Origin of the sequence: Caballeronia sordidicola (assembly GCF_002220365.1) — a bacterium.
In the GTDB taxonomy this organism is placed as follows: domain Bacteria; phylum Pseudomonadota; class Gammaproteobacteria; order Burkholderiales; family Burkholderiaceae; genus Caballeronia; species Caballeronia sordidicola_C.
Window position 1 is genome coordinate 1 of record NZ_MTHB01000234.1, and the last position, 165,866, is coordinate 165,866.

General features: G+C 60.6%; 152 protein-coding genes, 1 pseudogene and 4 riboswitches. Of the genes and pseudogenes, 72 read left to right on the forward strand and 81 right to left on the reverse strand.

The window, feature by feature from the left end; translation table 11 throughout:
• Positions 1-888 precede the first annotated feature (888 nt).
• On the reverse strand, positions 889-1,998 hold the full coding sequence (locus BSU04_RS32365) for an OpgC domain-containing protein (protein ID WP_089164363.1): 1,110 nt from the start codon (positions 1,996-1,998) through the stop codon (positions 889-891).
• Positions 1,999-2,311: 313 nt separating this feature from the next.
• Here BSU04_RS32365 and BSU04_RS32370 point away from each other — a divergent pair, with 313 nt between their 5' ends.
• Positions 2,312-3,049 (forward strand): TerC family protein, encoded by a 738-nt coding sequence (locus BSU04_RS32370; RefSeq protein ID WP_089164364.1) that lies wholly within the window; start codon positions 2,312-2,314, stop codon positions 3,047-3,049.
• A gap of 68 nt (positions 3,050-3,117) precedes the next feature.
• Here the strand turns inward: BSU04_RS32370 and BSU04_RS32375 are convergent, their stop codons facing one another.
• From BSU04_RS32375 to cbiE, 5 genes are read right to left on the reverse strand one after another with little or no spacing between them, the layout of a single operon-like run.
• Positions 3,118-3,513: a DUF4186 domain-containing protein gene (locus tag BSU04_RS32375; RefSeq protein WP_089164365.1), complete on the reverse strand. Its 396-nt coding sequence runs from the start codon at positions 3,511-3,513 to the stop codon at positions 3,118-3,120.
• Positions 3,514-3,521: 8 nt separating this feature from the next.
• On the reverse strand, positions 3,522-4,250 hold the full coding sequence (cobM, locus tag BSU04_RS32380) for a precorrin-4 C(11)-methyltransferase (RefSeq protein WP_089164366.1): 729 nt from the start codon (positions 4,248-4,250) through the stop codon (positions 3,522-3,524).
• Positions 4,251-5,003 carry a cobalt-precorrin-6A reductase gene (locus tag BSU04_RS32385; RefSeq protein ID WP_089164367.1) on the reverse strand — a complete coding sequence of 251 codons (753 nt, stop codon included), beginning with the start codon at positions 5,001-5,003 and terminating at the stop codon, positions 4,251-4,253.
• Entirely contained in the window at positions 5,000-6,091 is a 1,092-nt protein-coding gene (locus tag BSU04_RS32390; protein ID WP_089164368.1) for a cobalt-precorrin-5B (C(1))-methyltransferase, read from the reverse strand. The genes BSU04_RS32385 and BSU04_RS32390 overlap by 4 nt, the downstream gene beginning before the upstream one ends.
• Before the next feature lie 18 nt (positions 6,092-6,109).
• Complete coding sequence (cbiE, locus tag BSU04_RS32395) at positions 6,110-7,318, reverse strand: precorrin-6y C5,15-methyltransferase (decarboxylating) subunit CbiE (protein WP_089164369.1); 1,209 nt, start codon at positions 7,316-7,318, stop codon at positions 6,110-6,112.
• Positions 7,319-7,448: 130 nt separating this feature from the next.
• Positions 7,449-7,625, forward strand: a riboswitch (cobalamin riboswitch).
• A gap of 193 nt (positions 7,626-7,818) precedes the next feature.
• Here cbiE and cobG point away from each other — a divergent pair.
• The 4 genes from cobG to cobJ are packed head-to-tail and all read left to right on the forward strand — an operon-like array spanning position 7,819 to position 12,072.
• Positions 7,819-9,054 (forward strand): precorrin-3B synthase, encoded by a 1,236-nt coding sequence (gene cobG / locus BSU04_RS32400; protein ID WP_256983561.1) that lies wholly within the window; start codon positions 7,819-7,821, stop codon positions 9,052-9,054.
• Positions 9,047-9,673 (forward strand): precorrin-8X methylmutase, encoded by a 627-nt coding sequence (locus tag BSU04_RS32405; protein WP_089164371.1) that lies wholly within the window; start codon positions 9,047-9,049, stop codon positions 9,671-9,673. The genes cobG and BSU04_RS32405 overlap by 8 nt, the downstream gene beginning before the upstream one ends.
• Positions 9,674-10,399: a precorrin-2 C(20)-methyltransferase gene (locus BSU04_RS32410; RefSeq protein ID WP_089164372.1), complete on the forward strand. Its 726-nt coding sequence runs from the start codon at positions 9,674-9,676 to the stop codon at positions 10,397-10,399.
• Positions 10,387-12,072, forward strand: coding sequence for a precorrin-3B C(17)-methyltransferase (cobJ, locus tag BSU04_RS32415; RefSeq protein ID WP_256983565.1), 1,686 nt, complete (start codon positions 10,387-10,389; stop codon positions 12,070-12,072). Before BSU04_RS32410 ends, cobJ begins: the two co-directional genes overlap by 13 nt.
• Position 12,073: 1 nt before the next feature.
• Here the strand turns inward: cobJ and BSU04_RS32420 are convergent, their stop codons facing one another.
• The 4 genes from BSU04_RS32420 to cobW form a co-directional block, all read right to left on the reverse strand.
• Complete coding sequence (locus BSU04_RS32420) at positions 12,074-12,538, reverse strand: vWA domain-containing protein (RefSeq protein ID WP_306427244.1); 465 nt, start codon at positions 12,536-12,538, stop codon at positions 12,074-12,076.
• A 209-nt stretch (positions 12,539-12,747) separates the two neighbouring features.
• A complete protein-coding gene (locus BSU04_RS32425; RefSeq protein WP_089164375.1) occupies positions 12,748-13,746 on the reverse strand; it encodes an ATP-binding protein in 999 nt (332 codons plus the stop codon).
• Positions 13,743-17,516: a cobaltochelatase subunit CobN gene (gene cobN, locus BSU04_RS32430; RefSeq protein ID WP_089164376.1), complete on the reverse strand. Its 3,774-nt coding sequence runs from the start codon at positions 17,514-17,516 to the stop codon at positions 13,743-13,745. Before cobN ends, BSU04_RS32425 begins: the two co-directional genes overlap by 4 nt.
• A 3-nt stretch (positions 17,517-17,519) precedes the next feature.
• Complete coding sequence (cobW, locus tag BSU04_RS32435) at positions 17,520-18,608, reverse strand: cobalamin biosynthesis protein CobW (protein WP_089164377.1); 1,089 nt, start codon at positions 18,606-18,608, stop codon at positions 17,520-17,522.
• A 183-nt stretch (positions 18,609-18,791) separates the two neighbouring features.
• Positions 18,792-19,059, reverse strand: a riboswitch (cobalamin riboswitch).
• Between the two features lie 160 nt (positions 19,060-19,219).
• A riboswitch (cobalamin riboswitch) is annotated at positions 19,220-19,519 on the forward strand.
• A gap of 164 nt (positions 19,520-19,683) precedes the next feature.
• Here cobW and cobA point away from each other — a divergent pair.
• From cobA to BSU04_RS32460, 5 genes are read left to right on the forward strand one after another with little or no spacing between them, the layout of a single operon-like run.
• The gene (gene cobA / locus BSU04_RS32440; protein WP_089164378.1) at positions 19,684-20,457 is read left to right on the forward strand and encodes a uroporphyrinogen-III C-methyltransferase; all 774 of its coding nucleotides are present in this window, start codon (positions 19,684-19,686) and stop codon (positions 20,455-20,457) included.
• Entirely contained in the window at positions 20,454-20,825 is a 372-nt protein-coding gene (locus BSU04_RS32445) for a cobalamin biosynthesis protein (protein WP_089164379.1), read from the forward strand. The genes cobA and BSU04_RS32445 overlap by 4 nt, the downstream gene beginning before the upstream one ends.
• A 35-nt stretch (positions 20,826-20,860) precedes the next feature.
• Positions 20,861-21,463 carry a cob(I)yrinic acid a,c-diamide adenosyltransferase gene (gene cobO / locus BSU04_RS32450; protein ID WP_089164488.1) on the forward strand — a complete coding sequence of 201 codons (603 nt, stop codon included), beginning with the start codon at positions 20,861-20,863 and terminating at the stop codon, positions 21,461-21,463.
• 1 nt (position 21,464) lies between these two features.
• Positions 21,465-22,763: a cobyrinate a,c-diamide synthase gene (locus BSU04_RS32455; RefSeq protein WP_089164380.1), complete on the forward strand. Its 1,299-nt coding sequence runs from the start codon at positions 21,465-21,467 to the stop codon at positions 22,761-22,763.
• Positions 22,760-23,008 carry a DUF1289 domain-containing protein gene (locus BSU04_RS32460; protein ID WP_089164381.1) on the forward strand — a complete coding sequence of 83 codons (249 nt, stop codon included), beginning with the start codon at positions 22,760-22,762 and terminating at the stop codon, positions 23,006-23,008. Before BSU04_RS32455 ends, BSU04_RS32460 begins: the two co-directional genes overlap by 4 nt.
• 52 nt (positions 23,009-23,060) lie before the next feature.
• Here the strand turns inward: BSU04_RS32460 and BSU04_RS32465 are convergent, their stop codons facing one another.
• Positions 23,061-23,828 (reverse strand): CbtA family protein, encoded by a 768-nt coding sequence (locus BSU04_RS32465; RefSeq protein WP_089164382.1) that lies wholly within the window; start codon positions 23,826-23,828, stop codon positions 23,061-23,063.
• Positions 23,829-23,836: 8 nt separating this feature from the next.
• Complete coding sequence (locus tag BSU04_RS32470; RefSeq protein WP_089164383.1) at positions 23,837-24,070, reverse strand: CbtB domain-containing protein; 234 nt, start codon at positions 24,068-24,070, stop codon at positions 23,837-23,839.
• 29 nt (positions 24,071-24,099) lie between these two features.
• Positions 24,100-24,246: riboswitch (cobalamin riboswitch) on the reverse strand.
• 53 nt (positions 24,247-24,299) lie between these two features.
• On the opposite strand from BSU04_RS32470, the gene BSU04_RS32475 reads away from it, so the two are divergent.
• Positions 24,300-24,860 (forward strand): histidine phosphatase family protein, encoded by a 561-nt coding sequence (locus tag BSU04_RS32475; RefSeq protein ID WP_089164384.1) that lies wholly within the window; start codon positions 24,300-24,302, stop codon positions 24,858-24,860.
• A 57-nt stretch (positions 24,861-24,917) separates the two neighbouring features.
• Here the strand turns inward: BSU04_RS32475 and BSU04_RS48130 are convergent, their stop codons facing one another.
• Together BSU04_RS48130 and BSU04_RS32485 are read right to left on the reverse strand one after the other, a co-directional pair.
• Positions 24,918-25,253, reverse strand: a complete 336-nt coding sequence (locus BSU04_RS48130; RefSeq protein WP_256983568.1) for a hypothetical protein — start codon at positions 25,251-25,253, stop codon at positions 24,918-24,920.
• A gap of 188 nt (positions 25,254-25,441) precedes the next feature.
• Entirely contained in the window at positions 25,442-26,017 is a 576-nt protein-coding gene (locus tag BSU04_RS32485) for a DUF2878 domain-containing protein (protein ID WP_089164385.1), read from the reverse strand.
• Positions 26,018-26,277: 260 nt separating this feature from the next.
• Here BSU04_RS32485 and ppk2 point away from each other — a divergent pair, with 260 nt between their 5' ends.
• Positions 26,278-27,174 (forward strand): polyphosphate kinase 2, encoded by an 897-nt coding sequence (ppk2, locus tag BSU04_RS32490; protein ID WP_089164386.1) that lies wholly within the window; start codon positions 26,278-26,280, stop codon positions 27,172-27,174.
• A 12-nt stretch (positions 27,175-27,186) separates the two neighbouring features.
• Here the strand turns inward: ppk2 and BSU04_RS32495 are convergent, their stop codons facing one another.
• The 5 genes from BSU04_RS32495 to BSU04_RS32515 all read right to left on the reverse strand — a co-directional run bounded on the left by BSU04_RS32495 (position 27,187) and on the right by BSU04_RS32515 (position 34,481).
• The gene (locus tag BSU04_RS32495; protein ID WP_144021426.1) at positions 27,187-27,426 is read right to left on the reverse strand and encodes a hypothetical protein; all 240 of its coding nucleotides are present in this window, start codon (positions 27,424-27,426) and stop codon (positions 27,187-27,189) included.
• 120 nt (positions 27,427-27,546) lie between these two features.
• Positions 27,547-29,079, reverse strand: coding sequence for an efflux transporter outer membrane subunit (locus tag BSU04_RS32500; protein WP_089164388.1), 1,533 nt, complete (start codon positions 29,077-29,079; stop codon positions 27,547-27,549).
• 11 nt (positions 29,080-29,090) lie between these two features.
• Entirely contained in the window at positions 29,091-32,285 is a 3,195-nt protein-coding gene (locus tag BSU04_RS32505) for an efflux RND transporter permease subunit (RefSeq protein WP_089164389.1), read from the reverse strand.
• Between the two features lie 139 nt (positions 32,286-32,424).
• Positions 32,425-33,615 (reverse strand): efflux RND transporter periplasmic adaptor subunit, encoded by a 1,191-nt coding sequence (locus BSU04_RS32510; protein ID WP_089164390.1) that lies wholly within the window; start codon positions 33,613-33,615, stop codon positions 32,425-32,427.
• Between the two features lie 38 nt (positions 33,616-33,653).
• On the reverse strand, positions 33,654-34,481 hold the full coding sequence (locus BSU04_RS32515; RefSeq protein WP_089164489.1) for an alpha/beta hydrolase fold domain-containing protein: 828 nt from the start codon (positions 34,479-34,481) through the stop codon (positions 33,654-33,656).
• Positions 34,482-34,678: 197 nt separating this feature from the next.
• Here BSU04_RS32515 and BSU04_RS32520 point away from each other — a divergent pair, with 197 nt between their 5' ends.
• From BSU04_RS32520 to BSU04_RS46775, 3 genes are all read left to right on the forward strand, one after another.
• A complete protein-coding gene (locus BSU04_RS32520) occupies positions 34,679-35,689 on the forward strand; it encodes a LysR family transcriptional regulator (protein ID WP_089164391.1) in 1,011 nt (336 codons plus the stop codon).
• 361 nt (positions 35,690-36,050) lie between these two features.
• A complete protein-coding gene (locus BSU04_RS32525; protein ID WP_089164392.1) occupies positions 36,051-36,404 on the forward strand; it encodes a DUF4148 domain-containing protein in 354 nt (117 codons plus the stop codon).
• A gap of 15 nt (positions 36,405-36,419) precedes the next feature.
• On the forward strand, positions 36,420-36,557 hold the full coding sequence (locus BSU04_RS46775) for a hypothetical protein (RefSeq protein ID WP_179258514.1): 138 nt from the start codon (positions 36,420-36,422) through the stop codon (positions 36,555-36,557).
• A gap of 127 nt (positions 36,558-36,684) precedes the next feature.
• On the opposite strand, the gene BSU04_RS32530 is transcribed toward BSU04_RS46775, so the two are convergent.
• Complete coding sequence (locus BSU04_RS32530) at positions 36,685-39,240, reverse strand: adenosylcobalamin-dependent ribonucleoside-diphosphate reductase (RefSeq protein ID WP_089164393.1); 2,556 nt, start codon at positions 39,238-39,240, stop codon at positions 36,685-36,687.
• 222 nt (positions 39,241-39,462) lie between these two features.
• Between BSU04_RS32530 and BSU04_RS32535 the strand changes: the two genes are divergently transcribed.
• Positions 39,463-40,755 (forward strand): MFS transporter, encoded by a 1,293-nt coding sequence (locus tag BSU04_RS32535; protein WP_089164394.1) that lies wholly within the window; start codon positions 39,463-39,465, stop codon positions 40,753-40,755.
• 78 nt (positions 40,756-40,833) lie between these two features.
• Here BSU04_RS32535 and BSU04_RS32540 read toward each other — a convergent pair whose 3' ends face one another.
• The gene (locus BSU04_RS32540; RefSeq protein ID WP_144021427.1) at positions 40,834-41,277 is read right to left on the reverse strand and encodes a hypothetical protein; all 444 of its coding nucleotides are present in this window, start codon (positions 41,275-41,277) and stop codon (positions 40,834-40,836) included.
• Here BSU04_RS32540 and BSU04_RS32545 point away from each other — a divergent pair.
• Genes BSU04_RS32545 through BSU04_RS32590 form a run of 10 tightly spaced genes read left to right on the forward strand, consistent with a single transcriptional unit; the run spans position 41,255 to position 54,587 of the window.
• Positions 41,255-42,502, forward strand: a complete 1,248-nt coding sequence (locus BSU04_RS32545; RefSeq protein ID WP_089164396.1) for an ISL3 family transposase — start codon at positions 41,255-41,257, stop codon at positions 42,500-42,502. The genes BSU04_RS32540 and BSU04_RS32545 overlap by 23 nt on opposite strands.
• Positions 42,453-43,877: a NarK family nitrate/nitrite MFS transporter gene (locus BSU04_RS32550; protein ID WP_089164397.1), complete on the forward strand. Its 1,425-nt coding sequence runs from the start codon at positions 42,453-42,455 to the stop codon at positions 43,875-43,877. The genes BSU04_RS32545 and BSU04_RS32550 overlap by 50 nt, the downstream gene beginning before the upstream one ends.
• Before the next feature lie 28 nt (positions 43,878-43,905).
• The gene (locus BSU04_RS32555; protein WP_089164398.1) at positions 43,906-47,652 is read left to right on the forward strand and encodes a nitrate reductase subunit alpha; all 3,747 of its coding nucleotides are present in this window, start codon (positions 43,906-43,908) and stop codon (positions 47,650-47,652) included.
• Positions 47,649-49,202, forward strand: a complete 1,554-nt coding sequence (gene narH, locus BSU04_RS32560; protein ID WP_089164399.1) for a nitrate reductase subunit beta — start codon at positions 47,649-47,651, stop codon at positions 49,200-49,202. The genes BSU04_RS32555 and narH overlap by 4 nt, the downstream gene beginning before the upstream one ends.
• A gap of 17 nt (positions 49,203-49,219) precedes the next feature.
• Positions 49,220-49,876 carry a nitrate reductase molybdenum cofactor assembly chaperone gene (narJ, locus tag BSU04_RS32565; RefSeq protein ID WP_089164490.1) on the forward strand — a complete coding sequence of 219 codons (657 nt, stop codon included), beginning with the start codon at positions 49,220-49,222 and terminating at the stop codon, positions 49,874-49,876.
• A gap of 18 nt (positions 49,877-49,894) precedes the next feature.
• Positions 49,895-50,572 carry a respiratory nitrate reductase subunit gamma gene (gene narI / locus BSU04_RS32570; protein WP_089164400.1) on the forward strand — a complete coding sequence of 226 codons (678 nt, stop codon included), beginning with the start codon at positions 49,895-49,897 and terminating at the stop codon, positions 50,570-50,572.
• A 20-nt stretch (positions 50,573-50,592) separates the two neighbouring features.
• On the forward strand, positions 50,593-51,342 hold the full coding sequence (locus tag BSU04_RS32575; RefSeq protein WP_089164491.1) for a peptidylprolyl isomerase: 750 nt from the start codon (positions 50,593-50,595) through the stop codon (positions 51,340-51,342).
• Positions 51,339-51,893, forward strand: coding sequence for a molybdopterin-guanine dinucleotide biosynthesis protein B (gene mobB, locus BSU04_RS32580; RefSeq protein ID WP_089164401.1), 555 nt, complete (start codon positions 51,339-51,341; stop codon positions 51,891-51,893). Before BSU04_RS32575 ends, mobB begins: the two co-directional genes overlap by 4 nt.
• A gap of 37 nt (positions 51,894-51,930) precedes the next feature.
• Positions 51,931-53,913 (forward strand): type IV pili methyl-accepting chemotaxis transducer N-terminal domain-containing protein, encoded by a 1,983-nt coding sequence (locus tag BSU04_RS32585; protein WP_089164402.1) that lies wholly within the window; start codon positions 51,931-51,933, stop codon positions 53,911-53,913.
• Positions 53,910-54,587 carry a response regulator gene (locus BSU04_RS32590; RefSeq protein WP_089164403.1) on the forward strand — a complete coding sequence of 226 codons (678 nt, stop codon included), beginning with the start codon at positions 53,910-53,912 and terminating at the stop codon, positions 54,585-54,587. The genes BSU04_RS32585 and BSU04_RS32590 overlap by 4 nt, the downstream gene beginning before the upstream one ends.
• 7 nt (positions 54,588-54,594) lie before the next feature.
• Here BSU04_RS32590 and glgA read toward each other — a convergent pair whose 3' ends face one another.
• The 3 genes from glgA to BSU04_RS48135 all read right to left on the reverse strand — a co-directional run bounded on the left by glgA (position 54,595) and on the right by BSU04_RS48135 (position 57,839).
• On the reverse strand, positions 54,595-56,070 hold the full coding sequence (glgA, locus tag BSU04_RS32595) for a glycogen synthase GlgA (RefSeq protein ID WP_089164404.1): 1,476 nt from the start codon (positions 56,068-56,070) through the stop codon (positions 54,595-54,597).
• A gap of 34 nt (positions 56,071-56,104) precedes the next feature.
• Complete coding sequence (glgC, locus tag BSU04_RS32600) at positions 56,105-57,388, reverse strand: glucose-1-phosphate adenylyltransferase (protein WP_089164405.1); 1,284 nt, start codon at positions 57,386-57,388, stop codon at positions 56,105-56,107.
• A gap of 328 nt (positions 57,389-57,716) precedes the next feature.
• Positions 57,717-57,839: a hypothetical protein gene (locus BSU04_RS48135; RefSeq protein ID WP_256983582.1), complete on the reverse strand. Its 123-nt coding sequence runs from the start codon at positions 57,837-57,839 to the stop codon at positions 57,717-57,719.
• Here BSU04_RS48135 and pdxY point away from each other — a divergent pair.
• From pdxY to BSU04_RS32620, 4 genes are all read left to right on the forward strand, one after another.
• Entirely contained in the window at positions 57,838-58,701 is an 864-nt protein-coding gene (pdxY, locus tag BSU04_RS32605; protein WP_089164492.1) for a pyridoxal kinase PdxY, read from the forward strand. The two genes, BSU04_RS48135 and pdxY, sit on opposite strands and share 2 nt — an antisense overlap.
• Before the next feature lie 214 nt (positions 58,702-58,915).
• Positions 58,916-59,716 (forward strand): SDR family oxidoreductase, encoded by an 801-nt coding sequence (locus BSU04_RS32610; RefSeq protein ID WP_089164406.1) that lies wholly within the window; start codon positions 58,916-58,918, stop codon positions 59,714-59,716.
• A complete protein-coding gene (locus BSU04_RS32615) occupies positions 59,709-61,571 on the forward strand; it encodes a glycoside hydrolase family 15 protein (RefSeq protein WP_089164407.1) in 1,863 nt (620 codons plus the stop codon). Before BSU04_RS32610 ends, BSU04_RS32615 begins: the two co-directional genes overlap by 8 nt.
• Before the next feature lie 46 nt (positions 61,572-61,617).
• Positions 61,618-63,054, forward strand: a complete 1,437-nt coding sequence (locus tag BSU04_RS32620) for a dihydrolipoyl dehydrogenase (protein ID WP_089164493.1) — start codon at positions 61,618-61,620, stop codon at positions 63,052-63,054.
• Positions 63,055-63,190: 136 nt separating this feature from the next.
• On the opposite strand, the gene BSU04_RS32625 is transcribed toward BSU04_RS32620, so the two are convergent.
• From BSU04_RS32625 to BSU04_RS32635, 3 genes are all read right to left on the reverse strand, one after another.
• Positions 63,191-63,541, reverse strand: a complete 351-nt coding sequence (locus tag BSU04_RS32625) for a hypothetical protein (protein ID WP_089164408.1) — start codon at positions 63,539-63,541, stop codon at positions 63,191-63,193.
• Positions 63,542-63,832: 291 nt separating this feature from the next.
• Positions 63,833-64,723 carry a 3-hydroxyisobutyrate dehydrogenase gene (mmsB, locus tag BSU04_RS32630; protein WP_089164409.1) on the reverse strand — a complete coding sequence of 297 codons (891 nt, stop codon included), beginning with the start codon at positions 64,721-64,723 and terminating at the stop codon, positions 63,833-63,835.
• A 51-nt stretch (positions 64,724-64,774) separates the two neighbouring features.
• Positions 64,775-66,319, reverse strand: coding sequence for a CoA-acylating methylmalonate-semialdehyde dehydrogenase (locus tag BSU04_RS32635; protein WP_089164410.1), 1,545 nt, complete (start codon positions 66,317-66,319; stop codon positions 64,775-64,777).
• A gap of 236 nt (positions 66,320-66,555) precedes the next feature.
• Between BSU04_RS32635 and BSU04_RS32640 the strand changes: the two genes are divergently transcribed.
• The 7 genes from BSU04_RS32640 (at position 66,556) to infA (ending at position 72,079) form a co-directional block, all read left to right on the forward strand.
• Positions 66,556-67,518, forward strand: coding sequence for a LysR family transcriptional regulator (locus BSU04_RS32640; protein WP_089164411.1), 963 nt, complete (start codon positions 66,556-66,558; stop codon positions 67,516-67,518).
• A gap of 229 nt (positions 67,519-67,747) precedes the next feature.
• Positions 67,748-68,734 (forward strand): M23 family metallopeptidase, encoded by a 987-nt coding sequence (locus tag BSU04_RS32645; protein ID WP_089164412.1) that lies wholly within the window; start codon positions 67,748-67,750, stop codon positions 68,732-68,734.
• 73 nt (positions 68,735-68,807) lie between these two features.
• Entirely contained in the window at positions 68,808-69,098 is a 291-nt protein-coding gene (locus BSU04_RS32650) for a hypothetical protein (protein ID WP_256983585.1), read from the forward strand.
• A gap of 88 nt (positions 69,099-69,186) precedes the next feature.
• Positions 69,187-69,624 (forward strand): bactofilin family protein, encoded by a 438-nt coding sequence (locus tag BSU04_RS32655; RefSeq protein ID WP_089164414.1) that lies wholly within the window; start codon positions 69,187-69,189, stop codon positions 69,622-69,624.
• A 185-nt stretch (positions 69,625-69,809) separates the two neighbouring features.
• Positions 69,810-70,787, forward strand: a complete 978-nt coding sequence (gene corA / locus BSU04_RS32660) for a magnesium/cobalt transporter CorA (RefSeq protein ID WP_089164415.1) — start codon at positions 69,810-69,812, stop codon at positions 70,785-70,787.
• 641 nt (positions 70,788-71,428) lie between these two features.
• Positions 71,429-71,722 (forward strand): hypothetical protein, encoded by a 294-nt coding sequence (locus BSU04_RS32665; protein WP_174254562.1) that lies wholly within the window; start codon positions 71,429-71,431, stop codon positions 71,720-71,722.
• Positions 71,723-71,812: 90 nt separating this feature from the next.
• Positions 71,813-72,079, forward strand: coding sequence for a translation initiation factor IF-1 (gene infA / locus BSU04_RS32670; RefSeq protein WP_031361766.1), 267 nt, complete (start codon positions 71,813-71,815; stop codon positions 72,077-72,079).
• Between the two features lie 200 nt (positions 72,080-72,279).
• Here infA and BSU04_RS32675 read toward each other — a convergent pair whose 3' ends face one another.
• From BSU04_RS32675 to zwf, 3 genes are read right to left on the reverse strand one after another with little or no spacing between them, the layout of a single operon-like run.
• Positions 72,280-73,170: a Cof-type HAD-IIB family hydrolase gene (locus BSU04_RS32675; RefSeq protein WP_089164416.1), complete on the reverse strand. Its 891-nt coding sequence runs from the start codon at positions 73,168-73,170 to the stop codon at positions 72,280-72,282.
• Positions 73,167-74,003, reverse strand: coding sequence for an ROK family protein (locus BSU04_RS32680; protein WP_089164417.1), 837 nt, complete (start codon positions 74,001-74,003; stop codon positions 73,167-73,169). Before BSU04_RS32680 ends, BSU04_RS32675 begins: the two co-directional genes overlap by 4 nt.
• Positions 74,004-74,013: 10 nt before the next feature.
• Positions 74,014-75,567 carry a glucose-6-phosphate dehydrogenase gene (zwf, locus tag BSU04_RS32685; RefSeq protein ID WP_089164418.1) on the reverse strand — a complete coding sequence of 518 codons (1,554 nt, stop codon included), beginning with the start codon at positions 75,565-75,567 and terminating at the stop codon, positions 74,014-74,016.
• 215 nt (positions 75,568-75,782) lie between these two features.
• Between zwf and BSU04_RS32690 the strand changes: the two genes are divergently transcribed.
• The 10 genes from BSU04_RS32690 to BSU04_RS32735 all read left to right on the forward strand — a co-directional run bounded on the left by BSU04_RS32690 (position 75,783) and on the right by BSU04_RS32735 (position 84,616).
• A complete protein-coding gene (locus BSU04_RS32690) occupies positions 75,783-76,661 on the forward strand; it encodes an arylamine N-acetyltransferase family protein (RefSeq protein ID WP_089164419.1) in 879 nt (292 codons plus the stop codon).
• 8 nt (positions 76,662-76,669) lie between these two features.
• A complete protein-coding gene (locus tag BSU04_RS32695) occupies positions 76,670-78,373 on the forward strand; it encodes a peptidoglycan D,D-transpeptidase FtsI family protein (protein ID WP_089164420.1) in 1,704 nt (567 codons plus the stop codon).
• Between the two features lie 193 nt (positions 78,374-78,566).
• Positions 78,567-78,902: a hypothetical protein gene (locus BSU04_RS32700; protein ID WP_089164421.1), complete on the forward strand. Its 336-nt coding sequence runs from the start codon at positions 78,567-78,569 to the stop codon at positions 78,900-78,902.
• 90 nt (positions 78,903-78,992) lie between these two features.
• Positions 78,993-79,271, forward strand: coding sequence for a hypothetical protein (locus BSU04_RS32705; protein WP_089164422.1), 279 nt, complete (start codon positions 78,993-78,995; stop codon positions 79,269-79,271).
• Between the two features lie 435 nt (positions 79,272-79,706).
• Positions 79,707-80,015 carry a hypothetical protein gene (locus tag BSU04_RS32710; RefSeq protein ID WP_089164494.1) on the forward strand — a complete coding sequence of 103 codons (309 nt, stop codon included), beginning with the start codon at positions 79,707-79,709 and terminating at the stop codon, positions 80,013-80,015.
• Between the two features lie 338 nt (positions 80,016-80,353).
• The gene (locus BSU04_RS32715) at positions 80,354-81,379 is read left to right on the forward strand and encodes a fatty acid desaturase (RefSeq protein ID WP_089164423.1); all 1,026 of its coding nucleotides are present in this window, start codon (positions 80,354-80,356) and stop codon (positions 81,377-81,379) included.
• Positions 81,380-81,451: 72 nt separating this feature from the next.
• A complete protein-coding gene (locus BSU04_RS32720) occupies positions 81,452-82,264 on the forward strand; it encodes a phosphate/phosphite/phosphonate ABC transporter substrate-binding protein (RefSeq protein WP_089164424.1) in 813 nt (270 codons plus the stop codon).
• 161 nt (positions 82,265-82,425) lie between these two features.
• A complete protein-coding gene (locus tag BSU04_RS32725) occupies positions 82,426-83,415 on the forward strand; it encodes an LLM class flavin-dependent oxidoreductase (protein ID WP_089164425.1) in 990 nt (329 codons plus the stop codon).
• 232 nt (positions 83,416-83,647) lie between these two features.
• Complete coding sequence (locus BSU04_RS32730) at positions 83,648-83,893, forward strand: hypothetical protein (RefSeq protein WP_062088545.1); 246 nt, start codon at positions 83,648-83,650, stop codon at positions 83,891-83,893.
• Between the two features lie 405 nt (positions 83,894-84,298).
• Entirely contained in the window at positions 84,299-84,616 is a 318-nt protein-coding gene (locus BSU04_RS32735; RefSeq protein WP_089164426.1) for an H-NS family nucleoid-associated regulatory protein, read from the forward strand.
• Positions 84,617-85,011: 395 nt separating this feature from the next.
• Here BSU04_RS32735 and BSU04_RS32740 read toward each other — a convergent pair whose 3' ends face one another.
• The 12 genes from BSU04_RS32740 to BSU04_RS32795 form a co-directional block, all read right to left on the reverse strand.
• Entirely contained in the window at positions 85,012-85,932 is a 921-nt protein-coding gene (locus BSU04_RS32740; RefSeq protein WP_089164427.1) for a flavin reductase, read from the reverse strand.
• 58 nt (positions 85,933-85,990) lie between these two features.
• Positions 85,991-86,818 carry an alpha/beta fold hydrolase gene (locus BSU04_RS32745; RefSeq protein WP_089164428.1) on the reverse strand — a complete coding sequence of 276 codons (828 nt, stop codon included), beginning with the start codon at positions 86,816-86,818 and terminating at the stop codon, positions 85,991-85,993.
• Complete coding sequence (locus tag BSU04_RS32750) at positions 86,808-87,395, reverse strand: amino acid synthesis family protein (protein WP_089164429.1); 588 nt, start codon at positions 87,393-87,395, stop codon at positions 86,808-86,810. The genes BSU04_RS32745 and BSU04_RS32750 overlap by 11 nt, the downstream gene beginning before the upstream one ends.
• 196 nt (positions 87,396-87,591) lie before the next feature.
• Complete coding sequence (locus BSU04_RS32755) at positions 87,592-88,275, reverse strand: GntR family transcriptional regulator (RefSeq protein WP_179258517.1); 684 nt, start codon at positions 88,273-88,275, stop codon at positions 87,592-87,594.
• A 125-nt stretch (positions 88,276-88,400) separates the two neighbouring features.
• Complete coding sequence (locus BSU04_RS32760) at positions 88,401-89,483, reverse strand: ABC transporter ATP-binding protein (protein ID WP_089164431.1); 1,083 nt, start codon at positions 89,481-89,483, stop codon at positions 88,401-88,403.
• Positions 89,480-90,277, reverse strand: coding sequence for an ABC transporter permease (locus BSU04_RS32765; protein ID WP_089164432.1), 798 nt, complete (start codon positions 90,275-90,277; stop codon positions 89,480-89,482). Before BSU04_RS32765 ends, BSU04_RS32760 begins: the two co-directional genes overlap by 4 nt.
• Position 90,278: 1 nt before the next feature.
• Positions 90,279-91,121: an ABC transporter permease gene (locus BSU04_RS32770; RefSeq protein ID WP_373452898.1), complete on the reverse strand. Its 843-nt coding sequence runs from the start codon at positions 91,119-91,121 to the stop codon at positions 90,279-90,281.
• Positions 91,122-91,208: 87 nt separating this feature from the next.
• The gene (locus BSU04_RS32775) at positions 91,209-92,246 is read right to left on the reverse strand and encodes an ABC transporter substrate-binding protein (protein WP_089164433.1); all 1,038 of its coding nucleotides are present in this window, start codon (positions 92,244-92,246) and stop codon (positions 91,209-91,211) included.
• Between the two features lie 60 nt (positions 92,247-92,306).
• Positions 92,307-92,621, reverse strand: coding sequence for an NIPSNAP family protein (locus BSU04_RS32780; protein ID WP_089164434.1), 315 nt, complete (start codon positions 92,619-92,621; stop codon positions 92,307-92,309).
• 18 nt (positions 92,622-92,639) lie between these two features.
• On the reverse strand, positions 92,640-94,121 hold the full coding sequence (locus tag BSU04_RS32785) for an aldehyde dehydrogenase (protein ID WP_089164435.1): 1,482 nt from the start codon (positions 94,119-94,121) through the stop codon (positions 92,640-92,642).
• A 15-nt stretch (positions 94,122-94,136) separates the two neighbouring features.
• Entirely contained in the window at positions 94,137-95,180 is a 1,044-nt protein-coding gene (locus tag BSU04_RS32790; protein ID WP_089164436.1) for an LLM class flavin-dependent oxidoreductase, read from the reverse strand.
• A gap of 301 nt (positions 95,181-95,481) precedes the next feature.
• The gene (locus BSU04_RS32795; protein WP_306427245.1) at positions 95,482-96,021 is read right to left on the reverse strand and encodes a TetR/AcrR family transcriptional regulator; all 540 of its coding nucleotides are present in this window, start codon (positions 96,019-96,021) and stop codon (positions 95,482-95,484) included.
• A 193-nt stretch (positions 96,022-96,214) separates the two neighbouring features.
• On the opposite strand from BSU04_RS32795, the gene BSU04_RS32800 reads away from it, so the two are divergent.
• Positions 96,215-97,009 carry an inositol monophosphatase family protein gene (locus BSU04_RS32800; protein WP_089164438.1) on the forward strand — a complete coding sequence of 265 codons (795 nt, stop codon included), beginning with the start codon at positions 96,215-96,217 and terminating at the stop codon, positions 97,007-97,009.
• 121 nt (positions 97,010-97,130) lie between these two features.
• Here BSU04_RS32800 and BSU04_RS32805 read toward each other — a convergent pair whose 3' ends face one another.
• Both BSU04_RS32805 and BSU04_RS32810 read right to left on the reverse strand, forming a co-directional pair.
• On the reverse strand, positions 97,131-97,781 hold the full coding sequence (locus BSU04_RS32805) for a response regulator (protein WP_089164439.1): 651 nt from the start codon (positions 97,779-97,781) through the stop codon (positions 97,131-97,133).
• Complete coding sequence (locus tag BSU04_RS32810) at positions 97,778-99,193, reverse strand: cache domain-containing protein (protein WP_256983605.1); 1,416 nt, start codon at positions 99,191-99,193, stop codon at positions 97,778-97,780. The genes BSU04_RS32805 and BSU04_RS32810 overlap by 4 nt, the downstream gene beginning before the upstream one ends.
• Positions 99,194-99,475: 282 nt before the next feature.
• On the opposite strand from BSU04_RS32810, the gene BSU04_RS32815 reads away from it, so the two are divergent.
• Positions 99,476-99,679, forward strand: coding sequence for a DUF3311 domain-containing protein (locus tag BSU04_RS32815; RefSeq protein WP_089164441.1), 204 nt, complete (start codon positions 99,476-99,478; stop codon positions 99,677-99,679).
• Positions 99,679-101,166: a monocarboxylate uptake permease MctP gene (gene mctP / locus BSU04_RS32820; RefSeq protein ID WP_089164442.1), complete on the forward strand. Its 1,488-nt coding sequence runs from the start codon at positions 99,679-99,681 to the stop codon at positions 101,164-101,166. The genes BSU04_RS32815 and mctP overlap by 1 nt, the downstream gene beginning before the upstream one ends.
• 82 nt (positions 101,167-101,248) lie before the next feature.
• Here the strand turns inward: mctP and BSU04_RS32825 are convergent, their stop codons facing one another.
• Genes BSU04_RS32825 through BSU04_RS32840 form a run of 4 tightly spaced genes read right to left on the reverse strand, consistent with a single transcriptional unit; the run spans position 101,249 to position 104,534 of the window.
• Positions 101,249-102,145 carry an MBL fold metallo-hydrolase gene (locus BSU04_RS32825; protein ID WP_089164443.1) on the reverse strand — a complete coding sequence of 299 codons (897 nt, stop codon included), beginning with the start codon at positions 102,143-102,145 and terminating at the stop codon, positions 101,249-101,251.
• Complete coding sequence (locus BSU04_RS32830; protein WP_089164444.1) at positions 102,132-102,905, reverse strand: SDR family NAD(P)-dependent oxidoreductase; 774 nt, start codon at positions 102,903-102,905, stop codon at positions 102,132-102,134. Before BSU04_RS32830 ends, BSU04_RS32825 begins: the two co-directional genes overlap by 14 nt.
• A 10-nt stretch (positions 102,906-102,915) precedes the next feature.
• Positions 102,916-103,887 carry a shikimate dehydrogenase family protein gene (locus tag BSU04_RS32835; RefSeq protein ID WP_089164445.1) on the reverse strand — a complete coding sequence of 324 codons (972 nt, stop codon included), beginning with the start codon at positions 103,885-103,887 and terminating at the stop codon, positions 102,916-102,918.
• Positions 103,884-104,534, reverse strand: a complete 651-nt coding sequence (locus tag BSU04_RS32840) for a glucose-6-phosphate isomerase (protein WP_089164446.1) — start codon at positions 104,532-104,534, stop codon at positions 103,884-103,886. The genes BSU04_RS32835 and BSU04_RS32840 overlap by 4 nt, the downstream gene beginning before the upstream one ends.
• Before the next feature lie 287 nt (positions 104,535-104,821).
• Between BSU04_RS32840 and BSU04_RS32845 the strand changes: the two genes are divergently transcribed.
• The 6 genes from BSU04_RS32845 to BSU04_RS32870 all read left to right on the forward strand — a co-directional run bounded on the left by BSU04_RS32845 (position 104,822) and on the right by BSU04_RS32870 (position 112,552).
• Positions 104,822-106,243 carry an FAD-binding oxidoreductase gene (locus tag BSU04_RS32845; protein WP_089164447.1) on the forward strand — a complete coding sequence of 474 codons (1,422 nt, stop codon included), beginning with the start codon at positions 104,822-104,824 and terminating at the stop codon, positions 106,241-106,243.
• A 54-nt stretch (positions 106,244-106,297) separates the two neighbouring features.
• Entirely contained in the window at positions 106,298-107,275 is a 978-nt protein-coding gene (locus BSU04_RS32850; protein ID WP_089164448.1) for a sugar ABC transporter substrate-binding protein, read from the forward strand.
• 14 nt (positions 107,276-107,289) lie between these two features.
• Positions 107,290-108,849, forward strand: a complete 1,560-nt coding sequence (locus BSU04_RS32855; protein ID WP_256983606.1) for a sugar ABC transporter ATP-binding protein — start codon at positions 107,290-107,292, stop codon at positions 108,847-108,849.
• Positions 108,850-108,871: 22 nt separating this feature from the next.
• Positions 108,872-109,891 carry an ABC transporter permease gene (locus BSU04_RS32860; protein WP_089164449.1) on the forward strand — a complete coding sequence of 340 codons (1,020 nt, stop codon included), beginning with the start codon at positions 108,872-108,874 and terminating at the stop codon, positions 109,889-109,891.
• 118 nt (positions 109,892-110,009) lie between these two features.
• Positions 110,010-110,867 (forward strand): SIS domain-containing protein, encoded by an 858-nt coding sequence (locus tag BSU04_RS32865; protein ID WP_089164450.1) that lies wholly within the window; start codon positions 110,010-110,012, stop codon positions 110,865-110,867.
• A gap of 488 nt (positions 110,868-111,355) precedes the next feature.
• Positions 111,356-112,552, forward strand: a complete 1,197-nt coding sequence (locus BSU04_RS32870; RefSeq protein WP_306427246.1) for a porin — start codon at positions 111,356-111,358, stop codon at positions 112,550-112,552.
• 97 nt (positions 112,553-112,649) lie between these two features.
• Here BSU04_RS32870 and BSU04_RS32875 read toward each other — a convergent pair whose 3' ends face one another.
• From BSU04_RS32875 to BSU04_RS32935, 14 genes are all read right to left on the reverse strand, one after another.
• On the reverse strand, positions 112,650-113,420 hold the full coding sequence (locus tag BSU04_RS32875; protein ID WP_089164451.1) for an SDR family NAD(P)-dependent oxidoreductase: 771 nt from the start codon (positions 113,418-113,420) through the stop codon (positions 112,650-112,652).
• Positions 113,421-113,432: 12 nt separating this feature from the next.
• Positions 113,433-113,588 (reverse strand): hypothetical protein, encoded by a 156-nt coding sequence (locus BSU04_RS45895; RefSeq protein ID WP_218827377.1) that lies wholly within the window; start codon positions 113,586-113,588, stop codon positions 113,433-113,435.
• Positions 113,578-114,252 carry an HAD family hydrolase gene (locus tag BSU04_RS32880; RefSeq protein ID WP_089164452.1) on the reverse strand — a complete coding sequence of 225 codons (675 nt, stop codon included), beginning with the start codon at positions 114,250-114,252 and terminating at the stop codon, positions 113,578-113,580. Before BSU04_RS32880 ends, BSU04_RS45895 begins: the two co-directional genes overlap by 11 nt.
• Positions 114,249-115,754, reverse strand: coding sequence for a xylulokinase (locus BSU04_RS32885; RefSeq protein WP_089164453.1), 1,506 nt, complete (start codon positions 115,752-115,754; stop codon positions 114,249-114,251). Before BSU04_RS32885 ends, BSU04_RS32880 begins: the two co-directional genes overlap by 4 nt.
• 241 nt (positions 115,755-115,995) lie before the next feature.
• A complete protein-coding gene (locus BSU04_RS32890; protein WP_089164454.1) occupies positions 115,996-117,558 on the reverse strand; it encodes a DHA2 family efflux MFS transporter permease subunit in 1,563 nt (520 codons plus the stop codon).
• A gap of 75 nt (positions 117,559-117,633) precedes the next feature.
• Positions 117,634-118,935 (reverse strand): HlyD family secretion protein, encoded by a 1,302-nt coding sequence (locus BSU04_RS32895; RefSeq protein WP_089164455.1) that lies wholly within the window; start codon positions 118,933-118,935, stop codon positions 117,634-117,636.
• A gap of 35 nt (positions 118,936-118,970) precedes the next feature.
• Positions 118,971-120,464, reverse strand: a complete 1,494-nt coding sequence (locus BSU04_RS32900) for an efflux transporter outer membrane subunit (protein ID WP_089164498.1) — start codon at positions 120,462-120,464, stop codon at positions 118,971-118,973.
• A 41-nt stretch (positions 120,465-120,505) separates the two neighbouring features.
• Complete coding sequence (locus BSU04_RS32905) at positions 120,506-120,943, reverse strand: MarR family winged helix-turn-helix transcriptional regulator (protein WP_089164456.1); 438 nt, start codon at positions 120,941-120,943, stop codon at positions 120,506-120,508.
• 260 nt (positions 120,944-121,203) lie between these two features.
• On the reverse strand, positions 121,204-122,010 hold the full coding sequence (locus BSU04_RS32910) for a c-type cytochrome (protein WP_089164457.1): 807 nt from the start codon (positions 122,008-122,010) through the stop codon (positions 121,204-121,206).
• Entirely contained in the window at positions 122,007-123,635 is a 1,629-nt protein-coding gene (locus BSU04_RS32915; RefSeq protein ID WP_089164458.1) for a b(o/a)3-type cytochrome-c oxidase subunit 1, read from the reverse strand. Before BSU04_RS32915 ends, BSU04_RS32910 begins: the two co-directional genes overlap by 4 nt.
• Positions 123,625-124,194 (reverse strand): cytochrome C oxidase subunit II, encoded by a 570-nt coding sequence (locus tag BSU04_RS32920; protein ID WP_089164459.1) that lies wholly within the window; start codon positions 124,192-124,194, stop codon positions 123,625-123,627. Before BSU04_RS32920 ends, BSU04_RS32915 begins: the two co-directional genes overlap by 11 nt.
• A complete protein-coding gene (locus tag BSU04_RS32925; protein WP_089164460.1) occupies positions 124,191-124,349 on the reverse strand; it encodes a hypothetical protein in 159 nt (52 codons plus the stop codon). The genes BSU04_RS32920 and BSU04_RS32925 overlap by 4 nt, the downstream gene beginning before the upstream one ends.
• 7 nt (positions 124,350-124,356) lie before the next feature.
• On the reverse strand, positions 124,357-125,571 hold the full coding sequence (locus BSU04_RS32930) for a c-type cytochrome (RefSeq protein WP_089164461.1): 1,215 nt from the start codon (positions 125,569-125,571) through the stop codon (positions 124,357-124,359).
• Positions 125,572-125,606: 35 nt separating this feature from the next.
• Entirely contained in the window at positions 125,607-126,221 is a 615-nt protein-coding gene (locus BSU04_RS32935) for a c-type cytochrome (RefSeq protein WP_089164499.1), read from the reverse strand.
• Between the two features lie 571 nt (positions 126,222-126,792).
• Here BSU04_RS32935 and BSU04_RS32940 point away from each other — a divergent pair.
• A complete protein-coding gene (locus tag BSU04_RS32940; RefSeq protein WP_089164462.1) occupies positions 126,793-127,230 on the forward strand; it encodes a carboxymuconolactone decarboxylase family protein in 438 nt (145 codons plus the stop codon).
• A gap of 148 nt (positions 127,231-127,378) precedes the next feature.
• Here BSU04_RS32940 and BSU04_RS46780 read toward each other — a convergent pair whose 3' ends face one another.
• A complete protein-coding gene (locus BSU04_RS46780; protein ID WP_179258515.1) occupies positions 127,379-127,705 on the reverse strand; it encodes a DUF4148 domain-containing protein in 327 nt (108 codons plus the stop codon).
• A 476-nt stretch (positions 127,706-128,181) separates the two neighbouring features.
• Here BSU04_RS46780 and BSU04_RS32950 point away from each other — a divergent pair, with 476 nt between their 5' ends.
• From BSU04_RS32950 to BSU04_RS32970, 5 genes are all read left to right on the forward strand, one after another.
• Positions 128,182-128,637 carry a (2Fe-2S)-binding protein gene (locus tag BSU04_RS32950; RefSeq protein ID WP_089164464.1) on the forward strand — a complete coding sequence of 152 codons (456 nt, stop codon included), beginning with the start codon at positions 128,182-128,184 and terminating at the stop codon, positions 128,635-128,637.
• Position 128,638: 1 nt separating this feature from the next.
• Complete coding sequence (locus BSU04_RS32955) at positions 128,639-130,873, forward strand: xanthine dehydrogenase family protein molybdopterin-binding subunit (RefSeq protein WP_089164465.1); 2,235 nt, start codon at positions 128,639-128,641, stop codon at positions 130,871-130,873.
• Positions 130,874-130,884: 11 nt separating this feature from the next.
• Positions 130,885-132,165, forward strand: coding sequence for a c-type cytochrome (locus tag BSU04_RS32960; RefSeq protein WP_089164466.1), 1,281 nt, complete (start codon positions 130,885-130,887; stop codon positions 132,163-132,165).
• A gap of 131 nt (positions 132,166-132,296) precedes the next feature.
• Positions 132,297-132,569: a hypothetical protein gene (locus tag BSU04_RS32965; RefSeq protein WP_089164467.1), complete on the forward strand. Its 273-nt coding sequence runs from the start codon at positions 132,297-132,299 to the stop codon at positions 132,567-132,569.
• Positions 132,570-132,609: 40 nt separating this feature from the next.
• The gene (locus BSU04_RS32970) at positions 132,610-132,861 is read left to right on the forward strand and encodes a hypothetical protein (protein ID WP_089164468.1); all 252 of its coding nucleotides are present in this window, start codon (positions 132,610-132,612) and stop codon (positions 132,859-132,861) included.
• A gap of 45 nt (positions 132,862-132,906) precedes the next feature.
• On the opposite strand, the gene msrA is transcribed toward BSU04_RS32970, so the two are convergent.
• On the reverse strand, positions 132,907-133,650 hold the full coding sequence (gene msrA / locus BSU04_RS32975; protein WP_089164469.1) for a peptide-methionine (S)-S-oxide reductase MsrA: 744 nt from the start codon (positions 133,648-133,650) through the stop codon (positions 132,907-132,909).
• A 491-nt stretch (positions 133,651-134,141) separates the two neighbouring features.
• Positions 134,142-135,383 carry a M20/M25/M40 family metallo-hydrolase gene (locus tag BSU04_RS32980; RefSeq protein ID WP_089164470.1) on the reverse strand — a complete coding sequence of 414 codons (1,242 nt, stop codon included), beginning with the start codon at positions 135,381-135,383 and terminating at the stop codon, positions 134,142-134,144.
• 336 nt (positions 135,384-135,719) lie between these two features.
• Here BSU04_RS32980 and kynU point away from each other — a divergent pair, with 336 nt between their 5' ends.
• The 4 genes from kynU to BSU04_RS33000 all read left to right on the forward strand — a co-directional run bounded on the left by kynU (position 135,720) and on the right by BSU04_RS33000 (position 139,601).
• Positions 135,720-136,970 carry a kynureninase gene (gene kynU, locus BSU04_RS32985; RefSeq protein WP_089164471.1) on the forward strand — a complete coding sequence of 417 codons (1,251 nt, stop codon included), beginning with the start codon at positions 135,720-135,722 and terminating at the stop codon, positions 136,968-136,970.
• Between the two features lie 19 nt (positions 136,971-136,989).
• Positions 136,990-137,889 (forward strand): tryptophan 2,3-dioxygenase, encoded by a 900-nt coding sequence (gene kynA / locus BSU04_RS32990; protein WP_089164472.1) that lies wholly within the window; start codon positions 136,990-136,992, stop codon positions 137,887-137,889.
• A 124-nt stretch (positions 137,890-138,013) separates the two neighbouring features.
• Complete coding sequence (locus tag BSU04_RS32995) at positions 138,014-138,850, forward strand: class I SAM-dependent methyltransferase (protein WP_089164473.1); 837 nt, start codon at positions 138,014-138,016, stop codon at positions 138,848-138,850.
• A 139-nt stretch (positions 138,851-138,989) separates the two neighbouring features.
• Positions 138,990-139,601: a glutathione S-transferase family protein gene (locus BSU04_RS33000; protein WP_089164474.1), complete on the forward strand. Its 612-nt coding sequence runs from the start codon at positions 138,990-138,992 to the stop codon at positions 139,599-139,601.
• Between the two features lie 115 nt (positions 139,602-139,716).
• Here BSU04_RS33000 and BSU04_RS33005 read toward each other — a convergent pair whose 3' ends face one another.
• A complete protein-coding gene (locus tag BSU04_RS33005) occupies positions 139,717-140,631 on the reverse strand; it encodes a LysR family transcriptional regulator (RefSeq protein WP_089164475.1) in 915 nt (304 codons plus the stop codon).
• Between the two features lie 185 nt (positions 140,632-140,816).
• Between BSU04_RS33005 and BSU04_RS33010 the strand changes: the two genes are divergently transcribed.
• On the forward strand, positions 140,817-141,206 hold the full coding sequence (locus BSU04_RS33010) for a tautomerase family protein (protein WP_089164476.1): 390 nt from the start codon (positions 140,817-140,819) through the stop codon (positions 141,204-141,206).
• 69 nt (positions 141,207-141,275) lie between these two features.
• Here BSU04_RS33010 and BSU04_RS33015 read toward each other — a convergent pair whose 3' ends face one another.
• Positions 141,276-142,004, reverse strand: a complete 729-nt coding sequence (locus tag BSU04_RS33015) for a Pr6Pr family membrane protein (RefSeq protein WP_179258516.1) — start codon at positions 142,002-142,004, stop codon at positions 141,276-141,278.
• Positions 142,005-142,092: 88 nt separating this feature from the next.
• On the reverse strand, positions 142,093-142,344 hold the full coding sequence (locus BSU04_RS33020) for a DUF1488 domain-containing protein (RefSeq protein ID WP_089164477.1): 252 nt from the start codon (positions 142,342-142,344) through the stop codon (positions 142,093-142,095).
• 249 nt (positions 142,345-142,593) lie between these two features.
• On the opposite strand from BSU04_RS33020, the gene BSU04_RS33025 reads away from it, so the two are divergent.
• Positions 142,594-144,015: an MFS transporter gene (locus BSU04_RS33025; RefSeq protein WP_089164501.1), complete on the forward strand. Its 1,422-nt coding sequence runs from the start codon at positions 142,594-142,596 to the stop codon at positions 144,013-144,015.
• Positions 144,016-144,045: 30 nt separating this feature from the next.
• Here BSU04_RS33025 and BSU04_RS33030 read toward each other — a convergent pair whose 3' ends face one another.
• Together BSU04_RS33030 and BSU04_RS33035 are read right to left on the reverse strand one after the other, a co-directional pair.
• The gene (locus BSU04_RS33030; RefSeq protein WP_089164478.1) at positions 144,046-145,167 is read right to left on the reverse strand and encodes a succinylglutamate desuccinylase/aspartoacylase family protein; all 1,122 of its coding nucleotides are present in this window, start codon (positions 145,165-145,167) and stop codon (positions 144,046-144,048) included.
• Positions 145,168-145,188: 21 nt separating this feature from the next.
• Positions 145,189-145,968: a transporter substrate-binding domain-containing protein gene (locus BSU04_RS33035; RefSeq protein ID WP_089164479.1), complete on the reverse strand. Its 780-nt coding sequence runs from the start codon at positions 145,966-145,968 to the stop codon at positions 145,189-145,191.
• 128 nt (positions 145,969-146,096) lie between these two features.
• On the opposite strand from BSU04_RS33035, the gene BSU04_RS33040 reads away from it, so the two are divergent.
• From BSU04_RS33040 to BSU04_RS33050, 3 genes are all read left to right on the forward strand, one after another.
• Positions 146,097-147,056, forward strand: a complete 960-nt coding sequence (locus tag BSU04_RS33040; protein ID WP_089164480.1) for a LysR substrate-binding domain-containing protein — start codon at positions 146,097-146,099, stop codon at positions 147,054-147,056.
• 109 nt (positions 147,057-147,165) lie between these two features.
• Positions 147,166-147,753: a MarR family winged helix-turn-helix transcriptional regulator gene (locus tag BSU04_RS33045; protein WP_089164481.1), complete on the forward strand. Its 588-nt coding sequence runs from the start codon at positions 147,166-147,168 to the stop codon at positions 147,751-147,753.
• A gap of 24 nt (positions 147,754-147,777) precedes the next feature.
• Positions 147,778-148,119 (forward strand): HigA family addiction module antitoxin, encoded by a 342-nt coding sequence (locus BSU04_RS33050; RefSeq protein WP_089164482.1) that lies wholly within the window; start codon positions 147,778-147,780, stop codon positions 148,117-148,119.
• A 50-nt stretch (positions 148,120-148,169) separates the two neighbouring features.
• On the opposite strand, the gene BSU04_RS33055 is transcribed toward BSU04_RS33050, so the two are convergent.
• From BSU04_RS33055 to BSU04_RS33075, 5 genes are all read right to left on the reverse strand, one after another.
• Positions 148,170-149,195: an aldo/keto reductase gene (locus tag BSU04_RS33055; RefSeq protein WP_089164483.1), complete on the reverse strand. Its 1,026-nt coding sequence runs from the start codon at positions 149,193-149,195 to the stop codon at positions 148,170-148,172.
• A gap of 176 nt (positions 149,196-149,371) precedes the next feature.
• The gene (gene hutG, locus BSU04_RS33060) at positions 149,372-150,166 is read right to left on the reverse strand and encodes an N-formylglutamate deformylase (RefSeq protein ID WP_089164484.1); all 795 of its coding nucleotides are present in this window, start codon (positions 150,164-150,166) and stop codon (positions 149,372-149,374) included.
• Positions 150,167-150,235: 69 nt separating this feature from the next.
• Positions 150,236-151,201 carry a LysR family transcriptional regulator gene (locus BSU04_RS33065; RefSeq protein ID WP_089164485.1) on the reverse strand — a complete coding sequence of 322 codons (966 nt, stop codon included), beginning with the start codon at positions 151,199-151,201 and terminating at the stop codon, positions 150,236-150,238.
• 429 nt (positions 151,202-151,630) lie between these two features.
• Positions 151,631-152,485, reverse strand: a complete 855-nt coding sequence (locus BSU04_RS33070; RefSeq protein ID WP_089164486.1) for an oxidoreductase — start codon at positions 152,483-152,485, stop codon at positions 151,631-151,633.
• 560 nt (positions 152,486-153,045) lie between these two features.
• Positions 153,046-153,852 (reverse strand): EAL domain-containing protein, encoded by an 807-nt coding sequence (locus BSU04_RS33075; protein WP_089164487.1) that lies wholly within the window; start codon positions 153,850-153,852, stop codon positions 153,046-153,048.
• Between the two features lie 649 nt (positions 153,853-154,501).
• Between BSU04_RS33075 and BSU04_RS33080 the strand changes: the two genes are divergently transcribed.
• Positions 154,502-155,584: a hypothetical protein gene (locus tag BSU04_RS33080; protein ID WP_089164182.1), complete on the forward strand. Its 1,083-nt coding sequence runs from the start codon at positions 154,502-154,504 to the stop codon at positions 155,582-155,584.
• Between the two features lie 37 nt (positions 155,585-155,621).
• On the opposite strand, the gene BSU04_RS33085 is transcribed toward BSU04_RS33080, so the two are convergent.
• From BSU04_RS33085 to BSU04_RS33110, 6 genes and pseudogenes are all read right to left on the reverse strand, one after another.
• The gene (locus BSU04_RS33085; RefSeq protein ID WP_179258503.1) at positions 155,622-157,235 is read right to left on the reverse strand and encodes an ABC transporter ATP-binding protein; all 1,614 of its coding nucleotides are present in this window, start codon (positions 157,233-157,235) and stop codon (positions 155,622-155,624) included.
• A complete protein-coding gene (locus BSU04_RS48140) occupies positions 157,232-158,383 on the reverse strand; it encodes an ABC transporter permease (RefSeq protein WP_089164181.1) in 1,152 nt (383 codons plus the stop codon). Before BSU04_RS48140 ends, BSU04_RS33085 begins: the two co-directional genes overlap by 4 nt.
• Positions 158,337-159,381: pseudogene (locus BSU04_RS33095) on the reverse strand (microcin C ABC transporter permease YejB). The gene BSU04_RS48140 and the pseudogene BSU04_RS33095 overlap by 47 nt, the downstream one beginning before the upstream one ends.
• Positions 159,382-159,388: 7 nt before the next feature.
• Positions 159,389-161,227: an extracellular solute-binding protein gene (locus tag BSU04_RS33100; RefSeq protein ID WP_089164180.1), complete on the reverse strand. Its 1,839-nt coding sequence runs from the start codon at positions 161,225-161,227 to the stop codon at positions 159,389-159,391.
• 158 nt (positions 161,228-161,385) lie between these two features.
• A complete protein-coding gene (locus BSU04_RS33105) occupies positions 161,386-163,023 on the reverse strand; it encodes a peptide ABC transporter substrate-binding protein (protein WP_089164184.1) in 1,638 nt (545 codons plus the stop codon).
• Positions 163,024-163,213: 190 nt separating this feature from the next.
• Positions 163,214-165,866 (reverse strand): TonB-dependent receptor (locus BSU04_RS33110; RefSeq protein ID WP_256983614.1); only part of this gene is annotated, 2,653 nt, incomplete at its 5' end.

A 165,866-nucleotide genomic window follows, 5' to 3' on the forward strand; every position in this document is an offset into this window, starting at 1 on the left:
AAGGTGATCGTGCCGTCAGCAGCGCTTGCGCCGCTCGAAGCGAGTGCCATCGTGGCCAGGGTTGCAGCAGCAGCGAGGGTGGAGAGAAATGATTTCATGAACGTTTCCAGTAGAGAAATGAATGCGGGTTTGTAGACACTTACAGCGCTTAGGACTACTTCGTCCTGTCATGCTGAGCGCGCAGTGCGAGCCACCTGTTTTTTTCATCGTCTGGATTCGTGTGGGAGGCGATGAACCGGTTCGTCTGCGAGTGAATGAATATTAAGACCGGGTACCTCGGATGACCCTCGGAACTCTCTTAAAGAATTAGGACAAAATTGAGAGTTCCTAAGAGCGAAATGGTGCGTGTGAGTGGGATGGGCACGGTCATGGACGCCTAAAAGCCCAAAGGCGTCCGCGATGCGGACGCCTTTGGGCTTTCGTCTTGTAAAGGACAAGGCTATCTTGTGAAGAGCGCACAATGCATCACGCTCAGTGCGGGCGAGACCATCGTCTACGAGACGCGCAAGCCTCATGTATTCCGATTCGTGTCCACCACGCGGCAGTTGCTGATCTACCTGCCGGGAGGCAGGTTCGCGTCGTGGGGAGGCGGCATGCTCTTTGTTGCCGCCGCACAGGCGTTGAGTCGATGCTCGGTACGACGCTGCGCGCGACTATCCTGCAGTTCCTGCCAGAGCCATCGAATGTGCTGCGGCGGCATTCGAAGAGCGAGTCCAGACACTGCTTGGCGCCATGCTGCGTTGCCGTCTTCATGGCGCGTCGAATTCTGTGTCGTCGATGTCGTACTTGGCGACCATCCAGGCAACACCAAACTCACACCCGATGCAATCACCAAAGCCGTGCAAGTGTCAATCCGCCATATGAGCCGGATGCCTGCCGCATGCGGCGCTACCCTTCTCTCTTCGCCACAGCCGCTGCTGACCTTGAACGCATTGCATCGAAGACACGCTGGCGATGCGGAATCGCGAGCAACAGGCCCAGTGCGAGCGCATCGGCAGCGAGACCCAGCGGCACGTCGATCAGCCCATTGGTGGCCGTGAACAACACTGAATCGACCGTCAGAGAAATCACCGCACCTGCCACGAAACACACGAGGCCATCGCGGCCGACCGCGCCGACCCACGGCAAGCGGCGGGCAATCTGCTTCACCGCGCCACGCCGTGCCAGGTCGCTTGCAAGCCAGGCGATGCCCAAAAAGTTGACGATACGCACGCCAGCCAGGTTGCGCTTTAAATCGCCATCGAAGGAATCGGGGAGCACGAGCAACTTGTAATACGCCATGCCCGCGACAACCGCGAGCGCCATGATGCTGACTACCCAGCCGAGCCGGTGCGAACTCACGCGCTGATACAGAGGCTGGCAGCACGCGAGTACGCCGAGAACAAACATCAACTGCCACGCGGCGGGATTGAAATCCCACAGCAAGTCTTCCGCCGACGGCAGATACTCGGCAACGGGCGCCGCCACGGCCCACAGCGCGAGACTTGCGCCAAGCAGAAGCCACGGCTTGCTACGAGCGAGCGGCAACACAAACGGCACGGCCAGCGCGAAGAACGCATACATGGGCAGCACGGACGATAAATACGGCTGACGGCGCAGGAGCAGCACGTCGGCGAGCGCGGTAAAAGGAGCGGCGAGGAAACTGTCCAGGTCGGCGGTAGCCAGATTCGGCGCACTGCCGAAAAATGGCCGCAGCACGAAACTCGTCAACAGCATCAGGACTGCGGTCACCACGAACGCGCGGTAGATTTCAAACGCACGGCGGAAAAACCGTGCCCGGGCGGCGGATTCGGAACGCCGGGCGGCCATCGACACATAGGCGGTGGCAGTGGCGAAGCCGCCGAGAAAGACAAACACTTCTGCGGCGTCGTTGAGCGCGAACGCGTGAAGCGTCACGCGGGACAACATGCTGCCGCCAATGTGATCGACCACGATCACCAGCAGCACGAGACCGCGAAAAAAATCCAATTCGACCAGGCGTTGCGATTTTCCCTGCATGTGGAACCTGAAAAATACTGCTGAACACGGGCAGCGAAGATTGAGGGCGCGGGTTCCGGTTCGGTTCCGGCTAAAGTAAGCGCACAGAACGATGTGGAAACCAGCGCTAGAGTTTACCCGTATTTGCGCGCTGCACCATTTTTCGGGACATGTCGACGCCAACCACCCCGTCCGTGAACTTTTTGGCTCTGCAGCGCTCTCAATTATTTCATTAAGCTTACATTTTCGCATGACGCGTCACGTATCATCGCGATCGGCCGCCGCGTAGGCGCCTTAACCGTTTCTTCCTACTTCTCCAAGACCCTCGGATCTCATGGACTATTTAGTTGCATTGGCAAGCGACCCCGGCGCGTGGGCCGCACTGGCGACGCTGCTTGTCATGGAAGTCGTGCTCGGCATCGACAACCTGATCTTCATCTCCATTCTGACGAACAAACTGCCCGAGGCGCATCGCGCGCGCACCCAGCGGCTCGGCATTGGCCTGGCGCTGGTAATGCGGCTTGGCCTGCTCGGCACGGTCGCGCTGATCGTGCGCCTGACGGCCCCGATCTTCACAGCGTTCGGACATGACTTCTCGTGGCGCGACCTGATCCTCATTGCCGGCGGTGCGTTCCTCGTGTGGAAGGCGACCACCGAGATCCATCATCACGTCTCAGGCCAAGGTGGCAATGACGGCGGCGCCGTGAAAACCCCCACGCTCACGCCGTGGTCGGCGATCGGCCAGATCCTGGTGCTGGATCTCGTGTTTTCCATCGACAGCATCGTGACCGCTGTCGGCATGACGGAGCACATTCCCATCATGTTCGTGGCGGTGGTGGGGGCCGTTTCGGTGATGTTGTTCGCGGCCGGGCCGCTATCGCGTTTCATCGAAAGGAACCCGACGGTCGTGATGCTCGCGCTCGGCTTCCTGCTCGTGATCGGGATGACGCTTGTCGCCGAAGGGTTCGGCTCTCACGTGCCCAAGGGCTACATTTACGCGGCGATGGCGTTCTCGGCGCTGGTCGAGGGGCTGAATATGTTGTCGCGACGGGCGAAAAAGAAGCGCGCTTGAGAATGATGGCGCGATAAAACGAAAACGCCGCGCGGTGCTGAGCCGGTGTGAACTGCGGCGTTTTTTTATCAGAACGGTAAGTCGGGCTGACGCGGCGGTTTGTCGGCGCCCCTCACTTTCTGCGACTTCAGCCAGCGTTCGATCGCCTGTACGACATGATCCCGTTCGCCATCGTCCAGTCGCTTCCCCGCTTCTATGCCATGCCACTTGGCGAGGCAACTCCGGCAGCACGTCGCCGTGGCGTGCTGCGCGATAAATACCGGGTGGCCTCGAAACGGCGTCTGCTTGCCGTCGTTCGGCGGTTGCCCGGGTGCAAGCCGGCGCGTGATCAGCTCACGCGCGTGGCCGATCACTTCCGTCATGCCGTGCTCGCGCAGATACGCTTCCTCGCGTACGCCAAGCCGGAAACGCATTCGAAAATTCGAATGCTGCAAGGCGTGGAAAACGGTGTCGAGATCGCGCATAAGGCAAGTCAGACCGGCTTGCGATATAGCGACGAATCCGTAAAACCCTCCGCATTCAGTACATATCCAACCACAATCAGCGCCGTCCTTTCGATGCCTTTTTCCAGCACTTTCCCCGCGATATCGGCGAGCGTACCGAGCACCTTCTCTTCATCAGGCCAGCTTGCACGGAAGATCACAGCCACAGGACACTGCGCGCCGTAATGCGGAATCAGGTCGGCGACGATCCGTTCAATATGACGCACGCCAAGGTGAATAGCCATGGTCGCGCGATGGCGCGCGAGATCGGCGAGTTGCTCGCCTTCGGGCATCGATGTCTTCGTGGCGAAGCGCGTGAGGATCACCGTCTGCGAGATGCCGGGCAACGTGAATTCGCAACCAAGCGACGCAGCGCATGCCGCCGCTGCCGTGACACCGGGCACGATTTCATACGGTATCGCAAGCGTATTCAAACGCCTGATTTGTTCGCCGATTGCGCCATACAAGGATGGATCGCCGGAATGCACTCGCGCGACGTCTTGCCCTTTAGCGTGCGCGGCTTCGAGCAGCGTGACAATTTCATCGAGGTGAAGATCCGCCGTATTCACCACGCTTTGCGCGCTATGCCCGCTCAACACGGCTTGCGGCACGAGCGATCCGGCATACAAGATGACCGGGCACGTGCGAATGAGGCGTTGCCCCTTCACCGTGATGAGTTCGGGATCTCCGGGTCCGGCGCCAATGAAATAGACCGTCATTTAAGGGGTTTTATCGAAAAGTGGATGCGGATGGAGCCATGCTTCGAGTGCGTCCAGAAGCGAGCTTGTATCGGAAAATTCGCGCTCGACCGGCGGCAGGCTCGGCCGCTGCAGCATGATCACGGGCAAGCCGCGTTCCCGCGCTACGGCCAGTTTCGCCTCGGTGGCCGCACCCCCGCTATTCTTGCTGATGAGCACATCGGTTTGCTGCGCGTCGAAGAGTGCACGTTCGCCATCGAGCGAGAACGGTCCACGCGCACCGATGATTGTCGCGCGTGTATTGCCGGGGTGGGGGTCGAGACAGCGAATGGTCCAGTGTTGTGAAGGGGGAATCTCATCAAGATGCGCAAGCGGCTCGCGGCCCAGCGTCCAGAGCGGATATCTAAAAGGCATGAGGGCGTGGACTATGTCCGAAAAGTCTGCTGCCTCCCGCCAATTGTCTCCGGTTTGCGGTTGCCACGGTGCGCGGCGAAGCGCCCAGCATCCAACGGACTTCTTCGCACTGGCCGCGCTCGCGTGACGGCTCATTTGCGCGGCGTAAGGGTGCGTGGCATCGACGATCAAGCCGATGGATTCTGCTTCAATGAAGGACTTCAACCCTTCTATGCCTCCAAAACCGCCCACGCGCACACTGCAGACCAGATCGCCCGGCGTGCGGCCCAAGCCGGCGAGGCTATAGACATGAGCTGGGCCGAGACGTCGCGCAATAGTCAAAGCATCGCCGGTGCCGCCCAACAGCAAGATCCGTTTCATTGCGCCGCCCCCACGATGCGCCCCTGCCGGTCGATCGCAAAGCATTCCACGGCGATCCCTTCAGGCACCACGCCCAACGCAAATTGCCGCGCGTGTTCGCAGACAATGTTGCCGAGCGGCACGCCCTGCTCGTGAGCCAGCAGCAACGCTTCCTGGCTCGTGTTGGCCGCGCACATGGCCTGTTGCAAACTGGCGCTTGCGCCCGCACTCGCCCCCCAGCCGGCAAGCTGCGGCAGGTCGATGCTCGAGTGACGGCTATGCAGATCCATATGTCCCGAAGCCAGCTTGCTGATCTTGCCGAAGCCGCCGCACAGGCTCAGCTTGTCGACCGGCGCGCGTCGCAAATGCTTGAGCACAGCACCGGCGAAATCGCCCATTTCAATCAGCGCGATGTCAGGCAAGCTGTATCGAAGACGCATGGCGTCCTCGCTCTGATTGCCCGTGCATGCCGCAATATGAACATACCCATTCGCGCGGGCAACATCGATACCTTGATGAATCGAAGCAATATAAGCCGAGCAGGAAAACGGCCGGACAACGCCGGTCGTACCGAGAATCGATAACCCACCGACAATCCCCAGGCGCGGATTCATCGTCTTGAGTGCGAGTTCAGCGCCATTTTCAACGCCGATGCTGACTTCGAATCCTCCGCCGTAATCGTGTTCTTTTGCGAGTGCCCAAAGGTGATCAGTCATCATCTTGCGCGGCACGGGATTGATGGCGGGCTCGCCTATGGGAAGCGCCAGTCCGGCTCGCGTGATGGTGCCCACGCCCGGTCCCGCGAGAAAACGCACGCCCGGTTCACCCAGCAAACGTACTCGTGCAAAAATGATGGCGCCGTGCGTGACGTCAGGGTCATCGCCGGCATCTTTCACGGTACCCGCTTCCGCGCAATTGTCTCCGGCGAGACGGCAGAATACGAGCGGCATCGCGACCTGTTGCCCCTTCGGCAACGTAATGTCCGCGTGCTCACTGACCTGATCCGCGAGCAGCAAACGCGCCGCTGCAAGCGAGGTCGCGGTCGCGCAACTGCCCGTGGTCAGTCCGGTGCGCAGCGGCGCGGGCTGTTCGGGCGTTTCGTCACGCATGGCGATAACCGATAAGCATCATGGTTTGACAGCATGCAGCAGCGTAACGGGCAATGCCTGTCGCCAGGTATCGAAGGCGCCTAGAGGCTGTGCGTGTGCGACACCAATGCGCGTCATCTCGCCGCCATGAAGCGCGCGCCACGCGACCAGCGTTGCCTCGCTCTGGATCGTGACTGCGTTGACGATCATCCGCCCGCCTTTCTTCAGATGAGTCCAGCACGTCTCAAGCATGTCCGGCGTGCTCACGCCACCGCCGATAAAAATCGCATCGGGCGCGGGAAGCCCGGCCAATGCGCCCGGCGCGTCGCCCTCGACCAGTTGTAGCGCGGGCACGCCGAGCGCGTCGCGATTGTGCTCGATCAGGCGCTGACGCTGGCCATTCGCTTCGATCGCGATGGCACGGCAACTCGGATGCGTGCGCATCCACTCGATACCAATCGAGCCGCATCCCGCGCCCACGTCCCACAGTAATTCTCCCGGCTCGGGCGCAAGCCGCGACAGCGTGATCGCGCGGACATCGCGTTTGGTGAGTTGCCCGTCGTGCTGGTACGCGTCGTCGGGAAGACCGGGCGTCAACGGCAATCGCCGCGCATGGTTTTCCGCGATGCACTCGATCGCCACCAGATTCAGCGCGGCCACTTCGCTTGCCGTCCACGCGCTGGCCACGCTATCGATACGCTGCTCCAGCTCCCCGCCAAGATGCTCGAACACGCTCAGTCGGCTCGCCCCAAAACCACGTTTCGTCAGCAATGCGGCGACCATGCCTGGACTCGCTGCGTCGCTGCTTAGAACGAGCAGGCGCGCGCCGGGATGAAGCTGCGTTTCGAGCGCCGCGACCGGCCGCCCGACCAGTGACGCCACCGCGACGTCCTGGAGCGACCAGTGCAAACGCGCCGCGGCCAGCGACAACGACGACGGCGCGGGCACCACGCAGAATTCTTCCGGAGCCAGTTCGCGGGCGAACGTCGTGCCGACGCCGAACATCATCGGATCGCCGCTCGCAAGCACACACACCCGTCCACCTTCGTGACGATGGTCGAGTACCGGCGCAATCGTGAACGGCGTAGGCCATGCCCGACGTTCGCCGCCAATCCGGGGCGGCAAGAACGCCAGATGACGCGCGCCGCCGAAAATCGTATCGGCAGCAAGCAGCGCCTGACGCGCGTGCCGGCTCAGGCCGCGCCAGCCATCCTCTCCGATCCCTACCACGGTCAACCACGGTGACATCCGCCGATCCTCGCTTGATTCATTCGCAGGCTCATTCATTGATTGCGCCGCGTCTACTACGTGGCCAAGACAATGCGGATAAAGCACGCCCGGCCTGACGCCGATGCGCTTTATCCGCTGCAAAAACGGGCATAATACCGTGTTAGTCGGTGCCCTTACGGGCCTAACAGGGAACACAGCAGAACTGTGGCTGCCCCCGCAATTGTACGCAGCGAGTCCGCGCTCCACTGCCACTGGTTTCGACTGGGAAGGCCGGTGCGGACGGCGACCTGCCAGCCAAGAGACCTGCCGACCGGAATTCTTCGTGCAAGCCAACATCGGGCGGGGTGTACCGATGCCGCGAACGTGCCATGCCCTTCAGGGGGCGGCATGCTCGAGGCGCCGCGCGAGACCGAACGGGTCACGCTTTGAACGAATCACTCACTACTGTACGCGGGTTAGCGCAAGCATCACCGCAGGCATCAACGCACGCATCGCGGCCGTCGGCTTGTCCGGGCCTGATGCGAATTGTGCCTGCACGGGACGGCGGCCTGTGCCGCATTCGCCTCGCATGGGGCGAACTGAGTGCCGCGCAGGCGCGTGCGGTGGCGCACGCGTCGCGGTCGTTCGGCTCGGGTTTGATCGACGTGACCAATCGCGCGAATCTACAAATCCGCGGCGTAACGGAGGACTCCCAGGAAGCGCTCGTCTCGCTGCTCGTCGGCGCGGGACTTGGCCCTGTCACACCGGGTTCCGACGACTTGCGTAACGTCATGTCCAGTCCACTGGCGGGCCTCGATCCGCATGCCTTGCTCGACGTCGCACCGCTCGTTTTCACGTTAATCGGGCAGATGCAGCGCGACGCCCGTTTGCACCAACTCTCGCCGAAATTTGCGTTGATGGTGGATGGTGGCGAGCGCCTTGCCATGCTCGATCATCCTCACGATGTGTGGCTTTCAGCGGTATCGGCGCAACGGTTTGTATTCGGGCTCGCGGGCTGTCCGCCGCGTTTTGCAGACCATATGCCTGCGTTGGCTGCGGTGAGAACGGGGCACGTCCCCGCGCTCGTGGATGCGCTGATGCACACCTTCCTCGATCTCGCGCAGCCCTGGCAGACCAGGATGCGCGATCTGCTGACGACGTGTTCCATCGAAGAAATTCTTGGCCGTGTTCAGGCCAAGCTCGGCTTCGCTTTGGATCGAGATGTTGAAGACTGGCGTCGTCCCGTATCCGATGCAAGGCTGCGTTTCGGCGTGCATCGTCAGGGGATGGGCGACAGGGTGTGCGTCGGTGCGCAAGTCCCGCTTGGACGCCTGGAGGCCGCGACACTGTCCGCGCTCGCCGACCTTGCGCCACGGTTACGCATGACGCCGTGGCAAAGCGTCACGCTGCTCGACGTGCCCTCTGCCGATGCGCAACCTACAGTTGAACAACTCGCAGCACTCGGCCTCGCAGCTAATCCCGACGAACCGTTCGCGCGCCTGATTGCATGCACGGGTTCGCAAGGCTGCGCGAAAAGTTTCGCCGATACCAAAGCCGACGCGCAACTTCTCGCCCGGTCCATGCCGCCGAGCGGCGACGTCCACCTGAGCGGCTGCGCGCGTTCATGCGCGGCGGCGCACGCGGTCGAAACCACCTTGATTGCGCTCGCTCCCGGCCGCTACGATCTTTACGGCGCTGCGCCTGAACCCCTCGCCCGCCATCTCACCATAGAACAGGCAGCCCGCTGGCTAGCCCGGAGCCACCTTGATGCTTGACTACATTCGCGACGGCCAGGCGATTTATCGCGCGTCGTTTGCGACCATTCGCGCCGAGGCCAACCTCTCGGCCATTCCCGCCGATCTCGAGAAACTGGCCGTGCGCGTGATCCATGCATGCGGCATGACCGACGTAACCGATGACCTCGTGTTCTCACCCGGCGCGGGCACGGCAGGCCGCTTGGCGCTTAGCCGAGGCGCCCCCATTCTCTGCGATGCACGCATGGTCGCCGAAGGCATCACACGTGCAAGGCTGCCGGCGGACAACCGCGTGATCTGCACGCTCAACGATCCGTCCGTGCCTGAACGCGCTCGCGCGCTCGGCAACACGCGCTCCGCGGCTGCGCTCGAGTTGTGGCAACCGGACCTTGAAGGCAGCGTAGTGGTGATCGGCAATGCGCCCACCGCACTGTTCCACCTGCTCGACATGCTCGACGCGGGCGCGCCCAGACCCGCGCTGATCCTGGGCTTTCCGGTGGGTTTTATCGGCGCGGCGGAATCGAAGGCGCTGCTTGCCGCTAACAGCCGCGGCGTGCCGTTCGTCGCGTTGCGCGGCCGGCGTGGCGGCAGCGCAATGGCGGCCGCCGCCGTGAACGCGCTGGCAACGGAGACCGAATAGATGAGCGGACGCCTCTATGGCCTCGGCGTCGGTCCTGGCGACCCCGAGCTGATAACAGTAAAAGCACTGCGTTTGCTGACCTGCGCGCCGGTAGTCGCTTACTTCGTGGCGAAGGGCAAGAAAGGCAATGCGTTCGGGATCATTGAAGGGCATCTCAAGGAGACCCAGACGCGCATGCCGCTGGTTTATCCGGTGACGACCGAAGCGCTCGAGCCACCGCTCTGCTATGAAACGATCATCGGCGACTTCTACGATGAATCCGCCATCCGTATCGCAGATCATCTGGAAGCGGGACGCGATGTGGCCGTGATCTGCGAAGGCGATCCGTTCTTCTACGGTTCCTACATGTACCTGCACGACCGGCTGGCCGAACGCTTCGAAGCGCACGTGGTCCCGGGCGTGTGCTCCATGCTGGGCGGCGTGGCCGTGCTTGGGGTGCCGCTCGTGTACCGGAACCAGAGTTTGTCGGTGTTATCGGGCGTGCTGCCGGAAGCAGATCTCAAGCAACGTCTCGCCACCGCCGACGCCGCCGTGATCATGAAACTTGGCCGCAACTTCGACAAGGTGCGGCGCGTGCTCACCGAACTCGGACTCGATAAACGTGCCCTTTACGTCGAGCGCGCGACCATGGCGAACCAGCGCATCGTGCCGCTGGAAGAAGTCGAGCCCATGGCATCGCCCTATTTCTCGCTGCTCGTCGTGCCGGGGGAAAAATGGCAGGCATGACGGCGTTGAACGATCAGGTCCCCGTGGCAATCGTGGTGCTGGGGGCGGGGGCAATCGACACCGCGCGCCGCATTCAGGCGCGGTATCCAGGATCGCTTGTTCATGGTCTCGAAAGCCGCGTGCCGGCCGATGTCGCGTTCACTGAACTCGGCCCTCACCTGCGCGAGCTCTACGCACACAACACGCCGATCATCGCGTTATGCGCCGCGGGTATCGTGATCCGATGCCTTGCGTCTGCACTTGCGGATAAGAGCTTCGAGGCGCCCGTGCTGGCCGTCGCCGAGGACGGCAGTGCGGTCGTGCCTTTGCTTGGCGGTCTGGGCGGTGTGAACGTGATGGCCCGTGAAATCGCGGCAGCGCTGGACGTCGCTCCGGCGATAACGACGAGCGGAGAACTACGCTTCGGCACCTGCCTGTTGAACCCGCCAGCGGGTTATGTACTTGCCGATATCGAGCTCGGGAAACGTTTTGTGTCGGACCTGCTCGCGGGTGCCACAACGCGCGTTGAAGGTCATGCGCCTTGGCTCAACGCAGCAGACCTGCCACGAGCCAAGGATGCCAGCCTCGCGATCCGCATCACACCGCATACGAGCGAAGTTCCGGGCGAGTTGATGATTCATCCGCGCTGCGTGGTCGTGTGTGTGACGGCGTTGTCTTCGGTGGACTCGATCCTCGAACGTGTCAGTCAAACCTGGCGAGAACATCGCCTTTCACCCATGTCGCTGGCGGCAGTGCTAGCGCCTTTAAGCATGATCGCTTCTGCACCGCTTGCCGATGTCGCACAAGCGCTGGATGTGCCGCTGCGCTTTGGAACACTTCCTGCGGGCTTCGAAACGCTTGAGTCCCATGACGACGGCATCGTGATTGCCCTCGCGCCACAACCGGTCGATCCCACAACGCTCGGGCAGGCACGCGGCACACTGACCGTGATTGGTCTCGGCCCCGGAAGCGCGGATCTGATGGTGCCAGCGGCGAGACGCGCCTTAACCCAAGCAGACGATGTCCTCGGCTACGAGACCTATGTGCGCATGGCCGGTCCGTTCGCGCCGCATCAGGTGCTTCATTGCACCGACAACCGCGAAGAGATGCAGCGTGCGCGTCATGCGTTCGAACTGGCGAGTACCGGACATAACGTAGTGGTCGTATCGTCGGGAGATCCCGGCGTCTTTGCTATGGCCGCCGCCGTGCTCGAAGCGCTCGACGAGGGCCGGGATAACGCGCTATGGAACGCTGTGCAATTGCAGGTTGTACCCGGTGTATCCGCCGCTCTGGCCACAGCCGCTCGCGCCGGTGCGCCGCTCGGCCACGACTTCTGCATGCTGTCTCTGTCGGACAACCTCAAGCCGTGGGTCGTGATAGAAACACGCTTGCGCCACGCGGCTCAAGCCGATCTCGTGATGGCGTTTTATAACCCCGTCTCCCGCGCGCGGCCATGGCAACTCGACCGTGCGCTTGATATCGTGCGTGAGCATCGAAGTGGCGGCACCTTGATCGTGCTGGGTCGAAACATCGGCAGGCCGGGCGAAACATTGACCACTACGACCCTGGATAAACTGCATTCGAGTCAGGTCGACATGCGCACGATGGTGATCGTAGGCTCATCCACCACGCGTAGTTTTCCGCGGTCCAACGGCGATGGCGACTGGGTATACACGCCGCGCTGGTACGAATGAACTAAGCCGTAGTCATGGAAGCGGCCGTACGATAATCCGCTTGCCAAGACTCGGCGAGCGTCACGCAACGCCCTAGACGCACCGCCTCATTCTCGAAATCGACGATGACAATCTGATCCGCTGCATCGGGACGCGACGGCGTTTCCGGACTGCGGCCGTCGGTCAGCAACCACAGCAAGCGCCGCTGCGAAGGACGGTGGCGCGCAGCCCTGAGCAGCACATTGGCGCCTGTGCGCACGCCCAGCGCGAGCGGTGTTCCTCCACCCCCACCTATGGGCGCAAGCCAGCGATCGTTCCACCAATGCGCCGCACCGGGTTCGCGACGCACTTGCGCGGTCGCACCGCCAAAACAGACCAGTGCAACCTCTGCACGCTCGCGGTACGCCCGGTCGAACAACGCCACCACCAGTCCTTTCGCCAGCGCAAGCCGCTTGCCGCTTAGCATCGACCCGGAGCAATCAAGCACGAAGCAGTGCAACGCGCTGCTGTCGCCTTGCTCGCGGTGAAATCTCAGGTGTGTCTTATCCAGAGGCTGATTGCGTTTCGCCAGCAGCGTTTGCAGCCAGTCGATGCGCGCGCTAGCTTCGCCCGCACGTGCTCGTGTTCTACCCGATGAGGAAGGTGGTAGCCATCGAAGGCGGCCGGGCTCGGCCCCTGGATCAGACCTTCGATGGCTCAGGATTTTTTTGCGGCAAGCGGCCTGACGTTCTTGACTGCTGTTATGTCGACAGGCTCGGGCGGCATGTAGCCGAAGCTTGCTTCGTCAGTGTCTTTCGGACGTTGCTGCGAGCGGGGCTCAGAAGCGCGTTGATCACTGGGCGCGTTGGCTTCCTTGCGCCGATGCAGCAACACCGATTCCGCCACGCGCTCGACATGCGCCACGCTCACCGCTGACGCTTCTTCCAATGCCGCCAGCGCTCGCGCTGCGCGCAGCATGACGAGATCGGCACGCAAGCCGTCCACATGAGCCTCTATACATAACTCGCTGACGCGTGCGTGAACCGCGTCCTCGAGTTCGAGGCTGGGAAGCGTCGCTCTGGCATGTCGAAGCTTCAGGGACAAGGCTTCTTGTTGTCCCGCAAATTGCGAGCGAAAAACTTCAGGATTCAAATCGAATGCGAGACGCGCCCTGACAATCTCGCGACGTATTCCAGCATCGAAACAGTTCTGCAATTCCACTGCCAGACCGAAGCGATCCAGCAATTGCGGCCTGAGTTCGCCCTCCTCCGGATTCATGGTTCCGATCAGCACAAACCGCGCTTCATGCCGATGCGAAATGCCGTCGCGTTCGATCACGTTCACCCCGCTCGCGGCTACATCGAGCAACTGATCCACGAGTTGATTGGGCAGCAGATTGACTTCATCGACATACAACACTCCTTGATGCGCCTTCGCGAGCAAACCCGGGGAAAAACGCACGCCGCCATCGCGTAACGCAGCTTCGATGTCCAGCGAGCCGATCAACTGTTCTTCGCTCGCCCCCAGCGGCAAGGTCACGAACTGGCCTTCAGGCAGCAATTCGGCAAGCGCGCGCGCAGTCGTCGATTTCGCGGTGCCACGCGGACCGCTGACCAGCACGCCACCCAGCGCCGGATCGATCGCGGCGAGTAAAAGTGCTTGCTGCAAGGGAACTTGCGCGACCAATGCGGCAAATGGGAAGATGAATTCGTTCACGTTCGTTGCCCTTCGAGTTGCTGTTCGGCATCCAGCAGATGGCGTTCAATCTGGTCCTGATACGCGCCCGGACTTTGCCATAAGCCGCGCTGCATCGCTTCGGTCAAACGCTCGCAGATCGAGTGCAGCGCGTGCGGATTATGCTGCTGCATGAACTCGCGCGTGTCAGCGTCGTTGACGTAGGCATCGGCAACCAGCGCGTACTGATGATCCGATACGACCCGCGCGGTGGCGTCGTAACCGAACAGATAATCTACTGTTGCTGCGAGTTCCGACGCGCCTTTGTAGCCATGCCGTTTCACGCCGTCGATCCATTTCGGATTGACTACGCGCGAGCGGATCACGCGTGAGATTTCTTCCTGCAACGTTCGGATGCGCGGCGCAGCAGGATTGCTGTGATCAGGGTTATATGCATGCGGCTGGGTGCCGGAAAGATGCCGCACGGCCGCTACCATGCCGCCCTGGAACTGGTGATAGTCGTTCGAATCCAGCAGGTCGTGTTCGCGATTGTCCTGGTTCTGCACCACCACGTCGATGGTCGACAAGCGCGCACCGAAAGTGTCGCGAGCCTCCACGCCATCGCCCTTCTGCGAATACGCATAGCCGCCCGAGCTTTGGAAACCGCGCGCGAGATCAGCGTCGTTTTGCCATTGCTTCGCGTCGATCATTTCCTGCAAGCCCGCGCCGTATGCGCCCGGCTTCGTGCTGAACACACGCCATCCCGCACGCAAGCGGGCTTCCTTCTCGTCAAGTCCGCGCGCCATGTGTTCGTCGCGTTCACGCATGATCCGCGCACGGATCGGGTTCACGTCTTCGGCTTCGTCGTCGAGTTCCGCGACGGCTTGCACGGCGGCATCGAAGAGATGCATGAGGTTGGCGAACGCGTCGCGGAAAAATCCCGAGACACGCAGCGTTACGTCAATGCGGGGTCGATTGAAAATGGTGATGGGCAAGACTTCGAAATCAGTCACGCGATTGCTGCCTGCCGCCCACTTGGGCCGCACGCCGATCAGCGCCATGGCTTGGGCGATATCGTCGCCGCCGGTACGCATGGTGGCCGTGCCCCATACCGACAAGCCGATCGCGCGCGGATAGTCGCCGTGCTCCTGGAGGTGACGCTCGATCAGTAGATTGGCTGACTTCAGGCCGAGCGTCCACGCTGCGCGCGTTGGCACGGCGCGGGTATCGACGGAGTAGAAATTGCGGCCGGTAGGCAACACGTCCGGCCTTCCACGCGATGGCGATCCGCTTGGGCCCGGCGGCACAAAACGCCCGTCGAGACCACGTTGAAGCTGCTTTAACTCTTGCGGGCCGCACGCGTCGAGCCGCGCGAGCAAGTCGCCGTTCAGGCGTGCGAGTACCTGCGATGTATTCGGCCCCGCCGCGTCGAATGGCCGGTCGATCAACGACGTTGCGAGCAACTCGAGACGCTCACGCGTGTCGCCATGATGACGCCACGGTGCATCGATCATGGTGTTGAGTTCAGCAGGACGGGGGCCTGTCCACGGCGCGCTCCAGTCGGCATCGAGAGGATCGAACGTGTCGCCCAGGTTCAAGTCGCGAGCCAGCGCGGTCAGCACACTCGCGTTTGCGCCTTGCGCATCGCCGGTTGGATAACGGCCGAGCGCGAGCAGGGTATCGCGGCGTTGCACGCCTTGCGGCGACGCGCCGAACACATGCAGGCCATCGCGGATCTGCGCTTCTTTGAGCTCGCACAAATACGCGTCGGCGCGTGTCAGTAACGCATCTTCAGTATTGGAATCGCGAGGTTTATCGAGTCCGAGTTCCTCATGCAGCCGATGTTCGACAATGCTCGCCAGAATCGTCTTGCGCAGGAGTTTCGCGCGACGCGGGTCGACCATCAGCGCTTCATAATATTCGTCGACCTGACGCTCCAGATCCTGCAGAGGACCGTAGTTTTCAGCGCGCGTGAGCGGCGGCATCAAGTGGTCGATGATGACCGCCTGCGCCCGCCGCTTCGCCTGGCTGCCCTCGCCCGGGTCGTTGACAATGAACGGATACAGATGCGGCATGGCGCCCAGCGTCAGGTCAGGCCAGCACGATGCGCTCAACGCAACGCTCTTGCCCGGCAGCCATTCAAGATTGCCATGCTTGCCGACGTGAACGATCGCATCTACATTGAAGCGCAGCCGCAGCCAAAAGTAGAACGCGAGATACGCATGCGGAGGTACAAGCTCCGCGTCGTGGTAACTCGCGTAGTCGCCACGCTCACGCGAGCGCGCCGGCTGAATGCCGATGAACACATGCCCGCAGCGCCAGCCCGCGATCATGAAGCGGCCGCGACGGATCGTTGGATCGCTTTCGGGCGGACCCCAGCGCGTATTCAACTCCTGCTGGACGTTGTCCGGCAGCTTGGCGAAAGCGTCGAGATAATCGTCAAGTGCGAGGCTTTGCAACGCGGGACGCAAGTCGCGAACCACGGGATCATTGGTCACGCCCAAGGTCAGCGCGTGCATCAGCGCGTTACCATCGGCGGGAATTTCATCTACTCGATACCCCTCTTTATCGAGCATCGAAAGAATATTGACGACGGACGCCGGTGTATCAAGACCCACGCCATTGCCTATGCGGCCTTCACTCAACGGATAGTTCGCGAGCACGAGCGCGATGCGTTTCTCGGCGTTAGCGAGTTGCCGCAGTCGACACCAGCGTTGGCTCAACTCGGCCACGAAACGCACCCGTTCAAGATCGGGCTGATATCGCACGACATCGACTTGCGTGATCTTGCATCGATACGCAAGTCCCTTGAAGCTGATCGCACGCGTGATGATGCGGCCATCCACTTCCGGCAGAGCGACATGCATGGCGACATCGCGCGAATTCAGGCCGTGATTGTCTTTCAGCCAGTCTTCGCGATTTCCCCCGCTGAGGATGACTTGCAATACCGGCGCGTCGCCCGCGAGTTCGAAAGGCACAGGGTCGTCTATGACGCCCGCGGCGAACGACGTTGTGTTCAGCACCAGCGACACGCCATGATCCGCGCAAAGCTGCTGCACGACTTCGCGACTCAAAGGGTCTTTCAGCGACGCCATCGCAATCGGCAGCGGGTTGAGGCCCTGCGCTTGCAGGGCCTCGATCAATGCGTCGAACACGTCCGTATTGCCGGACTGCAAATGGGCCCGGTAGAGCAGCACGGCAACGACGGGCGCACCGTGAGTCCAACGTTTTTTCCAGTCGTCAACGGTCGCGATCTGCCGCGCCGGATGATAGATTGCCACTGCCGGCAACGGACTCGGTGCACGCGCTTCACGTCCATACCCCAACGCCTGAAACGCGATGCAACGTAAAAACTCTTCGGCATTTTTCGCGCCGCCCTCGCGCAGATAACGCCAGAGCTGGTCGCACAATGCGGGCTCAGCCGTACTCTTCGCAACGAGGTTCGGATCTTCCTGCAGATCGCCGGAAAACATCACGAGCATCTGGCCATTGCGGCGCGCGAGCGCGGTGATGCGCTCGATTCCATAAGGCCAGTACGCTTCGCCGCCGAGGTGATCGATAACGATCACGCGGGCATGTTTCAGCACGTCATCGACGTAAAAATCCACCGATGCCGGTTGCCGCAAGAACGCCTGATTGGCGAGCCGCAGCGCTGGAAAATCCGCCTCCAGATGCGGCACGACACTCGCGAGAAGCGAGAGCGTGGTATCGGCCGAGCTGAGCACCACGATCGGCGCAGGCGTCTGGTCGATACGCATGACGCCGGCTGCGTCGTCGACAAAACCGCCGGGCGTCGTGCGTAGCAGATGCATGGATCAGGCCTGCACGGGTGCGTTGGCGAGCGCGGCAGCCAGCGCTTGTTGCAGACGCGGCTGATCGAGATCTTCACCAATCAGCACGAACCGGCTGGTCTCGCTGGCCGCTTCGGCAGCAGTCCAGCGGCGGTCGAAGTAGGTATCGAAACGCTGGCCCACCCCTTGCACGACAAGCCGCATGGGCGTGCCCGGCAACGCCGCGAAACCCTTCACGCGATAGATCGTGTTGGTATCGACCAGTGAGCGCAGTGCGGCAACCACGGCCTCGCGCGACTCGACCCGCGCTTCCACCACGACTGAATCGAAGTCGTCGTGATGATGATCGGCGTGTCCTTCGTCGTCGACGGAACCATGATGATCGACACGCAGATGAATAGTCGTTTCCGATGCCGCCTCGAGCCCGAGCAACGCGTGCAGATCGAGCTGACCCATCTGCGCCGGCACGATCTTGACGCCTGCTGGAATCTCGCCGCGAATCAGCGTTTCCACCGCGCGCTGCTGCGTTTCGTCGATCAGATCGGTCTTGTTGAGAATCACCAGATCCGCTGAAGCAAGCTGATCCTCAAACAATTCGTGCAGCGGAGATTCGTGATCGAGGTTTGGATCGGCGCGGCGTTGTGCGTCGACAGCCTGCGGGTTCGCCGCGAACTGGCCGCTTGCCGCAGCGGGACCATCGACCACGGTCACGACGGCATCCACGGTGAACGCATTCTTGATGGACGGCCAGTTGAAAGCCTGCACGAGCGGCTTGGGCAACGCCAGGCCGGAGGTCTCGATCAGCACGTGATCGATCTGATCACGCCGCTCGACGAGTTGCTCCATCACCGGGTAAAACTCTTCCTGCACCGTGCAGCAGAGACAACCGTTCGACAGTTCATACAGATTCGGTTGATCCGTGGCGCTTTCGTCCTCGCAACCGATGTTGCAGCCCTTCAGGATTTCGCCGTCGATGCCCAGTTCGCCGAATTCGTTCACGATCACCGCGATCCGCAGCCCTTTCGCGTTTTGCAGGATGTGCCGCATCAATGTGGTCTTGCCGCTGCCGAGGAAACCCGTTACGACCGTGACCGGGATTTTGCGCATTTGCATCCGTTGCTCCGTTGTATCGATTGGCTGCTTGCTGCCGGAATGCGTCGCCCTTTGCTGACTCAAGCGCTGACTCGAGCGAGCAATGAATGCGCGCGCGGACGTCGCGATGCAGGATGGCAATCCGGAAAAGCATGGTGAAAAGTGTCGAGCGCATGCCGCATCCCCGCGACAAACGTCCGCTCCAAGTGCTGACTCGTTCCGGCCGGTATCCGGGCTGGCGAAAATGCCGCTTCACCTTCCCACATGATGTATCCATGCAGTGGTATTTCGAAGCCGGCTTTACCGTGCGAAGTGGCGTGAATCAGGGTGAAGCCACGTCGCGCGATTTTCGCTTTACCGTTGCGGGGGCAGCGCAGGTTGGCACGGCCGGGGTTCCGGCAACGCTCCCTGCTTCCCGTTTAACTGCGCGCAGCAGAGGCCGCGCGCGAGCACCAGAAAACTACCGCGAAGTCTAGGCTGATGGGGGATAAGCGTCAAGGTTTGGACGGGGCGCGGATGGGGGTTCAGGGCCGGCCTGCGGACGAAAGCCCTTGCCGCTGCCAGCGCACTAAACCTGCTCTGCCGGACGGTCCCAGCCTGTAAAAGCCCAGCGCAAACAACACCCGCTGTGCTATCTTTGGCCCGCGTCTGGTGCTCACGCGCGCTTTTCCCGCGCGCGTAGTTAAACGGGAAACAGGATGTGCACGCGCGTATTTTCAAGGCTTACGCTTCAGGCCTCACGCGCCGTGTCGACAAAAACCTGTGCTGTCCCCGCAACGGTATGCGACCCGCGCCCGCTTCGACTGACTCTCGTTCCTGACTCTCATTCGAACCGGGCGCCCATTTCCTCCACAGCCACTGCGCAAGCGAGCGGGAAGGCGAGCGGAATGCGGTCGCGAAGCCCGGATACCGGCCAGTCGCCAAGTGGCGCGCTCTAAAAGCGCGCCGGACGCCAAATCCGCGAGGGACGGATGAAGGACGTAATGCTCATATCGTCTTACATGAATCCAATTTTGCAACGCTTGCGCCCGTTCTCGCACCGACCGTTCTGCTGGCTATCTAGCGCGTTTCCGGGTCGCGCCAACGAGGCGCAATCATGAGCACGCCCGCCCGCGTCTGGCTGATCGGCGCCGGCCCCGGCGACGTCGAGTTGATGACGCTCAAAGCCGTGCGCGCGCTGTCGGAAGCCGATGTCGTCCTCGTCGACGACCTGGTGAATCCCGACGTGCTGAAGTTCGCCCGTGCCAACGCCGTCATTCGTTACGTCGGCAAGCGCGGCGGACATCCGTCTACCCCGCAAGCAGCGATCATCGAAGACATGCTGGCCCATGTGCGCGCCGGCCACGTCGTCGCGCGGCTGAAAGGCGGCGATCCGTTCGTCTTCGGTCGCGGCGGCGAAGAAGTCCAGGCGCTGCATGCGGCAGGCGTGCAAGTGGAGGTGGTCTGCGGCATCACGGCAGGCATTGCCGCGCCGGCTGCCGTCGGCATTGCGGTCACGCATCGCGATCACACCATGGGCGTCGTGTTCGTCACCGGCCACGGCGCCAGTCGCGAAGCGGGCGCAAATGCAGCCGAGCCCGACTGGCGCGCGCTGGTCGCGACGAAAATGACACTGGTCGTGTATATGGGCGTACGGCGGCTCACCGATATCACACGCGCGTTGGTCGATGCCGGACTCGATCCGCAGACGCCGGCGGCCGCCATAGAACGCGCTACACGTCCCGATCAACGGCATCTGCGAGCGCCGCTCAGGTACCTCGCCCGTGCGGTGGAAGACGCGGGAATCGGTGCACCAGCGATCGTCGTGATCGGCTCGGTTGCCGGGCTGGGGATGGCGAGCGCGCTGGATTACGTCGCACAGCAATCATGAGCACATGGGTCATCGGCATAGGCTGCCGGCGCGGTGTAAGTGTCGAACAGATTCATGTTGCCGTGTTCGCGGCGTTGGGGACGCGGCCGCTGGCGAGCACTCGGGCGCTGGCATCGATCGATAGCAAGAAAGATGAAACAGCCCTGCTCGAATTCGCTGCTCGCCACGGTTTGCCGCTGCTTTTTTTTTCGAAGCAGAGCATCGCGCAGGTTGAAACCCGCAGGTCGGAACAGGTTCAGGCGCTGCTCGGCATTGACGGCGTCTGCGAACCTTGCGCGCTGCTGGCGTCGCGCAACGGGCGAATCATAGTGCCGAAAAAAGTGACCGATGGCGTGACCGTCGCTATCGCCGCAGACGACCTCAGGTAACAAAACAAGCAACAGACTGACAACCAGAGAACATGATGAAAACGGACGAAGAATCGCATCTGCGCATGACCCAGCGACGCAAGGAAGGCCACGAAAAAAAGCAGGCCGCCGCCGCGCTTGAGAAAGGCCTCCTGATCGTCAACACGGGTACGGGCAAGGGTAAGACCACTGCGGCGTTCGGCATGGCGGTGCGTGTGCTCGGACATGGCATGCGGCTCGGCGTGGTGCAGTTCATCAAGGGTGCGCTGCATACGTCCGAACGCGATTTCCTCGGCGCAATCGCGAACTGCGATTTCGTCACCATGGGCGACGGCTACACGTGGGACACGCAGAATCGCGATGCCGATATCGCGACCGCTCGCAAGGGCTGGGACGCCGCGTGCAAGATGATTGAAAGCGGCGAGTATCAGATGGTCGTGCTCGACGAACTGTGCACGGTGCTCAAGTACGAATACCTGCCGCTCGACGAAGTGCTCGCGGTGCTCACCGCACGGCCCGCGATGCTGCATGTGGTCGTGACGGGCCGCCACGCGCCCGAGGCGCTGATCGAAGTGGCCGATCTCGTGACGGAGATGCGTCCCATCAAGCATCCGTATCGCGAGCAAGGCGTGAAGGCGCAACGCGGCGTCGAGTTCTGACGTGCGCGCCTGCCCCGCTTTATTCATCAGCGCGCCCGCGTCGAACCAGGGCAAGACCACCGTCACCGCCGGGCTCGCGCGCTATCACGCGCGGCAAGGCCTGCGGGTGCGGGTCTTCAAGACCGGCCCTGACTTTCTCGATCCGATGATCCTGGAACGCGCGTCCGGCGCGCCGGTGTATTCGCTGCATTTGTGGATGGTCGGCGAAAGCGGCTGCCGTGCGCTGCTCGCGCAGGCGTCGCAGGAAGCCGATTTGATCCTGATCGAAGGCGTGATGGGCCTCTTCGACGGCACGCCCAGCAGCGCTGATCTTGCGGCCACGTTCGGCGTGCCGGTGCTTGCCGTGATCGGCGCGCACGGCATGGCGCAGACCTTCGGTGCCATGGCATTCGGGCTCGCGCGCTACCGCGCGGATCTGCCCTTTTATGGTGTGCTCGCCAATCGCGTGGCGTCGGCACGGCACGCGCAAATGCTAAGCGAAGCCATCCCCGAAGGCATTCGATATTGCGGTCATCTGTCGAGCACCGACAACATTGCGCTACCCGGACGGCACCTGGGCCTCACGCAAGCATCGGAGGTGGCGGACATCGATGCGCGGCTGGACCGCGCAGCGGACGCCATCGGCGAGACGACGCTGCGCGAGTTGCCGCCCGCGGTCATGTTCCATCACGAAACCGTCGACCAGCCGCCGCGTTTGCTGGAGGGCATGCACATCGCCATTGCCCGCGATGCCGCGTTTTCGTTCATCTACCCTGCGAATCTCGATCTGCTGGTGGCGATGGGCGCAACGCTCGCCCCCTTCTCGCCGCTTGCCGATGAACCCGTTCCCGCGCATGCCGATGCGCTTTATCTGCCCGGCGGATATCCGGAATTGCACGCCGCCCGGCTCGCAGCGAACGCAGTGAGTGCGGCCTCGATTCGAGCGCATGTTGAGGCGGGCAAAGCGGTGGTCGCGGAATGCGGCGGCATGCTGTATCTGCTCGATTCACTAACGGATATCGAAGGCTCGCAGCATGCGATGCTTGCCCTTCTGCCGGGACAAGCGAAAATGCAGAAACGCCTGGCACGGCTAGCCATGCAGCGTGTTGAAAGCCGCCACGGCATCCACACCGGCCACACCTTCCACTACTCGTCCATGACAACGAGCATGTCGCCGGTGCTTACCGCGACGCACGCCACCACGGGCGTGGAAGGCGAAGCGATCTATCGTCATGGCCCGATCACCGCCACTTACATGCACACTTACTGGCCGACGAATCCGGTGGCGGCAGCCGCCCTCTTTCGCGGCGAAACTTTATGACAACGCCTATGGAACTGCCGATAGAAACGGAAATACCGCTCGAACTCACGTTCACCATCGCGCGCGCAAAACAGCTTCAACCCGTGGGTTCGCCTTGCACGGACGTATGCCGGCTCGACAAGATCACGGGTCATTGCGAAGGCTGCTTCAGAAGCCGCGAAGAAATCAAGGCATGGAAAACGATGGCCGACGGCGACAAGCTCGCACTGTTCGATACCCTGCTTGCACGCAAGGCCGCACGATGAAAAAGGGGCGGCCCGCAGGCCGCCCCTCATTGAATCGAAATTAACAAAGCGCTCAGGCCGAAGCGATCCGCCGTGCCGGCACCTTTTCCAACTCGCGTTGCGCGAGCGCGCCGAAGAGCAAGCCGAGCGTGGTCCAGATCACTGCCTGGATACCAATTGCCGCCACGCGGAACTTCCACAGCAGCGCCGCTGAGAACAGCCTGGGCACTTCGTCGATCGGCGGCAGCGCAAGGTATGCCAGCGCCATCAGCACAATGTACACGGCAACCGAGATCAGCACCGCGTTCCAGTTGCCGTGGCGCGCTTGCAGACGACGCTGCAGACGCACGGCAAACACCGCCACGATCAGCGAGATAGCGACCATGCCGAAAAGCAGCGCGGTCCGCGCCCCGATTGTGTCAGGATTGCCCACGGAAGGCGGATTAGGCGGGTATTTAAGGAACGGCACGATGGCAACAGTCACGAAGCCGAACAAGCCGAGCAACGCCGATGTGCCGCGTGCGCGCAAAGTGCCAATCCTCCCATACGAAAAAGCGAACACGAGCGAGAACAGGCCGCCCAACGCTGTCCCGAACACGCAGACACCGGTCAGCAAACCCAGCCCCGCTTGCGTGCCGCGACTCACCAGCTCTACGTCGTCGGCAGGATCGTGCGGATGCCCAGCCGCTGCGTCCGCTTGCTCGCGCAGCTTGTCCTGCTGAGACTCGAATGCAATCGCGCGATCAACCGCAGGCTCGCCAAACGTTTTGGCCACGCAAAAGCCGAGCAGGCCCGCGACGAGTCCCGCGATCATGCCGCGTATCAAAAGGTTTCGGATCATGGTCGGACTCAGTGGCAGGGAAAGCCGACCAGATGGCGACCGTCGTGGACGAACTCGTGGATATACATGCCCTGGAAGATCGAGGTCGCGCCCTGTTCGGCACCGACAAAATAAATCGCGAGCAGCGCAAGCAGGCCAATAAAGATTGCCCAGGGCAACACTTCACGCACCGGAATGGGCATGGGTGCATCAAATGCGGGATTGTTGCCAGAGAAACTGGCGGATGCGGCTGGCTGGTTCATGAACGACTCCAAGGGAATGCGCGTCCCGTAAGACAAGAAAGGCTGCAGCGGGGGTCTGACTTGCAGACGCTGGAAGAAGGCTGAAGCCCTATCAGTCCCATTCGACATCCGCTCACAGTGGCGCGACCGTGCCGGGTTTTCACCGGCTTCCTCGCGCTGCAAGCTTGCCATTCTAAAATGAGTTGGTGGAATGTAAAGCAATCCGTTAGCAATTCCTTAATCGAGCGACATGAAAACCGAACTTATCCTGCTGTGCCACGCAACGACGCACGCGATGAAAACCGGCTCGTTTCCGAGTACCGGCGACGCTATCGATGAGCTTGAGTTATCCCGGCTCCCGCGGCTTGCTTCCCTGCTTCAACCGGATCGGGTCGTCACAAGCCCGGCACACGCTGCCATGCAAACCGGACGATCGTTCGGCGTTGCAACGAGTGTTGACCCGTTATGGAGCGACCTGGATTACGGTCTTTGGCAAGGTCGTCCAATCCGCGAGATTCATGATGAAGACGCAGGCGGATTGGGCGCATGGCTGTCCGAACCGGCAAGCGCCGTGCATGGCGGCGAGAGCCTGGAAGCCCTTCAAACAAGGGTTTGCGGCGCGCTGGAGAGGAATCGGGAGGCTGGAGTCACGCTGGTGGTGACGCATGCGATCGTGGTCAAGACCGTGCTGGCGACCGTGCTGGACGCGCCGCTCATGTCCATTTATTGCATGGACCTGGAACCGCTTTCGACAATCACACTGACCCTGTCAGGCGAAGCATGGCGCCTTCGATCCAAGTCTTGCGTATGACGGAAACACGTCGTTCTTGCAAGGGGCTGCAAAACCAGAACAGCCCTGCGCATGCGGTCAGCCTTTCGCGCCGCGTGCCATCCGCTGAAGGGTCGAAGAATCGATCGCGCCCGCGCAGATCCTGATCGCTTCTTTCAGCGTGCGGGGTCGTCCCGCGGCGAAATGCGCTTCAAGAATCGCAATAGCGCGAAGCCGTTCGTTGTTGCCAAGCTTCTCGCCGGTCGCTAGTTCGAGCACCGATATGAAATACGTCGCCGGTGGCGTGGTGCGGGAAGGCGCCGTTGGCGTGACTGCGGGAATGGCATCCGACCATGCCTGTTTTGCAATGGCCGCTACATCGGATTGGCCGAGCCAACCCGTTTCTCTCAGTTCAAATTCGTTTCGACTAGTCATCAATCAAGCCCTGAAATAATCCTCGGATCACCCTAAGATTATTACTAGCAAGGACTATTCCAGCTTGAAGACACAAGCGCTTTTCCTAACCTGTCCGGAGCATCGCTCGGACGACCCTGCACGCCGCCAGATCCCTCGCCGCGCATCCAACGCTCTTGAACATGACCGGCTTTGACAGCCCGCAGCCGTTACCAGTGCGCCCCGCTGTGCACCCCGTCCCACCGGCGCGACAGCAGGATCAACACCGGCATCAGGATCGCCCAGCCAATAGCCAGCACGATCGTCGCAGGCAATGGAAACGCCAAGCGCACCGCGCCGAGCGCGGCGCCGGCGCGAAACGACATCGGTCCGGCAATGGCGCCGAGCACCGACGCAAGCAGCATGCGTTGCTTAAGCCAGCCGAAGGTCGTGTTGAACTGGGCGGCGAACAGCGCCCACAATGCAAGGATCCAGTAAGGGGCGACGCCCGGCAGCACGGTGCCGTTTGGGTACACGAGTAACCCGGTGGCAACCGGCACGCTCTCCCAGATTGCGCCCAGCACCAACACGCTGACCAGTAGCTTGAACTCCTGCCACGGCCGATCAACGCGTGCCAAATGCATGGCGATAAGCACAATGGTCGTTGCCACGCCCATCCATGGCACGTCGCGTGCGGCGCTCAGCACACAGGCAAACCAGCCGAGCTGCCCGATCACGAAATAGACGGACGGCGCCCAGCGTTCGACCGTTGATGAGCGCCGTGTGCCAATGGATGAGTCGTGCATGCGGTTTCCGGTTTTCGAGCAAAGTGCGCAAGTGTGATAACGCTACCGCATATTGCGTCCGGCCGTTCACGCATCTCGCTCGCTGGAAGGCGGATCATTCGTCTAACCGTTGCCGCGCTCTTGACCAGGCTGCCGTAACATTCCTGAAATTATCAGGCCGGATAATCGATAATTTGCAGGACTGCGGGGTTTTGCATTGCCTGCCGGGAAGAGTCAACGCGGTCAACGCGGTCAACATGCCCAACCAAACGGAGCTCCCCATGATTTCGCAGGATAAACAGCGCCGCTTCGAAGAAGACCTGATCGACAGCTACGACGAAGAACTCGAGATGGAAGTCGACGACCGCATCCTCGACGGCGACGGTGCGTTTTCCGCCGAAGCGCGCGAGCAGCGCAAGATCTACTTTCGCGAACTGTTCCGCCTGCAAGGCGAACTCGTGAAGCTGCAGGACTGGGTTGTCGCCAGCGGCCACCGGCTGGTGGTGATCTTTGAAGGACGCGACGCCGCCGGCAAGGGCGGCGCGATCAAGCGCATCACGCAGCGGCTGAATCCGCGCGTGTGCCGGGTCGCCGCCTTGCCCGCACCAAACAATCGCGAACGCACCCAGTGGTATTTCCAGCGTTACGTGTCGCATCTGCCGGCAGGCGGCGAGATCGTGCTGTTCGACCGCAGCTGGTACAACCGGGCGGGCGTGGAACGCGTGATGAATTTCTGTACCGATGCCGAGTACGAAGAGTTCTTTCGCTCAGTGCCGGAATTCGAAAAGATGCTGGTGCGCAGCGGCGTGCAGATTTTGAAGTACTGGTTCTCGATCACCGACGACGAACAGGAAGTCCGCTTCCAGGCGCGTATTCAAGATCCATTGAAGCAGTGGAAGCTGAGTCCGATGGACCTGGAAAGCCGCCGTCGCTGGGAAGCCTATACGCACGCGAAGGAAGTGATGCTGAGCCGCTCGAACATTCCCGAAGCGCCGTGGTGGGTCGTGCAGGCCGTGGACAAGAAACGCGCGCGGCTGAACTGCATTCACCATCTGCTGAGCCAGGTGCCGTATCACGAGATCGACCACCCCGCGATCGAATTGCCTGACCGCGTGTATAACGATGATTATCTGCGGCAGCCCGTGCCCGAAAGCATTATCGTGCCGGAAATATATTGATTGATGAAGGGGCTAGCAGTGGCAGGTCTTGTCATGCATGGCATGGACCTGCGGCGGCAGGACATCGCCACGACCGGCTTGATCGTGACGATGCCTGAACACCGCTTGAAACATGTATTGCGAACCCTTCATGACCACGACGAACGTCACTTGCATCAGGTTGAAATCGAGCGTCACCATCAGACGCATCAAGACCAAAAGCGGTAGTACGACGGCGGGTCGGTAGAGTTGTCGTTCGATTAAGGCTTTCATGACGGCTCCCGTATCCATATTTTTATTCTACGGATCGGGAGCCTCCGGATAAACCCGCTGTAATCGAAGACACTTGTCGCGCGTTTTGAACAATCGCGCGTCCAGTGCTGGGTTTAAGGCCTAGCGCGACGCTACGCTCGCATCCGACGCGGCTGGGAGAGGTGTTGCAGGCGCAGCCGGCATATCTCCCCAGCCACCGCCCAATGCACGGATCAGGTTTACCGTCGACGTAGCCTGCACGCCCGCCAGTTGTACCGCTGCGCGCTGCGACTGCAGCACGGTACGCTCGGCATCGATCACGTCAAGATAGTTGACCGCGCCCTCGGTGTACTGCGAACGGGAGAGCTGCGCTGCCCGGTTCGACGCGCTTACCGCTTCAGCCTGCGTGCGTGTCTGGTCCTCGAGGATGCGCAGGTCCGAGAGGTTGTCCTCTACTTCCTGGAACGCCACGAGCACCTGCTGCCGATAATTCGCGACATCCTCTTCATAGATCGCGCGTGCATTCGCCAGATTGCCCTTGCGACGTCCGCCGTCGAAGATCGGCAAATTGAGCGCCGTACCCGCAAACGGTCCAAGCAGGAACGTGCGGCTTGACCAGTTGAAGAGGTCACCCAGCGTGGCCGATTCGAATCCACCCGAACCCGTTATGTTGAGCGAGGGGAAAAACGCCGCCTTCGCCACACCGATGCGCGAATTCGCCGCCGCCATCGTACGCTCTGCCGCCGCAATATCCGGACGGCGTTCAAGCAACGATGAAGGCAGGCCCGGCGGAATCTTGATCTCGACAGGCGTGAGCGGGTTCGCCGCCATCGAGAACTGCGATGCCGCCTTACCCAGCAGCACCGCGAGGCCGTGCTCGGAGGCGGCACGCAAGCGCTGCACCGTCATGGCGTCGGACTTGGCCGTGGCAAGTTCGGACCTGGCCTGCGCAACGTCCAGCTCGCTGATCTCGCCTTCGTTAAAGCGGTTCTGCACGAGCTTCAGGGCCTGCTCGCGCAACGTGACGGTGCGCGTAAAGACATCGCTTTCCGAATCGAGCTCGCGCAGGTTGAAATAGTTCTGCGCTACGTCCGCCTGCAGCGCAAGTTGCACCGACCGGAACAGCGCTTCGCTTTGCTCGGTGTCGGCGTTCGCGGCCTTCACCGAGTCCGACACGCGGCCGAACAGATCCACTTCATACGACGCGCTTCCCTCTGCGCGCCACAGGGTCTGTGAGGGTACGTTCGCGTTGGCGGGAAGGAACTGCGACGCCGGCGAGAGCTTCTCACGCGTCGGGCCGAAGCCCGCATCCAGCGTCGGGAACAAACCTGCCCGCGCCGTCTGGTTGATCGCGCGCGATTCCTTTACGCGCGCCGCGGCAGCCTTCAGGTTCTGGTTCGCCTCGAGCGCCTGATGTTCCAGATCGTTGAGCGTGGGGTCGTTGAAGACTGTCCACCATTCGCCGCGCAATGCCTGCTCCGACGGTTGGGCCGTCTTCCACGTGCCCTGTTCTGAAGGCGCCAACGCCGTTTCCTGCGGTGTTTCCTTGAAGGCTGCCGGCGCGTTCACGTCGGGCTTCGTGTAGGTCGGTGCGAGCGAGCAGCCCGCGACGACCAGCAACGATCCCAGTAACGCCGACAAACCCAGCCATCGCTTTGTATTCAACGTTTTCATTTCAATCTCTCTCATGCTTCAACCGAAGCATTGACACCGCTGATGTGCGGATTGTGGCCATGCTTGTCGACGAGATGTTCGCCACCAGCCAGCTTTCTCAACAGCACATAAAACACCGGCGTGAGCATCAGGCCGAACAACGTCACACCGAGCATGCCGAAGAACACCGCCACGCCCATTGCATGGCGCATTTCCGAACCCGCGCCCGACGAGAGCACGAGCGGCACCACGCCCATGATGAAAGCGATCGATGTCATCAAGATTGGTCGCAGACGCAGACGGCTGGCTTCAATAGCCGCCTGCACAATCGAACGTCCCTGCATTTCCAGCTCTCGCGCAAATTCCACGATCAGGATGGCGTTCTTCGCCGACAAGCCCACCAGCACCATCAAGCCGATCTGCGTGAAGATGTTGTTGTCGCCCTTCGTGAGCCATACACCGACCAGCGCCGAGAGAATGCTCATGGGCACGATCAGGATTACGGCGAGCGGCAGCGTCAGGCTTTCATACAACGCGGCCAGCACGAGGAATACGAGCAGCACGCTGATCGGGAACACCCACATGGCCGCGTTGCCCGCGAGGATCTGCTGATACGTCAGGTCGGTCCATTCGAACTTGATACCGCGCGGCAGCGTTTCAGCGGCAATGCGTTCCACCGCAGCCTGTGCCTGGCCCGACGAATAACCTGGGGCCGGACCACCGTTGATATCGGCAGCGGTGTAGCCGTTGTAGCGCACCACCATCTCGGGTCCAAACGTCGGCGTCACCTTGACGAGCGACGACAGCGGCACCATCTCGCCGTTCGCGTTACGCGTCTTGAGCAGACCGATGTCCTCCGAACTCGACCGGAACGGCGCATCCGCCTGTACCCGAACCTGGTACACACGGCCGAAGCGGTTGAAGTCGTTCACATACAGCGAGCCGAGGTACACCTGCATCGTGCTGAATACATCGGTGACGGATACACCCAGTTGCTTCGCTTTCACCCGGTCCAGATCCACGTTCAGTTGAGGCACGTTGATCTGATAGCTGGAGAACGTCGGGCCCAGTTCAGGCGCCTGCGACGCACGCTTGATGAACGCCTGCGTAGCGTCGTTCAGTGCGGCGTAGCCCAGCGCGCCACGGTCTTCCAGTTGCAGCTTGAAACCACCCAGCGTCCCCAGCCCAAGCACTGGCGGCGGCGGGAACACGGCAATGAACGAACCCTTGATCGCTGCGTATTTCTGGTTCAGCGAACCGGCAATTGCACCCGCAGAGAGCGCAGCGCCGTGGCGTTCGTTAAACGGCTTGAGCGTCACGAACACAATGCCCGCGCTCGACGAATTAGTGAAACCGTTCACGGACAAGCCCGGAAACTCCACCGCGCTTTGAACGCCCGGCGTTTTTATCGCGATGTCCGTCATCTGGCGAATCACTGCCTCGGTACGATCGAGCGACGCGCCGTTGGGCAACTGCGCAAAGCTGATCAGATACTCCTTGTCCTGCGCCGGCACGAAACCGCCGGGCACGACCTTGCTCATCAGCACAGCGCCGCACAACAGCACGACATACACGCCCATCATCAGCGCCTTGCGGTTGATGACGCCCGTCACGCCCTTGCCGTAGTTTTCCGAACCACGCTTGAAGACCTTGTTGAACTGGCGGAAGAAGCCACCGAACACGCGGTCCATGCCACGCGTCAGCCAGTCCTTCGGTTCGTCATGGCCCTTCAGCAGCAATGCTGCCAGCGCCGGCGACAACGTCAGCGAGTTGAACGCCGAAATCACCGTGGAGATGGCGATGGTCATCGCGAACTGCTTGTAGAACTGACCCGTCAGGCCGGACATGAACGCGAGCGGCACGAACACGGCGGTCAGCGTCAATGCAATGGCGATAATCGGCCCGCTCACTTCGCGCATGGCCTGATAGGTCGCCTCTCGCGCCGATAACCCCGCCTCAATATTCCGTTCGACGTTCTCCACCACCACGATCGCATCGTCCACCACGATCCCGATTGCCAGCACCATGCCGAACAATGACAACGCGTTGATCGAGAAGCCGAACGCCAGCAGCAGCGAGAAGGTACCGATGATCGACACCGGCACTGCCAACAACGGAATAATCGACGCGCGCCAGGTTTGCAGGAACACGATCACCACCAGCACGACCAGCGCAATCGCTTCGATCAACGTATGGATCACTGCTTCAATACTTGAACGCACGAACTGCGTCGGGTCATAGACGATTTGATAATCGACGCCCGCCGGCATGTCCGCCTTCAGTTCCTTCATGGTCTGGCGGACCGACTCGGAGATCTGCAGCGAGTTCGCGCCGGGTTGCTGGTTGATCGCCATGGCGACCGCCGACTTGTTGTCGAGCAGCGAACGCAAGCCATATTCCGATGCAGCCAACTCGACCCGCGCCACGTCACCCAGATGCGTGACCGCGCCGTCAGGCGAGGTCTTGAGCACGATGTCCCGGAACTCCGCTTCGGTCTGCAAGCGGCCTTGCGCATTCACGTTGAGTTGCAGCGGCACGTTCGACGAAGTCGGCGATGCACCGATCACACCGGCTGCCACCTGCACGTTCTGCTCGCGGATCGCGTTGACGATGTCCGTTGCCGTCATGCCGCGCTGCGCGACCTTTTGCGGGTCGAGCCAGATGCGCATGGAGTAATCGCCCGAACCCCACAACTGGACTTCCCCCACGCCCTGGATTCGCTCAAGCCGGTCCTTCACGTTGATCAGCGCATAGTTGCGCAGATACGTCATGTCATAGCGGTTATTGAGCGAGTTCAGGTGAACCACCATCGTGAGCGTCGGCGACGACTTGATGGTCGTCACGCCAAGCCGCGTCACGTCTTCCGGCAAACGCGGCAGCGCTTGCGCCACGCGGTTCTGCACCAGCTCCTGCGCCTTGTCCGGGTCCGTGCCGAGCTTGAACGTCACCGTGATGGTCAGGTTGCCGTCGCTGTTGGCCTGCGACTGCATGTACAGCATGTCTTCCACACCGTTGATCTGCTCTTCCAATGGCGACGCCACCGTTTCGGCGATCACCTTCGGATTCGCGCCCGGATACTGCGCATGCACGACCACGGACGGAGGCACGACTTCCGGATATTCGGAGATCGGCAGCTTGAACATGGCGATGATGCCCGCCAGCAGGAGGAGCACCGACAGCACACCCGCGAAGATCGGGCGGTCGATGAAAAACTTGGAAATGTTCATGACGTTTTCTTTATCTGCATGAGAGGCTGCGCGCGTGTAGCCGCCGACCGGTCCGTCCCGTCAGGAACGAACCCGTCACGTACCACGCACACGAGGAGCCGCTGTAAAGCGCTTATAAACCCGTCTTGTAAAGCGCGTCTTATGAAGCGTTTTTGGCCGGCAACGCACTCGCCATTGCTACGGAATTGGCCTTCACGACATCGTTCGGACGCACGCGCTGCAGGCCGTTCACCACGATCCGCTCGCCCGGCTGCAAGCCCTTCGCGATGACGCGCATGCCGTCGCTCATCGTGCCGAGCGTGACTTCGCGGTATTGCGCGCGGTTGTCCGCGTCCACCACCATCACGAACTTCTTGTCCTGGTCGGTTCCGATCGCGGCGTCGTCGATCAGCACAGCCGGATGCGGCGTGCCTCCGCCTACCTTGATGCGTGCATAGAGGCCCGGCACCAGCGAACCGTCGGCGTTATCGAAACGTGCTCGCACGCGAATCGTTCCCGAGCCCGTATCGAGCTGGTTGTCGACAGACGCAACCTTGCCTTCGCGCGAGAAACCGTCCTCATTTGCGAGACCGAGCGAGACCGGCACGCTCGCACGCGAGTCGCGGCTGAGGTAGCGCAGGTAGGTCTGTTCATCGACGTCGAACGAGGCGTAGATTGGCGACACCGACACCAGCGTGGTCAGCAGCGGCGCGCTGGAACCCGTCGACACGATGTTGCCCACCGTCATCTCAGCACGCGACACCCGGCCCGACACCGGCGCCACGATCTGCGTGTACGTCAGGTTGATCTTCGCCGTCTCGAGCGCCGCTTGCGCAGCCTTCAGGTTTGCCGCGGCTTCGTGCGACGCGTTCTGCTTCTCGTCGTAGTCGCGCTTGGCAATAGCGTTATCCGCCAGCAAACGCTCCGCGCGCGCGGCATCGGTCGATGTATACCCGTTGCGAGCCTGAGCCGCCGCGAGTTGCGCCGCGGCTTGATCGACTTGCGCCACGTACGGCCGCGGGTCGATCGTGAAGAGCGGATCGCCCTTCTTCACCAGCGCGCCGTCGGCAAAATGCACCGCGACGATGGTCCCCGGCACGAGCGGTCGGATCTCGACCTTGTCGACCGCTTCCAGGCGGCCCGAATAGTTCTGGTAGTCGGTGATGGTCTTCGAGACCACCGTGGCGACATCCACTTCCATGACGGGCGCCGCCGGCTTGACGGCCGCTTCCGCACCGTTCACCGGCAGATCGCCGCGGCCGAAACCATGCATGGCAGTGAATGTTCCGATGCCTGCGACGACCAGCGCGGCGCCTAGCGCGACGGTAAGACGTTTGCGAGTGATGGACATGCGTTGCTCCGATTAAGTCGTTGAGATTGTTTGAATTTTTAAGTGTCGCCAAGCGGCGCAAGGGCCCGCGCACGCAGCCGTTTCCTGAAGAACGCCACCACGTCGGCGAGTGCGGCAGGGTCCGCCGCCAGCGCGTTATGCGATGCATTGACATGTCGCGTGACTTCCGTCGGGACGCCTGCGGCGATCAGTTCGCCCGCATATTTCTCTGCCTCGATGTGCAGCAGGTCATGCTGGGCGCTGGCGATCAGCGCCGGCGGCAGACCAGCAAGACGCCGCGATTCCAGCGGCGCTGCATACGGATGAAGCCGTTGTGAAGCGTTCGGCAGATACGCCCGATAACACTGCGCGCACTCCGTCATGCAGATGTCCGGCGAGCGCACCTTGTTCTCATCAGCCATGCGCGTCATGCTTGGGTCCAGCAACGGCGCGAGCAGCGCTTGCGCCAGGATCACGATGTCGCCCCGATCCCGCGCGATAGCCGCGAGACAGGTGGCCAGGTTGCCGCCCGCATCGTGCCCCGCGACCCCGATACGGTTTGCATCCGCCCGTTGTGCACGAGCGTTCGCTATGGCCCATTGCGCCGCCCGATAAGCATCTTCGGGAGCCGCAGGAAACGGGAAAGCCGGAGCCAGGGAGTAGCCCACCGAGATCACCCACGCTGCGGTATCCCGGGCAATGGTGCTGGCGGTAACGTCGGCATCGTCCAGCGTGCCGCGCACAAAGCCGCCGCCATGAAAATAAAGCACGACCGGCAGGACGGTGCCGTCCGAGGCGGGGCGATAACTGCGCAAGGTGATGGGTTGCGCATGTCCCGCGATTCGAACATCCTCTATGCAGAGGCCCAGATCCAGCGTTGATGCCATGGTTATTTTCAGCGCGTTGGCGCCATCCCACCCGAGTTGCGATGGAACGAATTCTGGGGGCAACGACATTTGAAATAAATGCCTATAATCCGGCAACACAATTCGGTCGCACCGAACAATCGCGATTGAAACTGCCCATTCCTGTCTGAGCGGCATCCTTATTCCGGACGCTGCAAAGCACTGACGGTGAGAGAAAAATGGACCGGCTACAAGCTATGCAGGTGTTTACAAGAGTCGTTGACACCAACAGTTTTTCGCGCGCAGCAGACACCATGGACATGCCGCGCGCTTCGGTGACAACGATCATTCAGAACCTCGAAGCGTTCTTGAACGTGCGTCTCCTGCAACGCACGACACGACGCCTGAATCTCACGCCGGACGGCGCCGCGTATTACGAGCGCTGCGTGCGGATCCTGGCGGATATCGAGGAAACCGAGAGTTCATTCGCCAATACCGGCAAAGGTCCGCGCGGTAAACTGCGGATCGATATGCCGGGGTCGATCGGGCGCATGATCGTCATGCCCCAGCTTTGCGAATTCCACACGCGCTATCCGGATATCGAGTTGATGATCGGTTTCGGCGACAAACCCGTCGACCTGATCCAGGAAGGGGTGGATTGTGTCATTCGCGTGGGAACGCTGCAGGATTCCAGCCTCGTCGCCCGGCGGATCGGCGTGTTTCAGGGTCTGACCGCGGCGAGTCCGGAATATCTCGAGCTTCATGGCGTGCCGCATAGCATTGACGATTTGCAGCAGCACACGGCCGTGAATTATTTTTCCAGCCGCACCGGCCGCGTGATGGATATGGATTTTGTCGTCGACGGGAAGTCCGTCGACGTGAAGATGCGCGGAAAGATTGCCGTGAATGACGCCGAGGCTTATATCGCGTGCGGTGTCAAAGGAGTGGGTATCGTCCAGATAGCGCGTTTCATGGCACTTCCGCATTTGCGCTCCGGCGAACTGGTCGAGGTGCTGCCGCAATGGAAACCGTTGCCCATGCCCATTTCGGTGGTTTATCCGCATAACCGGCATTTGTCGCCCAAGGTGCGGGTTTTCGTCGACTGGGCCGCCGAATTATTTGAACGGTGTCCTCTGCTTTCGGGCCAGGAAGACGCCGAGCAGCGCTGTCTGCCGACGGCTACGCCAGCGAAATCGATCGTCAAGCATGGGACGCCAGATGTTGCCGGCACCGCTGAGGTGGTCGTTTAGTTTTGCTTGAGGCTCGTTGGATCGGGTCTCTTTTCTCAGCCTCAAGTCCTTTTCGACCCTGCTTCGGGTAAGGGCTTAAGTCCCTTGCGCTCATACTGGTTTCGCCGCAAAAGCCCTTTCCATAAGGGCTTTTGCGATTATTCGCCTGGCGCGATTAATCTTTTCGCTTAACAGTCATTTATCCGGCGCGCTCGCTTGACTACATTTCGTCCTGTCGCAGCGCGGCTCGTTGATTCGTCGATGCCATTGTTTTCTATTGCTTAGGCTCATTGCTTGAGTTCAACGCCCGCTGCCCCGCTATCAGTCCGATAGCATCGACCCCGTTCGATGCCAATCGAATGAACCGACAGGAGCAGCACGCATGAAAACCGCTATTGCAACACTCTCGCTTTCCGCTATCTCAGCCGTTGTTTCCACCACCGCATTCGCTGACGGCGGTATTGGGCATGCAGGCACTTATCAAACCGCGGTAACCAGCCAAAGCACCATGACACGCGCGCAAGTGCGCGCCGAGCTGGCCGCATCGTATGCAAACGGCACGCTGCCCGCGCTGAACCGCAACACCTACCCTGAGCGCAGCATGGCGGGGATTGCCATTGCCGAGCAGCACGAACAACGTGCACGCGACGCGGCGGCTGCGGAACAACGTAATCGTGGAATCGTGGAGTTCGCGAATGGATCAGTGACACAAAGCGGCAACACGCACGTTCAGTAAATAAAGGAGTCCATCATGAAAGAATCAGTACCCCTTGAAGACTTCTCCGCACTCGACGACTGGCTTCCGGAAGCGCCGCAATGGCAACCATACAGGCCGCAAGCAACGCGCGTGCGTCAGGCAACGGAATGGGCGGATTCAGCGGCAGGTTGAAGGATTCAGCGCTTTGCCGGCGCGGACTTATCAAGTGCGCGCCAGAGCGAATCACGAGGTTGAATGTGAGGGCGCGAGAATTCGGCTGAGTGCCTGATCGCGGTTCAAGTGATCAGGCACTCATGCTTCAACCGCACGCGCCTACTTCGCCGCACGCTGTACAGAAGTCGCAACCGTCCTTGCGGATCATTGCGTTGGCACCGCAAGTCGGGCACTTGCGCCCGGGAATGGGCAATAGCGCATGCGGGTTGGCTGCATCCGCGTTGTCTTCCACGACCGCAGTGATGTCGTCATCGCCGGAATCGGATGAGGCCGATACAAGGCCCACCTGCGCACTCTCGTGCCGACGCTGCGCGAGCAGCCGCGACGGAAGTTGACCGCCCTCGATATCGAGGAAACCTCGCCGGAACAGGATCTGCTGAATCGCGTACGCAAGCGCCGCGACTTCCGAATCGTGCCAGCGCGGTGATTTGTGGCCATCGAGGCGCTCGACGTCGCCCAGGCGCACCTGTCCACGATCCCACGATACCTTGCGCATATCCTGCAGATTGCGCGCGACAAATCCGCCCCGCGCTGCCAGTGACAACGAGCGCATGGTCGCCGTAATCCATTGCTGCGATTCGTCGCGCTGCCCCGTTGGTATGAAGAACTCGATAGGCCGCTCGATAGTGACATCTTCGCCACTCAACCGCCCGGTAATCTCCATGAACGACACCGCTACATAAAGCGACTTCTTGCCAGCCTGCGTGAGGTACTCCACCTTTTCGATGATCGCAGGCAGCTCGCCGCGCGGACGATGATCGATGGCAATACGCAACGGATCCAGTTGAACCTCGGCTTCAGCCGCGTCCGAGGGATCGGATGCAGCGATCGCGGGCGTCTCCGGCGTCACCGATAGTACGGCACCCAGCGTGTCGTTAGGACGGTAGGTGGCCAGCCCCTTGAGACCCCGGCGCCAGGCGTCGAAATAAAGGTCCTTGAATGCATCGAACGGATAATCGGCCGGTACGTTGACCGTCTTCGAGATGGAGGTATCGACGAAAGGCTGCACCGCCGCCATCATTTCCAGATGATCGTTCGCGGACATATCGAGTGCGCTTACAAAGTAATCCGGCAACGTCTTCACGTCGCCGCCCAGCTCGCGATACAAGCGGTACGCATGATCTTCCACCGGGAACGATTGCCGGCTGCCGTCCGCCATGCGCTTGGTCCGCTGATAGGTCCAAGAGAACGCCGGCTCAATGCCGTTCGACGCGTTATCGGCGAATGCCAGGCTCACCGTGCCGGTTGGCGCAATGGAAAGCAGGTGGCTGTTACGAATACCGTCGCGATGAATCTCCGCCTTGATGTCGTCCGGCAGGCGCGACGCAAACGTGCCTGTTTCAAGGTACTTTTTAGCATCGAACAGCGGAAACGCACCCCGCTCGCGAGCCAGCTCCACCGACGCGCGATACGCTTCATCGCGCATGGTCCGCGCCACGCGTGTCGCAAAATCGCGGCCTTCCTGCGCGTCGTAGCGCACGCCGAGCATGACAAGCGTGTCGCCGAGCCCGGTAAAACCCACGCCTATGCGCCGCTTCGCTTGCGCCTCCTGGTCTTGCTCGGGTAGCGGCCAGAGCGTTACGTCGAGCACATCGTCGAGAAAACGAACCTGCGTGCGGGTGCTTTTCGCCAACCCGTCCCAGTCGAATACCGGCGTTCCTCCGTGACGCTGCGCGAACGGTTCACGCACGAAACGTGTCAGGTTCAACGGGCCGAGGTTGCAGCACCCGTAGGCCGGCAACGGTTGCTCGCCGCAGGGATTGGTTGCGCGAATGGTTTCCACCGCTCGCAGGTTGTTGTCGTCGTTCATGCGCGATACGAACACCACCCCCGGCTCCGCGACGTCATAGGTCGAGCGCATGATCGTGTCCCACACTTCCCGTGCCCGCACTTCGCGATAAACCCACACACCATCGTCACGCTGCCGCGCATCGGCCGAAGCCCTGAACGAAGGTGACGGTTCGGCGGGATGTACGAGTTGCCACGGGGTATCGTCAGCAACCGCCTGCATGAACTCGTCGGTCACCGCAACCGATACGTTGAAGTTATTCCAGCGACCTTTCACATGCTTTGCCGCGATAAATTCAAGCAGGTCAGGATGTGAGCAATCCAGGATGCCCATCTGCGCGCCGCGCCGCGACCCGGCGCTTTCAACGGTCCTGCATGACGCGTCGAAGACATCCATGTAACTGCACGGCCCCGACGCCGACGACCCCGTGGAATGCACGCGCGCACCCTTCGGACGGATCGCGGAAAAGTTGTAACCCACGCCGCCGCCGCGCCGCATGGTTTCGGCTGCCTGCAGCAAGGCGACGTAGATGCCCGGTAAACCGTTCTCGTCCACGCCCTGGATGGCGTCGCCCACGGGCTGAACGAAGCAGTTGATGAGCGTTGCTTGAATACCCGTGCCGGCCGCGCTCATGATCCGGCCCGCGCCCAGGGCGCCACGCTGGAAATTCTCGAAGAATTCGGTCTCGACTTGCTTGCGCCGCGCCTCGGGTTCGGCCATTGCCACGCCTCGTGCAACCCGTCGGTAAATATCGTCGATGTGCGTTTCGTCACCCTTCGCATACTTTTCCAGCATGACGTCGATGGAAAACTGCTGCGGTGAAACGGTGATCTTCAAGTCGTCTTCAGCCATGTCGGTCCTCGTAACCAAGCGGATTGCTGCGTTGCATCGCAGTGGCGGAAAGGCTTCCCGCCGGGCGCGCCGCCCCCAAGTTTTACACCTTTCGGAGTAGTCCCGCCGGATAAGCGACATGGAGTCGCGCCCTCCCAACGGTGAATGGGCGGCACAGCGCGTAGTCCCTAATCTTGCAGTCGATTCCCCACTAAACGCAAACTCAATCGACAGGCAAGCATCATGACTGCCGTACGTAAATCCCAAATCGGCGGAGCCGTCCACGACGCCTCGACCGCCGACCCGCGCGCCTGGCGCGTGCTGTGGTCGGGCACCTTCGCTTTCACCATCTGCTTCGCGATCTGGATGATGTTCGCGATTCTGGGCATTCCGCTAAAAACCCAACTGGGTCTCTCCGATGCCGAATTTGGCCTGATTGCCGCCACGCCGGTGCTGTCCGGGTCGCTGGCGCGTGTGCCGCTCGGCATTTGCACTGACCGCTTCGGCGGACGCATCGTCTTTTTCCTGACGATGCTCGCCACCGTCATACCAATCTGGATGCTCACCTACGCCACGCAGTTCTGGCAATTCATCGCGCTCGGGCTGCTGGTCGGTCTCGCAGGCGCAAGCTTCTCGGTCGGCACACCGTATGTGGCGCGCTGGTTTCCGAAGGACCGTCAAGGGCTCGCAATGGGCATCTTCGGTGCCGGCAATGCCGGTTCGGCGCTGACCAAGTTCGTGGCGCCTATCCTGATCGTAAGCGCCGGTACGTGGATGATCGTGCCGAAAGTCTATGCCATCGCCATGCTCGTTACCGCCATTCTCTTCTGGATGACGTCGGCGACAAATCCCGCCCATCGCATTGCCCATCCGCCGAGCTTCGCCAGCCAGTTGAGCGTGATGAAAGACCGTCACGCATGGCGCTATTCGCAGTATTACTCGGTCGTGTTCGGTGGTTATGTTGGGCTCGCGCTGTGGCTGCCCCATTACTACGTTAATCACTATGGATTCCATATTGAACAAGCCGCTTTGCTGGCTGCATGCTTCTCGCTGCCGGGCGGTGTGCTGCGTGCGGTTGGCGGATGGCTGTCCGATCGCTTCGGCGCGAAGAAAACAACGTGGGTCGTGATGTGGACCGTGCTTACGTGCTTCTTCTTTTTAAGCTATCCCGACGCCGGTTTCATCGTTCAGTCGAGCCGTGGTCCGATTGGCTTCAACATTGCCCTCTCGCCCACTGTGTTCACCATCCTGATGTTCACCGTAGGGATTGCAATGGCAATCGGCAAGGCGTCCGTATTCAAGTTCGTCTCCGATGAATATACCGGAAACATCGGCGCGGTATCTGGCGTGGTAGGTCTCGCGGGCGGCCTGGCCGGGTTCGCATTGCCCATTCTTTTCGGGTTGCTCGCCGACCTGACCGGCGTGAGCAGCACCTGTTTCATGCTGCTTTTCGGCGCCACCGCCGTCAGCCTCATCTGGATGACCTTCTCTTTCCGCTCGCATGGCAATGCTGCCCTGCCGCGCGGCTCCGTTTAACCCAACCTGCAAAAACATGTCCGACTACCTCCTAAAAAAATGGATCGTCGGGGGAATCTGTGGGTGAAATCGATGGATTCAGGCGGCGTTGAGGAAACGACATAGCTTTCGGCAGGTGGCATCGAAGAGGCCTTGCTCGCGCTCAGAGCGGTCATCCAGGAGCGGGCCACCGTCTTGCTCGTCGATATACCGTAACAGTATTGAGTGGGCGTCCAGCCTCCTGAGTTCGCGGTAAAGCTGGCGCTCTTCAACGAGACGACCACCGAGCATCCAGATAAAGTCCCGATGCTGGTGCAGGGTTTTTCGGCTGTAACCGCTGTCCAGAAGATGCAGGAGATACGGTGTGAATATCTTGACGAGATCCTGTCCGAACGGAATGTCCTGTTCCTCAAAGCTCCAGGACTTGGGCCAGTTTTGCAGGTCGGGAACGAGTCGTTCAAGATCGCTTGATTCGGGTGCGACAATGGCGGTATTACCGACGATTTTTCGCTTGCTAGCCATGCTTTTGACCCGCTTGCTCAATTCCTGTCATCATTTCCCCGGTTTCGTTTATGAAGGGGCGCGGCTGTGCGACAGGACGCAGACCATTGAGATTGACGTGCGCCCACGTAAGGGATCCAAACCAGTTTGTTCGTGCTGCAACGAGCGCGCAAGCGGCTACGATACGCTCGGAGAACGTCGCTTCGAGTTCATCCCGATCTGGGGTTTTGCCGTCATTCTGCTGTATTCGATGCGTCGTGTCGATTGCCGTCGGTGTGGCGTAAAGGTTGAGACGGTACCGTGGGCCATCGGCAAGCATACGTTGACCAAGGCATATATGCTTTTTCTGGCCCAGTGGGCTCGTAAGCTGTCGTGGAAAGAAACCGCGCTGAGTTTCCGCACCAGCTGGGAGAAGGTCTTCAATGCCGTGGAATGGGTAGTCGACTGGGGGCTGAATCATCGTGAGATCGGGACGATTCGCGCTTTCGGCGTTGACGAGATCCAGTATGGCCGAGGGCACCAGTACCTCACGCTCGTCTACCAGATCGAGGCCGGCCGCACGCGACTGCTCTGGGTCGGACAGGAACGTACTAAGGAGAGCTTCGCGAAGTTCTTTGCGATGATCGGCAAGCCGCTGTGCGAGAAGGTCGAATTCGTGTGTTCCGACATGTGGAAGCCCTATCTCGAGATGATAGCGCGTCATTGCCCGAACGCCCTGAACATCCTCGACCGTTTCCACATCGTTGCCAAGATGAACAAAGCGATCGATGAGGTGCGAGCCGATGAGGCCAGGCGCATGTCGCGTGATGGCTATGAGCCTGTTCTCAAAAAATCCCGCTGGTGCCTGCTTGCGCGACGCGAGAACCTTACTGGCAAACAACGTGTTCGCCTGCGTGACCTACTCCAGTACAACTTACGCAGCGTACGTGCCTATCTGCTCAAAGAAGAATTCCAGCAACTCTGGGACTACATCTCTCCTGTCTGGGCGGGCAAGTTCCTCGACCAGTGGTGCAAGCAGGTGATGCGCTCACGCATCGAGCCGATGAAGAAGTTTGCCCGGACCGTGCGCTCGCACCGGGAGCTGATCCTCAACTACTTCCGTGCCAGAAAGCAGTTCTCCAGCGGCGTTATCGAGGGGCTGAACAACAAGGCCAAAGTCACTATGAGAAAAGCGTACGGCTTCCGAACCTTCCGAGCCACAGAAATCGCGCTCTATCATGCACTTGGCAAGCTTCCCGAGCCTCCATCCACCCACACTTTTTACTGACGAACCAAAAAAATGGGAACCGGAAGATCCGGCTTTCTGGAAAACACGCGGCTCAGCCATTGCCAATCGCAACCTGTGGATCTCGATCCCGGCGCTGATGCTCGCCTTCGCAGTGTGGTCGCTGTGGAGCGTCGTTGTTGTCAACCTGGACAAAGGCGGTTTCCACTTCACGAAGAACGAGCTGTTCTGGCTAACGGCATTGCCCGCCCTGTCCGGCGCGACACTGCGCATTTTCTATTCCTTTCTCGTCCCCATCTTCGGCGGCCGGCGCTTTACCGCCGTCTCCACGGCCACGCTGCTCATCCCGGCAATCGGCATGGGCTTCGCCTTGCGCGATCCATCGACAGGTTATTCCACCCTGCTCGTGCTGGCTCTGCTGTGTGGTTTCGGTGGCGCGAACTTCAGTTCATCGATGGCGAATATCAGCTTCTTCTTCCCCAAGGCGCAGAAAGGACTTGCCACGGGATTGAACGCCGGCATTGGCAATCTAGGTGTGTCGCTGGTGCAGTTTGTGACGCCCCTCGTGATCGCCACGGCCGCCTTCGCTTCGCTCGCAGGGGATGGTCAGACATTCGTCGCAGACGGCACCGAACGCGGTATCTGGCTGCAGAACGCGGGCTTTATCTGGGTGCCGTTCATCGTGGCGGCGTCGGTAGCGGCGTGGTTCGGCATGAATGACATCGCCGATGCGAAGGCCTCGTTCACTGAACAAGCCATAATCTTCAAGCGTAAACATAACTGGCTGATGTGCTGGCTTTATATCGGCACGTTCGGCTCGTTCATCGGCTTCTCCGCTGGCTTCGCTCTGCTGACCAAAGCGCAATTCCCATCGATCAATCCCACCGCTTACGCATTCCTAGGCCCGCTCGCAGGCGCGCTGACACGTCCGATCGGCGGCTGGATCTCCGACCATCTCGGCGGCGCGCGGGTGACGCTCTGGACCTTTATCGGCATGATCGCGGCCGTCTTCGGCGTGATCTCGTTCATGCCCGCCGCCGGCGTATCGGGCAACTTCGCGGGATTCCTCGCCATGTTCATCGTGCTGTTCATGCTGACCGGCATTGGAAACGGTTCGACCTTCCGCATGATCCCTGTGATTTTCATGACCGAGCATCAGCGCCGTGCCAAGGGTCTCGATGCGGCAGCCCAACGCCAGGCTCTGCACAACGCAAGCAAGGAATCAGCGGCCGTGCTCGGGTTCTCCGCTGCTATCGGCGCGTATGGCGGCTTCTTCATTCCGAAGACCTTCGGCACCGCGCTCGACATGACTGGCTCCGCCATTCCCGCGCTGTACGTCTTCATCGCCTTCTACGTGACGTGCGTCGCCATCACATGGTTCTGCTACGCACGCAGCAACGCGAGCATGCCTTGCTGACGCTCCCCCTTCGACACAGGACACAACAATGAGTCATTTTCTGGATCGCCTCAAGTTCGTCAAGCGCACGCAGTCGACGTTTTCGAATGGGCATGGTGCGGTTGTCAATGAAGACCGCAAGTGGGAAGAGGGCTATAGAAACCGCTGGCAACACGACAAGATCGTGCGTTCTACGCATGGCGTGAACTGCACGGGTTCGTGTTCGTGGAAGGTCTATGTGAAGAGTGGACTAATTGTCTGGGAGACGCAGCAGACCGACTATCCGCGCACTCGCGCTGACCTGCCGAATCACGAGCCGCGCGGCTGTCCACGTGGAGCCTCGTACAGCTGGTACGTGTATTCGGCGCAGCGGGTGAAATATCCGATGATTCGTGGCCGCCTGATGGAGATGTGGCGTGAAGCACGCAAGTCGCTCGATCCGGTTGCCGCGTGGGCATCGATCAGTCAGGACCCGGTGAAGGCCAAACGCTACAAGAGCGTGCGTGGACTCGGAGGTTTTGTCCGCGCCGACTGGGACACCGCCAACGAGATGATCGCTGCGGCTAATGCATTCACCATCGGCAAGTTTGGACCGGATCGCGTGATTGGCTTCTCGCCGATTCCCGCCATGTCGATGGTTTCATATGCCGCAGGCTCCCGTTACCTGAGCCTGATCGGCGGCGTGTGCCTGTCGTTCTACGACTGGTACTGCGACCTCCCGCCCGCTTCGCCGCAAGTCTGGGGCGAGCAGACGGACGTGCCAGAGTCCGCGGACTGGTACAACTCCACCTACCTGATGGTGTGGGGATCAAACATTCCTCAGACCCGCACGCCCGATGCGCACTTCTATACTGAGGTGCGCTACAAGGGCACAAAGACGGTCGCGGTCTCGTCGGACTTCGGCGAGATGGTCAAGTTCGGCGACATCTGGCTGGCGCCCAAGCAAGGCACCGACGCAGCGTTGGCGATGGCAATGGGCCACGTCGTGCTCAAGGAATTCCACGCCGCAACCGCGCCGGGCAAGTCCGCGTATTTCCGCGACTACATCAAGCAATACACCGACATGCCCATGCTCGTGCTCCTGCGCGACAACGACGGGATGCTCGTTCCCGATCATTTCCTGCGCGCCTCACATCTCGCCGATAACCTCGACGAAGCAAACAACGCGCAGTGGAAGACGCTGGTGATCGACGCCGACAGCGGCGAGATTGTCGCGCCGAACGGCACCATCGGGTTTCGCTGGAACGAAGCCGCGCACAACGACGGCCAGAAGGTCGGCCGCTGGAATCTCGAAATGAAGGACGGCGGCAGCGGACGAGCGATCGACCCACGCGTCTCCTTGATCGATGCAGGTGCATACGATGAAGTCGTCGCCGTCGGCTTCCCCTATTTCGGCAGCGAGCACAACGCGCTGCTGGAACGTCACGTCCCCGCCCGACGCGTCACGCTCGCGGACGGCACGCGCGCGCTGGTCGCAACCGTGTTCGATCTGCAGATGGCGAACTACGGCGTGGATCAGGGCCTCGGAGGCCCGAACGTTGCCAGCAGCTATGACGACGACGTTCCCTACACGCCCGCGTGGCAGGAAAAGCACACCACCGTCCCGCGTAATCTGGTGATTCAGGTGGCACGCGAGTTCGCTGCCAACGCCCATCAGACGCGGGGCAAGAGCATGGTGATCGTGGGCGCCGCGCTCAATCACTGGTACCACAACGACATGATCTATCGCGGCATCATCAACTTGCTGATGATGTGCGGTTGCGTGGGTAAAAGCGGCGGCGGCTGGGCCCATTACGTCGGGCAGGAAAAGCTGCGGCCGCAATTTGGCTGGGCGCCGCTCGCGTTCGCGCTCGACTGGGCAAAGCCACCACGCCAGATGAACGGCACGTCGTTCTTCTATAACCACACGAGCCAGTGGCGTCACGAAAAGCTCGCGCTGAACGAAGTGCTTGCGCCGACCGCGAACAAGGCAAATTACTCGAACCTCGCGATGCTCGACCTGAACGCAAAGTCCGAGCGAATGGGCTGGTTGCCGAGCGCGCCGCAACTCGGCGCGAACCCGCTAGATCTCACCGACGAAGCGGCGCGCGCCGGCATGAAACCTGTGGACTATGTCGTGGACCGGTTGAAGTCGGGCGCATTGCAATTCTCTTGCGACGACCCCGATAACCCCGTCAACTTCCCGCGCAACATGTTCGTCTGGCGTTCGAACATCCTGGGTAGTTCGGGCAAGGGCCACGAGTACTTCCTGAAGTACTTGCTCGGCACGCAGAATGCCCTCTTCTCCGATGAAAACGACGCCCTCATGCCGGGCCAGGTTCATGTGCGCGAAGCGGCTGAAGGCAAACTCGACTTGCTGACCGTGCTCGATTTCCGCATGAGCACGACGTGTCTTTACGGCGACATCGTTCTGCCTACCGCGACGTGGTATGAGAAAGACGACTTGAATACATCCGACATGCATCCGTTCATTCACCCGTTGTCCGAAGCCGTGCAACCTTTGTGGGAAAGCAGGAGCGACTGGGAAATCTATAAGGGAATCGCCGAAAAATTCGCGGAGATCGGCGGCGAACATCTGGGCACGCGCACCGATCTGGTCTGCACGCCGCTCATGCATGACACGCCCGGCGAGCTTGGCCAGCCATTTGAACCAAAGGACTGGCGCGCCGGTGAGTGCGACCTGATCCCCGGTAAAACGGCACCGTCCATGACGGTCGTCGAGCGCAATTACAAGGATGTCTATCGCAAGTTCACGTCAGTCGGTCCCCTGCTAGATACGCAGGGTAACGGCGGCAAGGGCATCAACTGGAACAGCGCGCACGAAGTGGGCGAACTCGCGAACATCACGCGCACAGTAACGCAAGCGGGTGTGAGTCAGGGACGGCCACGACTGGACACCGCCATTGACGCGGCAGAAATGATCCTCACGTTCGCACCTGAAACCAACGGTCATGTTGCAGTAAAGGCGTGGCAAGCGTTGTCGAAGATCACGGGCCGCGAACATGCACACCTCGCCGTGGGCCGCGAGCACGACAAGATTCGTTTCCGCGATGTCCAGGCACAGCCGCGCAAGATCATCTCCGCGCCAACCTGGTCAGGACTTGAGTCCGAGGAAGTCAGCTACAACGCCGGTTACACGAACGTGCACGAATTGATCCCATGGCGCACGCTGACCGGCCGCCAGCAGTTCTATCAGGACCATCGCTGGATGCTGGATTTCGGCGAAGGTTCGTGCGTGTATCGCCCGGCTATTGACACGAAAACCGTCACCGCGATGCTCGGCGCGAAGTCGAACGGCGAGCACGAACTCGTGCTCAACTGGATCACGCCGCACCAGAAATGGGGCATCCACTCCACGTACTCGGACAACCTGCGCATGCTGACGCTTTCGCGTGGCGGACCGCACGTGTGGGTCTCGGAAGCGGAAGCGAAGGAAGCCGGTCTAGTCGATAACGACTGGGTGGAAGTGTTCAATATCAACGGCACCCTGACCGCCCGCGTGGTGCTCAGCCAGCGCGTGCCGCGCGGCATGTGCCTGATGTACCACGCGCAGGAAAAAATCGTCAACGTGCCGGGCGCTGAAACAAGCGGCATGCGCGGTGGCATTCACAACTCGGTCACACGCACGGTGCTCAAACCCACCCACATGATTGGGGGTTATGCGCAGCAGGCTTACGGCTTCAACTACTACGGCACCGTGGGCTCGAATCGTGACGAATACGTGATCGTGCGCAAGATGAAAAAGATAGCGTGGCTCGAAGGCCCGCTTAATGAAGGCGAAGGAGCAGCATCATGAAGATCCGTGCACAAGTTGCAATGGTGTTGAACCTGGACAAATGCATCGGTTGCCATACCTGCTCCGTGACATGCAAGAACGTATGGACCTCGCGCGATGGTGTGGAGTACGCGTGGTTCAACAACGTGGAGACCAAGCCGGGTATCGGCTATCCGAAGGAATGGCAGAACCAGCAGAAGTGGCGAGGCGGCTGGACCCGCGACGCGAGCGGCAAGCTTCATCCACGTCAGGGCGGCAAACTGAAGGTCCTCGCGAACCTGTTCGCCAACCCCAACCTGCCGGCCATCGACGACTACTATGAGCCTTTCACGTTCGACTACGAGCACTTGCAAAAGGCGCGCCTGTCCGAGACACCGCCGACCGCAAGGCCGGTGTCCGTCATCACGGGCAAGAAGATGGAAAAGATCGAATGGGGCCCGAACTGGGAAGACGACCTCGGCGGAGAGTTCTCGTCGCGCGGCCGCGATGCGCTGTTTGAGAACGTGCAGAAAGAGATGTACGCGACCTTCGAGAACACCTTCATGATGTACTTGCCGCGCCTGTGCGAGCACTGCCTGAACCCGGCATGCGTGGCGTCGTGCCCGTCGGGCTCGGTGTACAAGCGCGAGGACGACGGCATCGTGCTCGTCGACCAGGACAAGTGCCGAGGCTGGCGCATGTGCATCTCCGGTTGCCCTTACAAGAAGATCTACTTCAACTGGAAGAGCGGCAAGGCGGAGAAGTGCATCTTCTGTTTTCCGCGTCTCGAAGCGGGTCAGCCGACCGTCTGTGCGCAGACGTGCGTCGGGCGTATCCGCTATCTTGGCGTGCTGTTGTACGACGCTGACAAGATTAGTGACGCTGCGTCGGTCGAACAGGAAAAGGACCTGTACCAGTCGCAGCTGGACGTGTTCCTCGATCCCCACGATCCTGCTGTGCAGGTAGAAGCACTCGCCCAGGGTATTTCACAAAACTGGCTCGACGCTGCGATCAAGTCCCCCGTCTACAAGATGGCGGTGGAATGGAGGGTGGCGTTCCCGCTGCATCCGGAGTATCGGACGTTGCCGATGGTGTGGTACATCCCTCCGCTTTCTCCCATCCAGTCAGCAGCGGACGCGGGACATATAGGCATGGACGGCATCATTCCCGACGTGAAGAGCCTGCGCATCCCAGTGAAATACCTGGCGAACTTGCTCACCGCCGGTGACGAAGCGCCAGTCACGTCCGCGCTGGAACGCATGCTCGCCATGCGCGCGTTCAAACGGGCCGAGGTCGTGCATGGCCGCGCGGAACCTGAGTTGCTCCACGGCCTGAACCTCACCCCCGCGCAAGTGGAAGACATGTACCAGACGATGGCCATCGCCAACTACGAGGACCGGTTCGTGGTGCCCTCATCACATAAGGAACAAGCCGAAGACAGCTTCAACGACAAAGGCAGTTGCGGATTCACCTTCGGCAATGGTTGCTCGGGAGGGGTATCGGAGGGATCGTTGTTCGGCAAGAAACCGCAAGGCAGCGTGGTGTTCGCGGACATGCCGAAGTCACGCAAGAAAACGGAGATCGCATCGTGAGCGAGACTTTGAAACCGCTGTCCATTTACACGCTGCTCGCGACCTTGCTCGACTATCCGGAGCCGGAGCTGCTTGACGCAATGCTGGAGATCGGCCAGGGACTCGCGGCCTTCCCTGAGGCAGTACAAGTTGCGTTGCAACCGTTGCTCGCCCTGCTCGGGGAGCATCCGTTGATCGAGTTGCAAGAGAACTACGTCGCCACGTTCGACCGCAATCCTGCGCACTCGCTGCATCTGTTCGAACACGTTCACGGCGAGAGCCGCGATCGTGGGCAGGCGATGGTCGATCTGCTCGATGAATATCGCCGGCTGGGTCTGGAGATGGCGACCAATGAATTACCCGACCACGTGCCGTTGTTTCTTGAAGTGCTCGGTAACATCGATCCAGCGCAAGCGCGCGCGCTGCTTGACGAAGCCATCCACGTCCTGGCGGCGCTGGGGGATCGGCTTGCGCGCGACGAGAGTCCGTACGAGGGCGTATTCACCGTGCTGCGGTCATTGACGGATGTCGTGCCGCTAGCCGCCGAGACGCCGCCGATCCGCGACATGGACGAGGCCCTCGAGCGTTTCGGCCCCGGCGCTGACGGCGTCGAACCGCTGCTCGCGCCCTCCATGCCCACGCCGCTCGCGCAGCCGATGCACTTCCATCCGCGACTGCCGGTAACGGCCAACTGAGTTCCAGGGACTACGTTCATGCTCAATCAACTTCTGTTCGGTATTTATCCGTACATTGCGGCGGCCGTCTTCCTGTTCGGCAGCCTCGCGCGTTTCGAGCGCGAGCAGTACACATGGAAAGCCGACAGTTCGCAGTTGCTTCATCGCGGCAATCTGCGGCTTGGCAGCATCCTGTTTCACGTCGGTATTCTCGGGCTTTTCTTCGGGCATCTTGCCGGCCTGCTCACGCCGGTTGCTGTCTGGGACTGGCTCGGGATAGAGCACAGCGCGAAACAAGCCGTGGCGATGATCGCGGGCGGCGTAATGGGCTCCATGTGCCTCGTCGGTCTCGTCATCCTGATTCACCGGCGCATCAGCAACGCGCGGATTGCCGCCGTGACCCGTCCCGGTGACAAGGTGCTGCTGTTGTGGATTCTCGTTACCCTGCTGCTCGGCTTGTCGACGATCCGGGAATCAGCGGATCACATGGACGGCCACATGATGGTCCAGCTCATGACCTGGGCGCAGCACGTTGTCACCTTCCGCGGCGACGCAGCGCAGTGCGTGGCGGCCGCACCGTTTGTGTTCCGGATGCATCTGTTCATGGGCATGTCGCTGTTCGTCATCTTCCCTTTCACCCGGCTCGTGCACGTTTGGAGCGGCTTCGCTTCCGTCACGTACCTAAGCCGTGCATGGCAACTCGTGCGGCCGCGCTGATCCGTTCGGAGGAGAACATCATGGCAATAATTGTCAACGGCGTGGAGCTCGCCGATACAGACCTCGAGCGCGAAATGCCGGTTCATGCAGACACGCCCGATTCCGCCCAGGCGGCGCTGACCGCAGCCGTACTGCGCCGCGTCTTGCTCGATGAAGCAGCTCAGTTGCACATCGTCGCCACCGCTCAGGGCGACGAGGCCATGATCGAAGCGTTGCTCGATCATCAGCTCGCTGAAACGGCCGCGCCCACGCATGAAGAGTGCGAGCGCCACTACCTGGCGGACCTGGAGCGCTGGCGGGTCAACGAGCGCGCACGGGTAAGCCATATCCTGTTCCAGGTGACGGAAAGAGTGGATCTGACGGCGCTGCGTCAACGCGCTCAACAGACACTCGATGAACTACTGCACGTCGACGACCTCGAACTGCGCTTCGTTCACTTTGCGCGTAGCTTGTCGAATTGCCCGTCGGGGGTCGATGGCGGCGCGCTCGGCGAGATAGGCCGCGGGGACACGATAGCGGCGTTCGAACGCGCAGTGTTCGCCGCGCCTGCTGGTACTCTCTGTCCTGTGCTTGTGGAAACGGAGTTTGGCTTCCATATCATCCGGGTTCACGAGAAGTCACAGGGCTCGGTGCTGCCGTTCGAACAGGTCGAGTTGCGTATTCGTGTCGCCATGTCGCAGGCTCTGCGCGATCTTGCCGAGCGGCGTTATGTGATGGAAGCCGTGGGACGCGCTAATATCCAAGGCTGGAAAGACGGGGTAGCGACATGACAGAAGCAGCGGCGAAGCTGCGCATCTTCGGTATTTGCGGGCGTTCGGGACAGGGCAAGACAACGCTGATCGAGGCGCTCCTGCCCTGGTTTCACGCGCACGGCCTGGTAGTGAACGTGGTGAAGCACAGTCATCATTCAATCGATCTCGAGCCGCCGGGCAAGGACAGCGCACGTTACCGCGCGGCCGGCGCAGGCGAGGTGCTGATCGCCTCGCCCTACAGGTACGCCATTGTGCGCGAACTGCATGACGCGCCCGAACCGCCGCTGGCGGATCTGGTCGCACGGCTCACACCCTCCGACCTGACGCTGGTGGAAGGCTTCACGCGCGAAGTCTTGCCGCGCCTAGAAGTCGTTCGTCCCGAGGCGGGCCGGGACCCGCTGTATCTGACCGATACGGCAATCCTCGCGATCGCCACCAACGACGCCCCGCGTCTTCATGACGCACCCGCGATCCCGCTTCTGCCTCTGGCGGACGTTGGCCGTATTGGTGAGTTCATATGTAAAACAGTCGGACTCTCACTATCGGACGCCAGCACGCCGGATAATTAGCGCCCTTTGCATTACGGTCGCGCAAGCACGCAGTTCCATGTCTGATCATCCGCTTCATCCGGCCAAGCCCGCGGTCCCTCTCCCGACCGCTCCGGTGACCCTGCTCGCCACGCCGTTCCGTTACCGGTTATCCACGCGCATTGTGGCGTTGTCCGGCGTTGCGCTGGCGTTGGTCCTCTCCATGATCGTGGGCACGCTCTGGCTCTCGTGGCAACTCGAAGGTGCAGGCGCGGCGATCAACGACGCCGGCAGCCTGCGCATGCGGGCCGGGAACGTCGCCATTCAACTCAACGAAGCGCGGACCGGCCGCCAAGCCGACGTGAGTTCGCAAAGCGCCTTGCTCGATCTCACGCTGGCCCATCTGAAAAGCGGAGACCCTGTACGGCCACTATTCCTTCCTGCCACAGCCGCGATCCACGCCCAACTCGATGCCGTATCACAGGCCTGGCACGACTCGTTGAAGCAGGCAATCACGCACGACTTATCAAGCTCCATCGATACCCCCTCGCTCTATCTCGCCCGCCTGCCAGCGTTCGTTGTCGAAGCCGACGCACTGGTCCGCATGATCGAACGCGAAAACGCGCGCAAGACAGCCTGGCTGCGGCGCTGGCAAATAGCCTTGGCGGCATTCGCGTGCGTGGGCACAATCGCAATCGTGTATCTGCTCTACGCGTGGTTCGTGACGCCCGTTCGACGTCTGGAGCGCGGTCTGTCCCGTATCGAACAACGCGAATTCAGCGCACGTTTGCCGGTCGAGTCACGCGACGAGTTCGGTCATCTTGCCCACGGCTTCAACCGGATGGCGAGCGAACTTCAGAGTTTGTATCGGGACCTCGCGCGGCGCGTGACGAACAAAACCGCGCAACTCGCCACTCGCAACGGCGAACTGGTCGCGCTCTACGAGATGACCTCATTCCTGCATGGCGCGCATGACGTTGAGGTCCTGTGTCGCGGTTTTCTCGAACGTGTCATGCGCCAGTTCAATGCCGAAGCAGGCACCGTCCGCGTCCTCGCACAAGAGGGCGACAACCTGCACGTAGTTGTGTTCGAAGGTTTGCCCGGGCGACTTCTGAGCGCCGAGCGCTGCATGCCGGCAAGCACGTGCGTGTGCGGCGCGGCAGCCGTCGGCGGCGTCGCGGTCGTGCGCGATCTACGCATGCAGCAAGTGGTTGAGAGCGGTCCTGCGACCCAGTGCGGCAAGGCAGGTTTCGATGCCGTCGCAGCCTTCGGTATTGTCTCGAATGACCTTGCGCTGGGTTCGTTCTCGCTGCACTTTCGCGGCGACCGGCCGGTGCTGCCATCGCAAACACGCCTGCTTGAAACGCTCGGCAAACATCTGGGGACGGCTTTGCAGAACCATCGTCTTGCCACAGCCGCGCGTCAGCTTGCCGTCGCGCAGGAACGTCACCTGGTCGCGCAGGGACTCCATGACAGCATCGCGCAGAGCCTGAATTTCCTGAAGCTGCAACTGCATTTACTCGATGACGCCGCAAGCCGCGACGACATGAACGAAGTGCGCGAGATCGCGCCGTTGTTACGCGGAGGTCTTGAGGAAAGTTATGAGGACGTGCGTGAACTGCTCGTCAATTTCCGCACGAAGTTCGCTACGGGTAACCTTCGCGACGCCGTGGACGAGACGGTAACGCGCTTCGAACGGCAAACGGACACATTAGTCAGACTCGACTACGACGAAGCGAGCGGACTGCCCTTGCCGCCCGACCAGCAGCTACAGGTGCTGTTCATTCTTCAGGAGGCGTTGTCGAACATTCGCAAACATGCGTTGGCTACGCAGGTCCATATTGCGCTCAAGAACACCCGTGATTTCGAACTGACGATACAGGACAACGGCGACGGTTACGATCCCGCCAATATCGGCAGTCATGGCGAGGCCCATGTCGGCTTTCACATCATGCGTGAGCGTGCGGCGCGGCTTGGTGCGCAATTAGAACTGGACAGCGAGCCTGGCAAGGGCGCACGCGTCCACCTTCTGCTGCCCGCCAGCGAACGGCAGGCAGCATGACGATCCGCATTCTTTTAATCGACGACCACACGCTGTTTCGCTCTGGCGTCCGCGCGTTATTGCAGCGGCAGTCCGACTTCGAAGTCGTGGATGACGCCTCCGATGGTATCGAAGGGTTCAAGCGGGCGAAGCAGCATCGTCCGGACGTGGTCCTGCTCGACCTGAACATGCCGGGGTTATCGGGTATCGAAACGTTGCAGTTGCTCCAGCAGGATTCGCCGGACACCGCGGTCATCATGCTGACCGTGTCGGAAGATGTGGATGAACTGACCCGCGCGCTGCGTGAAGGTGCGTGTGGCTATCTGTTGAAAAACATGGAAGCCGACGCACTCGCCACCATGATCCGCCGCGCGGCCGAGGGCGAATCCGTGGTCGCGGAGAGCATGACTCAGCGGCTGATCGCGCAAATAAGAACACCAGTGCGCGCAGAAGACACTGCGCCACCCCCGTCACTCGAACCACGTGGCTCGCCTGCGTCGCCGGCATTAACGCCAAGAGAGCGCGACATCGTGCGGATCCTGGCGCGCGGCGCGAGCAACAAGGATATCGCGCGTGAACTAGACCTCGCCGAAAGCACCGTGAAGATCCACGTGCGCAATGTGCTTCGCAAGCTCAATCTGTCCAGCCGTGTTCAGATCGCGATCCACGCCCTCGCACGCGACCTGGCGGACTAATGACCGGCTACTGCGCACGCGTTGCGATCAACTCGCGATACACATCGACGTATCGCAACGCGGACGCTTCCCAGCCGAAGTCCTGTTCCATCGCGCGACGCACGACGGCTTTCCATTCCAGCCGCCGCTGCTTCAATGCAAACGCGCGGCGGATCGCGGCAACAATCGATGGCCGGTCGAATTTCTCGAACACAAAACCGGTAGCGAGCTCGTCGGCGAGATTCTCCAGCGACGCATCCACCACGGTGTCCGCCAAGCCGCCCACGCAATGAACGAGCGGCAGCGAACCGTATGCCAATGCATACAACTGTGTCAGGCCGCACGGCTCGAAGCGTGACGGGACCATGACGATGTCGCTGCCCGCGATAATCGAATGGGAGAGCGTTTCGTCGAATCCAAGCTCCACGGCAACCGCGTGCGGATGCGCCAGCGCGGCTTTCTTGAGGCCGTTTTCAAGCGCCGGATCCCCGGTACCCAGCACGACGAGTTGCCCGCCGCGCTGGACGATATCAGGAAGGGCCGACAGCAAGAGATCAATCCCCTTCTGCTCGGTCAGCCGGCTCACCACGCCGAACAGCAACGCGTTCGGCTCGCGTGCGAGGCCGACACGTTCCTGCAGTGCGGCTTTGCATTTCGCTTTGCCGGTGAATTTTGCGATCGAGTATTGGGTGTGGATGGCGGTGTCCGTTGCCGGATTCCACACTGACTTGTCGACGCCGTTGAGAATGCCGCTGATGTCGTGCGTGCGGGTGCGCAGCAAACCGTCGAGCCCGGCCCCCTGCGCATGGGTTTGAATCTCGCGCGCGTAGGTCGGGCTCACGGTCGTGATGCGGTCCGCGTAGAACAGCCCGGCTTTGAGAAACGACAGATGACCGTAGAACTCGACGCCATCGACGGAGAAAAAATCCGCCGGTAGCTGCAACACACCGAATTCCGCGGCGGGAAACACGCCCTGATACGCGAGGTTATGGACCGTCGTGACCGACGGCACGCGCGCCACGCCCGTCTCACGCTCGCGTGCCCTCAAATACGCCGGCGCGAGGCCGGCGTGCCAGTCGTGCGCGTGCAGGACATCGGGTTTCCAGGCGGGGTCGGCACCCGTCGCAAGCCGTGCCGCCGCCCAACCTAGCAGCGCGAAACGCCGGTCGCTGTCGGCATACTGCGTGTGCGAGCTGTCCAGATACGGATTGCCAGGCCGGTCGTAAAACGCATCCGCGCGCACCACGTAGACCACGATACCGTGCGGCTCGAGCAGACCGCGCTCGAGCCGCACGTTATCAATGCCAAACGCCCAACCAAGCTCGGCCACTGGCTCGATCTGCGTCAGGCCCGCCACCACCGAAGGAAACGCCGGCAGGATCACGCGGGCATTCGTGCCCAGTTGCGTCTGGGCCGGCGGCAACGCCCCTACGACATCGGCGAGGCCGCCGGTTTTCAAGAGCGGATACATCTCCGCTGCAACATGCAGCACGCATACGGTCATCGGTTCCCCATTGGCTTGTTTCCGGTCGCCCGAATTATGACTGCTTGGCTTGTCCGAGACGTGTCAATGCGTCCTGTGTCACAAGCACCACGCCATTTTCAGTGCGGAAAAACCGCTCGGCATCGTAATCGGGATCTTCGCCTATGACCAGCCCCTCGGGCAGCGTGCAACCCCGGTCGATCACCACGCGCTTCAGGCGGCAACTCGGGCCCACCGTGACCTGCGGCAACAGCACGGCTTCGTTGATGTGACAGAACGAATGCACCCGCACCGCCGATGAAAACACCGAGCGCGCCACCTGCGAGCCCGATATCACACAGCCGCCGCACACCAGCAGATTGTTGATTGCGCCCTGCTGCCCGTGCAGGTCACGCACGAACTTGCCCGGCGGCAACTGCTCCTGGTTGGTCCAGATGGGCCATTTACGGTCGTAGAGGTCGAGCGCGGGAATGGTCGACGCCAGATCCAGATTCGCCGACCAGTACGCATCCACGGTACCCACGTCGCGCCAGTACGGCGGCACGTTCGGATCGGTTTCGGAGGTCACGCACGACATGCTGAAGGGGTGCGCGATCGCCTTGCCGCTCGTGACCACGCGCGGCAAGATGTCCTTGCCGAAGTCGTGATCCGTATCCGACGTCAGGATGTTCTCTTCAAGCAACTTGTACAGGTACTTCGCGCTGAACACATAGATGCCCATGCTCGCGAGCGCCACGTCGGGCTTGCCCGGCATCGCGGGAGGATCTTCCGGCTTCTCCAGGAAATCCGTTATGCGGCGCTGCGCGTCGACGTGCATCACGCCGAACGCGGTCGCTTCCATGCGCGGCACTTCAATACAGCCGACCGTGCAATCCGCGCCGCTCTCGACGTGATCGAGAATCATGCGCGTGTAGTCCTGCTTATAGATGTGGTCTCCTGCCAGCACGATGATGTACTCGGGCCCGATCGATCGGATGATGTCGAGATTCTGGAAGACTGCGTCCGCCGTCCCCCTGTACCAGCTTGAATCAACGCGTTGCTGGGCCGGCCAGATATCGATGAACTCGTTGAACTCGCCGCGCAGGAAACCCCAGCCGCGCTGCAGGTGACGCAAGAGCGAATGCGCCTTGTATTGCGTGACGACCGCGATGCGCCGGATGCCCGAATTCAGGCAATTCGACAGTGCGAAGTCCACGATCCGGTATTTGCCGCCAAAATGCACTGCTGGCTTAACGCGTTTATTCGTGAGCGGTCCGAGTCGGGTACCCCGGCCGCCCGCTAGGACGATAGCCAGCGTGTTCTTCTGCAGATCCGTACGATTTCCTGTCAGCGTCTCCATACCGACCTCCTGTTTTGCGGCCTGTCTCTGGCCTGTTTGTAGCTTGGTTTCAGCTGTTTACCGGCTTGCTTGGCGAATGAATCGATTGGTTTGGGGCGGTTATCTCCAGAGGATTTGAATGGCAGTTGATTGTGCGGTTGGAATGATTTTGCTGCAAAGGTGAATAGTTCGCACCTGCTTTTCGGAAATTGATGCGCAAGGCCGTGAAAATCGCTTTGCAATCCGATGGAATTCTTCCTGCGGACTGATTTGCGTTCGCAGCCTGTGCAAGAAAGCGGTACAACGTAGCAAGCCTCATGCCAGGCGGATTCCCTCTGCGGCAACGTTTTCAGGCGGGTTCTTCCGGCAGCGGCAAAAACCACGGCACAATGATGTCCGGCATGCCAAACCTGCATGCGGTTTTCGTGCGCGGCCCCTGGCCGCTGTCCTGCACCTCGCTAAAAACCAACATGCAAAACGTCCTCAGCATCCAGTCACATGTGGTCTTCGGCCACGCAGGCAACAGCGCAGCGGTCTTCCCCATGCGCCGCATGGGCGTCAACGTCTGGCCGCTCAACACGGTGCAGTTTTCGAATCACACGCAATATGGCCGCTGGACCGGCGGGGTTGTCGACGCTGATGAACTGGCCCGCGTGATCGAGGGGATTGGCGCAATCGGCGTCCTGTCGCGCTGCAATGCGATCCTGTCCGGTTATCTCGGCTCGCCCGAGCAAGGTGCCGCGGTCGTCGAAATTGTCAGGATGGTGAAAGCCGTCAACCCGAAAGCACGCTATTTCTGCGACCCCGTGATGGGTACCACCAGCGGCTGCATCGTCGAACCCGGCATCCAGGAATTTCTGGTGAACATCATGCCGGAAGTCGCCGATGCCATGACACCGAATCACATCGAATTGCAGAAGCTGACGGGACGCACCATCGAGACGGTGGACGAAGCGATCGCCGCGTGCCGCGAGGTGATCGCCCGTGGTCCGAAAGTCGTGCTCGTCAAACACCTGATCGACAAAAACAGCCGCGCCGATACCTTCAACATGCTCGCCGTGACCGCGACCGAAGCGTGGTTCTCGCAGCGGCCGCTCTACCCGTTCGCGCGGCAACCGGTAGGCGTAGGCGACTTGACCAGTGCCGTATTTCTCGCGCGCACGCTACTGGGCGACTCGGTGCGTGCCGCGCTGGAACACACGCTTGCCGCGGTGAACGCGGTGGTCAGGACCACGTTCCAGGCCGGACGCTACGAGCTTGAGATCGTCGCCTCGCAGGACGAAATTGCCTATCCCACGGAACGTTTCCCCGCGATTGGGGTGGATTCCGAGTAGGTCTGCTGGATGGGCGCAACCCCGAGTTGCTTGCCCGATTTGCTTGCCCGATTTGCTTGCCCGAGTTGACACCCCGTTCGCGGGCGGGACCGGCTCTTGCTTCGCTCCTGACGACTCCGGCCCAGGCCGGCCCCCAGCAGATGCATCGCGAGCAGGCGCTACGCATGACCCAAGCGTTGCACATGGTGCGCTTCGCATCCCATCCGGGAACGTTATGAACCCAGTACTCCAAGGTCAGGTCGCACTCGTCACCGGCGGCAGTTCGGGCATAGGTTACGGCGTGGTCCAAGCGCTCGCCGATGCCGGCGCGAGCGTCGCCATCAACTACCACTCGCACGGCGAAGCGGCTGAAGCGCTCGCGGCATCGATAGAAAAAGCCGGCGGCCAGGCCATCGCGCTCCAAGCTGACGTCTCGGACGAAGCCGATATCGACGCGATGTTCGACACGCTCATCAAGCGTTTCGGCACGGTGGACATCGTGGTCGCGAATTCCGGCTTGCAGAAGGACGCGAAGTTCGTCGACATGACGCTCGCCGACTGGAACGCCGTGATGAACGTGAATCTCACGGGCCAGTTCCTCACCGCTCAACGCGCGGTGCGCGAATTTCTCCGGCGCGGCCCGCGTCCCGTGTCGAAGGCGCTCGGCAAGATCATCTGCATGAGCTCGGTGCATGAAGTCATTCCGTGGGCGGGACATGTCAACTATGCGTCGTCGAAGGGCGGCATCCAGATGATGATGAAATCGCTCGCGCAGGAAGTCGCGCCGCACGGGATCCGCGTGAATTCGATCGCCCCGGGCGCAATTCGCACGCCGATCAACAAGGCGGCGTGGGACAGCCCAGAGGCGCTGAAGACGCTGCTCCAACTCGTGCCCTACGGCCGGATTGGCGAGAGCGAGGATATTGGCCGGGCAACTGTCTGGCTGGCCTCCGACGAGAGCGATTATGTGGTTGGCACGACCTTGTTCGTGGACGGCGGCATGACCCTGTATCCGGGCTTTGCGGGCAATGGTTAGCCTCCGCGAAGACCGCCCCGGCGCGCACCACGGCATTGCTATCGACGCGCATGGACTGATCGGCAACATGCGCACGACCGCGCTGGTGTCGACCGAAGGCGTGATCGACTTCATGTGTTTCCCCCGCATCGATTCGCCGACGGTGTTCGGGTCGCTGCTGCACCCTGAACGAGGGGGTGCGTTCAGCATCACGCCGGACTTCGAGGTAGCGCGCGCGAAGCAGCTGTACCTGCCGGAAACGAACGTGCTGCTCACGCGCTTCATGTCGGCGCAGGCCGTGTGCGAGGTCGTCGACTTCATGCCGGTCGCGGACCCGGATGACGACGCGAAGGCCGTGTCCAATTGCGTGGTGCGGATAGTGCGTGCGATTTTCGGCGATATGTCGGTGAAAATGCGCTGCGCACCGCGTTTCGACTATGCCCGCGGCAGTCATGAAACCGCGCAGGTCGACACCAACACGTTGCGCTTCACGCCTGCAAGCGAGGCGAGCGGCGCTCAGGCGGAAGCACTCACGCTCGATGCAACCGTGCCGCTCTCGATCGATCATGACGACGCCGTCGCCCGCTTCGATCTCAAGCAAGGCGAGATGGCCTGCTTCATCTTCGGCGCGCAATCCGACGTGATGCGCAAGACCCTTCCTTGCGAGCAAGCGCTGTCCGAGACCATCGAATTCTGGCGCGAATGGTCGCGTCAGTCCACCTACCGTGGCCGCTATCGCGAAGTCGTGATGCGCTCGGCGCTGCTGCTCAAGTTGCTGAGCTCACGCGCAACCGGCGCGATCGTCGCGGCGCCTACGTTCGGTCTGCCGGAAACACCGGATGGCGGCCGCCGATGGGATTATCGATACACCTGGATTCGCGACGCTGCATTCTCCGTCTACGCGCTGCTTCGGCTCGGCTATACAGGCGAGGCGCGCAACTTCAAGAACTGGATCGCCGAGCGCAACAGGCAGTGCGACTCGGACGGATCATTCAGCGTCATGTATGCGGTGGATGGCGAAGAGTCTCCGGAAGAAGAAGTCATACCGGAACTGTATGGCAGCGGCACCGGGCCCCCGCTGATCGGCAATGGTGCACGCGATCAGACGCAGTTGGACATCTACGGCGCGCTGCTGGACGCAATCTATCTCTACAACAAATATGGCGAAGCCATTTCCTACGACGGCTGGCGCCACGTTACGCGCACCGTGAACTTCGTTGCGCAGAACTGGCAACAAGCGGATCAGGGCATCTGGGAATTTCGCAACGGCGGGCGGCCGCTGCTGCATTCGCGATTGATGTGCTGGGTCGCGATGGACCGCGCTATACGGCTCGCTCAAAAACGTTCGCTGCCCGCGCCGTTCGCGGAGTGGAACGCGGTCCGCGACGCCATTCACGGAGATATCTACGCACACTTCTGGAACGACGAGATACAGAGCTTCGTGCAGACGCCCGATTCGAAGATCCTCGACGCATCGACGCTGATGATGCCGCTCGTGCGTTTCATCGGCCCGAAGGACCCGCGCTGGCTTTCCACGCTCGATGCAATCGGCCGAGAACTGGGCGTCGATCCGCTGATATTCCGCTATACGAGAGGTGATTCGCTAGACGGCCTTCCCGGCGAAGAAGGGGGATTCAGCGCGTGTTCGTTCTGGTACGCGGAAGCACTGGTACGCGCGGGACGAGTGGACGAAGGACAGCTTGTATTCGAGAAAATGCTGGCTTATGCCAACCACGTTGGCCTCTACTCCGAAGAGGTTGCGATCAGTGGCGAAGCGCTGGGCAATTTCCCGCAGGCACTGACCCATCTTGCGTTGATCAGCACCGCGTTCCAGCTCGACCGGAGCCTGGACGGAGCCCATCCGCAGTGGTCATGAAGACATGTTCGGGCGCAGGCTCGAGCGCATCCAATCAAGGGTATCGATGAAGCAGATCAAGGTGGACGTCGCCGTCATTGGCGCTGGGACGGCCGGCATGGCCGCGTATCGTGCGGCACGGCAAGCGGGCAAGCAAGTCGTGCTGATAGAGGGCGCCGAGTTCGGCACGACCTGCGCGCGCGTGGGCTGCATGCCGTCCAAGCTGTTGATCGCTGCCGCCAATGGCTTGCACGACGCGAAGGCGCAGGCGCCGCGGGGCATTGAAGGCACGCATGCGCTCGAAGCAAACGGCGAGCATGTACTCGCCTATGTACGCAGCGAGCGTGATCATTTCGTCAAGGGCGTGCTGAAGGAAACGGATTCGTTTGCTCAGGATACGATCATCCGCGGGTTTGCCCGCTTCGAATCACGTAACGTCATTCTTGTCGATGACTTCGCCCGCGTGGAAGCCACGAGCGTGGTGATCGCGACGGGGTCGGCATCCATCGTTCCAGATGATTTCAAGCAATTTGGCGACCGTCTCATCACGAGCGACGACGTCTTTGGCCTGAAGACCTTGCCCAAGCGCTGCGCCGTATTCGGCGCCGGCCCTATCGCCCTCGAACTCGGCCAGGCGTTCGCACGACTCGGCGTGGACGTATTCATGTTCAGCCAGAAGAACCAGGTGGGCGCGCTAACAGATATCCCTGTGCGCGACGCCTTGATTGAAGCGCTGCAGCAGGAGTTTTACCTCGACCCCGATGCGACCATCCTCGAAAAATCGATGCAGGATGGCGAGCCCACGATCCGCTTTAAAGCGCTGGATGGAACCGAGCGCACCGAGCGATTCGACTGGGTGCTCGTGGCGACCGGCAGGAAACCGCAACTGACTTCACTGCAGCTTGAAAAGACCGGCATCGAACTCAACGATAAAGGTGTTCCCCTGTTCAACGAGCAGTCGATGCAGTGTGGCGACAGCAGCATCTTCATGGCGGGCGATTGCGACGGCACGCGTCCCTTTCTCTCCGATGCCGCCGACGAAGGCAAGCTCGCCGGCGACAATGCCGCGTGTTTCCCCGATGTGCACTCCGTCAAACGCAAGGTGCCGTTTTCCATCGTGTTCTGCGAGCCGCAAGTCGCGAGCGTAGGTGCGTCCTACGACGACCTCGACAAACAGATGACAGTGACCGGAACCGTGTCATTCGAAACGCAAGGGCGCAGTCGCGTGCTGCGCCAAAACCGGGGTTTGCTGCATGTCTATGCTCACGCCAAGACCGGTAAGTTGCTGGGCGCCCAGGGGTGCGGACCGGCCGCGGAACATCTCGGTCATCTGATTGCATGGGCGTTGCAACTGGACCTGTCGGTCGAGGACATGCTGAAGCTGCCGTTTTATCACCCGGTGATCGAGGAAGGTTTGCGTACGGCGCTCAAAGAAGCGAACAAGAAATGTTTTGAAGCACGCGCACAGACAGCACCCGAATTGCCCAATGCGGCAGGTTGCTGACCCGAGCCTGAAAAAACCGAAGATATCCAACGGAAAAAGCCCGCTCTCGCAAAAATGCTGGAACGGGCTTTTTATTGCTGCGAGAACCTGAACGGCGCTACGAGTTGTAGCGCGGGTTTATATGGTTGATATCCCGTTACATTGCATATTGGAGCGCGAGGTCAAATCCCAGCACGACCACCGAGCAGAACACGCCAAGTAGCAAGTTACCCGCACGGTGCGCAACGTCATGGTGTTTCGTCAACATGGCCGCAGCCATGAAGGCGATTTCCACGATGATCTGCATCGCAAACACAGCCAGCATCAGCGCGAACTCATAGCCCATCGAACTGAAGTCCGCAAAGTTGAAGCCGCGCACAGCCACCCACGAACCTACGCGCCATAATTCATACGCCAACAGCACCAGCGGGAACAGGTAGCTGAATACGTAGGTCGGCAGCGTTGCATGCCGCAATTCCATCTGAAAGTGATGACGAGTTGTTGACATCTGGCTCTCCTTGATCCTGGCTATTTGCCGCCAGCATTTCGCTGGCCTTAACTTACTTAACAAGCAACTCAAAGCGGCTTCGCTGACTTCATTCACTCAGTTCGTAATTTACTTACTAATTAAAATGAAGACATGAACGTCGTGCTTTGAGAATAGGCCAAAATCAGAAGAAGCGAATCATCGTATTCCCCATGTCCTTGATTAGCATGGCAGAGCGAATAGCCATGCTGCAACGCAGCTTAAAAGGTCACATAAAATGCGCTGCAGCAATTCGCGACCGGCAGGTTTTAATCAGGCATCCTCCCCACCGTACAGCTTGATAATGGCGGAGAAGTCCAACCCGCCCAAGCCCTGCATGCTCATGGTCTGGTAAAGCTGTTGTGCGAGCGCGCCAAGCAAGAGGGGTTGTTTGACTTGACGCGCTGCATCAACGGCCAGCCCGAGATCCTTCAACATGAGATCTGCGCCAAACCCCCCGGTATACCCGCGTGACGAAGGAGCGTTCGGTAAAACGCCAGGGTAGGGATTACACGTATCGGCACTCCAGCAACGTCCTGTCGATGTGTTGATGATTGCGGCAAGCTTATTGGGTTCGATCCCGAGCGACGCGCCAAGTTTCATCGCTTCCGCCACGCCGATCATCGAAATGCCTAGCAGCAGGTTGTTGCAGATTTTCGCGACCTGACCCGTCCCCGTTTCGCCGCACTGAACCATGTTCTTGCCCATGCCGGCGAGCACCGGTTTGAGCGTGTCGAACAGGGCTGCATCGGCTCCGACCATGAACGTCAGCGTGCCCGCCTGCGCGCCGCCGGTGCCACCTGACACGGGGGCATCGGCGAACGGATTGCCCTGCTTCAACGCGGCTTCGCCGATCAGGCGTGCGGTCGCCGGATCGATCGTACTGCTGTCGATCAGCGGTACGCCCGGACGAACGCCGGCGAGTACGCCATCTGAATTCAGATACACCGCCTTCACGTGCGCGGCGGCCGGCAGCATGGTGATCACCACCTCGCTTGTCTGCGCCGCCTCACGAGGCGACGCGGCAGTCCGCGCGCCTGCGTCGACAGCCGCCTGCAACGCCGTCGTCGACAAGTCGAACACCGTCAGCGAATGCCCTGCTTTGAGCAAGTTGGCGGCCATGGGTCCGCCCATGTTGCCTAGTCCGATAAAGCCGATTTCCATTGCATATCCCCTTTGTATTTCGTTCGGCGAGCTGGCTGCGTGACAGCCGGCTTAGCGCAGCGAGATAGTCGTGTTGACGCCGTCGTTGACGGTCGCGTCGTCGAACCAGCGCGACGTGACCGTTTTGGTTTGCGTATAGAACTGCACGACTTGCTTGCCATACGGCCCGAGGTCGCCGAGCTTCGACCCGCGCGAGCCGGTAAAGCTGAAGTACGGCACCGGCACGGGAATGGGAATGTTGATCCCCACTTGGCCGACATCGATCTCGCTCTGGAACTTGCGCGCGGCCGCCCCGCTCTGCGTAAAGAGCCCGACGCCATTGCCCATCGGATTGCGGTTGACCAACGCGATGGCATCGTCAAGCGTTGCCGCTTCCAGCACGCAGATCACCGGACCGAAGATTTCCTGCTTGTAGATGGTGATGTCGGTGTTGACGCCTGAGAACACCGTCGGGCCAATGAAATTGCCCTTCTCATAACCCTTGACCGTCACGTCGCGACCATCCAGCGAAAGCGTTGCGCCTTCTTTCACGCCTGCTTCGATCAGCCCGAGGATCCGTTCCTTGGCTGAGCGCGAGACGACCGGGCCAACGTCGGTGTTCGCCTCCGTGCCGCCGTTCACGGACAAGCCGCGCGCCCGCTCGACCAGCTCCGGTAACCAGTCCTTCGATGCCCCCACGAACACCACGACCGAAGTTGCCATGCAACGCTGCCCCGCCGCGCCAAAACCCGCACCGGCAAGCGCGTTAAGCGTCTGCTCGCGGTTCGCATCGGGCAGCACGACGGCGTGATTCTTCGCGCCCATCATGGCCTGCACGCGCTTGCCGTGCTGGCTGCCGAGGTTGTACACGTGCGTACCCACATGCGTCGATCCGACGAACGAAATCGCCTTGATGTCGGGATGCGTGCAGATTGCGTCGACCACGTCCTTGCCGCCGTGCACGACGTTCAGAACGCCCGCCGGAACGCCCGCCTCGAGCGCCAGCTCGACCAGCTCCATGGTGGACAACGGATCCTGTTCCGATGGCTTGAGCACAAACGTGTTGCCGCAAACGATCGCCATCGGGAACATCCACAGCGGGATCATCGCGGGGAAGTTGAACGGCGTGATGCCGGCGCACACGCCTATCGGCTGGCGCAGCGTGTACGTGTCCACGCCGCCCGCGACGTTCTCCGAGAATTCGCCCTGCTGCAGCGTGCCGATCGAACACGCATGTTCGATCACTTCAAGGCCGCGGAAGATATCGCCTTCGGCATCGGGCAGCGTCTTGCCCTGCTCGGCTGTCAGCGTCTGCGCGATCCGCTTCATGTTCTGGCGCACCAGGTCCTGGAACCGCAGCATCACGCGCATGCGTGCGCCAAGCGGGGTGAGGCGCCACGTCTGGAACGCTTTTGCCGCCGACGCAACGGCGGCATCGACTTCTGCCTTGGTCGCAAAAGGTACTCGCCCGACCACGTCCTGGGTCGCAGGATTGACGATGTCGCGCCACTCTTGCGTCGTCGATTCAACGAACTTGCCGTCGATCAGCAATTTGGCGGTGCGCACGCCGGCGTTGGATTGTTCGGCCTGGGCCGGACGGTCAGCAGCGGTATTCATGAGAGAGGCTCCTTGAAACGGGAACGTTCCTGGCGGGAACGGGATGCGGAGACACAGACAGGCGGACGCACGCAGGAACGCCGCGCGGGTCGCCAAGGGGAAATCGTCTCCGGATTATTTGAATGTTGTCGCCTCAGCCATTACGCGAAGGTACAGAACGCGTGCAGGGCGAGTCCACAAGGTTCAGTATAGTTATGCAAATCTCTTCGAAGTATGGATACAAATACCCATCCAATATGCAAAAAAGCACGACCCCGGGCGACAGCCACCTGAATTGGGACGATCTCCGGTACTTCCTGGAAGTCGCGCGAACCCAGCGTGCAAGCGGCGCGGCGAAGCGTCTGGGGGTCGATTACACGACCGTCGCACGCCGCGTGCGGGCGCTGGAGGACGCGCTCGGCACCCTCCTCTTCGACAAATCCCGCAGCGGCGGCTTCATCCTGACCGCCGAAGGGCAGCGCCTGCTGGCGTACGTCGACGCGATGGAAACCACGGTCCAGTCGGCGACCGAGCACATTGCCAACACCGGACACGCACTTTCTGGGCATGTTCGGGTCGGCTCGACCGAAGGTTTCGGCTGCTTCTTCCTTGCGCCGCAGCTCGCCCGCTTTCAGGACGCGCACAGGCAGATTTCCATCGACTTGTTGCCGGTGCCGCACTTCGTCAGCTTGTCCAAGCGCGAGGCCGATATCGCCGTCACGCTCGAGCGCCCGGAACACGGCCAGACCGTCTACACCAAACTCTGCGATTACCGCTTGCGCCTCTATGCCACGCGCGACTACCTCGATCAACACGAACGGTTAAGCCGAGTGGAAGACCTCGCGACGCATCGCTTCGCGAGTTATATCGACGACCTCGCCTTCAGCTACGAACTGCTCTATCTCGAACGCGCGGTTCCGGGTGCCGTGTCGCGCTGGCGCAGCACCAGCGTGATCGCTCAATATCACGCCGCGCTACAGGGCCGCTCGCTCGCGATCCTGCCGTGTTTCATGGCCGCGCAGGACTCACGCCTCGTGCCCGTTCTCGCCGATGACATTGTCGTCACGCGTGCGTTTTATCTGTCCTGCCGTGAAGATTTACGCAAATTGAAACGCATCACGGCGGTGTGGGACTTCCTGCGAACAGTGGCTGAAATCAATCGTCCGCTGCTGATGGGTGAGGCGCGCGAGATGCTATGGAGCGAAACGGCGAGGCCATGAATTTCGCGTTTGTTCAGCTCCCCTTATATATGAGATACGGATTCGCGTAACGGGTGCATAATCGTCCGCCCATAAGGCTTTCCGCCGTAGCCCTGCTGCGGCGTTTTCACATGGACGTGACCTTTATCCATCTCATTATTAACACTCGCAGACAGACCGGCAATCCTCCGCCCGCGCGTCGTTTTGTGGCCGAGCTTTTGCCTGCGCGATTGGCGCGCCCGGTGCCCTGATGGCGTTCGTCATCTGGTCCCGCCGGAACGTGTCGCACCAACGCGTGCGTTTCGTCGAAGCACGCACTGTCCGCGCCATGGTGATCGTCGCCGTCATTGCGATGATCCTGGCCGCACTCGCGCTCGGAATTGCCATTGGTGCAGCAATGGGCAACACCCACGCAGCCGAAGAGAAAACGCAAACGGAGCGGCGCTCCTATGAAATCGATGAACTCGGCAAGATCAGCGCGACACTCACGCATATCGAACCGCGCGTCATCGAACTCGTGTCACAAGTGAACGAACTTCAGGACTTCGAAGCACAATTGAAAGCGGCGCGACGCGCAGCCGACCACCCGGATATCCACGTGGTCCCACCGCTTCCTGATAACGATGATGAAACGCCGCTCGACAGCAGCGCGTCGGGCGGTCCCTCCCTGCCGCCCCGGCTCTGCGATGCCCCGCGCGCCGCGCTTGCCGGTACCGCGCCGCAGCGCCTGAAGCACACGCAAAGCGCGCTGGATTGCCTCGATGCAACCATTGGCGCCCTCGATGACGCCGTGCTCGCGCACTACGCGTCATACATGGCGTTTCCGGGCCGCCAGCCCGCGCCCGGCGCGCGTTCCGGCTCGCCGTTCGGCAACCGCATCGACCCGTTCACGGGACACCTGAACTTTCATCCGGGCGTCGACCTGGTCGCCCCCACCGGCACGGCCATCTTCGCGAGCGCCGGGGGCCGCGTGGTGCAAGCGGGACCGCACGGCGGATACGGCAATGCCGTCGATATCCAGCACAGCAGTGGCGTGATCACCCGCTACGGGCATACATCGAAGATATTCGTGAAGGTGGGCGATCTTGTCATGCCCGGCCAGAAGATTGCCGAAATCGGCTCGACGGGCCGCTCGACCGGACCGCATTTGCACTTCGAGGTAATCATCGACGGGACGCAGGTCAATCCCACACCTTATCTCGCGCTCTTCAAGCTGAAATCCAATGCCGCAAGCTGATCGAAACAGGCCGACGCACAAGCTCACGCGCCGCACCTATTCCCTGACGTCGCGACGCGGCCCGACCTGGCCCATGTTGATGCTCGGCACGATTGCCGCGGCCTGCGCCGCGGCGGCGCTGGCCGCGGCCGGCTTCGCGCTCGTCACGTCGCGCGACAACAGCAGGAAGACCGACGCGCTATGCGCGCCGCCCATGTCCGAACGCGAGATCCGCGAGCAACTGTCGAAGGCGCGCATTGCGCTAGACCACGAGGTGGCGACACGGCTCGTCATGGAGCAACAAGCGTCCGAAAGCCTGGCGCAGATCCACCAGATGCGAACTGACCTGACCTTCCTCAAGCGTCAGCGGGACAAATCCAACTGACCAATCCCGAAACCGCCCTCCACGCCGGCACATCGGTACGTCCAATACCGGCAACCATTTTGCAATCCAGACCACAAGGGGTTTTCCCATGTTCAAGAAAAAATCTCCCGGCGTCAGTCAAGCCAAGCTGGCTACGCTGATCGCACACGATGTCCAGATAGCCGGCAACCTCGAATTCAGCGACGGCCTGCGCATGGATGGACATGTGAAGGGCAACGTGACCGGTCGCGCAGGCGAGCAAACGCTGCTGGTGGTCAGCGACCAGGGTTCGATCACGGGCAACGTCACTGCCTACGACATCGTGATCAACGGAACGATCACGGGCGACGTCACAGTGGAACATTTTGTCGAACTGCAATCGAATGCGCATGTGAACGGCAACATCTACTATCAGCAACTGCGCATGGACGTGGGCGCTTCCGTGGAAGGCAAGCTCACGAAACGCGACAACACCCTGGCGCCACAGGTGGAACCGCGCCGGCTTGGTTCAGAAGTGACCTCGGACTATTCGCATAGCGAGACATGACCCGCGCGGCGGCTGCGTTGCAAGACGACGGGATACGGCGCTCGCGCAGTAAGCGCCTGACAAATCCGCTAAGATTCACGGCAAGTCCGGCCATGCCCCCGTCACGCGCTGCCTGTCCTTGCGAAAGACGCTCGCGAAAGGCGGCATGCGCCGGTTTCATCACCGTGCGAGAGGGGCAGGAATCCATGCTGGTCAATTGTGCGGCTTATCAGAAAGGCCGCAAGCTAGCCGACGTCGCTATCGACGACATTTCCGCGTATCGGGACGTCCCCGACTGCTTCGTGTGGGTCGCGCTGAAAGACCCGGGACCGGGCGAACTCCCGCATATGGCGCATCAGTTCGGGCTGCACGAACTCGCGGTGGAAGACGCCCAGAAGGGGCACCAGCGTCCGAAGATCGACGAATACGCGGACTCGCTGTTTTGCGTGCTCCACACGGTGGAACTCGATTCCGACAACGAGTTGGTGGTCGGCGAGATCAACGTGTTCGTGGGCAGCAACTATGTGCTCTCCGTTCGCAACCGGACGAGCCAGGGGTTCCAGGATGTGCGCCAGCGCTGCGAGCGCGAGCCGCATTTGCTGGAGCATGGCCCGGCGTTCGTGATGTACGCACTGATCGACAACGTGGTGGACCGCTATTTCCCCATTCTGGAGACGCTCGGCGCGGAGCTCGACGAACTCGAGGAACGCATTTTCACGCGCAACGGGTCGGCGGCGTCGAGAGTCATCATTGAAGACCTGTACTCCCTGAAGCGCCGCCTCGTGCTGCTTCAGCATCACACCGCGCCGTTGCTGGAAGCGGTCAGCAAACTCTACGGCGGCCGCGCACCGGGAATTTGTACCGGCATGCAGGACTATTTCCGCGATGTTTACGATCACCTGTTGCGCATCGTGAAAACAATCGAAGGGCGTCGCGAAATGATCGTGACTGCGATCCAGGTCAACCTGGGCCTGATTTCGCTGGCTGAAAGCGAAGTGACCAAGCGCCTGGGCTCGTTTGCGGCGCTGTTCGCCGTGCCCACCATGATCGCGGGGATCTACGGAATGAACTTCCATCGCATCCCGGAGCTCGACTGGGCTTATGGCTATCCGGCGGTCATTTGCGTGATGCTCGTGGTGGACATTGGCCTTTACTGGCGGTTCCGCAGGGCAGGATGGCTATGATGGTTATAATGGATGCTTCGATGCCGCTGGAAGGCGGTTGGGTGGCAAAAGACGACTCGACGGAAACTGCGCGGAAACAGCAGCTCCCGCCGGTCGACTTGTAAGTATTGCAGCATCGAGAGGCGGGGCCTCCGGCGACAGCGGAACTTTTTTCTGATTTGCTGTCTAATATTGCATAGTGCGCTTCTGGCGCAGCGTGTTTGCCACGGCAACAGCGATCCACCCAACATTTCAGCGCAACGCCTTGGCTGAATGTCATCGCCCCGGCAGTGTGGGCTCCGCAACTGGACGCGGCCCTGCATTCGTCTTCAAAGTTTAAACAGCAGCGACGTCGACGGTTGCTTGTTTCCACGCGTTGTACCGCGCATGGTTGCATGGGTAATGCGTGGGCAGCGCAAATTGGGCGGCACACGTGTTACCGCGACGTTCTTCAACACCTACAGCCCAGCGAGCGGCTGCGCCATGTGTGCGCCGCGCGTCATTTTTTGCTCGATCTTTTGCTCGCTTTTTGCTTGTTAACGCCTTTCGACCGAACGTGCCAAGGGGCGCTGATCGATCGCCGTGGTGGTTTTCAAGGCATCGGCCGCATCATTTCGATGCCCGGGCGGGCGCAATATAGGAATTCAGGAAACATGAAAGAACTGGTCAAGCCGCTTAAGACGTACAAAGGTTATGAAATTCATCCGCTGATTTACCCCCGTGGCGCCCGCGACGGTGGTGCTGCAGTCCGTGCAGCGGATACCGGCTACGAAGCGTCGGTACGCATCCGCCGCGCGCCGCCGGCAGGCGAGGAAGCCACGGGCGAAAGCCGCGTGTTCCGCATTGAGCAGACCGGATCGTTTGAAAACGGCGGCCAGGCTCGCCGGGCGTGCTTGTTGCATGCGGAAAAGCTGATCGACGGTCAAATCGATGGCCAGACTGTTGCGGATCTGTAACTAGAGTCGACTGTCAGGCGTTAAAAGGCATCGCGGGGTCGGGCCGGTCTCGCATACAATCGCATCGAATACATGATTTAAGGAGCTTATATGGCGAAAGAAGAGTTACTCGAGCTGGACGGCATTGTTGACGAAGTGCTTCCCGACAGCCGCTACCGCGTGACGCTGGACAACGGCGTGGTCGTGGGCGCGTACGCATCGGGCCGCATGCGCAAAAACCACATCCGGATTCTCGCGGGCGACCGCGTGACGCTGGAATTGTCGGTGTATGACCTGACGAAAGGCCGGATCAACTTCCGGCACAAGGACGAACGCGCAACGGGCGGCGGTCAACGTCCGCAAATGCGTCGCCGCTAAGCAGAATGCTGTCGTGACGCGCTGTTAAAGCGAGTCCCGCACGCTACTGTTCGCGCCGGGGTCGAGAGCAACGCTTCGTCGGCGCCACCGCTGGATGCTGCCATTCAGCATCGCATGGCGCCGATGTCGCTCTCTCACGCGTCGTGAATCACGCGTTGTAAATCACGCATATTTAGTTCACGCGTGTCCAGCCACCCACCTCATTTTCCCTTCCGGGCCGCCAGCAATCCGTTGAGGCCTGCGGCAAAGCCGTCCTTATCGTTCGTGGCCGACACAAACGTCGCGTGCGATTGCACGTCTGCGCACGCCTGCCCCATGACAATGGAAACGCCGGCCACGTCGAACATGGCGACGTCGTTGCCCATGTCCCCCAACACCGCCACGTTTTCCAGTGCAACGCCCGCCAGCCGCGCCAATTCGCGCACGCCCTCGCCTTTGTTCGCGAGCGGATGCGTGATGTCGAGGTAATAGGTTTGTGAGCGCATCGCCATGGCGCGGCCTTTGAGCGTGTCCTGAAACTCCGCCTCCTTTCGTTGCAGCAGCGCCGCGTCTTTCGTCGACGCCACGATCTTTTCGATCGAGTCCAGGTCGATATCCTCAAAACGCTTGACCACCACCGCGTCGTATCCCACCGTCCGGCGCTCCAGCGGCACATATTCGCCGCCGGGATTCGTGATGTACCACTGGTCGTCAATGAACACCCACGCGTCCACTGCGTCGCGCTCCAGGCTTTCCAAGGCCGTTTGCGCGGCGTCGCGCGGCAGCCAGTGGGCATTCAGGGTTTTCCAGCCGGCGGGATCGACGAGTTTGCCGCCGTTGAAAGCGGCAAACGGCGACTGGACCCCAAGCGTTTCCACGATCGAATGCATGCCCTTGCCCGGCCGGCTGCTCGCCACCGTGAAGCGGACACCCGCGGCAGTGAGATTGCGCACGGCTTCCTTCGCGGGCTCACCAAGCGATTTGTCCGTGTAGAGCAAGGTGCCGTCACAATCCGAGATCACGAGTTCGACCTTTGCCAGCGCCGCCAGCGCCTGCTCCGGATCGCCATGACCCGGACCGAGCTTCAGACCGGTAGCGCCAATGGATGTCATTCAAACGCTCCAGCGGGTAATTGCCGCGTCTCGCGCACTGAACGCGGGTGCCAGAGCCGCGCGCCGCCTTCGATGCCCGCCTCGTTCGAGACCACTTTCACGTTATCCGGCAAGTCGAAATTGAGATTGGCTGCGTTGCCGCCGCCAATCCACAGACGGTCGTAGTTCACGAGTGAACTCAGGATACCGATGATCTTCTCCACCCGGCGATTCCAGCGCTTGTTGCCGGCCTTGTCGCGCGCCGCATTGCCGATATATTCGTCGTACGTCTTGTTCTTGCTGACCGGATGATGCGCCAGCTCGAGATGCGGCATGAGTTCGCCATCGCGGAAAAGCGCAGTGCCTGCGCCCGTGCCAAGCGTCAGTACGAACTCGATGCCGTTCCCTTCGATGGCGGCAAGCCCCTGCATTTCGGCGTCGTTGATAATGCGCACCGGCAGGTTCCCCAGGTGCACGGCCAGCATCTGCGCGAGCGGCACGTTGCGCCAGAATTCGTTGCCGAGGTTTGGCGCGGTCAGCACGTGGTTGTCCCGCACTACGCCCGGAAAACCAATCGAGATCTGCGTGGCCGGCAGCGGCGTCAACAGCGGCCCGACCAGTTCCACCAGCTTCTGTACCAACACATCCGGCGGGCACGGATGCGGCGTGGCCACCTTTACCCGCTCGGTTTCCATCTTCCCGTGGGCATCGATAATCGCGGCCTTCAGGCCCGTGCCGCCCACATCGATCGCAAGAATCCGTTCTTTCGCAATCGAGCGCCTGGCTGTCTTACCTGCGGCTGTCTTGCTTGCTGCGGTCTTCTTCACTGCTGTCTTGCGTGCTGCTGTCCCCATACTGTTCTCCTCAGTTCTTGTCGTCGTGATCGGGTTTCTGCGTGTGCTCGTCCGCCAGCGGGCGCCAGGCGCGGCCATCGGCCTTCAACAGCTCATCGGCTTCCTTCGGTCCCGCGCTGCCCGAAGCGTAGCCATGCACCGGCAACGGCCCGCCTTCGGGATGCAGCACGCCGTCCACAGCCGCCCAGCTTGTTTCAATGCTATCGGCGCGCTGGAACAACGTCTCGTCGCCGAGCATACAGTCGTACAGCAACGTTTCGTAACCGACGTTCGGCTTCTCGTCGAAGAAATCGCCGTATTTGAACGATGACTTGACGGCTCCGACCTGCATCACCGGCCCGGGCACTTTCACGTTGAAATCAAAGGTCGTGCCGTGTTCCGGGTCAATACGCAAGGTCAGCACATTCGGCACGAGGGTGTCCACAGGCGTGTCGCGAAACAGCAGGAACGGCACCGCTTTCAGCTGCACCGATATCTCAGTGCGCCGCGCCGTCATCCGCTTGCCGGTGCGCAGATAAAACGGCACGCCGGCCCAGCGCCAGTTCTCGACGAACACCCGCGCCGCCGCGTACGTCTCGGTCTGGCTATCCGGCGCGACATCGGCTTCTTCCCGATACCCCGCCATGGTCCCCGATTTTTCGTACTGCCCGAGCACCACGTCATTGGGTTTCAGCGGCTGGATGGCATCGAAGATTTCGGCTTTCTTGTCGCGCACGGCTTCCGCATCGAATGAATTCGGCGGTTCCATGGCGACCATGCCGAGCAACTGGAACAGATGGTTTGGCACCATGTCCCGGAAGGCGCCCGTCTGCTCGTAAAACCCGCCGCGCGCTTCGACGCCAATGGTTTCCGCCGCCGTGATCTGCACGTGATCAATATATTCGCGCCGGAAAATGGGCTCGAACAACGCGTTCGCGAAGCGCACCGCGAGGATGCTCTGCACGGTGTCCTTGCCGAGAAAGTGATCGATACGATAAATCTGGTTCTCGCCGGCGAACTTGAGAATGCTCTCGTTGAGATCCTTCGCCGATGCGTAGTCGTGCCCAAAAGGCTTTTCGATCACCACGCGCCGGAAGCCCTGGTCACTTTCCTTCAGCAATCCCGCTCGGCCAAGTCGCTCGACGATCGGCTTGAAGAAGCGCGAACTGACAGCGAGATAAAAAATGACATTTCCACTGTCGCCCAGCGTCTGCTTGAGCTTGTTGAATACGTCGTCAGTCTCGAACTCGCCAGCCACGTATTGCAGGCGATCCGCGACCCAGTTCCACGCTCGGTCGTCGAGTTTGGACGTGTGGAAGGCGCCGGCTTTATCCGCGGCGAAACTTTTCAGCGACTCGGTCAGCTGGTCGCGCCAGGCGCTCGTCTCGAGCTCGCCATGGTTCACGCCAATGATCTTCATCTTGTCGTCAAGCAGGCCATCGGACGACAGGTTATACAGCGCCGGCATCAGCAGCCGCTTGGTCAGGTCGCCGGCTGCGCCGAAGATGACGAGCGTGCAAGGCGGAGCGGGATGCTTGCCGGCAGGCTGCGGGGAGGAAGTTGCGGTAGCGAGTGGGGTCGACATAGGGTTCTTTTAAAGAAGAGTTGAGCGCACTGCTTATTAAAGACCATGTTGGGCACGTCACAGTTCCAAATCCTGCCCAAACGATCTGCTTCTGCATTTTCGACTTCTGCGTGGCGTATGCAATATGTAATCGGCGCGCGGGCTGTGCCGTAGAATGTCGGCACCTCGCGGCGGCTCGCCCGGCCTCGTTTCCATTCCCCGTGCAGGAGTTCCACATGAATCAGACACTCTCCCCGGCGCAACTCGCCGCTTATTTCGACCGCATCGGCTACACCGGGCCTCAGCAGGCTACATCAGAGACGCTATACGCGCTGCACAGGCTGCATCCGCAAGTCATCCCGTTCGAAAACCTGGACGCCCTGCTCGGGCGCACGCCGCGTCTCGATCTGGAGTCCGTGTTCGCCAAGCTCGTGAGCGCGCGGCGCGGCGGGTATTGTTATGAACACAACCTCCTGTTTCGCGCCGTGCTCGACACGCTCGGCTTCGACACCACGGGGCTCGCCGCGCGTGTACTGTGGAACGACCCGGCTGCCATGACCCCGCGCACCCACATGATGCTGCTGGTCGAAACGCCCGACGACACCTGGCTCGCGGATGTCGGCTTCGGCAGCATGACGCTCAGCGCCCCGCTGCTGTTCGACACGGGCCGCGAACAGGCGACGCCGCACGAGCCGTTTCGCCTCGACCTGATCGAGCGCGGCGATTTCCTCCTGCAAGTGAAGCTCGGTGATGCCTGGCGGCCAATCTACCGGTTCGACCTCGAACCGCAATTTCCCGCCGACTACGCCATGGCGAACCATTATGTGTCGACGTATCCCGAGTCGATCTTCGTTGACCACCTGATCGCGGCGCGGGTCATGCCCGGAGAGCGGCAGACCTTGTTCGACACGACCCTGAGCCAGCGTGGCAAGACAGAATCCAAACGCGAGCTCACAAGCGCTGAAGAATTGCGCGGCGTGCTGCAGGACGTGTTCGGACTCGCATTGCCCGCCAAGGATTCCGATACCCGCCGTGAAACCCCAGCCAGCGGACTTGACGACGTGCTCGAGCGCATCGTGCGGTTGTCAACGTCCATCACGTCCACTGCGTCCTGATCGTCACGATGCGTAAAACCGACAAGCGAGCCCATGAATCTTATCGGACACCCGTGAAAAACGCAGTGCTCGAAAACCGGCTGCCCCGGTGGCGCTCCACACTGGTCGTGGTGCTGATTTTCAGCGCGTTCGCGTCACTTGCCGCGCGTGCGTTGTGGGTGCAGGTCGTGAACCAGGACTTTTATATCGGCGAGGGGCAAAAGCGCTATCAACGCACCCTGGAACTCAGCGCGACACGCGGGCGCATTGTCGACCGCCACGGCGCGATGCTGGCCGTGAGTCTCGTGACCTATGCGATCTGGGCGACGCCCTCGCGCTTGGATCGCGCGACCCTGCCAGGAATCGCTCGCCTGATCGATATGCCCGAAAAAGAACTGGCGCGCCGCCTCGACGGTACACGCTCATTCGTACTGCTTAAGCGGCAAGTCGATGCCGACACGGCCACGCGTATCGCTGAAACCGGGCTGGCAGGCGTAACGCTAGTGGCCGACACGAAACGCTTCTATCCCGAAGGAGAATCGGCGGCTCACGTCGTCGGCTTTACCGATAACGAAGACAAGGGTCAGGAAGGCATCGAACTCGCAGCAAACGAGCGGCTGACTGGCGAGCACGGCCAGCGCGAAGTGATTCGCGACCGGCTTGGGCGCGTGGTGTCGGAGATCGGCGAAGTGGCGTTGCCGGAGAATGGCGAGACCATTCATCTGACTATCGACCGCCGTATCCAGCAACTCGCGCACACGCAGCTGGCCGCCGCCATCGCGAAGCATCGCGCGCGTGCGGGCAGCGTGGTCGTGCTCGATGCGAAGAATGGAGAAATCCTCGCGCTCGCAAACTATCCGACCTTCGATCCCAACGACCGTGCGCGCCTGACCGGCGAGCAATTGCGCAACCGCGCGCTGACCGACACCTTCGAGCCGGGCTCCACCATCAAGCCGCTAGTGGCGGCCTTGGCTATCGACCTGGGCTACGTGCGGCCGGACACGCGTATCGATACATCGCCGGGAACGTTCAAGCTTGGGCCGAACGTGATCCACGATACGTCGAACCACGGGGTCATCACGGTCTCCGAAGCCGTGCAGATGTCGAGCAATATCGCGTTGACGAAACTCTCGCTCAAGCTTCGCCCGCAGACGGTGTGGGACAAGTATCGCGAATACGGCATTGGCCAGGCGCCGGACCTGACTTTTCCGGGCGCGGCCACCGGACGCCTGCGGGCATACGAACGCTGGCGTCCGATCGAGCAGGCGACGATGGCCTATGGTTATGGCCTGTCGTTGTCGCTATTGCAGATTGCACAGGTTTATACGGCCTACGCGGGCAATGGCGAGTTCCGGCAGTCCACCTTGATTCGCGGCCAGGCTGCGCGGGAACCCGTGCAAGTCACGAAACCCGCGACTGCGGCGGCTGTGCGCGACATGCTGGAACTCGCGATGGGACCCCGTGGCACGGGACGTGCGGCAGCGGTGGATGGGTATCGTGTGGGCGGGAAGACAGGCACGGCGCGCAAACAGGTTGGGCGCACGTATGCGGCGAACAAGTATCGCGCGTCGTTCGTCGGCATGGCGCCGATGAGCGACCCGCAAGTTATAGTCGCCGTGATGATCGATGAGCCGTCAGCCGGCTCCTACTACGGCGGGACCGTGGCAGGGCCGGTGTTTTCAGGCGTGGTCGGTGGCACCATGCAGCTTCTCGGCGTGCCGCCGGATGCCTGAACGTCCGCGATGGTCCGCGACGTCTGGCAAGCGGGTAGGCAACGGCGGGTTTTCGTCCTTGCCGGTCAGGACCCGCGCGAGGGCCCGCGAGGATTTGCGCGGACGGAAAACGTAAGGCCGCTATGCTGTAATGTCGGATTGCCGTAATCGAACACTTCGTTGTGAAGGCGGTCGCAAACCTTGAAAGGACACCATGAAAAAGATTGCCTGCGCTCTTGCGCTTCCGCTGTTCTTGTTGCAAGCCTGTACCACCCAGTTCCATAACGCCGATGCCGGTCAGCCGGAGGTCGAAACGGCGCCTAACGCGTCGGTGGCGAGCATCGTCCAGTGCCTGACGGATGAAGCGAAGAAACACAACGCCACGTTCAAGCAAACACCTATCCCCCAAGGCACGATGCTCGAATTCGGTGATTCGAACGTGATCAAGGTTCGCTTCGATAACGGCGAAACGTCGTACCGGTTTTATCCGGGCGAGCGGCATGTGTCGAACCTGTGGCTCGAAGGTGCGAGCAAGAAATGCGCGCCTTGAGTCTGACTTCGACCTTGAAGCAGGTTGGCGAGGTGGTTCATGACGCCGGTCTGACAACATCTTCGGCCTTGCTTTTTTACCGGTTCGATCGTGCGCTCGACTAAAGCCATCAACGCCGTGGAGCGTCTCAAGACACGCTCCGGCAACCCGCACTATGCCGCCGTCAGCCTGAGCGGCGCGCTGTTCTATCTCGTCGATCGCGCGGCAAGCGGTGAGCAAAAACTGTCCGCACCACAGACCATGGATGATTTCGTGGCTTTTGTGAACGGGCTCAGGCCAGAGAAACCGCGACGCGTCAGCAAGCTCGACCTGGCCATGGACGAGCAGATAAAACGCAGCGGCAAGTCTCGGAGTCCAGAAGACGAGTGACGCATTTTCGCGGGCGTCTTTTCGCGGGCGTCACACGATGTCTTTGGACCTGGTCAACGCACCTGCGCTGTTGAAACCGCTTCGTATCAATCTCTCGATCGCCCTCTTGCCCGCACGAGATCCCACTGCCGGTTCCAAGCATTGTTCCGCCGGGTATTAGCCTCGTTCGGCGCACTCGCTTCGTGGCCCAGCACACGGAAAACGTTTGCATCGGCCGGTTCATCGTGCGCTCGGTGCCTTCAATGTGCGATTTCAGACAGTGCATGCATCCTGCCCTTGCGACTATGCATCAACGGTCGAATCAAACCGGGGGCCGCCCAACGCGACCATAAACGCGCAGGCGAAGGGGTATAGCTGGACGCAGCAATGAACGCACCAGTCATCGAGAGAATCGACAGCGCGCTCAGAAGCTGGCCGGCAAGAATGGGGTGCAGGATGAAAGCCAAAAGATCGCCGACGTCAGAAGGCCCAAGAACGTCGACACAAGCCGACGCGGAACTTCAGCATATCGAACGGGCAATAGGCCAGTTACGGGCGATGAGTCATCAACCGGCCGGTACGCTCAACGTTGAGTACTGGCAGGAACGCTTGACCGCGGTCTGCACCGGTTACGTACTGGTGCCGGCGCAAAGGCGCCGGGTAGATGCATTGCGCAAAGTGCTGGACTTGTTCTCGCAACCACAGGACGACCCCAGTACCGGGCGTAAAAGAACAACCAACAGGCTTTGGGCGAAAGCGGCGTAACTACGGCGCTTTCGCCATCGCGCTTCGTGCGCGAAATCGACGGCGGCCTTCGGGTCGCCAGATGTCGTGTTTCAGGCGTGCTTCGACCTCACGATAAATATTCTTACCATAAGCTTTCGAACTATCGCGAGGCCGAACGCGCTCCCGGGTCTCGCCCGCGCCGCTGTGCGCCCTAGCGCCCCGTAAGTCACATAAAGAGGCCCCGGTCCGCTGACTCTCGTCGTGCGCAACCGCTCAAGCCTCGATTCTTCACACGGGAACAAGCTTAGCGGGAATGCTTGGTTTGGCAGGCCGCGAAGCGTCGCTAAGATCGTGGCTCGTTCCGTCAGTGAATTGCCATGAGCCTTTATATAGATGATGCTCAACGCCATCGAATCCAGCAACTACGCGCGTCCTGGCGCTGGCGCAGCGAATGGCCCACCTGGCTTCTGATCGTGGCCGTATATGGCGGCTGGTTCGCGACGGCGCTTAACGCACGGTCGATCGGAATACCGCTGGCGGTAAGCATCCTCGCCGTGCTGTCGTGCCTGTATTTGTCATTGCAGCATGAACTCCTGCACGGCCATCCGACACGCTTTCCCTTATTCAACGCGCTGCTCGGCGTCGCCCCGCTCGCGGTCTGGTTCCCTTACGCGGTGTATCGCGAGTCGCATCTGCGCCACCATGACGACGTCCATCTCACCGATCCCGATCTCGACCCGGAAAGCTATTTCGTGTCCGCTGAACGCTGGCGCGGCGCCGGGGTGGTTGTGCGTTTCCTGCTGGTTGTCCGCAACACGCTCTTGGGGCGCATCCTGCTCGGCCCCTGGTTTTCCATCGTGGAAACGATTCTGTCGGCGTTCACCCAGATTGCACGGGGCAATGGCCGTATCGCAGGAGCGTGGGCCTTGCATCTCGTCCTGCTCGGACTGCTAGCGACATGGCTCGAGCGCCGCTGCGGCATCAGTCCCGCGCTTTTCATAGTCGGCGTTGGGTATCCGGCGCTCGCGTTAAGTGCGATCCGTTCGTTCCAGGAACATCGCGCAGCCGATCACGTCGCCGAACGCTCAGTGATCAACGAAGCGTCGTGGGCCTGGCGCCTTCTGTTCCTCAACAACAATTTTCACGCCGTTCATCACGACCTGCCGAGCGTGCCGTGGTTTGCGGTGGCAAGCGTCTATCATGGGCATCGCGGTGCGTATCTGGCGCGCAATGGCGGTTTTATCGTGCGCGGTTATCAAGAATGGCTTGTGCGGCATGGCGTCCAACCGATTGCGCCCGCGTTGCATCCGCTTCATGCACGCGCCGCCGATCAGATGGCACAGGCTAAGGCGGGGTCCGCCGGCTCAGCAACGCTTGGCGGTGACGCGGCGCAGCCCGTCTGACGTGTCTTTCCGGCCGGATGCCGGTATGGGTGGCGGTATTGATATCGGCTGGCGCAACGGGAAAGAATTTGCATGAACTGGGTGGCCGCATTACCGATGTACAACGTCACGCCGGCACTTGCTCTCGACTGGCGCGCTTTGCTCGACCATGTGCACCAGAGCCTGCGGCCATGGCTCGACGCCCGCGGAGACACACTCGCCCTAGCCGATCCCGAGCCGTCCCTGCAGGAATGCTGGCTGCGTGACGACCTGCTGCTGTCGCAGACGTGCGGCTATCCGCTGGTGCGGGCGCTCGCCGGACGCGTGCAGCCAGTCACTACGCCCGTTTTCACCGTTGATGGCTGCGAGGCCGGCGATTATCACAGTGTCCTGGTCGCCCGGGCTGCGGCCAATGTAACGTCGCTCGCGCAATGCCGCGGTCTGCGCGCGGCGTACAACACCCCCGATTCGAACAGCGGCATGAACCTGCTGCGCAGCGCGGTCGCGCCGCTCGCCAGCGGGCAACCGTTCTTCGCGTCGGTGATCGAAACGGGCGGACATCTGGCGTCGCTGCAGGCCCTGCAGGACGACCGCGCCGATGTTGCCGCCATCGACTGCGTGAGCTTCGCGTTCGTGCTCGATCACCTTCCGGACCTTGCCCATGGTTTGGTCGAAATCGGCACGACTCGAAGTGCGCCGGGCTTGCCGCTGATTGCATCGAAACGCGTGCCGCCGGAAGGTATCGACGCACTGGTGAGCGCACTCGCCGACGCCGTCGAGCACGATCGTCCTTTGGCAAAACGGCTCAAGCTCCACGGTTTTGCGAGGCGCCCGCTCGACGACTACTCCAGCATTCTTGAAATCGAGATGGACGCGGTCAAACGCGGTTATCCCCGCCTCGCCTGAGGGCGTTGAGCGTGGTCGCGGCAGACTTTCCTGACTTTCGGCACAATCGGCTTCTACCCGCGTGTAAGGTGCGTCCTGGATTTTTATCCGGGATTGGCGCTTGACGGGAACCGGATCGCCGGTCCCGCGCGCCGCCAGTACACGAAGCCATGGAAGCCGCAATGATCCCGTTTTCAGTTCTCGATTTATCCCCTGTCCCCCTCGGATCTACCGCCGCCGACGCGTTCCGCCACTCGCGCGAACTGGCCCAGCATGCCGAAAAACTCGGTTACCTGCGATTCTGGCTGGCCGAGCATCACAACATGACCGGGATTGCCAGCGCCGCGACCTCCGTGGTGATCGGGCACGTTGCCGCCGGCACGAGCACGATCCGCGTTGGCTCAGGCGGCGTCATGCTGCCGAACCACGCGCCGCTTGTGATCGCCGAGCAGTTCGGCACGCTGGAATCGCTGTTTCCCGGGCGTATCGATCTGGGCCTCGGCCGCGCCCCCGGCACCGACCAGACGACGGCCCGCGCCCTGCGCCGCGATCTACAGGGCAGCGCGGACAATTTTCCCGATGACGTCGTGGAATTGCAGCGTTATTTCGCCGATCCGGTGGAAGGCCAGCGCGTTCGCGCCGTGCCGGGCGCCGGGCTGAACGTGCCGATCTGGCTGCTCGGCTCGTCCACCTTCAGCGCCCAGCTCGCGGCCGCGCTCGGCTTGCCGTTCGCCTTCGCTTCGCATTTCGCGCCCGACTACCTGCTGAGCGCGCTGCAGGTTTACCGGACGCAATTCCGCCCGTCGAAGCAACTCGACCGCCCTTACGCGATGGTCGGCGTAAATGTTTTTGCCGCCGACACCACGGAAGAAGCGGAATTTCTCTTCACATCGTTGCAACAGCAATTCATCAACCTGAGACGCGGCACGCCCGGCCAGTTGCCGCCGCCCGTCAAGCAGATTCCGTGGAACGAGGCCGAACGCGCCGGCGTGGAGCATTCGCTCGCCTGCTCGGTGATCGGCGACCAGCGTCAGGTGGAGGCCGGCCTTGCCTCGCTGATCGAACAAACCCAGCCGGACGAGTTGATGGTGACGGCGCAAATTTACGATCACGCGGCCCGCCTGCGCTCGTTCGAGATCACCGCGCTGGCCCGCGCGGCAGTGGCGGCATAGCACCGGCTGCAGCTTTACGGCTATCTGGCGGATGTCAACTGCTAAGCGGCGCGGCGAACACGCATTCGGACGCTGGACGGGTATCGTTTTGACAAGCAATAATGAGGACGGCGGCTTTGAGATCCGCCGTCCTGCGCCCGCTTTTAGTGCCTTCCTGTGAACGGCAGCGGTGGGTAAGCCGTTCGAAGGGTCTCAACAGATAAGATGTTGGATATCGCAAGGGAGAAATTGAATGACCAGAAGTCCCGCCACAGGATCCATGACCTTGCTGACGGAGCGCGATGAAGCTACCGGTCAGGAAGTGCGGACGTTGCGCCTCGAACCTGCGCCCGACGGCAAGGCCGTTTTGCTGATAGAGATTGATGAAAGGAAGGCCGGCATCCATCGTGAAGTGCGCTATGAAATCACGCCGGCGGAACTCATTGCGGCAATTCGTGCGCACGGCGCGGAATTACCGGGCGAGCAACATAATCGCTAAAATGATTTAGGCATACAATAGCGGCATTCGGCGCTATCATTTCTTCGTGGCGCCCGCGGTTGTCTGGACGAATTGTTGAAAATAGCGGCTGCATGCATGGTGTTTTTGCAACATGCGCAGCCGCCAGCCGTGCACCGATCTGGTCGTGAGCTACAGCCGCTGATCCGGCGGCTTACGCATCTCGCACCGATCTCAAACACAGTAACCAGTTTGTCGAGCCGCGCGCTCGCAGCGCCCGATTATTGGGCACTGCGAGTTAAAGCGGCAATTTGCGGTATTACACTAATTGACGCGCGTCACTCGGCGCGCCACGATTTTAGTCAACCCACACATTCCTCGAGCCGCCCCGGTCCGCGCGGGCAGATGGCTCGCCTTCAAGAAAGTAAAAGCTGAATCAGGACAGCCGTGGACGAAAGAAAGCGAGACAGCATCATTGCCTATTTGCGCAGCCGAATGGCTGAGTTTGGCATTTCCGAAACAGCGCTGGCCGAAGCATTGGCCGACGTGCCAGTTTCCGTCACTCCCCCTCCAATGACCAACGGTTCGAGCGCGGCGTCCAAGCGCGCACTGCCGTCAATGCCATCGTTGCCGGATAGCGCCAACGGCACCACGCCGGTATTCAGAAGCGCTAACGGCGACACATGGGACGGGATAGGCGACATGCCAGAGTGGTTGAAACGCGCCGTGCATGCCGGGCAGGATATCGAGTTTTACCGGGTTTAAAGCCACTCACCAGGGCCCGGTGAACCATTGATGCAAATAGCAGCGCCCCGCATGCCTTGTGGCATCGGGCGGGCGTGCCCGCGCGGCACTTGAGCAGCAGTATGTGAAGATTACGTAACAGTGTGCCCGGTCATTCTGGAGGCGGCAGTTCCGTTTGATTGTTCGCCTTTTGTTTGTCCGTTGGTTGCTGTTGCGCCGAACCTATCGAGCATCATCGCAATCAGTTCGGCGCGCCGCTTGCAATCCGGCGAGGGTCGCTCCGTCCAGCCGGACAGGTGCAGCCGGGGCACCGGTATGGATAGAGTCGATGACAAGTCCCATGCGCACTGCACGCTCGGGAAAACCGTGGATCCGCGCGTCCGCGCGTTATCGGTATCCAGGCGAGTGGGAGCGCATCACCCTAACGCTTGCACCATTCCCTTCTCCACATCGCCTACATAAATACCGAACGCATCCTCCGTTCTCTCCTTCACATAGCGTCGCAGCATGGACGCAACCGTGGGGTCACGAATCCTGTCCCAGGGTATCGCGCCGAGCGGCACATACCGTACATCCGCGCCGGCAGGCGCATCATCAACAATGCGCCCCCGGTAGTAGATATGGGTGACGCCCTTCTCCTCGAACACCGCGAACAGAAAATCCAGATTCGCATTCAGCCGATACCGCTCCAGCACGCCGCGCAGACTAGCCGCATCCGCCAGCGGTTCCAAGCGCGTCCCAATGGGTAATTGCAATGCCCCCGATGCCGTCTCGATCAACACAAGACCCGCGGCATGCTCGAGGATCGCGCCAACCTGAGCTCGCTGACCGGTCGCGGCCAACGCCTCCTGCGACAAACTGAAATCCACATAAGCACCACGGCAATACCCTAGCGGTGTCGCGCTTGTATGCGTGAAATCCACGACGCGCCCAATCAGGATGATGTGGTCCCCCGCGTCCACCACCTGATGCGTCTCGCAGTCGAAACTCGCCGCGGCGCCATCCATCACCGGACTGCCGGTACGTCGCGCATGCCAGTCGACCTGCGCAAACTTGTCCGCACTCTTCGAAGCAAACACGCCCGATACGGGCCGCTGATCTTCAGCCAGTACGCTGACCGCAAAACGCTGCGTTACCGAAAACACCGGATGGCTAGAGGCCGTCTTCGCGATACAGACCAGGATCAACGCCGGATCAAGCGACACGGACGTAAACGAGTTCGCAGTAAAACCACGCGGTGAACCATCGGGTTGAATGGTCGTCACCACAGTCACGCCCGTCACGAATGCGCCCAATGCACGGCGAAACTCGGCAGTATCGAAGGAAGGCTCGTTCATGCTTTTGCTCCTTAAATTAGCGGCTGATACATAGACCTGAAGTGACTCATGCCCTCGCTCAAGCGCCGGTCGCTTCACGAATAAACTGCACCAACCGCTGGTTCACGATCGCCGGCGCAGTGACATTCATCATATGTCGCTCATTCGCAATGATCTCGGCACGTCCTCGCGGCGCAGCTGCCGCCATCGAATGGGACATGGCCGGACTCGAATTCGGATCGCACTCGCCGGTCATGAACAAGGCGGGCGCGGCGAGTTGCGGCAAGCGACCGACATGCGCCTGGTCCGAACTCGCAAACAACCGGTAGGTCCGTGCATAACCCTCCGGGTTCACTTGCTCCAGCAACGAACGCACAAGCTCCGCTACCTGCGCAAGATGACCCGGCACCGGATCGTCGAACCAGCGCGCAACGGTCGCATCAATACTCGGTTGCTCAAGCCCCCCTTCTTCCAGCGACGCCGCGCGCTGCATCACGGCGGCCCGCTGCGTCGGCGTGCGGTCGTACACCGCGTTCAGTGCAATCACGCTCGCCACCCGCTGCGGATATTGCAATGCAAACTCGAGTGCGATCAGCGAGCCCATCGAGTGACCAACCACATGCGCTTCATCGATCTGCAAATGATCCAGCAGTGCAGCAAGCTGTCCCGCGTATTCATCGAGCGCGGGTGACGCGGCCGGCAAGCGGCTGTCGCCGTGTCCGAGCATGTCATACGACACCACCCGAAAACACGACTGCAGCGCATCCACCTGAGGCGCCCACACGCTGCGGTTCATGCCCACGCCGTGGATCAGGACGAGCGCCGGGCCCTCGCCCGCCACGCTGTATGCCGTGCCGTCGAACACGCCGTTCATCGACGCATGGCTTGTCACCGTTTCATGCTTCATTGGACCCAAGCTCCTTCAGATCCTGATAGCGGTCGCCAATCCGATGATGCGGCCGCCCGCCAATCGATGCACCCAGCGCGATCACGAGCTCATCGGGCCCGGGGGCATCGATGATCGAGAACTGGATGGTGAGGTAATGCGAGCGCATGCCTTCATCGCCCTTGTGCATCAGCGGAATGGTGACCGGACAGTTAGGACCACCACGCAAATTCGTGAAACTCAAATAGCTCTTCGCACCCACCGCTTCGCGGAACTTGTTGCCAAAGCGCAGCGTGTGAATCAATGCCGAAGCATGCTCGACCTCGCCCGACGTCCCGACAATCGCGGCTTTCCCATACCCCTCCACCGCCTCGCCCGATCCGGCAATCCGCAGGATCTCCGCAGTCAGGATCTCGCCAAGCTGCGGCGCGAGGCCGTGAATCTCTGGACGCAGGTCATCGACGAAACCACGCCCCGCCCACGGATTGCGCAGCACGGCTGCCGCGGCGAACAACTTCAACGGCCGCTCGGCCGCTTTACCGCCTTCAATGAAGGTGTCTTCCACATAGGTAACCAGCTTGCGAATCTCGAGTTTCATGGGGTTTTCTCCGTAGGCAAAAACGCCGTGGCTTCATGCTGTGGCGTCGTCTAAGTATTATGGTATTCCATATTACTGGATGCAAGAATTTTTCAACGATTCAGGGGTTTACGAGAGCACGCGAAAAACCTCCAGGCGAAAAAAAACCGTCGATGTCGACGGCTTTCGTAGCCTGGGAGCTGCTGCCTTGCAGCAATCACACGCTGGCTTCAGCCGCCCTCTCGGCAAGCGTGGCCATCACGATGCCGGCCGTGCGACGCACATGTTCAAGCGACGCCGCCGCTGCGGCATCGCCGTCTTTCTTGGCGATAGCGGACAGCAACTTGTTCATCTCTCGATTCGAGTCGGCGCCTCGTCCCGGCGACGCAATAGTCACGGCTCGCAACTGGTTGATTCGGGCGTTCAGCGACTTGACCACCTGATGCATCATCAGCTTGTGGCCGCCGGTGAACATGGCTTCGTAGAAGCGTTCTGTGTAAGTCAGCACGCGCTTGAAGTCCGACTGGTCGAACGCGTCTTCGATCTCCTTGCGGATTTCACGCAGCTGCTTCACCAGCGCCGGGGTCGCATGCTCTGCACATGCCCGGGCGGCCTCGGACTCGAGCAACGCGCGGATTTCGTAGATCTCCTGAACCTGCTCAGGGTCGAGACGCGCGACAATCGGCCCGGAATGCGCAACGGTCTCGACCAGGCCCTCGGTCTCGAGGTGGCGCAGCACTTCGCGCACCACGGTCCGGCTGACGCCCAGCTGATCGCACAGCGTGCGCTCGATCAGCCGGTCGCCGGGATGATAGAAGCCCTGAGAAATTGCATCGCGCAATTTCGCAAGCGTCAGCTCGCGCAACGTCGGTGCACTTCGGTCGACACGCATTTGATCGATCATGGTTTCCTTGTCTCCGGTCTGTTATCCGGAATCCCTGGTTTTTGGAATCCCATAGTATTGCACACCCGTATTGCACACCCGTATTGCATTCCCTTCGACGGGCCTCATCCGGCGCGCGTTCGTCACGCTGCGAATACCCGGGCGCTTTCGTTCTCCCAATCGAGCCAGGCCCGCGCACCGACGGCCAGGCTCGGCTCGCGCGAACTGATCGATGTCCGCACCGCGATCTCCTGGTCCCAGGGCGTGGCGACCGCGTAGTGCATGGTGTCGCCAAGATAAGTGACATCGCGAACGATCACCTGCAAACCGCTGTCCGTAACTTCCGACGGCTGCGCGCGAATGCGGATCTGCTCAGGCCGAAGCATCAGCGCGCCGTTATCGCCATCGTTCAAGGCATGGTCGAAACCGCCGACCGATACCGGCTTGCCGTTCGGAAACACCGCCTGCGACGAGCCGTTGCCGCCGGCCAGCGTAACCGGCAGGAAATTCGAGTTGCCAATGAAACTCGCGACAAAGCGCGATGCCGGCTTCGCATAAAGCGCCTCGCCGCTACCGACCTGCTCGATGCGCCCCTTGTTGAACACCGCAATTCGATCGGACAGGCGCAGCGCCTCTTCCTGGTCGTGGGTCACATACAGGATCGTCACACCGGTCTGCTGGTGGATGCGCCGGAGTTCTGTCTGCAGTTCCTCGCGCAGCTTCTTGTCGAGCGCGGAAAGCGGTTCGTCCATCAGAAGCACTGGCGGATCGTAGGCGAGCGCGCGAGCAATCGCCACGCGCTGCTGCATCCCCCCCGACAGCTGGTCCGGCATGCGGTCGCGACAATCGCCGAGGTGCACGAGCTTGAGCATCTGCTCCACCTTCGACTTCACCTGGGCGTCGGGCAGACGCCGCACGCGCAATGGAAAAGCAACATTCTCCCCGACCGTGAGATGCGGGAACAGCGTGTAGCGCTGAAACACCATGCCGATGTTGCGCTTGTTCGGCGCAACCGACAGCAGCGACTTGCCGTCGAGCAGCACACGGCCTTCGGTAGGCGACTGAAAACCCGCGACGATGTACAACGTCGTGCTCTTGCCCGAGCCCGAGGGTCCGAGAAACGTCATGAACTCGCCCTTCTTGATATCGAGCGAGACTTGGTCGATAGCGACCACCTGGTCGTAGGTTTTACGAAGCCGTTGGATTTGCAAAAACGGTGCGCTCACGATTTACCTCTCTTAAGGACAAGCCCCAGCAACATCAGGATGACAGTCAGGCCGACCAGCAGCGACGACGCCGCGGCAATCACCGGCGTCAGGTCCTGCCGCAACGTGCTCCAGATCCGCACGGGCAGCGTCTGCAAGGTCGGACTTGCCATGAAGATCGACACCACCACCTCATCCCAGGACGCGAGGAACGAGAAGATCGCGGCCGCGAACAGGCCGAGACGAATGGCGGGCAGCGTGACGCGCCACTTCACTTCGAACGGACTCGCACCGCAGATCAGCGCGGCGTCTTCGAGCGCGGTATCGAAACTCTCCAGCGAATTGCTGATGGCGATGATTGAAAACGGCAACGCAATGATCAGGTGCCCGATCACAAATCCGACGAGCGTACCCGTCAGCCCGATGCGCAGGAAAAAACCATACAACGCGACGGCGAGCACGACTACGGGCAGTACCATCGGCGTGAGAAAAAACGCCTTCAGCAGCGCACGCCCCCGGAAGCTGCCGCGTGTCAATGCGAGCGACGCAAAGAGGCCCAGCACGACCGACAGGACCATCACGACCACGCCCAGTTCGACGCTGGTGATCAGCGAGTCGAGCCAGCCCGGATCAGTAAACAGCATGCTGTACCAGCGCAAGGTCCACCCCGGCGGCGGAAACATCAGCCACTGCGAGTTGCCGAACGACAACGCGACTATGAACAACACCGGCAGCAACAGGAACAGCGAGACGGCCGCGCCAACACCCAGGAGTGCCCAGCGCAACGGTCCTAGACGATCGAAATCGAGCAGCATGTCAGTGAACTCCGGAAGCACCCGGCGCGCGGCCGGAAAAGCGCAGTTGCACTGCATAGAGCGATAGCGTCACGAGCAGCAGCACGAAGGCAGCGGCGCCCGCGAGTCCCCAGTTCAGCAATTGCTGCACGAGTTGCGCGATCAGTTCAGCAAGCATCATGTATTCGGGACCGCCGAGCAGCGCAGGCGTCACGAAATATCCGAGCGCCATCACGAACACCATCAGTGCACCACTCGCTATGCCCGGCATGGCGAGGGGCACCAGCACGCGCCAGAACGCCTGCCAACGGCTCGCGCCGCAGATGGCAGCCGCACGCAACGTGGTGGGATCGATGGCGCGCAGGGTCGCGTGCAGCGGCATCACGAGGAACGGCAACATGATGTAGGTCATGCCGATCGTGACGCCGGTCAGGTTGTTGACCAGTGTCAGCGGCTCATGAATCACGCCCAGCCACATCAGCAAGCGGTTGATCGGACCCGTCTGCTGCAACAGCACCATCCAGGCGAAGGTGCGTGCAAGCAGGTTGGTCCACATCGAGAGCAGCAGGATCGCGAACACCAGCTTGCTGACCCAGCGCGGTGCGATGGCAAGCAGCCACGCGGTCGGAAAACCAATCACGAGCGTCACCGCCGTCACCACCGACGCCACGAAGAAGGTGTTGCCGAACACCCGCAGGTAAGTCGTCGAGCCGAACAACTGCGCATAGTTCTGCAGGCCAGGCGACGGGTCCAGCACGCTTCTCAACAGCAGCGAGAGTACCGGCAACAGGAAGAACACGATCAGCAACAGCAGGGCGGGCAGCACCAGCCGCGCCCTCCTGAAACCGGCGCTCAGCTTCGGCATGGGCACCGAAGGCTCCGCGACCGTGCTCACTGCGTTCGACATGACAACTCCTTCAAGATGATCGGCAGCCATTGCTTGGCTTCAGCGTTACTTCGATTGCCACGCATACCAGCGCTTGGCGATTTCGTCGCGATGATCGGCCCAGTACTTCATGTCCAGGTTGATCTGCGTCGCCTTGTACTGGTCCGGCTGCGTCTTCGCGACATCGGCGGGCAGCAGCGCAGCCGACTTCAGGTTGACCGGCGCGTAGCCGGTTTCGGCCGCGAAGTTCGCCTGTGCTTGTGCACCGGTTGCGGCAGCGAGGAACTTCATTGCTTCGTCCTTGTGCTTCGCGCCCTTCGGCACCACCAGCATGTCGGCGGCGGTCAGGTTCTGGTTCCACGACACACCGACATCCACGCCGGTTTGCTGCAATGCATGCAAACGGCCGTTCCAGAATACGCCGAGCGGCGCCTCGCCCGATGCCATCAACTGCTGCGACTGCGCACCGCCGCTCCACCAGACGATCTCGCTCTTGATCGTGTCGAGCTTCTTGAACGCGCGGTCGAGGTCGAGCGGATATAGCTTGTCGGGCGCAACGCCGTCGGCAAGCAGCGCGACTTCCAGCACGCCCGGTGCGGACCATTTGTAGAACGTACGTTTGCCGGGGAAGCGCTTGGTGTCGAAGAGATCGGCATAGTTGGCAGGACCGCCGCTCTTGAACGAAGCCTTGTTATACCCAAGCACGAACGAATAATAGAAACTCCCGACCGCACCCGGCGACATGAAGCGCGGGTCGAGCTGGCTCTTGTTCACCACCGAGTAATCGATTGGCTCGACCAGCCCGTCGCGCAGTGCGGCATAGGCAAAATCACCTTCGACGTCGACCACGTCCCACTGCACGTTACCGCTGTCCACCATGGCCTTGAGCTTGCCGTAATCGGTCGGTCCGTCCATCAGCACCTGAATGCCCGATGCCTGGGTAAAGGGCGTCGCCCAGTCTTTCTGTTGAGCCGATTGAGTCGTACCGCCCCAACTGGCGAACACGATCGGCGCAGCGGCCGCGAACACGGGCGCGGTAACCGAAACAACAGCGGTAACGATCAATGCGCGCACCAGGGCGTGCAAATATAACGGTTGCTGCATGACGACTGCTCCTTGAAAGATGCGGCTGGCTTCGAGAGGACTAGGCTTGAACGGCTGGTTTTACTTGAGCGGCGAGAATGCAGCGGGCTTCATGATCTTGCTTTCCATGGTTTCCAGCAGCGCCTGGATCTTCGGTGCGAAGGCCTGCCACGCGGGATCCTCCGCCAGCCGCTGACGACGCGCTTCGCGCTCATCGAGGCTCGTATAGGCCCACATATGAACGATCTGGTTGAGTGGCCCGATCTCGGAGAAGAAGTAGCCCACGAGCTCTCCCAGATGATGTTTCTGCAACGCAATGCCTTCTTCCTCGACCAGCTTCAGATACGCCGGGACTGCGCCGGTGCGGATCTTGTAAGTGCGGATTTCGTAGTACATGGCGGGCTCTATCTGTATTCAACGCATGACAAAGGGATCGGCGATGGGCTCGTCCGAGGTCCGGATCCAAACGGATTTGGTGCGGGTGTAGTCGAGCACGGCATCAAGTCCGCCCTCGCGTCCAAGACCGCTTAACTGATAACCGCCGAACGGGACGATCGGCGAGACCGCGCGATAGGTATTCACCCAGACAATGCCGGCGCGAAGCCTGCGCGTCAGCCGGTGCGCACGCGTCAGGTCGCGCGTGAAGACCCCTGAAGCGAGCCCGTACCGCGTGTCGTTTGCGAGCGCAAGGGCTTGCTCTTCGGTATCGAAACTCATCACGCTGAGCACGGGGCCGAAGAGCTCCTGCGCGACGCTCGGCACATCTGACGTGGCGCAGTCGACAATGGTCGGCTCGAAGAAAAACCCTTTACCCATGCCCTCGGGACGACGGCCGCCAGTCAGCAGCGCCGCGCCCGCGGCGAGGCTTGCCGCCAGCACCGATTCAATGTGCTCACGTTGTTTGACCGTAGCGAGCGGGCCCATTTCCGTGGCAACGTTCTGCGGATCGCCTATCTTGATTGCCCGCGCCTTCTCGACCAGTTTCGCCAACAACCGTTCGCGAATGCCGCGCTGCACGAGCAGCCGCGAACCCGCGACACAACTCTGACCGGTCGCTGCAAAAATCCCGGCAATCACCGCGTTGCTGACGCTTTCCACGTCGGCGTCATCGAAGACCAGAACCGGCGATTTGCCGCCCAGTTCCAGCGATGTCGCCGCGAGGTTCTCAGCCGAGTTCCGCACGATATGGCGCGCCGTCTCGGGACCGCCGGTGAACGCAATTTTCGCGACGAGCGGATGAGTGGTGAGCGCATGACCGCAATCGGCTCCAAAACCCGTCAGGATGTTCACCACGCCTGCTGGAAAGCCAGCTTCATGAATCAGGCGTGCGAACGCGAGCAACGGCGCAGGCCCCTCTTCCGACGCCTTGATGACAATCGTGCAACCCGCCGCCAGCGCGGGTCCAATCTTTACCGCCGACAAAAACAGCTGCGAGTTCCACGGCACGATTCCGGCCACGACACCCACCGGCTCGCGTCGAAGAAACACTTCCATGTCAGGCTTGTCGACGGGAAGATAGGCCCCCTGAATCTTGTCCGCCACGCCCGCGTAATAACGGTAGTACTCAGCGACATAGCCAATCTGACCGCGCGTCTCGCGAATGATCTTGCCGGTGTCGGCCGTCTCCAGCTCAGCCAGTTCCTGCGCGTTGGCAGCAACCAGATCGGCAAGCCGGTACAGCAGCTTGCCGCGCTGGCTCGCGTTCAGGTTGGCCCACTCGGGTGAAAACAGCGCACGGTCCGCAGCTTTGACGGCACGGTCGACGTCGGCTGCGCTGGCTGCGGGCATGGTCGCCCAAACTTCGCCTGTCGCCGGATTGATACTGTCGAAGGTCTGCAAGGCGTCGCTGAATTCGCCATCGATGTAATGCTGGAACTTCTGCAACTTCTGCAACATGTCATCTGCTCCGGTTTAGCGAGCGTCGAACGCGGGCATCACGTCGGAAATAAACCGCTCCAGCGAACGGCGCTTGCGCTCGAAGCTCATGTTGCTGTCGAGCCAGAAGCTGTATTGATCGAAACCCAGTTCTTCATACTGTTTCAACCGGTCGATGACATCGGCGGGCTGGCCGATCACCAGGTTCTTGCGAATCTGCTCTGGGGTGTACTGCGCAAACGAAGCGATGTCGGCTTGCGTCAGCGGTTCGATGAACCCCTGCTCCACCGGCCGTTCGTTCTTGAACCACTTGCTGAAATAACAATAGAAGCGGCTCAGGTCTGCCACGGCGGCGTCGACTTCCGCGGCGTCCGCACCCACGAAGGTGTGCATCAGCATCATGATCTGCGGACGCGGCACGTCTGGGTTCGCCTTGCAGGCCGCGTTGAATCGGTCCATCAGGTTCACCACTTCAGTGTCACCCGCCGCTAGCGACGTGACCTGCACATGGCAGCCGTTCCTCACCGCGAACTCATGTGAATTGGGATCACGCGCGGCGAGCCACATCGGCGGATTGGGCTGCTGGATCGGGCGCGGCACCGGCGTGGTCGACGGCCACGACCAGAACTCGCCCTGATGCGCATAGTCGCCCTTGAACAGGTTCCGCAATGCCGGCACGAGTTCACGCATCCGGGCGCCCGCGCCGAACGCGTCGAGGCCTGGCAGCAAGCGTTCGTATTCGAAGGAATACGCACCGCGCGCAATGCCGAGGTCGAGACGCCCATTGCTCGCGACATCGACCATACCGGCTTCGCCCGCGAGGCGGATCGGATGCCAGAACGGTGCGATCACCGTGCCGGTACCGAGGCGAATGCGTTCGGTGCGTGCCGCGAGGTACGAAAGGTTGATGAAGGGGTTCGGCGCGATCGTGAATTCCATCGCGTGGTGCTCGCCGACCCACGCGGTTTCAAAGCCGCCCTTTTCCGCGATCAGGACGAGATCGGTGAGTTCGTCGAAGAGTTGCCGATGCGACGTATGCGCGTCGTAACGCTCCATATGGAGAAACAGCGAGAATTTCATGATCGACCTATGTGCAGTGAAACAGTCCGTCTTGCTGCGGGCGCGATGAACCCGAGCGCCCGCTTCGTATCGACCGCTTGAACGTTGCGGCTGGTATTACGGTATTCCATCGAATGTCGCAAATCAAGCGTTTCAATATTATGGTATTCCATAATATTAGATGCGAACGTGGGTGGTTTCAGGGAGGCGTTGCAAGGCGTGGGTGGCGCGGGAGAGCCCGTCCTGGAAAGAACAGGAGGGTGAAGCGGCTGTCGTGAAAGGCGCGGTGGATGAATAAACTGAGGGATGGCGGGCCGCTGACCTACGAGCGTTCCAGGTAACCGAAGACCGCTCGGATCACCCGGCTTTCCAGTTCGCCGATGTCCGTTTCACCGCGCTCTCCTGCGGAGTCGGTCAATCCACGGGTGATCGCCAAAATGTCGTAGGCCAGGACAGCAACGTCCTCAGCCGAATGCTCCGGCCGCTTCTTCAGCACTTCGACAATGACTGCCTGAATGGTGCTGCCAACGCGCACCGCATGCGCCGGAAACGGTAACCGGGTCTCCTCGAAATCGAGCAGCCGTGCGAGTTTCGGACGGGTAAGTTGATGCGCTGTCGCCGCGCGGATCATTGACCTTAGCGCGTCTGCCCAGTCATCCATGCGAGCCGCCTTCACTACGGCGTCCAGCAAGACTGCCGACTCCTGCTCGATCAACGCGATGGTGATCGCGTCCTTACCGGGGTAGTACTGGTAAAGCGAGCCGATACTCACGCCTGCTCGCTCAGCAATCGAATTGGTGGTGTAACCCTCGAAGCCGTGCTGTTCGAGAATGTGAGCCGCCGCTTCGAGAATGACGCCCACGGTTCGGCTCGAACGTGGCTGAGCCGGTTGTTTTCTGGGGTTGAGGCGGGTAGCGGAGCGCGTTGGCGTCATGTCCGGAATGCGAGTAGCCGATGTGAGCTGGTGCTCGTATTATCTATCAAACGTTTCGAAAAATCTTTTGACCGATTCCTTTGCGGGTTGAAAACCTGCCCTTGACCAACGACCTCATCTCATGACAATTAGCGATCCTTATGTTTGTTCCGCCTTGATCCGTGGCATCACCGATCAGTTAGCCGCGTCGGCCGCGCCGTCCAAGCCGGACGAGACGGTCAATCAGCTCATACACCGTGTCAATCAAGCAAGCACATGGGCCAAAACCATGATGCGATCGGCACTGAACCAGCATTACCCGGGCATTGGATGGTCCGGTTCGGAGGCGCAGCCGGATAAACCCGATGAAGCTGGTGCTAGCCCCTACTGGGTCTATGACCCGATTGACGGCGCATATCACTATGTTCAGGGACTGCCGCTATGGTCCGGTTCGCTGGCTTTGATCAGCGAAGGTCGTCCGGTCTTTTCGATTGTCTACGAACCATTGCTGCATGAGCTTTTTGTCGCGACTCAATCCGGCGGTGCGACGCTTAACGGTGTGTCATTGCGGGTATCGGAAAAGTCGGATTTGCGCGCCTCGGTTGTTGCCACCGCGTTACCTCCGTTTGGATACGGCGACGAGGGCGAACATCGTCGATCGGTTGCCTTGCTTGGCGCAATGTCCCGGCGTGTGTTTGTAGTGCGGCAGATGGCTTCCGCGTCGCTGCAGTTGGCTTATGTGGCTGCGGGACGGCTGGATGCTTATTGGGAAACCGGCAATGATTTATACGACTGGATTGCCGGCGCATTGCTGGTCCGGGAAGCCGGAGGCCAGGTCACTGACCTTGCCGGTGCGCCGCTAGGTTCGAATGGGAATGGCATTGCTGCGGCGCCAACGGGGCTTGCGGTTGCGTTGCGCGAGGGGATGACGGACTAGCACACCGGCAGGTTGTCGATGTTATTGGGCCTTCGTCGCAATGGCGTAGTTAAGTGAGATTCTTTCGCAGCCTGCGCATTCGAATGGGTTATCCGAATGCGCAGGCCCGACATATCCGCAACTATGCGCTGAAAAACTCGACAGCAAATTTGATGAGTTCCGCCTGACCTTCAATATCCAGTTTCCGCTTGATGGACATCCTGTGTGTCTCCACCGTCCGAATTGAAAGTTCGTGCAAAACTGCAATTTGCTTGTTCGACAAACCGTCCGCTATATCTCGAAGCAGCTCTTGCTCGCGAGGCGTCAGTTTTTTCGTCTGCAGGTAGCGAACGGAGTCGGGTGCGAGGCTTTTTTTCGGCAGTGCGGCAGTTTGCTTGAGGTGATCGTTGAAGTAGCTGCCACCACCCAGAATGGTGTAAATAGCCGCGATGATTTCCGTGGCAGGCGCATCTTTCAGGACGTACCCGCTCGCGCCTGCCGCCCGGGCCTCGGCCATGTATTCCGCATTGTTGTGCATCGATAAAACGAGAACATGCATCTCCGGTCGACGCACCCGTATTTCCCGCGTGAGCGCAACTCCGCTGCCGCCTTTCATACTCAGGTCGGTCAAGACCAGATGCGGTCGAAGACGCTCCATCACGCTTAGCGCTTCGGGCATATTGCTCGCCTCGCCCACCACCCGAAAACCTTCGATTGCATCCAGCCGCAACCTCAAGCCGTCGCGCACAAGCTGATGATCGTCTACTAACAAAATGTCGATGGTGCCTGTCATGTCCTGGCGCGGCCCGATGCAAATGAAGGAAGGTCGACGGGAATGACCGCTTTCAACTCGGTTCCTCCCTGTCGCGATTGAATCACGAATACGCCGTTAAGCGACTCCACACGCTCGCGCATATTGCGCAGTCCGATTCCTCGCCGGGGATCGGACTGTACTGCGTCATAACCAAAACCGACGCCGTCATCAATGATAGTCAGGATCACCTGGCCCTGCGCGCAGGCCAGCGTCATGCGTGCGCTGGATGCACGCGCATGACGCTGGATATTCGTCAGCGCTTCCTGCGCCACGCGAAACAGCGCGGTATTCACCGCGTCGGGCAAGGGATGCGCATCGCTTGACGCAGCATCAACGGCAATGTTCGTGTGAGGCGTCTCGCCCATTTCGTTGAACTCGAGTGCCAGTTGCCTAAGCGCGGCGCCCAGGCCGAGATCGTCCAGCATTGCCGGGCGCAGATCGTGAGAGATCTGCCTGATTTCGGCCAACGTTCGATTAGTTTGCGCCAGCGCTTTTTGTATGGGTGGCCCGCTTGCGTCGTTTCGATCGGAGTTCGACGGCTTGAATGCAAGCGCCGATTCCAGCAACAACTTGATCGACACCAGCATCTGACTAATGCCGTCGTGGAGCTCACGTGAGAGGCGGCCTCTTTCCGCCTCCTGTGATTCCACCACTTGGCGAGCCATGATTTTCAGTTGTGCGTCCGAGCTACGGTGGTCGGTCACGTTCAATGCAATGCCGCACGCGCCAATGAACCCCATGCCAAGTGCACCTATTAGCCCGATCAGGAAGAGGGTATGACGAATATTGGACGACGCCTGCCGCCCGGTTTGCAGGAGCGCCATGTTGACGTCGTCCAGGTAGATGCCGGTACCGACCATCCATCCCCACCGTTCGAAAGTCACGACATAACCCAGCTTGGGTTCGAGCTTATGAGTCGATGGGCGCTCCCACAAATATTCCACGAAACCGCCGCCGTTCCTCGCCTGTTTCAATAGGGACTGGATAGTAAGCGCGCCGTTAGGATCGTGCATGGACCATAGATTGGTCCCGACGAGCCCTGACAACCTGGGGTGCATCAGCAGATTGCCTTGCAGGTCATAGACGAAGAAATAGCCGTCGTTACCGAACTCCAGTTTGGACAATACCGCCAGTACCTGAGCGCGCGTGTCAGGATCGTCACGGCCGGAGTTGTACAACGGCGCGACCGCGCTTTCGGCTAGCGCGACGTAATTCTTGAGTTCGACTTCCTTGCTGCTGCGGTAAGCGGCCGCAATGGCGCTCTGCTCCGAACTCGACAAGGCGCTTGCTTGCAAGGACACCGCGATGGCGATCGTAGCCATTGCTCCGATGAACGGCAGAAGAGCGAGCAGCAACCACTTACGTCTCATGCCGTGCAAAGAGAGTCGCATCCAAAAGATTCCGCGTAGAAGTTAGACTGCCGGGCGAACGGTGCCGCCCAATACGGATTGTGCCATCGAGACAGCCAGGCGTTCTCAAGCGACTCTGGGTCTGCGTAGTAATACGTAGGGTGATTCCGCGCTTGACGATTGAACGATACGCTCTGCGCAAGCCTTGCCTGTCCCCGTTCGATCACGCCGCGCCCCTCTACGTATTACTACGGAAGGCGGCTCAGGAAATTCCACCAATACTCCGGCTCCAGTTCCAAAAGAAACTGAATCCAGGAGATTGATGTGAGCTCAGAAAGCATTCCCAGCGGAAAACGCACAGCGGGCACGCTGTTGCTGCTGATTCCCTACGTGGCCTTATTGTGGCTGCCCTTTTATAACGAAGCACACCCCTCATTGATGGGTTTCCCGTTTTTCTATTGGTACCAGTTGTTGTGGGTGCCGTTGACGTCGTTGATTTTATACGTGGTTTACAGGTGGGTCCGATAATGCCGACGACATTCAACTGGACCTCCGGTCTCGTATTCATTGGATTTTTTGCGCTGGTCACGGTGCTCGGATTTTTCGCGGCGCGCTGGAAGGCGGGCGACCTCACCCAATTGCACGAATGGGGTCTGGGCGGGCGGCAGTTCGGCCCCGTCATTTCGTGGTTCCTGGTGGGCGGCGATTTCTATACCGCCTATACAGTGATCGCCGTGCCCGCGCTGGTCTATGCGGTTGGCGCTTATGGATTTTTCGCGCTGCCTTACACCATCATCGTCTATCCGTTCGTCTTTGCAGTGATGCCAAAGTTGTGGTCGGCCTGTCAGAAGAACAATCACATCACAGCGGCTGACTTCGTGCAGGGCATCTACGGCGGCCGCTGGTTTGCAGCGGCCATCGCCCTGACGGGGATCATTGCAACCATGCCTTATATCGCGCTGCAACTCGTCGGCATGCAGGTGGTGATCAAGAGCCTGGGGGTGACCGGCGAGTTGCCGCTGGTCGTCGCTTTCGTGATTCTCGCCGTGTACACCTATGCGAGCGGCTTGCGCGCGCCGGCCATGATCGCCTTTGTCAAAGACATCATGATCTATATCGTGGTGATCGCGGCAATCTGGCTCATTCCCAGCAAGCTCGGCGGCTATGCGTCGGTATTCGACGCGGCAGATCACTTCTTCACCGCGAAAGGCGGTTCGACGGGCATCACGCTCAAGGCTAGCCAGTTCACGGCCTATGCGTCGCTGGCATTCGGGTCGGCGATGGCGGCCTTTATGTATCCGCATACGCTGACGGGCGTGCTAAGTTCGAAAAGCGCGAAGACGATCAAGCAAAATGCGATCGCCCTGCCCGCTTACACGCTGCTGCTGGGCCTGATTGCACTCCTCGGCTACATGGCGATTGCGGCAGGCGTGAAAGTGACGTCGGCGACCGATGTGGTGCCCGCGCTGTTCCTCAAATTGTTCCCGTCGTGGTTTGTCGGCTTCGCAGCCGCTGCGATTGCGATCAGCGCGCTGGTGCCCGCCGCCATCATGTCGATTGGTTCGGCCAATCTGTTCACGCGCAATTTGTGGAAGCCGCTGATCCAACCCAATATCACGCCGTCGCAGGAAGCGACCAATGCGAAAGTGGTATCGCTGGCCGTGAAGTTGGGCGCGCTGGTATTCATCATTTTCCTGCCAACGCAGTTCGCAATCGATCTGCAATTGCTTGGCGGCGTCTGGATCTTGCAGACGTTTCCCGCCGTCGTGTTTTCACTCTATACGCGCTGCCTCAAGCTGCCTGCGCTGTTTATCGGGTGGCTGGCGGGTATTGGACTTGGGACCACGCTGGCGTTCATGCAAGGCATCAAGCCCATTTACGCGGTTCATCTGGGTAACGCAACGTATCCGGTTTATATCGGCGTGCTCGCGCTGGGAGTCAATATTGTCTTGACCCTCGTACTGTCGGCTGTGTTACCCGCGAGGAGCACATCTATAAGCCGGTCTCCGATCTAGAACAGGGTATCGACTACGGTGTGGTCATAATCGACCATCGGGACTCTGAATCCGACCACTGGCGTTTGCGGAAACCAATGTGTTACCGCAAACGCCACCCCTGCCCCTGCTGCGCACGAAACATCTCAAAGCCATTGGCTTTCTCAAGCGTGATACGCCGGTCGATCACATCGCTCGATATCGTGTTGAAATCGAACAAGCCATAGTGATGCGCGATCATCGCGCGGGCGCCACCGTTGCGCGCCAAGGTCACCGCTTCGTCAAGCGTGAAGTTGCCCGGAACGCCATTGCCGCTGCGCTGGGCATCGCGTCCATTGACCGGCAACAACGCAACGTGCGGGGCATGCACCGCGACTGCTTCCTCAAGGCCCGGATACGGAATGCAATCGCCTGAGTGATACAAACGGACGCCCCCGGCATCGATGACATAACCGAGCCACGGATAATTACCGTTCGCGTCCCGGTCCAGCGTCTCGTGCGCGGATGCTATAGGCGAGACGAAACAACCGTCCAGAATCTCCGTGCGCTCGCCCGCATTCACCGCAATCAGGCGATCGATGCCGGCTTCGCATCGTTTGACAGCTTCATCGACCACGGCCGCGGGCACGACGAAGCGGGCCTTTGGAAATCTTATCGCTAGCGGCTGCAACGTCCCCGGGTCCATGTGATCCGTGTGCCGGTGCGTGCACAGCACGACATCCAGCCTGTCCAGTTCATCGGGCAGGATGGGCGCAGCCATCATCCTCGCATGCGGAAATTTCGTGCCTTGGTATTTCTGCGCCAGCGAATTGGACAGGTAGGGATCGATCAACATCCTGAACCGGTTGAACTCGATCACAAAACCCGCTTGACCTAACCAGTACAGCGTCACTTCACCAGATCGAGGGCTGGAGCGTGGATCGAGAAGCCGGTCGCGCAATGACGTATGGAACGTTTCAGCGCGAAGGCTTGGCGACGTCGACGCATCACCAACAGACATAACCGCCGTCGGCCAGGACGATCGATCCGGTCATCAGGCTTGCAGCATCGCTGGCGAGAAACAGAATGACCGCTGCCACTTCATCAACGCGTCCCATCCGGTTCATCGGCGTACCGCCAACCCAGTGCTGCAATTTCTCCTTGTCCTGGTAGACATAGGTGTTCATCTCAGTGTCGATATACGTCGGCGCGACGGCATTCACGCGCACACCCCGCGCGCCCCACTCCGCTGCCAGTGACTTCGTCAGATGATGAACCGCCGCCTTCGACGCGTTGTAGTTCACCTGCTCCTGCGGCCGGTTGACGATAAACCCCGACATGGAACCCACGTTCACGATGCTCCCCGCACCGCGCTCGAGCATGCCTTTGCCGAACGCGCGGCAAGCCCAGAACACGCCATTGAGGTTGACGTCGATGACCTTGTTCCAGATCTCGTCGGTCATGGTTTCAGCCGGATGATTCGAGATCGCGATACCCGCGTTGTTGACCAGCACGTCCACGCGGCCGTGGCGCGCGACAACGGCGTCGTTGACGCGCTGGGCAGCGCCGGGGTCGGTGACATCGAAGCGCTCGGTTTCCACACGCAAGCCTTTCGATGCCAGCGTTTCGGCTGCCTTGGCAAGCAAGTCAGCGTTCATGTCCGTCAGGACAACCAGCGCGCCGGCTTCGGCCAGCGCCTCGACGGTGGCGAGACCAATGCCTCGCGCCGCGCCGGTGACAACGGCGATCTTGCCGGTCAGCTTGAACTTGTCGAGATACATGCAGGGATCCTTAAATGGGTTGAGCGGGCGCCGGCTTGCCGGCTTGCGCCGCGATCCGGCTGATCTCGTCGAACGCGGGGCCGCGCACCGGAATGTCGACATGAAAGACTTCGGCGATCACGCGGGTCCAGCCATAGATGAAGTAGGTCCAGCCGTCCTCAATCTGAAGCGCGCGCGTGGTTTCCTGAGCCCGTGCCTGATCAAGGAAAACCAGGTTGCCGCGATAGTTGAGATCCCAGACGACCGCGCGTTCCGGAAACACGGCCGCGTCGCTCAACGGCGAACCCGGCGCATCCTTACCGAGTCCGGTGGCGTTGATCACCAACGCACCCGGCGACAAACGCTGCAAGACGGCGTCGTTATCTTCGGCCTTCGGCGCAACGACATACTCGCATGGAACATCGAATTTCAGCTCGCGATGAATACGTTCGATTTCCTCCAGCCTGCCAGCCGATCGATTCGACACAATGACCTTCGACGGCCGGTTCGCGCCACGCTCCTTTTGCATCAGATGCCAGGTCAGCGCGATGGTCGACCCGCCCGCGCCCATCGAAAAAACTTCCGCGCCGGTGGTGGCGAAGTGATCCTTGTGGAGGAAACCATCGAGTGCAAAACCCGACGTGATCGGATCCTTCGCATGACAGATGAATTTTCCATCCTGCTTGGAGAGGCAACTCGTTTCGCCCATGATCCGCGCGGTCGGATCGATGACATCGAAAATGGCCTGACAGGCCGCGTACAAATCGATCTTGTGCGTGGTGACCAATGCGCCGAGCGACAGCGGATCATGCTTGAGGAATTGGACCGCCTCCCGGTACGCTTCGGGCGAAGCGTGCGGCTGGAAATCGATGCCCTTCATTGCCACGTCGCCCAGGCCGAGATGTTTCGCCCATTCGGGGAACACGCGCATGATCGAACTCTGTGCGGTCGTCACGCCGATGAAATAGAACGTGGGCCGCACGGCGGATTGATAGGCGCTCATCTCGACACTCCTTCTCGGGCCATGACGCCACGCGCCAGCAGAGCGTCGACTTCCTGCTCCGTGCGCGGCTTGTAATGCGGGTTAGGTACGCTGCGCCATGCGCCCGCACCGTCATCGACTATACGCAACTTCATGCCGTTCGACTGCTCGATGATCGCGTAGTCCTGACCCGAATCCGCCGGATAACAGAACAGCATCACGAAGTCCTCCTGCCCAAGATTCACTGACCGGTGAATCCACCGCGGCGGCACATAACACGCCGTGTTCGCCCTGACCTCGACCACACGCGTATCGCCTGTGGGCGACTCCATCACCATCACACCGAAACCCTTGAGCCCGAAGTACAACTCGGGCCGGTCGATTGCCGCATGAATGTGGCCCCGCGTCATGAAGAACTCATCGCCGACCTTGCCGGGACTCATGCGGGTCACGCCGGTGATCAGGTCGCCCGGGTTGCTGTTGGGCCGGTGGTCGGTGACCTCATACACCACCTCATCGCCGCGAGCGGCTGCGAGCGCGTCGAACGCGGCGGGATCGGCATACAGCCCGTCCAGGTCGCGCAGGAACTTCTGATAACGCGAGCCGGTGCCGGTCATCAAGCCGGTCTGCAAGTCGACATCGAAGGAACGCGGTTCAGGCCATTGCATCGGGTCCATCTCCTTGAAAGTGCGAGTCGCTTCGCCTTGATGAACCTCGGTGAGTGTTATCGCAGGCTAAACGTTAGTTTTAATAATGATATATTTAACACAATTTCAAAACATGGGGGTTATCCCCGAAGCTTTAGCTCTTTATTTCTAGATAATGATAGCTATACTATCGTTCATGATGTGCAGACACAACGTTATTCCTGCTAACGTTGTGTCATACGCAAAGTCGTACGCAAGGCAAGACGGCCTTCAAGAGCGCTGCGCGCCAACCCCGCTGGAGAGATTTGATGCACGAACAACCGTCCCCTGAGCGCAGCCCTTCGCAGTGCGCCGTGAACGCGCTGCGCGAGGCACTCGGAGCCGATGTGGTCAGCCTGCCGCACGAGTTCACCGGAAGGAAGAATTCGGACTCGAGCCGCATGCCGTGCGAGGAGCCGCTGGCGCTGATCCGGCCGCGCAATACGGAACACGTTGCCACTGCGCTGCGGATCTGCCATGAGCACCGGCAACCGGTGGTCACGCAAGGTGGCTTGACGGGGCTCGCAGGGGGCGCGACTTTCCTCGGCGCAGAAGTGGCGTTGAGCCTGGAACTGATGAACGGCATTGAAAGTATCGACTCCGTCAGCGCGTCCATGACCGTGCTGTCCGGCACGCCGTTGCAAATCGTCCAGGAAGCCGCCGACGCTGCGGGCTTCATGTTTCCGCTGGATCTCGGCGCACGCGGAAGCTGCACGATCGGTGGCAATCTCGCGACCAACGCGGGGGGAAACCGCGTAATCAAGTACGGGATGATGCGCGACCAGGTGCTCGATATCGAAGCCGTGCTGGCAGATGGCAGCATCGTCGGCGGCTTGCGCAAGATGATCAAGAACAACACGGGGTACGACCTGCGCAACCTGTTGATCGGCAGCGAAGGAACGCTGGCCGTCATCACGCGCGCCGTGCTGCGCTTGCGGCCCAAACCCCGCGCGGTATCCACGGCATGGTGCGGCCTGCCGAACTACGACGCCGTGACCACATTGTTGCGACGCGCCCAGGAAAGCCTGCCCGCGGGGGTGTCCGCATTCGAAGTCATGTGGCCCGGTTATTACGATTTCGTGCTGTCGCGCTTGCCCGAACTACGCGCGCCGCTTGAAGGAAAACATGCGTTCTACGTGCTGCTGGAAAGCAGCGGCGCCGATCCCGCACGTCAGGCCGACGCCTTCGAAGACTTCCTCTCCGGCATGCTCGAAGAAGGACTGATCAGCGATGCCGCGCTCGCCTCGTCGGAGTCGGATGCCGCCGCGTTCTGGGCCATTCGCGACGCGCCCGGTGAATATCAACGGCTGATTCCCGGCCGCGTCTCCTTCGACGTCAGCTTCTCGATCGCCGACGTAGGCGTTGCCGCTCACCGATGCGAACAGCAGCTTCGCGAACACTGGCCCAACGCGACCATCCTGATCTACGGACATCTCGGCGACGGCAATCTGCATATCGTCGTTCAGGAACCCGATTGGCCGCAGGACACGGCGCCCAAGGTCCAGGCGGTGGTGTACGGCGTGACCGGAGAGATGGGTGGCTCTGTATCGGCGGAACACGGCATTGGCACGAAGAAGCTGAAGGTGCTCGCGTTGTCGCGTACCCCCGCCGAACTTGCCGCCATGCGTGCCATCAAGGCCGCGCTCGATCCGCTAAACATTCTCAATCCCGGAAAGTTGTTGCCGCACTGATTCAACAGTTTTTATGTTTTTTAAAACCGCCAAACCCTAACAAAAGGAGGAGACATGACGCGGTTCGTGAAGCAGGTGATGTGTGGTGTAGCGCTGGCAGTGGCAAGCGTAGTTGCAACGGCCCCGGCGTTTGCTGCCGACAAGATGAAAGTCGGCATTTCCATGAAGGTGCTCAACGCGCCTTACTTCTCGGCTGCCATGGAGTCAGCCAAAGCGCGTGCTACGGAAAACGGTGCCGACGTCATTACGGCCGACGCCCAGGGCAAGATGGGCAAGCAGATCTCGGACGTGGAAGACATGTTGACCCGTGGCATCAAGGTGCTGATCATCGACCCGGCCGATCCCAAAGGTCTCGTCAATGCGGTGAACACAGCCACTGCCGCCGGCGTGAAAGTGGTCGTGATCGACAGTACGCTCGACCCCAAGGCTAACTACCTGACGCTCGTGCAATCGTCGAATCGCGAGAACGGTGCGCTGGTCGGCTCATGGGTCGTCGACACCATGGGCGACAAGCCGCTGAAGATCGCGCTGATCTCCGGCGAGAAAGGCAATCCGGTCGGCAAGGAACGTCGTGACGGCGTGATGGAAGGGATCATCGAAGCGCAACTCGCCAAGACCGGCAAGGTCAACATGCAGATCGTCGGTCAGGGCTGGGGCAACTGGTCGGATGAAGGCGGGTTGAAGGCCATGGAAGATTTGCTGGTCGCCAACAAGGACATCAACATGGTGCTCGGCGAAAACGACAGCATGGTCCTCGGCGCACGCCGCGCAATCGAAAGTGCGAACCGTCAGGGCATCACGCTGGTGGCGGCCGCCGACGGTCAGAAGGAAGCGCTCAATCTGATCCGCCAAGGCAAGTACGGCGCGACCGCACTGAACGACCCGGCACTCGTCGCGCGCACGGCGGTGGACATTGGCATGAAGGCGGCGAAGGGCGAGGCGAGCAACGTGCCGAAGATTTCGTACACACCGTCCGCCGTGATCGACAAGGACAACGTCGACAAGTTCTACAACCCGAAAGCGATCTTCTAAAGACGCACGGGTTCATGCGACGCGCGCCGGCCGAGCCGGTGCGCGTGCATCCCGGAGACACCTTCATGATTCCATTCATCGCCCTGACCGGCGTCGACAAGCGCTTCGGCGGCATTCACGCCATAGAAGGCGTCGACTTCGATGTCCTTAGCGGCGAAGTCCATGCGCTCGTCGGCGAGAACGGCGCGGGTAAATCGACGCTGATGCGCATGATCGGCGGCGGCCATCAACCCGATGCCGGTTCGATCAAGGTCGAAGGACGCCCAATATCCTTTCGCAATCCGCATGCGGCCATGGAAGAAGGCATTGCGGTGATTCATCAGGAAACGGCATTGGCGCCGGATTTGTCGGTGGCTGAAAACGTATTCCTCAGCGCGTTGCCGACCGTGATCGAGTGGCGTTCGCTGCGCAAGAATGCGCATGCATTGATTGCGAGTCTCGGCTTCGATATCGACCCCTCCGCGCTGGTCTCGAGCCTATCCACCGCGCAATGCCAGGTGATCGAGATTGCCAAGGCGCTGAGCCGCAAAGTGAAGCTGCTGGTGCTCGACGAGCCGACCGCTGCGCTCGCGCCATCCGATGCCAACAAGCTGCTCGAGATCGTGCGCGGCTTGCGCTCGCGCGGCGTGGGCATTGTATATATCTCTCATCGGCTGGAAGAAGTGTTTGCCATAGCGGACCGCATCACGGTGCTCAAGGACGGCAAGCGCGTCGACACCGTCAAGCCTGCTGATCTCGGCATGGATGAACTTATTCGCAAGATGGTCGGCCGCCCGCTCTCAGTGCTGTTCCCGCAACGTCACGCAAGCCTGGGCGACGAAGTGCTGAAGGTCACGGACCTGGCACGCGGCCATGCCGTGCGCAATGTGTCGTTCACGCTGCGTGCAGGTGAGGTGGTGGGACTGGGCGGCCTGATCGGTTCTGGACGCACCGAAGTTGCCCGGCTGATCTTCGGTGCGGACATGCGTGACTCCGGCACCATCGAACTGAAGCAAAAGCTGCTGGCTGTCCGCTCGCCAATGGCAGCCGTCAAGGCCGGCATCGGCTTCGTCCCTGAAGACCGCAAAGGCCAGGGCGCGGTGCTATCGATGCCGATCCGCGTCAACGCCACGCTCGCTGCGCTTAAATCCGTCAGCCTCCCCGGCGGTTTCCTCGCCTTCGGCCGCGAGCGCGCATTCGTTCAAAAGTTGATGGAACAACTGCGCATCAAGGCCCGTTCGATGGACGCCGACGTCTCCACGCTATCAGGCGGCAACCAGCAAAAAGTCGTGCTCGCCAAATGGTTTCATGCGGACGGCGACCTGATCATCCTCGACGAACCTACGCGCGGTGTCGACGTGGGCGCCAAGGTGGAAATCTATACGCTGATCAACCAGCTCGCGGAACGGGGCAAGGCGGTGCTCGTGATCTCGTCGGAGCACCAGGAGTTGATGGGCTTGTGCGACCGCATTCTCGTGATGGGCGAAGGCGAGATTCGCGGCGAACTCCAGCCCGCCGATTACAGCGAAGAGCAGATCCTCTCGCTCTCCTTGCGTCGCGCACCGGACGAAGCGCCCGCAGCGCTTACCCACTAAACCAGATCCGGAGACTCGCATCATGAATCCCAGCGCTGCCACTCAGAAGACCCAGAAGACCCAGAAGACTCAGAAGACGCATCAGGCGCAATCGGGCCACGCAAGACATTGGTGGTCGGTCGCGCGCCGCTTCAACACGGTTGCCATCCTGATCGTGCTCGTGATCGCCGCGTCATTCGTGTCGAGCGATTTCTTCTCGGTGGCGAACCTGTCCAACATTTCGCGTCAGGTCGCGGGCGTCGGCATCATGTCCGTGGGCATGCTGCTGGTCGTGCTGACCGGTGGTATCGACTTGTCGGTCGGCTCCATCGCGGCGCTGGGCAGCGTGGTCTCGGCCATGCTCATCCCCCAGTACGGCCTGAGTGCCGCGCTGCTCGTCACGCTGCTGGTGGGTGGTCTATGCGGCTTTGTATCGGGCGCGTTGATCGCGTGGTTCCGCCTCACGCCGTTTGTCGTCACGCTCGCGATGATGACCGTTGCGCGCGGTGTCGCCATGATTGTCTCCAACGGTTCGCCGATCCTCGTCGATGATCCAGGTCAGGCGCTGCTCGACTTCGGCCGTCATTCATATTTCGGCATACCCGGCCCGACCCTCGTGATGCTGATCGTATTCGTGATTGGCGGGATTGCGCTGAACCGGCTTCGTGCAGGCCGCGTGGTCCGCGCGATCGGATCGAACGAGGAAGCCGTGCGGCTGTCGGGCGTACCGGTCGCGCGCCATGTACTCGGCACCTATGTCAGTTCGGGACTGCTCGCGGCGCTTGCCGGCATCATTTCGACATCGCGCGCCGGGGTCGGTGCACCGACGGTCGGCGTGGGCGACGAGTTGACCGTGATCGCCGCGGTCGTGATCGGCGGCGCGAGTCTGGCGGGCGGTAAAGGCGGTGCCTTGAATACGCTGACGGGCGTGCTGATTTTGGGGGTGATCGGCAACATCATGAACCTCGCCAGCGTGCCGGGTTACCATCAGCAAGTGGTGATGGGCGTGATCATCGTCGCGGCGGTCCTGTCGCAACGCGGCGCGCGTTTTTGGCGCCGCTAGTTAATCCGACGCATGAGTCCGACGCATGAGTCCGATCCGTGAGTCCGATCCGTGAGTCCGATCCGTGAGTCCGATACACTTGGCGGCCTGGCCCTACGCCTGAACGAAGGAACACCAAGTGCCCGATTACAACATCCTCGAACTGATCGACCGCGCGCGTCCCGGCCTTCGCCGCGGCAGCCGGCAAGTGGCCGAGTACATCCTTGCAAACCTGGGTTCGATCTCCGACATCAACCTCGCCGAGCTTGCCCGCAACGCTCAGGTCAGCGAGCCCACCGTGCTGCGCTTTTGCGCGACGCTCGGCTGCAGCGGCTTCAAGGACTTCAAGATCCGCATGGTGCAGAGCCTGGCGCTCGGCGCCCCTGCCACGCACTCGGTACTCGCCAAGGGCGATGACCCGGAAACCATTGCCACCAAGATCTTCGACTACACCATCACGAGCCTCGACTGGGCGCGCAAGAAGCTGGATTTCGCGGCTATCGGGCGGGCGGTGGATTTGCTGGCGAAAGCGCGGCGGATCGAGTTCTTCGGCTTTGGCGCATCCGGCATTGTCGCGCTGGACGCGCAGCAGAAGTTTCCGCTTTTCGGCGTGCCGTGCGTCGCGCATCAGGATTCGCACCAGCAGTTCATTGCGGCTTCCATGCTCAAGCCCGGTGACGCGGTTGTGGCCATCTCGAACACCGGCTCTACCCGTTCGCTGATCGAGGTCGCGCGGACCGCCCGCGAACGCGGCGCAAGCGTCATCGTGATCACGGGATCGAATAGCCCACTGGCCAGTTTCTCGGACGTCGCGGTGATTGCGGAGACGCTGGAAAATACCGATGTCTATACGCCGACCACGTCCCGGCTCGCTGCACTTGTCATTATCGATATTCTCTCGACCAGCGTCGCGCTACGCAAAGGCGACGCTCATATGCTCGCCGTGCTGGACATGAAAAAGCGCCTGGCCGACATGCGCTCGACCGGCGTCATCTGATCGCGGCTACCCCACGTTGCTTGCATAAAATGACAGATGCCTCCTTGGCCTTTGCATGAGGCGCTCGCCCCGCGCCTCAGGTCTGCATAGAGATCTGATTAGGGCAGACAAGCCTGAATTTCCCCGAAATTGCGAGCCTTTCAATAACGTGTTGTTCAAATAATACGCATGCGGATCAAATGTTCCGGATGGGCTCGAAGGTAAATATCATTTCACAAAATTGAAATCGGGCCAGATTAAGGTTCGTCGAGCCGGACGCTCAGTACCCTTCGAAAACCTTACACCTCGATGGATACAGGGCGATACGCCTGCTTGTGATCGGGTCGGTCTTAAGTCTGACGGCTTGGAATGCTAATTATTTCGGCTATATGAATTTTTGGCACATTGCTTTAGAAAGCAACGGAATAACCAAACAATCAAACATCAGTGGGACTTTTCGACCCTATCAAATAGGATGACTCCTCTTTTCCCAACTGAAGCACAACAAAATGAAAATCCAAAAGACCACGGCTGCCATCCTTGCTATCGGAGCATTGTCCGGCGCCGCACACGCACAAAGCAGCGTGACCCTGTACGGCATTGCCGACGGTGGCATTCTCTTTAACAACAACGTCAAGGGCAGCAAGCTCTACAGTCTGTCGAGCGCCAACTCGTCGCGCTGGGGTTTGCAAGGTGCTGAAGACCTGGGCGGCGGCCTTAAGGCGATCTTCACAATTGAAAACGGCTATACCCTCGGCACCGGCGCATTGAGCCAGGGCGGCCTGGAGTTCGGCCGCAAGGCCTTCGTCGGCCTGACGAGCAGTACTTACGGTACGGTGACGCTGGGCCGCCAGTATTCGGCGAGCAATGACGCCACCTCCTCCTTCGCGTCCGGCGCCGACTGGGCCGCATCCGGCCTCGGCTACGGCACGCGCGCAGGCGACGTCGATAACGTGGATACGTCGAACCGCATCCAGAACGCCATCAAGTACACGAGCCCCAACTACCGTGGCTTGACGGTCGGCGTCCTGTACAGCCTGGGCGGCCAGGCCGGCCAATTCTCGAGGAACGAAGTCACCGACGCAGCCGTGTCGTACGTCAACGGCCCGATCAAGGTTGGCGCAAGCTACAACTTCACCAAGGACCCGTACTACGCAACGTTCGGCAACCAGGGCAACTCGTCGTCGCCGACGTCGGCCGCAGGCGGAAACAACAACATGGCGAGCCGTATTTACGGCGGCTACGCGTCGGCGGGCTCGCAGCAGATCATCACGGCCGGCGGTTCGTACGTGCTGGGATCGGCAACAATCGCCCTGCTGTACTCGAACACGCAGTTCCAGAACCTCGGTCAGGTCAATGCAGTCGGCAGCTACGGCACCAAGTACAACGGCGGCACCGCTACGTTCAATTCGGGCGAACTGAACGTGAAGTACGCGTTGACCCCGGCGCTTACGGTGGCCGGCGCCTACATCTACACGCATAACAGCGGCGCAGATGGCGTGGGCAGCGCCAAGTACAACCAGTTCAACCTGGGCACCATCTACTCGCTGTCCAAGCGTACATCGCTCTACGCAACCGGCTTCTTCGAAACGGCTTCCGGCGTGGATTCGACGGGCAAACAAGCTGTTGCAGACTTCAGCGGATCGTCCTACTCGTCTAACAACCACCAGTTGGCCGCGATTGTTGGCATCACGCACAAGTTCTAAAAAAGTGGTGTGACGCTTCGGAGGGTACTCCTAAGCGTTTACTGAAATATCTGGCCTTTTCTCTCCGGGTTTTGCCGGAGAGAAAAGGCTTTTTTCTTCATACTCCGGTCGCGTACCCTCCGTCCACAGGCAAGGTCACGCCCGTGATGAACGCCGACGCCGGCGATGCCAGGAACAACGTCGCACCAACCAGATCGTCCACTTCGCCCCAACGCTTGAGCGCGCTGCGAGCCGCGATCTTCTCCGCGCTGGCCGGCACTTCCCATAGGGCCCGTGTCATGTCGGTGCGGTGGTAGCCCGGCGCAATCGCGTTCACACGCACGCCTGCCGGGCCGAACGCGTGAGCCAGCGAGCGCGTCAACCCGAGAATGCCACTCTTGCTTGCACAATAAGCCGGCACATCCACGTCGGCGATATAACTCAGCATCGACGCCACGTTGACGATCGATCCACGCGCGTGTTCAAGTTTGTCACGAGCGGCCATCGCGAGGCGCATGGCAGCCGTCAGATTCACGTCGATCACTTCGCGAAAGACATCGTCACGATATTCATCGACCGGACGCGCCACGCCGGCCGCATTCACGAGCACATCGAGCACGCTCAGCTTGGCGACAAAACGCTTGATGGCGTCGTTATCGCGGACATCCAGTTGCGCGAAGCGAATGCCTTCGAGCGCGGCGTCCGCACGCAAACCTTCGAGCTTGCTCGCCGAGCTGCCGGTTGCGATCACCTGCGCGCCCAACGCTGCAAAACCCTGCGCGATCGCGAGTCCAATGCCGCTCGTTGCGCCCGATACGAGGACCGTCTTGCCGTCGAAGAGGCCGGGACGGAACGCGGCTGTTTCCGCGCCTTTGAGTTCGCCTGTCATGTTGTCTCGCTTTTAAACTTGGTGATCGAATTCCGCCCCGTACCGGTCCATCGCCTTCAACGCGGCAACGACCAAGGGTGCATCCACGGGATACGGTTCGTTGTGGATGATCTCACCCGCCCGGCATGCGCGCTTCGCCACGGTCTCGCGCGCCGCTTCATCGCTCACGTACGCGAGGCGTGAGTTGAACGCCGAGTGCTTCGGCGAGTTCGTGTTCGGAGCGCACAAAACGAGCGCCCTCGGGAAAGGTGCCTGCAGCGCTTTCACGCTCGGGCCATGCGAGCACCCGCATGCCGGCAGCGATAGCCGCGCGCGCACCGGTCGGGCTGTCTTCCACCACGATCGTTTCCTCAGGCGTCACGCGCAGCAGCCACGCAGCGCGCTGATACGGCTCGGGGTCGGGCTTGCCTGCGCGCACGTCGTTGACGCTGATCGAGATCAGTTGCGGGTCCTGCAAGTCGAGCGCGCGAAGCCCTGCTTCAAGCAACATGCGCGATGAATTCGACACAATTGCCTGCCGTGTTCCCGCTGCGCGCACCGCGTGATAGACGCTGAGCGCACCGGATCGTGCCTGCATCTTCGGAGCTTCGGACAAATAGTGCCGCGCCCTTGCCATCGACCATTGGCCGTAGTCGAAATCGATACCAAATCGCTCGCAGCAGTACGCATGTACTTCGCGGCCGGTCTTGCCGAATATCGATGCATGCAGGTCGTCGCCCGCCTCTATTCCATGATGGGTCAACACGGCGACCAGCGTGCTCAGATGCAGCGCTTCGCTGTCGGCGAGCGTGCCGTCCATGTCCCACAGGACGGCTTTGATTGCTTGCGTCATGCATGAGCCTCGGCGAGACGATCCAGGTCGTCGTAGAACTGTTGCGAGCTCACATAGAGCCGCTCGAAGATCGGCATCATCCGATCGTAAGTGTCGCTTGCACGCGGGTCCGGCAAGACCTCGCGTTCAAACTGGACGAAGGCCGCGACTGCATCGCCCAGACGCGCGAACTGGCCGTGTGCGGTCGCGGCAAGAATCGCGCAACCGATCACGCCACATTCGAGTTGAGCCGGCACGAGGATAGGCGTGCGATACATGCTTGCCTTGATCTCAAGCCACAGGGCAGCCTTGGCGCCGCCGCTTGCCGCGACCAGCCGCTCCATGTGCACGCCCGCCGATTCGATCACGCCAATGTGCCGTCGCACGCCAAACGCGACCCCTTCCAATACCGCTCGATGCAGATGCGCCGCTCCATGCTTGGCTGCGATACCGAAGAACTGGGCGCGCGAATTCGAATGTTCGCCAAGCCTTTCACCTGTCAGATAAGGCAGGAAGAACAAGCCCTCGGAACCGACGGGAGCATCGGCGGCTTTCCGCGCAACGGCCTCGTAGCTCAGGGTGTTTTCGTGGAATGCACGACGCGCCCAGCGCACTGCGTCGCCGCCCGAATCGAGCAGCATGAAGCGTCCCCAGAGCCCTTGCGCCGAGACCATGTTCGAGACTTCCGGGTGCAGCATGGGAGTATCCGCGATCACCGTGATGATCGACGACGTGCCAGTGATATCCGAGCCGAGACCGGGCCCGTGCACGCCTGAGCCGAGCATCGAAAGCGCAAAGTCCGCACCCCCCACGAGCACCGGTGTACCTTCGCGCAGGCCAGTTGCCCAAGCGGCTTCCGAGGTGACCATTCCCAGTATGTCTTGAGGCGAGCGGATGGGCGCAAGCTTGCTGCCGTCCAGACCGAGTGTGTCGAGCATGGTCTGGGACCAGGAGCGTGTCTCCGGGTCCATCAGGAAGCTCGTGGAGGCATCGCTCCAGTCCCAGGCACGCTCGCCTGTCAACCGGAAGTTGATGTAGTCCTTCGGCATGAACACCGTTGCCGCGCGTTCGTATGCATCAGGCTCATTCTGCTTGAGCCACTGCAGTTTGAAGCCGGGCCATGCGGGTGTTGCCGGGTTGGCCGTCAACGGCAGATACGACGCAGCAGTCTGGCTCGCGCGAAAAGCGGCCACTTGAGCAAGCGTGCGTTTGTCGTTCCACAGCGGCGCGGTTTCGCGGGTCAGATGACCGTCGGCGTCGATCAGCACGGTCCCATGCATCTGACCGCACGCGCAGATAGCAGCGATGTTGTCGGGGGCACGGGGCGTGCTGCCAAGGACCTCCTGGATTGCACCGGCTACGCCCTGCCACCAGTCGGTCGGGCGCTGTTCAGACCAGCCGTAGCGCGGCACGATCTGCTCGTGTTCGCGGGCAGCAATGCTCACGATGACGCCACGCGAATTGACCAGGGCGGCGCGAGCGCTGCCCGTGCCAACGTCGATGGCGAGGTAATACGTCTCCATTACCCGGATCCTCAGGTACTGCCTGAACGAGCAAGCAAAAACTCGCTGAGCCGGCCAGCGAGTTTTTGCATCTATGTTTTATTAACGTTATTTTGACTACGTTTTTTACTGCTGTCAAATGAACCATTCGTCGTCAAATAGCGGATCAAAGCCGTATTAACCCCTACGCAACGTCGATGTACGCGGACATTATCATTGTTTTTGCTAACTTTACAGAGCATCAGCCTTGGCGGCTTGAAACCTAGTGCCCCCCTGCTCCCGCAGCCGCTGCGCTGCCGTCCTTGCTCGGCTTCGTGATCCAGATAAGCGGGATGATCGCGATGAATATGACCGCGGAAAGCCAGAAGATATCGTTCAGTCCAAGCATGGCAGCTTGGGCGTTGAGCGACGATTCGAAGAATGCCATTGCTTGCGACGCGCTTCCTCCAAGCGTGTTCTGCAATGCATTGATACTCGCGACGAAGTTCGGATTATTGACACTCGTTTGTTCAGCCAATTGAGCATGATGAAGGATCGTCCGGTCGTTCCAGCCAGTACTGACGAGCGATGTGCCAACGGCGCCCGCGAAGACCCGCGTGAAATTCGACAGCCCTGCGGCAGCGGGTATCTTGTCTGCCGGCAAGCCGGACAAAATGATCGCCGTCAGCGGCACGAAAAACAGCGCGGTAGGAACGCCTTGCAGCAACGTAGGCATGACCAGGGTCCAGGTATCCACGCCTGTCGTGTAAAACGAACGCATGAAAAACACGCCGGCAAAACCGAGAAAAGCCAGCGTGGCAAGCACCCGTGCATCGCTCTTGGGCATGATCTTGGCCATCACCGGCGTAAGCAACACAGCAAAGATACCCAGCGGCGCGGTAGCGAGACCGGCATCGACGGACCGATAATTCAGGTACTGCTGCATCCATGTCGGCAAGATCACGAGGTTCGAGAAGAACAGCGCGTACGCGACTGAAATCGCGACGGTCCCCCCCAGGAAATTACGTCCCTTGAAGAGCCGGAGATTGATGATCGGATTTTTTTCCGTCAACTCCCACACCATGAAAAACACGAAGCTGATCAACGCAAAAATCCCCAACGCGACAATCACGGGCGAGGTGAACCAGTCGAGGTCCTTGCCTTTATCGAGCATGATCTGCAGCGAGCCGACCCATGCGATCAACGAGACCAGGCCCACTTTGTCGATGCGGATCCGCTTCACCGGCGTTTCGCGAGTCCGGTAAATTGCCCATGTCACGCCGGCTGCGAACAGGCCGACTGGAATGTTGATGTAGAAGATCCAGGACCACGAGTAGCTATCGGTGATCCAGCCACCCAGCGCCGGTCCGACGATGGGGCCTACCGTCGCGGTCATGGCCCACAATGCCAGCGCGTGCGAGCTCTTTTCCTTCGGATATGAACCAAGCAGGATGGCTTGCGAGAGCGGGATCAGCGGACCGGCGACCGCGCCTTGCAGGATCCGCGCGCCAAGCAGCACAGGAAGGCTGGGCGCCAGGCCGCACAACCATGAAGACATCACGAACAACAGGATCGCCCACACGAACAGCTTCACTTGCCCGACTCGTTGCGTGAGCCAGCCCGTCAGCGGGATCGAAATGGCGTTGGCCGCGGCGAACAAGGTAATGACCCACGTTCCTTCATCGACCGAGACGCCCAGGTTGCCTGAGATGGTCGGGATCGCGACATTCGCAATCGACGAATCGAGCACGTTCATGAACGTGGCAAGTGCAACGGCAAGCGTGGCAAGCGCCAGTTTCCCGCCAGTGAGTGGCGCGAGCGCGCCGGACTGAGACGACGTATTCATCACTGCTCCCAAAGATCCAATAAATCTGACTTATCAGATATTTTCCTAAAAAAATGCGCTGAGCCGCTTAGCCGCTTAGCCGCTTAGCCGCTCACCGGCGCCATGGAGTTGGGCTTGGTCGCGCTTCGCCGCAGTCCTGGGAGCGGCTATCGGTACTATCGGTACTATCGGTACTATCGGCATATTGTCGGCGATCACCTTGGCGATCTCCGCATCGGCTTGCGCGCCGTATTGCTCGAATACATCGGTCCGATAGGAGGTGTTGATTGCGGCGGCCAGTTGCGTACCGGATTCGTCGCGCGTTTGAACTTCGACATCCATCGACAAGCCAATGCGCAGCGGATGCTGCTGGAGCTCACGCGGGTCGAGCTGGATACGTGCCGGCAAGCGTTGCACGACCTTGATCCAGTTGCCCGTCGCGTTCTGCGCGGGCAGCACGGCAAACGCGCTGCCCGTGCCGGCGGAAAAGCCCACCACGCGGCCGTGATACTTGACGCTCGAACCATATACGTCGGCCGTCAACGTGACCGGCTGACCGATGCGCATGCGCCGCAGTTGCCCTTCCTTGAAGTTGGCGTCGACCCAGACACCGTCGAGCGGCACGATCGCCATTAGGGGTGTACCCGGAGCGACACGCTGCCCGACCTGGACCGAACGGCGCGCGACGTAACCCGTCACCGGCGCGGGCAAGGTGTTACGGGCATAGCTCAGGTAAGCATCGCGAACCTTGCTTGCAGCAGCCTGGACGTTAGGATGTTGTTCGACTGACGTGCGGTCGGTGAGCACGTGGTTCGCTTCAGCTTGCTGGCGCATGGCGTCGAGTGAGGCTTGTGCGCTTTTGACGGCATCGCGGGCATGCGACACGTCTTCCGCCGATACCGCCCCGGTGTTCTCCACGGCCAGGCGGCGTTGCAGGTCCGAGTTGGCGCGGGCGAGATCCGACTCGCGTTGCGCGATGCTCGCCGCATAAAAGTCGTTGTTGACGTAGAGGCTGCTTACTTCTCGCACAGTCTGGCCAAGCGTGGCTTCCGCATTACCGAGCGCAACTTTTGCGTCCGCTGAGTCCAGCGTCACGACCGGGTCACCGGCCTTGACGATCTGCGTATCGTCAGCGTTCACCGCGACAACCGTACCGCTGACTTGCGGCGTAAGTTGCACGAGATTGCCGCTGACGTAGGCGTCGTCGGTAGACTGGTAGAAGCGCGCATCGGTGTAGTAATACGCGCTGTAGGCTGCGGCCGAGATGACGACTGCTGCGCCGAGCAAGGAAAGCAGCAACTTGCGTTTGGTGCGTGGCGCGGCCTCCTGGGGTAAAGCACCCTTGGCTGCCTGGTGTGAATCCACCGCCGCGCGGTCGGACTGGATGGTATCGCTCATTGCAAATTCTCCTGACGGGTCCGTGGAATGCCGGCTCAGCGCGCGGCAACAGTTTGTGAAGACGAAGGTGTGCCAGTGTCGGAGCTGGTGTCGACATAACCGCCGCCGAGTGCCGCAGCGAGTGCGATCTGCTGGTCACGACGGTTCATTTTCAGATCGACGACGGCCTGGTCCGCCGACAACGCGTTCATGTCGGCGTTAAGCACGGTCAGTTGATTCGTGAGGCCGCCCTTGTACTGGAGAACCGCGAGTTCATCGGCGCGATGCGCGGCTTCCTGCGCGGTTTCTGCATCGACGAGTTGCGCGTCCGTCGACCGGACCTGCGCGAGTTGCGTCGCGACATCGCTTAGCGCGGTGACGAGCGTCTGGTTATAGGTCGCAACCGCATAGTCAAAATCGGCGTAGCGTCCTTTGAGTTGCGCGCGTAATGCGCCGGCATCGAAGATCGGCAAGTGGATCGCCGGACCGGCCGTTGCGGTTCTGCTCGCCGCCGTCAGCAAGCGGCCAAAGCCGAATGCGTCCAGGCCAATCGATGCGCTCAGATTGATGTCCGGATAGAACTCCGCCTTCGCTTCCTTCACATCATGCGTAAGGGCGTCCACACGCCAGCGTGCGGCGACCAGGTCGGGGCGGCGGCTGACGAGATCGGCCGGCAGGTTGTCCGGGAGCAGCACCTGGTCTGCGACGCCAAGCGTCGGGCGTTGGATCGTCAAGCCGCGATCCGGTCCTGCGCCAAGCAACGCGGCAATCTGATAGCGCGTCGTGAGAATCTGGCCGTCGAGCGCGGTCAAGGAAGCATGACTTGTCGCGACGTTTGCCTGCGCGGTCTTGCGCTCTACTTCCGTGTCCAGCCCGGTCGCAATCCGGCCCGCTGCAATACGTTCGATCTGATCGCGTTGCGCGACTTCTTTAGCAGCGATATCGCGCTGGTCGTAAAGCCGCGCAAGCTGGTTATAAGTGCGGGTAATCGACGTGGTCAGCGTCAGCTTCACGACTTCTGCATCCGCTTCGCTTGCCTGCGTTTGCGAGACCGCCGCCTTCAGCGCTTCACGATTCTTGCCCCACACGTCGAGGTCGTACGAAGCGGACGCGAGCAGCTTGTTTTCGGTCTGCCACGAACCCGCGTAAGGCGGCGGCACGAGCGCGGTGCCGGAATACTGCTGGCGAGTCATCGAATAATCCGCGCCGATCTTCGGCATGGTGTTGGCCTTCGCCGTTTCACCATAAGCATCGGCCGAAGCAACCCGGGCACGTGCCTGATCGAGGGATGGACTGTTCTTCAATGCTTCGTCAATCAGCGCTTTCAACTGCGCGTCACCGAATTGATTCGCCCAACCCGCAGCCGGCCAATGACCGTTCTCGGACGGGATGCTTTGCGTTGTCTCGTACGATTGCGGCTGGGCCATCTGCTGGTCGCTGTGAATGCCCGCATAGTTCGCGCACGCCGATAGCACTGCGGCAAACATCACCGATACGCCCACCGTCCATGCTCTCGAACTGATTGACTTCCGATTTAACTGTGATTTCATTTTCTGACCTGTCAGATAATTAGGTAAAAAAAACGGCTCACTCATTCTGCGAGAAATTTACGAAGCAGGCGGCGCAACTCTTCGAACTCGGTCTTGCTGAAATTCTTCAGGTGCGCGTTCAACACATCCGGTGCGACTTCCGGAATCTGGGCGGCGACCTCCTCACCCTTTTTCGTCAACGCCAGATTAACCACACGGCGATCTTCAAGACTGCGTGAGCGCTCCAGCAACTCCTTCGCTTCCAGCTTGTCGAGCATGCGCGTCATCAGACCGGTATCGATCCCCAGCAGCTTCGACAACTCGAACGGCGTTGCACCCAGACCGAGCGTGAGCGACATCAGGATACCCATCTGCTGGCTGGAGATATCCAGATCCTTCAATGCTGTATCCATCTCGACTGTCAGGATGTTGCGTGCCTTGTTGATCAAGAAACCGATGCTTTGAGTCGGACGAAAATTTTCCTTGCTGTAATGATTCATCGCTGCCTCCGGTGATGACCAGCATATTATTTGACATGTCAGATACTGTCAAGATGGTTTCATCGCATCAGGTCGTGGCGTCAGGCAACTGTAAGAAAGAAGGCCCGGGGGTGTCGCGTCACCTGGCCTTTAGACGCGCGCTGGCGAGCACATCGGGATCGCCATGAAGAAGCTCAGGATGCGCTTGCCAAAGATGTTTCAGGTCAGGTGAATCCCGGAAGCGGTCGCGAACACCAATCGACTCATTCCACATCAGTGGCTCAAGGTTGCGCTCCGGCATAGTAAGCCGCCGCTGCATCGATTTCAGCCGGTGTCATATTCCGCGCGACATTGCGCATCTGCCCGTTGATATCGTTATGGCGTGTGTCGTTCGCGAACGCTTGCAATTGTGCTCGGGTGTACGCAGCAGGCATCCCCTCGAGCCACGGGCTCCCCGCCTTGTGATCGATACCGCCATGGCACGACGCACAGGAAGCAATGTTTCGCATCGGTGCTCCACCTGACACAATCTCCGGCACGGGCACGGCCGGCGCTGCATCGGAGCGCAGCGCCACCGGTCTCGGCAAATACGCGTAATAAGCGGACAGATCGCGCATGTCCTGGTCGCTCAGGTTCGAAACCATGGGCGACATCACCGCATTACGACGCGCGCCGGACTGAAAGTCGAGCAACTGCTTGTAGATCACAGAAGAATACTGTCCCGCGAGATTCGGCGAGTTGGCATTGCTCATGCCCCGCACGCCGTGACACATGGTGCAACGCATGGACAAGGTCGCGCCGCGGCCAATCGACGTGCTGCTGGACTCCGCCAGCAGTTGCGGTGTCATGACAACCGCACTGGTTTGCACCAGCGGCACCGGCGTGGCCGACGAAGCGCGCAACCATTGTTGCGGCACGCCCGCTGCACTGCAGATCGCATTCCACACGCCCTGGAAAGGTTGATCGCTTTGCGCCGAAGGCAGCCATATGAAACCTACGGCCGCCGAGAATACGACGAGCGCGAGCATACCGCCAACGGTAACCGTGAACCACCGGTTGCGTAACGAGAACAGGCGTTCTTCGCTCATCGCTGCGGCCCTCCAATCTGAATCGCGGGGATGGACGTATCGGAGCGGAACAACAGCGAAGCGACCGGATAACCGTAGTTGAAGAGCGTCAGGCCGATCATCAGCGCAAGCCACAGGCCAAAGCTGTTCAACGCGACCGGAATGGTCTTCGATTCATGCACTGCTGTGCTGAATTTGTACTCTGCAACCACACTCCGCGGTCCACGATGGTTGCGGATCAGCACGATGAAAAACATCACTGCCGAGATAACCAGGATCACACCGCCAATAGTCGAGATGATTACCGACACGGCCTGTGCAGCGATCTCCGGGTCGGTGTAATCGAAGAAGGCCATGCGGCGAGGCATGCCTAGAATGCCGGCGAAATGCCATGGGAACGTCAGCACGATCATACCGATGAACCACAGCCACAACTGCTGGCGCATCAGCTTCAATTGTGTCATCGCTCGGCCGGTGAGATGCGGCCAGAGATCATAGGCGATCGCGAAATACATGATGACGATCGCCCCCCCGAAGATCAGATGGAAGTGACCGGTAACCCACTGCGTGTTGTGGATGGTCGAGTCGAGCTGGTAGCTCATGTTGATGATACCGCCCGCCCCGCCAAAGCCGAGCATCACGAACGAAAACGCGAGCGCCAGCATCAGCGGATTGTCCCAGGGCAACGCCTTGATCCAGCCAAAGCTGCCCCGGCCGCCGCGCAAACGCGCCGCTATTTCAACCGATGCGCAGATCGTGAACACCGTCAGCAAGGTCGGCACCGCGACGAGCGCCGTGAATACCGAATGCATGAACTTGAACCCCGAACCCACTTGCGGATCAGCGAACAGATGGTGGATACCGATTGGCATCGAAACCACCAGGAACAGGATGAACGAGATACGCGCCATCGAATCGCTATACAGGCGGCCACCGATCGCGCGCGGCAGGATCGTGTAATACGCTATGTAGGCAGGCATCAGCCAGAAGTAGACGATCGCGTGAAGCGACCACGAGAAGAACACGCGGGCAAGGCCGGCGTCGATCGTCGTCTTGAAGCCAAGCGCCACCGGCAGGATCTGGAACAGGATCTCGATGGCCGCACCGACCGCTGTCCAGCCCCATAAATAGGCTCCGGCCAAGGTGGCGAACATGGCCAGAGGTACCGGCACACCCTTATGCTCGCGTTTCCACACGGCAAGGTTGATCGACATCAGCGCGACCCAGATCCACGAACCCACCACCACCAACACAATGCCGATGTAGTAGAACGCGTTGCCGATCATCGGCGGGGAGAAGGGGTAGAGGACCGAGGCAAGGCCCATGGCGACGGGGACCATCGCGGTAACCGTGCCCACGGCCACGAGGATGAAACCGGCCCATGCCCAGCGCGCTCCGACCAGCGGTTTCTTCAGCGCGAGTTCAGTGACCGCGTAACCGAAGCCCATGGCAATCAGCGTCGGGAATACGTAGGCCATGGCCGAGCCGTGCGCCGTGACCGAGCGATAGTAGAGTTCCGGATTCTTCAGCCACGGATGCAGCGGGCTGCGCACCCACATTTGCCACGCGCCGAGCAGCAACGCGCCGCCGAAGCTGATGAAACCAAGCCAGAAATGCGCGAGAACGAGTCGCTTGCTATTTAACACAGCTGAGTCTCCGCGAACCGTTAGCGTTTGCCATCTTGAGGAAAGCCGTTTTATCGATCACCTTGACGTGCGCCCACATGCCCTGATGTCCCGTGCCGCAGAACTCATGGCAGGGCATCAGATGGTCGCCGGGCTGCGTGAAGGTACTCTTGAAGGTGGAGATATAACCGGGCTCGAGCATCGAATTGATATTCGTGTTCGTGATCAGGAATCCATGTATGACGTCCGCGCTAGTGGCGCGAAAGGTGATGGGCGTGTCGGTTGGAATCAGCAGGCATTGTGGCGTGAACGAGTACTGCTGCGCGACAATTCGTACGGTGACCGACCCATCCGCTTCAACCGCGCTGCCCAGGTTACTCTCAATGAACTCGCCGCTTACATTGAGCGTTTCAGGCCGTACGGTCTCCACTCTGGATGGCGGCATCATGGCCCAATGCAGGCCGGTGAAGATCGTCATGGCGACCAGCACGCAGAGAATGATGACGACAAGAAGCGCCCACTTGCGCTCGATGCGCGCGGCCATGTCGGCCGAAGCATGCGACGGGTGTTCAGTGCTCATTGGATAACGCCGCGGGGTAGGAAGACCAGGAAGTAGAACGCAAACCACAAGCCGATCACAATGGCCGTTGCCGCGCCAGCCAAGGCAATGGCGCCGTGCGGGCCGTCGCGCACGATCTCATCGACGGCGGCATCTTCTTTCTCGGAATCAGTCATGACGTCCTCAATAAAGTGGGGCTGAGCGCAACGTATTGACTTCCTTGACGCTCACCGGTGTGCCGTGATTACCCCAGGCCGTGCGGATATACGTGACCACTGCTGCGACCTCGACATCGGAAAGCGACTGAGCGAACGGCGGCATGCCGTAGGGCATCGGGTTCTTCTTCGTGCCCGGCGCATATCCGCCGTTCAGCACCATGCGAATCGGATTCACCGATGACGTCATCTGGATCGATTGATTGTTCGCCAGAGGCGGGAAATGCGGCAGCTTGCCCTGCCCTTGCGACGCGTGGCACAGCGCGCATTGGGCGTCGTAGATCTTTTTGCCCAGCGGCGAAAGACTGGTCTGTTGTTCCGCGACAGCGGCAGTTGCCGGCGCAGGCTTTTCGCCGGCGCGCGCAGGCAGCGTCTTCAGATAGACCGCCACTGCGCGAATGTCCTGATCCGTCAAATACTGGAAGCTGTCATACACGACCTCGGCCATCGGTCCATACACCGCCCCACGATTCGACACGCCCGACTGCAGCAGGTCCGATATGTCCTCGATGCTCCAGTCGCCCAGCCCCGCTTCCTTATTCGATGTCAGCGAAGGCGCATACCAGTTCTGCACCGGGATCAAGCCTCCTTCGAAGCGCTTGGAGGGTGAATTGCCGCCCAGTGCATTGATCGCGGTATGGCACATCGTGCAATGGCCGAGCCCTTCAACGAGATACGCGCCACGATTCCATTCGACCGACTGCGTGGTATCAGGCTGATATTCACCGGGTCTCATGTACAACATGCGCCATCCGTACAGCAATGAGCGCTGGTTGAACGGAAACCGCAATTCATGCGCGCGATTAGGCTGATGAATAGGCGGCGTGGACAACAGGTACGCGTAGATCGCGTCGGAGTCGTCGCGCGTGACCTTGGTGTAGGAGGCAAACGGCATGGCCGGATAAAGCAGCTGGCCGTCGCGCGCCTTGCCGGTATGCATCATGGTGTAGAACTCAGCCGAGGTCCACTTGCCAATACCGGTCTCTTTATCCGATGAAATGTTCGGCGTATAGAGCGTGCCGAACGGCGTTTCCATCGCGCGGCCACCGCCGAATAGTTTGCCCGCGGGTACGGTATGACACGCAATGCAATCGCCGGCGCGAGCGAGATATTCACCGCGAGCAATCACGGTGGGATCGGCGGCTCGTGCATTCAACGTCACGAAGCAAGCGCAAACAAGCATTAGGGCACGGAAACTGAACACGTCTATTTCCTCGCCTATTGATTAGGAACAGTGCCGCAAGCGAGCGGCATCTTGAGTGACCCCGCCGCCGCAGGCGCTGGATTCTCTGGCGCGGGCGACGAAGCCAGATACGCCGCGATAGCCGTGATGTCCCGGTCCGCTAGTTTCGTGGCGATGTCATGCATGCAATCGGGAGCGAGCGTGGTGCGCGTGCCGTAACGCCATGCGCCCAGCTGCGCGCTGATGTAGTCGGAGTGCAGGCCCAGCAAGCCCGGAACGGCTGGCTCCATGCCGGTCAGCGCCGCACCGTGACACGCAACGCATGCGGGAATCTTGCGTGACGCGGCACCGTTATTGACCAAGGTTTTACCCAGCGCAAGCGTCGCGGTATCGACAGTCACAGGCGCGGGCGCGGGAAATGGCGGATGCTCGGCGGCGAAGTATTCCGCAATTTCCATCAGATACGGGTCAGGAAGATAGGCCAATAAATAATTCATTGGCGGGTACTTGCGACGGCCGTCTCTAAAGGCGAGCAATTGGTTGTATAGATAACCGGCGGGCTTGCCTGAGAGCCGCGGATAATAGTCGTTGCTCGTGCCTTCACCCTGCGCGCCATGGCACGCCGCGCAAGCAAGCACGCGCGCCTGCATGGTGTCAGGCGCCTTCTCGGCCGGCGCCTCGCCAGCGGCGAATGCATGCAGGCTTGAACTCGCGAGCAGCACTAGTGTTAAGACGACGCTGCGTATGCCCACCGTTGTATCCCTCGATCGGGTTTTTGTGTCTGCAGTATTTCGCTACAGCTAATTTTTATAACCAGACAACTGCTCTGGTAGGTGAGCTTAAAGCACTTAAGCCAATTTGCCGAGCGCTAAGATTCACATGATTCCGCGCATTATTAATCATTATTGAGATGATTTAACATGCCGAAATAATGAGCTTGAACGTTCAATGATCCATGTCAAGGAACCCGCACTAATTCCCGGACTTTGGTTTTTTCTTTAAGCGTTTTGCTAGGGCGCGGATGGTTGGCGGGTTTAGGCAGAAGATAGTCAAGCCAGCCCCTTTCCATCGGGCTGGCACGCATAAGACGACGGGGCCGGGAGGCTTGCGTACTGGTTACCTGAATTTTAGGCCAAATCGGCTCTTTATAAGGTCCGGTCATACGCCTAATCTTACTCATGCCGCGCCGCATCGTGCATCGTTTAAATCAAAGGAGCCATCATGCAAACTCGTCTGGATTTCTATAAGGCCAAGCCGGCCGCCATCAAGACCCTGGTTACGGTGGAAGAGTACATCGGCAAGTCATCGCTGGAAAAGTCGCTGGCGGAACTGGTCCGCCTGCGGGCATCGCAGATCAATGGCTGCGCATTTTGCGTCGACGCGCACACGACCGATGCGCGCAAGGGCGGTGAGACGGATCGCCGGCTGGCAGCCGTGGTGGTGTGGCGTGAGACGCCGTTCTTCACGGATCGCGAACGCGCAGCGCTGGAATGGACCGAAGCGCTCACATTGGTCTCGCACGACCATGTACCCGATGCCGTCTGGGAAGCCGTGCATCCGCATTTCACTGAGGAAGAAATCGTGGACCTGACGCTGCTGGTGTCGTCGATCAACAGTTGGAACCGCTTTGCGATCGCGTTCCGCAAGATGCCGGTCTGATCAAACGAGCACGGCGCAGACGATGAATCGTTCTGCGCCACGACGAATCATCGCGTATGGCTGGCCGATGTTGGACAGGCATGGACCGTTGATTCCCAGCAATAGCGTTTGGTAGTCACACGACCACCAACGCCGCGGACCACCCTGTTCACGAGCCAGCATAGATATTGCAGAAGCTGACAGGACCGACACAGGTTTCAGGACTTTGCGTACCACCCATCCTGGCGCGCGGCGCGCTAGCGTTCGAGCCGGCGGCAACACCGCCATACGCGTTCGCGTTTTTCTGCTGATTCGCTGCCTGGTTCTGAAACACCGGGGGGATATCCGGGTACGATGCATTCGACACGTACTCCGAACCATTTTTCTGCGCTTGCACCAATTGCTGGCGGACTTCGGAACGGGTCAGTCCTTGCGCGAAAGCGCTTGAGGAAACAAGAACGGCGGCGGACAAGGTAAGCAAGGCAAGTGTCTTCATTTTCGACTCCAGTGTGTTTAACGGGTTGGTACCAGGGCTAACCCATTTCCTGCCGGATTTATTCCTGAGTCGTCGAAAATAAATAGATGCATGGCTGCACGACACCACCGGACCTGCGTGCTTGACGGCGCTGGTCTGCGTGTCGATGAACGATACCGAATTCGAGCCGATCGAGACCACTGCGATCGTACGATGGTCCGCCGGGCAACCCATGCCATGCAGCGGGCACGCAGAACCGTAATGAAATTGGAAGACATGGCGATTCACCTCGAAGAACTGGCGTGAAGAACATCAATGCGAGCGCCGCCCCGTTCTTCAAACATTGATTCCGTGACTTTTTTCTCAGGCGGTAAAAGACAGCGTCGGTCACGCTCAGTCAAGGCCTACGGGCAATTCAGCAAGAATCGTCGTAATCTTGTATAAGGTTTGCGATTAAGAAGGACTATAAAAATCCCCCACGACAACTGGAGTTGCAGATGACTATCCTTTCCATCAACGGCGAATCTCACACCATAGACGCCCCACCCGACATGCCGCTTCTCTGGGTGCTGCGCGATCTGGTCGGTCTCACGGGCACCAAATTCGGCTGCGGTATCGCGCAATGTGGTGCGTGCACCGTGCACCTCGACGGCCAGGCGGTGCGCTCCTGTGTGCTACCGATCGCGGCGGTGGGTGAGCGCAAGGTGACGACCATCGAGGCCGTCAGCACCACGCCCGCGGGCAAACAAGTGCAGGAGGCATGGCTCGCGCTCGATGTTGTGCAGTGCGGGTACTGTCAGTCGGGTCAGGTGATGTCGGCGGCTTCGCTGATCGCCTCGAACCCCAACCCCACGGATGCCGATATCGACGCGGCAATGGCGGGCAACATCTGCCGCTGTGGTACGTATAACCGTATCCGTGCAGCGGTCAAGCACGCCGCCAAGGGGGCGTGACATGTCGCGAGGATTACTCGATGCACAGAACCGCCGCGCACCCGACGGACTGAATCGGCGTACGTTCTTAAAGCTGGGGATATCGGTCGGCGCTGCAGTTGGCGGTGGTCTGATGCTGGGTTTCAGCCTGCCCGCAGCGAGCCAGAGCGAAGCACCTACGGCCAAGTCGGTGATCGGCGGCGACGGCAACGAAGCGCCGCAAAGCGGTGTATTCGAGCCCAACGCGTTTGTGCAAATCGACGCAACAGGCAAGGTGACGCTGGTGATTCCCAAGGTCGAGATGGGCCAGGGAATCTATACGTCCATCCCCATGCTGATCGCGGAAGAACTGGAAGTGCCGCTGGATAGCGTGGTGATCGATCACGCACCGCCCAACGAAAAGCTCTTCATGGACCCGCTGCTCGGCGGCCAGTTGACCGGTGGATCGACATCGATCCGCTATGCATGGGAGCCCATGCGAAAAGCCGGTGCAACCGCACGCGTGATGCTCATTTCCGCTGCGGCGCAGCAGTGGCAGGTCGACCCGGCGACGTGCCATGCGGAGAAAGGCGAAGTCGTGCATGCCGCGAGCAATCGCCGCATTGGTTACGGACAACTCGTCGATGCCGCCGCGAAACTGCCCGCGCCGCAGAACGTGCCGCTTAAAGACCCGAAGGATTTCAAGCTGATCGGCACGGCTGCCAAGCGTCTCGACTCGCCCGAAAAAGCGGACGGCACGGCCATGTTCGGGCTCGATGTCCGCGTGCCGGGGATGGTCTATGCCGCCATTGTGAATAGCCCGGTGTTTGGCGGTACGCTTGCGTCCGTCGACGACACGAACGCGAAGAAGATCCCCGGCGTTCGCCAGGTGATCAAGCTCGACAATGGCGTGGCGGTGATCGGCGACCATACGTGGGCCGCCAAGCGCGGCGCGGCAGCGCTCGACATCACGTGGAACGAAGGTCGCGGCTCGGACTTTTCAACGGCCAAGGTGGTTCAGCAACTTGCCGATGCATCGAAGCGCGACGGTGCAGTTGCGCGCAAGGATGGCGACGTCAAGAAGGGCTTCAACGACGCCAAGACGCGCATTGATGCTGTGTACCAGCAACCCTTCCTCGCACACGCCACCATGGAGCCGGTCAACTGCACGGTGTCTGTGCGCGCTGACGGCTGCGATATCTGGGTGGGCACGCAAGTCCCCACGCGCGCGGTGGATACCGCCGTGAAGATCACCGGCCTCACTGCCGACAAGATCACCGTGCACAACCACTTGCTCGGCGGCGGCTTCGGACGCCGGCTGGAAACCGATTTCATCGGCCAGGCGCTGAAGGTCGGCAAGCAGGTCGGCACGCCCGTGAAGGTCACGTGGACACGCGAGGAGGACGTCCAGCACGACATGTATCGGCCATACTACTACGACGTCATCTCCGCCGGACTCGATGCCAACGGCAAGCCCGTTGCGTGGCAGCATCGCATAGTGGGATCTTCCGTGATGGCGCGTTTCGCTCCGCCTGCGTTCAAGAACGGCCTCGATCCGGATGCGGTGGAAGTGGCTGCCGACCTTCCCTATGACCTCCCCAACCAGTTCATCGACTATGTGCGCCAGGAGCCCATGGACGTGCCGACCGCGTTCTGGCGCGGCGTAGGTCCGACTCGCGGCACCTTCGTAGTCGAAAGTTTCATGGACGAGTTGGCCGCGCAAGCGAAGGTCGACCCGGTGAAGTATCGCCATGACCTGCTCGGCAAGACACCGCGCGCGCAGAACGTGCTCGACGTCGCCGCCCGTGAATCCGGCTGGGGCAACACGCCACCGAAGGGTCAGGGGCGCGGGGTATCGGTGATGCACGCATTCGGCAGCTTCTTCGGCATGGTGGTGGACGTGAGCGTGAACGGCGAAGGCGAAGTAGCCGTGAACCGCGTGGTCTGCGCGGTGGATTGCGGCATGGTGGTCAATCCGAACACCATTGAAGCGCAGATCCAGGGCGGCATCATCTTCGGCATCACGGCAGCGCTTTATAGCGAGATCACGATCAAGGACGGCCGCGTCGAACAATCCAACTTCACGGATTACCGGATGTTGCGGATCGATCAGACGCCGCCTATCGAAGTGCATATTGTAAAGAGCAGCGAGGCGCCCGGAGGCATCGGCGAACCGGGTACGGCAGCGCTTGCTCCCGCGCTGACCAACGCGATTTTTGCCGCCACCGGCAAGCGCTTACGGCAGTTGCCCGTTGGCCGTCAACTGCAAAGCGCATGAGGGAACACACAATGATCAAACATCTTGTTGCCTCCCTTGGGCTTACGTTCATCACGCTCAGCCTGCCCTTGCTGGCTCATGCTGCTGCGAGTGACGATCCGCTGGTTGCCCGCGGCGCATATCTCGCGAAGGTGGGCGATTGCGTGGCCTGTCATTCCGCGCCCAAGGGCAAGCCGTTCGCCGGCGGCCTGCCGATGACCACGCCCATGGGGAATATCTACACCACCAACATCACGCCGGACCCCGATACGGGTATCGGTAAATGGAGCGAGGAAGACTTCGAAAAGGCGCTGCGCCAGGGCGTGGCGAAGGACGGTCACAACCTCTATCCGGCAATGCCCTACACGTCCTATGTGAAGGTCCGCGACGACGACGTGAAGGCGCTCTATGCGTACTTCATGAAAGGAGTCGCACCGGTGAACCAGGCGAACCGTCCATCCGATATTCCCTTCCCGTTGAACATGCGCTGGCCGCTCAAGTTCTGGAACATGGTGTTCCTCGATAAAGGTGTTTATCGCGACAAGGACGGCCGGGACGTAGCGTGGAATCGCGGTGCTTACCTGATTCAGGGCCTGGGCCATTGCAGCGCGTGCCATACGCCTCGCGGTATCGCATTCCAGGAGAAGGCGCTCGATGAAAGCGGCAGCGCGTGGCTCACAGGCGGCGTACTCGACGGCTGGTTTGCATCCAACCTGACGGGCGAGCAGAACGTCGGACTGGGCCGCTGGTCGGATGCTGAGCTGACCACGTTCCTGAAGACCGGAGCGAACGCGCATGCATCGGCGTTCGGATCCATGACGGATGTGATCAACCACAGCACGCAAGGGATGAGCGATCAGGACCTGACTGCCATGTCGGCTTATCTGAAGTCGTTGCCGGCAGCGGGCGGCACCAACGCTCCGGCCTATGCCTACGATCCGAAAGCGACCGCGGCACTGCTGCAACGTCCGGCCAATGATGCCGGCGCGAAGGTTTATACCGCGTACTGCATGCATTGCCACGGCGTGGATGGCCGTGCGTTCGCACCGCTGCTGGCGCCCTTGGCGGGCAATCCGAACGTGATGGAGAAGGACGCATCGTCGCTGATCAACGTCACGCTGAACGGCACGCACGACCTCGTGATACAAGGCATTCCCGCCGCGTATCCAATGCCGAAGTACGCGCCGGTACTCAACGATCAGCAGATCGCCGACGTGCTCACGTTCATTCGCGCCGGATGGAACAACGGTGCGCCCGCGGTCGGGGCGGCAGATGTCGCGAAGCTTCGAAAGAGCACGCAGGCATCGCAGTAAGTTGTTAAAGGTCTTGGCGCCTTAGCGAAAGCGGCGGCGGATTTTCAAGTCCGCCGCCGCTATGCGTAAACACATCGTCAGGACCGCGTTCGCGTTCATAATGGGATTCCTCGACGAACAGGGAGACGGCCATGCATCAAGACGTTGAAGTTGGCGACTACCTTCTGACTATAAATGCCGAGCCAAAATGCGACCCGCCTGACGCGGAAAAGATTATTGGTTTTAACGTCCGCGTACTTGTGACTCGCCATGACGGAACGCCGGTTCACGGTTCGGTGCACGCGGAAGATTCTGGCGAGTTGACCGGTAATCACGGGCCCTACGTCACGATGGCAGAAGCCATTGCTCACGGCGAGGCATGGGGTAGACACTTCGTCGCTCGCGTATTGGGTGGGGCGGTCTAGCTTCCCCATTTAACGCCGGCTTCTGAAGGCGGAGGTTTCCATGTGGGAAAGAATAGACTACAAGGGCTTTGAGATCTGGGTGCTGCCGATCCTTGCATACGGACCTCCCACGCCAGATACTCCTTACCATTACAACGGGTACGTATGTCGACCAGGTGCGGACCTGCGTCACGCCGGGCAACGCACGCAGTTTTATGAGCTCGGCAACGTCTTTGATACTGAAGCAAAGGCGCTGGATGCGGCCTATCACGCGGGGCGCGATCTCGTCGACAAGCTGATTGAGAAAGGCTGAGTCGTGACGTCGGGTTAGGCGGCGGATTTCAAGTCCGCCGCTTTTCTATTCCTGCGATGCCACGCTCAGCAGCACCGGTTTATCGCGATACAGCGTCGGATACAGGCGCTTCAGGTTCTCGACCTTCGGCAAGTCATTGATCGCGATATACGGTGCATCCGGATGCAGCGTCAAATAATTCTGGTGATAAGCCTCGGCAGGATAAAACCCCTTGAGCGCGTCTGTCTTCGTCACGATCGGCGAGGAGAAAACATGCGCCTTGTCGAGTTGCGCGATATAGCTTTGCGCGATGCGTTTTTGCATGTCGTTGGCCGGAAAGATTGCCGAACGATATTGCGTTCCACTGTCCGGGCCTTGCCGGTTCAATTCCGTCGGGTCGTGAGCGACCGAGAAATAGATTTGCAGCAATTTGCCGTAGGTGATCTTCGTCGGGTCATACGTGATCTGCACGGACTCGGCGTGACCCGTCTGGCCCCCGCTGACGGTCTCGTATTGCGCGGTCTGGGGCTGGCCGCCGGAGTAGCCCGACACAACCTTCGTCACGCCATTTACGTGCTGGAACACGCCTTGAACGCCCCAAAAACAGCCGCCTGCCAGCACGGCGGTTTCCTGGTGCGCTCCATTCGCGGGTTCGTCGAGCACGGGAGCCGCAATGGCGACCGCGGCTTCTGACGAATGCGCCGGATGCATGGATGCGAACAAGATGCCGACGCCAAGACCAACAGCCGCCAACAGCGCCGCGACGCGCGAGCGCAGGAACGTGGCAGGATTTTGCTTCGTGGAAATCATGGAGAGCCTCCGGGGTTCAGGACGACGCGGTGTAGCTTATGCCCGGCAGCCAAGAGCCTGGCGGGCGCCCAAGCGCCGTCCTCTTGCATCATGTTAGCGCGCCTGGAGACGTGTGGAAGCTTGATGACAAAGATGTCATCGAAAGGTCATGGAAAGATCAGGACGGGGTGCGGCAGCCCCGGATTTCCTGATTGACATGCAAGAGACCAGGGACGATGTCGCACGGGTCTCCTTACGTCACCTGCTGAACGTGTGCGCGGCGCGCCGTGACTGTTGAAACAACAAACGCCAGCGCGATATACAGCGGATATGTCGAGCGCCCTAAATGCAGTGTGAAACACAATGTCCGGGAATATCTGCAGGATCCACACGCCACCGAGCAATTGCAGATCGATTGCATATTGCGTCGGCAAGAACACGATAAACCGCAGCGCGCCTTTTGAAGCGCGATAGCGTTGTCGGTTTTTATCCGCGCCGACGCAGGATACGGCTTAGGGCTGTTGCCCAAGCAAATCCGCAAGCGCAATCGCAACCGTTTTCGTCGCGACCTTCAAGTCTTCAAGCGCGACACGCTCGTCGGCCCGATGCCCGTTCGCCTCAAGCAACGTCCGTGGACCGGCGCCGTAGATAACCGTTGGTACGCCCGCCTCGCAATACAGACGGGCATCGGTGTAAAGAGGCACGCCCTCGGTCGGAATGTCACGCTGCAAAGTAACCAGGGCCGCGCGTTGCAACGCTTGTGACAAGCGCTCTGCGCCGTCAAGCGAGCACAACGGCGACGTAACCAACACCTCTTGTATCTCCACGCCAATGCCGGCCAAGCCTTCCACCGACGCCATGATCAACGTCTTCAATTGCTTAAGCACGTCCTGCGGATTCTCCTCCGGCACCACCCGCCGGTCGAGCCGCAAACTCACCTTGTCAGGCACCACATTTGTATTGATGCCGCCTTTGATCAGACCCACAACTAAAGTTGGATGATCAATTCCCGGCGTCTTCGAATGGATCTCGCGCAATGCTGCCCGATGAGCGTACAGCGCATTGAGCACCGCCGTAGCGGCCTCCAGTGCGTCGTGCCCGGTATCGGGCCGCGCCGCGTGCGCCGACTTGCCCCGCACCGTGACTTCCAAATGGATCGCACCATTATGCGCTGTCGTGATCGCATAGGAAAAGCCTGCACAGATGGCGTAATCGGGCTTCACGATGCCCTGCTTCAACAACCACCCCGGCCCGATCAGGCCGCCGGTTTCTTCGTCATAGGTCAAGTGCAGCTCCACCGTCCCGCCGAGCGTCGCACCACTCTCGATCAAGGCCTTCAACGCGAACGCATAGGTGGCGAAGTCCGACTTCGATACCGCTGCGCCGCGCCCGATCATGAAACCATCGCGAATCTCGGCACCGTATGGATCGGCGGTCCAGCCATCGCCTGGCGGCACCACGTCGCCGTGCGCGTTCAGCGCAATCACCGGCCCCGCGCCGAAGCAATGGCGAATCACCAGGTTTGTCGCGCTGATCATGCCGGCACGCGTGACATCGTCGGCCGGCACTGGATGACGTTCGACCGTGAAGCCAATCCGCTCCAGCCATTGCGCCGCCATCTCCGCGTGGCCGGCGCAATCGCCCGGCGGATTGTCCGACGGTTTTTGCACAAGCGCGCAAAGGAACTGGACCTCTTGGTCAAAGTGATGATCGACGCAGTCGGTCAGGGTCGAGGCAAGAACGTGGTGGGTCATGAGCGATGGTCTGATCTAAGTAACGCGCTGAGGGTTGGCTGCATGGTAACGAGTAACGCTGCTGCAGGCGAGCGGCAACAGCTTAGCGGACCCGGCCGACGGCTTGGTGAGCGCACCCGAATGCCGCCCATAACAGATCGCAATCAATTTATTGCGCTTAAGCGCGGTTTTCATCGAAGAAAATTGCATCTGGACTCAAACGCCGCGTTTGTTTCGCAATCAATTAAAGACCTTTCTCGGCTAAGCTTTCAGGCATGGGCACGCGCTCCGCCAGACGGCGGCGAGACGCGGATTTCCGTCTGGCACGGACACAATAACTCACTGGAATACGCTTCAATGAACCATAGAGACGATGCTGCGGCACTCGACCGCGACGATCCGCTAGCCAGTTTGCGCGAGCAGTTCGCGCTGGGCTTCGACACCATCTATCTGGACGGCAACTCGCTTGGCGTCCCGCCCAAGGCCGCCGCCTCGCGCGCCGCCGCCGTCATCACCGGCGAGTGGGGCGACGGTTTGATCCGCTCGTGGAATACAGCGGGATGGTTCGCGTTGCCCAAGCGGCTTGGCAACAAGCTGGCTCCGTTGATTGGCGCGGCCGAGGACGAAGTGGTTGTCACCGACACCATTTCCAGCAACCTCTTCAAGATCCTGTCGGCGGCGCTGCGAGTAGCCGATGAGCGCGACCCCAAGCGCCGTGTCATTGTCTCCGAACGCTCGAATTTCCCGACCGATCTCTACATTGCTCAAGGCCTGATCGAACAACTGGATCGCGGATATGAACTGCGTCTTGTGGATCATGCATCCGAGCTCGCCAGCGCTATCGGCGAGAACACGGCCATCGCCATGATCACGCACGTCAATTACCGCACGGGCGCCATGCACGACATGGCCGCGTTGACCCGTGTGATCCATCGGGCGGGGGCGCTCGCGGTCTGGGATCTGGCACATTCAGCAGGAGCGGTCCCCGTCGATCTCAACGGCGCCGGTGCGGATTACGCCGTCGGCTGCACCTACAAGTACCTGAATGGCGGACCGGGTTCCCCCGCGTTCATCTGGGTGCCGAAGCGGCTGCAGAATGTTTTCTCACAACCGCTGTCCGGTTGGTGGGGCCATAAGAAGCCCTTTGAAATGAGCTCCGAGTATCGGCCCGATGATGGCATCGGCCGGTTCTTGTGCGGCACGCAACCTATTGTCTCGATGTCGATGATCGAATGCGGCCTCGACGTGTTCGGGCAAACCGATATGGCTGCATTGCGTCGGAAATCGCTGGCGCTGAGCGACTTGTTCATCGAACTGGTCGAGACACGCTGCAGCGAATTTCCGTTGCAGCTCGTGACGCCGCGAGCACATGCTGAACGCGGATCGCAGGCAAGCTTCGAACATCCGCATGGATATGAGGTCATGCAGGCGCTGATCGCGCGCAACGTGATTGGCGACTACCGCGAGCCGCGCATCTTGCGCTTCGGCTTCACACCGCTTTACACCCGCTATGTGGATGTATGGGACGCCGTTGAAACATTACGCGACGTGCTTGCGACCGAAGCATGGCGTGCACCCGAGTTCGCCGAACGTGGCGCCGTTACCTGACACAAGCGGAGAACGCGCGATGACACAATCACATGAAAGCGAAGGCACGGGCGGCTGTCCCATGGGCTACGGGCCGGCCGGCAACGCTGAGCCGAAGCCCGAAGGCTGGCATGACGCGCAGCTCGACTTCTCCGGTTCGATGAGCTACGGCGACTATCTCTCGCTCGACACGCTCCTGTCAGCGCAGCACCCGCTCTCGCCTGACCACAACGAAATGCTGTTCATCGTGCAGCATCAGACGAGCGAGTTATGGATGAAGCTCGCGTTGTATGAGCTGCATGCGGCGCTCGCCGCCGTGCGTCGCGATGACCTGCCGCCCGCATTCAAGATGCTCGCGCGTGTTTCGCGCATACTCGATCAGCTGGTCCAGGCGTGGAGCGTTCTCGCGACCATGACGCCGTCCGAATACACGGCAATGCGGCCTTATCTGGGAGCATCGTCCGGATTCCAGTCGCATCAGTACCGGCAGATCGAGTTCCTGCTAGGCAACAAGAATGCGCAGATGCTCAAGCCGTATGCGCATCGTCCGAACGTGCTCGCCGAGGTCAAGGCGACGCTTGACACCCCCTCGTTCTACGATGAAGTCATCCGCCTGCTTGCGCGCCGCGGTTTCCCGGTCGCACCGCAAAGGCTGGAGCGCGACTGGAGTCAGCCGACCACGCACGACGCCAGCGTGGAAGCGGCGTGGCTTACGGTGTACCGCGAGCCGACGCAGCATTGGGAGCTCTACGAGATGGCGGAAGAGCTCGTCGATCTCGAAGATTCTTTCCGGCAATGGCGCTTTCGCCACGTCACCACCGTTGAGCGGATTATCGGCTTCAAGCAAGGCACGGGCGGAACCAGCGGCGCGCTTTATTTGCGAAAGATGCTGGACGTCGTGCTGTTTCCTGAGTTATGGCATGTCAGGACGCTGCTCTGAGCGTTCGATTGCATGGTTCAAATTGAGCCGGTCATACGCGCGGCCCCTTTAGAAACCTGAAGGTCGCGCGGGGTAAAACAGACTCGCTCTGACAAGCCACGCACTTTGCCCGATAATAACCCGCATGAAAATGCTCCCTACCCCCCGTCTCATGCGGCGTGCGTTTCTGGCGTTGCCCGCAGCCCTGCTGCTAGCGTCGTGCGCAACGCCCACCGCGCCGATATCACTCGATTCCGCCATTGCCGCGCCGTATCGTGGAGACAAGGCGCAGGCGCGCGACATGTACCGGCATCCGAAAGAGACACTGGAATTCTTCGGGCTCGCACCGAACCAGAGCGTGCTGGAAATCGCGCCGGGCGGCGGCTGGTACACGGACATCCTCGGGCCTTATCTGCGGGCGCGCGGCACGCTTTACGAAGCGCAATATCTGCCGCCCCAAGGGGAGCTTCCTGCCGGAGAAGCAAAGAGCAATGCCGTGTTCGAGCGCAAGCTCGCTGCCGCGCCCGACACCTTCGGAACGGTTGTGGTCGGCACGTTGCAAGCGGGGCAGTTCGGCGGCTTGCCTGCAGGGCTGCAAGTTGATCGCGTGCTGACGTTCCGTAATATTCACAACTGGATAGAAGACGGTCAGGTCGATGCCAACCTGCGTGCGTTCTATTCGGTCCTGAAACCGGGCGGCGTGCTCGGTGTGGAAGAGCATCGCGCACTACCAGGCACATCGGTTCAGCAAATGATCGATACCGGCTACCTGACCGAAGCCTACGTGATCGAGCATGCGCAGGCAGCGGGATTCAAGCTTGCCGCGCGCAGCGAGATCAATAGCAATCCCCGCGATACGAAGGACTATCCGCACGGCGTGTGGTCCTTGCCGCCGACTTACCGCGGCGGCGATACTGACCGCGCGCGCTTCGCCGCCATTGGCGAATCGGACCGGATGACGCTGCGCTTCGTCAAGCCGTAGGTTTCGTCGAGCCGTAGGGTTCGTCGAGCCGTACAAGCAGGCCCGATTTAATTGCATGGTCACCACATCGATGTGGACCGAAGCTTGCGTGCTACCCGCGGCGCCCCCCTTCTTGAACGTTCAAATCACAAGGTTATCCATGATCGAAGTCCATCATCTAAACGAATCCCGGTCGCGACGCATTACGTGGCTGCTCGAAGAACTCGGACTCGACTACACCGTCCACGCTTACCAACGCAATCCAAAGACGCGCCTGGCCCCGCCTGAACTTGAGAAGATTCATCCGCTGGGAAAGGCGCCCGTGATTCGGGATGGTGATGAAGTGATCTTCGAGTCCGGCGCTATCATTGAATATCTGGTGCGCAAATATGGAAACGGCCGGCTTGCACCCTCGTCGGACTCGCGTGACTACAATCGTTATTTGCAGTTTCTGCACTACGCGGAAGGTTCGGCCATGCTGCCGCTCATGCTCAAGCTCTACACGAGCCGGCTTGGCGATGGCGCTGCACCGCTGCAGCCGCGCATTGAAAGTGAAATGCAAAGGCACCTCGGCTTTCTGAACAGCGAGCTCGCAGGACGAGACTATTTCATTGGCAACGAACTGACCGGCGCCGACGTTCAACTGTCGTTCGCCGTCCAGATGGCCGTGAAGTTCTGCGGCGAAGAAGCGTACCCCAACCTCACGGCGTTTGTCCGGCGTATTGAAGCGCGTGACGCGTATCGGCGGGCGATCGAAAAGTCGGGAGAGTAAGCGACTTCGTGCGTCGTTGGCAGGGGCATGGAACGCTTGCTCAGCCAACGACGCACGCTCATCAAAACCCGACTGGCCGGTCCCAGCGCCGAAGGAAACCATTGCACGCAGTTTCTTAGCGGCTGCGACCAGCAGCGGCACTCGGGAACCCCTCGGCCACGGCATCGCCAAACACACTGGCTGCACTCTTTAAATTCCCTAACTGAACAGCGTGAATCAGCCAGATATCGAGACTTAATGAAAAGTCTTTCACGTCAACGACGGATAGTTCGGCATACGAATCACTTCGGCGAAGCACGCTCCGCGGCACCAGCCCCAAACCAAGCCCTGCAGCAATCAACTTCAGTTGCATCTCGGTGCCGTGCGTATCCACGCTCAACCTCAGTTCGCGCCCCGCCGCTTGCATCGCCCGCTCCAGCGCGGCACGGTAACCGCAACCCAGCGGGTTGAGGATCCAATCCTGCTCCGCAAGCGCCTTGATGGTCGAGCGCCGCTCAACCACTGGCCGCCGTTTGCTCTGGACCACCAGCACCTCGAGCGTCGTGATAAACCGGCCCGCCACATTGGCCGGCAGCGTGCTGGGGGATGGCAGCAGCAACGTTGCTGCGTCCAGCTTCCCAAGGCTGACCTGCTGCAGCAACCCCGTGCTCCATTCCGTATGCGACTGAACCTCCAGCGCCGGGAACGCCGCTTTCAGACGCATTACCGCGTCGAATAAAACGATCTCCGCTACCACCTGCGAAAGGCCCAGCCGAAACGTTCCGCTCGGCACCGCCTCTTCCCGGGGAATCTCAAGCAGTTGATTCACGCTGCGCATCAGCGGAACCGCTTGTTCGTAGATCCGGCGTGCAAGCGCGGTTGCTTGAGGAGGCTTACTGTTGCGGTCCAGAAGTTCCGCGCCAAGGACCGCTTCAAGATGCTGAATCCGCCGCGATATAGCCGATTGGGTCAAGGACAATACGTCCGCCGCCCGCGTCAATGAATTGTGGTCGAGCACCGCAACCAGGGTTTTAAGGTCTTCGAATAACATGCCTGGCTCTCATGATTAAGATGAAAACTATGCGCTTGATGCAAGTTTCTACCTAGTCTAATCTTCAATGGCAAACCGTGCGACTGAGATGTCTTTTAATTCAGTGCGCAAATTCTCGCCGCGGCAGCACGCTGCTTATGTCGTGGCCAGCGTTCCCATTCCCCACTTAAGCCTGAGGTCAAACCATGCCACTCGTTCGAATCAATCTCGCGCAAACTGCATCGCCGGAAGTCGTTCAAGCAATCAGCAACGTCGTGTACGACGCGATGATCGACGTAGTCAAAGTGCCCGAGCACGACAAGTTTCAGATCATCACGCGCCATGCGCCTGACGAATTGATCTACCCGGCAGAGGGATACCTGGGCGTGACCTACACGCCGGGGATCGTATTTATCCAGGTGACGTGGAACACCGGCCGCACGATTGAGATGAAGAAAGCGTTTTATCGCGCGGTGGCGGACGGCATACACGCGAAGACGGGCGTACGAAAGGAAGATGTCTGGATCAACCTGGTCGAGACGAATCGCGAAGACTGGTCCTTCGGCAATGGCGACATGCACTACGCGCCGAAGTAGTCTCCATGCACACGTTCTGAGGCACCGCCGTTCGCGCAACTACGCGACCGGCGGCCAGACGAAGAGGCGCTAATGCGCACGCCTGTGATTCAAAGCGATGAACACGCCCATCAGCGTGACAAACGCCAGCACGAGCAAGGTCGCGTTGAGCAGCACATGCGGATAGCCAAGTTCACCGACATCAATGAACGGATAGGGATAAAAGTCCGACGTGCTGCCGCGCCAAAGCGTGATGCACAGATAACCTAGCGGATAGATCAGCCACAGCACGCATTGCCGCAGAGTCAGGTGAAAACGCGGCACAAACAGCACCCAGTAGATTGCCGACAATAGCGGAACGATCGTGTGCAGGCATTCGTTGAGCACCGCCCGGTATCCCGAAGGCGTCCACAAGTGACGCAGCAACAAGTTATAAGCCAGTCCCACAAACACGATGTACACCACGACCGCCGTCACCACCGGCGGCTGGCGAAAAAATCTCCCGAGCGGCGACCGGCCAAGCGCGGCGACAAACGAAAAACAAAGGGCAACCGCAAATACGGTCAGGTTCGTCAGATAGCTGCTAAGGCGTTCAAACCCATCGAATACGCTTAAGCCCCTGGCCAGCATTCGGTGGACCGTGATATCGGTTTGCGCGGCGAGCGCCAGCCACGCTATTGTCGCGATGCACGCGGCCAGCAATAGCGATGCGGTGCCGGGCGTATGCAAGGGCAACGCGTGCTCTGCCCCCACCTGTGGCGGGCTTTGCGTCAGCCGGCGGGTCCGGCTTTCAGGCTGCGTGGGAATCGGCTTGGACATGCTGCGATTTTATACGCGGCAGGTCAGAGCTGCAGCGCGCAGTTCTGCCGAGGCCGGCGATTAGCCGGAGCAGCACGTGCAATCAAGCTCAGGATATCTTGAAGATGTTTTGCGCGCCGCGTACGTACAGCCCTTCGGCTTTCAGGAGAATGCGTTCGCGGTACAGATCGAAGGCGGCGAGCACGGCGGATTCACCCGACCCCATTTGCGGATTGAAACTCGAGAGGGCCGCATCGTCTATCTGGAATGCGATCTCGCGCGAACCGTCATACCCCCAAAAGCACACACAGTGCCGGGAGTCGTCATAGGAACGGCTTGGGTTCGGGAAATTGAGTTTCATACGCCATCCTAGTCCTATTAGTGTGGCGCGCGCGACGGTGTTATTCATAGTAATTACCCTGACTTAGCACGCTTCGTGTCTTGAACCCACACCCTGACTGTACGGCTTTTGTAATGAATTCAGCGCCGCGACGCTCTCACCTCGTGCTCCGTGGTTCAAGTAGACTCTGGTGCCACGCAATCGATCGAACCCTCGGGGCCTTGCTGCAAGGCGCGTCGTTGGCTCTACCTGAAATACGCTCACCGCCTCGTGAAACCTGCCAACTTCCGCATCACCGCCGCCGTTGTAGCCAGCGCGCTTTTTATGCAAAACATGGACGGTACGATTGTCGCGACGGCGCTGCCCGCCATGGCGCGCGATCTCGGCGTCGACCCGGTCCATCTGAGCGGCGCCATTACCGCTTATCTGGTGGCGCTGACGGTATTCATTCCGGCTAGCGGATGGGTGGCCGACCGCTTCGGTGCGAAGCGCGTCTTCATGTGGGCAATTGCAACCTTCACGCTGGCCTCGCTCGCGTGCGCAGCGGCCGCAAACCTCCCGCAGCTCATTGCTGCGCGCATCGTGCAGGGTATCGGCGGGGCCATGATGGTGCCGGTCGGACGTCTGATCCTTTTCCGTGGCGTCAAACGCGAAGAGTTGTTGCAGGCCACCACCTGGCTCACCATGCCGGCTCTCATCGGCCCCTTGATGGGTCCGCCACTAGGGGGTTTCCTCACCGATACCCTCTCATGGCGCAGCATCTTCTGGGTCAACGTGCCTGTCGGCATAGTGGGTTTGCTGCTGACGTGGCGCTTGCTGCCGGCCGCGCCTCCCGAACATCATGCGCCGCCCGACGTGCGCGGAATGATGTTGATAGGCGGGTCACTGACGCTGTTCATGATCGGCATTGAATGCGCCGGACGTGGGGTCCTGTCGCCGTTTGCGTCGCCCGCATGCGTCGCTGCAGGCGTACTGATGTTCTGGCTGGCCGTCAGGCACTGCCGCCGCGTGGACAATCCGGCTGTCGATTTCTCGCTGCTCGCCATTCCGACCTTTCATGCGGCGACTATTGCGGGGAGTTTGTTCCGTGCCGGTGCCGGCGCACTGCCGTTTCTCGTGCCGCTGACGTTGCAAACCGGCTTCGGCTATAGCGCCTCCGCTAGTGGCCTCGTCACGTTCGCCAGCGCGCTAGGATCATTTTGCATGCGGCCCATGACATCGCTTGCACTAAGGCGCTTTTCCGTCCGGACCGTCTTGTGCGCAGGCAGTGTTTCGTTTGCCGCAGTGCTCGTGGCGTGCTCATTCATGTCGCAGAACTGGCCCGCGGGCGCCATCTTCTTGTTGCTGCTTGTAGGCGGATTGTCGCGCTCGCTTAGCTTCGCCACCATGGGCGCGCTCGCTTTTGCCGACGTGCCCAAGACCAAGCTTGCTGCCGCCACCTCATTCCAGGGGACCGCTCAGCAATTGATGAAGGCGGTCGGTGTGACGGTCGCGGCGGGGACCATTCAAGTCACCATGATCGTGGCCCCCGGCGCGCATGCCGAACGGTGGCAGTTGGCCTCGGCTTTTATTGTTACCGCACTGGTCGTTATCACTTCCTATCCGATGTTCATGCGGATGCCCGCCGAAGCAGGGGCCGGCATTTCTGCTTCGCGAGGGTCCACACGCGCTCGCGCGGGCGAGGCGAAGTGACGCCTCGAGTGACGCCTCCAGTGACGCTATTTACGCGCCGATCAACACGCCGGTCCTGAACGGGACCGCGCCCGTTACACGGCCCATCGGTGCGCCCGCGATCACAAAGCGAATCGCCCGACGCATATAAAAAACGCCGTCGTTCTTCGTAGTGAGCGTGGTCACTTCGTCCGTGATCGGATCGACGATATCGAAGACCGGGTCACCCGCTTTCAGATGTGCCCCAACCTGTGCGCGATACACCACCACGCCGCTTGCCGGTGCAATGAACTGCTCGCTGCCGGCCAGCGGTGTCGCGGGATGATTGAGCGGCGGCAGTTCGCGCGCCTTGCCTTCGATCACACCCCGATACATCAGGTAATCGACAATCGCGTCCGCGTCCTGTTCTGCGAGTTCATAGGACACGTCGCGTTGGCCGCGATGCTCGATTGTCAGTGCAACGTTCGGCGCGGCGAGCGGCGTGCCCTCGCCCAGAAGCGCACGAACGTCGTTCCATAGTTGCGTATGAACCTCGTCGAATGACTGGCCGCCCGAGTCCGCCGCCAGCAAGACACCGCTCGCGCCCAGATAACGCGCAAGCGGCTCGACCGCCGGCCAGCTCGCTGGGCTCGTGTACAGGTGCATGGTGGCTTCAAGCGAACAATGCAGGTCGAGGATCACGTCGGCATCGGCTGCCATGATCAGCATCTCGCGCCGCAAGGACTCGAACTCATTCTTCGGCTTGACGTCAGCGAGCATGTCGCATACCGCTCGCCGCAATAAACGCGTGTTGCTGTCGGCGTCCTGCGTCCACTGGCTACCAATGCGCTCGACCAAAGCAGCGGCAGCAGGCAGCGGAAAGCTGCGATTGAAGTTGTGGCCGCTATTCAACTCGAAGCGTCCAAGGAACTGACCGAGTACATGCTGCGAAAGTCCGATCGGGTTTGCGACCGGCACCAGGATCACCTCGCCGCGAATGCGTCCCGCCTTTTCCAGTTCGATCAGCCGTTGCTTCAGGCGCCATGCGGTCAGCATTGCGGGTATTTCGTCCGCGTGCAGTGACGCCTGCACATAGATCTTCTCGCCCGTACCCGGTGTGCCGAAGTGAAAGCTGACGAACTCGCGGCGCGTGCCAATGGATGTGGAAACCAGCGGCGTGCTTTGGATGTGCATCGAATACTCCTGAAAATCCTGTTAGTTGCCGTAGACGTCGAAGTCGAAGTACTTGTGGGCGATCTTTTGGTAGGTGCCGTCGGCACGCATGGCAGCGATCGCGCTATCGATGCTCGCCTTGAGCGCAACGTCGTCCTTGCGCAGGCCGATGCCGGTGCCATGGTCGCCCATCTCAAGCGGCCCGCCGACAAAACCGAAACCCTTGCCTCTCGGGGTCTTCAGGAAGCCGTTATCTGCTTCCACCGACCCGAGCAGCGCCGCGTCCAGCCGGCCGGCCTGCAGATCCTCGAATACGCCCTCCTGGCTTTGATACGCAACCACCTCCACACCACCCGACTGCCAGTTCTTCTGTGCGTAAGTTTCGAACTGCGTGCCGCTCTGCACGCCGATGCGCTTGCCGCGCAGACCCTCTGCGCTAACTGTCAGCGGCGCGCCGGTCTTCGCGATCAAACGTGACTTGAACTGGAACAGCTTGGTCGAAAACGCGATCTGCTGCATGCGTTTTTCGGTGATCGCCATCGACGAGATGATCGCGTCGATCTTGCGTGCCTGCAGCGCCGGGATCATGCCGGAAAACTCCATCTCGACCCATTGGCAATGCATCGCGATGCGGCGGCAAATCTCGTTGGCGAGATCGACGTCGAAACCCGTCACGCTACCGTCGGGCATTTTTACGTCCATGGGCGGATACGTCGGATCAATGCCGAGGCGCAATACGTTCGCGTCTTTCGCGAAGGCCGGCGTGGAGATGGTCAAGGCCGCGATCACGGCGGCGACCAGCAACGAAAAGAGGGGTTTCATCGGCGCTTACTCAGTGGTTGAGACGGGGATGGGGATAACACGTTTGCATGGTACGAGCGCAAAATGCCACCAAACAGGGCCGATTTACTTATCATGATCACTTTTACTTATCACCCCGGGCGGTTATCGTGGACCTGACCTTGACGCAACTTCGCGTATTCGTCGCTGTCGCTGAAGCCGGTAGCCTCAGGGCGGCGGCGCGCAGGCTCGGCATTGCGCAAAGCGGCGTGACGCAGCAGTTGAGGAAACTCGAGACCAGCGCGGGCGGCCCCTTGTTCGAACGTGGGCACCGTGGTGCACGCTTGACGTCCATCGGCGAGCGCTTGCGCATTCGCGCCGACGTGATCCTTGGCGAGTGCGTGCGAACCGAAAACGAAATGCGCCAGTTACGCGGCGAGTTGACCGGCCAAGTCTCGCTCGGCGTCGCGGCTGAAGCCATGATGCGATTATTTCCCGCGCTGCTGGCGAGTTTTCGCGAGCGATGTCCGCGTATCGATGTGCACCTCACCAGCGCCACGTCGCGCGTCCTGACGGCGTGGGTGCGCGACGGCAGCCTGGATTTCGCCTTGGCGCTGGTATCGAACGAAGCCGACATCCACGACCTGGATGCGACCACGCTGTTCGAATCGCCAGTCACCGTGATTGCGAGGCGAGGCCATCCGCTAGGCCACGCGCGAACGTTGCGTGCTCTGAAGGACTGCGAGTGGGTCAGCACCCGGCCTCGTCATTCGGGTGATGTCGTGAACCGCTTGTCCGTTTTGTTCGAAGACGCGGGGCTTGAACCTCCCCGTATCGCGGCTACGACCGAGGCCGTGTTCGACACGCTGCATTGCGTGGCGAACAGCGATTATCTGGCGCTCGAACCCGTGCGTCTCGCAGCCCATCCGTTCTTCAGGGACCATGTGGAGATCGTCCCGATCAAAGAGCAGGCGTTGAGTACGCGCGTGTATCTGCTGCGCCGCGCAGGCGTGCCGTTGACGCCGGTTGCGCAGGAACTGGCGTCCATGGCAGTGTCGTTTGCGAGGATGCTGCCGGCGACGAGAGTGACTGGCGTAAGTGCAGTCATGGATGAAACGCCTCGCCAATAACACGCGATTTTTCCATCATGCCCGCACGGTGCGGCGCCGCTCTTCAGGTTCGTTCCGAGCGGCTATCATGTTGGCCTGGGCAACATCTCGAGCTTTGGGAAACACGGTCATGACTAGAAAAAAAACTGCGGACAGCGCGCCTCGCGAAACTGCTGCAATCCTGCGTCACTGGCACGACGCTGTACCGAACGACCGGCTGGCCCATCTCGTGAAAGATGCCGCGCGTTCGCTGGTGCGCGCGCTGCAGATGCGGCTTGCGGAGCACACCGTGTCGTACGGGCACTGGACATTCCTGCGGATCTTGTGGGAGACGGATGGCTTGACGCAGCGTGAGCTGAGCACGCAGGCGGGAGTAATGGAGCCAACGACCTTTGCGGCCGTCAAGGCCATGGAAGCGCTGGGTTACGTCGAGCGCCAGCAGATGCCGGACAACAAGAAAAACGTGCACGTGTTCCTGACCGCCGAAGGCCGGGCGCTGAAAGAGAAGCTCGTTCCGCTCGCCGAGGAAGTCAATGATGTCAGCGTGGTGGGCCTGAGTGAGCAAGACATCAAGACCGCGCGGAAGGTGTTGCTGGCGCTGATTGAAAACCTGGCCGACGATGAACTGGGATCCACGAATCCAATGCGCCGCGTGCCTTCAACGCGGGAACTGGGACGGATTATTGCCGAGCGTGGGGATGCGGTAGAGGACAGGTGACGCTGAAGATGGACGCGTTGCGCGATTTGTGAATTTCGAACGCGTCGCGATTCGCACACTCCCGGCGATATCCTCGCGGAAGAATGGCTCGCCCCAATGGGCATCACTCAGTACGCGCTCGCAAAAGCAATCGATGTACCGGCACGTCGCATCAGTGAAATCGTTCAAGGGAAACGCGCCGTCGCCGCCGACACTGCCGTTCGTCTCGGCGCATTTTTTGGCGTCGATCCGCAAAGCTGGATGAATCTTCAAACGCACTACGATACCGAACAGGCGCGTGAGAAACTCGGCGATCGACTCATGCAAATCAGGCGCAACGGCGTAGCAAACGAAGCGATCACGTCGCTGCGTCAAGCCGCAAAATAACAGCGGGAGCTGCTCGCAATCCGCACATGAAAGCGGCGTGCCCCCCCTCGTTACACCGGCGACGGATTGCGATCCGCGAACCCGCGTTGATGCCAGTACGGATACGGCAACGGCAACGTGCTCGCTTTATCCAGCGCCGCGATCTGCTCAGCACTCAACGACCACCCTACACTGCCCAGGTTCTCGCGGAACTGCTTCTCGTCGCGAGCACCCACAATCACGTTCGCGACTGTCGGCCGCTGCAGCAGCCAGTTCAACGCAATCTGCGGCACGCTCTTGCCGGTTTCCTTGGCCACGGCATCCAGCGCATCCACAATGCCGTAGACATATTCATCGGCAACCGGCGGTCCCATGTCCGCCGTCTTGTGCAAACGGCTGTTCTCCGGCAACGGGCTGCCGCGACGGATCTTGCCTGTCAGACGCCCCCACCCCAGCGGACTCCACACAATGGTCGAGACCTTCTGGTCCAGTCCCAGCGGCATGAGTTCATGCTCGAAATCGCGGCCGGTCAGCGAGTAATAAGCCTGGTGCACCGAATGCCGCGCGAGGCCTTCACGGTCCGACACCGCCAGCGATTTCATCAAGTGCCAGCCGGAAAAATTCGAGCAGCCGATCACGCGGATCTTGCCCGCGCGCACGAAGTCGTCCAGCGTGCGCAGGGTTTCTTCCACGCGCGTCAATGCGTCGAAACCATGCAGTTGATAGATGTCGATGTAGTCGGTGTTCAGGCGCTTCAAGCTGCCATGGATGGCTTGCGTCAAATGATGCCGGGTCGAGCCGACACTGTTCACATCCGAGCCGAATTGAAACGTTCCTTTCGTCGATACGATCACCTTCGAGCGGCGTCCGGCAATTGCCTTGCCGAGGATCTCTTCCGCCATGCCATCGGAATAGATGTCGGCGCTATCGAACATCGAGACGCCGGCCTCCAGCGCAATGTCGACCAGGCTGCGCGCGCCGTCGGCGTCGGTGCTGCCCCACGCCTTGAAAAAATCATTGCTGCCGCCGAACGTGGCGGTGCCCAGACTCAGCACGGGCACCTTGAAACCCGTTTCACCCAGTAAGCGATATTCCATGTCCTCTCCTTTCCATTGAAAGCCAATGAGCCGCTACCGCGCCGGCGACGCGGGCAGCGAGCTTCGATATTGCGTGGGCCATGTTAAGAGATCGTTGAAAATCGCGCTTGGATGCCCCGCGGCCGCGGCCGGTCCAACGCTTGAACGCTTAAGCGGGAACGATCACAGCCCTCGGATCACAGCCCTCGGATCACATCCAGCGCAGCGCCCACCATGTCCTTCACCACCACCTGAACCTGACTGGCTGCTTCGGGCGCGTAATCGAACGGTTCCGTCTCGTGCATGTAGGTCGACTGGCACATTTCCAGTTGTATCGCGTGAACACCGGTCTCAGGCGTTCCATAGTGACGCGTGTTGTAGCCGCCTTTGAAACGGCCGTTGGCGATCCACGTATAAGCGCTTTGCGCTGCGGCATTCGTGACGGCTTGCAATGCGCCAGGCGCCGCCGTCCGGCCATCCTGCGTACCGACGTTCAGATCCGGAAGCTTGCCCTCGAACAGACGCGGCAGCACGCTTGCAATGGAATGCGCTTCCCACAGCAATACGTTCGGATGCGCCGCCCGCAATCGCGCGAGTTCTGCCTCAAGCACGTCGTGATACGGCTGCCAATAGGTGACGACGCGCCGCGCTTTCTCGGCAGCATCGGGCCCCGCGCCATCGCGATATAGCGGCATGCCACGGAAGGTTTCGCCCGGGCACAGGCCCGTTGTCGTCTGGCCCGGATAGAGGCTCTCATCGTTCGACGGACGGTTCAGGTCGATCACATAGCGCGAGATACGTGCGCCAAGAATCGTCGCGCCCATCTCGCGGGCGAAGTCATACAGGCGATCGAGATGCCAGTCGGTATCGGCGACGGTGAGCGCTATGTCCGTGTACAACGGCCGCAAGCTCTCAGGAATTTCAGTGCCCACGTGCGGAATGGAAATAAGCAGCGGCGCGTCGCCGCGATGCAAGGTGTAGAGATCGGTCATGATGGAATCCGGGCGAAGTAAGCGTATGAAAGAGGTGTGGAAAAGGATCAATAGGCAAGTCGATAGCGGTTATTGGATCGCGTCGTCCGGCAGGTTGGGTAGCGCTTGCTGGAGCGCCGGGCGAATGCGCTGGTCGAGCACCCCACGCGTCAACGAGATCAGTTCGGCCGCAAAGCCGTCCCATTCCCTCTCACGATGCAGCAGGAAAAAATCGCGGCGTGCAAGGCCGCCCGGGGGCAGCGGCAACACATCGATTTCCTCCAGATAATGACGCGCCTGCCACAAGCAAAGCGGCGTGGAGATGGCGAAACCGAGACCTGCGGCAACGAGGCTGAGCAGCGGGTCGGTGGCGTCGAATTCATAACGCCGCGGGCTGTCAATACCGAGGTGCCGCGCAAAGCGCTCCACCTGCTGGCCGATCACCGAGCGCCCCGTATAACGGATCAACGGAAGATTGCTCGCGAGCATACGCCAGTCCGCCGCGGGTCGCGACGCGAGGAAGCGCCGCGACGCAACCGCCACGAATGCCTCGGAGAACAGGGGAATCTCGACAATACGCGGGTCCGAAATGACAGTCTGGGTGCATACGGCCAGATCGATCTCGCGATCGTGCAGCTGCTTGGTCAGCCCCGGCGTCAGTCCCGACCACAACGCAATCTGCCGCGACGAACCCGAGAGTGCGCGAATCAACTCCGGACCAATAGTGGCCGCGAACGAGTCCACACAACCAAGCCGAACCGAAGCGTTGCCTGCATCGGATACCTCGTCGATGCGGGCACTCACGCGTTGCGCGTGATCGAGCAAGGGCGTAGCGAGCTCGAGCAAAGCTCGCCCTGCGCTGTTGGCACGCGGCGGGCGGCTGTCCCGGTCGAACAGGCTTGTACCCTGCTCGCGTTCGAGCGCCGATACAGCCTGGCTGATCGCGCTCTGGCTCACGCCAAGCTGCTTCGCGGCGGCAGTCATCGAACCTGTATCGCAGACGGCAACGAACGCCTGCAGCGCGCGCAGGTCGATGGGGTGACGCGGTCGTCTCATAGGCGCTCCGGTTTGGCGCGGCGCCGGCTTAGCAAGGTTCCCAGGATGCCCGTGAAGGCGAGGAACGTGCAAAGCTGCAGCGTTTTCCGTCGATGTCCATAAGTTTGCCTTATGCAAAATGTTCGCGGAAGCGGCATTTCCTGCAATCGCGATCACGCAGGGCGGCCTCCTGCAGCCCAAGCGTGTGCGCTCTTATCTCATGTGATGGAAGCCAGGGCATGGACGACACGTATGGAGGAGACCCGCCAAGCGTGCTTTATTGTTTGGCGGTGTTCAACACTCAAGGCGCACGCATTTCACTTGAGGAAAACAGAAGAAGCGTGCGCCACGGTCACCACTCGCTGCAAGGGATCAGAAAGACCCTCGCGCGACGCATGATAGCCAGAGCTTGATACCCAGCACTTACCACACGCCGCGCGATGTTCCGGCTTACTTCGAGCCTTCGGGAAAGTCGGCGCCAATAGTCGCCTTCTCCCACGTGTCGAAGTCATGAGTCAGCAAAGCGACTTTCTTGCGCGCCAGCTCAAGCGCGGCTTTGCCAAGCAACAGGCGCAACGGCGGGGTGTCGGAGAGTGCCGCGTCAATGATCGCCTGTGCCGCGCGCACCGGATCGCCCGCCTGATTGCCGCTGCGCGCTTCGGTCTGCTTGCGGCGCTCGCCCGCGGTAGCCGCATAGTCATCAATGCGCGTAGCCGACTGCTTGATCGACGGCCCGGCCCAGTTGGTGCGGAATGGTCCGGGCTCAACCACGAGCACGTCAATGCCCAGCGGTTTCACCTCGATCGCCAGCGACTCCGAGATGCCTTCCACCGCGTATTTGGTGCCGTGATAGTAGCCGGTTGCCGCGAAGCTCGTGATCCCGCCTATCGACGAAATGTTGACAATGAGGCCGTTTTTTTGGGCACGCATGATGGGCAGTACGGCCTTCGTCATGTCGACCAGACCAAATACGTTGGTCTCGAACATTGCGCGGACGGCGTCGTCTTCGCCCTCCTCAATCGCCGCCAGATAACCGTAACCCGCGTTATTCACGAGCGCATCGATACGGCCGAAATGCTTCTGCGACTTCGCGACAACATCGGCGATCTGCTTGCGGTCGGTCACGTCTAGCTGCAACGCCAGCGCACGGTCCCCATAGCCTTCGGCCAGATCCGCGAGCTTGGACGGGTCCCGCGCCGTCACCACGGCGCGCCATCCGCGCTCCAGCACAAGTTTGGCCAGCTCACGGCCGAAGCCTGTCGAGCAGCCGGTGATGAGCCACACGGGGTTGTCTCGATTCATCATGGAAAGCTCCTGTTTATAGATCGGAAAGTCGGTTGTATTGGTGCGTCGGAATGAAGGTGGCGGTTCGGGCCGACGCCTGAGGTTGCATCGCCAGAACCATACCCGCGCGGAAATCCCGTTAAAGCTTACTCGGGATAGGCGAACGCAGCACAACCCGGCCAGGTTGGCGCGCTTGGGGTCATTGCTTTCGATTGCCTGATTCTGCTGGAGGCAACAGCTTCAGTCATGAATATAGCCGGGCGTCGAGGCCGACTACCGTCGAATTCGATTTTGGTTTTATAAGTTTTGGTTCAGGACCGGCCCGTATTTCAACTTGGCTAACGCGCGAAAATTCATGAGGAACCAATGCACTCAAACTCGTCGAAGAGTCTTTTCCTTTATGCGTTAATACCCCGTTTTTTCTGCCATGACTAAATTAATCGACGCCCTCGAAAGGTGCAGTTTTCTGAATCGAAAGGCATCGGTGATATCGCAGCATTTCAGTTTCTGTCACATCTGCTATTCCGGCCCTATCTAAATGCCGATACGGTCGCCGGCTATTTTTCTCAATCCCGGTTTCATCACCCAACGAGTTGCAGCGGCCGCGCCGGCTCGCGTTTGCAACCGGGAATATTCGATAGCCCGAACACCGGCCTCGCGAAATAGAAACCTTGCGCCAATACGTTCGGCCAGCGTGCCAGCCACTGCGCCTGAGCGGCCGTCTCCACGCCCTCGACCACCACCGTCACAGCCAGTTTTTCCAGCAGGTTGAGTATCGCGGATACCACCTCGCATGCACGCGGATCGTCCGGCACCCGCTCCAGCAATTCCTTCGCCAGTTTGACCACATCCACGTCAAGCGCGCTCAGCATGGCAAGCGAGGAATATCCGGTGCCGAAATCGTCGATAGCTATATGCACGTCAATCTCGCGCAATGCATCCATCAGTCCCTTCGAAGCCAGGATTTTCGTCGCGTCTTCCGCCTCGGACAACTCCACCTGAAACAGTCCCGGCGCAACACCGTGCGAGCGCGCGGACTGCTCCAGCCGCCGCGCGAAGCTCGCCCTGGCGACCACCGACGGCGGCACGTTGACCGCGATGGGAAACGCCGGATGCCCTTCGCGCTGCCATGAGCCAAGGTGAGAACAGGTGCTGTCGATGACAAATTGCGTCATGTCCGACGCCACGCCCGGATCGGCGACCGCGCTGATGAACGCGCCCGGCAACAACATGCCGTATTGCGGATGCATCCATCGAATCAAGGCCTCGGCGCTCGACAAAGCGCCTGTCCTTGCGTGGTATACGCCCTGAAACGCAAGCTGAAACTCGCCGGCACGCAAACCCTTGCGCACCTGCTGACATAGTTGGTCGCCAGGTTGGGTCATCATCGTCGCATCCGTCCGCTCCCGGGGGTGCGGCGCCACCGGTCGGCAGGCGCCCAGTCCATCAATCGCACATAACACCACGCGTCATGAACCGGGCTTCTTCACGCACAAGCCGTGCCAGTTGGCCAAATGCGCGGCCTGGCGTACGTTGAGCTCATGTGAAGGCCGGCAAACCCTACACGCGACACAGTTTGCACGCTCGGGCAAGGCACCCTGCGAATGACGCGACCCGTATGTTACGTAACGACTGAAGACTGTTACGCCGGATGTGTCAGCACTTCTTCGTCAGCAAGTCTTAAGCACGTCCACGATTCGGTAAGCTCAGCTCGCGCAAAACGCAGCGACGAAGCCCTTGCCATTATTTAACCCCGGCACATTACGCCACAATCGCCAAGGATCACGGTCAAGCTTACTGTTATTCGAAAACCACGGTAGCTCTTGCCGCTCAATAATGGCTTTCCAACTCGTATATCCATGTGTGTCATTGCCGGTAATCTGAATCCTGCTAATTCCTGTGTATATGTCTCACGTGTCTGGCATTTTGGCGGACACATAGTATTTGTATCTTCCACGATGCTTATAACGGTGGGTATTCAAATGGCCCGATTCAAATCAGCAACAAATTCTTGGATAAGGAATTGGACACTAAACAATGGAAATTTTTCCTTGCACCCTGGTCTTCGTCGATGTCGACGCAACCGCCAGTCCCAATAGCACGAGTAAGGATCCGCTGTCCTACGCCCGCCAGGCGCTTTGTTTAAACAAGACCTTGCTTCATGCAGGCATGCCCCGGCTTAACGTCTTCACGAACGCACCGGACACGGTCAACGCATGCTTTTCCATTGCGCCGGAAGAGCGGCGTCCGCTTGTTCACGAACTGATCACCAGCGTCAACGTTCCAAGGAGCACGGAGTTCTACGCGGCGCATTTCAAGCTTGACCTGCTTGAACAAGTAGCCGACCTGCTCACGACCGACATGTTGCTGCTGCAACTCGACTCGGACATTGTCGCCATCCGTCCCCTGGACGATGAGTTGCTTCAACTCTGCGCCGATGCAGGAGTCGGCGCGTTCGACATATCGGATCAAGTGTTCCCGGCTTACGGCAGCGCCAGCGTCATCAAGGATCTTGAGATCGTGGCCGGCCGGCATCTGCTCAATCCGCGCTGGTATGGCGGCGAGTTCCTCCTCAGCACGAGCGCGTTCCTCAGGGCGCTGGTGCCTCGCGCCCGCGCACACTTTGAACGATATGTCGGCGAGATTGAGCGCCTGCAGCATCACGGCGACGAGTCATTTATCTCCGCCGCACTCAATACGCTTGCTGACGAAGGGCAACAGATCGTGGAGCTGGGCGCGTACCAGGCGATCGGCCGGCACTGGACCGGCAACACGCATCGCGACCTTCGATGGTTCCAGCATTGCTGCTTCGTCCACTTGCCCGATGGCAAGGCGTTGATCGAACGCGAGGCTCGCTATCCCGGCTTTAACCCGAACCGGTTCTGGCGGACGGTGTCGACGGCGCACCTGCTCAACCGCGCGCGCTTCGGCATCAAGCTGTGTTTCGAGGCGACCTCGATCGCGCCGCAACTGCGCAAGATGATCGTGCCGGGGCCGGGTAAGCCGTCAGCGCCGGTTGACAAACCGAGTTCGGGGCCGGACTCGACGGAGCCCGGCTCATTCAGCGCGCCGCGCGTAAAACATCGCCTGAACGAAAAGAGCGACGAGCCGGTGTCCTGAGTTAGCCGCAACTAGCCCTTGTTGCGGCCTGGCCATGTCAAGCCGCTGCGCTCGCTACGATCGACGCCGCGAGCAGCGCCTGTGTATAGGGATGCGCGGGCGCTTGCAAAACGTTCATCGTGTCGCCCATCTCCACAATCCGCCCCGCCTTCATGACCGCCACCCTGTGTGCCATCGCGCGCATCACGGCAAGGTCATGCGTGATGAACAGGTAACTCAGCGTGTATTTTTTCTGCAGCCGCGTGAGCAGGTTAAGCACCTGCTGCTGTATCGATACATCGAGCGCGCTCGTGGGTTCATCGAGTATCAGCATTTCCGGTTCGACCGCGAGCGCCCGGGCAATGGCAATACGCTGCCGCTGGCCGCCGGAAAATTCGTGAGGATAACGCGACAGGACATCGGCCGGCATACCCACTTCGTCGAGCAGCGCCACCACGCGTTGACGGCGCGCTGCGGCCGTCACCTCCGGCCGATGCAATGCAATCCCTTCGCCCACGATCTGCTCGATCGTCATGCGCGGCGACAACGATCCGTAGGGATCCTGAAATACCACTTGCAGCCGCGACGAAACACTGCGCCGCGAGGTCGCGCTCTTGAGCGTGGACAAGGACTGCCCGTCGATATGGATCATCCCTTGCGCCGGCCGCTGCAGGCCCAGGATGGCAGCGGCAAGCGTGGACTTTCCCGATCCAGATTCGCCTACTATGCCGAGCGTTTCGCCGCGTCTCAAAGTGATGCCAACGTCCTGCAACGCGCGGAATGAAGACTTCGAAAACGTGGACCGCCAGCCTTTCACCGAAGTCCGGTAGTCTACCGACAGCCCCTGCACTTCGAGCAGCCGCCGTGCGTCCGAAGCGATCGGGTCTAGAGCGCGTTCGGGCTCGCTGTCAAGCAGCCGGCACGTGTAGGGGTGCTGCGGATTTGCAAACAGTTCCGCAGTCGAATTGGTTTCCACCAGCACGCCCTTCTCCATCACCGCCACGCGCTGCGCAAAGCGCTTGACCAGGTTCAGGTCGTGCGTGATCAGCAGCACCGCCATGCCGCGCTCGACCGCCTCCTGTTCCTGCAAGCCGATCAGCAATTCCACTATCTGCTGGCGCACCGTCACATCGAGGGCCGTGGTCGGTTCATCGGCGAGCAGCAGGCGCGGCCGGCACGCCAGCGCCATCGCGATCATCGCGCGTTGCCGCTGACCGCCCGATAGTTGATGCGGGAAACTGTCGATACGCCGTTCCGGTTCGGCGATACCGGTGCGCCGCAATAGCTCGATACCCCGCTCGCGTGCCGCGTTGGGCCGCAAACCTTCGTGCAGACGCAGGCTCTCCGCGATCTGCTTGCCGATCGTGAACAAGGGGTTCAGCGCGGTCATCGGTTCCTGAAAGACCATGGCGACGTCGCGGCCGCGAATGCCGCGCATCTGTTGCTCGGTCTTTTGCAGGAGATCGTCGCCGTCCAGCAGGATGCGCCCCGTCTGGCGAGCGTTGTCCGCAAGACCCAGGATGGAAAGCGCCGTGACGCTCTTACCCGATCCCGATTCGCCCACCAACGCCACGCGTTCGCCGCGCCCGATCGAAAGATTGAGGTCCCGTACGACGGTCTTGTCGCCGAAAGCAATCGATAAACCGTCGAGTTGCAGCAGAGGGGCCGTCACTTTTGTGCCCCTCCGAATGCGGAACCGCGCGTGCGCGTATCGAGCGCGTTGCGTAACGCGTCGCCCATGAAGGTCAGCAGCAGCAAGGTGACGACAAGGCCACCGAACGCCGCGCCGGAGATCCACCATGCATCGAGATTGTTTTTGCCTTCAGCGAGCAGTTCGCCCAGGCTCGGCGTGGGTGCGGGCACGCCAAGCCCCAGGAAGTCGAGGCTCGTGAGCGAGAGGATCGCCGCGCTCATGCGGAACGGCAAGAAGGTGATCACCGGCGTAAGACTGTTGGGCAGCACGTGACGCCACATGATCTGCCAGTTCGACAACCCCATCGTCCGAGCCGCGCGAACGTAGTCAAGCGAACGGTTGCGCAGGAATTCGGCGCGCACGTAGTCCGACAGCGTGAGCCAGCCGAACGCCGAGAGCAGGATGAACAGCAGCCACAGGGTAGGTTCGAAGATCGATGCGAAGATGATCAGGAGGTACAGGTCGGGCATCGAACTCCATATCTCTATCAGGCGCTGGCCGATCAAGTCGGTGCGGCCACCGTAAAACCCCTGCACTGCGCCCGTCAGGACGCCCAGCAAGACGCCCGAGACCGTGAGTGCGAGCGCCATGAGCACAGAGAGCCGGAAACCGTACAGCAGGCGCGAAAGGACGTCGCGGCCGAACTGGTCCGTCCCGATCCAGTTGGTGGCCGAGGGCGGTGCGGGATTGGGTGTGGTCGCGAAATAGTCGACGGTGTCATAGTGGAAATGATTCGGCGGATAGATCGCGAAGTTGCCCTTCGACTCCAGCCGGTCGCGAATATACGGATCGAGATAGTTCGCGCGGGCCGGGAAATCGCCGCCGAATACCTTCTCCGAATAGTCCTTCACGATCGGGAAATAATAGTGTCCTTCGTAGCGGATCAACAGCGGCTTGTCGTTTGCCAACACCTCGCCGAGCAGGCTGACGACAAACAACGCGACGAAAACTATCGTGCTCCAGTAGCCCAGGCGTTGCGCCTTGAACCGCAACCATACGCGCCGGCCGGGCGACTCGGACGGCGGCGGTGTCGCGACAGAAGCTTCGCCCATGATGGGATTCACGGAGACGTTCATGCGCTCACCGGTCCAGCCGGTCGAACTGGATGCGGGGGTCGACGAGGACATAACAAACGTCCGCAATAAGCTTGGTCACAAGACCAATCAGGGTGAACAGGTAAAGCGAACCGAGCACGACGGGATAGTCACGCCGGATCACCGAGTCGTAGGAGAGCTGCCCCATGCCATCGAGCGAAAACAATGTCTCGATCAGCAGGTTGCCGTTGAGGAACGCACCCACGAAAGCCGCAGGCAATCCGGTCAAAAGCGGAATCATCGCGTTGCGCAGCACATGTTTCCAGAGCACGTCACGTTGCGGCGCACCCTTCGCACGCGCGGTCAGCACGTATTGCCGGCTGATCTCCTCAAGGAACGTGTTCTTGGTCAAGATCGTGATGATCGCAAAGTTGCCGACCACTGCAGCGGTCACCGGCAACGCGATGTGCCATAGATAATCGAGCACCTTGCCCGCCATGCTGAGCTGGTCGAAGTCGTCGGAGGTAAGGCCGCGCATGGGAAATACCTGCCACAGCGTACCGCCGCCAAACAGCATCAGCAGCAACACGCCCAATACGAAACCGGGAATGGCGTAGCCGGTCAGCACGAGCACGCTCGTGGCGGTATCGAACCGGGAGCCGTTTCGCACGGCCTTCGAGATCCCCAGCGGCACCGCCGAGGTAGGTCAGCAGCACGGTCCAGAGGCCCAGCGTGATGGACACCGGCAGCTTGGAACGGATCACCGCCCAGACGCTTTGATGTTGATAATACGACTGGCCGAGATTGAAGCTCGCGTAGTTCCTGAGCATGCTCGCGTAGCGCACGAGCGGCGGTTTGTCGAAGCCGAATTGCTTCTTGAGTTGCTCGACCTGCTGTGGGTCGACCCCCTGGCTGCCGTGATACCCGCCGGCCCCGCCCCCCTCGCCGTGGCTCCCGCCATGGCGCATCTGGATCAGGATTTGCTCCACCGGTCCGCCCGGCACGAATTGCGTCACGGCAAAGGTCAGCGTGACCACGCCGATCAGCGTGGGAATCATCAACAACAGGCGTCTGAGGATATAAGCGGCCATGGCAATCTCAGTGTGTTGATGCAGCCGTAGTAGCACCGGACGGCGCCTTCACGAACCAGTAGTCGACCAGCCAGTCCTCCGCAAGGTAAGAAAGCGGCGACACCCGGGGAAAGCCCATTCGCGCCCGGTAGCCCACGCGCGTAGTAGGCGCGTAGTACTCCGGCACAATGTAATACTCGTTGATCAGGATGCGATCGAGCGCGCGCGTGGCCGTTTCAAGATCGCCTAGCGTCTGCGCTTTCAACGCAGCGTCTATCATCGCGTCGGCGGCCTTCGAACGGACTCCCGGAAAATTTTCCGAACCCGGCTGCGACGCCGCCGCGCTGCCGAAGCGGCGTGTCAGTTCGCCGCCCGGGATGGTGACGGGTGCATAGATATACGTCGTCATGTCGAAGTCGAATGCGTCCATGCGTTTCTCGTACAACGCGCTGTCGAGTTCCCGCAGATGCGCCTGTATGCCAAGCGTCTGCAACTGCTGGATATACGGCAGGACGACCTTGTCCATGCCGGGTTGGTCGTCCATGATCTCGATGGTCATCGGCGCGCCGCTGGCGTCGCGCAATGCACCGTCACGATACTGCCAGCCCGCTTCGTTCAGGAGCGCCTGGGCTTCACGCAAATTGGCACGCAGCGAATGTGGCGGCACAGTGTCCGGCTGCTTCAGCATGGGGCCGAACACGGCAGCCGGAAGAGTCGAACGATACGGTTCGAGCAGCGCAAGCTCCTTTGCATCCGGCACGCCCTGCGCGCCAAACGGGGAGTCCTGGAAATAGCTGCCCGTGCGGCGGTATAGATTGTAAAAGCCCATCCGGTTCAGCCAGTCGTAGTCGAAAGCAAGCGTCAGCGCACGACGCACACGCGCGTCCGCGAACTGCGGTCTGCGCGTGTTGATGACCAAGCCCTGCATCTGCGCCGGACCGTCGGGGAACTGGCTTTTCCTGAGCGACCCGTTGCTGAAGTTCTTGCCGATGTACTTGCGCGCCCAGGTCGAGGACGAATACTCAGCGCGCATATCCGTGTGGCCGGCTTTGAAATCTTCCAGAGACGTGTAGGCGTCGGTGAAAAGCCGGAACGTGATGCGCTGGAAGCGGTACATGCCGCGTCGGGACGGCAAATCGGCGGCCCAGTAATCCGGGTTGCGCCTGTACGTGATCTGCTTGTCGTTCTTGCGCTGCTCGATCAGGTAAGGACCGCTTGCCACCGGCGGCACATCCGATATCTGATCGAACGGCGGCCGCGTGCCGTCTGCTTTCACGCCCCACTTCGGCGAGAAAACTGGCAAGTCCCCCGCGATCAGCGGCGCATCGCGGCGCGCTTCCTTGAAATCGAAGCGCACCGTCAGGCGATCGACCACGGTCGCGCGGCTGATGTTGGCGAACTGCGAGTTGTAGATCGGCGAGACCTGATGGCTTGCCAACGTGTCGTATGAATATTTCACGTCGGCTGCGGTGATCGGGTCGCCGTTGGAAAAACGCGCCTTCGGATTGATATGGTACGTGGCTGACTTGCCGTCCGGTGTGACCTCCACGTCGTCCGCGATCAACGGATACTCCGACGCCAGTTCGTCCCAGCTTCGCTGCATCAGCGTGTCGAACATCAGGTTCTTCAGGTCGGGCGCCGGTACGCCGCGAAGCAGGAAGGGATTCATCGAATCGTAACTTTGCAGCTCATCGTAGTTCTGGAAACTCATGTCGCCGTTAGCCGGCGCGTCCGGGTCCGCATAGTCGAAGTGCGTGAAGTTCGCCGGATACTTCGGCTCGTCGTATTGGGCGATCGACGGGTTCGCTAACGCTTGCGATGCAAAGAGCAGTGCAGCAACGCCCAGCGTAATGAAGTCCCTATTCATTGTCGCTTGCCGCCGGCGCCCACAGCGCGCCTTCCAGGGGATGATGCGGTTCGTTCATGACAAAACCTGAAGGGTGAAACGGATGCGTGCGTCCGGATGAAAATGCGACGCCGGCCACTCGTCGCGCGCATGTCGAGTGGCCGGGCCGCGCACCGCGCTCAATGCTTGATAATGTACATGTCTTCGCTGCGGTAATGGTCCATCGGGTTTTTCGTGGAATAGCCTCCCACGTAACTCTTGACCAACCGCACCAGCGTGTATTGCAGCAGCGGCAGCATCGGATAGTCTTCCATTGCCACCTTGGCTGCTTCGGTCTGCAACGTCTGGCGCGTGGCCGGGTCGGTGGAGTTGGATGCCTGGCGCATCAGCGCATCGGCTTTGGGATTGCACGCCTGGTTGTCGTTCTGCTCGGAACCGCATTGAACCAGTGTGAGGAAAGTGCTTGCGTCGTTGTAATCCGCGACCCAGCCGTTGCGTGCGATCTGGTAGTCGCCATCGTGCCGCTTCTTGAGCAGCACCTTGAATTCCATCGCCTGGATTTCAGTATCCAGACCCAGTTTCGTCTTCCATTCGGAAGCCGCGAAGATCGCCATCTTCTTGTGGTACTCGCTCGTGTTGGTGACGAACTGCAACTTGGTGCCAGGTTTCACGCCCGCCTCGGCCAACAGTTTTTTCGCCTCGTCCACGCGCTTCGCCATCGGCCATGAGGCCCAGTCGTACGCACTGACGTCTGCCCCCTTCACGCCTTTCACGATGACGCCATACGCCGGGATCTGGCCGTCGGCAGTCACACGCTGAGCCAGGATGTCCCGGTCGATGACCATGGACAGCGCCTGGCGCACACGCACGTCCTTCAGGAGCGGGTCCTTGTTGTTAAACGAGTAATAGCGCAAGCCGAGCATGGGCGCCGCGCGCATCTCGTTCGGGTACTCCTGTTTGTAGCGGGCAAAAGTGCCCGAGGGAAGCTGGTTCACCCAGTCGTCACCGCCGGACTTGTACAGATCCACGTCCGTGTTTTCGTCTTCCACAGGCAGGTACGTGACCTGGTTCAGCTGCACGTTAGCGGCATTCCAGTATTGCGGGTTTTTCGCCAGCACGAGGCGGTTGTTCACCTGCCAGTCCTTCAGCATGAAGGCGCCGTTGCTGATCAGCTTGCCGGGTTTGGTCCAGTCGTGGCCGTATTTGTCGACGCCCGCCTTGTTCACCGGCCCGAAGTTCGTATTCGACATCAGGTCGGGCAGGAACGGCACCGGATAAGGAGTCTTGATTTCGACCGTATACGGGTCGAGTGCGCTCACGCCAAGCGACGCCACCGGTTTCTTGCCTGCCACAATGTCTGTTCCGTTCAGCAGGAACATGCCGTAGGTGGTGGCGTACGGTGAAGCCGTTTTTGGATCGACGAGACGCTGGGATCCGTAGACAAAGTCAGCGGCAACAACAGGCTCGCCGTTGGACCACTTCGCATTCTTTCGCAGATGAAAGACCCACGTGGTGGGGTCCTTCATCTCCCACTTTTCAGCGACGCCGGGGACGGTCTCACCGTCGGAACGGGTGGCGGTCAGCCCTTCAAACAGATCGCGCGCGACGGTATTGGCCGGCACGGACTCCGCCACGTTCGGATCGAGTGTCTCGACTTCAGTGCCATTGTTGCGCACCAGTTCCTGCTTCGCGGCGAGTTGCACGCCAGGAGGAACGACTGCCGCCTGCACGGCGCCAGCGAGCATGACGCCACCCAGAGCAAGCGCCGCGGATGCGCGGCAAAGACGGATCGAAGAAGGACGTGGTGCGAAAAACATCTGGAAACTCCTGGTATTCGTTACTTCCACGCTCGGCGTTGACTGCGGCCTTGAGCGCGTCGTGCGATGAGGCGTCGAAAGATCGACGATTGAATCGAAGGGTCCGGGATTGTCGAAAACAAGGTCGCTCCAGCGCCGCATGACACGCGCTGGAGCGACCGTTCAATCGGTCAAACACACTACAGCGACATCAGAACTTGTACGTTGCGCCAATTTGCGCGAAGCGGCCAATGTTCGTGTATATCGACTGGTCGTAGCCATTCTGATCGAGCGTGCCATTTGCAAAGATCGGATCGTACGGCGGCGCACGGTTGAAGATGTTGTCGATACCGCCGTAGATCGTCCAGTGCTTGAAGCCCGTGTACGTCATCATCAGGTTGAACTGGCTGTACGATCCCACGTGGGACGGCCCGTCGGCAACCAGGTTCTGCGCATACGGACCGGTGAACTGCCAGGTCAACGCTGCGTCGAACTTGTTGTACGCCCAGTCCAGCGTGGTATTGCCCTTCCAGCGCGGGAAGCTGCCGCCGAACGGCTGTGTGAGGGTGTAGTCGTTACCCGCACCATTCACCGGCGCCTGACCCGGCGAGCCGAGCTTGAAGCTGTTCACGTAAGCCCAGTCAGCGGACAACGTGAACGTCCCGGTCTTCGTCGGCAGCGACTGGCGGAACGTGCCTTCGAAACCGTTCGTATCGAGGTAGCCAAGGTTCTGGTAAGGGATGACCTTGTACAGGAGATCGCCCGTGACCGGGTCGGTGACAACCTGGGAAGGCGAGCCCTGGCCGATCACGTTATCGACACGAATCTTGTACCAATCCAGGCCGATATCGGTCGTACGCGTGGGCGACAGCTGGAAGCCGATGCTCAGGTTTTTCGTACGCTCCGCCTTCAGGGCCGGATTACCTTCCGTGATCGACGTGTAGTTCTGGCCGGTGGCCTGGTCGACCTGAATACCCATCGTTTGCGAGTTGCTGTTCTCAACGAACGTCGGCGCACGGAAGCCACGGTTGTACGAGGTGTACATCGTGAGTGCCTGAACCGGCTGATAACGCAACGCGAAACGCGGCGAGAACGCACCGCCGACATCGCTGTAGTGGTCGTAACGGCCCGACTGGCTGAACGTCAGTGCGCGCACAATTGGAATGTCCACCTGGTAGTACACGGCAGCCACGTTGCGCTGGCCGTTCACCGTCTGGAGATTCGGGCTGATGACCTGACCTTGTTCGAATGCCGCACCCGGGTTCATCACTTCACTCTGGTGAGTGAACTGTGCACCGAAGCCAAGACCCACATCACCCGCTGGCAGACTGAAGAGGTGTGGCGTGGACAGCGTCGCGTCAACGGTATCGAGCTTCGAGATAGCCAGGTTGTTCGCATCCTGGTACAACCCGTTGAGGCCGTTCGGCGTCGCGGCGGGATTCGAGAAATCGAACGTACCGTTCTGGTAAATATTGGTCAGTGCCGCGGTGTTGAGCTGGTTCGTATAAGTGTTCGAAACCGTGCTTTGCGAGTGACTGACCGAGCTCGCCCAATCCCACTCGCCATTCGGCAAGTTGAACGAGCCCTTGATGCCCGTCGACGCGCGCCAGTAAGTGGCATACGTGTCTTCCGCTACCGCGCCCGGGAACGCATACGTGAGCGGCGTGGATACCCCATACGGGTTGTACTGATTGCTCGCCGGCACATTGAAGTTGAACGGCGAAAGCAGTTTGGTGTTCGGGTTCCACACGAGTGCGGGAACCTGCGGATTGCCGATAACGTTGTTCCACAGACCGTCATTCGTCGTGGTCTTGTTGCTGCTGATCAGGAAGTCGCCAAACGCCGTCGTCTCATCGTTGATCTTGAAATCAGCGTGAAGCTTCGCGTTCAAGCGCTCGGTCATCGGCGCGATAGACGTGCTTTCCGCGGAGTTGTATCCGCAGATCGTGCCCGGCAATCCCGATGTCAGCGAGTTGGTGCCAGCGGGATGCACCGCACCGCCGTTCGCACAGCCGCTCAATGCCTGCACGCTGCCGTCGGGCATATTCCAGTACGACGGCGCGAGCAACGAATGGCCGCCCGGATTGTTGGTGAAATCCTGCGAGCTCGTCGCATCGCGGTCGGCCAGCGTGAAGCCGTTCGACTTGTAGTAGCTTGCCGCTGCCGTCACGTTGAAGCGATCGGCGTTGAGATCGCCAAAGCCGGCGAGCACGCCGAATTTGGTCGTGCCCGCGCCGCCGCCCTGGCTGATGGCGCTGCCATAGCTGCCGTCGAGCTGCAGTCCCTGGAAGTCATGCTTCGTGATGATGTTGACCACGCCCGCGATGGCATCCGAACCGTATTGCGACACGGCACCGGTCTTCACGATTTCGATGCGGTCAATGGAGTTCAACGGCAGCGTGTTCAAATCGAAGAAGGAGTCGACGCTGTTCGAGAAGAACGCGAACGGCGCGACGCGCTGTCCGTCCACCAACACGAGCGTGTACTTTTCGCTGAGGCCGCGCAGGGCGATACCCGCAGCGCCTGCGGCAAAGTTTCCGGACTGGCCTTCGCCCCAGCTATTGGCCGAGTTGGCTGAGGTCGTGCGCAGATAATCGGCGACCGTCGTGGCGCCGCTCTCCTGAATGTCTTTCTGCGAAATCGTCTGAACTGCATTGAAGCCCACCTTGTCGGCGCTACGAATCAGCGACCCGGTCACTTCAAATTTCTTGATTTGCTGGACGCCCTTTTCAGCAGTCGGTGTCGCGGTGTTGTTGTCCGCGGACGGAGTTGCAGCGGTGCCTGATGCCGGTGCCGCCACTGCTGCTGCCGGCGCGCTTTCCGTCGTCGTCGCGCCGGCCGCCGTGCCAGTGGCGGCCGGCCGG

Excerpts from the sequence above, each read along its gene's own strand:
- BSU04_RS32365 (WP_089164363.1), bottom strand. The coding sequence starts at position 1,998 with ATGCAGGGAAAATCGCAACGCCTGGTCGAATTGGATTTTTTTCGCGGT.
- BSU04_RS32370 (WP_089164364.1), top strand. The coding sequence starts at position 2,312 with ATGGACTATTTAGTTGCATTGGCAAGCGACCCCGGCGCGTGGGCCGCA.
- BSU04_RS32375 (WP_089164365.1), bottom strand. The coding sequence starts at position 3,513 with ATGCGCGATCTCGACACCGTTTTCCACGCCTTGCAGCATTCGAATTTT.
- cobM (WP_089164366.1), bottom strand. The coding sequence starts at position 4,250 with ATGACGGTCTATTTCATTGGCGCCGGACCCGGAGATCCCGAACTCATC.
- BSU04_RS32385 (WP_089164367.1), bottom strand. The coding sequence starts at position 5,003 with ATGAAACGGATCTTGCTGTTGGGCGGCACCGGCGATGCTTTGACTATT.
- BSU04_RS32390 (WP_089164368.1), bottom strand. The coding sequence starts at position 6,091 with ATGCGTGACGAAACGCCCGAACAGCCCGCGCCGCTGCGCACCGGACTG.
- cbiE (WP_089164369.1), bottom strand. The coding sequence starts at position 7,318 with ATGTCACCGTGGTTGACCGTGGTAGGGATCGGAGAGGATGGCTGGCGC.
- cobG (WP_256983561.1), top strand. The coding sequence starts at position 7,819 with ATGCGAATTGTGCCTGCACGGGACGGCGGCCTGTGCCGCATTCGCCTC.
- BSU04_RS32405 (WP_089164371.1), top strand. The coding sequence starts at position 9,047 with ATGCTTGACTACATTCGCGACGGCCAGGCGATTTATCGCGCGTCGTTT.
- BSU04_RS32410 (WP_089164372.1), top strand. The coding sequence starts at position 9,674 with ATGAGCGGACGCCTCTATGGCCTCGGCGTCGGTCCTGGCGACCCCGAG.
- cobJ (WP_256983565.1), top strand. The coding sequence starts at position 10,387 with ATGGCAGGCATGACGGCGTTGAACGATCAGGTCCCCGTGGCAATCGTG.
- cobN (WP_089164376.1), bottom strand. The coding sequence starts at position 17,516 with ATGCATCTGCTACGCACGACGCCCGGCGGTTTTGTCGACGACGCAGCC.
- cobW (WP_089164377.1), bottom strand. The coding sequence starts at position 18,608 with ATGCAAATGCGCAAAATCCCGGTCACGGTCGTAACGGGTTTCCTCGGC.
- cobA (WP_089164378.1), top strand. The coding sequence starts at position 19,684 with ATGAGCACGCCCGCCCGCGTCTGGCTGATCGGCGCCGGCCCCGGCGAC.
- BSU04_RS32445 (WP_089164379.1), top strand. The coding sequence starts at position 20,454 with ATGAGCACATGGGTCATCGGCATAGGCTGCCGGCGCGGTGTAAGTGTC.
- cobO (WP_089164488.1), top strand. The coding sequence starts at position 20,861 with ATGAAAACGGACGAAGAATCGCATCTGCGCATGACCCAGCGACGCAAG.
- BSU04_RS32460 (WP_089164381.1), top strand. The coding sequence starts at position 22,760 with ATGACAACGCCTATGGAACTGCCGATAGAAACGGAAATACCGCTCGAA.
- BSU04_RS32465 (WP_089164382.1), bottom strand. The coding sequence starts at position 23,828 with ATGATCCGAAACCTTTTGATACGCGGCATGATCGCGGGACTCGTCGCG.
- BSU04_RS32470 (WP_089164383.1), bottom strand. The coding sequence starts at position 24,070 with ATGAACCAGCCAGCCGCATCCGCCAGTTTCTCTGGCAACAATCCCGCA.
- BSU04_RS32475 (WP_089164384.1), top strand. The coding sequence starts at position 24,300 with ATGAAAACCGAACTTATCCTGCTGTGCCACGCAACGACGCACGCGATG.
- BSU04_RS48130 (WP_256983568.1), bottom strand. The coding sequence starts at position 25,253 with ATGACTAGTCGAAACGAATTTGAACTGAGAGAAACGGGTTGGCTCGGC.
- BSU04_RS32485 (WP_089164385.1), bottom strand. The coding sequence starts at position 26,017 with ATGCACGACTCATCCATTGGCACACGGCGCTCATCAACGGTCGAACGC.
- ppk2 (WP_089164386.1), top strand. The coding sequence starts at position 26,278 with ATGATTTCGCAGGATAAACAGCGCCGCTTCGAAGAAGACCTGATCGAC.
- BSU04_RS32495 (WP_144021426.1), bottom strand. The coding sequence starts at position 27,426 with ATGAAAGCCTTAATCGAACGACAACTCTACCGACCCGCCGTCGTACTA.
- BSU04_RS32500 (WP_089164388.1), bottom strand. The coding sequence starts at position 29,079 with ATGAAAACGTTGAATACAAAGCGATGGCTGGGTTTGTCGGCGTTACTG.
- BSU04_RS32505 (WP_089164389.1), bottom strand. The coding sequence starts at position 32,285 with ATGAACATTTCCAAGTTTTTCATCGACCGCCCGATCTTCGCGGGTGTG.
- BSU04_RS32510 (WP_089164390.1), bottom strand. The coding sequence starts at position 33,615 with ATGTCCATCACTCGCAAACGTCTTACCGTCGCGCTAGGCGCCGCGCTG.
- BSU04_RS32515 (WP_089164489.1), bottom strand. The coding sequence starts at position 34,481 with ATGGCATCAACGCTGGATCTGGGCCTCTGCATAGAGGATGTTCGAATC.
- BSU04_RS32520 (WP_089164391.1), top strand. The coding sequence starts at position 34,679 with ATGGACCGGCTACAAGCTATGCAGGTGTTTACAAGAGTCGTTGACACC.
- BSU04_RS32525 (WP_089164392.1), top strand. The coding sequence starts at position 36,051 with ATGAAAACCGCTATTGCAACACTCTCGCTTTCCGCTATCTCAGCCGTT.
- BSU04_RS46775 (WP_179258514.1), top strand. The coding sequence starts at position 36,420 with ATGAAAGAATCAGTACCCCTTGAAGACTTCTCCGCACTCGACGACTGG.
- BSU04_RS32530 (WP_089164393.1), bottom strand. The coding sequence starts at position 39,240 with ATGGCTGAAGACGACTTGAAGATCACCGTTTCACCGCAGCAGTTTTCC.
- BSU04_RS32535 (WP_089164394.1), top strand. The coding sequence starts at position 39,463 with ATGACTGCCGTACGTAAATCCCAAATCGGCGGAGCCGTCCACGACGCC.
- BSU04_RS32545 (WP_089164396.1), top strand. The coding sequence starts at position 41,255 with ATGCTTTTGACCCGCTTGCTCAATTCCTGTCATCATTTCCCCGGTTTC.
- BSU04_RS32550 (WP_089164397.1), top strand. The coding sequence starts at position 42,453 with ATGCACTTGGCAAGCTTCCCGAGCCTCCATCCACCCACACTTTTTACT.
- BSU04_RS32555 (WP_089164398.1), top strand. The coding sequence starts at position 43,906 with ATGAGTCATTTTCTGGATCGCCTCAAGTTCGTCAAGCGCACGCAGTCG.
- narH (WP_089164399.1), top strand. The coding sequence starts at position 47,649 with ATGAAGATCCGTGCACAAGTTGCAATGGTGTTGAACCTGGACAAATGC.
- narI (WP_089164400.1), top strand. The coding sequence starts at position 49,895 with ATGCTCAATCAACTTCTGTTCGGTATTTATCCGTACATTGCGGCGGCC.
- BSU04_RS32575 (WP_089164491.1), top strand. The coding sequence starts at position 50,593 with ATGGCAATAATTGTCAACGGCGTGGAGCTCGCCGATACAGACCTCGAG.
- mobB (WP_089164401.1), top strand. The coding sequence starts at position 51,339 with ATGACAGAAGCAGCGGCGAAGCTGCGCATCTTCGGTATTTGCGGGCGT.
- BSU04_RS32585 (WP_089164402.1), top strand. The coding sequence starts at position 51,931 with ATGTCTGATCATCCGCTTCATCCGGCCAAGCCCGCGGTCCCTCTCCCG.
- BSU04_RS32590 (WP_089164403.1), top strand. The coding sequence starts at position 53,910 with ATGACGATCCGCATTCTTTTAATCGACGACCACACGCTGTTTCGCTCT.
- glgA (WP_089164404.1), bottom strand. The coding sequence starts at position 56,070 with ATGACCGTATGCGTGCTGCATGTTGCAGCGGAGATGTATCCGCTCTTG.
- glgC (WP_089164405.1), bottom strand. The coding sequence starts at position 57,388 with ATGGAGACGCTGACAGGAAATCGTACGGATCTGCAGAAGAACACGCTG.
- pdxY (WP_089164492.1), top strand. The coding sequence starts at position 57,838 with ATGCAAAACGTCCTCAGCATCCAGTCACATGTGGTCTTCGGCCACGCA.
- BSU04_RS48135 (WP_256983582.1), bottom strand. The coding sequence starts at position 57,839 with ATGTTGGTTTTTAGCGAGGTGCAGGACAGCGGCCAGGGGCCGCGCACG.
- BSU04_RS32610 (WP_089164406.1), top strand. The coding sequence starts at position 58,916 with ATGAACCCAGTACTCCAAGGTCAGGTCGCACTCGTCACCGGCGGCAGT.
- BSU04_RS32615 (WP_089164407.1), top strand. The coding sequence starts at position 59,709 with ATGGTTAGCCTCCGCGAAGACCGCCCCGGCGCGCACCACGGCATTGCT.
- BSU04_RS32620 (WP_089164493.1), top strand. The coding sequence starts at position 61,618 with ATGAAGCAGATCAAGGTGGACGTCGCCGTCATTGGCGCTGGGACGGCC.
- BSU04_RS32625 (WP_089164408.1), bottom strand. The coding sequence starts at position 63,541 with ATGTCAACAACTCGTCATCACTTTCAGATGGAATTGCGGCATGCAACG.
- mmsB (WP_089164409.1), bottom strand. The coding sequence starts at position 64,723 with ATGGAAATCGGCTTTATCGGACTAGGCAACATGGGCGGACCCATGGCC.
- BSU04_RS32635 (WP_089164410.1), bottom strand. The coding sequence starts at position 66,319 with ATGAATACCGCTGCTGACCGTCCGGCCCAGGCCGAACAATCCAACGCC.
- BSU04_RS32640 (WP_089164411.1), top strand. The coding sequence starts at position 66,556 with ATGCAAAAAAGCACGACCCCGGGCGACAGCCACCTGAATTGGGACGAT.
- BSU04_RS32645 (WP_089164412.1), top strand. The coding sequence starts at position 67,748 with ATGGCGTTCGTCATCTGGTCCCGCCGGAACGTGTCGCACCAACGCGTG.
- BSU04_RS32650 (WP_256983585.1), top strand. The coding sequence starts at position 68,808 with ATGTTGATGCTCGGCACGATTGCCGCGGCCTGCGCCGCGGCGGCGCTG.
- BSU04_RS32655 (WP_089164414.1), top strand. The coding sequence starts at position 69,187 with ATGTTCAAGAAAAAATCTCCCGGCGTCAGTCAAGCCAAGCTGGCTACG.
- corA (WP_089164415.1), top strand. The coding sequence starts at position 69,810 with ATGCTGGTCAATTGTGCGGCTTATCAGAAAGGCCGCAAGCTAGCCGAC.
- infA (WP_031361766.1), top strand. The coding sequence starts at position 71,813 with ATGGCGAAAGAAGAGTTACTCGAGCTGGACGGCATTGTTGACGAAGTG.
- BSU04_RS32675 (WP_089164416.1), bottom strand. The coding sequence starts at position 73,170 with ATGACATCCATTGGCGCTACCGGTCTGAAGCTCGGTCCGGGTCATGGC.
- BSU04_RS32680 (WP_089164417.1), bottom strand. The coding sequence starts at position 74,003 with ATGGGGACAGCAGCACGCAAGACAGCAGTGAAGAAGACCGCAGCAAGC.
- zwf (WP_089164418.1), bottom strand. The coding sequence starts at position 75,567 with ATGTCGACCCCACTCGCTACCGCAACTTCCTCCCCGCAGCCTGCCGGC.
- BSU04_RS32690 (WP_089164419.1), top strand. The coding sequence starts at position 75,783 with ATGAATCAGACACTCTCCCCGGCGCAACTCGCCGCTTATTTCGACCGC.
- BSU04_RS32695 (WP_089164420.1), top strand. The coding sequence starts at position 76,670 with ATGCGTAAAACCGACAAGCGAGCCCATGAATCTTATCGGACACCCGTG.
- BSU04_RS32700 (WP_089164421.1), top strand. The coding sequence starts at position 78,567 with ATGAAAAAGATTGCCTGCGCTCTTGCGCTTCCGCTGTTCTTGTTGCAA.
- BSU04_RS32710 (WP_089164494.1), top strand. The coding sequence starts at position 79,707 with ATGAAAGCCAAAAGATCGCCGACGTCAGAAGGCCCAAGAACGTCGACA.
- BSU04_RS32715 (WP_089164423.1), top strand. The coding sequence starts at position 80,354 with ATGAGCCTTTATATAGATGATGCTCAACGCCATCGAATCCAGCAACTA.
- BSU04_RS32720 (WP_089164424.1), top strand. The coding sequence starts at position 81,452 with ATGAACTGGGTGGCCGCATTACCGATGTACAACGTCACGCCGGCACTT.
- BSU04_RS32725 (WP_089164425.1), top strand. The coding sequence starts at position 82,426 with ATGATCCCGTTTTCAGTTCTCGATTTATCCCCTGTCCCCCTCGGATCT.
- BSU04_RS32730 (WP_062088545.1), top strand. The coding sequence starts at position 83,648 with ATGACCAGAAGTCCCGCCACAGGATCCATGACCTTGCTGACGGAGCGC.
- BSU04_RS32740 (WP_089164427.1), bottom strand. The coding sequence starts at position 85,932 with ATGAACGAGCCTTCCTTCGATACTGCCGAGTTTCGCCGTGCATTGGGC.
- BSU04_RS32745 (WP_089164428.1), bottom strand. The coding sequence starts at position 86,818 with ATGAAGCATGAAACGGTGACAAGCCATGCGTCGATGAACGGCGTGTTC.
- BSU04_RS32750 (WP_089164429.1), bottom strand. The coding sequence starts at position 87,395 with ATGAAACTCGAGATTCGCAAGCTGGTTACCTATGTGGAAGACACCTTC.
- BSU04_RS32765 (WP_089164432.1), bottom strand. The coding sequence starts at position 90,277 with ATGCTGCTCGATTTCGATCGTCTAGGACCGTTGCGCTGGGCACTCCTG.
- BSU04_RS32770 (WP_373452898.1), bottom strand. The coding sequence starts at position 91,121 with ATGCCGAAGCTGAGCGCCGGTTTCAGGAGGGCGCGGCTGGTGCTGCCC.
- BSU04_RS32775 (WP_089164433.1), bottom strand. The coding sequence starts at position 92,246 with ATGCAGCAACCGTTATATTTGCACGCCCTGGTGCGCGCATTGATCGTT.
- BSU04_RS32780 (WP_089164434.1), bottom strand. The coding sequence starts at position 92,621 with ATGTACTACGAAATCCGCACTTACAAGATCCGCACCGGCGCAGTCCCG.
- BSU04_RS32785 (WP_089164435.1), bottom strand. The coding sequence starts at position 94,121 with ATGTTGCAGAAGTTGCAGAAGTTCCAGCATTACATCGATGGCGAATTC.
- BSU04_RS32790 (WP_089164436.1), bottom strand. The coding sequence starts at position 95,180 with ATGAAATTCTCGCTGTTTCTCCATATGGAGCGTTACGACGCGCATACG.
- BSU04_RS32800 (WP_089164438.1), top strand. The coding sequence starts at position 96,215 with ATGACAATTAGCGATCCTTATGTTTGTTCCGCCTTGATCCGTGGCATC.
- BSU04_RS32805 (WP_089164439.1), bottom strand. The coding sequence starts at position 97,781 with ATGACAGGCACCATCGACATTTTGTTAGTAGACGATCATCAGCTTGTG.
- BSU04_RS32810 (WP_256983605.1), bottom strand. The coding sequence starts at position 99,193 with ATGCGACTCTCTTTGCACGGCATGAGACGTAAGTGGTTGCTGCTCGCT.
- mctP (WP_089164442.1), top strand. The coding sequence starts at position 99,679 with ATGCCGACGACATTCAACTGGACCTCCGGTCTCGTATTCATTGGATTT.
- BSU04_RS32825 (WP_089164443.1), bottom strand. The coding sequence starts at position 102,145 with ATGTCTGTTGGTGATGCGTCGACGTCGCCAAGCCTTCGCGCTGAAACG.
- BSU04_RS32830 (WP_089164444.1), bottom strand. The coding sequence starts at position 102,905 with ATGTATCTCGACAAGTTCAAGCTGACCGGCAAGATCGCCGTTGTCACC.
- BSU04_RS32835 (WP_089164445.1), bottom strand. The coding sequence starts at position 103,887 with ATGAGCGCCTATCAATCCGCCGTGCGGCCCACGTTCTATTTCATCGGC.
- BSU04_RS32840 (WP_089164446.1), bottom strand. The coding sequence starts at position 104,534 with ATGCAATGGCCTGAACCGCGTTCCTTCGATGTCGACTTGCAGACCGGC.
- BSU04_RS32845 (WP_089164447.1), top strand. The coding sequence starts at position 104,822 with ATGCACGAACAACCGTCCCCTGAGCGCAGCCCTTCGCAGTGCGCCGTG.
- BSU04_RS32850 (WP_089164448.1), top strand. The coding sequence starts at position 106,298 with ATGACGCGGTTCGTGAAGCAGGTGATGTGTGGTGTAGCGCTGGCAGTG.
- BSU04_RS32855 (WP_256983606.1), top strand. The coding sequence starts at position 107,290 with ATGCGACGCGCGCCGGCCGAGCCGGTGCGCGTGCATCCCGGAGACACC.
- BSU04_RS32860 (WP_089164449.1), top strand. The coding sequence starts at position 108,872 with ATGAATCCCAGCGCTGCCACTCAGAAGACCCAGAAGACCCAGAAGACT.
- BSU04_RS32870 (WP_306427246.1), top strand. The coding sequence starts at position 111,356 with ATGAAAATCCAAAAGACCACGGCTGCCATCCTTGCTATCGGAGCATTG.
- BSU04_RS32875 (WP_089164451.1), bottom strand. The coding sequence starts at position 113,420 with ATGACAGGCGAACTCAAAGGCGCGGAAACAGCCGCGTTCCGTCCCGGC.
- BSU04_RS32880 (WP_089164452.1), bottom strand. The coding sequence starts at position 114,252 with ATGACGCAAGCAATCAAAGCCGTCCTGTGGGACATGGACGGCACGCTC.
- BSU04_RS32885 (WP_089164453.1), bottom strand. The coding sequence starts at position 115,754 with ATGGAGACGTATTACCTCGCCATCGACGTTGGCACGGGCAGCGCTCGC.
- BSU04_RS32890 (WP_089164454.1), bottom strand. The coding sequence starts at position 117,558 with ATGAATACGTCGTCTCAGTCCGGCGCGCTCGCGCCACTCACTGGCGGG.
- BSU04_RS32895 (WP_089164455.1), bottom strand. The coding sequence starts at position 118,935 with ATGAGCGATACCATCCAGTCCGACCGCGCGGCGGTGGATTCACACCAG.
- BSU04_RS32900 (WP_089164498.1), bottom strand. The coding sequence starts at position 120,464 with ATGAAATCACAGTTAAATCGGAAGTCAATCAGTTCGAGAGCATGGACG.
- BSU04_RS32905 (WP_089164456.1), bottom strand. The coding sequence starts at position 120,943 with ATGAATCATTACAGCAAGGAAAATTTTCGTCCGACTCAAAGCATCGGT.
- BSU04_RS32910 (WP_089164457.1), bottom strand. The coding sequence starts at position 122,010 with ATGAGCGAAGAACGCCTGTTCTCGTTACGCAACCGGTGGTTCACGGTT.
- BSU04_RS32920 (WP_089164459.1), bottom strand. The coding sequence starts at position 124,194 with ATGAGCACTGAACACCCGTCGCATGCTTCGGCCGACATGGCCGCGCGC.
- BSU04_RS32925 (WP_089164460.1), bottom strand. The coding sequence starts at position 124,349 with ATGACTGATTCCGAGAAAGAAGATGCCGCCGTCGATGAGATCGTGCGC.
- BSU04_RS32930 (WP_089164461.1), bottom strand. The coding sequence starts at position 125,571 with ATGCTTGTTTGCGCTTGCTTCGTGACGTTGAATGCACGAGCCGCCGAT.
- BSU04_RS32935 (WP_089164499.1), bottom strand. The coding sequence starts at position 126,221 with ATGCAGGCGCGCGTGCTTGCTTGCGCGGCGTGCCATGGCGCGCAGGGT.
- BSU04_RS32940 (WP_089164462.1), top strand. The coding sequence starts at position 126,793 with ATGCAAACTCGTCTGGATTTCTATAAGGCCAAGCCGGCCGCCATCAAG.
- BSU04_RS46780 (WP_179258515.1), bottom strand. The coding sequence starts at position 127,705 with ATGAAGACACTTGCCTTGCTTACCTTGTCCGCCGCCGTTCTTGTTTCC.
- BSU04_RS32950 (WP_089164464.1), top strand. The coding sequence starts at position 128,182 with ATGACTATCCTTTCCATCAACGGCGAATCTCACACCATAGACGCCCCA.
- BSU04_RS32955 (WP_089164465.1), top strand. The coding sequence starts at position 128,639 with ATGTCGCGAGGATTACTCGATGCACAGAACCGCCGCGCACCCGACGGA.
- BSU04_RS32960 (WP_089164466.1), top strand. The coding sequence starts at position 130,885 with ATGATCAAACATCTTGTTGCCTCCCTTGGGCTTACGTTCATCACGCTC.
- BSU04_RS32965 (WP_089164467.1), top strand. The coding sequence starts at position 132,297 with ATGCATCAAGACGTTGAAGTTGGCGACTACCTTCTGACTATAAATGCC.
- BSU04_RS32970 (WP_089164468.1), top strand. The coding sequence starts at position 132,610 with ATGTGGGAAAGAATAGACTACAAGGGCTTTGAGATCTGGGTGCTGCCG.
- msrA (WP_089164469.1), bottom strand. The coding sequence starts at position 133,650 with ATGATTTCCACGAAGCAAAATCCTGCCACGTTCCTGCGCTCGCGCGTC.
- BSU04_RS32980 (WP_089164470.1), bottom strand. The coding sequence starts at position 135,383 with ATGACCCACCACGTTCTTGCCTCGACCCTGACCGACTGCGTCGATCAT.
- kynU (WP_089164471.1), top strand. The coding sequence starts at position 135,720 with ATGAACCATAGAGACGATGCTGCGGCACTCGACCGCGACGATCCGCTA.
- kynA (WP_089164472.1), top strand. The coding sequence starts at position 136,990 with ATGACACAATCACATGAAAGCGAAGGCACGGGCGGCTGTCCCATGGGC.
- BSU04_RS32995 (WP_089164473.1), top strand. The coding sequence starts at position 138,014 with ATGAAAATGCTCCCTACCCCCCGTCTCATGCGGCGTGCGTTTCTGGCG.
- BSU04_RS33000 (WP_089164474.1), top strand. The coding sequence starts at position 138,990 with ATGATCGAAGTCCATCATCTAAACGAATCCCGGTCGCGACGCATTACG.
- BSU04_RS33005 (WP_089164475.1), bottom strand. The coding sequence starts at position 140,631 with ATGTTATTCGAAGACCTTAAAACCCTGGTTGCGGTGCTCGACCACAAT.
- BSU04_RS33010 (WP_089164476.1), top strand. The coding sequence starts at position 140,817 with ATGCCACTCGTTCGAATCAATCTCGCGCAAACTGCATCGCCGGAAGTC.
- BSU04_RS33015 (WP_179258516.1), bottom strand. The coding sequence starts at position 142,004 with ATGTCCAAGCCGATTCCCACGCAGCCTGAAAGCCGGACCCGCCGGCTG.
- BSU04_RS33020 (WP_089164477.1), bottom strand. The coding sequence starts at position 142,344 with ATGAAACTCAATTTCCCGAACCCAAGCCGTTCCTATGACGACTCCCGG.
- BSU04_RS33030 (WP_089164478.1), bottom strand. The coding sequence starts at position 145,167 with ATGCACATCCAAAGCACGCCGCTGGTTTCCACATCCATTGGCACGCGC.
- BSU04_RS33035 (WP_089164479.1), bottom strand. The coding sequence starts at position 145,968 with ATGAAACCCCTCTTTTCGTTGCTGGTCGCCGCCGTGATCGCGGCCTTG.
- BSU04_RS33045 (WP_089164481.1), top strand. The coding sequence starts at position 147,166 with ATGACTAGAAAAAAAACTGCGGACAGCGCGCCTCGCGAAACTGCTGCA.
- BSU04_RS33055 (WP_089164483.1), bottom strand. The coding sequence starts at position 149,195 with ATGGAATATCGCTTACTGGGTGAAACGGGTTTCAAGGTGCCCGTGCTG.
- hutG (WP_089164484.1), bottom strand. The coding sequence starts at position 150,166 with ATGACCGATCTCTACACCTTGCATCGCGGCGACGCGCCGCTGCTTATT.
- BSU04_RS33065 (WP_089164485.1), bottom strand. The coding sequence starts at position 151,201 with ATGAGACGACCGCGTCACCCCATCGACCTGCGCGCGCTGCAGGCGTTC.
- BSU04_RS33070 (WP_089164486.1), bottom strand. The coding sequence starts at position 152,485 with ATGATGAATCGAGACAACCCCGTGTGGCTCATCACCGGCTGCTCGACA.
- BSU04_RS33075 (WP_089164487.1), bottom strand. The coding sequence starts at position 153,852 with ATGATGACCCAACCTGGCGACCAACTATGTCAGCAGGTGCGCAAGGGT.
- BSU04_RS33080 (WP_089164182.1), top strand. The coding sequence starts at position 154,502 with ATGGAAATTTTTCCTTGCACCCTGGTCTTCGTCGATGTCGACGCAACC.
- BSU04_RS48140 (WP_089164181.1), bottom strand. The coding sequence starts at position 158,383 with ATGTCCTCGTCGACCCCCGCATCCAGTTCGACCGGCTGGACCGGTGAG.
- BSU04_RS33100 (WP_089164180.1), bottom strand. The coding sequence starts at position 161,227 with ATGAATAGGGACTTCATTACGCTGGGCGTTGCTGCACTGCTCTTTGCA.
- BSU04_RS33105 (WP_089164184.1), bottom strand. The coding sequence starts at position 163,023 with ATGTTTTTCGCACCACGTCCTTCTTCGATCCGTCTTTGCCGCGCATCC.